Source organism: Paenibacillus sp. YPG26 (assembly GCF_023704175.1).
In the GTDB taxonomy this organism is placed as follows: Bacteria; Bacillota; Bacilli; order Paenibacillales; family Paenibacillaceae; genus Fontibacillus.
Genome location: NZ_CP084530.1, coordinates 847,843 through 1,078,528 on the forward strand (window position 1 = coordinate 847,843; position 230,686 = coordinate 1,078,528).

The following is a 230,686-nucleotide window of genomic DNA, read 5'->3' on the forward strand; positions in this document are numbered from 1 at the left end:
CGAATCAATTCAGTGTGTTCGAGCCTTTTCTGGAGAAGATTGTAGACTATAACCGGAGATTTGCCGGGATCTATGGATATGAACAGCATCCCTATGATGCGCTGCTCCATCAGTACGAACCGGGCTTAAGCGTGGCCGTACTGGATCCGCTGTTCGCAAGGCTGAGAGAGACGACGGTTGCGCTGCTTGAGAGAATTAAGAAGTCCGGCAGTAAGCCATCTACGGAGATTTTTGAGCAGGAGTATGAGGTGGAGCAGCAGAAGAAGTTCAATCACTACTTCCTCCCTATTATTGGCTTCGATATGGAGGCTGGCCGGCTTGACGAGACGGTCCATCCGTTCGCCCAGACGATGAATACCGGTGACGTGCGGATTACGACAAGGTACCTTAAGGACAATGTACGCTCTGCGGTATTTGGTACGATTCATGAAGCGGGGCACGGTATTTATGAGCAAAATATTGATCCGCGGCTGGAAGGCACAGCCTTGTCATCGGGGGCATCCTTCGGCATTCATGAATCCCAGTCCAGGTTCCTGGAGAACATGGTCGGCCGCAGCGAGCAATTCTGGACGTTCTTCTATCCGAAGATTCAGGAGCACTTCCCGCAGCAGCTGGGCCACGTAAGCAAGCAGGACTTCTATAAGGCCGTGAATACGGTACAGCCAACCATGATTCGTGTGGAAGCGGATGAGCTGACGTATAACCTTCATATTATGATTCGGTATGAGATCGAGAAGGGGGTTATCGGCGGAGAGATCGAAGTCAAGGATCTGCCTGCGGTATGGAATCAGAAGATGCAGGAGTACCTCGGGATCACTCCGTCTACGGATTCAGAAGGTGTGCTGCAGGATGTTCACTGGTCCTTCGGCGGCTTCGGCTACTTCCCTTCCTATTCTCTGGGCAACCTGTACGCTGCACAGCTGCTGCACACCATCGTACGGGAGCTGCCGGATTTCTATTCTTATATTGAAGCAGGCAACTTCACGGCGATTCAAGCTTGGCTGAAAGAGAATGTTCACCGGCACGGTAAGCTGTATACGCCTGAGCAATTAATTCGTAAAGTTACGGGCGAGGATTTGAAGGCGGATTACCTGGTGAATTATTTAGAAGAGAAGTACAGCCGAATCTACAATCTGTAACCGGGAGCAGCATACTACATGATACACAGAGAGGAAGCAGATTATGGCGAATGAGCTTAAATCACTTAAATATTTGGATGGACAAAGAATCTTCCTGCGGAGAATTGCGGAGACCGATGTGGATTATTTACTGGAAGCTGTATCAAATCCGGTGATTCGGAAGCTTACCGGAACCACTTCGTTCTTCACGAAGAAGCAGCTGGAACAGGCCATTGAGAAATGGAGTCTGGATGACAGCCGGATGGATCTGCTTATTTGCCTTAAGTCGGACTTCAAAGTGATCGGCGACCTCGCTGTTCTGGATGTGGATCACCGGGAGCGAAAAGGCAGCTTCCGCATCGCGGTATCGGATGAGGCCTTTATGAGTCAAGGCTATGGAAGTGAAGCTCTGCACCTGATCATTCCATACATGCTCGATACGCTTAATCTGCGCAAGATCAATATCAACGTGTATGCTTTTAACGAGAGAGCCATTAAGACTTATGAGAAATTGGGCTTTGTCCGGGAAGGGATCATCAGGGAAGACCTGTACTTCGAGGGTCAGTATTACGACAATATCCTGATGGGACTCTTCAAGGAGGAGTATGTACCTGCGAAATAACCCTGTATGGGTAAAAAAATATTGAACACGTAATGCAGCCGTGTGAGATGTTCTTCATTAACAAATTAGAAGCCCAAGCCGGTAGAGGCTGGGGCTTCTTTATAATGTATTGATACCATTTGCCCAGACAATAGGGTCGGGAAATATAGTCGACAACCGCGGGAAGCAGCCTTCGTTCGTGGAGGGCCGCACGGAGCAGCACGATCTATCCAAATCATGCAATCCATACTATGATAATCAGTGAATAGATGAGAGGAGATGAACGACATGGAGCTGAGATTTACAACCGGCACATAACCATGGTGGTTGTCTCTAAGTACAGCCACCCTTAAATTAAATCTGCTTAAAGGTGGACACTCAATATGACATTCAATGAATATGAAATGATAGAAAGATTGCCTACCGTTGCCGAGCATCAACTCCTCTGGGAATCTGTAGGCTGGGGAGAAGTGGACATCCAAATGACGGAGGCTTCGATTGCAGGTTCGATCTATGGCGTAGTGGCCATTTACCAGGGCGTCACGGTCGGCATGGGCCGGATTGTTGGCGATGGGGCGATGTACTTCTACATTCAGGATGTTGCTGTTATGCCTGAACACCAGGCCTCCGGTGTGGGCGGCCGCATTCTGGACCAGCTTCTGGCTTACATCAGAACCTCCCCCAGGTCATCTGGTGGAGCTCCCTTTATCGGATTGTTCGCGTCGGAAGGCAAGGAGAGGTTCTATGAGAAGTACGGGTTCAGGGATTATTCCCCAGGCATGACCGGCATGTTCATGGTAATGGATAAATAGTTGTCGTATACATATTACAGAGAGAGGTCTATATATGCGAAAAGAATCCTTGGTACAGCCAGATCCGCAGAGCTGGCTTAGTCAATTTCAATTCTCCATCCCGATTAAGGTTCGCTACTGCGAGACGGATCTGCTTGGCCATGTGAACAATGTGAGCTATTTCATGTATTTTGAGCAAGGCCGGATTGAATACTTCGAGAATTTGGGCTTGACGGAAGAACTGTTCAGTGAAGAACGGGTATCCGTCGTTGCTGATCTGGAATGCCAGTACCTGGCACAGATCTTTTTGCGTGATCCGCTCAAGCTGCATATCAGGGTGGCTAGGCTCGGCCGTTCGTCAATGGATATCGAGTATGCCTTGGTTGCTAATGATCAGTTGAAGGCAGCTGGGCGCGGAGCTATTGTATTGATAGATACGAAGAGCGGCAAGAGTACGCCAATTCCGGATGCTGCGCGGGAAGTTATAAGTTCTTATGAGAATTTGGTTGAGTGAAAATTTACGTATTGATCATTCAGGATAAAGGTGATTATCAAACCTAGGGCCAGTAAGCGATTGAACTATGGGTCAACAGCCGCTATAGCACAAAAGGGGTATCCCGCACCAGTAAGATGGCTGCAAGATACCCCTTTTTTCATAAATGTAATCAATTCAGCAGTGCGCGTTCTTAATTAGTCCTGATCCAGCCCGGCATAGAAGAGCAGGTAATTCGCCATCTGGCTGCTCCAGTAGGCATCATCATGCTTCCCGCCCGAATTCACATGCAGCTCGTAGGATTTGGTCGGGCGCTTGGCCAGTACCTGATCCAAAGTCTTCAAGGGCCCAAGGAAGTCATCCTTATCCCCGGCATCCAGGTAGATTCGCTGCTTGTTCAGCTTCTGGGTTCCGGCAAGGAGAATGGGGTCGTTCAGCTTGCGAATGGCTTCAGTCGGGTAGATAACTTTCTCCAGCACGTCCCACATAGGGCCAACGAACAGAGCCGGGGAATGACCACCTACCTTGCCGAACAGCTCGGGATGAGAGAATCCGATACGCAGCGCTGCGAATCCACCCATGGAGGTTCCGCCCAGATAGCGGCTGCTGCGGGACTTTTTTGTCTTGAAATGGGTATCTACATAGTTGACCACATCCTGGGTGATATAATCCTCATATTTACCTTTGTAGAGAACGCCTTCATCCCCGGGCTTGCCGCTCTCGGGAACGGTGCCGGAGAGCTCTGCAGAGTTCACGCCAAAACTGTTATCTATCATTGGAGCTACGATAATCAGGGGTTCGATCTTGCCGCTGGCAATCAGCTCATCAGCCTTCTCTGTAACCTTAAGACTATTCCACCAATGGTCTTCATTTAGCTTATAAGAATGAAGCACATAGAGCACAGGATACTTGCTTTGAGCCTCATAATTCGGAGGCAGGTAGACGTTAAGACGCATTTTTTTCTGAAGCGAATTGCTGAAGAAGTTCACTTTCAGGGTTGAAGAAGTCGCGCGCTCCTTCGCTGCCGAAGCCACTGCAAGAGGCTCAACAATTAGAGCAAGGAACAGCGCCAAGATAAGTCCTTTGACCATTTTCATACCGATATCTCCCGCTTTCTTATCTGGATTAGTAAGGCTTATCCAAAGTCTAGCAGGCAACACCTTAAGTTGTGTACTGAGAATCGGCAGGGCCTTGCTGCAAATTGACAGCAATGGCGGGGGTCAGCTGTTGTTGTTAAGCATCCAGCAGTACTTACTCCTGTATTCTGCAGGTGAATATCCGGAGTATTTGCGGAAATGACGGATGAAATGAGCATCATCCCGAATTCCAATCCTCTCCATAATCTCTGTCGTCGGCAGGAGCGTATTGCGAAGCATGGAGTCTGCCATAGTCATCCGGATCTTGTTCACATAGGCGATCAGCGAGATGCCTGTGGATCTTTTAAATTGTTCCCCTAGTGTAGTCTTATTCAGATGGAAGGCTGAAGTCAGGTCTTCCAGCTTGATCTTCTCCCTATAATGAGTATGCAGATATTCCAGGATGGGCTTCACCGAGTCAGGAACATTGTAGGGAACTGCGGCTGGGGTGAATCCGGTTCTCCGATAAGATCGCCGGACGAGGAACAGCAGCTCCATCAGATAGGATCGGCTTCGGCAGGGCCAATGGTAATCCGGCTGATCGCGCAGGTTTTTACTTATCTCTAGAAGAAGCTCTGCCAAGTGCCTTGCCGATGTAGGGTCAAGAGGAATTGACCCGCAGTATCCATCTTGCCGTTCTGTGAAAGGTTCAAGCAGCCATAAGTCCTGGGCGTCCGTGCCCGTAAGCCCTTGTCCGGGTTCTTCCTGAGCATTAAGGAGATCTCCCAATCTTTCATTTAATACACCAGGTGAGAAGCACAGTATTTGATATTGTAGAGGGCGGCCTGCGATAAGGCGAACCCGCTCCTGTGGATGATAACAGTAGACGGCGGGCGAGAGGAGAGGATACACCTGTGTCCCGACTTCCACCATTCCATTCCCGTCTTCGATGAGAACCATTTGATAATTGGGTGGAAGCGTTCGAGACTCATTGGATATGTGTTCTTCCATACGGCAGACTAATCCGATTCTATAGCCGGGATGAAACGTTCTTCCTTCGGTCGATTCCTTCATAACAGCCTCCCTATTTCCTATCTTTTTCCAAATTCTCTATACGAATAATAACACATGCCAGGGCATCTTATATTCAACAAGGTTCTTAGTCTCGCTATCATGTCTGCGGGAGTACTCGGATTTAATTCGGGGTAGCTGACTAAGATTTTTTTGATAAACCTTTCCAGAAGTATTAAAATCATATTTACATAAATATATCAATATTTAAATGGAAAGTAATATGGGGTGTAATTGATGAACAAGCAAGCTGTATTTTTTGATGTGGATGACACGCTCTATGACCATTTGTCGCCTCTGCGCAGCGCATTAGTAGAGGTTCTTGGATTGCCAGAGGATTTCCCGTATGAGAGAGCGTACTATTTATTCCGCTATTATAGTGACCTATTATCTGATGAGGAAGGACTGTCCGCGGTTCCTGATCAGGCCAAAATGGAGCGTATGCGTAAGAGACGGTTCATGCTGAGCCTGGCCGAGCTTGGTGTGGAAGTGACAGAGGAGCAGGCTGGCAGGCTGCAGTCCGCCTATCTGAAGGGACAGTTCGGAATTAAGCCGTTCGAGGGTGCGGTGCCGCTTATACGCGGGTTAAGTGAGGCGGGCTATGTAGTAGGATTGATCACCAACGGCCCGAGGGAGCACCAGATGAGCAAAATTCTCGCCATGGAAATCGAGAAGCTGGTGCCGGACAGTCACATCTTCATCTCCGGGGCTCTGGGAGTCGCCAAGCCGGATCCCCGTCTGTTCACTCATGTCAATGCAATCACAGGGACCCGCGCAGAGGAATGCCATTATATTGGGGACTCTTGGCGCAATGATGTCGTAGGCAGTCTGGGCGCCGGCTGGACCTCGATCTGGTTCAATCACCGCGGGGCGAAGCCGGAGTCGGATCACACGCCCCATCATATTGTATCTACTTACGAGGAGATTGGCAGATTATATGGAATGAATAAGCTCGACAAGTAAATGAATGAGATGCCTTCCAGGCCTTGGAGGAATACACCTATGGGGATGGTCCTGACTTTTCTCAAGAAATACCGTGCTGCTTCCATTGCGGCTCTGCTCATGATGCTGATTGAGCTGTCCGTGGAGCTGATGCAGCCTTATCTGATCTCCAAAATCATTGATAACGGAATACGAGTGAAGGATCTGTCCGTGGTATGGCTGTGGGGCGGCGTGCTGCTCGGAAGCTCGGTCATTGCTTTCCTGGCCGGCATATTGAGCTCCTTCTTCGCTTCCCATGCCAGTCAGGGCTTCGCCTTCGATCTGCGTGACAAGCTGTACGATAGGGTGCAGTCCTTCACTTACTCTGTATTTAGCCGGTTCGAATCCTCGTCCTTAATCACACGGCTGACCGGGGACGTTACCCAGCTGCAGGATATGATCTTCATGAGTCTCAGATTCGCAACCCGGGTACCACTGGTCGTATTTGGCAGTATCCTGATGGCACTTATCGTGGATGTGCAGCTGGGTCTGCTGCTGGTCCTGACTGTTCCCTTTCTGATTATGTTTGTCATGTGGATGATGAGGATCGCGACTTCCAACTTCGGCAAAGTCCAAAGCAGACTGGACAAGGTGAATGAAGTCATTCAGGAGAATCTGACGGGAATCCGTCTGATCCGGGTATTCGTACGGACAGGGCACGAGATTGAACGGTTCGCGAGGTTCAGCCTGGCGCTGATGAAGGAGACCGTGGGGTCACTCAGACTTATGGAGTCCACGGTGCCTTTCGTTCTCCTGCTGGTGAACTGTGCCATCATTGCGGTCCTCTGGTTCGGCCGGATCGAGATTGCTGCCGGGGATGCTTCCGTTGGCCAAGTTGTAGCCGTCGCGAATTACTCCCTGCGGATTATCGGCGCTCTCTCGGCCCTGTCCTGGGTACTTATGAATTATTCCCGGGCTATCGCTTCAGCGAAGCGCATCCAGGAAGTGATGGATACTGAGGATCAAGCCGAAGCACTTCTTCATGGTGCTGTGAACCGGCCGGGTCAACCGGGTGAACAGGCGGCGCCTGTCCAAGGACAGGTCGAGTTCCGCAATATAGGCTTCCGTTATCCCGGCAGTGACATTGACGTCCTGGACGGGATCAGCTTCAAGGTGGAGACCGGTCAGAGGGTGGCTATATTGGGAGCAACAGGTTCAGGTAAATCTTCACTTATTCAGCTCATCCCGCGCCTTCATGAGCCGTCCGAGGGGAATATCCTTATTGATGGCGTGGATATCCGGGATATCCCCCATTCACGCCTCCGGGCCTCAATCGGTTATGTTCCACAGGAGGTTGTGCTGTTCACAGGCTCGGTTAAGGATAATATTGCCTGGGGCCGTGAAGAGGCAACCTCAAGTCAGATTGAGACAGCCGCCAGACAGGCCCAGATCCATAAGACGATTGAGCGGCTGCCTGAGGGGTATGAGACGAAGCTCGGGCAGCGGGGGGTCAACCTGTCGGGCGGACAGAAGCAGCGGCTGTCGATTGCGAGGGCCTTGGTCAGACAGCCCTCCATTCTGATTCTGGACGACAGCACCAGTGCGCTTGATGTGAGTACAGAAGCGGCACTTCTTGAAGCATTGAAGAATTTGTCCTGCACGACGTTCCTGATTACCCAGAAGATTAGCTCGACAAAGTCGGCGGATCTGATTCTGCTTCTGGATGAGGGCCGGCTTGCTGCCCTCGGCAGCCATGAGGATCTAATGCGAACCTCACTTTTATACCGGAAGATCTATCAATCTCAGTACGGGGAGGGGGCACATCATGTTCAAAGCCTTGGCTGAACCGTTCCAGCACCCCTATCCCGAGATCGAGCTGCAGAAGGGCAGGAAGCCGAAGGCGAAAGTGAGGAACGTCTCGGGGACGCTGGGAAGAATCTGGTCGTATCTTGCCCGTCGCAAGGCCAAGCTGACCCTCGTCCTGTTGATGGTGGTTCTAAGCTCAGGACTGGCCCTTCTGGGCCCTTACATGATCGGAAGAGCTGTGGATGATTATCTGGAGAGCAGTCAGGGACACTTCGGTCTATTCCTGGCAGGACTTGGCCTGGTATATACGCTCTATTCCGTCACTTCCTGGCTGCAGAACATCTGGATGATCGAGATCTCCCAGGAGACGGTATACCGGATGCGCGCGGATCTGTTCACCCATCTGCACCAGCTTCCGATCCCCTTCTTCGGCCAAAGGCAGCAGGGCGAGATCATGAGCCGGCTGACCAACGATATGGAGAACGTCAGTTCCACCTTGAACAGCTCTGCGATCCAGATCTTCTCGAGTATACTCACCCTGATCGGCACGCTTGGCGTTATGCTGTATCTCAGTCCGCTGCTGACACTGCTGACTTTCCTGGTTGTGCCGCTCATGATCCTGGGCATGCGCTGGATTACCCGGCGCACAGGTCCGCTGTACAAGCAGCGGCAGAGCAATCTGGGGGAACTGAACGGGTATATTGAGGAGACACTGTCGGGACAGCGGATCATTAAGGCATTCTCCCAGGAACCTAGAGTAGTGCGGGGATTCCAAGAGCGCAATGAGGCTATCCGCCGCTCGGGCTTCTGGGCCCAGACGATATCAGGATTCATTCCCAAGCTGATGAACAGCCTTAACAATTTGAGCTTTGCCATTGTGGCTGGCATCGGGGGAGTTCTTGCGATTCACGGCGCGGTCACGATCGGGATTATCATTGTCTTCGTGGAGTATGCGAGGCAGTTCACAAGACCTTTGAATGACCTGGCTAATCAGTGGAATACATTGCTGTCGGCGATGGCTGGAGCGGAGAGAGTATTTGAGGTCATGGACGAGGAAGTGGAGGGCAAGGATGAAGGCGCTTCGGTGAAGCTGAACCATGTGGAAGGCGCGGTCAGCTTCTCCGGGGTCTCATTCTCTTACGAAGAGGGCGGAGATACGCTGGCAGGGATCAGCTTTGATGCGAAGCCGGGTGAGATGATTGCGTTGGTAGGCCCCACTGGAGCAGGCAAGACCACGTTAATCCAGCTGTTGTCGAGGTTTTACGATCCTACAGGAGGGCTGATCACTGTAGATGGACGAGACATTACCACTATTCAGCGGCACAGCTTGAGATCTCATATGGTCTTCGTGCTGCAGGATTCTTTTCTCTTCCAGGGAACGATTCGTGAGAATATCCGCTTCGGACGGCTGGATGCATCCGATGAAGAGGTGGAGGAAGCCTCCGGACTGGCTAATGCGCATGCCTTCATTATGCGGCTTGACGGCGGCTATGACAAAGTGCTGAAGACGGGCGGCAGCGGCATTAGTCAGGGACAGAAGCAGCTGCTGGCTATTGCCCGGGCAATGCTTGCTAATCCCTCGATTCTTGTGCTGGATGAAGCTACGAGCAGCATTGATACGATTACCGAGATCAAGATTCAGGAAGGTCTGCAGCGTCTGATGAAGGGGAGAACCAGCTTCGTCATTGCGCACAGGCTGAATACGATCCGGCAGGCGGACAAGATCCTTGTTCTTAAGGATGGAAGACTGCTTGAACAGGGACCGCATGAGGAGCTGCTTGCCGAAGGTGGATTCTACAGCAGGCTGTACCTGAATCAACTCCAGCATGAGGATTTGCAGTGAGCTGCTGCACCTGAATAATCGATCTGCCTTTTATGGATACTAATTCAGGTTCACTCATTCCATATACACCAAAGGAGAATCTAAGATGCAGCAGCAATTTGGATCAAATCAGCAAAGCCAAGGTCAGAGTATCCCGCAATTTAACCGCGGTGGGCATGAACTATTTGAAACACATGAAATTCTCCAGTGCACCATTAATCTGCTCGACAACTATACGATTTACAGATCATATGTGAAGGATCAGGAGCTTATGGGGATCCTGGATCGTCAAGCGGCCTATATCCGGACTCAGTATAACTTGACGGTAGAGTGCTTCATGTCAGGGCAAAAACCAAGCCAGGAGACCGAGCCTTACCTGATCCCTCAAATGAAACAGCCGATATATGGATTGCAGCAGCAGGGACAGGCCAAGAAACCGGCAGCCTCACAGGCCGAGATCAATGATGCGGTAATCAGCACATTGATGCTGAATATCGTTAAGCCGCATGCTTCAGCCCTGGCAAGATCGGCTACTGAAGTGGTGAATCCTGTAGTTAGACGGGTGCTTGCTTCCCAATCCCAGAACTTTGTTGAGATGGCCTATGAGCTGTTCGAATATCAGAATGTCCGCGGTTATTACCAGCTTCCACAGCTCTCCGGGCAGGAGCTGCATGCGATGATGAATGAGTTCGCACCTACGATTGGCGGTAACCAAGGTATGGGATTCGGTCAGTCTCACTAAGTTAGCCTGGGCCGATAAGAGGCTCTCCGGCATGGGGGGCAGCTTGCCGTGTCCGGTGGAGCCACTTTACCGAGGATTACAACAAAGCAGCGGTTCCCCCTAGTGGGAGAGCCGCTGCTTTGTTGTATATAGGTGTTCACTATGCTGCAGGTTAGGGCTTCAGAATAACTTTGATGCACTCATCTTCATGCTCATAGAAGGTCTTGTAGGCAGCGCTGGCCTGATCAAGCGGCACACGGTGCGTAATAATCTCCGTAGGATCGAACTCTCCTGCGGTAATCATATCGAACAATTTGGGCATATAATGAATGACCGGGGCCTGACCCATCTTGAGTGTGATATTCCGTTCAAAAATATCTCCAAGCGGGAACATGTTGTACAGAGAGCCGTACACTCCAGTAAGCTGCACTGTGCCAAATTTGCGGACAGCATGAATACCGATATCCAGGGCGCTCAGCGTGCCGCCTTGTAGCTTGAGCTTCTGACCAATGGCTTCGAGGGCGTTCTTCTTCCCGTCCATCCCCACACAATCGATCACAATATCGGATCCGCCCTGCGTAATCTCCTTGATATATTGGCCCATCTCATCGAACTCATCAAAGTTGTACACTTCCGAATTGTTCATTTGCTTGGCTTTGTTCAGGCGGTAAGGAACATTGTCAATGGCGATGACCCGCTTGGCGCCTTTCATCCAGGCGAACTTCTGGGCCATTAAGCCAACTGGTCCGCAGCCAAGTACTGTAACGGTATCCCCTGGCTTCACACCGGCATTCTCCACACTCCAATAAGCTGTAGGGAGCACATCGGACAGGAACAGCAGCGCTTCATCAGGAAGCTGGCAGGATTCAGGAATCACGAAAGGCATGAAGTTGCCGTAGGGCACATGCAGCAGCTCGGCTTGTCCGCCGGGATAATTGCCGTAACGCTCCGTGAATCCGAAGTAGCCTCCCGTATCGATCTCCTCGTTACGATTGGAGTTATCGCACTGACTCTCCATATCATGCTGACAGTAGAAGCAGTGCCCGCAGGAAATATTGAACGGGAGAACAACACGGTCCCCTTTCTTCACACGTGTCACCTCAGGCCCCACCTCTTCCACGATGCCCATAGGCTCGTGGCCAATGACGTAGTCTTTGGCAGCGGGAAGTGCGCCTAGATAAATATGTAGATCCGAACCGCAAATGGCGGTTGAAGTAATCCGTACAATAATGTCATCTTTCTTCTGCAGCTTGGGATCGTCCACCTGCTTGACTTGAATGTCCTTGGCTCCTTGAAAAGTAACAGCTTTCATATATGCTCTGACCTCCTAAGTAGTGATAGTTGAAATATACCCTATGCCTTCTTTTTTAAACGAACCCATGGTAATTAATTTCCAGACTTATGAACCTTACCTCACAAGGTAGACATCGACATGGCAGAGTGAGAGAATAATCATATCGATATTCTGAGGGAAGGAATGAGATATAGTGGTACGATTCGGTATTGTAGGGACGAACTGGATAACAGAAAGATTTGTACAGGCTGCTTTGGAGAATGACCAATTTGTCTTAAAGGCGGTCTATTCACGCACGGAAGAGAAGGGCCGTTCATTTGCGGCTAAATTCAATGATCCGCAAGTCTATACGGATCTTACGGATATGGTCTCCAGCGAAGAAGTGGATGCGGTATATATCGCGAGTCCCAACTCTTTTCACGCGGAGCAGGCGATTCTCTGCATGAATCATGGGAAGCATGTCCTCTGCGAGAAGCCCATGGCATCTAATGCAGCGGAAGTTCAGCAGATGCTTGAGGCTGCGCGGAAGAACGACGTGGTGCTGATGGAAGCGCTGAAGTCTACCCTTATGCCTAATTTCAAAGTAATCAAAGATAATCTGTATAAATTAGACCGGGTACGCCGTTATACAGCGAGCTATTGTCAATACTCCTCCCGGTATGATGCTTTCAAGCAGGGGACTGTACTCAATGCATTTAATCCCGACTATTCCAATGGATCCCTGATGGACCTGGGAATATACTGCCTCTATCCGATGGTGGCGCTCTTCGGCAAGCCGGATTCCATTCAGGCTGTAGGGGTTATGCTGTCCTCAGGTGTGGACGGAGAGGGCAGTCTGATCATGAAATATGATGAGATGGAGGGCGTGGTTATGCACTCCAAGATTAGCGATTCTTATCTGCCGACCGAGATTCAGGGGGAGAACGGAACGATGGTGATTGACAAGATCAATCAGCCTTATTCTGTGAAGATCCACTACCGTGATGGGACGATCGAGGATCTCACCAAGCCCCAAATGCATGAGTCTATGTATTATGAGGCACGTGAATTTATGGATCTGATCCTAAGCGGTGAGCGTAATAGTGAGATCAACTCCCATGATACTTCGCTCGCTGTGGCGGAGATCATGGAAGAAGCGAGACGCCAGATTGGACTGAGATATAAGGCGGATCGCTTCTAGGATAGAATCTGATTATGTATTCAGGGAGGAAGATGGGTGAACAGAGGGAACAATTTAGTATTGCCAATTCTGGGGGCTCTGGCCGCAGCAATCCTGGGTGCGGCGCTATGGGCGGTTGTTGGTATAAGCACCGACCGTGAAGTGGGTTTTGTCGCTTTGGCAATAGGAGCGTTAACCGGCTACGCCGTACAGCTGTTAACGAACAAACGCACAACCAGAGTTCATCAAATAATTGCCGTAATTACCAGCATTATTGGTGTCCTGCTAGGTAAATATCTTTTGTTTGGCTATGCTGTTAATAATGGAATGGATGGCTTGTTCGGGAGCTACACCTTTCAGATGTTCCTGGAACTGAGCGGAGAGATCTTTGATGTAATAGACATTCTCTTCCTGGCCCTTGCTGTGGTTCCAGCTTGGCGGATCGCTGCTCCTAAGGCGGCACAGCCTGTTCAGCCTCAGCAGTCTACACCGGCAGAGTAATAAGTCTGAAGAATGGCGTGAAATGTTATGACTGTCAAAAATCTGCTCGTTACCGGCTACCGTGCCCATGAACTGGGCATCTACAACCAGAAGCACGAAGGAATTAAATATATACGCAAAGCGATTACGGGTAAGCTCATTCCCTTAATTGAGGAAGGCCTGGAATGGGTGATAACACCTGGCCAGTATGGAGTCGATCTATGGGCTGCCGAAGCGGCGATCGAGCTTAAGAAGGAATATCCACATCTGAAATGCTCAATCATCACAGCCTATAAGGATCCGGAAGAGAAGTGGAAGGAAGATAAGAAAGAGTACTATGAACAGATTACAAGGAAGCTGGATTATTATGCATCCGTGAGCAACCAGCCGTATGATGGAGTATGGCAGCTTACAGCCCGGGATGATCTGCTGCTCAGGAAGACGGAAGGCATTCTGCTCTTCTATGATGAGGATGCTGGCGAGGCCAGCCCTAAATTTATGAAGAAGCGTGCGCTGAAGAAGCATGAAGAAGAAGGCTATCTGTACCTTACTATAACCTCCGAAGACATTCAGACCATCGCGGATGAGGAAGTGATGTATGAACGTCCAGACGACCAGCTGACAGGTCTGCCCGAGGACTGGTAGATTCCCGTCCATGTAGGGAACCTGATGAAGCCTTGGACAAGCCCCATATGCTATAATATTCCAAATGGGAATTATGGTGATGTGGGGGATATCATGAGTAGACCGTCAGTATTTATCGGCTCATCCAAGGAAGCAATTCCGATTGTTAATGCTGTTCAAGAAGAATTGGAGCATTATGCGCTGGTTACTCCATGGCACAGAGGTGTGTTTCAGCCTGGACGTTATACCATGGAGGATTTGGAAGCCCAGCTTCATGAGAGCGATTTCGCCGTATTTATTTTTCACCCGGACGATGTCACCACCATAAGAGGAAAGTTATATTATACGGCAAGGGACAATACGATATTTGAGATGGGACTGTTCTGGAGCCGGCTGGGCCGGGAACGGGTCTTCTTCCTGCTACCGGCCAATATTCCTGTTCAGGAAGCCGATGAGGATAAGCAGATCGACGGGTTCCGTACGCCTTCTGATCTTCTGGGCATGACTACGCTGACCTATCAATTTAATCCGAAGAACTGGAACTCTTCGGTTGGGGTAGCCTGCGGGAAGATGGGAGCCCGATTCACGGAGCTGGGTCCCAAGAATACAGACCCTGCCGAGCTTCTGCAGCAATCGGTGGAAGAGCGCGAGCGCCTGCTGCGGATTATCGGATTCTTCGAGGAGCTTAACCACAAAGCCACTATGGAGACCGAGCTGTATAATCGGATATGCCGCGCGCTGCGCCTGTCATTCATTGCGGCCCCGTATACCGTCAGCGGCTCGGCGCTGTTCAAGGCAGAGGATAGGGTGATCCGTCAGGTAGGCAGTGACGGGATCGGTGAGCTCGGACGTGAATATTCACTCGAAGTGAATCAGGATAAGAAGGCAGCGCACGAGATTATTCATGTGGTCGATGTGCATCTTAGCGGCAATGTTTCTTTTAGCCAACGTAACCGTAAATCCATTGTGAAGGAATATATCTTGTGTTATCCTCTAGCTAAGAGGTATGTATTCACTATCCATCTTAAGGGTACTGTTCAGGTGGATGAGGCATTGTTCGAGACGATCTGTTATGTGAACAAGACGCTGCTTGATTCAATCCATGATTTACTGGGAGGGGAAGCGCCATGAAATCCAGACCGAGGATGACTTTCAGAAGATATAGACTGAAGAGTCCGATTCTGCTGCCGGGTCACTTGAAGATCGTGCTGGCTCCTACCTTGGATGGAGAGGATGAAGAGGCATTCACAGTTCTCTTTGAACGCAAGGCGGAGTATGATAAGCCGGTATATCGTGTCTAAGTTAATATTGGGTTAATGTTGTCCATTTAAGATAAGAGGGTTGTCCCCGCACGGAGGCTGCGTGCAGGGGGCAGCCCTTATTTGTGTAACGGGTTTTTTAGTGGCCGGCATAAGGCGGTAGGGCGGGTCTGGCAGGTTCCAAGACTTAAGTCCAGTTCAAAGACTGAACCATAGTCAATTACCAGGCGGAACCATGACTGATACAATTATTGTAAAATCTGGAGCAATTACAGCTTGTTAGGAGCGTAGGTATGGAGTGGATCAGCAATCTTTTTGAACAATATGGATATTTCGTGTTATTCTTCGGGTTACTTGCGGAGTCGTTGGCCATCCCGTTCCCCGGGGAGCTGGCAATGGCAATTTCGGGTCACTTATCTACGCATGGGAGCTTCAGCCTCCCCTTGATTATTGCGTATTCTTACGGAGGAGCCATAATCGGCACGCTGATTACCTATTATTTGGGATACAAGCTGGGGACCCCCTTTTTCGTCAAATACGGCAGGTTCCTTCTGCTTAATGAGCAGCGGCTGGCCAAGCTTACGGGATGGTTCGGCAAATATGGGGACAAGCTCATTTTGATCAGTTATTTTGTACCGGGGCTGCGGCATTTCACAGGTTATCTGTCGGGTATCTTAAGGGTTAAGCTGAGTACCTTCATCCTGTATAACTGTGCAGGCGGGATTCTGTGGGTGCTTGTCTATGTCATGGTCGGTAAGATCTTTGGCCAGAAAATAGAGCTGCTGCTTCATCTCATCTCCCAGTATTCGTCCATCGCCATTGGGGCGGGAGTGTTCGTGGTGATATCAGGACTCCTGATCAAGAGAAACTTCAAGGTTATCCGTAACTGGTTCGGAGCCCCAGGCAGACAGAAGGAACAAGACTAGGCGGAGGATAGCGTGGCTGAACCAGGGGAAATGAATGGACAAAAGAAGCCTTCCTTATGAATGGTTGCTCGCACCTCCATATACTAGGAACCGGCTTCTTTTGTTATTGAACGGAACATGCTATTTCATCGCGTCCCGATCCAGTGAACTTATGAAATCCGTGAAGCTTGGGATACGACTGAGGTCGTACGACAGAATCTTCTCGGTTAACTTCTCGTGTATACTCTGCTCCAGATCTTCTTGATCAGAAGGGGGCGCCATTCTACTATGCTTCTTGATCAAGGGAGAGAACCGGTGAAGGACTTGATAGAGCGCGTCCCTGTCCCCTTGCTGGGCCTTGGTCACCAGATCAAGCAGTGTGTCATTCTCCATGCGTGCTACTCCTTTGCTCTGTTTAGGTTGTGGAAATCTGCATCTAATTCTTGGATGGAATGATCCAGCGAACTCAGTTTCTTTTCAAACCGGAAGAACAAATACGCGCTAACCACAATAGGGAACCCGACATTGTTAATGGCATGCATCAGGAAACTTAACAGTGCTTCATCCACTTTTCTTCACCTCCTTTACCGAGACGGAGGAACGGAGCTTGTTCAGGGCGGATTGGCGTGTCTTGAATATCGCTTGCGGGCTGACCTGAAGACTTTCGGCAATCTCCGTGTCCCTGTAGCATAGAACATAAGACATTAACACAATCTGCTGCTGCTTGTGGGTTAACAGGCGGAAGCAGCCGTACAGCTTCTCATCTTCGATGTTCTCGGCAAAGGCGGAATATTCCTTGAAATAGTAGTCGACAGATGGGCAATAATCAAATAGAACAGAGTCACTTCCGCGGCTCTCCTCAGAGCGGGGCTGGTCAATAATTAGCGGATTACGCTTATGGATCTTATGGGTGGAGCGGATAAAGGAAAGAGTGGACAACTCAACGACCGAGGCCATATATCTGACGAATCGGATCTGGAACAAATGCTGCCGGAAGGCATCCTGAATACGGTCCCAGCATTCCAGTTGACCCTTGATAGCGCTTACCAAAATAGCGGCATGAGGGGTGTGGCTGAAGAATGACTTAATGACAGGATTACGGAAGGCGGCTTCATGAACGGCTGCATATTTCTCGAAAATATTTAGCTCATCGCGGGTTAAAGCTCTTACTTTCATAAGTCTAAACCCCCTTCGTGATATGAATGTCCAGGCATCGTCTCTTGCGTTCATTCCTATTAATAAGATATTAGCATGTTATCCAAAATAAACCTGTATTTGAACATACGTTCTTGTTAAGTTAAAAAAATAAAAAAGTCAGTAGATATAGATTATTTCACAAATGGGATTAATTGGCATGAGTCTGCAGGCTGGTTATTCATCAGGCATATAGAAGGACTTTAGCTGGGAGGGGCGGCGAATAGTGGTGGCATATCAGAGAATCGGGCCAAACTGAATGCGATATAACGACCGGCATGGATCACAGTTATCAGAAGTATCAATCTGCCACAACAACCCCTCCCTCTAGTTATTTAAGCCTCTCTAATACAGATTGAGCTGCGAATGAAGCATTCATAGGTCATTCTATATTTTAGCTTATAGTAATAAAGTGTCCTAACCCTGTGGAAAAACAACCTATTTTACTTGCTCGCTTCATTTTTGTAAATGAGATTTATCTCACTTCAGCTCTTGAGCGTTCTATCATTCATTTCATATGGTTAATGAACTTAAGAAGAGGAGAGGGAGGTGGCATTCATGAACGAAGTTACTGACCATCTGGACTATGGCCTTCAGATTGTCTTCATTGGCTTCAATCCAAGTCTGCGTTCCGGGGAAGTTGGGCATCATTATGCGAACCCCCGCAATAATTTCTGGAGAATTCTATATAAGTCGGGGCTAACGCCAAGGCTGTATGAGCCCACCGAGGATGGGGAGCTGCTTAAGCTCGGGTATGGCTTCACGAATATTGTGGCGAGACCGACGCGTGGGGTTGAGGATATTACCCGCGAGGAGTACCGCGAAGGAAGGGAGATTCTGAGGAGTAAGCTTGTGCAGTTCCGGCCGCAGATTGCCTGCTTTGTCGGCAAAGGGGTGTATACCGAGCTTACCCGGAGGACGAAGGTGGATTGGGGCCTCCAGCCGGATTCCTTCCTTGAAGGGATTCATGAATTTGTGGCTCCTTCTTCAAGCGGGCTTGTCAGAATGCCGATGGAGGAGATTATAGAAATCTACCGGAGGCTGAAGCTGTTCGTCTCTCCAGAATGGGAATAATTGCGGAGCTTGCCATGAAGGGGATTAATTGTGAATCGGCGCTGGTTCACGCATATGCGAACAGCCTTGGCCCTTAGCCGGCCAAGGCTGCTCGCATTGCGACGGTATCAGTCTGATGATGTCCTGTGCGTATATTCAGCATGGTCAGCGGCCGTGTACAGCTTGCTGCTGTTATCCGGGAACACCGCAGGATGAACTCAGCAAAGTGATGAATTCCTCCTCTGGTAGAATGCGAATCTTCCGGCCGGTGGAGCTCAGCTTCTCGGCCTTGCGAATCTTGCTGCTGCTCTTGGTTCCATTCTGATGCTTCACATAGTCTTTGGACCCTACTACAAGGTAGTGGGTGCCGGGCAGCACCTGATCCGCGGGAAGTCCGCCAGCATCAGCGACCCGCTGCATCGCCTCCCGGCGGGACAGTGAGCTGAGCGTACCGGAGAAGACGACATTCTTCCGATAAAAGACATGGTCCTCATCGAACTCCGTCACAGAAGGAGTAATCTGGCTTGCCCTGACACTGCCCCCGCTGCTGCGGGTTGAAGCGAACGTGATATGCGTGTAATCCGGCTGAATGGAGCCCAGCCGGTATTCGCAGTGTGCGGCCAGCTCGGGCGCAAGCAGGGCTTCCGCCTGCTCCATACACTTAATGAAGACAAGCGCGGCCGCTCTTGCATCTTCGAGCGCGTCATGGTGCCGGAAGGCATCGAGCTCCAGATGCCTGCTGATGGCATTAAGCCGGTAGCTGCTTAGCCCGGGCCAGATTCTTTTGGCAAGCAGGTAAGAGCATAAATAGTTGAAGCCTTCGCTTGGCAGTTCATGCCTGGTCATGCAGTGTCTCAATACACTCATATCAAAAGCGGCGTTATGCGCCACAACAATCTGGTTGTTAAGCAAAGGGGCGATGGAGTCCCAAAGTTCCTTAAAAGTAGGAGCATCCTCTACCATGTCTGCGGTGATTCCGTGAATCTGGACAACATACGGATCAAAGTCATCCAGCGGATTAACTAATGAATAGAACTCCTTGGCGATCTCACCGTCTCTGACGACCACAATTCCCACAGCACACACGCTGCCCCGGTTCCTCATATTCGCCGTCTCAAAATCAATCGAGACAAAATCCATCTAAGCCTCACCACACTTTCTAGTATGTGATTCTATTTTACACCAAATAGATTTGGTTTTGCTGACAGGGAACCATAAAGTATGGGGATATATTTGACAGGTGCTTGGATCAGTTGTATAATTATCTTAAATTAAAGATAAATGTTATTGAGATAAATATTAAAGTGTTAAGAGGGGGATGCTTATGAAGAGCGACCAAGAGCTGTCCTTGAAGCTGCTGGTTGTATTGTCCAAATCCTACAAGATTATTATGGATCATGCAGTCAAGGACATGAAGAAGTATGGACTGTCATCCTCCGAATTCACGGTGCTTGAGCTGCTGTACCACAAAGGCCAATTTCCGCTGCAGCAGATTGGTGACAAGATTCTGGTGACCAGTGGAAGTATTACTTACAACATCGACAAGCTTGAGAAGAAAGGGCTGCTTAAGCGGGTACCTTGTCCGGAAGACCGAAGAGTAACCTATGCTGACATCACTGAGGCTGGCAAGGCCTTGTTCGACCAGATCTTCCCCGAGCACGCCTCGGCGATTGAATCCTTAATGAAGGGTCTGTCGGCCGAAGAGAAGGAGCAGGCGATCACCTTGCTTAAGAAGCTGGGCACATCAGCGAAAAAAACAGAGTAGCAAATTTTTTTATCCAATATCTTAAATTAAAGATAATATAAAATAATCATAGAGGAGCGTGTACACGATGACACAAAAAACCGCAGGGATTCACCATATCACCGCTTTTGTCCGGGATCCGCAGGAGAATGTGGACTTTTACGCAGGGGTGCTTGGACTCAGATTGGTGAAGCAGACTATTAATTTTGATGCCCCGGAAGTCTACCACTTATATTTCGGGAACCAAATGGGCAGCCCGGGAACAGCGATTACCTTCTTCCCTTGGCCGGAATCCCGTCTTGGCGTCGTAGGCGGCGGACAGGTGGGAACCGTGACCTTTGCCGTTCCGGCAGGATCGCTGTCCTTCTGGCAGGAACGTCTGCAGCGCCTGGGTGTACCGGCAGAGAGAACGGAGAGATTCTCGGAGGCTTATCTCCAATTCAAAGACTATGACGGACTGCAGCTTGAGATTGTCGAACGCGCGGAAGGTCCGGAGAGCGAATGGTCGTTCGGCGGTGTCCCTGCGAACCTGGCGATCAAGGGATTCGGCGGCGCACAGCTTCTGAGTATGGCCCCAGCTAAGACGATGGATCTGCTGGAGAATGTGATGGGTCTGGTTAGAACGGGCGAAGAAGACGGGTGGGTGCGTTATCAGTCTCATGGCAATCTGGGCAATATCATCGACGTTAATTCGGGGCCGGTGAGACCCGGAAGAGGCGGAAGCGGTACGATTCACCATATCGCTTGGCGGGCTGCGGACGATGAAGATCATGCCAAATGGAGAGCCCATGTTCTTGAGCACGGATTCAATCCTACCCCAATCGTGGACCGCCAATATTTCAATGCCGTATATTTCCGTGAAGCGGGCGGCATTCTGTTCGAAATAGCTACGGATACGCCAGGCTTTGACAACGATGAACCGGCGGATGCACTGGGTGAGAAGCTGATGCTGCCGGAATGGTTCGAGCCGAATCGGGCGGAGATTGAAGCGGGACTTCTACCTATCAAGGTTCGTGTACTGGAGGGGGATCAAGCATGATTCATTTATATAAAAAGGGTACAAATCCAGCTGCTCCAACCCTGCTGCTGCTTCATGGAACGGGGGGGACCGAGCAGGATCTGGTCCCTCTCGCAGGGCTGATAGATCCTACTTCCTCTTACTTAAGCGTTCGGGGGAATGTACTGGAGAATGGCATGCCGAGATTCTTCCGCAGATTGGCGGAAGGCGTATTCGATGAGGAAGATTTGATCTTCCGGACTGAGGAGCTTAACAGCTTCCTGAATACAGCCTCGGCACAGTATGGATTCGACCGGAGTAATGTCGTAGCCGTTGGTTATTCTAACGGAGCGAACATTGCGGGCAGTCTGTTATTCCACCATCCGAACGCACTAAGGGGAGCGGTGCTCCATCATCCCATGGTACCCCGCCGGGGAATTCCGCTGCCCGACTTAACAGGGCTCCCCGTCTTCATTGGCGCAGGCTCCAATGATATGATGTGTCCGCCAGAAGAGACCGAAGAGCTGGCTTCCCTGCTGACAGGGGCCCAGGCATCTGTGGAGGTCCATTGGGAGCAGCGGGGACATCAGCTTACCCAGACAGAAGTGAACGCCGCGGCGGCTTGGTACCAGAGGAACTTCAAGTCTTAAGCCAGTATCCCTCAGGTTCATATCCATAAGGAAGAAGCTCTGATCGTCTGATCAGAGCTTCTTGTGGTTCTCTATCCATGATCCGGGAGTGCAGCCGGGTTGGTTGCTGTGATTACCCACGCAGCAAGGATTCGGCTCCATCCACATAGATCTCGGTTCCCGTGACATGGGAGGACTCGCTGCTTGCCAGGAAGAGCACAAGATTGGATACCTGTTCAGGAGAACCGGGCTTATCCGCAAGTGGATGATCGCCTTCCGGGAATTCCACTGGAATCTGTACTTCCTTAAGATCATCGGAAGGATACGTATTCTCATCAATATTGGTCTCTATCGCGCCGGGACAGATAGCATTAACCCGGATTTTGAACTGGGCAAGCTCCAGCGCGGCCATCTTCATGAAGGCAACCTGAGCCGCCTTCGTTGAGGCGTAAGCCGAGAAGCCCACACCGGAGAAGACGCGGTTGCCGTTAATGGAGCTCGTGATAATCACGCTCCCGCCGTGTTCTTTCAAGTAAGGAACGGCATATTTGACAGTGGCAAATGTACCCCGCAGGTTAATATCCATCGTCTGATCCCAATCTTCCATACTCATCGTCTCGATCGGAGCCATGGCGCCATTGATCCCCGCGTTGGCGAACACAATATCCAGCTTGCCGCCGGACTCGTCAGCAACCTGCTTGAAGCCCCGCTCAATCATCTCCGGTTGCGAAATATCGCATTCAATAACCTCGGCTCTTCCGCCTGCTTGCTCGATGATCCGCTTGGTCTTCTCCGCGGTGTCATGGGTCCGGTCGAATAAATACACCTTGGCCCCGTGCTCCGCGAAGCGGATAGCTGTGGCTTTCCCGATACCGGAGCCGCCTCCGGTGACAACCGCAACTTTATCTTTCAACCTTTGTTCTGGCATGGGGTACCCTCCTAGCACTGTTCTATGAACTCACAGACAGTACTTAAATACCCTCCTATCCTGGCCTGAATCAATCAGGCTCAAGTTATGGCAGATTGACTCCCCGCGAAGAGACGTACAGCTTGTACCATTCATCACGGGTCATCATTCTTGACTGGCTTTCGGCATCCCGGCAGGCGCGAATGCGCTCGGGATTGACAGTGCCGATCACGGGCTGAATCTTGGCAGGATGTCTCATGAGCCATCCGAGTACGATAGCTTCTGGGGTGGTGCCTTTATACCGGGCCATTTGCTGAACAAGGACCGCGGTCGCTCTGATGTTCTCCGGCTGATCTTCCAGCGGACGTCCCGAGAACTTGCCTTGGGCAAGAGGACCCCAGGCTTGAATCTGGATATGATTCGATTGGCAGAACTCCATCAGACCTTCGGAGAAGCCCACGGAGGTTCCGGCTTTCTGGTTCACATGGACACCTTCATCCAGGAAATCGAGCCGCTCCAGACTGAGCTCCAGCTGGTTCACGACCAAGGGTTCCGGAAGAGCCTGCTCCAAGAAACGGATCTGGGCTGCATTCATGTTAGAGACCCCGAAGTAGCGTACCTTGCCCGAGGATTTCAGCTTGCCGAAAGCCTCGGCGACTTCATCCGGCTCCATGAGCGGGTCAGGGCGGTGAAGAAGCAGTACATCCAGATAATCAGTGCTCAGTCTCTGGAGAATTTCATTCACAGACTCCAGAATATGTTCTCTGGAGAAGTCGTAGCGGCCAGGAACATCGCCATTCGCGAAGCGGATTCCACACTTGGACTGAATGACAATCTGCTCACGCATGCCCGGTCTGGCTTGCAGAATCCTGCCGAAGGTCTGTTCAGCCTTGCCGCAGGTATAGATATCAGCATGGTCGAACATGGATATGCCAATAGATAGTGCGGCATCCACTGCCTTCTCAGCCTCAAGCACATGCTCCCGGGTAATTGGCGCATCGCTCCATTCCCCGCCAAAAGGCATACAGCCCAGAATAAGGCGGCTCGTTGATATTCCTCTTTTCTCAAGCGGCATAATTCTCATAAGTTACCTCCATGTTGTTCAGATGTTGATGCTTCTAACGATACAGCTTGATGAGAAGCCTTTCAAGAAAGCACAGAGATTGGAAGGTCTTGCTTCAACACTATGTTCTAGATAGGGGAATGATCCTGGGTGCCAGCTTGGTCGCCGTGATCCTTGGGCGTTCGTCTGTACAGCAATCGTGATGCTGCAATTCCAACCGCTCCGAGACCCATGAACAGGACAGCCCGGATGGCCAAGGTTACGCCTGGAAGGTCGATATAGATCACTTTGGCCAGTGTCAGGAACAGGAAGAAGATGCCGGCCAGCCTTGCGCTGCGCTTCTTCAGCAGGATGCCTGAGACGATCATGGCTACGGCATACAGCGCCCATATGGCAGACAGAATAAGGTGCCTGGTGTCAAAGCTCAGCTCACGTGTAAGAACACCATTAATTTGAGTGATGAATATCAGGAGCAGAATCGGCCCAGACCAGTTCCACACCTGCCGCTTTAACAGCAAGTAAGGCAGCTCCGGCAGGCGCTTCAGCACACTTGCGATCAGAGCTGTAGAACCTAGCAGTACGATCCAGCCGGCAGTCTCCATAGAAATGATCTCCGGTATGGGATGCAGCAACAGCAGCAATAGTCCCGTCGCGTAGATCAGTCCGCCCGTTACAAGCTGCAGAGTCCGGAGGGGCTTCATACCGAGCAGAAGGGCCACAGTCCCTTGAGCGATCAGGGCGGCGGCGAGACTGGCTGCATGCAGCAGGTCGAAGAGCCAGAGGAACCAGGCGAAGCAGGCGATGCTGGTGTAGATTGTGAAGTCTTTGTGCCATACAAAGTTCCAGAGTGCAGTTATGCTGTAAATCAATGCCCAGACACCAATCACAATCCCGTATATGGCCGATTCATCTCCATAGAACAGGAGAGAAGTCCAGCCAGAGAGCAGGGCGAACCCGGTGAATAACAGAAAGGGGTTGCCGCTGACCCTCGCGGACGATTTCAGGAATGAGAGGATATATAATCCTGCATATTGAAAAATCAAGGCGGCTAAGTAGGCATAACGAATGGACTCTATGTCTGAGCCCAGGTACAAGGCGAACAAAGGAATATGAAGCATGAAGAAAGCTGTGAAGTAAGCGGTACGGAAGGAATACAGGACAGCGATAATCATGATCGCCACCGAGAACAGCGCCTCATACCCGGCGAAGATCCAGGCGTCGGGAACCTCCGAGCGGATCAGGAAAGGAATCAGATAACCGCCGACCAAGGTAATCATGATCAACACCTGAGACCTGTGCCGGATGGCCGTGAAGACGCCAGCCCCTATAGATAGAATATATAGTACGAATGAATGCGGGGCCGGAATCAATTCATATAGCATGTGGGCCGCGAACAGTGTGAGCATCAGAATGGCGATAGAGCCGCCCTGAAGAACCTGGCCGAGCGCCTGACGTTTGTGACGGAACTGAATCTCCCCGTACCAGAACAGAAGTGCAGCCGCCGCGAGTCCCAGCATACAGCGGACAGGTTCAGTAAGGATTCCCGAGCTTACTGCGGCATTGAAGCCCCACAGGATGCCCAGCAGCAGAACAAGCACAAATACTCTGGGCAGCCAGATTCGGGCAATTAAATGTTCCCAGTCAACCCGGGGTTTCGGGACTTGGGAATGAACAGGTCCCTGTACCGGTTCACGGCCTTGATCATCCGGGGGAACTCTGCGTTCTTGTCGTGACCCCGGGAAGGGCCTCACTTTCTGGGTCTTGCTCTGTTCTTGCCGCAGCTGTTCAAGCTGCCTCTCCAGGTGCAGCACTTTCTTCTCCAGCTCATCAACCCGGTGTTGAATATCCAAAACTCAGGCACCTCCTATAAGTTGCCGTACAACTGTGTTGCTGACTCTTCATAAATTTGGTAATAGTATACCACGAATCGGGAACCGGTTATCCGCGCATGCGCGCTGCCTGCCAATATTTTCGTGTCGATAGAGCTAGTCTTTTCTGATAGTATTGCGGGGTTCGACAGTTAATCAGAAGAGGTGGACTAAGGTGAGGCAGGCAAAAGCGGGAATGGCGGTATTGTTGGTCATTGGTATATTAAGCGGTGTGCTGGGTGTACAGGGCAAGGTCTCTGCCAGCGCAGAGAATCTTCCATTTACGGACCTCGGCGGTGCTTATGGAACTTACGAGATTGCTAGTCTATATAACAAAGGGATCATGAAAGGAACATCTCAGACTCTGTTCTCTCCGGACAGGCCGATTACGCGGGCGGAGAGCCTGACCGCGCTAATTAGGCTGCTTAAGCTTGAACCGGTTCAGGGGTCTGTTGCCGCATTCGCGGATGTGCCTGCCAGCAGGTGGTATTACGGTACAGTGCAGGCAGGTGTCAATCTCGGAATAACCGAAGGGACATCGCCAGCTGTATTTGCTCCTGAACAGCCTTTAACCCGTCAAGAGGCGGCGGTATGGCTCGTTCGCGCCTTGAAGCAGCAGAATAACGAGGTGAGTGTTGCGCCAGCATTCAGTGATCGGGGGAAGATGGCCAGCTGGGCTGTGCCGTCGATCGCCAAGGTACAGCAGCTGGGTCTGATGCAGGGAGACGGAGGGGAGTTCCGGCCAAATGATCCGATTACACGCCAGGAGACGGCGGTGTTGATGGCAAGGGTTCTTGAGACCCGTGATTGGTCTTCCAAGATTAACGGGATGCCTGCAGCGGGTATCCAGCTGGGCTGGCAGTATGGCCAGACCACCGCCCAGTATGAGCAAAGTGTGCTGAAATCGAACGTGAATACGCTGTCTCCGCGTTGGCTCTTTCTGGAGAAGAACGGGACGGTCGGTCAGGCGGTCGACCGGTCCCTTATCAGCTGGGCCCAGGAGCATAACAGGCAGGTGTGGCCGATGGTGGGCAACCGGTTTGATGCGGATGCCACACATTATATCCTCACAGACCAGGCAAGGTCAGCTGCCGCAATCAAGCTGATCGGGGATCTGGTTCGGAACTACAGTCTGGACGGGATCAATCTGGACTTCGAGAATGTCTATCCTTCGGACAGAGCAGCCTTGACCTCGTTCGTGCGGAATTTGGCGGTACGTCTTCATCAAGAGGAGGCGGTGCTCTCCGTCTGTGTCTCGCCGGATCTCGGGACCGACTGGACGGAAGCCTTTGATTACGCGGCACTGGGAGCTGCGGCGGACTACATGGTGCTGATGGGATATGATGAGCATTGGGGAGGGGGAAGCACAGCAGGTTCAGTCTCTTCGCTGCCTTGGCTGCAGAGAGGGCTTGACCGGCTTGTTGCGGTTGTCCCTGCGGGAAAAGTTATTCTGGCCCTTCCTTTATATACACGGGATTGGTCTCTGAATAGGAACGGGGCGGCGGTCTCCTCGGCAGAGCTGACTTTGATCCAGCAGAATAGACTGGTTGCACAATATGGTCTTCGCCCTAAATGGAACGGGGGGATTCAGCAGTACACTGCCGAGTATACATCGGGAGCCGTGCGCCACCGGATCTGGATGGAGGACGGACGTTCCCTGTCAAGGAAATATGCAATGGGCGCAAGCCGCAGGGTCGCAGGCTTCGCGTATTGGTATGTGAACAGTGAGAGCGCGGATGTCTGGCCGGCTCTGCGAAATGCAAACCGGTTCAGCGGGTACGCTTTCTGAGGATTACTTCCCTCTACGGAGCACTTGATTCAATACCTCGGATAGAATAAGCCCCATTGCTATGGCGCCTGAGATAAGAAAGGCTTCAGCAGCCAGCTGGACGGCTGCAGTATAATCATTCTCCACGAATTGGCGCATGGAATCATAAGCGAGACCACCGGGGACAAGAGGTATAATGCCGGCAACACTGAAGATGATGAGAGGCATCTTATAGAATCGGGCAAAAAACAGGCTGAGCATCCCCACCACCGCAGATGCGCAGAGGGAAGCCAGCACAGGACCTGAGCGCGGCTGCACCATCAGATAGATGAACCAGCTCAGCATGCCGGTCAAGCCGCATTGGAGCAGGGAGCGCTTGGGCGCGTTGAACAATATTGTGAACGCAGCGGATGCGATGAAGCTGACGACCAGCTGGGCTGCCATAACCATATCAGATGACCTCTTTCATGATTAGAAAAATATAAACAGGACAGCGATGCCTGTCCCGATAGCGAAGGCGGTCAGAAATGCTTCCGCTCCGCGCGAGAGACCGGATACCAAATGGCCGGCCATCAAATCCCTAACCGCATTTGTGATCAGCAGGCCGGGAACGAGGGGCATCACAGAGCCGATAATGATCTTGTCAAGCTGGGCGCCAATTCCTGACTGAACCAGCAGCATGGAGACCAGGCCAACAAGGAAGGCGGCGAACAATTCGGCGAAGAACTTGACCTTGACCAGTCTGTGGAAATAAACCACGGCGGAGTACCCGATCCCGCCGCTAATGAACGAGGGGATCAGATCCCTCCAGTCACCTTGGAACATGATCGTGAAGCTGGCGCTGGCAATGGAGGCTGCGGCGATCAAGACCCATACGGGAAAAGCGTGTGCGGCTCGATCTATTCCCAGCAGCTCCTGCTTGGCCTCAGCTGCCTGGATTGTTCCATTCGTGAGCCTGCGGGAGACACTGTTCACAGCCGTCACCTTCTGCAGATCCGTGGTCCGTTCAGCAATCCGGATCAGCTTGGAGGAAGCCTCGCTTCCCGCTTGGAATATAATCCCGGTCGGTGTTACATAGCTATGCGATAGAGGGATGCCAAGACTTGCGGCCATACGTGTCATCGTGTCTTCCACACGGGATGTTTCGGCTCCGCTTTGCAGCATGATTTTGCCGGCGAGCAGACACAAACTGGTAGCTGTGTCCACATCAGCTGTGGCTAAGGATTCAGAGGAATCCGGGTTATGCTCCATATGGATCTACTCCTTCTTGGCCTGTAACTCGATTTGAACGAACCTATTATATCATGGGGAGACAGACGGCGGCATGTTTAGCTTGAAGGGGAAAGGGTAAGTGATAATGAAGCTGCACAAGTTATAATTGTGACAAATTTATAAAAATAATTTGAACAAATTATGAACATTTTGTAGCGGATTGTGGTATACTTAATTTAAAGCAAGCCCTTTCAACATTTAATCAGGAGTGATGAACATGTCAGCTAAAGTATATCCTTTCAGTAAAGTCCAGAAAATGAAAGACGATGGCTATACCGTTGCCTTTTATATGACTGTAATATCCTGGGCGCTCCTTGCATTCGGTGTTGTGCTCTGTCTCTTCAATCTCTCTGAGTTCAATGACCGCAATATGGCCTTGATGGGCGGCCTCGGTGCCATGATCGCCAGTGTATTCGTGTATACGATTGGAACCTCGATTTATCTGGTTCAATCCAATTCGCACAAGACTAATGACTAAATGAGTTCTTGCTATAGAACGGAAATTTATTAAAAAACCCTTTAGACGAATGTCTTAAAGGGTTTTTTTGCGTCCATATTAATAGTTGTGAACACTTCGTGAAAATAATGTCTGCAAATGGAAAGGAATTTATGACGATTTCGTTAAAACGTGACAAATCTCACATGCAATCTGATAAACTGAAACAGCTTTGATCTGTATGGGTATTTATATTAATAAGTACAGCTTGAACCTGTGGTATCCATCGGTTCATTCTGTACCTGATGAAGAGGTGATGGGAAAATGAAAAGCAAGCGGACCGGCTGGAAACTGCTCACGATTCTGGTCTTGAGCTATGCTGTGATCATCGCAGTGTCTGTAGCTCTCGGATGGGATAAGTTCATCGTGCTTGATCCGAAAGGACCTGTGGCTGAAGTTCAGCAAAAGCTGATCATTCTAACAGGACTTATATGTATGGCCGTCGTGATTCCAGTGATTGTACTCATGGTCTACATTGTGTGGAAGTACCGGGATACTCCAGACAATGATGCGCCTTATCAACCAGAATGGAATGACAGCAAGCTGCTGGAGACCATTTGGTGGGGGATTCCAATTCTTATTATTATCGTGCTCAGTATCTTCACAGCGCGCGATACGTATAAGCTTGCCAAGCCCCCGGTAACAGACTCCAATCCGATTACCATCCAGGTGACTTCACTGGACTGGAAATGGCTGTTCCAATACCCGGATCAGAAGATTGCGACTGTTAACTATGTGCAGATTCCTGCAGGTGTTCCGATCAGGTTCCAGCTGACTTCGGATGCGCCGATGAACTCCTTCTGGATTCCGCAGCTCGGTGGTCAGGAATATTCCATGCCGGGTATGGCTATGCAGCTGTGGCTGCAGGCAGACAAACCAGGCAAATATTTCGGCTCCGGGGCCAACTTTAGCGGTAGGGACTTCGCCCACATGCAGTTCGAGGTGGAGTCGAAGCCTCAGGCAGAATTCAATGAATGGGTGAAAGAGGTCAAAGCCTCCTCGCCAGAGTTAACCAAAGAGGGTTACACTCAGTTGGCGAAACCGAGCACGGCCAAACAGGAATTCTTCTCATCTTATCCGGATGAATTGTATACCGAAATCGTTGATAAGAATGGCGGTATCTATATGAAGCACTCGGATGGCTTGAATTCCGGAAGTTATAACGGTTCGACAAGACCATAATGATAGGCGAAAGAGGGTAACGTAATGTGGGAAAATATTAAAGAGTTCGCCTCCACTTTTTTCGTCACCGGTGATCCGCTGATTTATGGTGCGGATGTAGCCATCGTACTGACGAGTATCGCGATCGTCTTTGTACTGACGTATTTCAAGAAGTGGACGTGGCTTTGGCGGGAGTGGATCACTACCGTCGATCACAAAAAAATTGGTATCATGTATCTCATTGCTTCACTGCTTATGCTTTTCCGCGGCGGGGTCGATGCGCTGCTGATGCGTACACAGCTTGCTCTGCCAAACATGAAGTTCCTGCAGGCAGATCACTACAACGCTGTATTTACAACACACGGTACGATCATGATCCTGTTCATGGCGATGCCGCTGATGTTCGCTTTGTTCAACCTGGTTGTGCCTTTACAGCTGGGCGCCAGGGACGTAGCTTATCCGTTCCTGAACTCCCTGAGCTTCTGGTTGTTCCTTATGGGAGCCATGCTGTTCAACTTGTCCTTTGTTATCGGGGGTTCACCAGATGCGGGATGGCTCAGCTATCCGCCGCTCTCCGAACTGTCCCATAGCCCGGGTGTCGGGCAGAACTTCTATATATGGGGGATACAGATTTCAGGTATCGGTTCCCTGGCAACCGGGATTAACTTCCTGGTAACCATCTTGAAGATGCGTGCACCGGGTATGAAAATGATGAAGATGCCGCTGTTCTCCTGGTCTGTACTTTCCAGCTCGATCATGATCATCTTTGCATTCCCGATTCTGACCGTTACGCTGGCGCTTCTCTTCCTGGACAGGTTCCTGGGCGCTCACTTCTTCACCATGGATCTGGGCGGCAACCCGATGCTGTACGTCAACCTGATCTGGATGTGGGGTCACCCGGAAGTATATATCGTGGTTATTCCGGCCTTCGGTATCTTCTCTGAGGTGGTCGCCACCTTCTCCAAGAAGAAGATATTTGGTTATAAATCGATGGTCTTCTCCATGATGCTGATCAGTATTGTCTCCTTCTTCACTTGGGCCCACCACTTCTTCACAATGGGTTCCAGTGCGAACGTTAACGTATTCTTTGCCATCTCGACGATGGTTATCGGTATACCAACAGGGGTTAAAGTGTTCAACTGGCTGTTCACCATGTTCCGGGGACGGATTACCATTTCACAGCCGATGCTGTGGACCCTTGGCTTCATCCCATGCTTCGTTGTGGGTGGGGCAACCGGTGTCATGCTGGCTGTAGCTCCGGCCGACTACCAATATCACAACAGCTACTTCCTGATCGCCCACTTCCACCAAGTGCTGATCGGGGGCGTTGTATTCGGTTATCTTGCAGGGATGTACTACTGGTGGCCGAAGGTGTTCGGATTCAAGCTGGACGACCGTCTTGGTAAATGGGCGTTCTGGATGTGGAACATTGGCTTCTATGTATGCTTCATGCCGCAGTACGCACTCGGCTTCATGGGTATGACCCGTCGTCTGTACACTTACGGATCAGACACAGGCTGGGATCTTGGCTGGGCGCCGCTTAACCTTGTATCTACAGTAGGTGCGTTCCTGATGGGGATCGGGTTCATCTTCCAGGTATGGCAGATCAGCTACAGTATCCGCAAAGGCGAGCGCGACCTTACCGGGGATCCATGGGGAGGACGTACGCTCGAGTGGTCAATTCCATCTCCTGCGCCAATGTATAACTTTGCGGTAGAACCGCATGTAACTACGGATGACGCTTGGTGGAAAGTCAAGGAAGACAGAGCCAAAGGCATTAAGCCGGCGCCTGTCAAGCTTGAACCTATTCATATGCCGAAGAACTCGGCGATACCGTTCATCATGTCGGTATTCTGGTTCATTGCCGGATTTGGATTTGTATTCGATTGGATGTGGATGGCGATTCCGGGTCTTGTTGGAGTTGCGGGATGTATGCTCGCCCGTTCCTTCTCGTACGATACGGATTATTACATTCCGGTTGATGAAATTGAGCGCACTGAAGCAGCTTTAAGAGGGAGGACCGTTTAATGGCACACGCGACAACAGAGCATTCCCACGCGCATGAAGCCCACGAGAGTCACGAGTCCTTGAAGGTGCTTGGCTTCTGGATCTTCATCGTTACCGATATCTTGATATTCGGCACATTGTTCGCCTGTTATGCGGTGCTTCATACGCATACGAACGGCGGACCTGGTGCCAAAGAGTTGTTTGAAATGCCAGGCGTTATCGCAGAGACCTTTATCCTGCTTACAAGCAGCTTCACAAGCGGTCTTGCTATGCTTGCCTTGCACAAAGGCAAAGTGAAGCAGTTGATTGCCTGGCTGGCTGTAACCGCGGTACTGGGCGCTGCCTTTATCGGCTTGGAGCTTCACGAGTTCGTAGTTCTGGTTGAGGAAGGTCACAAGATTTCCAGTAATGCATTCCTGTCTGCCTTCTACACGCTGGTGGGTACACACGGTCTTCACGTCATGATCGGTCTTGTATGGATGATAGCGCTCATGATTCAGTTGTCCCGCAGGGGCATTACTGAAGTGACTACCCGCAAAGTAACGAATCTCAGCTTGTATTGGCACTTCTTGGATGTCATCTGGATCTTCGTCTTCACCGTCGTATATCTGATGGGGGTGATGTAAGATGAGTCAGCATAATACAGGACATGAACACGCCTCTGCTGAGGGACACGGTTCACTGAAGTCTTATGTGATCGGTTTTATTTTCTCCATCGTACTGACAATCATACCGCTCGTTATTGTCATGAATGGCCTGCTTAACAAAACCCAGACCTTCATTACAATTATGATTATGGCAGTACTTCAGCTTATCGTTCAGCTCTTCTTCTTCATGCATATCCGTGAAGGCGAGAAGCCAAGATGGAATGTCATGACCTTGATTGTCGGGATTATTATTGTATTCACAGTGGTGGCGGGTTCAATCTGGATCATGTCCTTCAACTCTACAATGCAATAGTAAGCACACAGCTCTATACAACGAATCCGATCGCAGCGCAGGGCGGGAAGGCGCCATGTGTCATGCTCATCGGATTGAATACAAGAAGGGAATGTCCCATCAGCCAAGCGGCGGTGGGGCATTCCCTTTTTTTGAGTTGGCTTAGCAGATGACCTGTAAGCCCGAAGCTAATCACGGGATGTATAAGTTCAATTCTGAAGCAGCCCATGCGGGTGTGCGGGTCACCCATGTTCCTTCACTTTCTCAATCACAATTAGGCAGGTGCTGTCTGGAAGTGGTACCGGAATGCCTTGTTCGTCCATAAATAGGACCCTCTCCTGCAGGGCTTCCGTATAGCCTTCCTGGAGAAAATGGCGGTTCTCGATAATCAGAGCGGAATCCCCCAAGGCAGCCCGAATGAAATCTGCATATTCGCCCGGCGTGAAGTAGCCGAACTGCTCCTGTACTTCGTGGACATAGGCCTCCTCTCCCCAGGTGTAGGTATAGAGGAACTCCATAGCATCGTTAACTGGCATTAACACTTCCTGTTCACCGCAGACTTCAAATTGAATCGTTCGCCCGGCAAAATCGTTCTTATACCTCCGGAGCCACTCCAGCCCGTCTGCCTCCAGAAAGCGGATGCGCCGTCTGAGTGTACCCGGCTCAGTCATAATGCCGTCCCGGATGATGATTCTTCCTCCAGAGGGGAGGATCTCAAAGGCACTGAGCAGGGCGGCCGCGATGGTATGGTGATTGAATCTCCTTCCTTCAAACTCTATATACGAATACATCTCATGAAGAATGGAGGAGAAAATAATCGTATCTGCCTGACCCGGGTTCAAGTAGCTTGAGAGATTGAGCGCATCTCCTTTCTGCACATTCCAGGTATGCCCCTCCAGCTGCTTCTTACGTTCCAGGGCTTCGATCACATTGGCGGAGATATCAATACCCGTGGCCTGAATATGAGGGAGTTCCAGTTCAATCAGATCCAGCATCACACCCCCGCCAGGACCAATATCAATTGCTCTGTTCCCGGCAATATAGTCCAGAATAACCTTCTTGTAATCAGCTGTCTGATTCATGTCGCTCAGGTAATCCTCTTCGTTATGAAAACGGTCATAAGCGTCCCTTCGAAGCTCGAACAGATCGAACAGCATGAGAACCGCTTTCTCATAGAGAGGAGACTTCTCTGCTTCCATACAGAATTCAATCAGCTTCTCTGCTGCAGGTGAGAATTCGAAGGTGAAGAACAAGGTGTCGGGAAGCTCCGGATGCTGCTGAAGGGTATGCTTGAGATGAGGACTAGCTATATCTTGTCCTCCCAGAATCATTTCCCAGGACAGACCCAGCAGATACTTCTCAATTATCCGTTTCTTGTATACATTTATTTTCTTAGTGCCTTTATAGTCGTAATACATCAGGTTCATCAGCTTCTCGAAGCTGATATGACGAACCGGCTGGCCTGTATTCCCATGCCGGACAGCGAGAAGGAGAACTTTGATGAATTCTTCCAGCGAGAATTCCTGGAGAGCTGACTCCACGTACCACAGCGTCTGCTGCTTCAACGGAGCCAGCTGTTTCTCAAGATCAATATGCTCCTGGATCTGGTCGATTTCCGGGTTGAAACGTTCCCCTTTGCGAATGGAATGGGTTCTTAACAACTTCAGCCGATCGAGTATGACTGGCTCCCCTGGATAGGTGTGGTAAGCGATTTGTCCAATCAACTCTTCAACGTTATCCTTGATCGAATCCCATAAATCTACGGATACTCCAGCGATGATACAGTGGTTAAGTGGAAGTAGAATGTTAACGAGCTCATCGGGGGAGAGCAGACCTGATTTCATTAATTCCTGCAGGGGTTCATTCTCTGTAAAAGGAACCTCGCCCCGCAGCTGTTGGCCAATCAGTCCGTGTGTGGCAATCAGAGTATGGATAACTCTGAAGCGTTCGCGCCGGGCCGCTGAACGATTCTTCTCAAGATATAGCTGCGCCGAGCCGATATTATGTACAAACAGATTTATACCCTGCTTCTGCCAGAGCTTGCGCTGACGGCGTGTTCCTCCCTTGGCCACCTCGGACCAGATGAGCACTTCTTCTATGATCTCTCTGATCCAAAAGGATACGTCCAGCTTGTCCAGAATAAGCAGTGTCCGCTCAACATAGTCGAGTACCGGGTTCACATCATCCAGTTCACGAAAAGAGTGGATACGCTCCAGATTGAATACGGTCTGTTCTGCGGTAACGATATAGCTGAGCCACTCGTTATGGATTGAATCGGGTTCCTGACCTTCACGATAAGCGGCAATCGCCGAAAGGGATGCAAGCATGGGTAGATTCTCCTCTGCAGGTTATATATTATAAGATGAAGTTATGACGTTTTTAAATCCTGTCTTATATCGTATCAAATTATAACAAAAGACAGGCGCGGGATGTATGCTTCCCGGCCTGTCTGTGATGAGCTGATCGTTATTTGATCGTCTCCGGCTCTTTGTAAGTAATACCGAACGTCTCTACGGTAAGCTTCTTCATCACCTGTTTGGTGTTGGGAGCATCATTTGCACCCCGGGGCTGATTCACGATTTCATCGACAACCTCGAGCCCCTCGGTGACTTTACCAAAAGAAGCATACAGACCATCCAGGCTAGGGTAATCGGCTGCCATGATGAAGAACTGGGAGCCCGCTGTATCCGGCATCTTGGTTCTGGCCATGGATATGACGCCGCGGGTATGCTTGAGGTCATTTTGGAAATTGTTCTGGGTGAATTCACCCTTGATATCATAGCCGGGTCCGCCGGCACCAGTGCCTTCAGGGTCTCCGCCTTGAATCATGAAGCCGGGAATGACCCGGTGGAAGATAGTCCCATCGTAGAAGCCCTTGTTAACCAGTGAGATGAAGTTATTCACCGTGTTGGGAGCCACTTTGGGATAGAGCTCTACTTTAATGGTCTTGCCGCTGTCCATCTCGATGGTCACGACCGGATTCTTGCTGTCCTTGTTCGCGATCTTGTCCTGCAAGCTCTCGCTGGCCGTGCCCGCTGCATCCCCGGATTGAGCAGCCTGGGATCCAGTATCGGCGGCATTTTTCTTGGCCCCGCAGGCGGAGAGGATTAGGACGAACATCATCACCATAATGATGAGAATCGGCCGGGTTTTGATGACATTATACATGGTATTATGAGTCTCCTTTATGTTTTGTCTAGATCTATTATACCTTTTTTAATTATAAGTTAGAAATGATTCAACATCATGGCGTATGCGAGGTACCTTCTATGTTAGAGAAACTCATTAACAATTTTACACTGCTAACCACATTTCTTTTCTTTGGAAACATGGTCCGGAACCGCTTCCTGATAGGAAGAGTGAGTTCGAATCTGAATCTGTTCATTAGCGGAGCTGTCCTTGGGCTGTTCGGGTTGCTGCTTATGCATTTCTCATTCCCGATCAACAACCTGGTTGTGGCGGATTTCCGCCAGCTCGCTATTATCGTGTCCGTATACCTGGGCGGAGCCGTGTCTGGCTTCTGGACGATGCTCATCATAGCGGTATACAGGCTGTTCTTTCTGCACGGACTAAGCTCGGCTTCCATATTTGGAGCTTTGAATGCGATTGCGACCTTTCTGGTGGCCGTATGGCTGATGCCGTCTCAGCGGAAATTCAAAGCGCGGAAAGGGATCCTTGTCCTGGCATTGTCGCTCATTCTGGCCCTTGTTACTTTCTATCTAACCTTACATGGAAATGTATCCGGAGTGCTTGTTCCATTCTCCCTGCTGTTCACTTTGGCCGGCACATTCACCTACTACCTGCTGCGGTACTTAAAGCGGTCGGATGAGCTGCTTCATAGGATGAAGGAGGCTGCGCATCGGGATTTCCTTACAGGACTGCATAACCCCAGGGCGTTTAAAGCCTATTTCGATTCTAAAGTAGAAGCCAGCTATAGTGAACCGGAGGTGTTCTCCCTGCTTGTCGTAGATATCGATCATTTCAAGCGGGTGAATGATACATATGGGCATGCGGCAGGAGATGCCGTTCTTTCCCAGCTGGCGAATGTGCTTCGGGACACGTATCATCCTGGAGATTATATTGCCCGTAAGGGAGGGGAGGAATTTGTGGTTATCCTGGACGATTGCGGGGCCGGTGCAGCCGGAGAGGCAGCAGAGAGATTAAGGAGAAACGTGGAGAATCACGTCTTTGTCCTGCCTGAAGGAGAGAGCATCCGTGTAACTGTGTCCATTGGTGCTTCAGCCTATCCTGAAATTGAACCGGGGCAGCTGTTCGAGAAGGCAGACCAGGCATTATACGCTGCCAAACAAGCAGGACGGAATCAAGTCTGTCTAATGAGTGCGTAACCTTACAGGAAGAATGCCAAAGTTGGCATTCTTCCTTTTTTTTGTATGGTTTGCTGCCCTTTGTGCCAAAATAAGTGAACCATAAGTGAAATGGAATTACGAGAGGGCAGGAGGGAATTAGGATGCGGAGCAGCAAGAAGGAGCAGGACAGCCTTCTAAAGTGGTTCCAGGAGAAGCTGTCGAAGAGCTCGGATGTGGAGCAGCGCAGCCTGGGCAACTCTGATCAACAGGTGAACCTCATGTATTTGCGGAGTGTATCCGACTCCAAGGTGGTGAACCAGTATATAATCCGCCCTTATTATGAAATGGAAGAGGAGGGTGTCTATGAGAAGTACATCGCCTCCTTCCCAGGAAGCAAGTCAAGTCAAGACGCCAAGGAAGCACTTGAACTGCTCCTTAATGGTTATATAGCTATCTTCTTCAATGAGGGCACGCTGTACCTGTTCGATGCGGTTCGTGCGGAAGCAGGGCCAGTAGCAGAGGCGCAGACAGAGGTTATCGTTCAGGGTCCATCCGATTCCTTCAATGAGAGTATGGATGTCAATATGAACTTGATCCGGCGTCGTTACCAGTCGGGTGATCTTAAGGCAGAGACAACCACAGTCGGTCATAAATCGAAGACCAAGATCGCGATCATGTATGACGAGACACGGGTAGATCCCCAGGTGCTCAAAGAACTTAAAAAATGTCTTGACGGAATCAACATTGATATTCTCCAGGCTGCGGCTGAACTCGACAAGTATCTGTCGGGCAATAAATACCGCTTGTTCCCGACAACCATTGTAACTGAGCGGCCAGACCGGGCTGTCTTCAACATTTCGGAAGGGAAAATAATCCTTATTGTGGACACAGCGGGCTTTGTGGTTATCCTTCCCGCAGTATTTAGTGACTTCTTCACAGCGATGGATGACAAGCTTCAGGTGCTTCCAGTCGGGTGGTTCCTGAAGGGAATCCGCTATCTGGGACTCATTCTTACCGTGTTAATTCCTGGACTCTATGTCGCCTTCACTTCGTACAACCCGGAGGTTTGGAAAGTGCAGATTGCGCTGTTAGTGGCGGGCAGCAGGGCTACCGTTCCCTATCCCTCCTATATCGAGGTATTAATTATGCTGCTGATGATGGAGTTCCTGACCGAGGCGAGCTTGCGGCTGCCTAAAGCCATCGGCCCTACAGCCACTACGGTTGGAGGGCTAATCCTGGGGACAGCGGCTACGGAAGCCGGGCTGGTCAGTAATATAATGATTATTCTTGTCTCGGCAGTTGCGATCTCCAACTTTGTTATTCCTATGAATATGATGGGATTTACCATCCGGGTAATCAAATACCCGTTTATTTTCCTGGCTACGATATATGGCCTCCTCGGGATTGTGCTTGGATTAGTTAGTGTGATTATGTACCTGTCCAGTCTGAGGAGCTTCGGGCAGCCTTATTTCAAGATATATGCACTTGATAGAATTAGAACGAACAAGGTGCAAAGGGAGAGAGAGAATGGTTAAGAACAAATACATTTACTATCTCTTTCTCATTAATGCTTTGATTAATGTTATTAATTTCGTGCCGCGGGGCTTAATTGCCCAGCGCTTTAACGGAGCGGCGATGGCCATTGTAGTCTCTGTTCCCATCGGATTAACGCTTATGTATTTGTGTGTGAAGATGATGAATAAATTCCCGGGTGAAGGGCTGCCGGAGATTCTTAATGCGAACTTTCCGCGGCTTGTGTCCAAGGTCATGCTTTTTGGACATACGCTATTCTGGTATTTCGCCGGACTGATTACCTTGGTTGCATTTGTTGATGTGACGATGAGGTATATTACAAGCGACGTATCCCCGCTCTTGATTATGGTTGGCTTTCTGGTAGTCGTCTGTCTGGCGATCCGTCTAACCTCAGAATCGATCCTGTACGGGCTGGAAGTACTGATCGTTATTAATGTGCCTATCATCATTTACGTCTTGTTCAAAGCGCTCCTGAATCCCATGTTCAGCTGGGATGCGGTCATGCAGGTAATCACCTATTCGCTCAAAGCACCTTCATACGGAGCAATCGCACAGGCTACCTTCATATTTACCGGGTATCTTAACCTGGCTGTGTTCAACCGGGTGTTCGACAAGGTCCGGATAAGGCAACTTTGGCTGATTGGCATTTTCGGCTTTTTGACTTTGGTTGTTACGGTATTTATACCGATTGGTTATCAAGGAACGATAAATGTGGAGAGACATGTGTATCCTTGGTTCTCTACGGCGGATGTGCTTCGCACGAAGAACTTCATTATTGAACGGGTGCTCTTCTTTTTCTACTTTACCTATTTGACGTTGTCGCTGGTGAGTTCCATCATACACTGGCATGTGGCTTTGGAGATGTTCAAGGGCTTATTTACTACTAAAGAGAAGAAGAAGCGGAAGATTGACCCGGAATGGTGGATGATTCTTGCGTTCTGTGCTGCTGCCTTGATCCTGATGAATACCAATCAATTTGTCCGGGATCGCGCGGGACTCTTGTATCTGGATGGCCGTCTTATCGCGGAAATGATTCTTATATTCAGTCTCTATCTGGCTCACAAGAGGAGGAGGGCTAAGAAACGTGAATAGAACGGTGTGCTGCCTGCTGGCTCTGCTGCTGCTTCTGCCACTCCAAGGCTGCAAATTCAAGGATATTGATCTTAAGCTGTTTGTTATCGCTGTGGGCATCGATGAATCGGAGAGCAATCCGGACAAGCTGAATGTTACTTTGAAGATCGCTGTTCCGCAGGGAGACCCCAAGAAAGCAGAGCAGCAGGTTCAGATCATGACACAGGAAGGGGACACCTTAGCCGAGACGATCCGTGAGATGAAATCAAGAACGGATAAAGAGCTTGATTTTGGCCACTGCAAGGCCATACTCTTTGGAGAGAAGTATGCCCGTAAGAACATCCTGCAGTCTATAGACTGGCTGATGCGCAGAAGGGATCTCCAGCTTACCATCTATACCGCGGTAGCCAAGCCTTCAGCGAAAGAGGTGCTTAATGTGCAGCCGGTAACGGAGCGTATTCCCGCGAATTCGATTCTGCTTGCCTTAAGCAAGGAGGGGACAGAATCACCTTTTATTGTTCCCCCGGCTTTCTCCTATATTCTGCAGAGACGCGTTGATGAGATTGGAGTGGATCCTATTCTGGCTCTGGTTGAAAAGAAAAGTGAAAACGAGTTTTTAATCAACAAATCCTACATGTTCGACAAAAGTAAAGCCATAGCCGTATTAGAGCCAGAGGAGACGAGAATTTATAACTTACTCAAAACGAAGAACCTCAAGACCTCTTTTAACGTGGATTATGAGGGGCTTAAATATGCTTACAATATAGAGGGTTCCAGAGCGAAGTATAAGATCATTACCCCTAAGAATAGTACATCTTATATCGAGTATAGAATTAAAATCTCAGCCGAGATAGAGGAGAGTCAGAACGGTGTGAGATTTACTGCAGGGCTGCTAGACGGGTTATCCGAGGCGGCGGGGGAACAGCTAAGTGAACGTGTGAAGCGGGCCCTCTCCAAGATACACCAGAGCAAATGCGACCCCTTGGGCTGGGGGCTGCACTATTATGCTACGCACTGGAATAATTCTACAGAGCAGAAGGACTGGGAGGATCTTAACGAGCGTCTTGAGTTTCGTGTAAAAAGTGACGTGAAGATCAAATTTACGGGTACCATTCGATAAGACAAAATGGGGTCCTCCCTACAGATTCTACTACAATCTTGAGGGAGGACCCCAACCGTATGCTTCTTACAAATAGCCATGGCTTCCACAATGGACGCTGATGGCTATTTGCCATTTCTATTCCTCGTCACCGCCGTCATATCCGTTGATGAGATCCATACCGTGCATAATAATCTCGGGCGGGGCCGCCGGATCAACCGGGCTGTTCTTCTCTATGGCGTCCGCATCGGGCACGTCCTCAAGAGGAGTATCCAGAGCCGGATCTGGATATGAATCCGTTCTCTCCTCACTATAAGCGCTCAAGCTCTGAGTACTCCGCGTGTCATGAGGGAGCAGGTCATCAACAGGAATGTCGTTCTCTGGACTATAATCTGCCAGAATCTTGTACTGCTCAAATTCCTGGTCCCCGCGATTTAGGTTCAATGTATTGTCGTCACGATCCATAGCCGTGTCCTCCTTCAATATACACTAGATTAGGGTCTACTTGGAGCTTACCCCAAACAGGCTTATTCCAAACGAATGACCATGAACAGGCATGCCATAAGCATATTCCCGATACATGGCACTTGAGGAGAGGTCCCTAACGAACAATACCCCGGAGAGCCAGGCTCTCCGGGGTATAACTTAGACTGGAAGCTTAAAATTTAGGGAACACGTACTTAACGAGGAAATAGAGAAATCCAAAGAACAGAATAATGTAAGCAGCGTATTTGATGAAAGTTGAAGCTACCAAGCTGGAATCGGATTTATGCTGAATGTCCCTTCTCTCCACTTCCACATTGCTTACTTCTGTACGCTCCTGGGGATTCATCATTTTAACTTCCTCCTTTGTCCATTTACACATGCCTGCGAACGCTATTGATAATTAATAAACACAAATAGTTAGGGCGAATCAAACGGGTAGAGGATCGGCTGATCTACAGGTGTGGCGCTTGACTTGTGCCTTATAATTGAAGGTGCTGAACAGAGATAAGTACAAGGGAGTGGAGTTTTTTGTATGTAGATAGGTTGAAACGGGGTTTCCTGGGAAATACCCGCAGGGATATCTTGTCCGGGCTTACCGTTGCCTTTGCATTAATACCCGAGGCGATTGCCTTCTCGATCATGGCAGGAGTCGACCCGATGGTGGGACTGTATGCTTCATTCACGATAGCTGTAAGTATCTCATTCTTCGGGGGGAGACCGGGAATGATCTCCGCGGCAACAGGCGCGATGGCCTCCTTGATGGGCCCGCTCATTGCCGGATACGGGATCGAATATTTATTTGCGGCCACGGTGCTCACGGGAATTCTGCAATGGGGGATGGGGGCATTTCGCTTCGGACGCTTTATTACTTTTGTTCCACACTCCGTTATGGTGGGATTCGTAAATGCACTGGCGATCATTATATTTATGGCCCAGCTGCAGAGCTTTGAGGGAGCTAACTGGGAAGTCTATGCGATCCTGGCAGGCACGCTGCTTATTATCTACCTGCTTCCTCTGCTGACCAGGGCGGTTCCTTCGGCATTGGTAGCGATTATCGTGATGACACTGGTCTCCGTATTCGCAGGCGCTGATGTGAGAACGGTTGGTGATATGGGGAATATTACACAATCGCTGCCATTTTTCCATCTGCCGCAAATCCCGCTGAATCTCGAGATGCTGATGGTCATTTTTCCTTATTCCCTGGCCTTGGCTGTGGTAGGGATAACGGAATCATTGCTTACGGCTTCATTGGTTGACGAGCTTACGGAGACGGGAAGCAACAAGAACCGGGAGATCCGTGGACAAGGAATAGCCAATGTCATCACCGGCTTCTTCGGCGGTATGGCCGGCTGCGCCATGATTGGACAGACCGTCATTAACGTTAAGTCGGGTGGACGTACCCGGTTATCCACCTTTGTCGCGGGCGCTTTTCTGCTGTTCCTCATTCTGGTGCTAGGCGATGTTGTACAACAGATTCCCATGGCTGCCCTGACGGGAGTTATGTTCATGGTGTCCTTCGGAACGTTCGATTGGGGCTCTCTTCGTAACATACACAGGATTCCGCGTACGGATGCGTTCGTGATGATCGTTACTGTCCTGATCGTGGTTGTCACCTCAAACCTGGCGATGGGTGTAATCTGCGGGATTGTGCTAAGTGCGCTTTCCTTTGGCTGGAGGGCAGCCCGCCTAGGATCAACTTCAGAATTGGATGACCGGGGTGTGAAAAAGTACACCGTAACGGGACCGCTCTTCTTCGGCACGACAACCCAATTCATTGAGTTATTTACGGCTGCTGAAGATCCAGCAGTGATTATAATCGACTTCTCTAGATCGCATGTATGGGATCAGTCAGCTATCCAGGCGATTGCCAAAGTGACAGCCAAGTATGTGGAGCTTGGTACAGAGGTTAGAATCCAGGGACTGAATGAGGAGAGCCGGGTTCTAATGGAGAGAGCCGGGTATGCCTGAGGTTAAGCTGCTCATAGCTGTTTTGTTATCGGGTTGACTTCTCTATGACTCTTTGTCTACAATTTGCAAAGGAATACTTGGCACACCTTAATTTGGGAGCTGACCCACTATGATTACCATTTACGATATCGCTCGAAAGACCGGTTTTTCACCAACCACCGTCTCCAAGGTGTTCAATGGCTACACTGATGTCAGCCAGAAGACACGGAGGATCATACTGGACACCGCGGCTGAACTCGGGTATGTGCCCAATGCGAATGCGCGAAGCTTGACCACCAAGCGTTCCTGGACCATCGGGATGCTCTTCATTGAGCCGGCGGGCTCCGGGATCCGGCATCCTTACTTCGGCGGTGTCATTGACGGCTTCAAGAAGGTAGCCACTTCCAAAGGTTATGATCTGATGTTCATCTCCAAGGATATTGGAGGACGGAAGAGCGGATATTTGGAGCACTGTAAAATAAGAGGTGTGGACGGAATTATTGTTATTTTACCGGATAATGCCGATCCCTATTTTCATGAACTCATGGACAGCAGCATACCGATGGTTATGCTCGATCAGTACTCGGCCACGCACAGTACGATCAGTTCGGATAATATACAGGGAGGCGTGATGGCTGTAGAATATCTGTACTCGCTTGGACACCGCAGAATTGCCCATATTTCAGGTGGACTGGATACTTTCGCTGGAGAGAAGCGCCACGAAGGTTACAAGATGGCCTTGAACAAGCTGGGGATTCCCTTGAACCCGGAATATGTAGCTGAAGGCCCTGCCGACTATTCGGTTGAGAGCGGGTACTGGGCCATGCGGAAAGTGTTAGGACTAGAGGAGCTGCCAACGGCTGTTTTTGCTGCAGGGGATAATCTTGCGGTAGGGGCGATCCAGGCGATTCGGGAGCAGGGTCTGCGTGTACCGGAGGATATTTCGATCATAGGCTTTGACGATATTGAGATGGCCCAATTCCTTACGCCTGCCCTGACAACGATTAGACAGGATACCTATCTGCTTGGCAGCCGGGCAGCTGATATGCTGATCAGCACCATTGAGGGAGCCCATACGGTTCAAGATGAGATCCTGTCAACGGAGCTGATTGTTAGAGACTCTTGTCAGCGGCAGGCATAGTTGGGTGTACTGTTGAATGGGAGGCCTCCAGATATGGAGGTCTCTTTTCCTATCAGTTTGGTGGTTTGGAACTTAATACCTATGAATGTGAGCAAGAGTATTTACCTAAATGGAAATATTTGATAGTCTTAAAAGAGCTGGCAAGCAACCTGCCAAATTTAAATAAAAGTCATTAAGCACCATTAAGGGTGCTTTTATTATGATTATACATAACTTTTCAGTCAGACAAACTTTCAGAATTCTTTCGGTGTATGGTTAATATGTGAGAGGGTTCAATTAAATTGCCGAGGTGTATAAATGAAGGGTCTGCTTAAAGGTATCATTATCGTTATAGTTTTAGTGGGGCTGGGATTAGCCCTGTTCACAGCTGGCCTGTTAAAGAACGAGAAGTTGGATGCATATCGTATTGTGAAATGGAATGTGGCCTGGGTGAATAGTCTGGATATGCCTGGCGACAGCTCGCAGATTAAGACCCTTAACGGTTGGCATTCGGCCAATATCGATGACCCGATGCCTGGAAGGCCAATTGGAGGCTCGAAAGCTTGGATCGAATTCACCCTGCCGGGTGGGGACAAGGGGCCTCAAGCTATATTACTGGATAAGGTATATGCCCAAGAGGTCACTGTGTATTTAGGAGACACAAAAATTTATGAATCACCACGTAACGAAATTTACGATATCAAGAAAGTGATAGTGCCCTTTCAACAATCAGATCATGGAGAACAAGTATATGTAGGATTTACTTCAAGTTACTCGAGAATCGGTCTTGTCAAAGACGAGATTAAAGTCGGCAATTATGAGCAGTTGCAAGGACATTTTGTGAAGAAGGATGTCTTGGACTTTGTCATCGGCGGGGCTCTCATTTTTATAGCTATAATCATGCTGATCTGTCTATTCTTTTTGAATAATATTCATCTGGTCAGCTGGCTCGCGTTATCCATGGTTATTCTCTCCAGCGGGATCCTCATTATAACCTACTCTACCTTTCTATACACTTTTTATGAGGTCAATGTGAAGAACACCCAGTGGATATTTGACATTTCGCTATTTGTACTTCTCTATTCTATGAACTTCTTTTTTGAGAAAATATTTGGGAAGGGCTTTTTCTCAATCATTACGATTGCCCGTAGAGTACATTTAAGCTACTCCTTGTTCTGCTTTATGTTTGCTCTCTTTAATATTTTTAATTCACATAATTACGATCACATCTACGCCGTGCTGACTACAACTATCATGGGATATATCATGATTATACAGTTTGCCATACTGGTGAGTGTCGCCCTGGTTGATGCAATTAAGGGGAATATGGAGGGGATCATCTTCTCCATAGGGTTCTCTCTACTAGCGCTCTTAAGCTTGGTTGAGTTGGTATGGTATCTAATGAATAATCAGAAATATGAGCTGGTCGCCTGGAAATGGGGCTTAATCTGCTTCTTGATCTCACTTATTGTGATATTAGGAAAAAGGTTCGCTAAAAATCATGATCAGCTTGTGGAATACTCCCAGCGCCTGGAGATATTTAATGATGAAATGCAGCGTTCAGAGAAAATGGAGATTATTAGTGAGCTTGCCGCTTCTGTTGCTCACGAGGTTAGAAATCCGCTGCAGGTCACACGTGGATTCCTTCAGCTTCTGAGTGAGAAGCAGCAGTCTCAAGACAAGATTTATCTGGGTATGGCTCTGGAAGAGCTAGATCGTGCTTCCGGTATTATCACTGATTTCCTCACCTTTGCGAAGCCTGAAGCCGGGAAGAACACGGTTCTGAACATATTGAATGAGTTCACTCATATTGAAGGGATTCTGGTGCCCATGGCTAATCTGCAAGGCGGGCGCATTACTATGGATATTCCGCCTCTGCTTGAGGTCAAAGGCAATTCTTCCAAGTTCAAACAGGCCTTCATTAACATTATTAAGAACAGTATTGAGGCTCTACAGGGTCAAGGCGAGATTCAAATCTGGGCTTATGAAAGAGAGGGTCAGATCTATATCCATGTAAAGGATAACGGGGAAGGCATGAGTGCAGCGGAGCTTGCCCGGCTCGGTGAGCCTTATTTCTCAAATAAAAGTAAAGGAACTGGCCTAGGTCTAATGGTTACTTACAGTATTATTGACGTAATGAACGGGGAGCTTACTTTCAAGAGTGAGAAGGGGGTGGGAACAGAGGCTATTATCCGATTCCCGGAGTTTAGGGAATAAACTCCGGAGAAAACGGACTGTGTATGTGATTATTGCACTAAGTTGTAAATTCAGATTACCAAGAGTTCTTGACTGCTGTGACTTTATTAAGGGCCTGAGCCGGATTAGGAGGCAGCACCAGATAGAATTCATCCGCCTTCTCTTCCACAGCATTAACTTTGATGTTCTCTGGAAGAATTACGCCTAATGCTTCTTGGATGGCTTTCTTAGGGTTAGTGAGAAGTTGTTCCTTGAAACTTGGATCCTGCCAAGCTTTCTGAATTACTTGATTTGTAAGAATCGCATCAGTTGACATAGTAATCTTCCTTTCAAAATAGGTATTTTGTTCCAATAACAATGTATCATATAGTCCGTGGTTTATCTAGTAATTTTATACATTTTTAGAAAGCCAGTAGTTCAATCCTCCTGATTGCAACAGCATTCGATCTCTTTCGATATTTCTCGTTACATTTTGCAGCTCTTCGAGCAGATGATGGCTGAAATCTATTAAATGCGGCGCCAGCTCATGAACAGCTTGAACCTGAACATGATTGGCTGAAGCTTGCTCTGAATAGCGGATAAGGCAGTCGTCTATGTAGATGGCTTGTTCGATTTGTTCGTGTGATATCCCTTGTTCATCCGGTATCTTGAGTTCGGCGCGAACAAAGGCGACCAGGCTGTTGTAATTCCTCTCCCCCAGATCCTTCTTCCAGTCCATAACATCATCCAGCATTTGCAGCGTGATAAGTGCATAATCGGTAGCATCTTCAAGCCGGGGAATCAGATGAACTTGATCAGACAGGATCAGGCTGCCTGCCACAGCCAGCTTCACAGGAGCTGCCTTATGAGCCATGCGGACCAGATGCTCTATGAAGAAGTTCTCTTGATTCTCTTGCGTTACGGCTTCCGCCCATTGCTGTAAATAGGTCCGGTAATAACCCCAAAACGGGGAATCAGCCGGGAAATACGAGCTGTAGATAGAGATGAACTCCAGCTGCAGCAGGTTCGCGAGCGGAAGGATCTCTGCAGAACCCTCACCCGGGCTATCCATTACATCATCAACAAGCTGGAAATATATCATTCCAAATATGTTGGCAAGTGAGAGTCTACGGCTGATCTGAATGCTGACCTGCGAACTGTTCCTGAGCCACAGGGGCAACAGAAAGCTGATGTAGTTATTGGAGTTGTTTTTGTTCAACAGATCGGCTTGTTCCAGAAGGTCCAGACCCCTGTCCCGGAAATGGCCGGGCATCTCCCCAATCATTCTCTCCGCCTCCGCAAGGATCCACTGCATGTCCTCTTCATATTCTAGATACCATTTCTCCATATTTCGTCCCCCCGTTATAGAATCGTCGAGTCCCTAAGCTGTGTTACATAGATAACGTTCTTAGTTTTGAATTAGTTCGTCATTGTGCTGATATTATATATAGAAAATTTGAACAAATCTAATTGGTAGCTGTTCTAAATATAAATAGATTCACGATTGGTGAATAGAAGAGAAATGACGCCGTGGCTTTGAAGCCCGGCGTTTTTTTAATACATTGCAACAAAAGGAAGGGAACACCGTTTGGAAGAAAGAGGGGGAATATGCAATGAGAGGCAGAATGTTCCTGGTTTTTATGCTGGTTGGTATATTTATGGCAGGCTGCAATCACGACAATCAAATTAATGAAGTGCCCGTAATCAAGCAGATTAAAACTTTCTATCCGGAGGATATAAGTACTACTGACCGAATAGAGATACTTAGTTCTAATGGGGAGCGAAGAAAGGTTGAGAATAAAGACAGGATTAGACGTTGGCTGGATCAAATTGGGGAGTTAAAGGTGAACGTTGATACGAATCCCGAAGATAGCAGTGGTGTCTTGTTTGGTATATCCTTATTCAAAGGGGAGAATAGAATCCTCTCCCTGACACCTACATCAATTAACGGAACAGCCATTCATGTTAACAAAGTCTTGACCAGCCTGATGTTTCAATTATGGGATGGATCCAAGTGAATGTTGTGAATCTTCACCCGGGTTAGAACATCTGATGAATACCTATTATAATGAGTAGAACCCCGGATACCACCGTTGCCCGGTTGCCCAGCTTCTCGGCTGCGTAACGTTCACCGAACAAGGAGCATAGGGCAAGCAGAACAAAGCTAAAGAAGCCGACGGAGAGCGAGGTCAGCCACACATTAAGGTGTGTGATTCCCGCATTGAAGCCTCCCGCCAAGGCATTCATAGCCAGAGCTATGCCAAGCAGCATAGATTCCGCCAGGCTGATGGACTGGGAGCTGTCCCTGTCGGCCTCTTCCGGATTACTGAGCAGGCGGGTGAAATTGCTCCCGTTACCGCCTTCAGGCTCAGGTCTGCTGCTCTTCTCCCGGAAGGGCTGCAACAGAACCCATATTCCAACCGCGACAATGACGATGGTGCCAATGACCTGACCGATCCAAGGCTCCATCCATCTCGAGATCAGGCTGCCGAATAGACCGGACACCAGGGTAGCAAGAAATGAAATAATGGCAATCGCCAGATTGGAATACCAGGGAATACGGATTTTTTGAACACCATAGGCAATTCCTACTCCGGCATTGTCAAGGTTGGAAGCCAAACCGATTGCTAAGATGGCCATCAAACTATAAGTACTCATGAGGTTCGCCCCTTTACCATTGCTTATGAGATCAGCATATGCCCATTTGCATGGAATGGTTTCTCTAAGATATGGCGGGGCTAACTGCTGCCGTTCGGCTGCATGAATTGTTTCCATTTTTGTCGATAAAATGTTACCCAGAATCCATATAAACGTGTATAATTTGAAGTATGATCCACTGAGGAGTGATAATTGTGCTTGAAAATTTATTGCGGCCAACCCATTTGCTGCTGTTAGTTATTGCTGCACTTCTGTTGTTTGGTCCAAGCAAGCTCCCTGAACTCGGACGCAGCTTCGGATCGATGCTGAAAGAGTTTAAGCGAGGCGCACGCGGAGATGTTGTGGAAGAAGAGAAGCTGCCGGATGCCAACAAGCTGGAAGAAGTAAATCATAAATAGAGTAAGGCACCCATTGCTGGGTGCCCTTTTTGTATCCTCTGTTATGTTAAGGAATTACTATAATCGTACTGGTATATTACGGGGTCACTATAACGGTAGTGTACGGAGGCAGGTGCAGCTTCGCCCCATCCAGCTTGGAGGCGCTATTTGTTGTCTTCAGGATGTTCTTGAAGGCCGGCACACCCGGAGAGCCTGTAAGTGTAGTCATCTGCTCCCTGCCCGATAGATTGTGAACCACAAGCACGGTCTCCTTACCCGAAGTTCTTACATAAGCCATCATGCTGGTATTATCCTGTGTATATTCGTCGATATTCCCGCCTTGCAGAGCGGGAATTTGTTTTTTCCAGCTAATCAGCTCCTTATAATGGTTCAGTAAGGAATCCGGGTCCTTCAACTGGCCCTCTACACTTGGCGCATCCTTCCCGCTGTTGTTCGCGGCAGGCTCCCAGGTTGTCTGTCCGGCTCCCTTGCCGGCTGCATACCACTGCATGGGCTCGCGAATCTCCTCATCAGGCTTGGAGCCCTTCATGCCAATCTCTTCTCCATAATAGAGGAAGGGATTGCCCGGAAGCGTCAGTAGGATGGATGCCGCCATCTTGGCGTGGTTGGTATCACCGCCGAGTACACTCATTACTCTGTTCTGATCGTGATTGGAGAGGAACACGGCATCGGTGAACTTACCATTTGATTTCTGTGCATAGAAGTCATAGGTACGCTTAAGGGTGAAGGCAAAGTTATTATCCTTCTCACCGGTGGCGGCATTCAGGATCAGCTTGGCGAGCCCGAAATTAAACCCTGAATCAAAGGCCCGGTCCAGGTAGACGGCTACGGATGATGCGGAATCCTCCCATACCTCTCCAACCAGGTAGACGCTTGGATTCGCTTCACTCATTCGGCTGCGGAATTCCTGCCACCAGGCGACGTTCTTGGCAGTTGTTGCTTCGTTGCGGTCGGATTGCAGATCCTCGTAGATATGTTTGGCCGCATCCAGTCTGAATCCATCTACCCCTTTACTCAGCCAAAAACGTCCAATATCCTCGATCTCGCTCCGCACCTCAGGATTGTCAAAGTTCAGATCCGGCATGCTGTCCGAGAAGGCTGCCAGATAGTGGCTCCCCAGAAGCGGATGCCATGCCCCGCCGCTGCTTGCTGCGCTGGGCCCTTCGGGATTCTTGTTCTGATCCTCTGCCCAAGTGTACCAGTCCCGGAACTTGCTCTTCTTCTCCTTGGCTGACTGAACGAACCATGGGTGCTGCTTGCTTGTATGATTAACCACCAGGTCCATAATCACTTTAATATCCCGTTGATGGGCTTCCTGAATGAGCTTGTCAAAGTCAGCCAGTGTTCCAAAGTCCGGATTGATGGCCCTATGGTCTGTCACATCATAGCCATGATAGCTGGGGGAAGGGTTGATTGGGGTAAGCCAGAGGCCTCCCACGCCAAGGTCCTTCAAATAATCAAGCTTGGCCGTAATTCCATTCAGGTCGCCGATTCCATCTCCATTACTGTCCGCATAAGAACGGACGAATATTTCATAATAGACGGTCGAGCCCTGCTGAAGCGTTGAAGCGGCACTCTTCTGATTCTCTGTCTTAGGACCTGCGGCGGGCGCCTCATTAGCTGTCTTGGAGGGGGCGGTGCCCGAATCAGGAGCTGAGGATGAGCTGCATCCAGATAACAGACCCGTCAGCAGAGCCGCTACGGCAAGCCAGCGAGGAAGCTTATACACTGATTTTGAAGCTGTACCTTTATTCATAGGTGAACAATCAATCCTTTCAATTGAGTGTAAATGAATGATAAATGGGGTAGGATCTATTTCCCATATTAATTGATGAAAGCGATTTAGTAAAACGTTTTCGTCAAGTTGTCCCGGGTTCAAACAGGTTCAAGTTCTCCTGTACTTGTCTCTGTCCGTCCTCCCGGCCCGGGCAGGCAGGCCAGCGGTTGTATTCCTGTATTAGAAATGTGATACATTATAAGAAAGAAAAAGAACAATAAGATATCATTTGTTCAGGTTATGGAGGGATTTAAATGCAGGAAGATTACGAACGCAAGCTGCAGGATCAGAAGGATTTGTTCAGACAGCTTGGGATCAAGCTTGACGCGCTTTCTATTCATGAGAAGGAGTTCCCTGTGAAAATGAGGGGTTATGAGAAGGAGGACGTTGATCGGCTGCTGGATGAGGTGATCATTGACTATGAGCGCTTTTACGATATTATTACAGATCTGCTCGATAAATATAAAGAAATACAGCGGAGACAGGCTTATTGGGAGGAAGAGAAGAGAGCCTTAACCGCTCAGAAGGCCAAGCTTGAGAACACCAATGTAGTTGACCGTCATCTGGTTGATGAAGGAATTCGTTCCCTTGAGCGAAGCATTGAGCAATTCAGGCTTACTATTCGCCGGGAGTTCGATGTTTGACTCCGTGCATAATAACGGGATAATGAATGAATACTTATGATTAAGGCTAATGCTTGTATGTCTATAATCTCAGACCCTATGCTGCTGCATAGGGTCTTTGCTTGTGTGCGGAGTGTGCTGAATCTGGGGCAATTTGGAGGGGCTGATGTTTCGCATTTTGATCGGTGGGTAAATTAATCAGGTAGCCGCCGACATGGCAGGCAAGCTGATGAGTATAAAAACGACAACTAACCGGCATAATGCCTTGGTATCTATAAAGGAGAGAACGAAGATGAAAGAACAGGAACAAGCTTTTAAAAGAATCAAAATAACTGTAAATGGTGAGCCCGTAGGAAATGAGATGTTCATCGATCAGGAGACTTACGTCCCGGTTGCGAGACAGTATGTAACTAATCTGGAGTCGGCTCAGGCCGAACTAGCTGAGACATCTGTACTATAAAATTTAACCATATAGGACATGGGTTGCATAGAGACACTCGGACAGTGAACTGTCCGGGTGTTTTTGATTTTATATTCTCGTTATCGAAGTTGAACTTAAGAATACTCCTAAGCAAGGGTATCGAATGGTCTTGGAAAAGCGATAGCGGTCGTCTTAATATTTAGGAGATTTTCGACATAATCATCCTGGCTTGTTCCACATAATTCAAAAAAAGATGTTTATCTCCCAGAAGGCGGGGTAATAACATAGCGTAGCAGACAAGACAGTCTGAACAACTTCAAAAACCATAAGGAGTGATTCATAATGGCACGTAATAACGACAATAACAAGATGAGCCGTGAAGAAGCAGGACGCCTGGGTGGAGAAGCTACAGCAAAAAATCATGATAAAGAGTTCTACCAGGAAATTGGCCAAAAGGGTGGAGAAGCTACTGCTAAGAACCATGACAGCGAGTTCTACCAAGAGATTGGCCAAAAAGGTGGAGAAGCTACCTCAAGAAATCATGATAAAGAATTCTATCAAGAAATTGGTCAAAAAGGCGGCGAAGCCAGAGGGAACTCTGACAGCGACAGCAGCGATGGTAAAATGAGCCGTGAAGAAGCAGGCCGTAAAGGCGGCGAAGCACGCGCACGCCAACGTGACTAAGATTAACTATTGCGAACTAAATTTACAAAATATTAGTAGAAAAACCTCGGGTTCTTAACAGACCCGGGGTATTTTCTTGATTTTTCATGTCCGATTAAGTTATAGTGGCTAAATGTGTGTGGAATACTGAATACAAACTTCACCAGAAATGGGAGGGAGTTATTTAATCAGGAGGTATTGCCATGGACCAAAGACCAGAAACAGGACGTTTATTTATTGCTGTTCCCCTGCCGGATTCCCTTCAGAACACAATTGGTGAGTGGACCAGGGAACACCTTGGACATCTTCAATTCAGGAAATGGGTGCATCCGGCGGATATGCATATCACGCTGCAATTTCTTGGCGATACACCGCTACAGAAGGTGCCTGAGCTTAGCGAAGCGCTTCGGCATGCTGTCAAGGGCTTTGGATCCTTCCCGCTGGAGGTTCGCGGGCTGGGTACTTTTGGGCGGCCGGCAGTGCCTAGTATACTTTGGACTGGCATAGATGGGCAGGTGAGCCGCCTGACGGATCTATACAAGCAGGTGACAGCGGCCACATCCAGATTGGGATTTCAACTGGAGGAGCGTCCGTATAAGCCTCATATTACGCTTGCCCGGTCGTACCAGGGGGAATCTTCTTTTAACCTGAAAGGCCTTGACTCTACAGTGTCGTTCGGGGAATGGAGCCCTGATTCCGTGGTGATCTACAGGACGCGAATGGGTCGAACTCCGATGTACGAAGTCACCCAGAGAATCATGTTATGACAATATTTTTGAGAAATTGTTATTCAAAACTCTAAGATTCGGTTACATAACATAGAGTGTGCACGAACAAGTGTGCCTTATAAAGCGTCTCCCGAGGAGAGCGGGGGGTTAAGGACGACTTTATAACAGAGAGAGAATCTACCGGACGCAGGAGGTCATTATGGATTTATTCAAACAAAACCGTTACGTCGCGCTGTTGATCGGCGCTATTCTAGTATGTGTGGGATCAATATGTCTACTTTGGAGAACGGCGGGAATAGAGGATCAGGGGATTATGAGTATGCCAAGATTGGGTGCAGAGTCCACGGTCTCTATGCTGCAAGCTCAGTCTTTGCGTCCATACGTGGCTTCAAATTCTGTGATACAGAGGACAAGTCCGTCCCATGTTGCAACAGAAGGACATGCCTTAAATAAGGCGTTAGAGAAACGCAAAATAGTCAAGGAGCAGCCGATTACTGCTGCAAAAATCGACAAAACCATCCCCCCGAAACAAATCTTCTTCACGAGAACGGCGCTGTTAAGCCCGGAGGATAAGAGTAAATCCACCTGGAAATACGCGCTGTCGGAAGAAGAGCTGCTTCTCCTGCAAAAGATTGTTATGGCAGAAGCAGAGGGCGAACCGTACGAGGGCAAAGTGGCAGTTGCCAATGTTGTCCTGAACCGGCTGCGGTCAGCCAATTATCCCGATACTATTAGAGAAGTTGTATATCAGAAATTTCAATTCAGTCCTGTTCGGAATGGTCGATTAAAGCGTGTAACGCCCAACAAGGATACGGTTCGTGCAGTAACCGAAGCCCTGCATGGACGCAAGGAAGTCAGCGATGATACTTACTATTTCCTGTCCATTAAGCTTGCCAGTGATCTAACCGTTGCGCGTACCCAGAAGAAAATCAAACAGATCGGCAATCATACTTTTTATAAATAGATCAAGGCTCTTATATTAGTGTTACATGCTGAACTGCCGAAGTGCCTGTGATTCACTGTTATGTCTAAATGGTGTGGAGAACGAAGAGTCAAAGAGCATTTCTACTAAATCATGAGCACAGCGGTCCGGCTTGTAGTTGTTCCTGAAAGCGTGCTGCGGGTCTGACTTGATCTGTTCAGAATGGTATCTGCTGGTTAGCCGTGCGAACCATCGATCAATCGCTTCTGCCTCCAGTGTCTCGCCGTAACCACTGGTCACGAAATACTGCCGGTTGCTCTCTTCTTGACCGGGAATGGATTCACAGAACAACATGGGAAGCCCCTTGGCCAGCGCTTCTGTACAGGTCATACCGCCCGGCTTGGTAATTAGCAGATCAGACGCATCCATCCATTTACTGATTTCTTTGGTATGACCCAGGATTACCACATGGGGATGATCAAAGCCTGGATGACTCTTCAGCTTGGCAGCCAGCTTCTCATTCGTGCCTGTACAAAAGACTAGTTGAACCTTGTCTCTCCAGGAAGTTAGCGAGTCTAGAACCTGCTTCTTGAACAGAAGTCCCCATCCGCCGCCCATGATCAAGACGGTTGGAATGTTGCGGAGTTGTAATTCCTTCCGTACGCAGCTCTTGTTCCGCGCCGTCCAGAAATTCGGATGCACTGGGATGCCGGTCACATGAACCGCCTCAGATTTGATACCCCGTCTCAGGAGTAATCTGCGGACCTCGGGAGTGGAGACCAGGTAGCGGTCCACTTCAGGGTTGACCCATGCAGCATGGGCATCATAATCAGTAATGACTGTATATAGAGGCACTTTAAGTCCTGCCGATTTGAGTCGGGAGATGACCGCACACGGAATCGGATGGGTGCATATGATCAGATCCGGCTTCAACTGTTCGATAACATTTGCGGTATGGGTGTAGAAAATTTTGTGAAGAGCAAGCCGGGTCAACCGGTTAATGGGCTTCTCATACTGTTTGCGGTACAGCATCCCTACCAGAGCTGGACTTGTAATCACCGTCTTGCGGTAAGCAGACAGAATAATCGGTGCTACTACCGGATTGAGAAAAGAACCCAGCTCCAGTACTTTGGTCTGTATCCCGGGGCTAATCTTTTTCATACCTGCTGCCAGAGCGTATGCGGCCTGGGTATGCCCGCTTCCAAAACCTTCAGATAGAATAAGCACTCTTTTTCTGTTCACTTTGTTCACCTGCTTTATTTAGTCCTCCTTATATAAGGAGGCTATTTTTTTTGAAGAAAAGGCCTGGCTTCATTGTTCCATATGTATATTAACACTGTTCACTTGTCTATAGTTTATTTCGATTCCTATCTTTAGAGAACAGGCCACGGACCAGATATATACTGGACCAAGGTCGGGGAGGAAACGGACGGGCTAAATTAGGTCTTGCACCAGAAAAGAGAAAGTGGTACATTTGTAATCGACCAAATGACTAAATGAGAATTTTAGTCAGTCATACGGATTTGTTTGGGGAAGGGTGAAGTTCATGCATGTGGCGGTGGATCGCCGACAGCAGATTGTTGACGCGGCTGCCAAATCGTTTGCCTTGTTCGGGTATAAGGCGACGACCATGGAGCAGGTAGCGAAGATAGCAAGCGTAGGCAAGGGAACGATCTACACATTTTTCGCGAACAAGGAACAGTTATTCGATGAGATTCTGCGTTCGGTATTAAGGGAAATGAAGCGTATTATCGCGCAGGAGATTCAAGCAGGCAGGCCCTTTGTCGATAATATGCAGCGCAGTCTGGATGCTCTGCTGGATTTCCGGGATCAGCATGAGCTTCTGATTAAGCTGTCTCAAGAGGTTCGTGACTTCGGCACCCCTCAGGCTAAGGAAGCCATGCACCGGGTTGAGCAAGTCATCCTTGAACACTTGGAAGGACAGATCGTCCGTGCCATGGAACAGAACGCGATCCGCCGCATGGACCCGAAGATCATCTCTTTCGTTATGCTGGAGCTATATATTGCGCTCACTTCGGAATGGAGCAAGAATCATGACCCGCTGGACAAAGAACAGATCAAGCAGGTGTCCCGGATTCTTTTGGCAGAAGGGCTCTCGGTAAAGTAAGCCGGAAGCGTGTTGGAATGGTAGAAGCTTTAGATTAAATAAGGAGTGTTGTAAGAATGAAATCGATGTCTGTGTTTTTCAGTGATTTAATATCCAGCTTCAAGAAGCCGAAAGTGATCATTCCCATCCTGGTAGTATTGTTCATTCCTGTGCTCTACAGCGGGATGTTCCTGACCGCCTTCTGGGATCCTTACGGTAAGATGGGCGATCTACCTGTCGCTGTAGTGAATCAGGACAAGGGAGCCGAGTTCAATGAGAAGTCCCTGCATGTCGGTGAGGATCTTGTGGCGGAACTGAGGAAGAGTGACGACTTTAAGTGGGAGTTCGTAAGTCGGCAGGCGGCGGATGAGGGAATGAAAGATAATAAGTATTACATGACTATCGTCATTCCAGAAGATTTCTCCTCCAAGGCAACGACGGTGATGGATGAGCATCCAGATCCGGCCGATATCCTGTTCGTACCGAATGAAGGTTATAACTTCCTGGCAGGACAGATCGGGGGTACCGCAGTCAAAGAGATCAAGTCCAAGGTGTCGGCTAAAGTAACTGAGGCCTATACAGAAACACTGCTTACCCAGGTAGAGAAGGTGTCCGGTGGACTATCTGACGCAGGCAGCGGCGCGGACACGATTCATGAGGGGGCTGCCAAGCTTCAGGATGGAGCCGGCAAGCTGAAGGATAATCTGGCGAAGCTGGTTGAAGGAACAGTCAAATTGCAGGACGGGGTAACACCACTTGCTAATGGAATCAGTTCACTGAACCAAGGTGCCAAAGATTTGCAAAATGGGGCAGTGAAGCTGTCTGGAGGCTTAGGACAGTTATCGGCTGCTGAGAAACAGCTGGAGAACGGTGCGGTTGCGGCCCAGCAGGGGGGAACCAAGCTTCAGGCGGGTCTCCAATCCTCACTTGAAGGAACGACCAAGTTAGATGCTGGTCTTGAAGCAGCCCAGCAGGGCAGCAGTAAGCTTCAGGCTGGCATGGAGACTGCGCTTCAGGGAAGCGGGAAGGTAGCCGAAGGCGCCGACGGGGTAGCTAAAGGTCTGGAACAAGTCATGAAGGCAAGTCCAGAACTTGCCAGCAATCCGCAGATGCAGAAGCTGCTTGCAGCAAGTATGGCCGTAGCCAAGGGCAGTGAGCAGGTTCATGAAGGCCAACAGCAGCTTGCCCAAGGCGTTAAGAGCCTGAATGATGCACAGCAGCAGCTGGCACAAGGCAGCGGACAACTGGTTAAGGGTCAGCAGCAGCTTGTGGGAGGATCAGCCCAGCTGAATGAGGGGCAGTCCCGTCTTGCAGCGGGTATGCAGCAATTCGGAAGCAAGCTGTCTGAGGCAGCGGCAGGCAGTAAGGAACTTGCGGCTGGAACCGGGAAGTTAAGTGCCGGTACAGAACAGCTGGGTGCTGGGGTCAGCAAGCTTACAGGTGGTGTTGATGCAATTGCCAGCGGGTCCAAGCAGTTGGATACAGGCGCAGGACAATTGAAAGAAGGCACAGGCAAGCTGGCCGACGGTTCCGGAGAACTGGCGACAAAGCTTAACGATGCAGCGAAGCAGACATCAGAAGTCAAAGCTTCGGACGACACAGTTAGTATGTATGCCAAACCTGTTGGAGTTACAGAGAACAAGTATAATCCGGTACCTAACTACGGAACGGGCTTCGCACCTTACTTCTTGTCTCTTGGTTTATTCGTGGGTGCACTGATTGCTACTCTTGTTATTCCGCTCCGTGGATCTTCTGTCCAAGAAGCAAGCGGCTGGAACCGCTTTGTAAGCCGCACCTTGTCTTTTGGCCTGATGAGTCTGGTCCAATCCCTGTTTGCGGTTACGCTTGTGCTGTACGGACTTAAGCTTCAAGTTCAGAATGTGCCTATGATGTTCTTGTTCAGTTTTATAACAAGCCTAAGCTTTATGTTCATTATCCAAGCTCTTGTAACATGGCTTGATAATCCTGGACGTTTCGTAGCCATTCTGATCCTGATTATTCAATTAACAACGAGTGCGGGAACATTCCCGATTGAACTGATTCCTGACTGGATGAAAGTATTTAATCCGCTGCTGCCTATGACCTACAGTGTCTCAGGCTACAAAGCCGTGATCTCAAGCGGGGATATGCATGCGGCTTGGTCTAATGTAGGAGTGCTTGCGATGTTCGGAGGGACTTTCCTGATATTGACTTTGGTGTACTTCCTTATGAAGCACAAACGCAATACCGAGGTTGAGAATGAACAGATCTTGACCGCTTAAGAAGTTCAATCTACGAAATCACTGGAGCTAGAGCTAGAGCTAGCTAGAGTGTCAGTGTTAATCAGCTGTAAACAATATATGAAGCATCGTTATACACCCTATACACCCTTTAGAATGAGTGCATGGATAGACTTTTGGTTATCCGATCAATTCTAGAGGGTGTATTTTTGTGCTGTCGGCATGATAATAAGGATCGCCCGGGGCGATGCAGGAATCAGGATTTGCAAATGGTAAAAAAGAGTGATAAATTTAACGATGACCGAGTGACTAGGAATGGAAAATAGTCAGTTACCAGCTTGTGAAACTTGTTATAGAAAGGAGGACAACGATGTCTACAGTAGACCGCCGCACCATGGTCATCGAAGCAGCGACCAAATCCTTCTCCATGTTCGGCTATAAAGCGACGACCATGGATCAGGTAGCCCGGATAGCCAATGTCGGCAAAGGGACGATCTATACGTTTTTTGCTAATAAAGAGGAATTGTTCGATGAGATTCTGCATGTGGTAATTGGAGAAATGAAGCGGATTACCGAAAAGGAAGTTCACGAAGACAAAGCCTTCTTCGATAATCTGTATCGGGGATTGGATGCGGTGCTTGAATTCAGAAAGGATCACGAACTGCTCCTCAAGCTCTCGCAGGAGGTAAGGGAGTTCGGCACACCCCAGGCCATGGAGGCCATGCAGCGGGTTGAGAATGTGATTCTGGATTACCTGGAGAAGCAGCTCAAGCGGGCGGAAGAGCAGGGAGAGATTCGCGAAATTGATTCCAAGGTGGCCGCTTTTGTCATGCTGAAGCTGTATATTGCTCTGGCATCCGATTGGAACAAGCATCATGATCCCATGGACAAGGAACAAATCAAATCCTACATCAGGATCTTTTTGGCAGAAGGCCTGGCCATCGACTAGCACAATCAGATTGAAAGCTGAATAAGGAGTGGGAAATCGCAATGAAAGCATTATCTGTGCTTGTTAAGGATATGAAGTCGGGTGTCAAAAAGCCGATGACGCTGATCTCGTTCATTGCAGTCGTATTCATACCCATTCTGTACTGCGGGATGTATCTGTCCGCATTCTGGGATCCTTACGGCCACCTGGATGAGATGCCGGTGGCGGTGGTCAACCAGGACAAAGGTGCTGAATATGAAGGGAAGTCACTGCATATCGGCAGGGATCTCGTGGATGAGCTTAAGAAGAACCAGGATTTCAAATGGGATTTCGTCACCGAGAAGGAGGCCCAGCAGGGGATTGATGAGAATCGATATTATATGAAGATTACGATTCCTGAGAACTTTTCCTCCAAGGCTACGACGCTGATGGATGATCATCCGGATCCGGCTGAACTGATCTATGAACCAAATGGGAACTATAACTTCGTAGCTGGACAAATCGGCAACAGCGCGGTCAAGGATCTCAAGGCCAAGATCTCGGCTAAAGTCACCGAGGCCTATACGAACAGCTTGTTCGATAAAGTATCAGAAATCTCTTCAGGCCTCGCCGAAGCGGGCAGTGGTGCGGGGGATATTCGCACAGGTGCCGGCAAGCTGCAGGATGGTGCGGCCAAGCTGAAAGAGAATCTTAATAAGCTCGTGAACGGAACCTCCGAGCTTGAGGCGGGTATTGTTCCCCTGGCCAATGGGGCAGGCAAGCTTCAGAGCGGAGCCGCAGAGCTGAACAAGGGAGCATCCTCCTTGGCAAGCGGGCTCGATCAGCTCAGTGCTGCCCATAAGCAGCTCCGCAGCGGCACCGAGCAGGCTGTAGCGGGTGCATCGCAGTTATCTGGCGGCCTTCAATCCTCCCTGGAGGGCAACAAGAAGCTGAATCAGGGTCTGAATGCTTCCCTTGAGGGGACGACCAAGCTGCAGGAGGGCCTGCACGCTGCCGTTGCCGGAAGCACGAAGCTGAGTCAAGGACTTCAAGCCTCAGCAGAGGGCAGCGCCAAGGTAGCTGAAGGAGCCAAAGGCGTAGCTCAGGGACTGGATCAATTGGTCAAGGCCAACCCGGCTCTCGCCCAAGACCCTTCTGTTCAGAAACTGCTCGCAGCAAGCCAGGCTGTAGCGCAGGGCAGCGAGCAGGCGGCAGCAGGACAGAAGCAGCTTGCCCAGGGCAGCAGTCAGCTGGCTGCTGGCAGTCAGCAGCTGGCTGACGGCAGCGACCAGCTGGTCCAAGGGAACAAGCAGCTGGTAGCCGGGAGTGATGCGCTGCTTGCAGGGAACCAGAAGCTGGTGGATGGAGCAGCCAAGCTTCAGACGGCTGGACCGAAGCTTACCGGTGGGATGCAGCAGTTCGGCAGCAAGCTCACCGAAGCGGCGGCAGGCAGCCATAAGCTTGCCTCGGGTGCAGGGCAGTTATCTACCGGGACAAGCTCGCTGGTAGAGGGAATTTATAAGCTTGGCGGCGGGGTCAGCACGATTGCCAGCGGCTCCGTCAAGCTGGATGAGGGCGCGGGTGAGCTGAAGAACGGAATGGGCGACCTCGTCAGCGGCTCCGGCAAGCTTGCCGACAAGCTGAATGAGGCGGCAGACAAAACTTCGGATGTGAAGGGAACAGACGAGCGGGTTACGATGTATGCCCAGCCTGTAGACGTCCACGAGGACACATCCAAGAAGATCACCAATTATGGAACCGGGATTGCACCCTACTTCCTGTCGATCAGTCTATTTGTAGGCGCACTGCTTTCTACCATTATAATCTCCATGAGAGGGACCACCGTAGAGAATGCCACCGGCTTGCAGCGCTTCTTCAGCCGTACGTTCACCTTCCTGCTGATGAGCCTGTTACAGTCCCTCGTCGTGGCTACGCTTGTTCTGGTGCTCGTCGGACTTAAGGTGCAGAGCTTGCCGCTCTTCTACCTGTTCACGTTCGCAACAAGCTTCGCCTTCATGATGATTATTCAGGCTATTGTGACCTGGCTGGACCAACCAGGCCGCTTCCTGGCCGTCATTCTGATGGTGCTGCAGCTGACTACCAGTGCGGGGACGTTCCCGCTTGAACTGCTTCCTGAGTGGATGAAGCCGATCAATCCTTGGCTGCCCATGTCCCACTCCGTTACCGGGTTCAAAGCTGTGGTCTCAAGCGGAGACTACAGCAGCATGTGGAATCAGTTCGCGCTGCTGCTTGTCTACGGATTTGTATTTGTGTTGATAACTTTGGCATACTTCTTATTCAGAACACCCAAATCAACAGCAATGAACCAGGAAGAGATTGTGACTCCATTAGCTTAAGATAAATACAAGCAGGCGTTCCCTCAGGGGACGCTTTTTTGCTATATAGTGACCGCTGGTTCGGCATAAAAAATCTTATCGCCATCATAAAAAGATTAGATTTCCCCGCATAAGGAACAGGGTGCTACAATACTAGAACGATAATACGAATGTGACTTCTGTCTGATTTCTGTGCTGGAACTAAGAATTTGAAATATAGGGTCATTGATCAGAGGATTTATGCAAATAAAATGTTCAAAAGTCTATTTGAAACCTGCCGTTTTGCGTATAAATTGGTTGGAACGAGCTATTTTACGAACAGAAAGGTTGTATGTTAAATGAAACATACGGATATCCCCGCAAAACAAGGTTTATATGATCCGGCTTTTGAAAAAGATGCCTGCGGTATGGGCTTTGTTGCCCATATCAAAGGACGGCCATCTCACGATATTGTCAGCCAGGCGCTGACTATGCTTATTAATATGGAACACCGCGGCGGCCAAGGCAGCGAGCCTAACTCCGGCGATGGAGCTGGAATGATGATTCAGCTTCCACACCGATTCTTCTCGCTTGAAGCCGAGAAGCTGGGGTTCCGTCTTCCGGAACCCGGCCAGTATGGCGTCGGTATGATCTTCCTGCCTCATGATGAGGAGGTCCGCAGCCGCCAGGAAGCGAAATTCAAGGAAATTGTTGAAGAAGAAGGACAGCAGCTGCTTGGGTTCCGCACCGTGCCTACGAATGATGAGATGCTGGGCCAATCGGCCAAGGCAGCGAAGCCTTATGTCCGTCAGGCATTTATCGGCCGCAGCGCTGATATCAAGGATGAATTGGCTTTTGAACGCAAGCTTTATGTCATTCGCCGCCGTGCTGAGCTGGCCATCCGTTATGGCGGAGCTGAGCAGGGAGATGCCTTTTACATGCCGAGTCTTTCCTGCCGCAAAGTGGTATACAAGGGAATGCTCACAACTGAGCAGGTAGGCGAGTTCTATCTGGATCTCAAGAATGAGCAGTTAGAATCTGCTATCGCTCTGATACACTCGCGGTTTAGTACAAATACATTCCCGAGCTGGGAACGTGCCCATCCCTATCGCTTCATGATCCATAATGGTGAGATCAATACGCTTCGCGGCAATGTGAACTGGATGCATGCGCGCCAGTCCTTGTTCCAGAGTGAAGTGTTCGGGGAAGATCTTGCGAAAGTGAAGCCGGTCATTAATCCTGACGGTTCGGACACGGGAATGTTCGATAATACCTTTGAATTCTTGTATTTGAGCGGACGTTCGCTGCCGCATGTGGCCATGATGATGGTTCCTGAGCCTTGGAACAATCATGAAAGCATGGACGACAGCAAGAAGGCGTTCTATGAATATCACAGCTCTCTGATGGAGCCATGGGATGGCCCGGCCGCGATGGGCTTCACGGATGGCATTCAGATCGGCGCGATTCTTGACCGTAATGGTCTGCGTCCTTCCCGTTACTATGTTACGAAGGATGACTTGATCGTATTATCTTCCGAAGCGGGTGTCCTGGATATCGCGCCGGAGAACGTTCTATACAAAGACCGTCTGCGTCCGGGCCGGATGCTGCTGGTGGATACCAAAGAGGGCCGGATTATCTCGGATGAGGAAGTGAAAGCGTCCATCGCTGCGGAGAATCCTTACCGTGAATGGCTGAATGAGCATCTGATTCAGCTTGATGAGCTCCCTGAAGCTCCAGAACTGCCTAAGCAGAGACATGACAATGTAACCAAGCAGCAGCTGTCCTTCGGTTATACCTACGAGGAGCTTCGCAAGATACTCGAACCGATGGCTTCCACAGGGCAAGAAGCGCTTGCTTCCATGGGTTATGATGCTCCGATTGCCGTGTTGTCTGACCAGCCTCAGCGTCTGTTCAGCTACTTCAAGCAGATGTTCGCGCAGGTCACGAATCCGCCGATTGACGCCATTCGTGAAGAGCTTGTAACCTCCACGCTGACTACCATCGGTCCTGAACGCAACCTGCTCAATCCTGAGCCGGAGAGCTGCCGTCATATTAGACTGGAATCTCCTATTCTATCAAATGAGGATTTCGCGAAGCTGCGTCACGTTCATCGTCCGGGCTTCAAGTCCATGACGATTCCAACCTTGTTCCCGGTTGCCGAGGGAGCAGAGGGACTGCGCGCTGCTATTGATACGCTCTGCACTGCAGCTGATCGTGTCATTGAGAAGGGCCATAATATCCTCATTCTGTCCGACCGTGGCGTTGATGAGGAGAATGCGGCTATCCCTTCCCTGCTAGCCGTATCAAGCCTGCACCACCATCTGATCCGTAAGGAGACCCGTACTAAGGTCAGCATTCTCCTGGAATCCGGTGAGCCTCGTGAGGTACATCATTTCGCGCTCCTGCTCGGTTATGGGGTAAGCGCGGTGAACCCTTATCTGGCGTTCGAGTCACTCGATGATATGATTGCCCAGAACATGCTTCGCGGAGTGTCCCGAGAGAAGGCTGTGAAGAACTTCATTAAAGCTGCTACCAAAGGGGTCGTGAAGACACTTTCCAAGATGGGAATCTCTACGATTCAATCCTATCGCGGTGCCCAGATCTTCGAGGCTGTGGGGCTTAATCAGGAGTTCGTGGATCGGTACTTCACCTGGACGCCTTCCCGTATCGGAGGGATTGGTCTTGAGGAAGTAGCTGCGGAGACAATCGCCCAGCACTACCGGGCCTTCAATGAGAAGGACGGCAATGATAACGTGCTGGATTCCGGCGGCGAGTACGCATGGCGGGCGAATTCAGAAGAACACATGTTCAATCCGAAGACGATCCATCTGCTTCAGCAGGCGGTCCGTACTGGGGACTATGGAATATACAAGAAATACGCTGCGCTTGTTCAGGGAGAGAATGAGAACCACTTGACGCTTCGTTCCCTGCTTAACCTGAAGCCGGCGGGCCCTAAGGTTCCGCTGGAAGAGGTTGAATCCGCGGCTTCAATCATGAAGCGGTTCAAGACCGGCGCCATGTCGTTCGGTTCCATCAGCAAAGAAGCGCATGAGTCTATCGCAATCGGGATGAACCGTGTAGGCGGCAAGAGCAATACCGGAGAAGGTGGAGAAGACCCGGCCCGTTACATTCCAGAGGCGAATGGAGACTCTCGCCGCAGTGCGATCAAGCAGGTCGCTTCCGGCCGCTTCGGGGTTACTTCCCACTACCTGGTCAATGCGGATGAGATCCAGATCAAGATGGCGCAGGGTGCGAAGCCGGGTGAAGGCGGACAGCTGCCAGGCCGCAAGGTGTATCCATGGGTTGCGGAAGTTCGTGGTTCAACTCCGGGTGTAGGCTTGATCTCGCCGCCTCCGCATCACGATATTTACTCGATCGAGGATTTGGCGGAGCTGATCTACGATCTCAAGAACTCCAACCCGCGTGCTCGCATCAATGTGAAGCTGGTATCTGAGGCTGGTGTAGGCACAATTGCAGCGGGGGTGGCCAAGGGGCGCGCGGATGTCATTCTCGTCAGCGGTTATGACGGCGGAACAGGCGCGTCGCCGCAAGGCTCGATCCGTCATGCGGGTCTGCCATGGGAACTGGGTCTGGCTGAGACCCATCAGACACTGATTATGAACAATCTTCGTGACCGTGTTGTCCTAGAGACCGATGGTAAAATGCTCAACGGACGCGACCTGGCAGTTGCCGCGCTGCTGGGCGCAGAAGAGTACGGCTTCTCTACAGCTCCGCTTATCGCGGTTGGCTGTATCATGATGCGCGTATGCCATATGGATACTTGTCCGGTTGGTGTAGCGACTCAGAATCCGGAACTTCGCAAGAATTTCACAGGGGATCCACAGCATGTGGCCAACTTCATGACATTCGTTGCTGAGGATATGCGTGAGTGGATGGCTGAACTCGGCTTCCGCACGATTAATGAAATGGTGGGCCGGACCGATTGCCTGGAGACCAACAATGCGGTTAATCACTGGAAGAAGAGCGGCATAGACCTGAGTCCGCTGCTTCATGTTCCGGCACTTCATGAGGGCGCAGACCGTTACAATACGCAGCAGCAGAATCACGGCCTTGAGCATACACTCGATATGACCAAGCTGCTTGCGTTTGCAGCGCCGGCACTTGAGCGGGGCGAGCCGGTCCAAGCCGAGCTGCCAATCACGAACGTGGATCGCGCTACAGGAACGATCCTCGGGAGTGAAGTGACCCGCCTGTACGGAGCAGCGGGTCTGCCGGAAGATACGATCCGGTTCCATTTTGTCGGATCGGCGGGTCAGAGCTTTGGGGCGTTCGTGCCGAAGGGCATGACGCTTACGGTTGAGGGCGATGCCAATGACTATATTGGCAAAGGCCTGTCCGGTGGCAAGCTGGCGGTAAGACCGTCACCCAAAGCCACCTTTGTGGCCGAAGAGAATATTATCGCCGGCAACACGGCCTTCTACGGAGCGACAAGCGGTGAAGCTTATGTCCGCGGTATCGCGGGGGAACGCTTCGCGGTGCGTAACTCTGGTGCGAATGTGGTGGTTGAGGGTGTTGGCGACCACGGCTGTGAATACATGACAGGTGGGCGTGTGGTTGTTCTTGGCGGAACAGGACGCAACTTTGCAGCAGGGATGTCCGGCGGGATCGCTTATGTATATGATCCGGAAGGTTCCTTCCTTGGCCGCTGCAACCTGGAAATGGTACTGCTTGAGCGTGTTGAGGAAGCAGATGAGGCGGAAGAGCTTCGTTCCTTGATCAGCCGCCATGTGCAGTACACCGAGAGTGCTGTAGGCCACAAGGTGCTGGATAACTGGAATGAGGCACTAGGCTCTTTCGTGCGTGTCATTCCGAAGGATTACAAGCGGATGCTGCAGCAGATCCGCAAAGTTCAAGATCAAGGCCTTCAAGGCGAAGCAGCTCTGCTCGCCGCATTTGAAGCGAATATGCGTGAGCTTGCCCGTACTGGCAATTAATCGCGATATCCAAGACCTGTAGGTCCAGAATGCTGGACTTACAGGTCTTTTTTTTGTGTGTACATCCGGTTATAGAATAAGTTGGGCCTTAGAATGACCCGTGCGTACAACAGGTGAGAAAGAGTACTGGTGAACTAAAGCATTGGACAGCTTACATCGATTCCTCAATTAGAGCGCCCTGTACAGGATGACTATGAGAGGAAGGGGAAAGACCCAAGCGCCCGCCGTATCCTGCCCCGTACACTCAGCATATGCTGTGAACAAGGCTGCTGCTGAAGCAGCCATTGTCAGGAGGTATCAGGTATGCGCGTCATCGATACAGGGCTGCCGGGGGCGGTCATCATAGAGACCGATGTGTTCGAGGATGAACGTGGTTTTTTTACAGAGAGCTATAACCGGGAAGTCTTCGCGAAGCATGGAATCACTTATAACTTCATTCAAGATAATCACTCCTATTCTGGGCCTGCCGGTACACTGAGAGGCCTGCATTATCAGCTTCAGCCCAAAGCACAGACCAAGCTGGTCCGGGTACTGTCAGGAGCAATCTATGATGTATTCGTAGATCTTCGTAAGGAGTCCCCTACCTTCGGTAAGTGGGGGGAGGTCATCTTGACCTCACGGAATTTCAGACAGGTTCTGATTCCCCGCGGCTTCGCACATGGATTCTGCACACTCGTGCCACATACCGAAGTGTTGTACAAAGTGGATGAGGTCTATTCCAAGGAACATGACCGGGGGATTCTCTGGAATGATCCGGCACTTGCGATTCCTTGGCCGGCCACGAAGCTTGTGTTATCGGAGAAGGATAAGGTGCATCCGGTGATGGCCAAGGCCGATTTTGACTTCTCATACTAAGTAAGTTGGGCCATTATTTGTGTAGGCACGTGTGAACTGTTCTGGTAGGTCGCTGTTTGATGAATCATCTTAATTGGAGTTATAAAGTAGAAGTTCTTGTAAGAGGGAAGAGGGAGAAGAGGGTTATGAGTGAGCTAACGACTCCGATTCACAAGGGGAAGAGCAGCGTGCTGGTCACGGGCGCAGAAGGGCAGTTGGGAAGGGAACTGCTGGAGGTCTTAGGCAGTCTAGGATACGAAGTGCACGGGCTGGGCCATCAGGAGCTTGATATTACGGATATAGAGCAGTGCTATCATGTGCTTCAGCGTCTGAAGCCGGGTGTAGTGATTCACGCCGCAGCCTATACGAACGTTGATCGTGCAGAGAGCGAACAGGATAAAGCATACGAGATAAATGCCTATGGTACCCGCAATATCGCCGCTGCGGCGGAAAGTATCCAGGCCAAGCTGATCTATATCAGCACGGATTATGTTTTTGGCGGGGGAGCGGGGCAGGAGCCATATGATGAATTTCACCCCACCCATCCCATTAATGTCTACGGCCAATCGAAGCTTCAAGGGGAAGAGTTCGTTCGTCAGCTTCATTCCCGGTTTTTTATTGTTCGTACATCCTGGGTATATGGTCACCACGGCAGCAATTTTGTAAAAACGATGCTGAACCTTGCAAGCAGCCAAGAGCGAATCTCCGTAGTTGATGACCAGATCGGTTGTCCGACGTATACCAGAGATTTGGCGTTAAAGCTGGAAGAGCTTGCTTCTTCCCAGAAATACGGGACCTATCATATATCGGGGGCTGGGTCCTGCTCCTGGTATGAGCTGGCATGCTCGATTATGGATTTAGCCGGACTAAAGACAGCCGTTATTCCTGTATCTACTAGAGAGTTCCCTCGTCCTGCTCCGCGTCCCGCCTATTCGGTGTTGATGCAAAAAGCGCTTCGACTGAACGGATTCAGTGGGCTAAGGGACTGGAGAGAGGCCTTGGCGGAGTATGTAAATATGGAGAAAACGCAACGGAATTGATTCTCATGCGTTATTATTAAGTATGGAAAAATCAAGAAATTACCGTCCGGCATAACCGGACCGGGTACATAAGGAGAGTGAACGGATATGTCTCAAGAACCTGTTGTCCGCTTATCGAATGTGACGAAGAAGATCGGCTCCAAGACCATCATTGATCGTCTTACACTCGATATTCCAGCGGGTCAGGTATATGGCTTCCTTGGTCCTAACGGTTCAGGGAAGACGACAACCATACGCATGATGGTTGGACTGATGTCGATTACTGAAGGAGATATTGTGATCTGCGGATCGAGCGTAAGGAAGGACTTCGAGAAGGCAATTACTCATATCGGAGCGATTGTGGAGAATCCTGAAATGTACAAGTTCCTGACGGGTTATCAGAACTTGATTCATTATGCAAGGATGTCTGGAGTAAGTAAGGAGCGTATTCAAGAGGCGGTTGCCCTGGTCGGTCTTGAGAAACGGATACATGACAAGGTGAAGACGTACTCGCTCGGGATGCGCCAGCGTCTGGGTGTAGCCCAAGCGATATTGCAGCGTCCCAAGCTCCTGATTCTGGATGAGCCTACGAATGGTCTGGATCCTCAGGGAATTCGCGAGCTCCGCGATTATCTGAGGGTGCTGGCAAGAGAAGAGGGCATAACGGTGTTCGTCTCCAGCCACTTGCTGTCAGAGATGGAGCTGATGTGTGATACCGTGGCCATTATTCAGAGCGGCAGATTAATTGACGTTCGTTCACTTAAGGCCGAGGATCTGGAAGGACAATATGCCGAGACCGGCTTTGAGGTTAGCGAACCGGAGCGGGCGCTTGAGCTTGTAGGGGCTGGCCGGTTGGACGAAGGCAGGCTGATTGTTACGGCTAACCGGGAGCAGATTGCGGATCTTAACAGCCGCCTTGTAGCCGCGGGCATTAAGGTGTACGGAATTCAGGTTCTGACAAGATCGCTTGAGGATCAATTCTTGGAGATGACGGGAGGCGGGCAAATTGGGTAATTTCCTGGCACTGGTACAAAATGAGAATATGAAAATTTATCGCCGGCTGCGCACCTGGATCATGCTGGCACTGGTTGTGCTGCTGCCAGTTTTATTTGGAATCCTAATTGCGGTTAATAATGGTACATTCGGTTCAAATATGGATGCTTGGGGAGCAGCGTCTAATTTGTCCTTCATTTATTTCCTTGTCTCAATCTTCTCGGTTGTCATAGCCGCCGATATTGTAGCTTCAGAATTCACCTGGGGGACTATCAAGCTGCTGCTGATCAGACCCTGGACAAGAAGCAAGGTGCTTCTATCGAAGCTGCTTGCCGTTCTCTTGTTCGCGGTCGCGATAAGTGTTCTCTTTATGATTGCAACGATAGGGATCACGCAGCTCTTGTTCTCATCCGGGTCGACAGCTGCGAATATAGAACAAATGAATTTTGGGGAATACAGCCTGATGATGTTCTATAGATTCATAGATCTGGTAGTCATTACGATATTCGCGTTTATGATTTCGTCTGTCTTCCGCGCAAGCGGACTCGCTATTGGTCTGTCGATGTTCCTGCTGATGGCAAATAGCATTCTGAGTGCGATCCTGAATCCCTCGAGATATTCTTGGGCCAAGTATCTGCTCTTCAACAATATGGACTTGTCGCAATACAAGATGAGGGAGTCAGCAGGTATTGCTGCAACGAACGGGATGTCCCTCGGTTTCTCTGCTACGGTGCTGGCTGTATATGTGGCGGTATTTCTGGTTGTCGCCTGGCTGGTATTTACAAAAAGAGACGTAGCGGCATAGCGGTGAACCTAGCTTGCTTGAGAATTGAGACTCTGGTGCTTCCGGCGCCAGAGTCTTTCTTATGCATGTCCATTCATGCTTGCTTACTTAAGCACATCCACTTAAGCTTATCCACACGTGCATGTCCGCTCATGCCTGCCCCCAAATTATGCATGTCCACACGTGCATGTCCGCTGAAGCCCGCCCCTAATTATGCTCGTCCACACGTGCATGTCTACTCAAGCATGCCAATCTGGCATGCTCACTCGAGCTAACCATTCATGCATGCAGGGACTAGCTTTCATCCCTCTGCTTGAGCTGCCCGAAAATAAGGGTCCGGCACTCACGATATAGCTCCAACTAAAGTTGCAGCCTAAGTTTAAGCCTACCCACCGCCTTCCCTTTGGTCCTTACAATATAAGTGAGAGGTCCGATATCCAAATGATTCCTGATCATAAATAATTAGGATGTATAAGGGGGCAAGCTGCCCCTGTTAGAATTCATTTTGAGAGGGGATATGTCCTTGTTCAGGTTCATAAAAGGTATAATGGCCAGCATACTGGCAAGTGCCGTCATCGTATTCGGGTTCGGGTCGGAGGTGAGCTATGCGGATACATCAGGCCATACTGCCGCTCAAGCGGGTATTGAATGGTCCAGGCAGTATGGGAACAATTCCACAGCCAAATCAGTAAGTCCGACTTCAGATGGAGGATATATTATGGCTGGAGAGATTACGGAGATTGATAACTCGGGCCCTTACCCGAATTCGGTCCGGAAGGCGTACCTGGTTAAGACTAATGCAGCTGGGGAGCTCGAATGGGAGCAGAAGGTCACTTATGGCGAGAACGAGTCCGATTCAAGTACAGCCTATAAAGCGGTCCAAACCCGCGATGGAGGATATATTGTGACTGGCTCAACCGACATAGACCGCTGGACTTATGTGCTCCTGATCAAGCTCAGCCCACAAGGTGAGGTGGAGTGGAAGAAGGCGTACGAAGGACACTTTTTCCAGTATGGACAAGCGGTTCTGGAGACGGAAGACGGAGGATTTGTTACAACTGGGGTATCGGCCGGTTATGCGACTGGTGCCGATGCTTACGTCTTGAAGACGGATGCTCAGGGACATAAGCTGTGGATGAAATATTATCATTTTAGCGGAGACCAGTATTTCAGTGATATCATTCCTGCCCAGGATGGGGGGTATGTGGCTGTAGGGAATGTGAATATTGACGAATACAGCTCGGGTCCGGCCGATTATTCCGTTATCCTTAAGCTTGATGAACAGGGTGAGAAGGTGTGGGAGGAGCATTATAAGCGGGCTGATGGAGCTATGAGAGCGGCTTCCGTGATTGCGGCGGGAGGTTCAGACCAAGGATATTTATTTCTACAGAATAAATGGGATGGTAAGAGCACGCCTATTCTGACCCGTACAGATCTTCAGGGCAAAGTCCTGTGGGAGAAAACCTTTGATCATTTATCCAAAGAGACTTCCTTGAGTCAAGTTGTCCGCACAGAGCGGGGTTATTCCTTGCTTGGCGGGACTTACACCGTGAGCGATGGTCCTGTTAAGCGGAGCTATCAGCATGTGATTCTGACACTTGACGAGTCTGGCAGTCTGATCGATCAATTCACACTTGGCGAAGCAGGCAGCTATGCTCTTGGTAAAGGGATATATACCCAGGAGGGGGCCTATGTACTCTCCAGTGTAACCGGATATTCCAGCCAGCAGAGCGCGGCGATAACCAAGGTACAGGTTCCTAAGAGTGACTCTCCTGTATCGGGAAGCTTCTATCTGGATTCGGATGAGTATTCTATTTCGGCTGGAACTTCCATCGATACAGTCGCTTACTTTAAGGACACGGACGGGGTCGTGCATAATGTAACTAAGGATGCAGTCTTCTATAGTGAGAATCCAGAGATCGCCGAGTATGATCAGGCAGGCAATATTATTGGGCACCGTGCAGGGATCACCTATATCTCCGCTGTATACCAAGGTCAGACTTACAGGGCCAGCGTACAGGTGCTTCGTGCGTATGTGCCGCGTGGGGAACAGACGCGGGGGGAATAAGGCAGGGTATAGCAAAGGGACACATTCTTCCAGAGAGTGTGTCCCTTGCCTATTTGGGAATGAAATCCCCGTGAGCATACCTAGACAACAAGCCAGATCGTAAGTTATTGATTGGATTGAAGAGTACGCGGATGAAATCTTCGTGCGCCTACGTAGACAACAGGAGCTGCTCAGCGGCATCATTAACTCGGCCTTGCCTGGTTATCCAGCTTCAGATTGTGGAACTTCCTTGGAGGACTTGCCTGCTGGAGAAGGGGAAGGAACCCGGCTAACTGCAGGCCGCTCCATTATACTGATTCCGTTCAGAACACCTCCGTCCAAAATAACCAGCGTGTGGGCAGATACGTTGCCGTCTACCTGGCCGCTCGCCGTAATCGTTAATTTGCCTTCGGTAATAATATCGCCAAATACTTTTCCCGCCACGATAATAGCATTCCCCTTGATCGTAGAATGGGCTTCTCCCGATTCTCCGATTACGATTTCACCTGTAGTCTCAATCTCCCCGTGGAACTTGCCTTCAAGTCTGAGATTGGCCTCACAGCGCAGCTTGCCTTGAATATCACTGCCCATTCCGATGAGCGTGTCCGATCCTTTTGCCGTGCGTTTGTTATCTTTGAACATGATTATCCTCCATTCCGGGGGGTTATTTAATTACTATTCCTGAGTCAGATAGGGGAGCGGATCGATGGGCTGATTCTGCTTCAGCACCTGAAAATGAAGGTGGGGCCCCGTACTTCGGCCGGTTGATCCAAGCGTGCCAATCACTGCTCCTTTTGTAACTTTGTCATCCACGTTCACGCTAATTCGGTTTAAATGCATGTACCAGGTCTGCAGTCCGTTGGGATGCTTGATGATAATGTAGTTGCCCCGCGCAGGGGAGTGATCGGCCTGAAGTACTGTTCCAGCCCCGGCAGAGTAGATCGGATCTCCTATTTCCCCGGAAATATCCACACCGGCATGGAACGCGGATTTGTTGGTGAAAGGATCTGAGCGGTAACCAAAGCTTGAGGATAAATTCCGGGAAAGGGTTGGCCAAAATGAAGGGGTGCCGGACAATGACTGATGAAGGTGCTCCGCTTGAGCAACCAGACCAGGAACCCTGCTCACCATGGCGTTAATTAGCTCCGAGATCTGGGCGAAGTCATCCTGGGTGTCATAGGCAAGCCTGCTTGCCGTATTCACATCATGCACGGCAAAGAACTCGCCTCCGATATGCGGGGACTCCTCGGACTGCATAGTTGAGGCAGAGACCGCCTTGCCTGTACCAAACTTGCGAATCATGTGCCGGAGCTCGTTCTCCAGCTCGGAGACCTTCTGAACTTTATTTTTCACACTTTGGGACTCGGCTGAGAGTGTAATGATCTGGGCTTGCAGACGCTTGATTGCTTCATCCTTATCGGTAACGACAGCCTGAAGCTGCATATTATGGCTATGCAGCTCCTGCTCGAGACTTGCAACGGTGCGGCCGGAGTGAGTCTGGAGGCTTACGATTAGACCGGATATCGAGAGCAGGGCGGCAAGGGGGATGACAATTACCAGAGGCTTGGAGACTTGAATCTGCTTCACGGCATGGTTGGCGTCCTGAAGGATAAGGAGGGTCATTTTGCGGGATGAGGCTGCATTTCTCATGGCATCTCCTTTCATTAAAGCTGATATTTGATATTTTGCTTTAATTCATCCAGCATTACTTCTATAATTTATGTATTCGCCGCTCTCTCATAACATGCTTAAATAACCAGATTTAACTATCTTCATAGTGTAGAGTCAACTGGGAGTATTACAGGTGAATATGGTTAATGCTGAGTATACATAGATTAAAGATTTCAACTTGAATACCTTTGAAGGGGGACAACCATGGTTTGGCTGATGTTTGCGCTTTTGGCATTTATTTTCCAGAGCGCTACAATACTTATTCTTGAGTTCCGCAATCCTTCCAAGACGGTTGCCTGGCTCTTCATCTTGTTCTGCTTCCCGATTATAGGATTTGTTCTGTACTATTTCGTGGCCCAGGATTACAAGAAGCGGAAGAACCTGCGCCGCAGAGGAACCCGTTTGTTCCAGGAGATGAAGGGGCGCCTGTGGAGACAGGCCCAAATTGTCGAATCTGTTCATGAGATGCATAATTCCGAATTCCATCATCAAGAGCGATTATTTAATCTATTAACTCATTTGTCAGAGAGTCCTATTACGGGATGTAACAAGACAAAGGTACTTACGAACGGCGAAGATACTTATGATGCGATCCTGACTGAGATGGAGAAGGCCAGGGACCATATTCATATTGAATACTACATATTTAGAAGTGATGAGGTAGGCAAGAGGTTTAAGGAGGTTATGGTCCGCAAGGCCAATGAAGGTGTCAAGATCCGCATGATCTGCGATGGGCTCGGCAGCTACTACCTGAAGAATCAGTTCATAAGCGAGCTAAAGGAGGCGGGGATCGAGTTCTACTTCTTCCTGCCTCCGCTGATTGCTACGATAGACAGACGGGTGAATTACAGGAATCACCGCAAAATTGTGGTGATCGACGGGACGATCGGATTTCTGGGGGGAATCAACGTCGGCGATGATTACCTCGGTCTGTATCCGAGACTTGGGGAATGGCGGGATACGCATCTGCAGATCGAAGGGGACTCTATCTATTTCCTGCAAAATACATTTCTAACCGACTGGAGACTAGCCTCGGGTGAACGGATTACGGACCCGGCCTTGTTCCCGGAGCACAACTGCACCGGAGATGAACAGGTGCAGATCCTGACGAGCGGTCCGGATCAGCACTGGGATGCGATTCAGGAAATGTGCTTCGAGGCGATTGCTGTAGCCAAGAAGCGGGTGTGGATCACGAGTCCTTACTTCATCCCGGATCCGAGTGTGTATACAGCGCTTAAGACCGCCGCGGTAAGTGGAGTCGAGGTCAAGATTATTATTCCCTATCGTTCGGATAGCAAGCTGGTTCATCTGGCCTCCCTGTCCTATGTAGAAGAACTGCTTCAGGCTGGAGTCCAGTTCTACCAATACACCAAAGGCTTCATCCATGCGAAGGTGATGATTATAGATGACATGCTGGCTACGGTCGGAACGGCCAATATGGATATGCGTAGCTTCTTCTATAACTTCGAAATGACAGCCGTACTGTTCGATCAGGCTCCGATCCGGAGATTGATGAATGATTTCGAGGTGGACCTCACGCACTGCCGTCCCATTATATTACGCGAGTTCTCCAAGAGACCAAGACTGCAGAAAGGAGCTGAAATGCTGACACGGATGCTGTCGCCGCTTTTGTAACCGCGACTGTCACCATGACTGCGCTTCAGCTCTTGGCTTGGTCAATGCATTAGTATTACGAAATCGGACTTCTTAAATGCTTAAGAATTAAATCTACAGATTGGGGCGGCACTGCTTGCAGCAGGTCGCCTTTGTGCTGTAATCGCTCTGAAATAGTAAGCAGGTTGAACTCGGAGGGATGCGGATTCCGCTTCACTTCATCCCAGGTTAAGGGGGTAGACACGCTTGCGGCAGCCTTGGCACGCGGTGTGTAGGGAGCCGCAAGCGTCTTGCCGTTGTAATGCTGGAGATAATCGAAATATATTTTGTCCCCGCGATCCTTCTTCAGCCGTTCGATGGTGAACAAGTCCGGGTAGCGTTCTGTTGCGAACCGGGCAATGAAATGCCCAAGCGTTCTTAGCTCATCGAAGGTTACGCCGTGCTCGATAGGTACAATGATCTGAACCCCGGTTGCGCCCGAGGTCTTGGGTACAGAGGTAAGGCCGAGTGAGGTAAGGATATCGCCGACATAGGAGGCAGCTTCCATAATCCGCGGATCGTCCTCTAGTGTAGGGTCCAGATCAATCATCCACTCGCAGGGCAGGGATTCATCCACATAGTGAAGCGATGGGTGAAACTCTATGGAGGCAAGATTGCCCAGCCATAGTAGGGAAGGAAGATTATCCAGCACAACGTAATTGATGTTCTCATGAACAACGGTACGAACATAGTCTGGCAGGGGCTCAGGGGCATTCTTCTGGTAGAAAAAAGGCCCGTGGACGCCGCCAGGGTAACGAATGGTTGTCAATAGTCGATTACGGCAGTAGGTGAGCAGATAGGGGGAGAGCTCAGCCAGCTTCTCCAGATAATCCCGCTTCGTAATCCCGGCTTCCGGCCAGAGCAGCTTGCCGGGATTGGAGATTGGGACCTCATGTCCCTCAACAGTGATTGTGCCGCGGACAGCTTTGGGCATGTACGCCGCTCCTTCCTATTTGAAGTGAACAAGTATGGCAGGGACCAGGCTTGCAAGGCGGGGTGCAAGGAAAGGAATCATTGGGAATTGCCAAGCCGCTGCTCGAAACCTTGGGAACCGCCGCTTTCCCGCAGCAGCATCAACTGGATCCGAACTTGCATGTCGCCGGATCCACCGTGACCACAGCCTGAATACTTGGCTGACGGAGGGTGCCTCCGGGTGTCCATTCCAGGAAATTCACCTTCACCGTCAGCTGCGGCTCGACCCAGTAAGCATCTTTGCTGCGGGAGGGCTGGGTCGTAAAAGGGCGGGAGGGTCTTGTGATCGGAGCCACCTGCACGGTGATGTCCCTCCAATCCTGAACGGACAATTTGCCTGTACCGGCATGTCCGATGTACCACAGCCGTCCCTCCTCATCATAGAGACCCAGCATTAACGCGTTCACAATCCCGCCCCGCAGTGTGTATCCGCCGACGACAGCCACAAGGTCTTGAATGATCTTTTTCTTCATCCATCTCTTGTCTTTGCCATCCAGCGCATAGGAGCTGTCCAGATTCTTGACCACGACTCCCTCCATACCATGCTTGCTCATTACTTCATACAAGACATCAGGAGACGGGAAGTCCGCAGTAACCTGAACACAGGTAGTGGGTATGATGACTTCACGGAGGATCCGCTGACGCTCGCGCAGTGGAAGCCCGGTCAACCAGGATCCGTTATGGTACAGGATATCGAACAGCATATAAGTGACCGGCACCTCCTGCCGGGCCCGCCGGATATTCTCTGCCTTGCGTGAGCCATCCCGCCGCATCACTTCGTGGAAGGAGGGCTTGCCTCCGTGCAGCGCAATAACTTCACCGTCCAGAATCACGGACTCAGCCCGGCAGTATTCATGTATCCGGGTAAGCTCGGGGTACTGCAGTGTCCGGTTGTTCAGCTTGCGGTTCACGAGCTGCGTCTCATGCCCGTCGAAATAAGTCAGCATCCGGACGCCGTCCCATTTAATCTGGGCGGTCCATGATTCACCTTCGGGCAGCTTGTCCGTGGAGATAGGCTCAAAAGGGACTACGGGCTGTAAATTCACCCAGGCTCACTCCTCATAAGGTCAGTGGCTGCTAGTGCAGCTCTGGAGATTATGCAATCCGCCGCCTCCTTAAGAAATAGTTTTCTTGGCTTTGGATGCACTTTGCCGCTTGGGCTTGGGCGCGCCTGTTGGCGTACCGGCCGTATCCTCCTTGGCTGCAGCTGCTGCAGCTCCCCGCTTGGCCCGGGGCTTCTTGACTGCAGGTCCCGGATCCGTTGCAATAGGCTTCACAGCTTCAATGCTTGCCTGCAGGGCAGCCATCAGGTCAATGACATTGCTCTCCGGCTTCGCGGGAGCCAGGCTGATCTCCTCACCTGCAACCTTGTGCTGGATGAGGTTCATCAGGGATTCACGGTAATCGTCCGAATATTTGGAAGGCTCGAACGAAGTAGACAGCTGCTCAATTAGCACCTTGGCCATGCCGAGCTCTTTATCGTTCACACTGGCGGCCTCGGGAAGGTTGGGTACTTGACTGATCGGCCGAATCTCATCCGGATAGAAGATCGTCTCAATCGCAAGACACCCCTCCATGACCCGGATCGCCGCAAGACTGCTCTTGGAGCGTATGGCAATTTTGGCTATACCAATCTTGCCTGTCTGCTTCATCGCTTCAAGCAGCAGCAAATAGGCATTGGAACCGGCCTGGTCGGGGGATAAATAATACGTCTTCTGGAAATAAATCGGGTCGATGTCCTGGAGATCAACAAAATCCAGAATAGTAATTGTCCGCTCCACTTGGGCGGACAGCTGCTCCAGCTCGCTTTTCTCGAACAGGACATATCTGCCTTTCTCGTACTCGTAGCCTTTGGAGATCTCCTCCCAGTCCACATCCTTCTCACAGGAAGGACAGCGTCTCACGTAAGAGATCGGGCTACCGCAGGCTTTATGGATATATTTCATGGAGATGTCTTTATCCTCGGTTGCGGAGAACATCTTCACCGGAACGTGAACAAGACCGAAGCTGATTGCGCCTTTCCATACCGTATGCATACAGGGCGGGCTCCTTTCTGAATCAATTCTTATATTTAGAGGTCGTGCACGATGCTGATTACCTTTAGTATGGGACAAAAAGGGCTATCTAATAACAATGAGGCACCGGGTACAAATAATTCCCGGTTTCTTGCGGGGGGGACAAGGTACCGATATAATGAGAACAGATGTATGGGTATGTAAATGAAGGATGAATGGATAAAGGTGGTTTATCCCATGGAATTTGACAAGGAAGCAGCAGATCTTATCCTGCAGGCGAATGATCTGGCAGATACCGAGAGACTGGCCGCATTTCTGGCTGATCGGGCGCAGCCTGGAACGGTTATAGCGCTCGATGGTGATCTGGGGGCAGGAAAGACCGCGTTCTCCCAGCTGTTCGCCAAGCACCTCAAGGTTGAACAGCAGGTGAACAGCCCTACTTTCACTATTATTAAGGAATATGAGGGCAGACTGCCCTTTTATCATATGGATGTATACCGGCTGTCACTGGAAGAAGCGGACGAGCTGGGGCTGGAGGAATACTTCGAAGGCCAGGGTGTCACGCTTGTGGAATGGGCGAGCCTGATTGGGGAGCTTCTGCCTTCCTGCTATCTGCAGATGTATCTTGAGGTTACGGGCATGAATGAGCGGCGGATTTATTTGAAGGCGCAGGGGGCACCTTATGGGCAATGGCTTCCGGATCTAAAGAGAGAATGGGGAACTGTATGAAATGATGAGTAACAATTCAGGAGAGCCGCGTTATACGCTTACCTTCGATTCGTCTACGGCTTCGCTGGCTGTAGCCGCTATGGATGGCGGCCGGCTGCTGGCTGAGCGCAATATTACCGCCGAGCGGAATCACTCGGTGCATTTGATCACCGCGATCCAGGAGGTGCTTGCGGAGGCCGGCCTTGCGAAGAGCCAGCTTGGCGGCATCGGAACCGGAATCGGTCCGGGGTCCTACACGGGCATCCGGATCGCCGTGACCACGGCCAAGACCCTGGCGTGGTCCATGGGTCTGCCGGTGGCGGGCATCTCCAGCCTCGCCGCCCTGGGCCTTGGCGGCTGGGCCGCCGGCACGGGCCAGCCGCCCGCGGCCTTCGAAGCTGCGGCAGGGCGCCGCAGCGAGTCCCCGCCAGCAGCCGCTGCGCAGGCTGCTGCGGGCAGGGCCCCAGCGGAATGGATCATTCCGCTGATGGATGCACGGCGCGGTCAAGTGTATACCGCGCTGTTCGAGGCGGCGCCGGGCGAGCTGCCCCGGCGCCTGGCGCCGGATGGCATCCGGCTGATGGAGCGCTGGGTTACAGCGCTTGCCGGACGCCTGGAGGCGCTCGCGCCAGAGGCGCGGCCGTCCGCCGTGTGGTTCACCGGCGAGACGGAGGTGCACGGCGCGGCCGCGGAGGCGCTCCGCCCGCTGCTGGGCGGGCGGCTTGAGACGCGGCCTTACGTGCTTGAGGGCGCTTGGGCCGGTCTGCTGGGCGCGGACCGGCTCCTGCGCGGCGAATCGGACGAGGTGCATTCGCTCGTCCCGAATTATACCCAGCTTGCGGAAGCGGAAGCGAATCTGCTTCGCGGCGTGTAAGGGGGGAATCGGATATGGAAGCAGAACAAGCGGGCAGCCTGCAGTCCGGTGACGGAATCCGGTTCCGTCCCATGACGCTTGAGGATATTCCGGATGTGATGATTATTGAACATGAATCCTTTACGCTGCCCTGGACGGAGAATGCGTTCCACAGCGAGATGACGCAGAATCATTTTGCCAAATATATCATTATGGAGAAGGACGGAGTTCCGATCGGTTATGCGGGCATGTGGACGGTGGTGGATGAAGCCCATGTGACCAATATTGCGGTGCGCTCCGCTTACCGCGGCCAGCATCTGGGGGAGAGGCTAATGCGGGAGATGATGCTTCTGGCCGGGAGAATAGGGATGACCAGGATGACCCTGGAAGCCCGTGTCTCCAACACGGTGGCCCAATCCCTGTACGGCAAGCTTGGCTTCCGCCCGGTAGGACTGCGCAAAGGCTATTATTCAGACAATCAGGAGGATGCGCTGATTATGTGGTGCGATCTGCCTGATGATATTGTTGCCCAACATGGGGAAGGAAGCGAATGGGACTTATGAGTGGATTGGATACAAAGTTAGTAGAGGACAGCTTCATTCTGGCTGTGGAGACAAGCTGTGACGAGACTTCCGTATCGGTCGTCAAGAACGGGCGGGAAGTGCTCTCCAACCTCATTTTCAGCCAGATCGAGACACACAAAGCCTTCGGCGGCGTCGTACCTGAAGTCGCCTCCCGCAAACATGTCGAGAGTATTACTATGATGCTTCAGGAGGCTGTTCAGCAGTCGGGCATCTCACCAGACAAGCTCTCCGCGGTTGCCGTGACACAGGGCCCTGGTCTGGTGGGCGCACTGCTTGTAGGGATTATGGCGGCGAAGAGTCTGGCCTTTGCACTCGACAAGCCTTTGATAGGCACCCATCATATTGCGGGGCATATCTATGCGAACCGTCTGGTTCAGGAGATCTCGTATCCAAGCATCGCGCTGGTCGTATCCGGCGGGCATACAGAGCTTGTCCATATGGAGAGCGAAGGGCAGTTCAAATTAATCGGCCGGACACGGGATGATGCGGTAGGAGAGGCTTATGATAAAGTTGCTCGGGCGCTGGGCTTCCCTTATCCGGGTGGTCCTTATGTTGACCGGCTTGCGCATGAGGCTGAGAATTCGGCAGAGCTTCCCCGTTCCTGGCTTGAGCCGGACTCGTTTGACTTTAGCTTCAGCGGTCTCAAGTCCGCGGTGCTGAATGTGCTCAACCAGACAAAGATGCGGGGCGAGACCCCGGATATTCCCGCCATTGCCCGCGGGTTCCAGGAATCGGTCATTGAGGTGTTGGTCGAGAAAGCGATCCGGGCCATGCGGTTAACCGGAGCTGCCGAGCTTCTGCTCTGCGGGGGAGTGGCGGCGAACCGGGGGCTGCGTGAGGCCTTGACCGCACGCTGTGAACGTGAAGGCATCACGCTGAGAATTCCGCCGCTTGCGTATTGCACGGATAATGCGGCTATGATCGGTGCGGCTGCTTACTTGAAGCTTGTGCATGGCGAGTTCGCACCGCAGACCATGAAGGCGGAGCCGGGACTATCGCTCGAAGAATGGTCGGTCGGCAATTAAATATGAACTTACACCATGTCCATCCTGATCAACGCAGGATGGGCTTTTGTCTATATCCAGTAGGAATACAAATTCAATCTAATCGGAGGTGCTGAATATGAATCTGGGTCTATCAGGAAGATCCGTTTTTGTGGCTGCGGCAAGCAAAGGATTAGGCAGAGCCAGTGCGCTTGCTTTTGCCCGGGAAGGGGCACTTGTAACCATAGCAAGCCGAAATCAGGAGCAGCTTAGCCATGCCAGGGAGGAGATTCTCAAAGCAACCGGGTACACAGTGAATACCGTCTGTATGGACGTTACTGATGAGAAGGATATCCGCCAGGCCATCAAGACAGCGGCAGAGTCCCAGGGAGGTCTGGATGTGGTGGTCACCAATGCCGGTGGACCGCCGGGAGGAACCTTTGCCGATATGAGCGATGAAGATTGGCAGAGAGGATTTGAACTGAATTTGCTCAGTGTAATCCGCATGATCCGGGAAGCGGTCCCTTATATGAGGTCAGCGGGTGGAGGAAGGATCGTCAATCTGGCATCGACTTCGATCAAGCAGCCGATTCCGGGACTCATCCTGTCGAATGTGTTCCGTGCGGGTGTTCAATCACTTACTAAGACACTCGCGGAGGAGCTGGCGAAGGATGGGATTCTAATTAATACGATTGCTCCTGGACGTATTGCTACAGACCGGATCACCGAGCTGGATACTGCCCGCGCGGAGAAGAAAGGAACTTCTCTGGAATCCATCCAGGCTGAAGCTGCTGAGGCTATTCCACTTGGGCGGATGGGGACACCGGAGGAATTTGCCCGACTGGTTGCTTTTTACGGTTCATTTGCCAATACCTATGTGACAGGTCAATCCATCATGGTTGATGGAGGGATGCTGAGGGGGCTATAATTAGCCGTCATATTTTTCAAACCTGGATACCTTATTTTACCTTTGTAGGATAGAATTATAACAAAGGCGAAAGGAGGAATATAATGACCCCTGTTGTATACAAAACAGCCCGGGACCGGTTCTATGTGACTCTGTGGGTGGGCACTCTTGTACTGATCACGTTATCGCTGTTTGTACCCCTGCTATTCACCCCAATTGTGTACCTGCAGCTCCTTGTCGTGGGTGTGATTGAGGTGCTTGTGGCTGGCCTTATCATCTGGCTGGTCGCTGATCTTAAGTATGTGCTGACCAAGGACCACCTTATTGTCAGGGGAGGCTTCATTCAATCAAAAATTAAGTACAGTGATATTACCAAGGTTACTAGACAACCGAATATCTGGGCAGGTTACCGGATGTTGTTCTCACGGGATGCTATTGAAGTACATTATAGAAATGGACTTTGGAGCAGCGTAATCATCTCTCCTTTAGAGAAGGAGGCTTTCATAGAAGAGCTTAAGAGCAGGAACTATGGAATCTATGTTGAGCCTCTGGACAATAAGCAGCTATAGCTACTGATGATGATAATATGGATTTTACATTGAGAAGCTATAGTGGAGTAAGCATTTATACCTGAGGAGGATGAGAAATGCCCGTTATTAATTTCGCACACCGGGGGGCGGCAGGTCACTGTCCCGAGAACACCATGGTGTCATTTCTGAGAAGTATTGAGCTTGGTGCTACGGGGATTGAGACCGATGTACAGATGACCCGGGATGGCCATCTGGTCCTGATCCATGATGAGACGCTGCAGCGTACAGCCGGATCACCAGAGTGGGTGAAAGATCTGACGCTTGCACAGCTCAAGCAGAAGGAAGCGGGAGCCTGGTTTCATGAAGATTATCGTGGTGAAGCGATTCCAACGCTTGCGGAGCTGCTTGAGCTTGCGCGGGATCAGGATATTATCGTGAATCTGGAGCTTAAGAATGGGATTGTGCAGTATCCGGACATTGAGATGAAAGTGATCGAGGAGATCAGAAGGTTCGGCCTTTCCGGGCGGACTATTATTTCCAGCTTCAATCACTATTCCCTGGCTCTGTGCAAAAAGCTGGCTCCAGACATACATACCGGTATTTTATATATGGAAGGGCTCTTTGAACCTTGGAAGTATGCGGCGGGAATTGGCGCAAATGCACTGCACGCTTTCAAGTATGCGGTTACTCCCGAGCTTGCTGCTGAGGCTGCCCGGCATGGGATGCCCTATCATCCTTTCACGGTGAATGATCCTGAGGAAATGAGGTCTCTTATTCAAGCGGGGGTATCGGGCATAATTACGGACTATCCGGATCGTCTGGCGGAGCTGCTGGCTTCTCTGGGAGGTTAAGGGATGAAGAGAACCTGGCTGCTGGGACTTGGTTTTTTTAGCATTAGTCTAACCTGGGCGCTGTACAATGCTTTTGTGCCTTTATTTCTTGATGATTATTTAACCAAAGTCTCGATGATCGGCTTTATGATGACCCTTGATAACTATCTGGCTCTGTTCATCCAGCCCTGGATCGGGCACCGAAGTGATCGGACGCGGACACGATATGGCCGGCGGATGCCTTATCTGCTGATCGGCATGCCGCTTGGAGCGGTATTTGTCACGCTGATTCCATGGTACACGAGTCTCTTCACGCTGGTGCTGTTCATGGTCCTCATGAACCTCTCGATGAGTCTGTTCCGTTCCCCTACGGTTGCTTTGATGCCGGATATTACCCCGGAGCGGCAGCGGACCAAGGCGAACGGAATCATTAATTTAATGGGCGGGCTCGGTTCCGTACTCGCATTCGGGGTTGGGTCCGAGCTGTACGGAATTGGCTCTTATGTGCCATTTGTAGGTGCCGGTGCAGTCATGCTCCTCTCCATGTTCGTACTCAAGCTTGTTATTCAGGAGCCTGAGGCTCTGCAGCAGCCTGGGAATGCGGAGAAGAAGCCGGCCGTCCGGGTCAAAGAGCAGCTGAATAGAACAACGATTCTGATCCTGCTTGCGATTTTTTTCTGGTTCGTTGCCTACCAAGGGGTTGAAGCCTTGTTCACCCTGTATGGAACCAAGCACTTGGGCATGTCCGATAAAGCGGCGTCTTCCTCGCTGACGTTCTTCTCCCTGGCCTTTCTGGCCTTTGCGCTGCCGAGCGGCTGGCTTGGTGCGAAGTATGGCAAGAAGCGGATGATCCTGGCAGGAGTGATCGGGTTGCTTCTGGTCTTCGGCGCAATCATTTTTGTACAGTCAGCCCTGGTGCTTAGAATTCTGCTTATTGTGGGGGGAATCTTCTGGGCATGCATCAACATCAACTCGTACCCCTGGGTGGTCTCGACGGGTAGGGAGGAGAGCATAGGCACAAGAACAGGTCTCTATTACCTGGTCTCCTCGCTTGCGGCTATTATCTCTCCTCCACTTCTGGGATTGCTGATGGATCTGCTCGGTTATCAGATGCTGTTCATTGCGGCTTCCTCAGGACTTGTGCTGGCATTCATATGCCTTCTGGCTGTAAGAGAAGACTACGTTCAGCCTCATGCGGCTAAGTCTTCTGCCTCGTCGCTATGAACTGGTTAATAAGGTATTACATATATAGAAAGGGTGGAGCATATGGATAGCGGTCAAATTTATCTGGATAGTATCAGAAGTCAATTCAGGTATTATAAAGAGCTTGGGGAGCAGGCCATCGAGCAGCTGGAGCCGGAACAGCTGTTCACGGCTTATAATGATGATACCAACAGTATTGCAACGATAGTCAAGCATTTGAGCGGAAATATGCTGTCCAGATGGACTCATTTCTTGACAGAAGATGGGGAGAAGCCTTGGAGGGACCGCGACGAGGAATTTGTACATGATATCATCGTGGACAAAGAAGAACTTATGAGAAAGTGGGAAGCTGGCTGGGCTTGCCTGTTTGGGGCATTGGATGATCTGCGCCCCGATCAACTGCTCGGGACTATCTATATCCGCAATGAAGGACAGACCGTGATGGAAGCGGTCAACCGGCAGCTGGCCCATTATCCTTACCATGTCGGGCAGATCATCTATGCGGCCAAGCTGCTCAAGCATGGAAGCTGGCTTAGCTTGACCATACCGCGGAACAGCTCCGGGTCTGATCATGCGGAGCAATTCTCTAATGATACGGTAGTTAGAAACTTCACGGTAGAAGAGCTGAAGAAGCACGAGTAGCGCCAAGAAGTATGATAGACCGAAGCCCGAACAGGCTTCGGTCTATTTGCGTTACGAAGTATTTTATCAATATATTCTATAAATCTCACTACATAGATTACAACTCACGGAAAAACATGTATAATTATGGAAAATGGGTTAGATACTTGAATTCCTCGCTTATCATAAAGTCATTTGTAAAGTCTGATCCTGACTAATATAATGACAGAAAGGCTGTGCAGCCATGGATAACACTTTCAGATTCGGACCTGATGTTTGGTTGGAGTTCCTGGATGGGGTTCCCTTGTGGTCTAAGATTTTTGGGGGTACACTGCTGGTTGTTATGATAGGCACCTTTGCGTATGCTATCATTAAAGGGTTAATGGTATGGTCGGCTAACAACAGCAAGAGCATGTTAACGAAGCAAGCTGTGGTTGTGTCGAAGAGAACGGAAGTGTGGGAAGGTGTTGGGAACACGGCTCCCTCCACGAATTACTATATAACATTTGAGCTCGAGAACGGAGCCCGGATGGAATTTCAGATGGCCGCACGCGAATTCGGTCTGCTGGTTGAGAAGGATGAAGGTGAGATTACCTATCAGGGCGGGCGATTCATGAACTTCAATCGGAGAATGAAAGGGAAATACACACAATATGTCTAATAACTACAGAGTGTATCAGGCAACTATAGAAGATTTGAATGAACTTGCTGAATTGTTCAACAAGTATAGAGTCTTTTATGGGCAGGCCCCCGACCTAGAGGGAGCACGGAACTTCTTGTTCGATCGCTTTGAGCATCAGGAATCTATTATTCTCTGTGCGAAGGCTGACCCTGCAGAACAACTGCTTGGATTCATACAGCTGTATCCGCTGTTCTCTTCGATCTCCATGAGACGGCTGCTGCTTCTGAACGATTTGTATGTTGATGAGTTCTGCCGGAAGCAGGGAATCGGTCAACTGCTGCTGGACGCGGCCAAGGATTATGCGGAGAAGGTTCGTGCCAAAGGGCTGCAGTTATCCACTGCGTTAACGAATAGCACGGCACAATCTCTGTATGAGAAGAACGGATATGTCAGAGACAACGAGTTCTATCATTACTTCCTGGGACTTCAGCCGGTATAAGGGAGATCTGACTCTAGCTCGAGGACCAATAAGAAGGAAGTACGTAACAGCGCCGAAGTCGCCTAATTGCTTGATGAGTGGGCTTTCCTTTTACCCAATCTTCCATGATTGAAGGGACACGATGGAGCGGTTGTCTCATTATCCCTCAGGAAATACTGCTTCCACTCGTAATTATCGGCATCCCCATAGAGCTTTAGATCGGGGTGCGGACCTATCGTATCGTAGGCTTCAAGTCTTTGACGGATCAGCGGCTTCATCGTGTCAGCCTGCTTCGGACGTGAATTGAATTCCACCAATACCCACCGGGGCGTTAGAGCCAGCATGAAGAAAGGGAAATGACGGCTTTGACGCCGGGTATGAGCGGGTGTAGCACAATAGACGAAATAGGATTCTGCATGGAAGCAGAACTCCCACACATGGTTCGATGGGTCAAGTGGAATATGCTGCGGCCATTCCCGCTGGTCATTCTGCCCTGTCCTGCCCAGCAGATCCCAGAACAAGGATTCATACTGTTCAACGGAGAAAGTAGTCCTAAGGTCACTCGGGGTATGAAAGAATAGAATGAGCGATGTATATTTACCATACTGGCGGGAGTTCTCTGTGTATGCTCTTACCAAATCAGCCATGGTCTGTTCCGCATCGGGGCTTCGGGGGTCGGAGACAAATCCATACCTCAGATGGCCTAGGGAGAAACCAAGTGTGGCGGGAATGCACGGGAACTTATCTTCCTTGTTCGTCATCTTCGCAGCGAAAGCGTGATAGGCCGCAACCTGCCAATCTTCCCGGGGAACAGAGTGGCCCTCCATCATCTGATTGTCATAAAGTATCATCATGCACCACTCCTTTATGACAGCTTATTAGAATAGAGGTAGACAGGTGACTGTCCCGCCCGGGTGAACTTTAATAAGCAGTACTCGAAGATTACTTCAAGCGGCTGCTTTTGATACCAGCGTTTAACTGCGTACGTTTACAGTCAGAAAGAGAGGTTAGTACGATGTCGGTTGCCGTAATGCTCATGATTTTGCTTTTAGCAGGGGCCGTTCTGGTTCCTTTACTGGTTATGGAGGTCAATAGAAGAAGGCAGATTACTTCGGAATTTGATCGGTCCTTCTTCAAATACACCTGGATGACTCTAGCGCTGCAGGCGCTATTCCTGGTACTGTTTCTGACCGATACGCTGCAGCTGCTTGAAATATGGGGACATGTCATTTGGCTCCTGGCCGTGATAGCGGGGCTTTTCCTATGTGTATATGGTATTTGGAAAAGAACCAAAAACCGCAAAAATGTAGCTTTTTTTCTGCTGACAGGCGGAATTAGTATGATTCTCGGATTCCTGTACATATTAGGCTTGCTTATATCCAATATGTAAGAGGGCATGATATCTATATCTTACACTTCGCACTTAATAGCCCTGAGCCGTTCTGAATGATCAGATTCGGTTCAGGGCTGTTTGCTATAATCTGGACACCATTTCTTAGTTCCGTTCAAGCTGCTCAGGGTTAAAGGTTACAATTACATTCTCGGGCCCGCCTGTCACTTCTTTATCCCAATTTAGCATACCGCCTTCATAATTATGAACCTTATTGAAGCCTTGGCTCTGGAAGAATCTCGTAACCTGGAAGCTGCGTCCGCCGCTCCGGCATACAAAGACATACTCGCGGTCCTTATCGAAATCATCAATATAAGCGGCAATCTCACCCATTGGAATCAGAGGAACAGAAGGAATATGAGCGTCCTCGTATTCTTCAAGCTCTCTTACATCAATGACCAGCACATTTCTCTCCTTGTCGTGAAGAAGCTCGTACAGCTCTTCCCGGTCCACATGGGATACACCCTCAATAACCCTACTCATTATAGAATCTCCACCTTTCTAGTGTCTCAAAAAATATCCATACTCAGATACCGCTCACCTGTGTCGGGAGCGATGCATAATATTCGTCTGCCGCGGCCGAGCTTCTTGGCCAGCTGTACTGCGGTCCAGACGGTTGCCCCGGCGGAAGGACCAACCAGAATACCTTCCCGGCTGGCAAGCAGGCGGGTGGTCTCCAGTGCGTCTTCATCGGCAACCTGTACAATCTCATCATACACATCTGTATTTAGAATGGAAGGGACGAAGCCGGGGCTTGTTCCCACGAGCTTATGGGGCCCGGGTATTCCGCCGGATAGAACAGGAGATCCCTTGGGTTCCACCACATAGATCTGAATATCCGGGAGATGCTCACGCAGAACCTCACCTGTTCCCGTGATCGTACCGCCGGTTCCGGATGAGGCCACGAAGACATCCAGGCGGCCTTCCATCTGTTCAATAATCTCAAGCGCTGTAGTTCCGCGGTGAGCATCGGGATTGGCCGGGTTCTCGAACTGCTGAGGGATGAAGCTGCCCGGAATTTGCGCCTGCAGCTCCAGCGCTTTGGCAATCGCTCCAGGCATCCGCTCGGCTGCAGGGGTCAACACAACTTCTGCCCCGTAGGCTCTCAGAATGTTGATTCGTTCCGCTGTCATATTGTCAGGCATGATCAGGATCGCACGGTAGCCCTTAGCGGCTGCGTTCATCGCCAGCCCGATTCCGGTATTCCCACTGGTCGGCTCGATCAGCGTCGAACCCGGGACAAGATGGCCTTCCTGTTCAGCCCTTGTAATCATATGATAAGCTGCCCGGTCTTTCACGCTTCGGCTTGGATTGAAATATTCAAGCTTCACGTAGACCTCGGCATCTTCCGGCCCGACAAGCCGGTTCAATCTGACTGCGGGGGTGTCCCCGATCAGATCAGTAATGCTATCTACCACTTTATTGGACAAGAAGAGCCCGCCTTTCGCAGCATGGATTTGTATTATTGTATCGGTTCCGGAACAAGCATTCAAGCATGCCGCCAAAAGACTTCCTGGATCTCTATGGGGCTAAAGTCATAGTTGTCAAGTTGTGGACAAGGTTATCCACAGTTTACCTGAATAATGTGTATAAAGTGATGAAACCCTTACCCAGTCTCCTTTTATATGAATCATGAAAAAGGGGACAATCTTTTCACAATCTTCTGTGTGTTTTGTGGATAATGTGGATAATTAAGTGGATAAGAACCGTTACACTGCATAAAGTGGCTAAAAAGACGACCTGAGAGGCCGTCTGAGTAAGGACTAAATTCTTAATATTGTGGATAATCCTGTGCATAATTGAGGCTGATCTCAGCGGTAGTGTTAAAAAAATATTTTGGATATGAATTGAATTTAACAATTCCCTCAGGCAAGAAGCTCTTCCCATTCTGAATAGGCCTCGGCCAGCTGGGCCTTCAGTCCATCTATACGGGACTGCCGTTCTTGTACGGCCGCGTAATCCTGATAGACTTCCGGCTCAGCAAGCTCCGCTTCAAGTCCCGCGATGCTATCCTCATGCTGCGCAATCAGCTGCTCCAGCTGTTCAATCCGGCGCTGCCGGCTGCGTTCTTCACGTCTGGCCTGCTTGTCGGCTTCATATGATCTCGCACCTGTATTCTCTTCAGGAATATCTTCATCCGTTTTCTTGGATAAGGCAGGCTTCGCGGCAGCTTTCTCCTGGGCAAGCTCGGCCAGCTCCTGCTTCTTCTCCAGGTAATCATCATAATTGCCCAAATAGGGTTCGGCCCCGCCCGGATGAAGCTCAATAATCCGCTCGGCCATCTTGTTGAGGAAGTAACGGTCATGAGAGATGAACAGCAGGGTTCCGTCGTACTCCATCAAGGCCGCTTCCAGAACCTCCTTACTGTATAAATCCAGGTGGTTGGTCGGCTCATCCAGGATGAGCAGATTCGCCTTCAGCAGCATTAACTTGGCCAGAGCTACCCGGGCCTTCTCGCCCCCGCTTAAGGCGGCGATCCGCTTCAGAACATCCTCGCCGCTGAATAGAAAGTTGCCCAGAACGCTGCGGATTCGGGCTTCCTCAATATGCGGAAAGGCACTCCATAGTTCTTCAAGGACCGTATTCTTCGGGTTAAGATGGGTCTGTTCCTGGTCATAATAACCCAGCTTGACCTTGGTTCCCCAGTTCAGCCGACCGGAAGTCATCTTCAGGTCACCGGTTAAGATCTTGAGCAGCGTGGATTTGCCGATCCCGTTGGGTCCTATGAGAGCCACCGTCTCTCCGCGGCGCAGGTCAAAGCTTACGTTTTGGAACAGGGGCTTTTCTTTTTCTTTGTCAAAAGAATAGGCGAGCTCATCCACCTGCAGCACTTCCTTGCCGGACATAATCCCGGCTTCGAAGGAGAAGCTCGCTTTCTTCAGATCGCCAAGAGGACGTTCCATAACCTCCATCCGATCCAGGGCTTTGCGCCGGCTTTGGGCACGCTTGGTGGTTGAGGCACGGACAATATTTTTCTGAATGAAATCCTCAAGTCTTGCAATCTCGTCCTGCTGCTTCTCATACTGCTTCATCTGACTCTCGTACTCGGCAGCCTTGAGCTCAATATACCGGCTGTAGTTGCCCGTATATTTCCGGGATTGGTGACGTTCAATCTCCACAATAGCAGTGACCAGACGATCCAGGAAATAACGGTCATGCGAGACAATCAGCAGCGCGCCGGAGTAGCTGCGAAGGTAATCCTCCAGCCAGGTCAGTGTCTGAATATCCAGATGGTTGGTCGGCTCATCGAGCATAAGGAGGTCAGGAGCTTGAAGCAGGATTCGGGCCAGGGCGAGGCGGGTCTTCTGTCCACCGCTGAGAGTCGAGATCAGGGTGTCGGGCGGGAACGAGCCAAAGCCCATACCGTGAAGGACACTGCGAATCCGGGTCTCCATTTCATATCCGCCATGATCCTTGAACCAGTCGGACTTCCGGGCATAACGCTCCAGCAGGTCTTCGAATGCCTTCGCGTTCCCGGCGGTTTCGGGATTGGCGATCTCAAGCTCCATTCGGCGGAGTTCCGCTTCTGCCTCAATTAGAGGACTGAATACATACAGCATTTCCTCCCAGATGGTGCGTTCCGATTGCAGTCCGCTGTTCTGGGCGAGGTAGCCGATGGTGGTCTCCTTGGCCTTGAAGATTTGTCCGCTGTCGTAAGATATTTCCCCAGCCAGGATCTGCAGCAGCGTGGATTTGCCAGCGCCATTAACACCCACGAGTCCGATGCGGTCACGCTCGAGAATCTGAAGGCCGATGCCCTCAAGTATATTTGTGGTGCCATAGGATTTTCTGATATCTGTTGCTTGAAGCAGCATAACTTGTATATCCTCCATATCTATAAGAAACCTGGCCTGAAGTCAGGCGTTGTTAACCCTAGTGTACATGAAACATCCCTCAAATGCACCGCCATGCAGCAGATGTATGAATATAGCCATGAAGGCCTTCCGTATCAAGTTTTCATTTTCACAGAACAGTGATAAACTAAAGAGAGATATGATGGTGTATGGGCTGGAATTAATATGGTTAGATTGTAACCGGTACCCTAACCTGAAAGAAGGGTGATGTTCACTTGGGCATACCGGATGTCAAGAGAGAGCTGCGCACCCGGATGGCAAGAGTCCGTGCTGCAATCCCTGAGGCTTCAAGAGTGGGGCAATCCGAGTCGGCCAGTCTCCTCGCCGAAGCGGAGGTTCTTGCCCCGCTGCGCGCCGACAAGGAAGATGGAAGGCTTACAGTGTTCGTCTATCTGGCCTTTCGGGACGAGCCTGCTACACTTCCGCTTATCCGAAGCTGCTGGTCCCGGGGAGACCGCATTCTGGTTCCGCGGATAACCGGGCCCGAGAGCTTCGCGCTGCATGAGCTTGACGGGGAAGAGGGCGTGGCAGCCGGCAGCTGGGGGATTCCCGAACCGGCAGAGCACCTGCCGCAGTGGGAGCCTGATCAGTATGCCAGGATTGACCTGGTTATTGTACCTGGTCTTGCGTATGATCTTGCCGGCGGCCGGATCGGCTTTGGCGGAGGATACTATGACCGGTTCATGGAGCAGCTGGGCAGACAGCGCCGGGAGGCCCGGAAGCCGATGCCTTTGCTAGCGGCCTTGGCGTTCCGGGAACAGATCATAAGCGGCATTCCGATGGAGGAGCATGACTTCAGGCTTAATCTTCTTTTTACCTCAGCAGGTGTTATTCGTACTCAATAGACAAGCACGGCATTGCAATTCACGATAAAGGTTGGGAAGATCTTGACAGAATCAGGTTCAGAACACGGTAAGATGACGCATTTCAATGAACAGGGCCGTGCCAAGATGGTGGATATCTCGAGCAAAGAGATTACGGTCCGCACCGGAGTGGCTGTAACAAAAGTAACCATGCTTCCATCTACGCTGCTCGCGATTAAGGAAGGCCGGGTCGGCAAGGGGGATGTGCTTGCGGTGGCTCAAGTCGCCGGGATTCAGGCGGCCAAGCGGACTTCGGACTGGATTCCGATGTGCCATCCTCTGCCTCTGACCGGCGTGAACATTATTTTCACCGATAATGGAGAGGACGAGCTATATATTGAGGCCTCCGTTAAGACCGAGGGCAAGACCGGGGTGGAGATGGAGGCTTTGACCTGTGCATCCGCAGCCGCCCTGACCATCTACGATATGTGCAAGGCGCTGCAGAAGGATATGGTTATCGGACCAACGCTGCTGAAATCGAAGACGGGCGGGAAGAGCGGCGATTATAACCTCGGGATATAAGCGGATAAATGTTCCAATTCGGATAAGGAGGGTGACTTCATGGTATGGAAAACAGCGATCTTGACGGCTAGCGACAAGGGAGCCCGAGGCGAACGTGAAGATACGAGCGCCCAGGTTATCCGGGAACTGGTCGAGGAAGAACTGGGCGGAGAGATTGTGGAATACCGCATTGTTCCTGACGAACAAGATGAGATTATTGCGGCTTTAATTGAGATGACCGATTACTTTCAGGCCAATCTGGTTCTGACAACCGGGGGGACGGAGCTTGCTGCCCGTGATGTAACCCCGGAAGCGACGCGCCGCATTATTGAACGGGAAGTTCCGGGGATGGCGGAAGCGATGCGGGCAAGCGCGATGCAGAAGAACCCGGCGGCCATGCTGTTCCGGGGTGTTGTAGGTATTCGGGGACGTACCTTGATTGTGAACCTTCCCGGAACCCCCAAGGGTGTGCATGAGAATCTGGCAGCGATTATGGGCCAGTTACCCGAGGCCCTGCTGATGGTTACAGGACAGTTCCGGTTATAGTGTTAACCCGGCTGTAACTGTGATTAACTTATGTTATGATTGGACAATAGCAAGTGACAGAACGGAGGGAATAAGGATGGGCGGTGTTATCCTGATTGTAATCGCAGCCCTGCTGCTGTTTGGACCAAATAAGCTTCCGGATCTGGGAAGGGCTGTGGGCCGTACGTTCCGTGAATTCAAAGAAGCTACCCGTGATATTATGGACGATGAACCTCCGGTGAAGAAGACGGAGCCGCTGCCACCAAGGCCAGAACAGCCGCAGGCAGCTGAACGCCGGCTTCCGGAATAACGGACTCCTTCCCGAAGGAAGGAGTTTTTTTTGAGGATATATAGGTTGACCTCAAGAATTTTGAGTTCAACGTTATCATTTTTCGCTGTTAAGCGGGCACCGGGAGGTGCTTTGTTTATGTCTGAATACAGGAGGGCGGTCTTCATGCCTGACGAACAGGATGGAATGTCAGTTGTCGATCATTTATCTGAGCTTCGCAAACGTCTGTTTGTTACACTGATCTTATTTGTTTTGGTGCTTGTAGGCGGATTTTTCGTTGCCCATCCGGTATACGACTATTTGACCGCACACGGTCCCACGGGCCTGGAACTGAAGCTGAACGCATTCTCCTTCTGGGACGGGGTCAATGTATATATGAAGATTGCCCTGATCGTGGCTTTGGCCATCACCCTGCCGTTTATGGTGTATCAGGTATGGGCCTTTGTAAGCCCGGGTCTTAAGCCTAAGGAACGCCGGGCTACCTTGAAATACATCCCGTTTGTGTTTATTTGCTTCCTGGTTGGTGTGGCTTTCGGATATTATGTTGTATTTCCTCTGGCAATGCAGTTCACCTCAAGTCTTAACCAGCAGCTCGGTCTGGTCGAGACCTATGGAATAACGGACTATTTCAAGTTCTTGACGAATATTATTCTCCCGATCTCGCTGCTGTTCGAGCTGCCGATCGTCGTGCTGTTCCTGACCCAGCTGCGGCTTCTTAACCCCAAGCGGCTTAAGAAGATGCGCCGGGTGGCTTATTTCGCCTTGGTGGTCGTGTCCGTTATGATCACACCTCCCGATTTCTTCTCGGCTTTTCTGGTGCTGATTCCTATGATTCTTCTCTATGAATTCAGTGTCATGCTGTCAGGAAGAATGTACAGCAAGCAGCTGGCTGCTGATGCGGAGCGGAGAGCGAAATACGAGGATTGAGCTGTAGTGTCCTCTTCTCTAAGGCTAGGGTTAGCCGGATGAGGGGAGGGCTATTTTTATTATGAGAATAAGCTTGAAAAAAGAGGAATATTTAGGGTGATCTTCGGATAGGATGTAAGGGGCGTGTCCAAGAAAAAAATGGTCACAGGGACTTGAAATCTGAAGCAACACCTAGTATCATAAAGTTGGTTGTTAGCACTACACGATGTTGAGTGCTAACATTAACATTCAGTGTATCCTATATGGAATGAACTAAAGAAAAGAACGTCAAAAACGGTCTAGGAGCAACTCTCCAAGACTCGGTTACGTAGCCTTTAGTTCAATCCATAGCTTAACACAACATAACTAATTAAGGAGGCTATTTTTCATGATCAGACCTTTAGGTGAACGCGTACTGGTAGAACCGATCGAACAAAACGAAACAACTTCATTCGGGATTGTACTTCCCGACTCCGCTAAGGAGAAGCCGCAAGAAGGCAAAGTAATCGCTGTCGGCAGCGGTTCCGTCAACAAGGACGGTGTTCGTGTAGCTCTTGAAGTGAAAGAGGGCGACGTAGTCTTGTTCTCCAAATATGCCGGAACAGAAATTAAGTATGAAGGTAAAGAATACTTGATTATGAAAGAAAGCGACATTCACGCGGTCATTGGCTAATGAGGCGTGGTCCTGAACTTCAATATAAGCGCAAGTGAAGATAATTGATTACTAAATTTATCAGGGAGGTTTTTGAACAATGGCAAAAGACATTAAATTCAGTGAAGACGCTCGCCGCGCAATGCTTCGCGGGGTTGACGCTTTGGCAAATGCGGTAAAAGTAACTCTTGGACCAAAAGGACGCAACGTGGTGCTTGAGAAGAAATTCGGAAGCCCGCTCATCACAAATGACGGAGTAACAATTGCCAAAGAAATCGAGCTTGAAGATGCATTCGAGAATATGGGTGCCCAGCTTGTTAAAGAAGTAGCAACCAAGACGAACGATGTGGCCGGTGACGGTACAACTACAGCAACTGTTCTTGCACAAGCCCTCATTCGTGAAGGTCTGAAGAACGTTACTGCGGGTGCAAGCCCAATCGGTCTTCGCAAAGGAATTGACAAAGCGGTTCGCGCAGCTGTAGAAGAACTGCAAAAGATCTCCAAAACGATCGAAGGCAAGCAATCCATCGCACAAGTAGCTGCCATCTCAGCTGCTGACGAAGAAGTAGGCGAATTGATCGCTGAAGCTATGGAGAAAGTCGGCAAAGACGGCGTTATCACTGTTGAAGAATCCCGCGGATTCGCGACTGAGCTTGAAGTGGTTGAAGGTATGCAGTTCGACCGCGGATATATCTCTCCATATATGATCACAGATACAGACAAAATGGAAGCTGTTCTGGATAACCCATACATCCTGATCACAGACAAGAAGATCAGCAGCACACAAGAAATTCTGCCTGTGCTTGAGAAGATCGTTCAACAAGCCCGTCCGCTTGTGATCATCGCTGAAGATATCGAAGGCGAAGCTCAAGCTATGCTGATCGTGAACAAACTTCGTGGTACATTCAACGCAGTAGCTGTTAAGGCTCCTGGCTTTGGCGACCGTCGCGAGGCAATGCTTCAAGACATCGCTGCCTTGACTGGTGGCCAAGTGATCACTGAGAAGCTCGGTCTTGACCTGAAGAGCACAAGCATCGAGCAGCTCGGTAACGCTCGCCAAGTGCGCGTAACCAAAGAAGCTACAACTATCGTTGACGGAAGCGGCGACAAGAATGATATCGCTGCTCGCGTTAGCCAAATCCGTTCCCAACTGGAAGAGACTACTTCCGAGTTCGACAAAGAGAAGCTGCAAGAGCGTCTGGCTAAACTCGCTGGCGGCGTAGCAGTAATCAAAGTTGGTGCGGCTACTGAGACTGAATTGAAAGAGCGCAAGCTTCGCATCGAAGACGCTCTGAACGCAACCCGCGCTGCGGTTGAAGAAGGTATCGTATCCGGTGGGGGTACTGCCCTTGTGAACGTCTACCACGCTGTATCTGCAGTGAATGTGACTGGCGACGAGAAGACTGGCGTGAACATCGTGCTTCGCGCGCTGGAAGAGCCGATCCGTACCATCGCAGCTAACGCTGGCGAAGAAGGATCTGTTATCGTTGAGCGTCTGAAGAAAGAACAAATCGGCGTAGGCTACAACGCAGCTACCGGCGAATGGGTGAACATGATCGAAGCAGGTATCGTTGACCCTGCCAAGGTTACCCGCTCCGCACTGCAGCACGCTGCATCCGTTGCAGGACTGTTCCTGACAACTGAAGCGGTTATCGCTGATAAGCCAGAACCAGAAAAGCCAGCTATGCCTGATATGGGCGGCATGGGCGGCATGATGTAATAAAGGGTGCAATCTGTAAGGCATTTTGAGCCTTTCAGCTTGTCCTAAGCGGCGTGAATTTTTATCTTACTTAGATAAGGATTTCTGAAGCTGTCACTGTTACAAATTATAAATGAAGCAACGACCACTTCTTAATAATGTTATTAAGGAGTGGTTTTTGTGTTGTTAAGGTTTGCTTTTCAAGATTTTCTAGATGATCGTAGGTTTAATACACAGAAGAATCTTAGGAATTATCTAACGTTACTAGGTGCGTTTATTAACTCTTGCACTGATCATGAGGTAATAAATGCTCCTCTTATTCCTTTCAAAAATCGTAATATTTTTTGGGCTACTCCGTTAATGATTCTTCTAGTTGAGCAGTTGGGGGAAGCGGTATGATGTACCTATAGTATCTTCCGAGTTATAGACTGTTTTTAAGCCAAATCTCTAAACTCGGAACGTTCCAATAAGAGAAAATGTCCTTGCTGTTTCACATTTCAATCCGAACAATGAACATTTAGAGTAACAAAAAAGCCACCCAATTTAGAGTGACTATCCAATATTTACCGTATTTTCTTGTAACCAATTGGATAATATATGTAGGTCAATGTCTTTTGTAGCTACAGAGATAGTAATATCAAACAATTCATCTTCGTCAACAACTAATTCGTAGCCATTTAAATATAAGAACGTATATGTACAAACAACTGCGGTTCTTTTGTTGCAATCATTGAAACAGTGAGCTGCTATAATTCCGTGCATTAATACTGCTGCTTTCAAGAATAAACCGGGGTATTGTTCTTCTCCGAAATAGTCTGAAAAGGGCTTTTCAGAAAGAAGTTCAACATAACCCCGGTCTTTAATCCCTGGGAGCCCACCTGTTTGCATCAGTTCTTCATCGTGTATTTCGATAATTTGTTCTGGAGTTAATTTTACATACATTAATTTTTAGCCAGTTTATTCAACGTTTTTCTATATTTTTTCATGCCCATTTTAGCAACGTTCATGACGTTTTCATTACTTGCTACTGTTGTTTTTTGTATACTTTGTTTGTTTTCGATCATTTTTTTCTCCTCCTTATTATCGCTCATGGCAATCACCTCTAAAAACTTTAACTTTGTAAAAGCATTGCCCCCTGAACGATATTACATACTATTATATGGTAAAAGCATACAACTATTTTATCACGTAACACGTAACACGTACAACGGAGAGTTGGGAACTCCCATTGAGTTTGATGTTCTACAGTTAGGGATGATGAGAGTATAATAGGTGATATGAATTAATTACCCCCGAGTTATGTAATAAATCTTAATCTTTGGCATCGCTTTTTGTCTTTATCCCCGCCAACGAAATCAGTTCGTTACTTATACTAGTTAGTTGCCCCGACCGTAAGACATAGTGTGCCACTTAATCCGAGTAGGCTATCAATCCTATAGAACAGCAATATCAGGTTGCCAATAAGGTGCAAAATAAAAGAAGGACTGCTTTAGAAACAGGAACGATCTCATTGCAGATGTTACTAGTTGCGCTGCGTTTATATTGCGTTGCTGACATGCATGGAGCCGATAAATAAGTGACCTGCTCAGGATAGGGCCAGTGCAGGTCGCTTAATCAGATTGTAAGCCGATCATAGAGAAGTAACCTCATAGAAGTTGTTGTGCAGGGGATCGGCAGACACCGATCCCTCATCAAATTATCTTATGTCTGTTGAGTATTTAAGATCACAGTCATATTTCCAACATTGATTTCCATAATTTCCCGGGGTATCGTAACTTATATAAGAAATGTGAAAGGGACGAGAAAGGGGAGCTGGTGAGTAAATGGAATTAATAAAACTCTGCCTCTATCTACTGGGGAGCGTTGGAATGTTGGTTGCAATCCTGCACGATATCAAGGCAAAGAGGTCAAACAAGAAGGTATATTTCTCACAGAACAGTGTTATTCTTACACTACTCTTAATTTGTTACATCCTGGTTGCTTTGCATTCTATAGTTGATTTGTATTCATTTGCTTCTTCATAATTAATCGTTGGCAGCCTGGATGTGGATAATAATTAGCAACAATATATAAAGACCGTATCCATAGAATGGAACGGCCTGATATAATAGGCATGTACAACACACCTTGAGTGGGTGCGCCTTCCTCCAGAAAGGAGGTGAGGCGTATGAACTTCTCTTTTGCGGATGTAATTGGTTTTGCTGCGTTTATTATCGCGCTGCTGACATACATCGAACGAAAAAAGAAGTAACCTGCTCTAGGTCGGCAAACCGTGCAGGTCACTTCTTCCCTTGAATCATTATGGAGGAGTAACTCCACTCAAGCTGTTGTGCAGGGGATCGGGTGCCACCGATCCCTTATTTAATGTATCATACGTCTGTTATCTTTATACCCATATTACTACATGCCATAAATGATGACAATTATATTGTTATATTTTCTAGGCATACGAATACCAATTGACCAAGCAAAGCTCAATCTATTAATATCTAATTTAAGTTATTTCATTTAGTATTTGGAGGAGGTGTGTTAGAATGATAACACTGAAGGAAAAAAATACTCTAATTTCCAGTTTTACCGGAAAACTCTTGCGGAACCGGTTCGGCAAAGGTCCTGAATCCGTTAACGTCTCCATAGGAGAGTGCGGAATTGCGATACATATTCGTAACTTCATCAGCCCGGTAGAACAGTTCCTGCTGGATAAAGAAGAGGAGCAGGCCCTTAGATACACCAGAGAACTTCTAATGAAATCGCTGCTGCCTGAGCTGTCTGCTTATATGAAGGCGGAGCTTGGACTCGTAACAGAGGAGCTGTATTACGACTGGGGTCTTCACAACGCCTCGGGAATGATCGTCGGATTATTCGAGCTGCACAGTGAGAAGTCCGCGCCTTACCGGGGACAGAAGAGCGTTCATGACCATGTTATCAAGGTAAGCGGCATGGTTCAGAAGGAGCCTGTACATATTGATTCCTGGTGGTTGAACTCCAAGACCCTCATTGTGGTTCGGGAAGGCATTCTTATTATTTTGGAGAAGGAGCTTCTTGACTTGGGATATGAGAATATACTCAAAAGTACCAAGCGCAAGATGGAGAAGCGGTATTTGGATCAGGAGACAGGTTTTACGAAAGTTCTGAACAAGACACTATCCGATATTTATGTGGATTGGGACTTCTCACAGGATCGAAGTGTGATTGCTTATACTTTTCAATAATTACATACCGGTTGTAATGGGTCAGACATGAGAATGAGCTGGACATAAGCCAAAGAAAGGGTGAGTACACTCTTTTTTTGGCTATTTGTGTTAAGCATGGTCATTTGGTTCCATGAATTATTCTTCATCCATCCTGGTCACCGTTGTTTTAATCTGCAGGCTTTACTATTAAGGAGTGAAGATAATGAGCTCACCCAATTTTACGATTCTGTATGTTGAGGACAATGAATTGAACATGGCGTTAATGGATCATATCTTTAAAAAAATCCCGCACATCAGACTGATCGGCGCTGCGAGTGCGGAGGAAGGGATCGAGCTTGCCACATATGGTCAGCCGGATCTTATTTTTATGGACATTCAATTGCCAGGCATGAACGGTTATGAAGCCCTTGAAGAGCTTCGAAGCCGGGAGGAGACCCGCCATATTCCTGTATTAGCAGTGAGTTCATTTGCCCAGAAATCTGATATTGAGAAAGGTATGCAGGCGGGTTTTGCCGATTACATCACAAAGCCCTTCCATGTAAAGGCTTTCATGACCTTGATTGAACAATGGACGCGAGGCTAGAGTTGCTGCTTAGATTCCCCGAACCAAAGAAACCCCCGTTCTTGCCAGAACAGGGGCTGCTGCTTGATGCATACAGATGCATACAGATGCATACAGATATACTCTTATTTATTCAAATCCTCAATTGAGGAAATATCCACATAATCGGGCACAACAAGGCCTGTACGGACACCTGTCATATTCGGCCCCAGATCATCTACTTGATCTTTGTATTTATTCCAATAATCCGCATGAGTTAACGGAAGCCAAGCTGAGGCTGTGACATCCACATCTCCACTAGCGACCCCTGTCCACATAGGACCGGCTTCTACTTGAAGAGCGGTAACCTGATAGCCAAGCTTCTCTTGAAGAACGTACTGAAGAAGATGCGTGCTGGCGATTTCTGAATCCCAAGCCACATAGCCTAGCTTAAGCTTTTGACCAGTCACCCTGTTAAGTCCCTTCGTCCATTCCTGTATTCGATCGGGATGCTTCAGTGCCCAATTCTTCGCGGCTTCCTCAGGACTCAATCCCTCTTGAATGGCAGCCATCATCTCTCCCATTTCCTCCGCCGTCCACTTGAACCGGTCTAGAAATCCATAGGCAGCAGGCTGTTTTTGCTTAAGTCCTATACGGGCTAAAGTATGAATCTCCTCAGATTCACCATAAGTCTTCTTAGGATCCTCCAGGTACTTAAGATTGTATTTGGTGAACATCCAGTGCGGAGTCCATCCAGTAATGATAATTGGCTCTTTGTTCCTGATGGCTTTGTCCAGCATCGCTGTCATCGCGGTGCTTGATCCCTCAACCAGCTCCCAACTGTCCAGCTTGTAGTCCTGGATTGCCTTGGCGGTTGATTTCATAATGCCTGACCCGGGATCGATCCCGATGATCTGGTTATGGAACTTGCTTGCAACGGCGCCTCCCTCTTCAGCGCCAGCTGAAGCTCCTGAAGGAAGAAGCAGATACTGGGCAATACCGCCGACAATAACGACGGCCAGTAGAGCAGAAGCGAATACCAGGCGCCGGCGGGGCTCAGTGCGCACAGCTGCCTTGCGCCTTCCTGTCTTGAACAGGTTCTGAGAGAACCTGTCGAGTACAATGGCCAGAACCACAACGGCAAGTCCAGCTTCGAAGCCTTGTCCGATCTTCAGCTGGGCAACGGCGCGGTACACCTCGGCTCCGATGCCCTGTGCTCCGATCATGGAAGCAATGACGACCATGGACAGCGAGAGCATAATCGTCTGATTAATCCCCGCCATCATGGTAGGCATAGCCAGCGGCAGATCCACCTTAATGAGCTTCTGCCAAGCGGTAGAGCCGAAGGCTTCGGCAGCTTCAGTCAGCTCAGATGATACCTGCTTGATGCCAAGATAGGTCATTCGGATCGTTGGCGGGATCGCGAAGATGACCGAAGCAATAACACCCGGTACAACACCCAGACTGAAGAAGGTGACAGCAGGCAGCAAATAGACGAACGCTGGCATGGTCTGCATAAAATCAAGAATAGGCGAGACTATGCGGTGCGTGGTTCTGCTGTAAGCACTCCAGATGCCGAGGGGAATGCCCAGCAGAATGGAGATTAGACCTGAGGTGATTACGAGGCCCAGGGTGTCCATTGTCTGTGTCCAGTAACCCAGATTCTCGATCAGCAGAAAACCGATCACAGTAAATAAAGTTAAGGGAAGACGTCCAATTGCAAAAGCCAGAATACCAAGTATGGTAATGAGAAGCAGTGGATGCGGCAGCAGGAACAGACCTGAGAAGAATCCGACAACATGCTCTATAATTATTGCTATGGCATCAAATAGACCTCCGAGATGCGAGCCCATCCAGCTCACAAGGGTCTCAATCCAATCAGCCACGGGCAGTTTGGGTAACATTAGGCTTCACCTCCAAGAATCTTGGTATCTCCAGCCAGAGCACCCAGTACGGCACCACGAACGATCACGCCAAGCAGGCGGTGATTCTCATCCACGACAGCGAGTGGGACCTTCGCGGAGCTTGTAACCTCGAACAGATCGCCAAGGAGTGTATCCGGACTGACCTCTGGCCCATCTTTGATCAGGATATCGGAGAGTCCCGTTCCCGATCTCAGCGCGGCCGAAGCATCTTCGGCTGTAATTACACCGAGTAGCCGCTTGCCGCGGTCAATCACGAAGAGGTTCGAGATTCCGCGTTCACGCATAAGCTGCAGCGCGACCCGCGGACCTTTATCCAGTGTCACGGTCTCTGGACGAATCATCACGTGGGAAGCTGTAAGCACCTTGGATAAATCCACATCCTCTATGAAGCGCTCAACATAGCGGTTGGCAGGCTGGGTCAGCATTTCTTCCGGCGTCCCAAGCTGAACGAGCGCGCCATCCTTCATTAGCGCAATGCGGTCTCCAATACGCAGAGCCTCGTCCAGGTCATGGGTGATGAAGACAATGGTCTTCTTCATCCGTTCCTGAAGCTCAAGCAGCTCGTCCTGCATGTCTCTGCGGATGAGTGGATCAAGCGCGCTGAATGCTTCATCCATCAGCAGGACCTCGGGATCGTTCGCCAGCGCACGTGCCAGACCTACCCTCTGCTGCATGCCGCCGCTGAGCTCATCAGGCATCTTGGAGCCCCAGCCTTTAAGACCAACCAGCTCGAGCGCATTTTCTGCTTTGATTCTGCGCTCTTCCTTGCTAATCTGCTGTATTTCCATTCCATATTCCACATTCTCAAGCACCGTACGGTGCGGAAATAAGGCGAACTTCTGAAAGACCATGCTGATATTCTTGCGTCTGACTTCACGCAGCTGCGCTTTGTTCATCTTGCGCAGATCTTGTCCGTGAATAAGAATTTCACCTGATGAAGGTTCAATCAGACGGTTCAGCATGCGGACCAGTGTAGACTTGCCGCTGCCGGACAAGCCCATAATAACGAATATCTCGCCTTTGCGGATATCCAGACTTACGCGGTTCACTCCGACCGTAATTTGCTTCTCGCGGGCCAGTTGTTCTTTGGTATGCCCTTTCTCTAACAGCTGAATGCCCTGGGCAATATTCGGCCCAAACAATTTGCTGACATTCCGCACTTCAAGAATTGTATTTTCCAAACAGGCTCACCCCTTTATTTCTGTAAGTCTTAGTCTATCAAAAAAAAAATTGTTTAATCAAATCTTGTATCTGTACATACAGTACGTACAGAAAATACTGTACATAGTTTATCAAGGGATTGCTCGCTCTAACTCCTAAATGCTGTCTAAGTCGTTTCTTTACAATTGGGCATGCTTTTTCTAAGATAGGATACATAAGAGTACAATGAGGTTATAGGAGGCTGCAAGCATGGGCTTGGAACAGCTTAATGAACAGGAACAGGCGGCTCTTCAGAAGGTCCGCAAGCGGGTAATTGAAGCAATCGGAAGAAATATGGACTTATATGGAGTGACCTTGTCCACCGGGCATTTGTATGGGCTGCTGTTCTTCGCAGACAAGCCGATGACCCTGGATGAAATGGGACAGGAGATGAAGATGAGCAAGACCAGTATGAGCACAGGAGTCAGAACGCTGCTGGATCTTAAGATGGTGAATAAAGTATGGGAGAAGGGCTCCCGCAAGGATTTGTATGAAGTGGAGTACGACTGGCATCAGACCTTCAGTGACTTCTTCGCCATCAAGTGGCGGAAGGCTGTGGAGACTAATCTGAATGTGCTTAGGCGTTCCATTCAAGAGATGGATAAGTGGATTGCCGAGACAGAGAATGAAGCGGTGAAGGGCGTGCTGAGCGAGGATCAAAGAAAGATGAGGGAAGCTGCGGAATATTACTTGTGGCTTGACCGGTTGATCGATACGCTGGAGAGCGGGGAGATTTATAATCTGGTTCCGAAGCAGCCTGAACCGGAAGCGTAGGCGGATAACCGCCTATGCTTTTTTTGTTGTAATCGTTGAACAAATTATCCGGTACCCAGCACGTCGGAAGCTAGACACAGAAGCATGAGAACGGTCAGTAAGGCACCAGAGCAGCGGGCAAAAAGTCTCGCTCCACCCGCCGTGCCGGAGACAGCGTAACGTAAATACATGAGGCTCCCGGCGGTGATTAACACAAGCTCGGCGGCTATGGAGAAGATAGGGCTGCTCCATAATCCCAGTCCAAGCAGTGGCAGATCGCCGAGATTGCCAGGCAGAATCGGCAGATCAGGACGGTGCACCAGCAGATCAAGAATCCAGTGGCTGAATACTACAGCTCCTATGGTCAAGCCCCCACGTCTGCCCCAGAGCTTTGAGGCCAAAAGGCCAGTCAGGAAGGCAATGATCAGTACACTCAGCAAGGAGTGGGTATAATCGGCGTGAATAATTTGATTTGCATAGCCCTCCCCCGTTTTGACTACGATCTCAACATTAGTTAGATATAAGGGGATGAAGATAACGTCAATCAACTGGGTGGACAGCATAAGCGCCCAGAGTGGAACCTCAGGAACTTTGGCTTTGACCGCTGCCGCAAGACCAAAATGTCCGGCTAACATAGCTTCTCCCCCTTAGTCTTAAGTCTGGTGATACGGGAATCAAGGTAACCGCAAAGACAGGTGAACAAGAGCAGAAACAGGATGAAACTCATGGCAAATCTCCTCTCGAAAATAAAAACTAATATCATTAGTTTTATTATAACTAATGATATTAGTTTTGCAATAGGCAATTCTATATTGACTAAATAAAAAAGCAGGCCTCGGTCTTATCACCGAAGCCTGCGCCTGTTCACTTGTCATCTGAATTATCCAAACCGGCCGGAGATATACTCCTGGGTGTTCGGCTTGGATGGATTGGTGAAGATAATGCTTGTCTCGTTATACTCCATCAGACTTCCAAGATAGAAATAGGCCGTGTAATCCGAGACCCGGGCAGCCTGCTGCATGTTATGAGTCACGATGACGATGGTCAGCGATTTCTTCAGCTCGCCAATGAGCTCTTCGATCTTGGACGTGGAGATGGGATCCAAGGCAGAGGCGGGCTCATCCAGCAGCAGAATGTGCGGATTAACGGATAGGGCCCGGGCAATACATAATCTCTGCTGCTGGCCTCCTGAGAGGGACAGGGCAGAGGTATGCAGACGGTCCTTGACCTCATCCCAGAGGGCTGCCTTGCGAAGGCTGTCTTCCACAATCTGATCCAGCTGCTTCTTGTTCTTGACACCATGGTACTTGGGGCCGAAGGCAATATTATCATAGATAGACTTATAAAAAGGATTGGGCCGCTGCCATACCATGCCAATCTTCTGGCGCAGCACGGTCACATCGGTCTCCGGCGAATTGATGTCCTTGTCCCCGATCCAGATGTTCCCGGTCTGGCGTGAGCCGGGAATCTCGTCATTCATCCGGTTGAGTGAACGGAGGAATGTGGATTTGCCACAGCCGGAAGGGCCGATCAGAGCCGTTACACTCTGCTCGGCGAAGGTCATGTCAATGCCTTTTACCGCCTCATGCTCTCCATAAAAGACTTTAAGATTTTCAGTACGTAAGGTGTCCGTCATGAGCCGTTCTCCTCTTCCTTATCATTTATCATTTGATTGATGTGAATTTACGGTATAGTGCTCTTCCGAGCCAGCGGGCCAGCAGGTTGAAGATCAGAACTAGCAGGACCAGAACGGCGGACGCGCCTGCGGCGATCTGTACGGCATCCGGTGCAAGGCCTTCACTGTTCACCTTCCAGATATGCACGGCCAGAGTCTCGGCAGGACGGAACGGGTTCAGCGGCGAGTTATGATGCAACGGGTTCCAGTCGCTGAAATTAATATGCGGCGTAGTCATCCCCGCAGTGAAGAGCAGGGCAGCGGCCTCACCGAAGACCCGGCCCGCAGCCAGAATTGTCCCGGTTACGATGATCGGCAGAGCTACCGGGAACAGGATGGAGGTAATGATCTTCCATTTGGACAAGCCCATGGCAAGACCTGCTTCCTTCTGTTCCTTGGGTACACTGCGGAAGGCCTGCTCCGTTACCCGTACCATCAAAGGCATGTTGAAGATGGTAAGTACGACAGCCCCGGAGAACAGCGAGAATCCGAAGTCGAAGTACTGAACGACAACGAGGAGGCCGAACAGACCCACCACGATGGATGGGAAGGAGGACAGTACCTCGACAATAAGGCGGATGGCATCTGTCAGCTTGTTCGGCTTCGCATATTCAGCCATATAGATGCCGGCTCCGAGACCGAGTGGAATAGTGATGATCATGGTCAGAATAAGCAAGTATAAGGAATTGAAGAGCTGAGGCCCGATTCCTCCGCCCTCACGGATCGTCTGCGGTCCGGAAGTCAGGAAGTCCCAGCTGATATGACTAAGTCCTCTAAATAGGATAAAGCCCAGCATGCCCACGAGCACGGCTACAATCAAGAGGGCGAAGAACACAATTATGCCGGTTGCAAGTTTATCGGCGGCTTTCGGTTTCAAATTTTATGTCTCCTTTCGAGAAGCCTTACGACAAAGACAAAGACGAAGGTCATCAGCATTAAGATCATAGCCATACTCCAAAGCGCGTTGTTCTGTACAGAACCCATCACGGTATTACTCATATTCAGCGTGATTACACTGGTCAAGGTTGAAGCCGATTCGAACAAGGAGGTCGGGATATGCGGAGCGTTCCCGATGACCATCTGTACCGCAAGGGCCTCACCGAAGGCGCGGGCCATACCCAGAACAACCCCGGTCAGAATAGAAGGAAGAACTGTAGGAATAATGACCCCATAGATGGTCTGCCAGCGGGTAGCTCCAAGACCATATGAAGCTTCCTTCAGATTGCGAGGCAGAGCGCCGAGCGCATCTGTTGCAATACTGGTAATAGTCGGCAGAATCATGATGGACAATACAATGGCCCCTGCTGCCACACCGATCCCTTGGCCGGGGAAGGTGTCACGCATGAATGGAACAAGGATACTCAGTCCGATAAATCCATAGACAACAGATGGAATTCCGGCGAGCAGCTCGATAACGGGCTGCAGTATTTTTTTGCCCCAAGAAGGAACAATTTCAGTCATGAACAAGGCGGCACACACACTCAGCGGGCTTGCGATCAACGCAGCGAGGAGAGAGGTCAGAAATGATCCATAAATGAACGGCAGGGCGCCGAATTGGTTATCATCCGGGCTCCAGGTAGTTCCGAACAAAAAGTCGGATAGACTTACGGCATCAATGGCGAAGGTGGAGATGCCCTTGGTAGCTACGAAATATACGATAGAGACGATGATTACGATGAGGAAGAGCACACAGATGGTTGTATATCCCCGCCCGATCCACTCCTCAGTACGGTGCTTGCGCAGTAGAAGGGGGGTATCCTGGTTAGATTTCATGAGGTCCTTCTTTCCTTTCTAAATTGAAAATAGAGGCAGAAGGTTATTCTTCCGCCTCTTGGTATGAATCGTAAGCTGCCGTTACTTGATATTACTTCGTAACGTTACCTGCTTCATCACGCTTCACTTGCATTTTGTTAGCAGGGATGTAACCAAGCTCAACGACATCGCCGTTTTGAACTTCGTCAGTCATGAAGTAATCCAGGAAAGCTTTCGTAGTAGCGTCAGGCTCACCTTTGGTGTACATGTGCTCGTAAGCCCATACCGGATATTTACCAGCCACCACGTTGTCAACCGTTGCGTCTACACCATCGTATTGCACAGCTTTCACTTTATCATCCAGGTAAGAAAGAGCAAGATATCCGATAGCTCCTGGAGTGTCAGTAACGAGCTTCTTAACTGTACCTGAGGAATCTTCCTGGATGGAGCCCTTCAGGTCTTCAGTCTTGGTGCCCAAAGCATATTTCTCGAAAGTGGCACGTGTACCGGAGCTGCTTGGTCTGTTCACAATCACGATGGCTTGATCCTTGCCTTGAACTTCCTTCCAGTTCGTGATCTTGCCTGTGAAGATGTCAACCAACTGCTGCTTGGTCAGGCTGGTTACGCCAACTTCCGGATTAACCACGGCAGCGATCGCTACTACAGCTACTTGATGGTCAACCAGTTCCTTCGCAGCGGCAGCATCTTTCATCTTCTCGGTAGCGAAGACATCAGAGTTACCGATCTGTACTTGTCCGCCTGATACTTGAGTAAGTCCTGTACCACTGCCTCCGCCTTGAACCTGTACGGATACGCCAGGGTTTTTATCCATGAATTTCTTACCAACCTGCTCAACGAGCGGTTGAAGAGCTGTGGAGCCCGAAGCAAGAATAGATCCGCTTAGTGCAGCAGTTTCGGATTTGCCAGCGTTGTTGTTCTCTGCATTAGTTGCCGAGTTAGACGTATTGTCCTTGTTGCCACATGCTGCAAGTGATACCGCAAATGCAAGTGTTAGTGTCAAAAGGAGCAGCTTCTTTAATTTCATGGTTTGTAATCTCCCCTGTTTGTTTTTTTATTTGGTCGAATTTTGTTCTCGACTCTTAAAAGTATAGGGGCCATTCATTATTCTAAAATCATAACTTTGTAAAATGAATGATAAATAGTTAAATAGAAAACTGATGTAACCATAGATTTTATCTAATTAACTGGATATGATGGAGATCAGGAGGAGGCATTGTATGAACATTGTAAAGCTGAAAATTGTCGTTTTAATAGAGAAATACAAGAAAATATCCGACGTAGCCAGGATGCTGGGGCTCAAACAGCCGACTGTCACCTTTCATATGAAGAGTCTGGAGGAGGAGCTGGGCACCGCGATCTTTGATACCCGCCGAGGCCGGGTCATCTTGACGGAGGCAGGCAGGGCGCTGCTGTATTATGCGCAGCGAATAACCTCTTTGACAGATGAAGCAGTCAATGTTGTAGCGGATTTCGATACGCTGGAGAGAGGAACGCTGCGTATAGGCGCGGGACTGATGCCAGGCAATTATTATCTTCCGGTGGTAGCCGGGCGGTTCATGCGCCAATTCCCCGGTATTCAACTGGATATCAAGATCAGAGCGGATAATGAGATCGTACAGATGCTGCAGCAGGCGGACATTGATTTGGCGGTCATGCATACGATTCAACCTTACACGGAAGAGAATCTGGAGTGCGAGGTGCTTGAGGATGATGAGGTTGTACTCATCTATCCGGCTGAACATTCCTTCACGGCCTTGAAGAAGATTGAAGTGAACCAGATTGCGCAGGAGCGCTTCATTCAGCATGCTGAAGGGTCATTTATCCGCGATTTCTCTGAGCGCTGGGCGGCGGCGAATCAAGTGAACCTGTGGAACTCCGCCGGGATGGATTCGCCGGAAGCGGTGAAGCTGGCCGTTCAGTCACGGAGCGGGATTTCCTTTTATACAAAAAGAGGGTTAATGTCCTGCGATACTCCTGATGGTGTACAGACGGCGTCACTGCCAGGCAACACGGTTCCGGGTCCGCAGATTACCCTGGTCTACCGCAAAGACAGGCCGATTGCGGCGGCAGGAAGGGAGTTCGCCTCTTTTCTCAGGAAGATCTAAGGTCTATGCAACTTTAAATCGGTGGCACGCATCTTAGGTAGGGAAGGGGGGAGCCGGTCTGGATGTGGTGCAGGGATTAGTAGAGAAGAACGAAGCCGCACTGCGGCAGCTGATGGAGCAGTATGGGGATGAATTGCTGCGGACGGCGTATTTGCTGCTGAAGGATCGGCAGGCTGCAGAAGAAGCGGTGCAGGATACCTTCATCGAAGTATTCACGAAGATCAGCAAGCTCAGAGACAGGGATAAGCTGAGAGGATGGATGTTCCGTATTATGATTAACCGCTGCCGGATGAGACAGCGAACCTGGAGCTGGCGGAATCTGTTCCCCAGCAGCGAAGTGGGGGAATGGATCGAGGATGAGCTGCAGCAAGGTCCAGAGGATCAGCTGTTATTGGAGTGGAGAAACGGACGGTTGAGTGAGGCGATTCATCAGCTGGCCTATATCTACCGTGAAGCCATCACCTTGTACTATTACAGCGAACTGTCCATCCCGGAAATTGCGGAGCAGCTGAATATAAGCGAGAATACGATCAAAACAAGGCTGGTCAGAGGCCGGAATCAGTTAAGGAGCGTATGGGAGAAGGAGGAGCGGCAGGATGAACAGGAGACATGATACACCCAAGCAGAAGCTTGATCAGGAGCTGGAATCGTTGCATTTTACATATCACAAGCATGTACTCAAGAGAACCCATCCCGGCAGCTGGAGTGAACAGCTTCGAAGAGTCTGGAACTACGAAATAGAAATCTCCCTCATCCCCGCGGGGGGGGCATTGGCGGTCATCGCACTAATTCTCTTTCTTCGCCCATGGAGCAGCTCTGTGCCGCCTTATAACCATGAACAGTCCGCTGATCGCGGGCCTATGATTGAAGCCTATGGCAACACCTACTGGAAGAAGGATTACGAAAAGGCGGTGGCGAGACTTGAAGATAAGACTCAAGATTAAACACTTGGTTGGATTAGTAGTTGTCGCGGCTTTGATCGTCATTCTCTTCACAGAGTACGTTATTCCAAGAATGGAGCTTACTGCGGCAGAGAAAGGGTTGGAGCAGGGACAAGTTACAGAAAAGGAGAAGCTGCTTCAGCTGATTCACAACGCTAAGGGCAGCAAGAAGTGGGAACTGATCAGCGAGCATGTAATCCATGGCACTCCAGGTCTGGATGAGCAGGATTACGATGTTGTAGTGGGACCGGGGACTACGCAGAGATCCGGGAGTGATCATGAGCAGCGGGCTAATTTGAATAATGAGGAGAAAATTCCGCTCTTGCTGGATTATATCCGGAATGGACCGGCGGATCGCAATGAATATGGGGCGGCTGCTTCAGCACTTGCGAGAACCTACTATATGAAGGGGAGGTCCGATGAAGCTGTAGCTATACTGAAGCAGGCGGAGGAACGAATACCGGAGTTATATGGCTTCACCCGCCTGAATCTGGCTGTGCAGCGTGCCGAGCTCCTGGACCATATAGGCGAGAGAATACAGGGTCAAGAAATTATTACCGGATTGCTGAAGGATCAGAATAACATAGGGAGTCTGGACCTAAAGGCACGTCTTACAACCTTGAGAGCCAGGTTCCTGGTCCGTGAAGATCAGGTTCAGCAGGCTGCCCATCTGGTAGATCACACGATTAGCCTACTCAATAGTAAGAGCAGATCAACCCCGGATGGAGCGGGTATAGATTCAAATGTCTGGGACCCCATCGGCCGGCTTACCGAACTTAGCCAGAAGCTGAAGGCGGCAAGCCGGCAGACGAACCCGGCTTCAACAGTTAAGGGGAGAGTAACGCGGAGTGACGGCACTCCCCTTGCCGGGGTGGGTGTGTTCCTTCGGGAGAAGAAGGATGTTACACATAGCCTTCTTGATGCAGAACCTTATCAGACCCTGACCAACCCCAATGGGGAGTATGAATTCCCGGCGGTCCTGGCTGGAAGTTATCAGTTGTATGCGGGATTCAGCTTTGATCAGATTGATGGCTGGACCTGGCCGGTGATGATGGAAGAAAGAATCAATTTGAGCGAAGGTAGGCGCCTGGTGAACGACATTACGTTAAGACCGTTGCTGGACTTGATCTCTCCTGTAAATAAGCAGGTCATCCGGGGCAAGGCGATTGATTTCGAGTGGGAACCTGTCCAGGGTGCCGCCTCATATAGCTTGTATATGGGGGTAGGGGATGAGGGAGGAGTGCCAGGTATACCTATTCGTTTAGGCATTCAGGGCACTCATACTCAGATCCCGGTGACAGAGCTGTATAACATGCAGACGGGGATTTATTATTACAGCAATTCAGAGAATGTGATGATTCCTGATCCCCTCACTATTCTGGGGTTCTCGAACTCGGACGCGACCTATTCCTGGAGTATTGAAGCGTATGATGCCGGGGGGAAGCTGTTGACCCGGAGCAACGGTTACCGGTTGAACAGCAGTACGCTTGGAGCACTGCCGCTGCTTCAGATCAAGAGCCGCCCGCTTACAGATGCGGATCGTCTGCTGCTTGCCGGCAAGCTGGATGAAGCTCTTGCTGCTTATAAGCAGTCCATCCGGCTTAATCCGTCCGATGTTCACAGTCTGATGATGGTGGTTAGAGTCCTGGACGCCCTGGACAACGGCCGAGCAGACAGGCAGAAGCTTGCTGAAGCAAAGTTCCCTTATCTTAAGCAGCTTGCAGAGCTTTATCCATCGGCAGATAACTGGTTCCGCGTAGTTGATTACTATTACAGGCATAAGGACTGGGAATCGTTCCACACTGCTTATAAGGAAATGAAGAAGTACAAGGATGCAGGCAGCGATGATTCGTATGACCGCTCTCTCTACGCCACCGTGCTGCTTAAGCAAGGGAAGCTGGAAGAAGCAGCCAAGACGTTCGAGCTTGTTATGCAGGATGATCCAAGCCACCGCTTTCTCGGGAATTATCTGGCGGCTGCGCTGCTTCGCGGAGACTCTTTTGAAGCGGTTCAAGCGCTGGCTAGGAAATATCCAGAGGACTTTTTTGCCGGCGGGGAGAAGAATTGGGAGGAACTGGTCATTAAGCTGAGGAAAGAAGCTCAGGGCTCGGCTGACTATCGGCAGGAGCTGGATGAGAAGATCAGATGGGTACTTAGCGGGGATAAGAAGCTGGATCTCTGGCTTAAGAATACCCGCGAGCCCAGCATGAAGCGGTTTGTACAGAACTTGGCGAAGGTGGGTTAAGGGAAGAGGATTAACTTGGAAGCGACCTATGCACCTAATTCTAATGTCTGGTGACGGTTCAGTACCGGTGCAAATGTATGTTATTATGGAGGTCTGCCGCAGCCAGCGGCAGATTTTTTTTGGGTTTTAGGTTAATAATAGAGAGATGGACAGGTTGAACATTATCACACAATTCATTTTATATCTGCTCATCTCCATGCTAAGATAGCTGTGAAAAAGCTGGCCTTGCCGGCAACGAGTTCACGAAGTACTAATGAAGATAACTTTCTACAAAGGAGATTTATACGTATGAATGTAGCAGCATTGATCGACCACACCCTTTTGCGTGCCGATGCCACCAAGGATGAAATCAAGAAATTGACTGAGGAAGCGAAGAAGTATACGTTCGCCTCCGTGTGTGTGAATCCAGCCTGGGTAGCGTACTGTGCGGAGCAGCTTGCAGGCACCCCGGTTAAGGTATGTACAGTAATCGGATTCCCGCTGGGAGCCAATACTTCAGCGGTCAAAGCCTTCGAAGCTGCCAATGCCATCGAGAATGGCGCAGGTGAAGTAGATATGGTTATCAATATCGGGGCTCTTAAGGATGGGGATTACGAGCTTGTGAAGCAGGATATCAAAGCGGTTGTAGAGGCCGCAGCAGGCAAGGCGCTGGTGAAGGTCATTATTGAGACCAGTCTGCTGACAGATGAGGAGAAAGTACGCGCCTCAGAGCTTGCTGCCGAGGCAGGGGCCGACTTTGTCAAAACCTCTACAGGCTTCTCTACGGGTGGAGCGACAACAGAGGATGTGGCGTTAATGCGCCGTACGGTAGGTGATAAGCTGGGAGTCAAGGCATCCGGAAGGGTGCGCAGTCTTGAAGATATGACCAAGATGGTCGAAGCGGGAGCCACCCGGATCGGGGCAAGCTCAGGTGTTAAAATTATGGAAGGCGGACAATCCACGTCCTCCTATTAATCCGCGGACGGATGAAACCTAAAAGGAGGAGATTCCATGAGAGACCAGCTGATTCAGGAAGCCGCCGAGGCGCGAAAGATGGCTTATGTCCCTTACTCGAAGTTCCAGGTAGGCGCGGCTGTGCTGAGCGGAGGCCAAGTCTACCGGGGCTGCAATATCGAGAACGCTTCGTTCGGTCTGACCAATTGTGCCGAGCGTACAGCGGTATTCAAGGCGGTATCCGAGGGGAATCACAGAATCGAAGCGATTGCGGTCATAGCCGATACCGAAGGACCGGTATCCCCTTGCGGAGCGTGCCGCCAGGTCTTGGCAGAATTCTGCGACAAAGATACGAAGATCTATTTGACGAACCTTCACGGTCATACGGAAGAATGGACGATGGATCGTCTTCTTCCGGGAGCTTTTCAAGCAGAAGATATGAACAAGAAGAACTAATCCTCCGGGATTGTTCTTTTTTGGCTTAAAGTGAAAACGCTTAAGATAAGACTGTTGATTACTATACTGAAAACGGGGCAGACATCATGAAATATGTAATTGCTGTACTTGGCTTACTCGTCGTTTTTGCATTAACCTACTTGGGAAGTAATGACCGGAAGAGCATACGGTACAGGCCGATTATTCTCATGATCGCGCTGCAGGCTGTACTTGCTTTCCTGCTGCTGAATACAGGGATTGGCGAGTTCATGATTCAAGGCTTCGCTTCTGTATTTGAACAACTGCTTGGCTATGCTTCAGAAGGTGTGAACTTCGTATTCGGGGGATTAGCGAACGAGGGACAGATGCCGTTCTTCCTGTCGGTTCTGCTGCCCATTATTTTTATCTCGGCACTGATCGGGATCTTGCAGTATATCAAGGTTCTGCCTCTTGTTATCAGATACATTGGCCTGGTCTTGAGCAAAGTAAATGGAATGGGTAAACTGGAATCCTACAATGCTGTGGCGTCCGCGATTCTGGGACAATCAGAGGTGTTCATTTCTGTGAAAAAGCAGATTGGCAAGCTTCCGAAGCACCGTCTGTACACACTATGCGCCTCTGCCATGTCTACAGTATCCATGTCTATCGTTGGGGCGTATATGACCATGATTAACCCGAAGTATGTGGTTACCGCGCTTGTGCTGAATCTGTTCGGCGGGTTCATTATCGCTTCGATGCTTAACCCTTATACAGTTACCAGAGAAGAGGATATACTTGAGGTACAGGAAGAGGAGAAGCAATCGTTCTTCGAAATGCTGGGCGAGTATATTATGGATGGCTTCAAAGTAGCCATTACTGTTGCAGCGATGCTGATTGGATTCGTAGCCCTCATTGCGCTCGTCAACGGCATCTTCAGCGGGCTCTTCGGAATCTCGTTCCAGCAGCTGCTGGGTTATGGGTTCGCGCCGTTTGCTTTTGTGATGGGAGTACCCTGGAAGGAAGCGGTTGAGGCGGGAAGTATCATGGCAACCAAGATGGTCTCGAATGAATTCGTGGCCATGCTGGACCTGGGCAAGCATACGGCATTGTCCGCGCGTACCGTGGGCATCGTGTCCGTATTCCTGGTATCATTCGCGAACTTCTCTTCTATAGGTATTATTGCCGGAGCGGTAAAAGGGCTGCATGAGAAGCAGGGCAATGTGGTGGCCCGGTTCGGCCTGAAATTGTTATATGGAGCAACTTTGGTAAGTGTACTGTCAGCAACGGTAGCAGGATTGTTCATTTAAGACACAAGGTGAGAGGAGCCGTTAGCATGGCTGAATTTAAGAGAATTCACGTAGTTGTGATGGATTCTGTAGGCATTGGAGAAGCGCCTGATGCGGCGCAGTTCGATGACTATGATGTGGATACCTTCGGACATATCGCTGAGGCGGTTGGTGGTCTGGACATGCCGAACATGGCGAAGCTCGGGTTATCCAATATCAAGGAAGTGAAGGGTGTGCCGAAGGCGGACAAGCCGATGGCTTATTATACGAAGATGCAGGAGGCATCCAGCGGCAAGGATACGATGACAGGTCACTGGGAGATCATGGGGTTGTATATCGATACACCGTTCCGTGTATTCGAGCATGGATTCCCGGATGAATTGATTCAGCGGATTGAAGAGAAGACAGGACGGAAGGTGATCGGGAACAAGCCGGCCAGTGGAACGGAGATTATTGACGAGCTTGGAGAAGAGCATGTGAATACAGGGGCTCTGATCGTCTATACTTCGGCGGATTCGGTGCTCCAGATTGCGGCTCATGAAGAGGTTGTCCCTCTGAAGGAGCTGTATGAGATCTGCGAGTTCTGCCGTGAGATCACATTGGACGATCCGTATATGCTGGGGCGGATCATTGCCCGGCCGTTCGTAGGTGAACCCGGGAATTTCACCCGGACCGCGAACCGTCATGACTACGCGCTTAAGCCTTTCGGCCGCACGACCATGAACGAGCTTAAAGATGCGGGTCTGGACGTGATCGCTCTTGGTAAAATTTCTGATATTTACGACGGAGAAGGGGTAACGAAGTCCGTTCGGACCGTCTCCAATATGGACGGCATGGATAAACTGGTGGAAGTGCTGGGCCAGCCTTTCACAGGACTTAGCTTCCTCAATCTGGTTGACTTCGATGCGCTGTTCGGACACCGCCGTGATCCGGAAGGTTATGCTAAGGCGCTTGAAGAGTACGATGCCAGATTGCCGGAAGTATTCGCGAAGCTGACCGGAGAGGATCTGCTGATTATTACCGCGGACCATGGGAATGATCCGACGTACCGTGGAACCGATCATACTCGTGAATATGTGCCGCTGCTCGTCTACTCACCGAGATTTCAGGGAGGGCAAGAGCTTCCGCTGCGCAGCACCTTCGCTGATATCGGCGCGACAGTAGCAGAGAACTTCGGCGTTAAGCTTCCTGAGCATGGAACCAGCTTCCTGGCTGATCTGAAATAATTATAAGTAGAAATTTAGAATTATTATATAAGTAGAATTTAAGAATTACCTATAGGCAAGAGTGTGAAATGATTCTGGAGAAGCGGAGCGTTCGCCTTTGAGATTGGACTTCCACCTATAAAAAATTTAATGCAGCGATCGGAGGAACATTTCATACGGCTGCCTCACATGTGTAAAGTCAATGTTTCAACTTATTTAGACTATTTATTAGGGGGATTTATACATGAGTGTTCATATTAATGCGCAAAAAGGCGATATCGCCGAGACGATTCTGCTGCCGGGCGATCCGCTTCGGGCCAAGTATATCGCAGATACTTACCTTGAGGATGTTACCTGCTACAATCAGGTCCGGGGTATGCTCGGGTTCACCGGAACCTATAAGGACAAACGCATCTCCGTTCAGGGTACCGGTATGGGCGTGCCATCCATTAGCATTTATGTGAATGAATTAATAAGCGAATACGGGGTTAAGAATCTGATCCGTGTGGGAACCTGCGGTGCCATGCAGCAGCATATCCGTGTGCGTGATGTTATCCTTGCCCAGGCTTCTTCCACGGATTCCAGTATGAACCGCCATGTGTTCGGCGGATTTGACTTCGCGCCGGTTGCCAGCTTCCCGCTGCTTAAGGCAGCTTATGACCGTGCGGTAGACAAGGGACTTCAGCTTCATGTCGGCAACATTTTCAGCTCCGATATGTTCTACAGGGACGACAAGTCCATTACCCAGAAGCTGATGGACTATGGAGTCCTGGCCGTGGAGATGGAGACTACCGCACTCTATACGCTCGCAGCTAAATTCGGGGTGAATGCCTTGACGATTCTTACGGTAAGCGATCACCTCCTGACTGGGGAGGAGACCACTGCGGAAGAACGCCAGTCCACATTCAATGAGATGCTTGAGGTGGCCTTGGATACAGCAATCACTCTATAAGTGAATCAATAGTTCAACATACAGGCATGCAGCGTCTGCGAGATCAAGTGAGGAGAGTGCGCGTATGAGAATGGTGGATTTAATCGAGAAGAAGCGTGACGGCAAGGAACTGACAACAGCTGAGATTAACTTCATTATTGAAGGTTACACCCGAGGTGAGATTCCCGACTATCAAGTCAGTGCTATGGCTATGGCAATCTTCTTCAGGGATATGAATGACCGGGAACGTGCCGACCTGACCATGGCGATGGTGAATTCCGGTGAGACGATTGACTTGTCTGCCATCGAGGGTGTGAAGGTAGATAAGCACTCAACCGGCGGAGTCGGCGATACCACTACGCTTGTGCTCGCTCCTCTGGTCGCAGCTCTGGATATTCCAGTCGCCAAGATGTCCGGGCGCGGGCTTGGACATACCGGTGGTACAATTGACAAGCTTGAAGCCATTAAGGGATTTCATGTTGAGATCACGAAGGAAGAATTCACGAAGCTTGTGAATGATCACAAGATTGCCGTGATTGGGCAGACCGGTAACATAACCCCTGCAGACAAGAAGCTGTATGCGCTGAGGGATGTTACAGCCACGGTGAATTCAATTCCTTTGATCGCAAGCTCGATTATGAGCAAGAAGATCGCGGCTGGATCGGATGCCATTGTGCTTGATGTGAAGACAGGAGCGGGCGCATTCATGAAGACAGCGGAGGATGCCAAAGCACTCGCCCGTGCTATGGTCAGCATTGGGAACAATGTCGGCCGAAGGACGATGGCGGTCATCTCCGATATGAGTCAGCCTCTGGGCTTCGCTATCGGGAACTCCCTGGAAGTGAAGGAAGCGATTGATACGCTGAAAGGAACAGGTCCGAAGGATCTGGAAGAGCTCTGTCTGGCATTAGGACGTCAAATGGTATATCTGGCGGGCAAAGCCTCCTCCCTGGAAGAAGCGGAGGAGAAGCTGAAGGAAGTGATCGACAACGGGAGAGCTTTGGAGAAATTCAAAGAATTCATTACGAATCAAGGCGGAGATGCCTCGATTGTTGATCACCCGGAGAAGCTGCCACAGGCGGACTATCTGATTGAGGTTCCTGCGAAGTCAGATGGCGTGGTGGCTGAGATTGCAGCGGATGAAATCGGTACAGCGGCCATGCTGCTGGGTGCGGGAAGGGCCACCAAGGAGTCCGAGATTGATCTGGCGGTGGGCTTGAAGCTCAACAAGAAAATTGGAGACCAGGTCAAAGCGGGAGAGTCGCTGGTGACGATCCATGCGAACCGGGAGCAGGTGGATGAGATCATTACACTGATCTACGAGAGTATCCGGGTTGCGGATCACGCTGAGGCTCCCGTACTGGTACATGATATTGTAACTGAATAGATTAGATAAAGAGTCCCCCTAGCCTATTGAAGACTAGGGGGACTTGTCATGTCTAAACTATATTAGTTCAGCTTGAATTTGGACAGAACGCCATGCAGATCATCTGCAAGTCTGGAAAGCTCATGCGCGGAGGAAGTAATCTCCTCCATACTTGCCAGCTGTTCTTCGGTAGAGGCTGAGTTGTTCTGGCTGGCTGCCGCGACCTCTTTGCTTGACTTGGCGACCTCTTCCATGAAGCTGACTAACTGCTGACTTTCTGAGGACAGCTTCTGGATGGTCTCCGAATTCTGATCCACTTGGGCAGACACCTCAGCCGCTTGAGCTTCGATCGTGTGGAACTTGCGGCCCATCTCAATCGTTTTGGTCAGCCCCACACTAACCTTTTTGGTCCCCGAATGCATGGCTGTTACGGCGGTGCCTGTCTCAGAGACTATACCTTGAATAAGTTCATTAATCCGTTCAGCGGATTCCTGAGACTGTCTTGCCAACTCACGAATCTCCCCGGCTACGATTGCGAAGCCCCGTCCTTGTTCGCCTGCTCGCGCTGCTTCAATTCCTGCATTAAGCGATAATATATTTGTCCGGTTCGCGAGTTCTGTGATCATGCTGGTGATACCATTGATCTGCTGGGAACGGTCCCCTAGCAATTGAATAACCGCAGCTGCTTCCTGGACCGTGGTCTGAATCTCCTGCATCTCAATCAGGATGTCCTGAATGGCAGAGGCGCCTTGAACCGAGGCTTCGAGGGAGGAGGCGGACAGGACGGACACTTCCTCGTTACGATCTTTAACCATTTGAATTCCGTTATAGATTCGCTGAATGCCCTGTACGGCCATGTTCACATGAGCCTGTTCCTGCTCGGCGCTGGTGACAATCTGCCCGGTGGATTCCATGATATTCTCCGTAGCCTTGGTCGTATGCTCTGCACTTGCGGTTAATTGTTCCGATGAGGCAGCAGCCTGAATGGCGGTGTCTTTAGCTTGAATAAGAATCGAACGCAGATTGCGAATCATATGATTATAAGATACTGCCATCTCACCCAGCTCGTCTTTGGACCGCAGCCCGATCTCACGGCTTAGATCCCCCTCGCCATCGGCAATTTCTCTCATCTGCTGGTTGATGACCCTGATAGGCTTGGTGATGGAGCGGGCGACGAGCCAAGCGGTTAACCAGGCAATAATCACAGCAGCTGCGCATAGGATGAATAGAGATATTTCCTGCTGCTGATGTACCTTCCGTCTTAACAGGCTATCGGTTGTGGTCTTTTGATCAGTCTGCCCGATAAGCTGGTTAAGAGATGACTCTAACTGCTTGCGGGCCTGACGTTCTTCATTGAAATGTATGTTCACAGCCTCCGCAGCTCGTCCTGCACGCATGCTGGATCGAACACGCTGGCTTGCTTCAGCATATGTTTTATAGCCCTGTTCCAGCTCGGTAATAAATTTCAGGGAGGAAGGATCCAGCCCCGGCTTGGCTTTGAGTGAATTGAAGAGCTTCATAATCGTGGCTTCCTTCTCAGCCATTTGCGCAGTGAAATTCTTATCCCCGTTCAATAAATAGGCACGCTCGTCGTTGGATAACCCTGCCAGACTATATTGGAGTGCTTTCAATGAGTATCTGAAGTTGGCGTCACGGGAAGTCTCTTGCTCAGCCACCTGCGTCTGCTTCATTTGATAGAAGGAAATTGCGGAGATAGAGATTAGAAGGGCAATCATTACGGTAAAAGATAACAACAGTTTGTATCGAATTTTCATAACATTCCTCTATTCTGTTTTGAATTATAGTTAGGGAGATATTCGACATCATTCGCTAATATCCTCTTGTGCTGTGGTATTTCAGTGATAAATATCACAGACTATTCGCCTAATTCATGATAAGTCTATGGTCCTTTAAATAAAGCGTTTTCAAACAAAACAGGGTCCTAAACTCGGGAATGTGAAAAATAGCCCTTTTTTCGCATAAGATCAACCCGGGGTCACGATTGGCTGTTTTTTTGACCCTAATCCCTAGCCCTTTACTCCCTATTATTGTAAAAGCTGTTTACCTTATTTCGAATTCGGGTATTGTAATAACAAATAAAAATTAAGTTATTTACTGACCAGGCTGAGCGGGCTCGTCCTATGGTCTGTCCCGATATTAAATAACGAATTAAGGAGGAACTATTATGAATATAAACGTACACCAAACTATGGCTTATAACTTCTACCAACCCTACAGAACCCAGAACACGAACATACAGAAGAAAGATGATAGTGATAACTCCAGAAGCTTCAAGGATATTTTGAGCGAGAAAATGGGTTCATCAAATTCAGGACTTAGAAAATAGTCTTCACCCTATACGTCACTTAGCAGCGAAGAAGATAAATACATAAGGTTCAAAGGAGGCTTGGCCCTAGCCATCTGGTGGTCCGTGCCTCTTGTTTTACTCCTCCCTGGCCTCTGTGGGCAGCCAAGATGATAATGTAATCTTGGAGCTTCGGCAGCCGATGAGGACATAGGATAATCACAACAGCCCATTCCCTTAGTGCAGCTAGGGAATGGGCTGTTGTTCTGTAATTTAGAGGCATGCAGGCAAGATAAGGTTCCAAGAGGGTTAGTCTGTCATTCTTCAGACCGCTGCCTTGTTCTGTAGATCCGGTTCAGCACGAGCCCGAACAGCATTCCGGTGAAGGACATGACCGAGATGGTCAGGAAGAGAAACTTGCCGCCATAGGCTTCATACAGCGCTCCCCCGGCGTAAGAGGAGATAATACCTGACACTCCGAAGAAGAGCAGAGCCAGCACGGTTTGGCTTGTCGCACGCCATTCTACAGGAGCTATCCGGTATAGATATTGAATCGCTGCCGAATAGAATATAGGAAAGGTAACGATCTGCAGTGCCTGCAGCAAGACAAGCAGATGCGGGTCGGTGACCCAAGCCGAGATGAAGAATCGAAGAAAGTAGAACGCACCTGCAATGGAGATGATCATGAGCTCCTGTCCCTTGCGCAGCCACCAGAAGCTGAGCGCGAATACAATAATTTCGCTGCCGGCGGCGAGGAACCAGGCCTGGCCCACTAATTCGGCATTTCCACCGAGCTCCCGGATGTATACGCCCAGGAAAGTGTCATTCATTCTCGCAGGTACCGAGCTGATGAACACGAGAACCAGGAAGAGCAGGGTCTCCCGGTTGCCGAGAAATGTCTTAAGACTTGCGAGTGTGACGGGCTTGCCCGCAACAGGCGCATCTGGCATGATTAGACTGATTACGAAGCCCAGAACGCCGATAAAGACGAAGAGATAGGCCAGGCTGTGAGCCCCGTAGCCTGTCATGATATACCCGGCTGCAAGCGACATGACGGCATAGCCCAGTGCTCCATATGTCCGGATAGATCCATAGCTTACTCCTGCTGCCTCGCCTACTCTGAAGTTCAGGCTTTCAGTAAGCGGATCGATTGGCATCAGGAAGAAGTAGAGCAGCATGGCATAGGTGATCAGCAGCGTATAGCTTGAAGAGTCATAGAGCAGATAGCCAAGCAGAGTGGAGAATATCAGCAGCAGCAAGAGCACCTTGCGGATGGTCTTGGTCCTGTCGCTGATCATTCCCCATAGAGGCTGGGCGATGATGGTGATGAAGCCGCCGCTGCCAACCACAAAGCCGATTTGTGCGGGATTCAGTCCTTGCTCGCTAAGATACACGGGCAGGAAGGGAATAAATACGGCTAATAGAGCAAAATACAGAAAGTTAAATGTGCGTAAAGATACAGTTGATTTCATCGTTGTCCCTGCCTTAGCTTGATTGGATGTAATGCAATCTATTTATTGTATCACTTGTCCCCCGGATTCCAAATTCAACAATGAACTTACACGGAATCACAGGATTTTGAAAAATAATACTTGGTTGCGGCTCCTTGAAAGGTTAATATAGACATAATCAAATTCACATTTGGAGGCAGACTATGCAATATGTAAGTACACGGGGGCAGGTTGCACCCAAAGGTTTCATTGATACTGTGCTCATGGGGCTGGCTGATGATGGGGGACTTATGATTCCTGCCGAGATTCCGGTAATCTCCCCTTCAACATTAGAGAGCTGGAAGAGCCTGAGCTATGAGGAATTGTTCCAGCAGATTTTCTCCTATTACATTAATGATGAGATTCCGTCCGAAGATCTTAAGGCGATGGTCAAACGGAGTTATGCGAGCTTCCGTACACCTGAGGTTACGCCCGTGAAGAAGATCAATGATTCTCTATATATTCTGGAATTGTTCCATGGCCCTACCTTTGCTTTCAAGGACGTCGCCCTTCAGTTCATGGGTGAGTTCTATTCCTATGTCTCCAAGAAGCAGAATGAAATTATTCATATTCTTGGTGCTACCTCCGGGGATACCGGGGCAGCCGCCATTCAAGGTGTCCGGGGCAAGGAAGGGATCAAGATCTGTATTCTGCACCCGCACCAGAAGGTGAGCAAGATCCAGGAGCTGCAGATGACCACGGTGAATGATGAGAATGTGCTCAATCTGTCGGTCAAAGGGAACTTCGATGACTGTCAGAAAGTGATCAAGGATCTGTTCGCCGATCTTGACTTCAAGGCCAAGCACCATCTGCGCGCGATCAACTCTATTAATTTTGTGCGAATCCTGGCGCAGACCGTGTATTACTTCTATGCTTACTTCCGCTTGGATGAGGAAGCACAGGCATCCAAGAAGGTGAACATCAGTGTGCCATCAGGCAACTTTGGCAATATCTTCTCCGGATTTCTTGCGAAAAAAATGGGACTGCCTATCCACAAGCTCATTATCGCCACGAACGAGAACAATATTCTGGAGCGCTTCGTACGCACAGGGGAATACAGACCCGGCGATTTCAAGAGCACGCACAGTCCTTCAATGGATATTCAGGTTGCGAGCAACTTCGAGAGATACCTGTATTACCTGCTGGATGAGAAGGTAGAGAAGGTATCCGAGTATATGAAGCAGCTGCAGACTGAAGGCAAGATTGTGGTAAGTCCAGAGCTCCTGGCACGCGTGCAGGCAGACTTTGCTGCTTATGGGGCTTCCAATGAGGAGTGTCTGCAATATATTGGCGAGTACAATCAGAAATACGACTACCTGCTTGATCCGCATACGGCTTGTGGCATTGCCGCTTATCAGGAATGCAGTGAAGCGGATGAGGTGACGATCACCTTTGCTACCGCTCATCCGGCCAAATTCGATGAAGCCATCGCGTTGTGCATGATTGAGCAGAAATTCCCTGAGGAGATTGAAGCACTGCTTGCCAAGCCTCAGTACCAGCAAGTCGTGGAACATAATCAGGACGACATTGTCCGTGAACTGGAGACATTTTACGGGGACAACTAGACCTTGATGAATTAGTAGAAAAAAACCTTCGATTCCCACTCTTGAGGCGGGATCGAAGGTTTTTTTGTTGTGTTCACTTCAACTTATCTTACCCGGACAAGCGACTCCAAACTGTTAATTGGCGTACTGCGATTACAGCCGGAACCGGGAAGAGAGGCTCTGAAGCTCTGCCGCCATAAGCGTTAGGGAGTGCACAGCTGCTTCAACCTCTTTCATCGTTGCTAGCTGCTGCTCGGAGGCCGCGGCCACGTTCTGTGTCTTGGTAAATGAGGCGGTAGCGATCTCCTCGGTAACCTGCAGGGAGGAGCTGACCTCCTCAGAGCTGGCGGAGATCTGTTCGGATGCGGCGGACACTTCTTCAAGCTGCTGATTCACATCCTGAATCGACTTGTTGATCTGGTTGAAGGAGCGCTTCGCTTCTTCCATGCCTTCAAGGCCCAGATGGATCTCGGTCTTCTCCTTCTCCATCATCTTGACAGCTTCACCGGTAGAGGTCTGAATCTCCGTAATAATGGCCGAGATTTGTTCAGAAGACTGATTGGACTGCTCGGCCAGCTTGCGGACTTCGTGGGCCACGACCGCAAAGCCTCTGCCGTGCTCACCAGCCCGGGCCGCTTCAATTGAAGCGTTGAGGGCCAGCAGATTGATCTGGCCTGAGATGCCTTTGATTATACCCACAATGTTGCCGATCTCCTGCGAGTGCTCATCTAGCCTCCGGATCACCGCTTCCGAGGAACGGGAGGTCTCCAATATGGAGTCAAGCTGACTGCTGACATACTTGATCTTATCCTCTCCGAGACCGGCCTGATCTGCTGTGTATTGGGAGATCGTGGAGACATCAGCTGCGGATTCCGCTACCCGCTGAATTCCCGTGGCAACCTCTTCCATAGCCCGGCTGCATTCTCTGGAGCTGTTGTACTGGATATCCGAGCCTTCCGCCACTTCTTGGACCTCTATCGCAATATGTCCGCTGGCTTCGCTTGTCTGCTTGGAGCTGGCAAGCAGCTCCTCTGAACTTGCCGAGAGCATCTCGGCATGGGTACCGATCTTGGATATGATCTCCCGCAGACTGCCCAGCATATCGTTAAAGCCTTCCGTTAAACGCCGATCTCATCTTTGGAGACGTACGGGCCCTCCACAGCCAAGTTCCCGTGCTTGGCCTCCACCATGAGGGATGTGAGCTTGCCAAGTGGCCGGGTAATCATTCTGGATAAGATCAGGCTGATTGCTCCGCAGAGAAGGAGGGAGACGGTCAGCAGAATAAGGGTGCTTTGCTTGCTGTTCGCCGCATCCTTCTTATTGTTTTCGTTCAGAACGGCAGCGGCCTGATGGTTGAGTTCCTTAATCTCATTGAGCGTGTTCATGATATCAGTCCGAATCGGCATCACCTGGGAGTCAAAGATCTTATAGGCTTCCTCAATCTGATTCGCGGCAAGCTTGCCCAGCATAGCATCCCTGGCCTGGTTGCTTGTCCCGATTTTCCCTTTGAAGCTGTTGTACAGCTGCTTGGCTTCCGGAGACAGGCCAATTCCCTCAATCTGTTTCTGGGAGGCGATGCTGCTTGAGATTAACTTTTGAATCTGGCTGCTAATCTCTTTCTGCTTCGCTTCATTCTTATTCTCTAGCATGATGAGCTCCAGCTGCAGCGTGTTAATCTGGGCATTATTCGCAATAATTTGACTGATTAATTCGTTCGGCACCATATTGTGCGTATACATTTCTTTGGCATTGTTATTGATTTTGTCCAGGTAATAATAGCCTGTCAGGCCAATCAGACACATAAAAAGTGTGGAAAGGCCGATCAGACCCATAATTTTAACAGAAACCTTCTGATCTACAATAAATCGCATGCTCATACCCTTCTTTCATCCCGGTGTCTAAAAATTTTCGAAGTCTTTGTTCTCTATATATCGTATAATTTAGGCTGTTCCTTAAGATGATTTAGATGGTTTGTAAAAAGATGGGTTAAATTACCTAGTAGGTAGGAGAGACTATATGAAGCTGGTGTCATGGAATGTGAACGGGCTGAGAGCCTGTGTGAATAAAGGATTTCAGGATTATTTTGATGCTGAGGATGCGGATATATTTTGTGTTCAGGAGATTAAGCTTCAGGAGGGTCAGATTGACCTGAATCATTACGGAAGATACGAGCAGTATTGGAATTACGCTGAGAAGAAGGGCTATTCAGGCACTGCGGTTTTTACCAAAAAGAAGCCTGTCTCCGTCCGATATGGCCTTGAAGAGGATTACGAGCCGGAGGGCCGTGTGCTGACCCTCGAATTCGAACAGTTCTATCTGGTGAATGTCTATACTCCAAATGCCAAGAGAGATCTGGCAAGACTGGGTTATCGGCTTGAATGGGAGGACCGCTTCAGAGACTACTTGAAGGGGCTTGACGCGTTGAAGCCAGTCATTGTCTGCGGGGATATGAATGTTGCCCATCAGGAGATCGATCTTAAGAACGCCAAAGGCAACCGCAATAATTCCGGGTTCACCCCGGAAGAGAGAGAGAAGATGACCCGGCTGCTGGATGCCGGATTCGTGGATACGTTCCGTTACTTCTATCCGGACCGGGCGGATGCTTACAGCTGGTGGTCCAATATGCCGAAGGTAAGAGAGCGGAATGTGGGCTGGCGTATTGATTATTTTCTAGCCTCGGAGAGACTTGGACCCAAGCTTGCCGATGCGCGAATTGATGCTCATATTATGGGAAGCGACCATTGTCCGGTTGTACTGCTCCTGTCTGACGACTAATCCGATACTTTACCCAGAGGAAGAGGTGCTGATGTGAACAACAAAGCTGCAGAACTAGACATCCATGAATTACTCACCAGGCATAAGCTTTATTATGACTCAGGCCGCACCCGGAGCATCAGAGACCGCCTTGTATTACTGGCCCGTCTGAGGGAAGTGCTCCAATCGAGAGAAGCCGAGATTATGGCCGCGCTGCGTCAGGACCTGAATAAATCGGAGCTGGAGTCCTATAGCACTGAAATAGGAATCGTTCTGGAGGAGATCAGGCATATCTCCAGACGGCTTACCCGCTGGGCAAGACCGCGCAAGGTGAGAACGGCCCTGACACACATTGGCTCGAAAGGCATGATTGTGCCGGAACCGTATGGAACAGTGCTGATTATTGCGCCGTGGAACTATCCATTTCAGCTGGCCATCTCCCCACTTGTAGGAGCCATTGCGGCGGGAAATACGGTTGTTCTGAAGCCTTCGGAGCTGTCCCCGGCGGTGTCGGATCTGCTTAGACGCATCCTGGCCGAGGTGTTCCCGGAGGATTATGTCGCTGTGGTTGAAGGCGGCGTAGAGGTAAGCACCGAGCTGCTGAGGCATAAATTTGACTATATCTTCTTCACCGGCAGTGTGAACGTGGGGCGGATTGTGATGGAAGCCGCTGCGAAGCAGCTTACCCCCGTAACCCTGGAGCTGGGAGGCAAGAGTCCTTGTATCGTGCACAAGGATGCGGATATTGCACTTGCCGCGCGAAGAATTGTCTTTGGCAAATTCACCAATGCAGGCCAGACCTGTGTTGCGCCGGATTACCTGTGGGTTCATCGGGACGTGAAGGAAGAACTGCTGCAGGAAATGGGGCGAGCGGTTCGCGGCTTTTACGGAGAGGACCCGATAAGTCATCCGGATTATGGCCGGGTGGTCAGCCGGCGTCATTTCGACAGGCTGGTTATGTTCCTGCAGGATGGACAGACCGTACTGGGCGGGCGTTCGGATGTGGAGACTCTGAAGATTGAGCCAACCATTCTGGATCAGGTAACCTGGGACATGCCTGTGATGAAAGAGGAGATCTTTGGGCCGGTATTCCCGGTGCTGGAGTATGAGCAGCTTGATGAAGTGATCGAAGGGGTTCGCAATCACCCCAAGCCTCTGGCTCTGTACTTGTTCAGCCAGGCTGAGTCCGTTCAGAAGCACGTGATCGAATCACTGTCCTTCGGCGGAGGGACAATTAACGATACGTTAATGCACCTGGCAACCCCTTATCTGCCTTTTGGTGGCGTGGGGGACAGCGGGATGGGAAGCTACCATGGCAGCGAGAGCTTCAAGACCTTCACTCACGAGAAAAGTGTACTCATTCAGACAACGCGCTTCGACTTTCCCTTCCGTTATCCATCCTCGAAGAATGCCCTGCGCATATTGAAGAAGCTTATGAAATAACAAGGAAGGGCCGTAACTTGAGTGATCAAGGTACGGCCCTTTATTTCTTGTTATATGCTTATGGCTGCGTGACTCCGGTATAGATTAGAATCGCATCTCTCAGGAACTCAGCCGTCCCAGGCTGCTTCTCATCATAGTGCGCTTTGAAGCGTTCGTCATCCACGTACATTTGCGCGAGACCCGCATGGGCTTCCTTCGAGTACTGGCTCCAATAATACCCCAGCCACTGCTTATGCAGATCCGCAGCCCTCTGAGCCAGTTCACCCGAAGGCTCGCCCGTCTTAACGGCTTCAGCCAGGGTGGCATATAATTCATCGGTCAGCCGGGTGAGCTCTGCATGCTGTTCCTGGGTCATGTTCTTAAGCTTCGCATTTGACTGATCAATTGCATTGTTCCCGTATTTGCTGCGAATTTCTTGACCATATTTCTGCTCATTCTCATCAATCAGCTTTTGCTTAAAGCCTTCAAATTTCTCTTGATCGGTCATCATCGTTCTCCCTTCACGTACAGCAATTGTCTTCTCCACATTCGCGATGAGAAGGTCGAGCTGTTTTCTTTTGCCAAGGAGTTGTTCCCGGTGTTCTCTGAGTGCCTGAGCTCCGTCAAATGAATTGGCGTTCATCATTCCCCGAATTTGTTCCAGACTAAGTCCCAGCTCTCTGTAGAAAAGAATGTGCTGAAGTCTGTCTATTTCATTCTCGCCATAGATCCGATACCCTGATGAGTTGATTCTTGCCGGCTTAAGAAGATCAATCTCATCATAGTAACGAAGTGTCCGGGTACTGATTCCGGCCAGCTGACCGAGCTTGTGTATAGTGTATTCCATCCTGGCGTCCCTCCTGACAAATTAACTGTACGCCTTAACGTAACGTGAAGGTCAATAGGTATTTTAACAAAATTGTTTGACTAGAGTTCATCAATAATCCATGGTATGGTTCTTGTTGGCTCCAGAGCAATCGGACTTACCAAAAAAGCACATCCACTTTGCATCTGTAAGCGTAAGAAGAGACCACTTACCTGCATCAAGCAGGAAGGGTCTCTTATGAAAATAGTCTAGGTAAGCTTATGTTCCTTGTTATTTTTGAGGTGGCCCTACATGATGACATAGCGTGTTTTGCTGATTTTCTCATAAAATAGCAAGGAATCCTTTTTAAATATATGAATGAGGATGTGAATGAATAACCAGGCGTTCATGACGAAGACAACCAGCCCGAGGAACCCTCTGGCGATATCGGGAAAGGTATCCAAAGAGCCTGCTAGCAGCCTGTTCATCCCGAAGATTAACCAGTACAGAAGACCATACCGAATGATTAAGGATGACAGGGCAATCCGTTCTCCACGATCTGTGAGTCTGATGCGAACGAGCCATTTGCCCGGAGTTAGGCCGTTGGTCAACCAAGGGACCAATATGAAATAAAGACCTGTCGCTACCCAGAAGGCTGCCGGAATCCTCAGAATAGAACACACAGTTATCAATATGGTACAAAAAAAGAAATCGATCAGGAAAGCGATCCCCCGACGGGTATACGTTACTCTTTTCGTCGATAAGTCGACATTGGCATCGAGTTGTTCAATGCGCGGCAGAAGACCCGTTAGCCATTCGGCTGCCAAATACCCTAATACTCCGCCGAGGGTGTTCGTTATCAAATCATCCACATCGAACACGCGGTAAGGGTGGTCATACAGGCCGTAGATCCCGGTAAGCTGTGTCACTTCAAAAAAGAGAGCGAGCAGAAATGACAGTAGAACCGAGCGTTTCCATCCTGCCTGGAAGTAGTACCTTAGGATCATTCCGAATGGGACAGTCAGCAGTACATTGAATATCACCTGTAGAAAAGCCCGTTCCTTCAGAAGCTTCAGATACGTGGAAGGATGGGCCGCAGATATGGAGGTTTCCTTCAGAATGTCATTAATGAAATTTAGTGGGAGCAGCTGCATTGTTCCGCCTGTCATGACCGCGTTATGCCTTGAAGAAGGAAGAGGGAGAATAACAAGAAAGAGAGCGTTCAGAAGATAGAGAAGGAAGAGGTACAGCACAAAGGCACGAACCTTGTTAATATAGCCGTGCTTACGGTACTGAACGATCAGGAACGGAAGCGTGAATGCCATCGCTGCAAACGGAAATGACAGGAACGCATAGGAAATTGGAAATAAATATGAGTGTAACATGATACTTGCACCTACCCTGCATCAGGTTAGCATACTGAATCAGCAACCTTATAATAGGCTTATCATAGCACAGGTAGTCATGGTTTTAGTTTAAATTTTATTTAAAATTAAACCCTGAATTTCTCCTTGAGCAGGAGTGATCCAGGGCCTATACCATGCTTGTAGTATTAGTCTTCCTCGCGCTTCTCCAAGCGGCGGGGATTCACATCGTTGTCCACATCCAGATCATCGTCAAATTTATCTTCGAAGGCATCCGAGATCAGATCCCATTTGACAATCTTGAAGTTCTGATTGATCAAGGCGCCATCCTGCATATTCTCATCGTCTTGGGCGATGAAGATACCGTTCGGATACTTGCTCCCCAATCCGAAGCTGAGGACATCAATTCCATCTGTGCCGCTTGTTCCATCAATCGATGTCCCATCTCCGATCATGAAGCTGCCTTCATATTCATTGTCGTTCTCGCGATCGTATACCGCATACGTGCTGCTTCCTTGGGAAGAGGCGATCAGATAACCATCCCCATCCTCTCCGTAATACAAGGTCAGCCCTTCAATATCCGCTGTCAAGTTACCGCCATCAGCTGCAGCGATCAAGCGTGGAGCCTGAGTGTCGCTTGGTTCAGCGCTGTATTTCCAAATGCCGACCTCTTCTTCGCCAATATATAAGTTTCCATATTCGTCATCCGCTGTCATACCTTCTGCTTGAGAGCTCAGCGTGAACTCGCGTACCTTCTTACCGTTAACTTTGCCGCTGCCATTATCGTACAGCTCATACTGCTCGAACTCGCCGTCTTTACCTACCACCATGGCATAGAACTTGCCGGTGCGCAGGCTATGGTACAGGCTGAAGCCATAGACCTCACTCATGTCTGAATGAATTGGAGTTCCGATTACGGAAGTCAAGGCTCCCGTCTCGCGGTTGATAGCGAAGATGTCCAGCGTATTGGTGGTACGGTTCGAAGCGGCCGCAATATCAACCTTTTTTCCGGCTAGCGGGAAATCATATCTGACATCAATATTGTTCATTTGACCCAGATCATAGGAGTATAACTGCTTGCCGTCCAGGTTGTATACAAGGATGCCGTTGTCCTTGTTGGTTGCAATAATCCGGCTCTTGCTGCGGTCCGTTGGGTGAACCCAGATCGATGGGTCATCGGCAGCATCACTGCCTGAGGACACAGCCTCTGTTTCGGCGGAAGCTTTCACGACAGCGGCAGGAGCTGCAGCAAAGCTGGCGAGCGGGCTCAAGGTCAGGGCGGCGACTAAAGAAAAGGTCAGCGATAAAGGCAACTTAGTCCACTTTTGCATAGATTCATTCTCTCCCATCTCATTTTCAAATGTTCTAGCTTCTGCTAGATCATATCGCTGGGATATAAAGAGAAGATCAAATATAGATTACTAATTTGTAAATAATTATCTTGATTTATTGTTTTTTACATCGTCTATCAGGCAGCTTAACGGCGCATTCGTTCATAGAAGATATCCCCCGGTTCCGCGTGGTATACTGTCTGGAGCTGGAGGATGTAATTACTGCTAGGAGGAGATATTATGATTTCCATTGATTTGACAGGCAGAACGGCTCTGATTACCGGAGCGAGTGGAGAACTTGGACGTGTTATGGCTCGTACACTTGCCCGCAGCGGGGCAGATATTATCATTCATTATTTCAGTAACAAGGCAAAGGCTGAATCCGTACAGCAGGAAGTGGAGCAGCTTGGCCGCAAAGCATATGTGATCTCCGCAGATATCTCCAAGCTGGATTCAGTTCTGGAGATGAGAGATTCACTTCAAAGTGAATTCAAGCTGCCGGATATCGTTGTGGCCAATGCCGTCTCCCAATACAATTGGACTACTGTGCTTGAACAGGATCCAAGTGATTATGTAGACCAGTTCAATTCAACCGTACTGCAGGCGGTGCATTTATCCAAGGCCTTTGTTCCCTATATGATTGAGCAGCAGGGTGGACGCATTGTTGCTATTAACACGGAGTGTTCTATGCAGAATTTCCCTACCCAGTCCGCCTATGTGGCAGGCAAGCGGGGGATGGACGGCGTATACCGCGTGCTGGCGAAGGAGATCGGAGAGCATCAGATTACCGTGAATCAGGTTGCGCCGGGATGGACCATTAGTGAGCGGGACCGTGAGAACAACACGGAGCACAGCGAATCCTATGAGCAGTCCGTTCCGCTCAAGCGCCGCGGCACAGACCAGGAGATTGCCAACGTGGTTGCCTTCCTCGCTTCAGATCTTGCCAGCTTTATTACAGGCGCCTATGTGCCGGTCAGCGGCGGCAATGTCATGCCATCGATCTAAGTGAATGTTGTTGACCTAGAAGCACCAAAGAGGGCTGTGACAGCCTGCCTTCACCGACAGCCTCACAGCCCTTCTAAGTTAACATCCTCATGTATTCTCTTCTGAACGCTAGAATCAAAAATACCATCAGTTCAAACTATATTGAATCCCATTTGGAGTGGCTGAACAACGTATTCATTTCGCTTAAGTTCTCAAGGGCATAATGAGATAATTAGTTCCCCGGCATAGCTTAAGGAAGTTTAACTATCTTGGCCTTGTAATACCACTTGCCTGCAGCATCAATGTAGCCATTGTCCGTTTTGGTAACGGCCCAAGCCAACTTGTTGTTGTAAGGCCGTACCTCAACAAATTCGAAAGACGTTAACTTGTTCCCTTTACTGTCTATGATCGCCCAAAGCCCGTTCTTCTTAACGCTGGCCAGGCCTTCTTGGAAAGGAGCAGCATCGTCGTATTGTGGCGATATGATGGGCTTGCCTTGAAGATTGATATAGCCCCACTTGCCTTTAATTTTTACAGGGGCGAGAGGAGTAGTCGAGAATCCTTTGGCATCCTCGTACTGAGGCTTTATCAACCAAGCTCCAGTTTTACTAATGTAGCCCCATTTCCCATTCTGCTTGACCGCAGCCGCAGATCCCGTAAATGACCCAGCAGAAGAATAGATGGCTTTAATAACCATCTTGCCTTTCGAATCAATATAGCCCCATTTGCCATTCATTTGTACGGCCGCAAGGCTGTTCACAAATGGCTGTGCTAACGAGAATTGTGGCGTAATGGACATTTGACCGGATAAATTGATATAACCCCACTTTTTGCCGACCAGTACTGGAGCAAGTCCACTTGCAAAATCGTTCACATTTGGATAACGGGCTTGGCTGATATACTCGCCCTTCGTATTAATGAACTGCCAGCCTTTGTCATCCTTCACGGCAGCTCTGCCTTGGTGAAAATCTCTAATGACCCTATAACTGCCGGGGAAAGCAGGTTCACCTGAAGTGGTAATAAAACTCCATAAGTCATTGGAAGCACGATGAACAGCAGCGAGTCCTTCCGAGAAGGGCTTGACCCGAAAATAAATTTGACTGTCCTTCACAGCTAAACCTTTGTCATCCAGGTAAGTCCACGCAAAGGTCCAGTCATTAGGATGCCAGGGGATGGGGAGAGCATAGGTTACAACCTGCTGTGTCATAGACACTACAGTAGGTGGCATTATTTGCGCCGGATCCCTGGAAATTTGCCCGTTATTGTTATTTCCCCACTCATATATCTGCCCATCCCTGGTAAGAGCAACCGTAACTTCTTCTCCGCTTGCAATTTCGGCCACATTATTAATTGTGCTCAGCTTGATAGGCCTAGGCCTTGGTTCTGTGGTTCCATCACCTACCTGGCCGTATTCATTCGGCCCCCAGGACCAGACCTGCCCATCCTTCGTAACCGCGCGGGTCTTCGATACCTGAACAATATCTGTTAACGAGGGTAGGGGAATGGGATTGGGAAAATAGCTGTATTCCGTTTCTCCTGTCCCGATATTACCTTGATAATTAATTCCCCACTTAACAACAGTACCATCTTGCAAAAGCGCTATATCGCTGGATAAGGATTTTACGTTACTTAAACCTTTAAACTGAACAGGGGAGTTAACGATTTCCTTCTTGCATGTTCTGCCGCTGCATTTTATCACCCCGCCCCATCTCCACACATTGCCATCGGAAGTGACGGCAAGACTTTCATCGAAGGAAGCTGAGATTGCTGTAACATTGGAGAGTGACTGGACTTGAACTGGTAGTGCTTCATCATCGCCGCTTTGACCGTTCCCCAGCTGACCGACTTTATTTCTTCCCCAACCCCACACTGTGCCGTCTTTGCGAAGAGCCAGTGTATAGTAGGCACTGTCTGCTATGTCAATCACATCTGAGATCCCGCTCATTTGTCTAGGCTGTGAGTCGTCTTGGCCAGAGCCCATTACCCACACGGTGCCATCTTGTTTAACGACCGTTGAATGATCATACCCTGCGTCGATAAGCTTTACGTTCTCGAACCCGTGGATACGGACAGGGACAGTATGATAGCTAATGCTACTATCGCCTAGCTGTCCTGAGAGATTATTTCCCCATCCCCATACGTCTCCATTTGTATCCAGCGCCAAGAAGTGAAAGTATTCCCCGGCTACATTTGTAAATTTCACGTCTGGACCACCTGCGGCAGCTAGGGAGACACCATTAAGTGTTGATCCGCAAAGCATCAATCCGCAGATAACGAGTACACTAAATTTTAACTTGAGATATACTGAACGCATTTAGACCTCCTTGTTCTCTTGAAAGTAGTTTGTTTGTACTTAGATTTCGGCAGAGTGGAGGGATTTCCCTTTATTTGGGTTAAATTCCACTTAATTGGCGAGAGGATTGATTATGCTTAGACTTGTTATAAAAAAAATAACCCGCGCGAAGGCATGGGTTGAAGGGTAAGACAGCTAAGAAGTTAAGCTGCCTGATGAAGGGATGGGTGCTGTATCAAAAACTTATCGTTGTACCTGTTGGAGCATGGTGCCAAGAATAGCTTTCCACAAGTTCTCGTCATCGAATAGAAAATGTCCGGCCTCAGGTATGAAGTGTGTCTTACAGTCGGGGATGCTGTCAGCGAAGTGTTTGATCTCGCTTGCTGGAGCCATGGTGTCGATTTCGCCGTGCCAAATATAGACCGGACACTGGATGTCGCCCCCGCTGAATCCCCAGGGCCTGGCAATCAGAGCAGGCTCGGTTGCACATTCGTCCACAGATACTCGCATCGCTTCGTTCAAATGCATCATTGCTGTGCGCAGCTGTTCGTCGGTCTGAAGGAACTGGCGGTCCCACTTGTTCATCCGTTGGCCGTCTTTCTGCAATTGCCTCAAGAACGCTTCGGGACGCTGCATCATCAATTTTTTCTGGGCCCTGTATATGGATTTCAATACCCCCGGCCACTTTTTGCTCATATAGAATGCGATTCTATTCCTGCGCATCATCTCTTCCGGAGGTTTGCCGTTAAGAAACGGGGCGATGCTGGAGACCATTGTAGCAGAATGAAGCCGGTTGGGCAGCAGATAGCCACAAGCTGCGGCATACGCACCTCCGCCTGAGACACCAATCACCGAGAATTTCTCCAAGCCTAAATTATCGGCTGCCTGAATGACATCATCTGTCCAATCCAACAAGGTACGTCCAGGCTTCGGATCTGATAATCCGAATCCCGGGCGATCCAGACTAATGAGTCTGACTCCCATGTGGGCGCTGATGGGATCATCGTCCGGGAACAACAAGCGCGATCCAGGAGTCCCATGAAAAAACATGACAGGAATACCTGAGGGGTCACCGTACTCTACATATCCGAGCTTCCGCCCATCTTTTAGCGGGATTACGAGATGATTCATTTTTTTCACCTTCCTTAAAATTTAAGTCGACTTAAATTTTTGGCATAGAACAAGAAGGCAGATTACTGCCGTTACAAGGGTTTCGAGGCTTCGCAGGCGATAGCGTAGAGCTTCTCGTTTAGTTCCAACAGCTTTTGCAAGTCTGCTAACGGCAGCTTGGAGTAATACTTCTCGACCAGCAGCAATTGAAGTTGATCGAGGAGCTGGATATAGTGCTGCCCCTTCTCGTCAAGCTTAACAATGATCTCCCGCCGGTTATTCGGGTTAATCTCTCTTGTGACGTACTCTTGCTTCTCCAGTTTGGAGATGAGCTGGCTGGCGGCACTTGGTGTGGTGGAGAAGTAGTGAGCAATTTCGTTCACCGTACGGTCGTTAGTCCGCAGCAGCTCAAGAAGGATCTTCTGCTTCGTCGACAACTCTGAGTACTCACCGTCTAATGCTTGCTTGAAGTCTTCCAGATAAATAGTGCTTAGCTCATTGGAAATAGCGATAATCTTATTGCATATTGCTGCGATATTCTGGTCCATGGACAAATCACCCCGTTGATGTGATTATAAACAATGATTAATATTTAAGCAAGCTTAAATGTAAGTGTGTGCCGCAGTACACTACCATTGATGTAATGTACTACTGACCGGAAGCTAATCGAAGGAACATTCAGGCCGGAACCTGACCTGAACGCTCGACTGTCGTCGGACTTATGGAGTCCTGCCAGTCCCGTTCCTGAACTTGCCCTCAAGCTGCTGACCGCGCAGCCCAAAGAGGGAGGACCGCCGCAACCTGTGACAGCCCTCATACCGCGTTTGGCGCGGACTCCGGCTCTTAGTCCGTAGTAGGATTAAACGTATTCTTTGGACGTAAACTTGATGGTGTGGATTTTTACGGTTGAAATCGATTTTAGAGATGATGGTGAAATTGTAAAAGCTTTTTTTTCTTAACCAGAGAATACGAAGAAAACAATATTGAAATTAGTCTATGTAAAAAAGGGGCTGTTAAAAATGCGAAAGCAGGGAAGGGCAAAGTTTATGTAGAAGGTAGTTTTAAGAGTGCTGCATTTAGCAAAGCAACCCTACATATTGGACTGAACCCGCCCCAAAAAAACAAACGGATGTAATTCCCATTTACGTTATTCAAGGTAGTACCGAAACAAATGAATCTTCGACTACACCAGCAGTCGAAGAATAGAAGGGGAGACAACATGATTTCAATTGTAAGACTGCTTGTATTTTTTACTTTGTCGTTTATTGTGCAAGCAATCTTAAGTACAACATGGATACCATATGATTATCCAACCACACCAACTTGGGAACTGTTCAAGTGGAAGTTAAAAGATCAGCTGTTTACTAAGAACCACTATTTTTTCCCATTCCTATTTTGCTCGATTGTGATAGCTATCTTAGGTTCATTAAGATATCAAAAGCTTTATGTTTATTTCAAGGAAAAGTCCCGGCGCTTGTAACGTGGGAAGACTGCGTAAGCTCTTGAAGCGCTTCGCTTTTGACCCTTCCGGATCTGTGGATGGATAATGCCCCCTACAAAACCGCCAATAACCCAAATTTGCGGGCGACCTGAACCTTGCCGACCCGAACGGCTCATGTTCCCGATGTCTTGGGGGCTGGCTGACTCCGTAGTTCCTGCTAGTGCTTTCCTCGGGTTCTTGCCCGCAAGCTGCTGACCGCGCAGCCCAAAGAGGGCTGCCACAGGTCACATGCTCATAACCTGCTACAGCCACCAAACCCGCTTCCGTGCGCGATATCTCGCCTCTTACTCTTCTCCCGTCGCCACCGGATTCTCGCTATACGAGATCCAGTCGCTCCAGCTCCCCGGATACAGCTTCACGTTCGTATACCCCAGATTATGCAGGGCAAGTACATTCGGACAAGCGCTCACGCCGGATCCGCAGTATACAATCACATCCTGGCCAACCTCAGCTGCTTGAATAACATCGGCAAAATGCTCTCTAAGCTCGGCCTCGCTTCTCCAGACTCCGCGCTCATCAAGCACTTCCTTCCAGAAGCGGTTAACCGCGCCTGGAATATGTCCTGCGCGGGCATCGATCGGCTCTTCCTCGCCAGCGTAGCGCTTTGCTTCGCGCGAATCCACCAGTAGCGCGCCGGGGGAACCGGCGGCGGCAATGGCAGAGGCTTCGCGAACCTCGCTGACGTCAGCCCGCATGCCGCGCTGCGGATGAGCGGTGAACGTCTGCGGAATGACCACCTGCTGCGCGGCGCTCACCGGATATCCCGCCGCTTCCCAGGCGGAGAAGCTTTCGCTCAGCACGTTGACCTGCTCATGCCCGGCATAGCGCAGCAGCCACCACAGCCTCGCGGCGTACATGCCGCCCTGATCGTCGTAAGCTACGACTCTCGTCTGCGGCCCGATTCCCGCACGGCCAAGACACTCTTCCAGCGCGGCCAGATCCGGCAGGGGATGGCGGCCGCCATGGGCCTGAACCGGCCCTGACAGGTCTGCCTCCAGGTCCAGGTAGATGGCGCCTGGAATATGGCCGGCGTCATAAGCCTGCCGCCCGGCTTCAGGCTTGCCGAGCTGGAAGCGGCAGTCCACAATCACTTGATCCTGCTCGTAGAGCCTTGCGAGCAGCCAGTTTTTTGTCACTAACGTTGACATCATTACTCCTCCTCTAAATAAGACGCGGTTGGGTCTTATACCCTCTTGCTAATTCCGAATTTCGAAGAATTGGCAATCCCTGCGTGAATGATAAGCCAGCTCGCTTACGCCTGACTGCACAATGACGGTCTGGTCATCGAAGCGGATAATAACCCCACCGGAGTCTACCAGATGATCGTCCTGAAATACGCGAATTCGGTACTGATGGTCCAAAGCTTCCTGAAAGTCCTGTTCAGTCAGGAGAGGTCTTCTGATCGGCATGTGGATTCCCCTTTATAGTCACTAATGACAAGTGCAATTAAGGTTAACATATCATATAAATGGCCTTTGGCGCGACCACGGACGTCGCTGCAAATTGAACACGGGCCAGTAGGTTTTGGATTATCCTTTTGACTTCAAATAGAGACTGGAAGTACACTAGTTAAAAATTACAGAAAGCTGCATCGGACTTGGGCTTTGTCTCCGGATTGTCTCCGGATTATGTCCGCACTGCGTTCAGATATAAATATCTGGAGATGACAGCGACCGGAAAGTCCGGGCCACCGGTAGTTACGACTATACCGGCCAATATGAACATTTCACGCGGCAGACTAACATGTACATCAATAGTTTAATTTATATATCAGATCTAATAATAGGAGTGGCTTTCATTATGGATGTTAATGGACTCAGGCAGCACAGACAGTACCCGGATTATGCCGGGCACGGGCAGGGGACCGCGCGGGCGGCTTACGAGCGCGATTATTCAAGGTTGATTCATTCGCCCACCTTCAGACGTCTGCAGGGCAAATCACAGGTGTTCGGAGCAGGAACCGGAGATTATTACCGGACTCGTCTTACGCATTCTCTGGAGGTGGCGCAGATTGCGAGGGAGGCCGCTCGGAGCCTGATTCGTTCCTATCCTGGCATTGACACTGCGCGGGCTGGCAATCCGGGACTTATCATCGATTCCGAGGTTGTGGAATGTGCCGCGATCTCACATGATTTCGGACATCCTCCTTTTGGACATAAGGGGGAAGAGGTGCTCTCGGGGATACTTGACCGGTTAATTGAGGATAAAGTACAGCAGGAGCTCAAGAAGAGCAGTGATCCTGCCGCCAATGAAGTCGTGATCCGTTCAGCAATGAGGCAGAAATATGAGCATTTCGAAGGAAATGCCCATAACTTCCGGCTGATGATGTTCCTGGAGAAGCGGGAGAATCTGGATGGTCTGAACTTGTCCGATGCGGTTCTGCTGGGAACGAACAAGTATCCTTTTCCGGGAACAGTGAATCATAAGGGCATGTATCACCATGAGTGGCAGTATATTTCCGAAATTCGCAGCCTGTGGGGCATCCCGGCGGGCAAGAAGACCTTGGAAGCCCAGCTTATGGACCTCTGTGATGACATCGCATATTCGGCTCATGATCTGGAGGATGGCATCAAGGCAGGCAAGATTGAGGTGCATGAGCATTTCATGCAGGACCATCATATCCAGCAGCTGATTGTGGAGAAGGTGAATACGCTGGAGGATCCGTGCTGGCAGGGCTGGGATGATGAGCGCATTCGCAGGAAGGCGGAGGAGGTGCTGACTTCGTTCCTTCAGATCTGGAATGAGAAGCTTCCGATCTGTGATTACGATCCGTCCCGTACCCGTAGGGAGGTCAAGGCTTACTGGGTGAGCCTCTTCGTGGGAAGCCTTGGCGTCATTCCGGACGGGAACTGGCAGAAGGTGACCTTTGTCAGGAACGGGGAAGAGAATGAAGATATGCTGCGGACGGTTAGTGTGCTCAAGAGCTTTGCCTGGGTGACGATGATCCGGGACCTCAGGGTACAGCGGCTGCAGAAGAGAAGCGCCTGGATTATCAAGAGACTCTGGGACGCCTTTGTGGATCCTAATACCTCGAAGTCCATTATTCCGGGGGATTGGCTTCGCCGCTTTGACCTCGATCAGAAGCGGGAGCACCCGATCTGGACGTGGGAGCATATGATCATTGATTATATTGCGGGGATGACGGACGCTTACGCCGAGAAAATATACAATGAACTGTACGGACTCAAGGTCGGCTCGATTTATGATCTGGATTAACCCAGGCACACGGAGCGGTGATAGTCCCGGCTAAGCTTGGGAACATGGGTCAAGAGCAGGCCTGCTTAATGATGGGAAAATATAAGCAGGAATATAAATGAGGCGGCAGATGAGGACTAGCTTACCAGTCCTGAACTGCCGCCTCTTGCTATTTAGCGATCGATCCGAAATACTCCATAACCACCTCACGGAATTCCAGAGCTGCCCGTGAGATATACCGGCTTTTATGCGATAAAAGAGCGATCTCCCGAACCAGCTCATGCTCCTCTATTTTAAGATAGTGGATTTGCTCATTTGCGGTTTTTGCCGTGCTTGGAATGAAGGCAATGCCGATCTCGGCTTCCACAAGGGAGCTCAGCCTTGCAGGCTCATCTCCTTCATATACATACTTGGGTGTGAACCCGGCGGACCCGCATACCGAGTCAGCTAGATCGCGTGTCCCGTAGCCTCGTTTGACACCGACAAACCATTCATTTCTCAGTTCTGTCAAAGCCACACTGGACCGGGCTGCCAGACTGTGATTCTTCGGAACAGCAACAAGGATCGGGTCGATGTACACGACCTCGGTATGGATATCATCGCCATATATTGAAGGTGAGGACAAGCAGTAATCGACCTCTCCCCTGTGAAGAAGTGTGACCATTTCCTGAGTCGTCAGCATTTGTACATAGAACTGGATATTTGGTCTTTTCTTCCGGAACTTCCGAAGAATATGGGGCAGCGCGCTTGCGGCGGTCACCGCCAATTGAAGAGTGCCATGGCCTGGGCTGGATAAGTCGCCAATCTCCTGCTTCCCTTGCTCCAGTTCTAACAACGCTCTTTCGGCACGGCGGAGGAATGTGCTCCCGAATTCATTTAGTCTTAGTCTTCGCCCTATCCGGTCGAATAGAGGGACTCCTAGGTCCTCTTCCAGACGCTGAATCGTCTTGCTTAATGATGACTGGGTCACATGCAGACTTTGTGCGGCTTCAGTCATATGCTCCAATCTGGCTACTGTGAGAAAATATTGCAGCTGCAGAAGCTCCATTCTGGCCCTCCTCTCATTCCTTCTAGTCAATGAAATCATAACATAGAATGCGTTGGAATAAATAAATCCTTCGAAGTATGATGACATCACAATAGACAAAGGGGGAGCAGCAATGAATGCTAGCGGCAAGTGGTTATTGATCTCTGTGTGTCTCGGGGTTCTGCTTAACCCGCTGAATTCCTCAATGGTTTCAGTGGCTTTGCCAGATTTGCAAAATGTGTTCAAGCTCGACTTTATGGAAGCATCCTGGATTATATTATCTTTCTACATTGCAAGTGCCATCGCCCAACCCGTCATGGGCAAGGCCAGCGATTTATTCGGCCGGAGACCGATATTTCTAGCCGGTCTTGTTATTTCCTTCGCGGCGTCTGCATTGACTCCGCTGTCACCCTACTTTGGCATGCTGATTGTAATGCGTATCGTACAGGCGATCGGTACAAGCATGATGGTTGCGGTTGGAATGGCCATTATCCGGGTTCATATTACACACAAACAGGCGGCTGCGCTGTCAGTCTTGTCTATATTTCTATCGGGAGCTGCGGCTATGGGACCTTTTATAGGGGGGATGCTGCTCTACTTGGGAGATTGGCAGGCTATCTTTTTGATCAATATTCCGTTTGTAGTGGCGAGCTTTCTGCTTGCTTGGAGGACGATTCCAAAGGAAGAGCAATCAGCATTTGTGACTAAAGGGGGCATGTCTTTTCGAAAATGGCTTGATTTAATAGATGCAGCAGGCATCCTGCTCTTCACAGTCGGACTGGTTGCCCTGCTCACCGGGTTACTGTCCGTCAAATCATCCTTGCAAATCTCATCAGGGAATCTGACCGCATTGTTGATCGGCGTCACGGCCTTATGGGCATTCGTGAAACATGAGCTGAGAACGAACTCACCTTTTATTCCTTTACGCACATTCGCCAAGCACCCTGTGATGACGTTCATCAATGTACAGTATATCCTAGTTAATTTGCTGTACTACTCGCTCTTCTTCGGGTTCCCGTCCTACTTGCAGACCGTGCGGCATGTCAGTGAGTTCCACACAGGAATTCTCATGCTGACCCTGGGTCTGTGCTCGCTGGCAGCTTCACCGCTGGCTGGACGATGGATTGATAAGTCAGGCCCCCGGCCGGCCTTGTTCGTATCCGCCATTCTGATGACTTTGGGATCTGTATGGATAGTTACCCTGCATCCAGCATCCCCTATGATCAGCGTGTGTGTGGTCCTGGCCGCTTTCGGTATTAGCAACGGGCTGAACAATGTCGGCATGCAGGCCGCCTTGTTCCAGAGCTCGCCCAAAGAAATCATCGGCGTAGCCTCCGGACTATTCAATACCTCCAGATATCTGGGAACTATTTTCTCTTCCTTGTTAATCGGTGTCGTTATGGGAGGGGAGTTCAGCTTTCAGGGATTTCGTTGGCTGGGAGTGATTCTCGCGCTCACTGCCTTGTCTCTGTTGGTAATGAATCTCCGGCAAAATAAGACCGGATATGCTCCAGAGTCGCATTAACCCACGATGGAGGCGTAACAGTGTCAACTTCGCTAATCTTTCAGACTACACAAAATGGGTGCCCGCAGTTCATAGGAACTGGGCACCCATTTGTGTCTATAACGGAGGATTCGCATGGCATCTGCGGCATACCGGATAGTAGGCCTCGCTGCCGCCAATCTGGATCTGCTCGCCGCGGTATACGGGCTTGCCATTCTCCACCCGCAGATTCATGGTGGCTTTGCGTTCACAGAACCAGCATATCGTCTTCATCTCTTCTAATTTATCCGCATAGATGAGCATCTGCTCACTGCCCTCGAACAAGTGGTTCTGGAAGTCGTTCTTAAGCCCGAACCCCATTACGGGCACATCCAGCTCATCCACGATACGGGCCAGCTGCATGATGCCTTCCTTCTTCAGGAACTGGCACTCATCCACCAGTACGCAGTACGGCTTGGGTGTATGCTCCTTCACGATTCCGAATATATCTGTGTCCTCATAGATCGGGATAGCTTCTCTGCGCATGCCGACCCGGGACGACACGAACCCGATCTCATCGCGGGTGTCGATCGCCGGCGTGAAGATCAGAACAGGCTTGTTCTGTTCCTCATAATTATGGGCTACTTTTAGAATCTCAATGGACTTGCCGCTGTTCATTGCTCCGTACTTGAAGTATAACTGTGCCAAGATGCATGTTCCTTTCCCCGCTAAAAATATCTATTAAGCATAATAGGCAAGCTTGGCGTAAGTCAATGTAGTTGTAAGCTAGAACCTCGCACATTATTTTCCTATATTCGAAGAGCTTGAAGCTGGAATAATCCTGATATAATGGGTAAATGAATTCAGGAGGAAGAATAGGAGAGTGTGATGACTCAGATTGTGAAGAAAGAAAGAATACTAGAAATTGAACTCCTCAGGGGGTTTGCTTTTGCGGGGGTTGTGTTCCAGCATGCCGTTGCCCATTATGGCTACCTCAAGGAGACCGGACTTGCTGATGGAGCGCTGCTTGCGCTGCTCGTGATCTTGTCGAAGTTTGCTGTGCCTGTGTTTATTTTTATTACGGGAATGGTACTCTTCTACAATTATGATGGACAGTTGAATTACAGATCCTTTCTGGGGAAAAGAATCAAGGATATCGGAGCCCCATTCCTTGCCTGGTCCGTATTTTATATGTGGTTGAACCATGCTCTGCCGGGAGCCGGGCTGCACGAATTGTTAGCCGCAGGGGAGCGGTTAATCACGGGCAAATCAAGCTTCCATCTGTGGTACGTGTTCATGATAGTTCAGTTCTATCTCCTGTTCCCGCTGTTCCGGCGCGGTCTTCGGAGACTAACTGACAGTCTGTGCCCATCGGTTCGCCCGTGGGCAGTGTTCGCGGCAGGGGCGGCCTATATAGGATTAATGCCGCTTATTGGAATGATCGCAGGTCTGTTCAGGGCGGCAGATATTCCTGTGCTAACGCCTCTGTTCACCACTTATGCGGACCGGAATGTATTGTACTATTTATTTTATTTCCTGTTAGGCGCGGCTGCCGGGATGAATGTAGCAAGGTGGCAGTTGTGGGTCAGACAGGGACGATATTTCTACTGGCCGGTATTTCTCGGTTTCACGGCCTACTTTTTCTATCAGCTGGTGGATGGTTTTCAGCAGGAGGACGGTCTCCATATTCATTTCAACGGAATCGCTCTGCTGCAGCCGCTCATGGTTATTTTCCTGACTAGTTCCATATTTGTGCTCTACCGGATCGCGATGGCACTGAAGAGCAGCGGTAGTCCGCTTCTGCTGCGGATGCTTACCCGAATAAGCATGCTGTCATACGGAGCTTACCTGATGCACGCGGGCGTGCTGCGGATTGCTTATACGCTGGAAGGCAGCTTGATCGCAGAATGGAGTACAACGGTTCGAACCATAATCGCATTTCTATTATGTATGGGGATGTGCTGTCTCTTCACCTGGCTGCTTGCGCGTCTGCCTTTTGGCAAATGGCTCGTAGGCGTCCACATACCGCGGAAAGCGAAGATAAGGCATCCGACGGACCAGAAGGCGGGCATGACCTCGTAAAGGGGAACCTTGCAAACCACGTGTTTTTTCCCGTATTGGGAGACCTTGTTTGACAGGCCCACACCATCAGGCTAATGGCTGCGTAAGCTGAGTCATGAACCTATGGAGGTGAATAAAATTGGCGAAGCTGTCCAATCAAGCGAAAGCCCGCAAGTATTTGAACAAGCGGGTCAAGATAAAGACCAAGACAGGCAGTGTCCTGTACGGTACCATTGTGAAGGTATCCGGCAAGCGGCTGTACTTAAATACCTCCTCACTTCACGGCAGAGATACGAAGGCCCATGTCACGTTCGCACCTTTGATTCTGCCGCTTGTCCTGTTTGACCTGCTTGCCATTATCTTGCTCGAACGGCCAAGGAGAAGAAGACGCTTCTAATTGTTCTTTGGTTGTTCTGTGAACGATTCGTCATATATACGGGCCTGCAGCTGCCAAGGGCGGCAGAAATTTGATATGGATAATGAATGGAAGCCATCATGGCTTCTTTTTTTGCAGACCACCGTGAAGCCTCAGCTTGTCAAACATGTCCGCATAATCGTCCAAGTTCCCACATAGACATGTATCAAGTTTAGGAAAATTCATATGGGCTAAGGGGATGATACCATGCGTCGAATCACATGGGTGCTAACCATGGTGATAGCTTTCAGCATGCTGCTGGCTGCTTGCGGACCGAAGAATTCTGCTGATGTTGTCAAGGATCTGGATCAAGCCGTCACGAAAATGGAAAGTTATAAAGGATCGGGAACGATGACCCTCCACACGGGTGATAAGCCTCAGGAATACCGGGTTGAAGTATGGTATCAAGACCCGTCTTATTACCGGATAGCGTTAACGAATGCGCAGAGGGACGTGACCCAGATCGTGCTCCGCAATGATCAGGGTGTGTATGTGCTCACACCCAGCTTGAACAAGAGCTTCCGGTTCCAGAGCGACTGGCCGGAGAATCAGGGGCAGGTATACCTGTATCAGACTCTTGTTCGCAGCATTCTGAACGATACATCCCGCCAATTCGTGGATGACAAGGACAGCTACGTCTTTGATGTGGCAGCCAATTATAATACCCAGACCCTGGTGCGCCAGAAGATTTGGCTGAACAAGAAGGATTATGCGCCGAAGCAGGTCCAAGTCTCGGATTCGAACGCCAATGTGGTAGTTGAAGTGAAATTTGACAAGTTCAAATTCGACGCCGGCTTTGATAAGAAAGCATTTGATATGCAGCAGAATCTGAATGCTTCGACACTGAACTCCCAGGGCACTATTCTGGAGGTGGATGAGAACGGACAATTGGTTGAGAAGACTCAAGATCCTGGCCAGGCAGATGTGTCCGGCGGTGCCAAGGATACAGCCGCAGAGCCTGAGAACAACAAGGGAACTGAGGATTCCGTCAAGCTTCCTGCGATGAATGAAGCCTTCGGAGTCATTATGCCGACCTATCTTCCTGAGGGTGTAGTCAAGAAAGAGGAGAAGGTCATCGAGGGAAGTGAGAACAGTGCGGTGCTTCTTCGTTATGATGGGGCGTACCAATACACGCTGACCGAAGGCAGAGCGGCAGACCGTTCGGTATCGCTTGCGGCAAATGGCCAGGTCATTGATCTCGGCTTCACGTGGGGATACTTGACCGGTTCGGATCAAGAGACGCAGAATCTGGCCTGGACGGTGGACGGTCTTGAATTCAATCTTACCAGCAACAATCTTCCGGCACATGAAATGATCAAGATTGCCGCTTCTATGCAGGATCAAACGGGTAAATAATAGTGGATAGACGGATAACGGCTGAAGGGATAATGGATATTCTCCCCTTCACACCGTCCATCCGTCCTCTTTTTATATCTGCTGATTAAAGCGGGTTTCACTTGCAGAAAAAGGTTGCTCTATCGCGTTGACAGCCACCCTCTCGACCATTAACATTAGTTTATTGTGTTGTTGTTCTGAAGTGGTCTGGGAAGACAAGAGTGGATTTTCAAACATTAGAGAAGGTGACCTCATTGCAAGTAAACTATCGACCCACCCAAGCTGAAATTGATCTGGATGCGCTGGAAGCCAATTACCTGGCGTTCCGCCGGGCGCTGCCTGAGGGTATGAAGCTTTTGGCCTGTGTCAAAGCTAATGCTTACGGCCATGGAGCAGTGCAAGTATCCAAGGAAATGCAGCGTCTGGGCGCTGACTATCTGAGCGTGGCATTTCTGGACGAAGCTTTGGAGCTGCGGCAGGCAGGTATAACCATGCCGATTCTGGTACTGGGATATGTGCCTGTACATGGTATTCGGGCGGCTTGGGAGAACGATGTAACGATTGCCCTGTTCAGTGAAGATGTGCTGACAGCCATTCAGGAGCTGGAGTCTCACGCATTCCCGCATAAGCTCAAGGTCCACATCAAAGTGGATTCAGGAATGGGAAGGCTGGGGCTGTTACCCGGCGAGCGGCTTATCCGATTTGTCGGTGAAGCGATGGCCGTGCCGCATGTGGAGGTAGAAGGTTTATTTACCCACTTTGCAACGGCAGATGAGGAAGATAAAACTTATACACTGGAGCAGTACCAGCGTTTTCAGGGCGCGTGCGAAGCACTGCGGGAGCAAGGTTATGAGATCCCGATCATACATACGGGCAACAGTGCTGTCGCCGTAGATATGCCGCAGATCTCCTGCGATATGGTTCGTATAGGTATCTCTCTATACGGTCTGTATCCTTCAGATGAGGTCGAGCAGACTAAGGTGAAGCTAAGCCCGGTATTAACACTGAAAACACAGGTAGTCTTCGTTAAGACGCTGCCCCCGCACTCAGGTGTAAGCTATGGAATACGTTATATAACTGAATCCGAGGAGCTGATTGGTACGCTCCCGATCGGTTATGCAGATGGCTATTCACGTATGCTGACGGGGAAAGCGCAGGTTCTGATACGCGGATGCCGCGTTCCTGTCGTTGGAACAATCTGCATGGACCAGTGTATGGTATCATTGCAATCTTTTGCCGGTATGGCAGAGGAAATTCAAGCTGGAGAAGAGGTTGTCCTCATAGGTCAGCAGCGCGGGGAGACGATTACCGCGGGCGAGCTGGCTTCTGAGCTCGGTACCATCCATTACGAGATTATCTGCATGCTAGCTCATCGTATACCGCGGCTCTACACCCGTTCAGGTGTGCCTGAACTCAAGGTGAATCCGCTGGTTGCATATAGCCAGAATTAACTTTACAACCCTATAATTTTTAACTACATGAAGGAATTGCTGCGGTCCATCCCGAATATATCAAGTAATTGGAAAATGACAAATGGTATGTACGCCATTGTAGTTTCCGTTTATAATGAAATGCAGCATACTTGATATACAGGGAGCATATATTCCTTTGTATAAATTTCCTTGGATAATGCTATACTGGTCCTAGGGAAGAAGGTCGAAGGTTTGTGGGGGTGTAAAGTAATTGGCCAATATGCAGAGCACCAAAAGAATCATGATCAGCTTGCCAGATTATCTTTTGCAAGAGGTGGATGGGATTGTAGCTCTGGAGAATTCCAACCGCAGTGAACTTATTAGGCAGGCAATGAAGCTCTACTTGAACGAGCGGAAGAAGCGTTATATCCGTGAGTCCATGCAGCGCGGTTACATGGAGATGGCGAAGATTAACCTGACCATGGCCTCTGAAGCGTTCCATGCGGAGGAAGATGCGGACAGCACTCTGGACCGGCTAGTAAGCGGGGTGTGAACATGATCGTGAAGCGCGGTGACGTGTTTTTTGCTGACCTCTCACCTGTTGTAGGTTCCGAGCAGGGAGGAGTCAGACCGGTGCTGATTATCCAGAACGATATCGGGAACCGTTTCAGCCCAACGGCCATAGTTGCTGCGATTACGGCTCAAATTCAGAAGGCGAAGCTGCCGACTCATGTTGAGATTGAAGCGGCTACGCACGGGTTTGACCGGGATTCCGTCATTCTACTGGAGCAGATACGAACCATTGACAAGCAAAGGCTGACTGACAAGATCACCCATCTGGATGAAGAGACGATGAAGAAGGTGGATGAGTCACTGCTTATCAGTGTGGGACTGATTGATTTCTAACTAAAACATGACCTGATTGTAAGAGGTGCGCCGGGGAGACTTGGGCGCATTTTTTATTATTTGGGCATTAGGCAACTGGCAATATAGGCTGAAGTTTGTGATAATAAGCTACATATAGTTTAGAGAAAGAGGGATTGGATTTGTCTGACATAGAGACGTTGGTGGAAGGTGCGCCACATGTAGTGCAAGCGGAAGAGCAGGAACGGATCGTACAGCAGATTGCGGGGGAGCTGCAAATCTCCGTGAAGCAAATACGCACAACGATCGGGCTGCTGGGTGAAGGGAATACCATTCCGTTCATCGCCCGCTACCGTAAGGAAATGACGGGAGAGCTGGATGAGAACCAGCTTCGAAATATTGAAGAACGGGCAGCCTATCTGCGCGGCCTGGAAGAGCGCAAGCGTGAAGTCATCCGGATTATTGATGAGCAGGGCAAGCTTACGAAAGAGCTGGCCGCTGCGATCAAGCAATCAGGCAAGCTGCAGGAGGTGGAAGACCTCTACCGCCCTTACCGCCAGAAGCGCAAGACGCGTGCGAGCGTGGCGAAGGAGAAGGGGCTTGAGCCCTTGGCTGAGTGGCTCTTATCCCAGCCCAAGCAGGGTGACCTGCTTGCGGAAGCTGCGGGTTATGTCAGCGAGGATAAGGGAGTGGCATCCGCAGAGGAAGCCGTGCAGGGAGCTATGGATATTGTGGCTGAGACGCTTGCCGATGATCCTGCGGTTCGGGCCTGGGTACGGAGATATACGTTCGATCATGGCATGATTGATACAGCGGCGAAGGATGCGGAACAGGAAACGGTCTATGAGATGTACTACAGCTACCGGGAGCTGGCCAAGAAGATGCCGCCTCACCGTATTCTGGCGATTAACCGTGGCGAGCGTGAGAATATATTGAAGGTCTCGCTTGATGTCCCGGCTGAGCCGGTTCATAAGTATATTGCCGGACAAATTATTAAAGGACGTTCCCCGGTGGAAGCTGCGCTTCATACAGTAATTGAGGATGCCTATAAGCGGTTGATTGCTCCTTCCATAGAGCGTGAGGTTAGAGCCGAGCTGACAGAGAAGGCCGAGAACCAGGCCATCTCTATCTTCTCAGGCAACCTTCGCAGTCTGCTTCTGCAGCCTCCGGTGAAGGGCAAGAACGTCCTGGGCGTGGACCCCGCCTACCGGACAGGCTGTAAGCTTGCCGTCGTCGATGATACGGGCAAGCTGCTGGAGGTGGCGGTGACCTATCCGACACCGCCGCACAACAAGAAGCGCGAAGCTGCCGCCAAGTTCAATGAGCTGATTGATAAGTACGCCATCCAGCTCATTGTCATCGGGAACGGAACGGCTTCTCGCGAATCCGAGCAGTTCGTCGCCGAGATCATCGCCGAACGTGAGGAGCAGGAGCTCGCTTACCTGATCGTCAGCGAGGCCGGGGCAAGCGTCTACTCCGCATCGAAGCTCGCGCAGGAGGAATTCCCGGCGCTCGACGTCGCGGAGCGGAGCGCGGTCTCTATCGCTCGCCGTGTGCAGGACCCTCTGGCTGAGCTCGTCAAGATCGATCCCAAGGCCATTGGAGTCGGCCAGTACCAGCATGATGTCTCCCAGAAGCATCTGGAAGAGAGCCTGAAGACGGTGGTTGAATCCGCGGTTAACCATGTTGGTGTGGATGTGAACACCGCGTCGCCGTCACTACTGTCCTATGTCTCTGGTGTTAATGCCACAACGGCGAAGAACATCGTGAAGTTCCGTGAAGAGAACGGCAAGTTCACGAACCGCAAGCAGCTTCAGAAGGTTCCGCGTCTTGGCGCCAAGACGTATGAGCAGTGCATCGGCTTCATGCGTATCCCTGGGGGAAGCGATCCGCTTGACCGTACACCGATTCACCCGGAATCGTATTCAGTGGTCAACCGTCTGCTTAAGGAGCTGAATATCGAGCCGCAGCAGCTGGGCTCCAAGGAAGTCGCTGCCCAGCTGTCGAGTCTCCAGCCTGAGCCGCTTGCAGAGAGCCTTGGCGTGGGTGTGCCCACACTTAAGGACATTTTGGAGAGCTTGCAGCGTCCGGGGCGGGATCCCCGTGAAGAGCTGCCGCTGCCAATCTTCCGTACGGATGTGCTGAAGATTGAGGACCTCGTCCCTGGTATGAAGCTGCAGGGTACGGTCCGTAATGTAATTGACTTTGGCGCATTCGTGGATATCGGGATCAAGAGCGATGGGCTAGTTCATATTTCGCAGCTCAGCAGCGGTTATGTGAAGCATCCAATGGACATCGTATCCGTGGGTGACAATGTTACTGTCTGGGTTCTGAACGTGGATGTGAAGAAAGGCCGGGTCGGCCTGACAATGCGTGAGCCTGAGAAGAACTAGAATATAAGCACACAGAAGGTTGTCTTCAGGCAGGTGGTCTGCCGGGGACAGCCTTTTTTGTGATGGTGTGCTTAGCCGCCCTTTGTACCTCTCCCACAAGACAAGAAGCCACCGCTAAGGCCGAAACGGCATTAGAGATGGCTTCTTGGGAGCTGTGGATGACTACAGCTGACCTGCCTTATGGTTGTCTTCGGAACGGTTGTAGTAGAAGAACCAGCACTCGTTCAGCAGTCTGATCTGGCGCCGGTCCTTCTTGTGAAAAGCCCGCATGATCTGATTACAGAGCCATTTCGGCAAAAGGCTCACCCTCCTGTCGGATTCCCTTAATATGCATAGCATATGGGGAGAAGCCCGGAAGTGTGCAGGTCCTACACCGATTGTTCAGCTTCTTCCTCGTACCACTGCTCGAGCTGGGCCTGAAGAGCGCGGATCTCGGTGAGCAGCGAAATGAGCGGATAGCTGTTCTCTTTGATCGAAGAGAAAGAAGCTTCCAGAGTGTTGATGTAGTCAAGTCCGCTGGTAATCCGGCTTGTCTCTTCAAGCAGATCAAGCCGGTCGCACTCGGCAACCGCCTTGGGAAGTGCCGGGATCTGCTCAGCGGTCAGCTTGGCGATCTCCTTATGAAGACGAAGGTTCAAAGCGCTTAGCTGATACGCGTAATCCGCAGGCATTTCCACGAATTGCAGTTCATGATTTAATTGTAAAATGACATAACGCATAGTCTGCATAAATGGGTGACTCCCTCCAAGTGATTCCTACTTGACAGTGTAGCCTAATCAGAAGTTAAAATTCAAGTACAAAGGAGAGATGATACCTGTGACAAACGATGAGCTGCAGGCATGGGTAGAAGAGATATCCCTGCACAGCTTTGGCCTGCCGTTTCGGCATAAGGCTTCCTTCAATGCCCGGCTTAGAACGACTGGCGGGAGATATTTCATGAGAACCCATCATATTGATATCAATCCTCATCAACTTGAAGCCTTTGGAAAAGAGGAAGTCGAGAAGATCATCAAGCATGAGCTGTGCCACTATCATCTACATTTAGCCGGAAGAGGCTATCAGCATAAGGATCCCGAGTTCAAAGCCCTGCTTCACCAAGTCAAGGGAAGCCGCTACTGCCAGGCGCTGCCGGGTACCTCCGGCCGAAGACCGCAGCCATACCGTTATAAGCTCGTCTGCACGCGCTGCCGGACGGAATATTTGCGTAAGCGAAAGGTTGATCCTGGCCGCTACCGCTGCGGCAGATGCGCCGGGACTTTGAAGATGGCAGAGCTGTAATATTCTCAGTAATGATCGCCCGTGATATACTTGAGGTGAATTCAAGAATGAGGAGTGATTCCATTGGCCAAATCAAATGCCAAGAAGCAGAGAGACAAGCTGAGCCGTGAAGGCAGACGCAACCCTGAGGCTGGAAGAAGCCTATTTGTCTTCACAGATATGAGAACAAGGAAGACCAAGACCAAGCATGAGAAAATGTATATGATCAAACATAAGAACCAGGTTTCCGGAGGCGGAGATGAGGGTTCTTTTTATTTTGGCTGTAACGCAATGCTTTTACAGGATCACTTTTCACTCATTCATGGATAATTCTCAGGCTCACTTATTTAATTAGCGTTTCAGGCTATCTGATCTGCAAGGAATGTGAGAGCCTGGCATCGAATATAGAGGACTGTAGTATCAATCAAATGTTACTTACTTGTGGGGGGATTAGAGTTTGAGCAAATTCGGATTATATACAAAATTCACGACTCAGGAAGGTCAACGTGAATCCTTGGTTGAGATGCTGCTTGAAGCCGCAGGCGGGATGGAATCCGTGGAGGGCTGCATTCTATATGTCGTCAACACTCCGGATAATGACCCAAATGGCGTATGGGTGACCGAAATATGGATCAGTCCGTCAGCCCATCAAGCATCGCTTATTTTAGAGGAGGTAAAGGCGCTAATTGAGAAAGCAAAACAGTTGATCACCGGAATAGAGCAAATTAAACTTAGCCCGCTAGGCGGCAAAGGGATTTAGGATGCTTTTTCACATAAGAAATAACTCGTATGCTCATAAGTGGGCATGTCTTACATATATATGGTAGTGGGAACGACAAGGAACACCCCTGGGGAGAGGAGAACTGGACCGAAGGAGTATTTTGCGGATGGAATGGAGGAGAGGCACCATGAGTGCTGAACTGCTTATTCAACTGCTCGTGCTCATCATTATGATTATCGGTCTGGATCGCCACAGAAAGGATTCCTGAGTTGCCACCACAAAGACCTGGCCTGGGGGCTGGGTCTTTCCTGACAAGTTTAAATAATATTTCCATTAAGTTCTTATCCTGTAATTCTTGACTTTGTTAAATCATCATGATAAATTAATTGAAGTATAAATTATTGTTCCCTGATAGCTCAGTTGGTAGAGCACTCGACTGTTAATCGAGTTGTCACAGGTTCGAGTCCTGTTCGGGGAGCCATTTCTATTTGGAGAGATACCCAAGTGGCTATAAGGGGACCCTCTGCTAAGGGGTTAGACTGCGTAAGTGGTGCGAGGGTTCGAATCCCTCTCTCTCCGCCATCATTCACATAACATGATCTACATAAGAACAGGGGCTTCTGAATTTCAGAAGCCTCTTTTTTGTGGTCCTAACCGTTGTTGTCCTAACCGTTGTTGATATGGCCAATGCTGGAGGACAGATCTTATGCATCCCTTTAACGAAATATTATTTTTGAAAAAAAAAGCTTGCCAGCCTAATTTGTTTTTGATATACTCATTTTTGTTGTCACACGAGAACGACTTGAAGAAACTTAGATATGGCCCGTTGGTCAAGGGGTTAAGACACCTCCCTTTCACGGAGGTAACAGGGGTTCGAATCCCCTACGGGTCACCACTTTCATTACAGCTTTAATCGGGGATGAGAACCCATCAGGGTTCGTCGGAGCATCAGCTTCGGAAGGAATACATCGCAGTCTCGTTCGAAGAATTCTTAGTGAGAGCCATTAGCTCAGTTGGTAGAGCACCTGACTTTTAATCAGGGTGTCGAAGGTTCGAGTCCTTCATGGCTCACCATTTTAATTTCATATGCGGTCGTGGTGGAATGGCAGACACGCTATCTTGAGGGGGTAGTGGGTGTATACCCGTGGAGGTTCGAGTCCTCTCGACCGCATCAATGCTTCAGCCTAAGTGAACCTTGTTAACAAGGTTCACTTTTGTTTTTGTACACAGCCAGCTGGTTGTTAAGGATTTTTTGAACTGGAACGGACGGACGAAGAGGCGAATGAGTTCATGCGGTTGCTCTTTAAAGTTAACTCAGTCCTGTAGCTTGGGAAGCTTGTTTTAGGTCTCGTTGCTACATTTAATTTCCACTTTACAATTGTGCTTGGCAGCTATATAATATGAAGTGTTCGCTTGAAAAAGCGGTAGCCACGCGGTCGTGGTGGAATGGCAGACACGCTATCTTGAGGGGGTAGTGGGTGTATACCCGTGGAGGTTCGAGTCCTCTCGACCGCATAACGTATTGAAGGAACGGTCTTTCTGCAGATTGCAGGAAGATCGTTTTTTTGTGCAAATAATAAGCCCCTGCTCTCTTCTCCTTAAGAGATGCGGGGGCTTGTTGTGCAGCTTATGAAGTAATGGTCTGATACAGCAGAAATATGTTCAGTGCAATAATGATTCCTGTAACGAGCCAGGCCAGAATGTTAATCCTGGCTTTGTTAGCGAATTCGCCCATCTTGGTTCGGCTGCCCGTGAATTTGACAAGGGGAACAACCGCGAAGGGCAGCTGCAGAGAGAGAATCACCTGGCTGAAGATTAATAAATCCTGTACACCAGAATCGCCATAGATCGCTGTTACAATTACTGCTGGAATGATGGCGATCAAGCGGGTGATGAGACGCCGCAGCCATGGCTTGAGACGAAGATTGATGAAGCCTTCCATTACAATCTGGCCTGCAAGTGTCCCCGTAAGCGTCGAGTTTTGACCTGAAGCCAGAAGGGCTACAGCGAACATGATGCTTCCCAAGGTGGTACCTACAATTGGAGTCAGAAGATGATAGGCATCACCAATGTCCGTTACGTCGGTCAGACCGCTGGAATGGAAAGCGGCTGCCGAGACGATGAGAATCGCAGAGTTGATAAATAACGCGAAAGTCAGTGCGATCGTTGAATCCCAGGTCATATATTTGATGGCTTGACGTTTGCCAATCGCTGTCTGATCGAATTGGCGGGTCTGAACGATAGATGAGTGCAGATACAAGTTATGAGGCATTACCGTAGCCCCTAGAATAGCAATAGCTACATACAGAATCTGCGGATTGCTGATAACCTCGGCAGTTGGAACATAACCCATCAGGACACTTCCCATATCGGGACCTGTCAGGAACAGATCAATTCCGAAGCATACGGCAATGGTCGCAATCAGCACAATAATGAGCATTTCAAGGAATCGGAAGCCCTTATTCTGCAGAATCAGAATCAGAAGGACATCAACTGCGGTTATGATCACCCCATATAATAAAGGCAGTCCAAAGAGCAGATTAAGCGCAATGGCCGTACCGATGACTTCTGCCAGATCACAGGCGGCTATGGCGAGTTCACATAATATCCACAGCCCGATGACCACCGGTTTGGAATAATTGTCCCGGCAGGCTTGGGCCAAGTCTTTGCCTGTTACTATGCCGAGCTTACCGGCCAAGGACTGAAGAAGAATGGCCATCAGATTGGAAATTAATATAACGGAGAGCAAGGTGTAACCAAATCGTGAACCGCCCTCGATATCGGTAGCCCAGTTACCCGGATCCATGTAGCCGACGGCCACCATGTAGCCAGGTCCGGCGAAGGCGAGAAATTTCCTGAACCACTTCGCGTTGGGAGGAATCCGTAGAGAGCGATGGGCCTCGGGAAGCGAAGGAAGTCCCTGGTTATTTGCCCTCCAGCCTGATAGGCGTCCAGCTGTATTTTCTTGAGTATCTTCCATAGGAATCACCTCTTCAATAGTCGTAATAGAATCCGAAAGTTAATCTTTCTTTCATATTGTACACCTACAATAGTTTTTGTCTAGGGAAACTTTTCGGTAATTTTTTAACTTAATTGAGTATGCAGTGGAGCTGGTATATACAGGCTTTTGTCAGGTGCTTTTATTATGTATGCCATACCGGGATAAAGTGCTCCTTGGCTTGAGATACTAAACACGTTCCTAACATGATGCCGGCTTATTAAATTTTTCAACAGGACTACGGCTTGAAAGCTTAGTTGACATGCCGCCTAAAATTATTTAATATGTCTAAGTACTGAAAAAAGATCGAAATTTAATTAAACGGGTGATGAGCATGTCTTACAGACCAATTGTTGAGAACGTGACCGAAGCCAGCAGTAACCAAAAAGATGGCTTGTACGAATTTATTGTCAAAATGGTCGATGGAACGAAGTGCCGCGTGTTCTATCATCGCTTTCCAGAATGGAAGCTTACGAACATCAGCCGTCTTCTTCAAAGTCCTTGCCCGATTTGCCGCAAAGACTTCATTTGCAAGTGCATGGATAACTTTGCAGGAGATATCGGACAACAGATCGTAGACGGACAATATTTGGATAAAGCAGAAGCAGAAGCCAAGTAGAAACAGGCGTTAGGCAGATAAACAAGGTGCGGGGGGTTATCCTCGCGCCTTTTTTCTATTAAGATAAGAAGGTGTAGATACAAAAGCATAAGCTCCACTTTATTTATAACCAAATTAAGGTACAGCACTGCAATTTATTCTAATCTATCTTACGGAAGGGGGAAGAGGAATGAGTCAGCTGAGTTCAAATGCACATGAGGGACCGATAGTTCTTGTTGATGGCATCTGTCATCTGTGCCAAGGCATTACCAAATTCCTGATTAAATGGGATCGCAATGGCCGTCTGCGGTTCGCTTCCCTTCAGTCAGACGCTGGGCAAAGGCTTCTTGCCGAGGGAGGGATGCCGCTCGATTCTTACAGTTCATTTGTGCTTATAGAAGACGGACGTTATTACACGCGTTCCAAGGCAGCTTTGAGGTTGGCCCGGCTGCTTCCTTTTCCTTGGCCGCTGTGGTACGGACTTATTGTAATTCCCCCATTCATTAGGGATGCGGTGTACGATATTGTTGCGCGTAACCGGTACCGGTGGTTTGGTAAGGACGATGCGTGTATGATCCCGACTAAGCAGATAAGAGAGAGATTTCTGGATTAACGGAGGCTCATTCTAGTGAATGTATAATATGGGCTTGCTAGCTTAATATAAATGTGATATTCTAACTGTAAAATTAAGGAACAACGGCAACGGAAGCACCGTTCATGAACCGATTATCGGTTTTTGAGCGGTGCTTTTTTTGTTGTTCATAGGGGGATGAGTGGATGGTTCCTGTAAGGATTGTGCTTGCCGTGCAGGATGAATTTTATATTGAAGCGTTCCTGCATTATGTCAATTGCAGTGAATTTCATCAGAAGCTGAGGGTGACAGCATTTAGCAAGGTGGAAGCATTTCAGAAGAGAATGATGGATGCCGCGGAGGTGCCGGATGCTGTGGTGGCGGAGCCCGGATACCTGGAATTCTGGAGTCCATCGGCCGGGGAGAAGCGGATTCCCAGAATAGGGCTCATTGAAGGAGAGGCAGAACTGCAGGACGATGTTATTGCGCTGCATAAATATCAGCCCCTCAAGGAGCTCATCACCTCAATCATGACGGCTGTTCAGGGACAACGGAAGCCCTTGGTAACCATCCCAACGGATAGGGCAAGAGTGATCGGTATCTACTCGGTTAATGGCGGAAGTGGTAAGTCCACTACAGCTCTACAGCTTAGCAGACAGTTCAGTTCAGAAGGGCTGAGGGTATTGTTATTGAATCTGGAGACAGCTGGCAGTGGATTCGCCCGGGCTTCAGGAAGACAAGAGCATGAAGTATCAGGGCTCGGCAGACTCCTCTATAATCTGCAGGCGGCGGAGGATAAGGGGGACACTCTTGACCTGTCCGCTGCTAACTATGTTATCCGGGATCCTAATCTTCAGGCCGCCATGTTCGAACCTCTTAACAATTTAAATGAATTATTAGAGCTTACAAGAGAACATACGATTAGGTTGATTAACTGCTTGGCGGCTAGCGGAGCCTATGATCTTATCTTAGTAGACACGGATAGTTATCCATCCGGGTGTACGGAGGGAGTGCTGGAACGGTGCGACCAGCTGATATGGCTGACCACGGACGATATAGGCGCTGTCCATAGAACAGGCCGCTGGCTTGCTCACCTGGAACGAACAAGAGGGGAATTCTATTCGACTCTGGTTCAGAAGTCTATTTTTACGGTGAACCGGTGCCTGGGAAATCTGGCGAACCAGCTCCCACTCGGGAGTGGAATTCCCTATCATACTTTGCCTTACATTCCAGCCTGGAAGCAGTTGGATTCCTGGGAAGAGCTATTCCATTCACCGGAATATCAGCGCGATCTGATGAAGCTGTGCGGCCATATTATGAAGATGTCAGGCTTCCATGCTGAGGCATCTGCATGAGGGGGATGGGAATGACGGAGACTTGGTTCAGACAGCTTCGCGGCGAGATTAGAGCGGGTCTGGATGTTACATCAAGCATGAGTGACATTGAACTTATGGACCATATTGAAGGCCGGGTGCTTCAGGATGAACAAGTGATAGATTTGACCGCTGCTGAGAAGAGGAAGGTGGTCCGTAGAGTCTATGACTCATTCCGGGGGCTGGATGTTCTGCAGCCTCTAGTGGAGGACAAGTCCATAACAGAAATCATGATTAACAGTCACCAGGAGATATTCATCGAACGCAAGGGGCATGTAAGCCAAATTGATATGAAATTCGAATCCAGAGAACGCCTTGAAGATATTATCCAGTCGATTGTATCGGCAGTGAACCGGGTGGTGAATGAATCGGCCCCTATTGTTGATGCCCGGCTCAAGGATGGTTCACGGGTGAATGTGGTGCTTCCACCAGTTGCCTTGAAGGGACCAACCATGACGATTCGTAAGTTCCCGGAACGGCCGATGACTATGGATGAGATCGTGGCTACCGGATCATTGAGCGAAGAGGCGGCAGTATTCCTGCAGGACCTCGTCCGAAGTAAATATAACATCTTCGTCAGCGGTGGGACAGGCTCAGGCAAGACTACCTTTCTGAACGCGTTATCCCAGTATATCCCTTCAGACGAGCGTGTCATTACAATTGAGGACTCTGCCGAGCTCCAGATCACAACCGTTCCGAACCTTGTATCACTGGAGACGCGCAACTCGAATACCGAGGGCAAGGGGGAAATATCTGTCCGGGATCTGATCCGCTCATCTCTGCGTATGCGGCCCAATCGGGTGGTGGTGGGCGAGGTGCGCGGGCAGGAGGCGCTGGATATGTTACAGGCTATGAATACCGGCCACGATGGTTCCTTATCAACTGGCCACGCGAACAGTACCTCTGACATGATCAGCAGGCTGGAGACCATGGTCTTAAGCGGAGCTGAGCTTCCGATCCAGGTTGTAAGGCAGCAGATCAGCTCAGCCATTGATATATTTGTTCACTTGTCCCGTCTGCGGGATCGTTCCCGCCGGGTTACTGAGATCTCGGAGGTGATTGGCATGAAGGACGGGGAAGTGGTCCTGAACTCGATTTATGTTTTCAAAGAGACTGGAGAACAGGCAGGGCGTATTCTTGGCGGGCTAGTGCCGACGGGGAATTCACTCCATCATACCTCCAAGCTCAGCATGGCTGGACTGCCAGGCAACAAATATGAAAGGAAGCAGCTGCCTGATGAAAGTTCATGTTCAGCGTAGAAGCAAGGCTGTGAATCAAAGTGAAGATGTTCATTCCAATGTCAAGGCTAATTCAAATGCCAACGCCAACTCGGCCGCGCTTCCCGATTACAAAGTGCACATTCTAACGTCTCGTCAGAAGATCACCAGTATGGCTGTGGGCGGGATCGTGCTTTTTACGGTGGGATATATATTCTTTCATGCCTGGTTCCTGTCCGCCATTGTGGGTCTAGGCGGGATCTACGCACCGAAATTCTGGAGCAGATACCTCCTGACCAGAAGGAGAGAGGCTTTGTCTCTGCATTTCAAACAAGCCTTATATTCTCTTTCTTCCTCGTTGGCTGCGGGCCGTTCGGTTGAGAATGGCTTCCGGGAAGCGATCTCCGATCTTCGGCTACTGTACCCGGATGCAAGGAATGACCTCATTACCGAGCTGCATATCATTTGCACGCGAATGGAATATGGACAGCCCGTAGAGGAGGCCTTGCAGGATTTCAGCCAGCGTGCGGGGATAGAGGATATTACGAATTTTGCCGATGTGTTCACAACCTGCAAAAGAACGGGCGGAGATCTCGTGGAGATCGTGCGGCGAACCTCCGGCATTATAAGCGAAAAGCTGGATATCAGCCAGGAAATTTCCGTCATGATTGCGCAAAAACGGTTTGAATCGAAAGCGCTGCTTGGAGCGCCGATCTTCTTCCTGCTGTTCATGAATTTTTCCTCACCGGATTATATGCAGCCTTTATACAGTGGCATAGGACTATTCATCTCGGGAATGGCTCTGCTGATGTTCGGGGGATGCTTCTGGCTGATCAATAAGATTATGAATATTCGAATATAGGGGGCAGACAGATTGCTGATATGGATAATTCTGCTCGGTGCACTCGGAGCCGGATGGGGACTCTTGTATCAGAAATCATCCAGGTCCTATAAGGACTGCGGGGATTTCCAAATGGATGGGCTCAGACTTCAGAAGCTTGCTCCCCCCATGCTCTACCTGCTTGATAAAATACGGTTCGCCGGACGGTTTCCGATGTTTTTTTTCAAAGTGCAGCGTTCTGTGCAGAAAATGTGCGGGGAGCGGAGAGTGGGTGATTTCACTCTTATATTTCTTGCGGAGATGCTCTCTTATTCATGGCTTCTCCTGACCGCGGGCGCTCTGCTCTCTCTTTTAATGGGAGGGGATCCGGCAGGCTTTGGAATTGGGGTCATGCTTGCAGTGCTGATTCCGGCAGCGCTGGTTACGGATCTTCACCGGAAGGTAGTAAGGCGGGAGCAGGAGATCATCATGGAGCTGCCGGAGCTGCTGAATAAGATCATTCTGCTTGTAGGCGCCGGGGAGACAGTGCAGAAGGCAATCCGGCATTGCCTTGAGCGCAAACGGGAGCAAAATCATCATCCGCTGTACCGTGAATTGCTTCAGATGTCCAGAGAGATGGACAGCGGATACTCGTTCCAGCAGGCTTTAGAAAGCTTCAGCAAACGCTGCGGCATACAAGAGGTATCTGCTTTTACCACAGCTGTGCTGCTGAACTTCAGACGGGGAGGGAGCGATTTCGCGCTTGCTCTTCGGGACCTGTCACATTCGTTATGGGAGAAACGGAAGGCGGTCAGCCGGACCCGGGGAGAGCAGGCCTCGTCCAAGCTCGTGTTCCCGATGCTGCTGCTTTTCTTGATTATTGTTGTTCTGGTGGGAACACCGGCCTTTATGGCCATGAGTTTATAAAGTTAAATAATAATTTGAACACACTTAGGAGGAATTGGAATGTTAGCGACGATCCAGGGGAGAATGAAGCAGTTGTGGAAGGATGAGAAGGGTCTTGGGATGCTTGAGATTATCTTGATTATTGCGGTGATCGTAATTATTGCTGTTATCTTTAGGGAACAGCTCTCAAATATCGTGAAGAACTTATTGTCAAAAGCAGGGTCAAAGACAAACGAATTCATGGATGGAAAATGATCCGAAGGCTGAAGAGGGACACGAGAGGAAGTTTTACACTTGAAGCTTCGTTAGTCATGCCAATTGTTCTAATATGCACCATGCTGTTGTTATTCCTCTGCCTATATTTGTATCAGACCGCGATTCTCGGGCAGGCCGCCGCTGTGGCAGCGGAACGTGCGGCGAACACTTGGGATAACAGCTATCGCGATGCCCGCACAGGTGCCTTTGAAGCAGATGAACATGATGGATTGTACTGGAGGTTAACAGATGATGCTATGGTGCAGGCGATATTCGGATGGGCGGGTTCTGGACAGGTGTCCTCTCTTTCCCTTCCCACGGGCGGGACTGGGGGCTCGTTGGCCGTAACCAAGTTAAGCCATACCGGCAAGGAAGTGCCATCCCATATTAATGGAACAATGGAATACAGACGGAATTTGCTGCTCAGAAAGGTGACTGTATCGCTCGATAGGCTGATTCACTTAGCTCCGCTGGAAAGAGCGATGGGAAGCGGTCTGAAGCAGCTTGGATACTCCACTTCCTATGTTGTTGAGCCTGCGGAGTGGATTCGTACGGTTGATCTGGGCAGGTATTATGCCGCCAAGTTTAAGAGCGGGAAGGGCTCGGGAGCTAACCCCAAAGAGGCTGGAGCTGCTTTGAAGCAGTATGCCAAGTAGAAACCAAACCTATCTTAGGTGTGAATGGAGGGCATGAATGTTTCATAAGGAGCGCTCCGAACGAGGTGCGGTAACTATATTTTTGATTATTATCTTTGCGTTTGTCTTTGCATTTGTATCTATATTTATTGACTACGCACGAATGTCAGCTCTGCAGACACAAAGTGAGCAGATATCGCACGCTGCGGTACGTTCCGTTCTATCGGCGTATGACCCGGATCTACTGGAACGTTATGGTTTATTTGCTTATGGGGGCACTGATGAGAATTACATTATGTCTAAAATGCTTCAGGATGAGTTCGACCTGCTCTCCCGAAGTGATGACTTGTCAATTATGAAGGCTAAGCTGGATAGTTCATCCGTGCAGTTGGAACGGCCTCTGGGGAGTCATACGGTTTTTACCCAGCAAATCCGTGAACAGATGAAATATAAAGCGCCTATCGATTTCACAATTGAAGTTGTGAATAAGTTCAAACCGATGTCAAGCGTTATGAAGGAAGCCTCCAATACTGTGGAAGTGATGGGGAAGCTGCAGAAGCTTTATGATGAGCGAGAGGAGAAGCTTAACCAGCTGATCGACAATCAGCGTAAGTCAGCAGCCGCGGTGAAGGAGCTTTCTTCATGGATTTCAAACAGAGGAATCATCACGATTCCAGATGAGCCGTTAAATGGAAGCATCTCTAGCGTAAGGGATGCGGCGGCCCAGTTCGAAGATTATAAATCCAAGATAGAAGAAGATAGTAAGAGAAAGCCAATAGATAGAATGTATGACATACAGATTTCGTATTATGCTAACGGAGTTTCACAAGCCTTTAATCATGTAACCAGAGGTCAAAGAGATTCAGCGGCGAAGCATCAAGAGCTTCTCCCTGCCGCCAAGGAGCTGGCTGAGCAAGCCAGGCTCATCAATGACCAGATGAAGCAAGTAATCAAGGATTCAGAGAATCGATCTGCGAATAGCGGGTACGATCAGGTCGGGTCGGGTTCCCCCGGAGGGGATGAGGCCGGAAGTGAAGAGATCAGAAAGATCCGGGAGCAGAGCAGAAAGCTGCTTCTTCCGGAGAATTTGCTCACCCAAATGGAGACCAATATTGAGGAACAGAAAGTGAGCTTCAACCGTCTTAACGGGCAACTAAGCGGATTGATATCACTGGAAGGCTCTCTTCATAGCATTGCAGGCAGCTCGGGCCCAATCAAGAATGCAGTTGTTTCTACAGGACAAGAGGCAGACAATTACCTTCGAAAGTTCGTGGACGCAGGCGGGGCGCTGGATCAGGAATCCAAGCAGCTGGCAACCTATAGAAGCTATGATGATGCGCGCAAGAAGACGGAGCAGGAAGCCAAGGGCAAGCTTGAACAAGCTGGTAATATACTCAAACAGTTATCTGGCCTGAAGGATAAGATGAATGCCAAGCAAGAGGAATTCAATACACTGGAAGGTTACTTCAACGAGAATGTGAATCTAAATGCTAAAGGCGGCTCGAGCAGCGCCGGACAGACTTCCTCTGGAAGTGATCCCTATGCGACCGGTCAGCATTCTATGAACAACATGGATAGCCTGTATGGATCCATGTCATCTCTACTGGACGGAATGACAGATAACTGTTACCAGACAGAGTATGCTGCCGGTTATTTTGAACACTTTGATGTTACGAAGCTCAAAGACATAGTAAAAGGCGGCGGTTCAGGTTCTATTAATGGTCTGGTCGATCAATTTGGGCCCGAACAGCAGGAGATAGAATATATTCTCTATGGCTTCCATAACCCTGGCGGGAATATTGCGGCAGCCTACGGAGAGATATTCGCTTCCAGATTGGCTGTTAGAACTATGGAAGGCTTTATTAAGAACAGTTCTGCAGGAAATCCACTGCTCATACTTGCTTTGGCTTTGCTATACGGTATTGAACATGCGATTCAGGATATGGTGACCCTGAGTGAGAAAGGCAGTATTCCTTTGAGCGATTATTTCAGAGTCGAGCTTACCTATTTGGATTACTTACGAATATTCATGCTTCTTCACGGACAAAGTGATGCACGACTTTCCCGGATGCTTGCCGTGATCAGGCTTAATACCGGAATTAACCCTGATCAGCGGAACACTTATATTTCTAGTGAGGTTACCCTCGCGATGCCGCTATGGTTCTTGCCCGGGGTAGCCAAAGCCCTTAATGCGTCCGGAATTCTGGAAGGCCGGGTGGAAGGGAACCGATACTATGCCGTTAAAAAAGCGGATTATTCCTACTAAGGGTTGGCGAAATGTCCGGGGAAGTATTGTACTTGAAGCATCGCTTGTACTCCCAGTTTTCCTGCTGTTTATATTTTTTCTTATCTATATGGTTCAGATGACCGTCATTTCTACGCAGATGCATACTGTGGTCTCGAATGCGGTTAGGCAGGTCTCTGCTTCCATATACCCTGTCGCACTGGCTGTACAGTCCCGGCAGGATAAGGGGGGAGAAGGTAGCGTCACCCTTCAGATGCCCAAAGCTTCTTTATCCGAATGGGCTGCCAAGTACACCTCGCAGATGCAGCCTCCATTCTCTGATTGGGTAAAGGAGGCTGCGGCCAAAGGAGACGAACCGCTGCAGGATCTTAAGAATCAGCTGTCTGAGGCGCTACTCGACCCTGTGATGAAGCCGCTGCTGCACCCTTTTATGGAGGGGATAAATCTTGATGAAGACCGATTGCATGTCAGCAGGGTTGTGGTGCCTGACTTAAAGACAGGAAAAAACCCTTATTTTGGCTTGGAGATCAGCTATGAGCTGCCTATTAAGGTGCCATTTACTTCGGATAAGATTGTACTCCAATCCAAAGCTGTAGAACGGTTGTGGATTGGGGATACCCATGAACAGTCTACTGATAGCGCGGCGGAAGAGGGGACGGATAAAAATGGTCAAGCTGCAGTGGTCTTGTCCAAGCCAGATCCCGCGTATACGGGAAATCAGGCTCGCATCCAGGCACGAGCTGCACCTGGCAGCAAGGTCACTTTAACTGTGTATTATAAGAGCGGCAGAAGTGTTGCGAAGTATCTGGGCGAGGCAGTAGCGGATTCATCGGGCAATGTGGAATGGGAATGGCTGATATCCGGGAACACCACCCATGGAAATTGGACATTTGTACTGGAGACAGAAGAAGGTATGCGAACAACGGATAGTTTCCAGGTGGCTGGAAAAGGGAGTAAGAAGTAAGCAAATGCGAAGTATCAATAAGTACAAAGTAAGTACGAAGTAGGTAAGCAGGAATTAAGTAAGCATGAATTAAGTAAGCAGATACGAAGAAACAAAAAACAAAGCAGAAACCAAGCAAAAAGCAAGTAAGAAATAAGTAAGTAAGTAAGCAAGTAAGCAAGTAAGAAGCAAGACGAAGTTAATTCAAGCTTAGCGAGCAAGAAGTGAGTATGAAATAAGCAAGAAGTAAGAACCAAGCAAGTAGCAATTATAAAGTGAATAAGCAAGAAGTAAGTAAGTTATCGGAGGAGACTTCATGGACATAGGATTTGTGGGATGTATGATTTTTCTGTCAGCTGCGTTTGTTACAGATATCAGGTATATGAAGATTCCTAATAAGCTTACTGTACCTGCGATGGTGGCAGGCGTAATGTACCAGCTATGGGCTGGTGGCTGGGTGGGACTGGCTTCGGGACTCAAGGGAGCGGTTATCGGATTTGGTATTATGCTAGTCCTGTATTGGACCAGAGCGGTTGGGGGCGGTGATGTCAAGCTGTTCGGAGGTATTGGGGCCTGGATGGGTACGGGCTTCACCTTGAGTTCTCTGGTCTACTCTATTGTTTTTGCAGGATTACTTGGCCTTCTGATCCTAATTTGGAGAAGGGAAGTCATTCAGAGAATGAGAGGGGTTCTGAACAGTGTGCTCGGAGCCATTATTCTGAAGGGGCTTGGACCTCTCAAAAGCAATGAGAGTGACATGCTGAGCTTTCCCTTTATGCTAGCTGTATTGCCCGGTGTGTTGACGGCTTATTACTACTTGTAAAAGTAAAGTATAGAGGAGGTCTTGAATTGCTTAGTCTGCAGACTGATTTCGTGCGCAATGGCGGCACGTATATGGTTCTCTCGACAGAAGCGGGAATGATGTCTACTGAGCTGAACCGGGTACAGTGCGGGATGATCGCATCCACCTCCATTCCGTATTTGCTCAAACTCCATGTGAAGGAAATCGATCTGGGAGTAACCCTTCACTACGATATTACTGGACGAAGGATGCTCTCACAATGTATGAAGAGTGAGAAGATCAGCATGCCCGAATTCTACGTGCTGCTTCTCCAAATAGTGAATGCTCTGGATGAATCCAAGCAATATATGCTGCAGCCATCAAATTATTGGCTTAATGAGAATTATATTTTTGTAGATGGCAGTCTGAATCTCGGCAAAGTATTCCTTACTTATATTCCCTTGAAAGAAGAGCTGACCGCTGAGCCAATTCAGAGTCAGCTGCTCTCTATAATTATGAAGCTGATCACCTCTGTATCTGTACTTGAAGGTATTGGGGTACAGAAGATCATGCAGTTGTGTGCAAGTGATCTGTTCTCCCTCGCCGGGTTTCGAAAGCTCCTACGGGAGCTTCTCGCCGGAGATGGTCAGAGTTATCCGGAACTTGAGCACACCAAGCGGGCTATGGCCTCTAACCATGATCTAACCATGAGTCGGAGCATTCAGACAGACAACCGTCCCGTTACGAATGAGCCAAGCTTGCCTCGGTCCGCTCCCTTAGGGATGGGCATTGTTCAACAATCAAAGCTTAGAGAGCCAGAAGAGATAAATTCTATGGAAGATGAAGACAGAGAATTGCCTAGAACGGGCAAGGGCTCATCAACATTTCGAACCTATGTTTTATTAGGGGCAGGGCTCTTCATAGCTTTGATATGGAAATTCCTGTACCTGGATCAGCCTGTTACCTCTGGTCTGTATATTTGCGGAGGGATTACCACTCTGGTGATTGCTGGAGTGATCTTGTTCTTAAGCGGCAGTGGTGGATTAGTTCCAACCCGAAGAGGATTAAGATCCGGACACGGAGCTCTGGAGGAGCATGAACAACACGGAATCTCCTATTCAGAACCTCAACCTGTAGATCATCCAGGGCGGCGGGGGAAATGGAGTCTGGATGAATTCCTTGCGAAAAAGTCAGGGAATGATGAGAAGATAAAGGCGAAGAACTGGGATGAAGCTGAGTGGCGCTGGAATGACCAGTTTCTGACGCAGGATCAGGACGATGGATTCCAAGGCAATGGCTACTCTGCAAGCAGCATATCTGCCGAGCACAAGGATACATTAGGAAGTATGCATACCTACTTGAATGATGCTCCTCCTTCAGAGCCGCACATTGGAACACAAGATCAGCTTGGTGCTGGAAGTGGTTATTATGAACAGCTCAGCGGAAAGACACAGATGCTTAGTCCTGCAAGACAAGCTACGGTTCTGCTGAATGGCCGTGAAGAAGATAGCAACCGGCCCCTAACTCCATACCTGGAAAGAGTGGAGCAGGGGAGCGGGACTGCTGAAAGAATTATGCTGTCAGGAGTAAGTTTCGTTATCGGCCGTTCTGAAGAGGTAGTCCAATATGTTGAGAAGACAGTAGGGACATCGCGTGCACATGTTGAACTGACCATCCAAGGCAGGACGTGCTCGATTAGGGATCTGGGGTCGAGAAACGGAACCAAGCTCCAGGGGGAAGTTATTGCTCCGTATAAGGAGTATCCGCTTGAAGTCGGGAACACATTCTCCATTGCTACAACGAGCTTCAAGCTATGCGTGTGATACGCAAAAATACCATACTATTTCTTTTTAATTATCACTAATTAAGCTATGCCATAGGTTTGCAAGGTTGGTTGCATTAAAATTTCGGGGAATAATCCTACTTGCTTATTGAAGTAGAGAAAACCCTGCTAAATATAAACTGGAAGGCTAAAAAAATAAGCGAACCTACAATGATGTGTATAGCCTGGGATGAAAAAGCAATGAAATTTAATGTAAATATTGAGTACAAAATGCCACCGATTAAGCCTAACACTGAATACGAGACAATGGTCGTAAGCAATCTTAGATACTTATTATCACTATTTCTGTTCATGAGTAATCCATCCACTAGGATGGATAGCGGCACAATTAAGAAAAGAAAAATAGTCAAGTTGATAAGTAGCCCAATAGTAAACTTATAACCAAACGAATAGTAGTGAACGTTTGCAAGCCTTTCACTTAAAGGAACATAGTGATAAATTCCCATCACAAGTGATAGTAAAAAGGCAGTTAGTAGAGCAGGAAGGATTTTTCCACGGGGGCTGTTAACTCTATGTTTTTTGGTCATCTCTAATAAACCTCCTTTTTGGATATGTTATTGAACAACAGAATTTTTAAGAGTTCTATTTTCAACACACCCTACGTTCGGATTCTGGCGATTGCTTGCTGGGGTATGAATCGATAACGCAGTTTTTTACTTCAATCCATGTAATTCAATTTTTTGCGTTCTTTAACATCCTTATTTATGCCTTTTCAAGTCAGTAACAGCCTCGATCAGAGTTGGGAACTGAAAAGTGAATCCCTGTTCCAGTGCTCTGCGCGGCAAGACCCGCTGCCCGTCAAGCAGCAATGTGGCTTGCTCTCCTAATGCGATTTTAAGCAGGAGAGCAGGGAGGGGGAGCCAATAAGGGCGGCCGAGTATCTTCGCAATCGTACGTCCAAACTCATCATTCATTACAGGAGTAGGGCTAACCGCGTTGAGTGGCCCGGTAATTGCCGGGTTCATCACGGCGTAGTCGATTAAGCGCACAATATCGTGCAAATGAATCCAGGACATCCACTGCTGTCCGCTTCCTACTCGTCCGCCAAAGCCTAACAAAAAAGGCAGGCGCATCAGCGGATAGGCTCCTCCCTCATTACCAATCACAACACCGGTGCGCAGGGTGACTATGCGGACTGCTGAATGCACCATAGATGCGGCTTCATGCTCCCATTTCAAAGCCACATCAGATAGAAAGTCCTGCTTGCTGGTCGGACTGTTCTCATCAAATTCCTCTGACCGCGAGGTTCCATAGATTCCTACCGCAGAGCCTTGAACAATAACAGCAGGCTTCTTCTGAAGCTTATTAATTAACACTGCGATAGCCCGAACGGAGTTTAGTCGTGAGCTTAGAATCCTCTGTTTGCCTTTCTCCGTCCATCGTTGATTAAGGGATGAACCCGCCAAATTAACCAGCGCATCTAAGCCCTCCATGACTTCTGGCGAGCTCTCAAGCTCTTCCCAGGTTATATACCTTGGAGCAGAGGCTGAACTCTTCCGGTCAGCAGTTGGAATCTGACGCGTAACAATAATGACCTCATGGCCCTCTTGCAGCCAATAGGATACTAGAGCGCTTCCAATAAATCCAGTTCCTCCACAGACGGCCATCCTCACTTTGACCCCTCCTCTTAACTAATGATTAACCTATATTCTTAGCGATTGTGGCGCTGAGCTAGAGCTGTTCCGGTATGGTTATACTAAGACATAAACAAACCCACCGAGGCACAAACCAGGCAGGTGGGTTCTAGTCTATAAGCGATAGGATTCATCTCATTTATTCATTAGATGCTTGTATGGCGAATAGTCAATTTCATTCTTCTTCAGAAATTTAACAAGGAACTTGTTATCCCGCTTTGGCGTAGCAACAATATATCCTTTAATGCAGTGGTCGCGAGTCACTTCAGATGCACCGCTCTCAATCGCAATCTTGCCAATTTCAGCAGCTATGGAGTGCTTGGCAATATCCCGGAAGGCCTGAGGGACAGGAGAGACCAGCTTATCGAGGAAAGCTTTGGCATCATCGGTCCACATCGGACGGCTGCGCTCCACCCAATAATTCTGCCAATCCAGCTTGGACTTGCCATCTGCCTTCGGCAGCACCTTCATAAATTTGCGGAACATAAAGAATCCTCCGATGGTCATAACTCCCAGCATAATAAATCCCCAGAAAACGATGGTGTTCATGAACCAGCGGTCAGGCGCAGATGAAACAGCGAACGGGAGGACATTCCAGAGATACATCTATATATTCACCTCAATTTAATATTCACATGCGGCGTGTTCAGGGCCTATATTCACTAGTGATTATTAGGAATTATACCTTATTTCTAGATTTATTTGAATATTCGCGATAAAATATACTGAATCAAAATCATTTGCTAAGGGGGATACAAGGAAGTGCTTAAGATCGGTTCCCACGTTTCGTTATCCACTAAAGGATTGCTAACAGCCACGGGCGAAGCTGCCTCATACGGCTCAAGCTCTTTTATGATATACACAGGCGCACCACAGAATACTCGCCGCAAGCCGGTTGATTCACTGTTTATTGAAGAAGGCAAGGCCGCGATGGCCGAAGCTAATATAGACGAGATTGTCGTGCATGCCCCTTATATCATTAATTTGGGCTCTTACAAGGAGAATACCTACCAATTGGCGGTTGATTTTCTTAAGGAGGAGATTCGCCGTACACATGCCTTGGGTGTAAGGAATATTGTGCTTCATCCGGGCGCCTTCACGGATAAGGATGCGGATTACGGAATTGACCGTATCGCTGCTGGTCTTAATGAAGTTCTAAATGGCACAGCCGAGACGGACGTAAGCATTGCACTTGAGACCATGGCCGGGAAGGGGACTGAAATCGGCAGGAACTTTGAGGAGATTGCCCGGATTATTGAGCAGGTCGAGCACAAAGAGCGCCTGACCATCTGCCTGGACACGTGCCACATTCATGATGCCGGGTATGATATTGTGAATAATCTGGATGGTGTACTGGAAGAGTTCGACCGGGTGATTGGTCTGAATCGAATCGCGGTGGTGCATATTAATGATAGCAAAAACCCGGTAGGTGCCGGCAAAGACCGCCATACCCCGATAGGCTCAGGCTGGATTGGCTTTGAGGCGATCCGGCGTGTGGTTCACCACGAGAAGCTTCAAGGCCGTCCGTTCATTCTGGAGACGCCATGGATTGGCAAAGACGCTAAGACCCAGCGTCCGATGTACGAGGTGGAGATTGCCCTGCTTCGCGGAAATGTGGCTGAGCGGTTCGGGGAGAGCTTTCTGTCCGAAGTGGAACAGATTCATTCTTTCTTCGATAAGCAGGAAATTTATCCGCGTGCCTTCATCATCAGTACGTGGGAGCTGCTTAAGAATGATGCCAAGGCGAAGAAAGCTGATCCGCGTGAACCGCTGGAACGTCTGTATGATTCTATTGTTGAAGCAGGCTTGTTCCCGGAACTATCAGAAGAACAGATTAATCAACGTATTATTGCCTGGCTGGCAGTAAATGAACTTACGGTATAGGTGAATTTAAGGAGGATTTTTGTAACAAATGGACACTCATGTGAAATCAGGTCTACTACCTGTAAAAGAATATCAACAACATCGCGCACGTATGCTGATCTCCTGCCCTGACAGTCCGGGGATCGTGGCTGCTGTATCCCATTTTCTTCATGAGCACGGGGCTAACATTGTCCAGTCGGACCAATACACAATGGATCCAGAGGGCGGCATGTTCTTCATGCGTGTAGAATTTGACCTGAACGATCTGAGCGGCAAATTAAAAGGAATCAAGCTTGATTTCCAGGAAATTGCGGACAAGTTCCAGATGGAATGGAACATCTTCCCATTGAATGAGAAGAAGAAATTGGCCATCCTGGTATCCAAAGAGGATCACTGTCTGGTTGAACTGCTGTGGCAGTGGCAGGCCGGTGATCTGGATGCCGAAATCTCTATGGTCATCAGCAATCACCCGGACATGCGCGAGTACGTCGAATCCTTCGGTATCCCGTACCACCATATTCCAGTAACTCCAGATACGAAGAAGGAAGCGGAGCAGCGCCAGCTTGAATTGTTAAATGGTAACGTGGATCTGATTGTGCTTGCGAGATACATGCAGATCGTCTCCCCGGCTCTGATTGAGCCTTACCGGAATCGGATCATTAATATCCATCACTCCTTCCTTCCCGCATTTGTCGGGGGTAAGCCTTATGCTCAGGCATATAATCGCGGCGTGAAGATCATAGGCGCTACCGCACACTATGTGACAGAGGAACTGGATGGAGGTCCAATTATTGAGCAGGACGTTCAGCGTGTAAGTCACCGTGATAATGTGAGCGAGCTGAAGCGTATTGGCCGGACCATTGAGCGGGTTGTACTTGCCCGCGCTGTGAAATGGCATATCGAGGACCGTATTCTCGTTCACCAGAACAAGACGGTCGTGTTTAGCTAACAGATATATCATCAAAAGGCACCCTGGCACGAACGGGATACGTTCCCGTCTTATGCAGGGTGCCTTTTGGCGTTCAATTTCTGTCTAGGCTTCATCGCTTTCAAGACTCCCGGAATCTTCCCGCTTAGCGATGTCTTTGGTCTGCTCGAACAAATGCCCACCCTGCAGCATATCGATGAACTGCTGCATCCAGCTGTAGAACTCAACGGCATGATAGAGCTTGTGCAGATCCTTCAGCGCATGCTGCCGAATGTCCTCTGGAGTATCCGGATGGAGAATTAATTCCTTTAAGTCTGGAAGGACCCGGTCAATCGCTTCCATCATCAAATCCCGTTCTCTTTGAAATTTGGTGGAGAAGAAATTACGGAAGGTGACGAAGAAGTCACTCTGAGCCTGGTACAGGTCTTTGCGGTCTCTCTTGGTATCCAGCTTCTCAATCATTCGGGAGTCCAGCAGAGAACGGGCGGCATAGCTCATGTTGCTCTTGCTCATACCCATCTTGTCTTTCATCTCTTCCAGGGTCATAGGGTCGTCTTCAAAAAACATGGTTCCATAAAGGGCCCCGGCCGACGGGGTCACCCCATACAAGTCCATAGTGACACTGATTGCTTCAATAACCTCGTTTCTAAGTCCAATCCACTCTTTATACCTAGGCTCATCTTCTCTCATGGCTTTCCAACCTACCCATCATCCGAATTCAATAATTGTTGAATCTTTATCCATTATAACGTCTGTCCTGACCTGTTACCTAGAAAAGGCACTCTTTTTACAATTTTAATCCAAAACATGTTGAGATTTTACCTGGTTTTAACCCAAGTTTTTTAAATGAGTGTACAATTTTTATTATACAGAATATGAAATAAGACATATAACCAGCTGTATACATAAGTATTCAAATAAAATTGTACATATGAAATGATTGGGGATGTTGTTGTTGAAAAGATCTCGCAAATGGGGAGACATACAAGCTCTGTGGTTCGCCTTGCCTGCTATGCTTCCGCTGACCGTCTTCTGGCTTATACCGATGGTCTACATTATTTATCTGAGTATGACGGATTGGGATCTGATGAGTCCTGTAAAAACCTTTGTAGGTTTTGACAATTACACTTACCTGTTTAAAGATCCTGAATTCTATCAATCCTTGCAGACGACATTGATCTTCACAGCGGGGAGTGTGATTCCAACCATGATTGGGGGTCTGCTGCTGGCCCTCTTACTGAGCAGCAAGCTGGCAGGTTCAGGCCTATACCGGGCGATTATTTTTTCTCCATGGGTGACACCGACGGTAGCTGTGTCTATCGTGTGGGCTTGGATATTTGAGCCCCGCTCCGGAATGGCTAATGCCATTCTCAGTGGGTTAGGCATGGATACGGTTCCGTGGCTGCAGGATTCGGTCTGGGCGATGGTTGCCATTCTCATAGTAACCATCTGGAAAGGGATAGGCTGGGTCATGGTGTTCTATCTGGTTGCTCTGCAATCGGTACCCGACAGCTTGAGGGAGGCGGCGCAAGTGGATGGGGCCGGCAGAATAACCTGCTTCTTCAAAGTTACCCTGCCGTTACTATCACCAACGACCTTCTTCCTTTTCATCATTCAGACGATAGATTCCCTGCAGGCTTATGACCAGATCAATATTCTGACTCAAGGCGGCCCCGCGGGGTCAACACGTACAGTTCTGTATTTGTACTATCAAGCCGCCTTCGACCAGTTCAATGTAGGCCAAGCTTCGGCCGTTGCGCTTCTGCTTGTGGTCTTCACCGCCTTGTTCTCGTTAGCATCTATGTGGATGTCCCGTAGAAGTGTTCACTATTTATCGTAGAAGGAGATACTCCATGAAATTAAGTCATTTGCTTCCAAAGCTGTCCCGTCATGTATCTCTAATTGTGATTAGCTTCGTTATTGCTTTTCCATTTCTGTGGATGATCACGAGCTCCTTGAAGTCGGATGGGGAGATTCGGCGCTTTCCGCCCGTGCTGTGGCCTGAGAAGCCGCTGTGGAACAACTTCTCGGCCGCCTGGGATGCGGCTCCTTTTGGACAATATTTACTGAATAGTGTCTTGGTTGCATTAGTGATTGTCTTTATCCAGATCTTGAACTCAGCCATGATGGCCTATGTGCTAACACATATGAAATTCCGGTTCAAAAATGCGCTGATGGCGATCATTCTAACCAACTACATGCTTCCTGTATCCGCGACTTATCTTCCGAGCTACATCATTTTGTCCAGGCTTGGTCTCATTGACACCTACACGGGGCTCATCATTTCCAACGCGGTCAGTATCTTCTCCATCTTTCTGATCCGTCAGGCCTTCATGCAGCTGCCCGCAGAACTCGCGGAGGCTGCGAAGATTGACGGGGCGGGGCATGCGCGAATCCTGTTCTCCATTCTGCTTCCGCTTGCCAGGTCGTCTTTCATCATCATGGCATTGCTGACCTTTATCACGAATTACAATAACTATTTCTGGCCGATGCTGATCACGAAATCACCGGAATTAAGTCTGGTGTCTGCGGGACTGAGATCCTTCTTTGTCGAGGGCGGCGGGTATGGGATGAAATGGTCACTCATCATGGCGGGTAGCACTTTTACAATTCTGCCGCTGCTGATCCTGTTCGTAATTGCCCAGAAATGGATCATTAAGGGGGTGAGCAATGCCTTCAGTGTGAACAAAGGATAGGAACCCGGACAATGCATCTAACAAATTATTAGAGAAAAGTGGAGGTTAGTGAAATCATGCGTAAATCCAAATCTATTCTGGCATCACTGCTCGTGCTTAGTTTTATCCTATTATCCGCCTGCGGGAACAAGGGTGAAGCAGACTCGGCGTCCAAGGCGACCGCAGATGTCCCTAAGAGCTCCGCGCCAGTTGAAATTGAATTCTGGTACGGTCTCGGGGGCAAGCTCGGTGACAATATGAAACGTTTGATCGACAAGTTCAACTCGTCCCAGAAGGAAGTTGTTGTGAAGCCTGTAGTCCAAGGCAACTATGATGAAACGAAGAAGAAACTGCAAGCAGCAATGGCTTCCGGGAAAGTGCCTGCAGCTGTACTGTCCGCTGATATCAGCTGGGCCAAGAAAGGACTGTTCGCTCCGCTGGATGATTTGATCGCCAAGGAAGATTCCTTTGATACAGAAGACTTCATTCCAACCTTCCTGGAGCAGGGGAAAACAGACAACAAGCAGTATTTCGTTCCGATGTACGGAACGACTCAGCTGCTGTACTATAATAAGTCGATGTTCGAGAAGGCCGGTGTAACAACAGAAGATATTAAGACATGGGAAGGACTGGCTGAAGCCGCTAAGAAGATGACGGTGAAGAACGGTGACAATGTGAAGGTGTACGGCTGGGAACCGATGTGGGGTTACGAGAATCTACTGGATGCGGTTCTCAGTAAGGGCGGTAAAGTGCTTAGTGATGACGGCAAGACCGTCCTGATCGACAGTCCTGAATGGATTCAGACTTGGGACAGCTTCCGCAAATGGATTCATGAAGACAAAATTATGTCTATTCACTCTGGTGGGCAGGGCTGGGAATATTGGTACAAGACGATTGATGACGTCATGCAGGACCGCGCGGCTGGATATACAGGCTCAAGCGGAGACCAGGGTGATCTGGATTTCAACAAGCTGGCTGCCGCACCGCAACCAGGCTGGAACGGGCACGAACCGGCTCCTGTAGCGTCTGCCATTCTAGCGGGAATTCCAGCAGCAGCATCACCTGAACAGCAGGCAGCGGCTATGAAGTGGTTCGCCTTCTTCACAAGCGCACAGACCACAGCCGACTGGTCGATGAATACGGGATATATCGCTGTTCGCAAGTCAGCAATGGAAGAGCCTGCATTTAAAGCTTTTGCCGAGAAAAATCCGCAGAGCAAACAGCCGCTTCTTCAGGCGCAGACCGCTTCAGCTCCATTTATCGACCCTACAGGCGGCAAAATTACGGACGCCCTAAAAATCGCTGCCGACAAGCTGGAAATTCAAAATTTGCCGGCGGATCAAGTGCTTAAAGAGGCTAAGGAAACGGCTCAGCGAGAGCTGGATCGTGTACAGGGGAAATAATTATGAGCTGCGAGGAAATTAAAATCGAACAACAGGGACAGCAGGGAATTCTATTTCAGCACTCTTTTACACTTAACAAGTCTGGGGAATGGCTCGCACTGCGGGCCGTTCACCCTCTCGCTCAGTGGCTGCAGATATGGGTTAAAGATCCTCAGGGAAATATCCGGATGCAGTATCTGGGCAAAGGGGAAGAGAATACGCTTCTGCTTACAGCTGAACCCGGGGATTCAACCTGTGGTTCGGTGCCCGGGGCGGTACCAGCGGGACAATGGAGCGTTCAAGTGTTGGCCGTTAACCGTGAGTCGGCTCCGTCATATTCACTTCACATCCAATCCGGGGAAGGAACACCTGGAATTGAAGGGACGCTTCATCCGGTAGGATCCAGGTTGTGGAGCGGCTTGCCCGCAGCCTCAGGGGCTCTGAATTATGAGCTTTATGACTGGAACAGAGTTCATTCCACAGAGGCCCGGTGGTATCGTGGGGACTTCCATATGCATACAAGACTTACAGACGGCAAGCAGACCGCTGAGGAATTAAATGCTCAAGCAGTGCGGCAAGGACTTGATTTCATTGTCGTGACTGAGCATAATTTTCTGACTACGGGCTGGCCTGATACCAATCTGTTGGTCATTCCAGGTGTGGAGATCACCTCGAGTCAAGGGCACTGTAACATCCTGGGTATTCGCAGCTGGATTGATTGGATTGGAGAAGGGGGAGCGCCTGCATTTGAGACATCTGCAGGGATGGAGGCTATTCTGGCGGAAGCCCGTAGTCAAGGCGCGGTGTGCAGCTTGAACCATCCGGAGCTGGCCCCTTGGGATTGGCAGCTGGATGTGCGTCTGGATGTCTTTGACACGATAGAGATTTGGAACGATCCGACCTTTCCGGATAACGAGAAAGCGACAGAGGAGGCCCTGAAGCTGTGGGATATGCTCTGGAAGCATGGGGTCACCCTATGGGGCATAGGAGGCAGCGACACGCACAATCTTCCGCATGAGAGTTATGTCCCGGATGGACCTCCATCGTTGGTAGGTGACCCTGTCACCTGGGTGTGGAGTGAGGAGCTGTCTGTTCATGGAATTCTAAATGCGGTCCGCGGGGGCAGAAGCTGCGTAACAAGAGGTCCGGTTCTGGAGCCCCGGTTATATGCGAATGAGCGCATATACAGGCCGGGTGATCAGGTGCGTCACGAAGGACAATCGAACTCTCTGGTGCATTATGATTACGAACTTCGTGTAGAGGATGCTGGTGAGGGAAGTTATATCAGGTGGATGGTTGACGGGGTTGAAGCGGGCTTAACCGGATGCGGTAAGGGAGGGGACTACACTTACTCCTTTACCTGGCCGTCTGGAGAGTATCACTTCATTCGGGCTGAGATCCGTGATTCAGCAGGAGGTCTGCTGGCTTTTACCAACCCGGTCTATCAAGGGACACCAGTACCCAAGCTCAGTACATGGGGAGAGCTTAAGGTACAAATGCAGATTAAGAATATGAGATAATCAAGTCCAGCAAAAAAGGGGAGCCGGGAATGCCGAAGTTGAAAGTCTCTGGCCGGGAATATGAAGTAGACGGTATATTATTTGACAAGGATGGTACACTGCTTGAATTTCTGCCTCTATGGGGCGGCTGGGCAGGGCTCATGGCTGACCAGGTTGCAGGAGCAATCAGCAGCGGGGAATTCCCGGTCCCGAATGAAGCCAAGCGTGAATGGCTGGGTCTCGAAATGGACGATCAGGGCCGGGTAACCGGATATGATCGCGAAGGACCGTTATCGATTGCGTCCATACCCGAGATTGAAGGTATCCTTGCCTGGCAGCTGTACAAGCATGGATGGGCCTGGAACGAGGCCATAGCTCTAATCCGTAGTTTTCGGGTGAAAGCCGCGCAGGATATGGAACGGGAACGTCCTGTGATACCGGTGCAGGGGCTGCCGGGTTTTCTTGATCAATGCAGCCGACTTAGCGTTCCGCTTGGGGTAGTTACTGCAGACCAGACTGCCGAGGCGGTAAAACATTTGAATTGGATGAGGATCAAGGGCAGGTTCAAGACGATCATAGGCAGTGACCTCGTATCTGAAGGCAAGCCTTCTCCAGAAATTATTTTTAAAGCATGCAGAGACTTGGGGATTTCTCCTGACAAAGCCGCGTTGATTGGTGATACTGGCGGGGATATGCAGATGGGCCGCGATGCAGGCGTGGCCGTTACGATAGGAATTGGCAGCGGCGGCAGATTGCCGGACGCCAAAGAAATGATAAGCACATACGATTCTCTTATTATTAACTAGGATATATGCCAAAGGATGAAGCCAATGGGCTGGTTATACTTATGCTTTGCAATTGCGATGGAACTTACCGGTACCCTGATTATGAAATATTCAGAGGGATTCTCGAGGCTCCTGCCTTCGGTCCTTATGTTTGTGTTCTATGGATTCAGCTTCACTTTCTTAACCTTCGCGGTCAAGACTCTTGAGCTCAGCATGGCGTACGCCATATGGTCCGGTCTGGGTACCGTGTTGATTACGACGGCAGGCGTTCTCTTGTATGGGGAACAGATTAATTTGATGAAAGTTATATGTGTTGCTCTAATTGTCCTGGGCGTGGCGGGCCTTCACCTAGCTTCATTATCAGTGAAAACCGGCTGAATTATTAATTATGAACAATCTGTCCTCATCGAGATGGCACGGGTGGCGATATGCCTCCCGCTCGTATGAGGCTTTTTGATTTTTTGGGTACACCAGTCAGATCTCGTATAGTTTGTTCAAAGTTAGGGAAGCTGTAATCTAGTAGCATTTTGCCCATTCTGTCAGAAAGCAGATGCCGTGCGCGAAAAACAGCGAAAGAACGCATTTTATGGGACTTCTGGACAGACGGTATGGAAATTGACCGCGTATTTGTGGTACAATGCATAAATAAGTCAAAATGACTTTTTCAATTTGGACGTTATGTTTGATCCCTTAATCAAACTTATCTAAAGACCTTTGAGGAGGAAACAAATTAATGGCTGATCAAATCAAGGAAATCGCTGACAACAATGTAATCGATAATTTGTCGATTGCCACCATCCGTACCCTTTCTATCGACGCAATCGAGAAAGCAAATTCCGGTCACCCGGGCATGCCGATGGGATCTGCTCCTATGGGCTATCAATTGTTCGCCAAAACCATGAACCACAATCCGGATCATCCGACCTGGATCAACCGTGACCGTTTCGTACTGTCCGCCGGACATGGTTCCATGCTTCTATACAGCTTGCTGCACCTTAGCGGTTATGATCTGTCTCTTGATGATCTGAAGCAGTTCCGTCAATGGGGAAGCAAGACTCCTGGTCACCCTGAATTTGGACATACTGCCGGTGTAGATGCGACCACTGGACCACTGGGCCAAGGTATTGCAATGGCAGTGGGTATGGCTCTTGCTGAAGAGCACCTGGCGGCAACATATAACAGAAACGACTATAAGGTCGTTGATCACTATACTTACGGCATTTGCGGCGACGGAGACCTGATGGAAGGTGTGTCGGCGGAAGCGGCATCCCTTGCAGGCCACTTGAAGCTGGGCAAATTGATTTTCCTGTATGACTCTAATGATATCTCTCTTGACGGCGAGCTTAACCTGAGCTTCTCCGAGAACGTTAGACAACGTTTCGATGCTTATGGCTGGCAGACTTTGCTGGTGAAAGACGGTAACGATCTGAGCGCAATTGAAGCGGCAATTGAGGAAGCTAAGAAGGACACAGCTCGTCCAACTCTTATCGAAGTGAAGACTGTAATCGGATACGGCAGCCCGAACAAGCAAGGTAAAGGCGGCCACGGCGGTACTCACGGTTCACCACTTGGAGCGGATGAAGCCAAGCTGACCAAAGAATTCTACAAATGGGTATACGAAGAAGATTTCTATGTACCTGATGAAGTACGCCAGCACTTTGCTGACGTGAAGAAGCGCGGTATTGAAACGAACAAAGCTTGGGATGAACAATTCGCGAAATACAAAGCTGAATTCCCTGAACTTGCTGCACAATTTGAACAAGCTATTGCCGGCGAGCTTCCAGCGAACTGGGATGCTGAGCTTCCTAAGTACACATCCGCGGACAAAGCGCTTTCTACTCGCGTAGCTTCCGGTAATGCACTTAATGGTCTGGTAAAAGGAGTTCCACAGCTTCTCGGCGGATCTGCTGACCTTGAGAGCTCCACAATGACTCACCTGAAAGGTCTTCCTGTATTGACTCCAAACAGCTACGAAGGACGCAATGTGTACTTCGGTGTTCGTGAGTTCGGTATGGCTGCCGCGATGAACGGGGTTGCCCTGCATGGTGGACTCAAAATATTTGGCGGTACATTCTTCGTCTTCACAGACTACCTGCGTCCGGCGATTCGTCTGGCTGCGATCATGGGTCTTCCTGTTACTTATGTACTTACCCACGACAGTATCGCGGTTGGTGAAGATGGTCCTACACATGAACCAATCGAGCAGCTTGCATCGATCCGTATTATTCCTGGTCTGACTGTGATCCGTCCGGCTGATGCCAACGAGACTTCAGCTGCTTGGGCATATGCGACTGAGAACACGAGCAACCCGGTTGCTCTGGTACTGACTCGTCAGAACCTGCCTGTGCTTGAGAACACAGCGGAGCTGTCCCGTGAAGGAATCAAACGCGGTGGTTATGTGGTATCCGATGCCAAAGACGGCAAGCCGGTTGCCCAGTTGATCGCTACAGGTTCTGAAGTTCAGCTCGCGGTTAAAGCTCAAGCGGCTCTGGCTGAAGAAGGTATTCAGGTTCGCGTCATCAGCTTGCCAAGCTGGGATCTGTTCGACAAGCAGGATCAAGCCTATAAGGATTCGGTTATTCTTCCAGAAGTTAAAGCCCGTGTTGCCATTGAAATGGCTCATCCATTCGGCTGGGAGCGTTATGTTGGTGAGAATGGTTCCGTTATCGGCATCAACACGTTCGGCGCATCCGCACCTGGTGACAAAGTGATTGCTGAGTACGGCTTCACTGTTGAAAATGTAGTTAAACACGTTAAAGCTCAACTGTAATCAACGATAAACGACCAAAAAAGGGGAACGGAAGCCGATGCCGCAATTTAAAAATGTAACCGTAGATAAAGCAGCCAATATTTATTTTGATGGAAAAGTGACCAGCCGTGCCGTGTACTTGCAGGATGGAAGCAAAGTAACACTGGGTATCATGCTGCCTGGTTCTTATGAATTCGGAACAGACACGGAAGAGGTTATGCTGATTCAATCCGGAGATCTGAAGGTTCTTCTTCCAGATGAGACGGAGTGGAGAGAAATCAACGGTCAGGGCGAGTTCACCGTTCCCGCAGGTCGGAAATTCAAGCTGGAAGTGAACACGGTGACGGATTACTTGTGTTCATATAAGTGAGTGATTACCCTCCCAAACCCTCCCTGGAGCTTATGCTTCCGTTGCGAGTTTCCTTCGGAAACTTTCAGGAGGGCCCCAAGGGCTGAGCGTATGCTTCCGAAGCAGTTTTCCTTTGGAAAACTTTTACCTCTGGACACCCGAAATGGGTCTGGAGAGAGGCGGTGGCGGGACTTAGCTCAGTAGGAGCTTATGATCGCTTGCCGTCCCTGCGGGACCCGCTTTCTGTGGGATGGAGTTTTGGAACTGTAAAGATTGGCATAACAAGCGGCTTCAAAGCGTACGGAGTTTAATTCGTGCTTTGGAGCCGCTTGTCGTCCTTTCAGGACACGCTTTACGTCTGAGTGGCAAGTGGTGAAGCTGCTTTGGGTTATGTGTTCTAGCGTGCAAGGAGACGCTGTCCCTGCGGGATGCGCTTAGGGTTGGGCAGAGACTGAGTGAGTGGTAGGGTTGGCTTTTGGGGTGGATGTTATCGTTCTGGGAGGCGCTGTCCCTGCGGGATACGCTTGGGGTTGAGCAGAGAACTGAGTGAGTGGCAGGGTTGGCTTTTGGGATGGATGTTATCGTGCTGGGAGGCGCTGTCCCTGCGGGATGCGCTCGGGGTGGAGCAGAGAACTGAGTGAGCCGCAGGGCTGGCTCTTCTTAGTTGAGTGCTCTGACGTACTGGGAGACGCTGTTCCTGCGGGATGCGCTCTTTGGATGCAAAAAGAAGGGCTGCCAGTATGAGGCATGCCCTTCTTTTGATGTGTTCTATAGCTTTTTACCAGCGATCGTCTGGCCGATCCAGCTCTCGTAGATCTTAACGACAGCGGAGAGGTCCTCCTCGCCGTAGCCCTGGGTCTGGCCGGCTTGGAACAAGCTCTTGGCCAGGTTCAGCATGGGAGACGGGATGGATGCGCCATCGGTCAGGGAAGAAGCGAGCTTCAGGTCCTTGAGCATGAGCTGCAGGGAGAATTGATTGCTGAAATCATGATCAATAATCTTCTGACCTTTAAGCTCGGCGGCTTTACTTCCGGCAGAGCCGAGCTGAACCAGCTCAAGGAAGGCGTCAGCCGGAAGGCCGGACTTGGAAGCGATGGCGAAGCCCTCGGCAAGTGCGAGGTTGTTGATGCCAACCATTGTATTGTGGGCAAGCTTGGCAACGGAACCTGTGCCATTGTCGCCCATATGTAGAACCTTTTTGCCCAGGGTATCGAAGATGTCAGAGGTTGATTCCAGGGTATCCGCAGGACCGCCGACCATGAATACAAGCGTGCCGCTGACAGCAGCCGGTGAACTTCCGGTTACAGGTGCATCCAGGAAAGAACCGCCGAGGGCGGTGATTTGGGAAGCAAGCTTTCTGGAAAGCGCGGGAGATATAGTACTGCAGTCGATTACAATGCTTCCCGGGTGAAGCCCCTGCAGAACGCCATTGTCACCCTCGTAGACGTCCGCGATCGAGCTGTCATCGCTGACCATGGTAATGATCACATCATGGCCTTCAGCTGCCTCGCGGGGCGTAGAGACGGCGGTGGCCCCTTCCTGAACCAAAGCTTCTGCTTTGGAGGCGGTGCGGTTATATACGGTTACAGGGTATCCTTTCTTGAGCAGATTGGAGACCATAGGAGCCCCCATCGTGCCCAGACCGATAAATCCGATTCTTTTCATACAAAATCCACCTTCTGTTGTCGAATTGTACCACCGCTAGTATTTTACCACGCAACGGGAGAAACGTGCACGATGTGCCCTTGTCTTCACTTGGAATATACAGTATTCTAGTTTTAAGTTGTTTCTTGGATAGGCAGATTAACCCATACAAATATAAACGGAGGTAGTTTGCATCATGTCAAAAAAAGTAACTTTTGATTACAGTAAAGCCCTTACGTTCGTTGGTCAACATGAGATTGACAATCTTGCAGAGCCGGTTCGTGTGGCTCATGAACAATTACATAAAGGAACAGGTGCCGGCTCCGATTACCTCGGCTGGATTAACCTGCCGACTGAATACGACAAGGAAGAATTCGCGCGTATCCGCCAGGCTGCAAGCAAGATCCAGTCTGATTCCGAAGTGCTGATTGTAATTGGAATCGGCGGTTCATATCTGGGAGCCCGTGCCGCGATTGAAGCATTGTCCCATTCGTTCTACAACACTTTGCCGAAGGACAAGCGTAAGACTCCGCAGATCTTTTTTGCCGGAAATAACATCAGCTCCACTTACGTAACGCACCTGCTTGATCTGATCGAAGGCAAGGACTTCTCGGTCAACGTCATCTCCAAGTCCGGTACGACTACTGAGCCGGCTATCGCGTTCCGTATTTTCCGTGCAGAGCTTGAGAAGAAATACGGCAAAGAAGAAGCACGTAAGCGGATCTATGCAACTACTGACCGTGCCAAAGGTGCCTTGAAGAAGCTTGCTGACGAAGAAGGCTACGAGACATTTGTCATTCCTGATGATGTTGGCGGACGTTATTCCGTACTTACTGCTGTGGGCCTTCTGCCTATCGCGGCGGCTGGCATTGATGTTGAGCAGATCATGCAAGGTGCAGCTGATGCCTCCAAAGAATTCAGCAACCCGAACCTCGCCGAGAATGCAAGCTACCAATATGCGGCTGTACGTAACGCTTTGTACCGCAAAGGCAAAGTTACCGAAATTCTCGTGAACTACGAACCATCCCTGCACTTTGTGTCCGAGTGGTGGAAGCAATTGTTCGGTGAAAGTGAAGGTAAGGATTATAAGGGGATCTTCCCGGCGTCCGTGGACTTCTCCACTGATCTTCACTCTATGGGACAATTCATTCAAGAAGGTAACCGGAATATCTTCGAGACGGTAATTCAGGTGTCCGATGTGGATCATCATATTACGATCGAATCTGATCCGGATGATCTGGACGGTCTGAACTTCCTCACTGGCAAAACTGTGGACTTCGTGAACAAGAAGGCTTTCCAAGGAACCTTGCTTGCACATACGGATGGCCAGGTGCCTAACCTGATTGTTAACGTGCCTGATTTCTCGCCATATTCCTTCGGATATCTGGTGTATTTCTTCGAGAAAGCGTGCGGGATCAGCGGTTATCTGCTTGGAGTGAATCCATTTGACCAGCCAGGTGTGGAAGCCTACAAGAAGAACATGTTCGCCCTTCTCGGCAAGCCTGGATATGAGAAAGAGAAAGCTGAGCTTGAAGCAAGACTTTCCGAATAATATTCTGCGTTGTTCCTGTAATTAGGGATATAAGATATATGTGCACAAAGAGCAGTTCGCCACAAACCGGCCGGACTGCTCTTGGCACATCATCATAAGTCTGAAAGGTAGTACGTTATGTTAGAGAGATATAGAACAGTCAGGGAACCCGGCAGCAAGGAAATCGTGATCAAGAAGTCCAGATTTATTGGCCATATTATTCCTGTTCATACGGAATCAGAAGCGATTGCATTTATTGAGCAGAATAAGAAAGAGCACTGGAATGCCACTCATAACTGCTCTGCTTATATGATTGGTGAACGTGACGAAATCCAGAAGCAATCAGATGATGGGGAACCGAGCGGTACAGCGGGCAAGCCTATTCTTGAAGTTATCCGTAATCAGGGGCTCAAGAACGTAGCTATTGTGGTAACCCGTTATTTCGGCGGCATTATGCTGGGAGCCGGGGGCCTGATTCGGGCTTATACGGATGGAGCCGTGGCAGCCATAGAAGCCGGAGGGGCTATCACGCTTGTTCTGCATAGGCAAATTTATGTCGAAGTAGATTATACCTGGCTTGGCAAAATCGAGAATGAACTAAGAACACGCGGTGTGCGTACAGGACCGTCTTCTTTTGCGGACCGAGTTACTTTATTATGTCTGCCTGAGGATCCGGAGGCTGAAGTCTTCAAGGCCTGGATGATCGATTTAACACAAGGACAATCCGTGATTACGGAAGGCGAGAGGGTTTACTTTATCGAAGGGGAATAATGCGAAATGGCAAGAAGAGCAGTGGAACAGGAGTTGTCTAGAGACAGAATCATGGATGCCGCCAGGCATTTGTTCATTACCAAAGGGTACCGTGCGATTTCGATGAGAAGTATCGGGCAGCATCTTGGATACAGCCACGGATCGCTTTATTATCATTTTAAAGAGAAGGCCGAGTTGTTCTATGCCATCGTTGTACAGGACTTCAATCATGTAGAGTTATTGTTCCGCCAAGTGATCAGCAGCCCGCCGGTAGATGGATTGACCAAGGTTGAACAGCTCATGCTGGAGTTCATTAAGTTCGGGATGGATCATCCGCATCAATATGAGATTATGTTCATGCTACGCGATGAAGAGATTCTCTCCTACTGCCGGGCAGAGCAATCCAAGTGCTTTGATCTATTCGCAGCCATCGTGAAGAAATATATGAAGGAAGAAGGCCATCCATTGGCTCAGCATACGTCGGTTCCACTTAGCTTGTTCTTGGGATTGCATGGATTCATCTCATTCTATATACAGGATCATCTTACTTTCGAAGAGATTCAACCTGCTGCCATTGCCCATGTCAAAATGCTGAGTCATAACCTTTAGTTTGACGCGTCGCAAGGCGTATATTTTTTACTGCACTGCTTTAATTAGGTGCAACGATGTAGCTGTGAATCACTATAACGTTAATATACTGATGTAAAGTGAATAAACCAAAATAATAGCCCGGCCCGGGTTAACCGGAGCAGGGCTGGTGGTCATCCTTCATATATTTTAACATGATATTGTCTTGATCTTGGTCCATCAAATTCACAGAAATATATGCCCTGCCATCTACCGAGGAGAAGCCGACCTTCATGGATAATGATCGTCTGGGAAGGACCAGCTGTAATCGATTTGAGATGAGAGGCGGTATTGCCTTCTGCATGACGGTATTTGGGGTGTTCACACGGATAGACCTCGTTAAGCCGCATAAGCACATCGTGTCTTACATCCGGGTCCGCGTTCTCGTTAATAGCGATTCCGGCGGTGGTATGCGGACAATAGATCACGGCCAATCCTTCCTTAACGCCGCTGCGATTGACTGCACTCGCCACTTCTCTTGTAATGTCGCGTAATTCGTCCCGTTTGCTTGTAGTAAGCTCAAGTGTAATTAGCATGGGTACCTCCCTTTCTAAGCACATGATAGTAAAAAGAAGCCGGATAGGCTTCTGCAAGAGTGTTATTATCTTTGTTCGTTCAGTCTCCGGTTCATCATGAAGCCGCTACCTTGATGAAGGACAAATTTGGAGTTTAGCTGCTCAGCGACTCCGGTGAAGGTAACCGAGCACCCAACACAGAGACGATTGTGACGGATCGGGGCTTCACAGCATTCACAAGGATAAGTTAAATTCTTGCAGTTCCTTGGCAGCCGGCCTTCTTTAATGAATCGAATAATAACAGACTTTTTAATTTTAGTAGATTGGCTTAATTCGTCAGTAGTTACATTAGGAGATCTCCACAGCAAATCCAGACACTGAACAAGCTCGGAGTCCAGCTTCGCGCTACAATTGGTACATAAGTCCCTGATATTTCTCCGATATACGGACCCACAATTAGGACAATTGCCTGTTAACAGTTCCATTTTTATCATTCCTTGCAGGTGGTATAGGTAGAAAGTTCTAGTTATATCTTACTGTATGGCCTGGTATGTATCAATAGATTTGGAGAAAAATATATGTGCAAGAGGCCAAGGTAACTTTCCCTTTCTATTATTAACAAAAAACTATCCAATCTAAACATTCTAAACAATTGACGATTGAAGCAGGTATTTGGTAAAGTAAGTGATAAGTTTATACCCAGTAAATTGATGAGAATTTGTAATAATCAATTCGTGATTGTTATACAAGAGAGTGATATAAATTAGAGCCTACCGTTTGATGTGAGGAAGGGGCGTGTGCCAACATGCACGTAGAAGTTAAAAATTTGGATAAGCATTTCGGTTCTTTTCATGCAGTTAAAGATGTCAGCTTTGGGATCCAGAAGGGTCAGTTAATTGGTCTGCTTGGTCCGAGTGGTGGCGGGAAGACCTCGATTCTGCGGATGCTGGCAGGTCTGGAGAGTCCCGATTCAGGTGAAATCCTATTTCACGGACAGCGGGTTAACCATTTGACGCCTCAAGAACGCGGTATTGGATTCGTATTTCAGAGCTATGCTTTATTTAAGCATATGACTGTATATGATAATATAGCCTTCGGTTTGAAGGTGAAGAAGGCATCGAAGGATAACATCCGGAACCGGGTTATGGAGCTGGTCGAGTTGACCGGGCTCAAGGGATTCGAGCAGCGTTATCCTCATCAGCTGTCTGGTGGACAGCGTCAACGGGTGGCTTTTGCCCGCGCGCTTGCTCCTGAGCCTCAGCTGCTGCTGCTGGATGAACCATTTGCGGCTATAGATGCGAAGATTCGCCAGGAACTGCGTTCGTGGCTGCGTGAGCTTATTGAGCGTGTAGGGATTACCTCCATCTTTGTTACTCACGACCAGGATGAGGCTATTGAAGTCGCAGATGAAATTATGATTATCAGTCACGGCCAACTTGAGCAGAAAGGGACGCCTTGGGATATTTATAAAGACCCTTCGACGCCTTTTGTAGCCCAGTTCATTGGTGAGTCCACACTGGTAGACAATGCGGCCCAGCTGAAGGGTTTTGATGAAGCGAGCAGGGGCAGCGATACCAAGGCATTGATTCGTCCGGAGTATATTGAAGTAGGGACCAAGCAGGAGTTCCAGGTGCTGTCAGCAACGGACAGCGGGATCGTGAAGCACCTGCATTTCCGCGGCAGCCAGTGGCTGGTTGAAGTTGAGGTAGGTGGTTATACCTTAACAACTTACCGCTCTCTGGAGAAGGAGAACCTTCAGGTAGGGCAGCAGGTTCAAGTTCTGGTTCACCGGGCTTATCTCTATAATGAAAAAGGAAGCTGGATGGCTGAGAACCGATTCAAGGTGGACCCGCTAACTGTAATTATTTAATTGTATATCTGCTTGAGTGCGTAGCCGAAGATCTGATCTTCGGTTATTTGCTGTTACTAACCATCCGCAGAAGACAGGGCTTTCTTGTTGAGTTCTACCAGGTGGACTATAATAGGGCTTGGTAATATAGAGCGTAGCAATTCAGTGGTACATAACTATACGGCTTAAAGGCAAGTCGGGGAGGAGTGAAGGCTGTGGGAGATCAGCTTAGATTCTGGGGAACCGGGGATGCGATGGGAGTGCCCCGTGTATACTGCGAATGCGGAGTCTGTGAAGAGGCCAGGACATCAGGCGTGAACAGGCGTTATCGTTCCAGCGTTCTGGTGGATGCGGGTGAGGAGTCTTTCCTGATTGACTGCGGCCCTGACTGGCGTGCACAAATGGAACAGCGCAAGCTGCGATTTGTCAGACATATTGTAATCACTCACGCACATTTTGATCATATCGGCGGACTGCCGGAATGGACGGATGCTTGCAGGTGGCTGGAATGTCGGGGCCAGCTGTATGCTCCCCGCGAGGTGATCGGGCTTATCTTGAGGCAGTACCCATGGCTCGGGGGACATGTTGATTTCCATGAGATTGACGAAGGCATTACACTTGCGGGTTGGAAGATACAGGGCTGGAGGGTCTTTCACGGCAAGAACGGTTATTCCTATGCTTATAGATTGGAGAAGAACGGATTCAGCTGGTGCTACTGCTCGGATGCCATTGCGCTTCCTCCAGAAGACAGAGTTCTGATGCGGGGACTTAATTTGCTGGTGCTGGGAACAAGCTTCTATAAGGAGGAGGCTCCGTTCCATACCCGTTCAGTCTATGACATGACAGAGGCAGTGGAGCTTCTGGCAGATGTGCAACCGGAGCAAGTGGTCTTTACACATATGTCTCATGACGTTGACTTGAGGCGGGATTATCCGCTTCCCGGTCATGTCCGTCTTGCGTATACAGAAATGGCTGTCCTATTGGGGAAATAGGACAGCCATTTTTTGTGAACACTGGTCTGGCTTAAGTAATGAAAATTATAAAACACATGGAACCGGTTGGCTATCTTACCTAGCCTTATTGCTGTGCAAGAACGAACTTCTCAATCACTTCTTTAACTCCATCATCGTTATTGCTGGCTGTTACATAATCGGCAAGCTCCTTGAGCGGGGCAATGGCATTGCCCATAGCTACACCAAGACCTGCGGCTTCAAGCATTTCATGATCGTTCCAGGAGTCACCGATCGCAATGGTCTCAGACAGGTCACAGCCGAAATGATCCGCAAGGAAGGTGAGGGCCTCTCCCTTGGTACCTTCTTTGTGCATGAACTCGAGGAAGTAAGGCTTGGATTTCGTAATGTGCACACCGTCTCCGAGCAGTTCGCGGAAGATCGGAATCAGCTCATCGAGATAATCCGGCTCATCAATAATGAGCATTTTCGGTGTAGGCTGGGAGATCAGCTTCTCGAAATCCGGCTCGATATAATACTGGGTATTATTTAATTTGCCATAATCGATCAGCTTCTGATTCTCTTCACGGGAATACAGCTTATCGTCAATATAAGTCTGCAGATGCAAGTTGTGTTCAATACAGTATTGGAACAGCTTGCGGGCCGCATCAACAGGCATGTAGCGTTCATACAACACCTTCTCGTCAAGAAGGTTCTTCACCAGAGCGCCCTGATACGTGATGATGGGAACGTTGAGTCCAGTCTGACGGGCGATTTTGTGAGCCGAGGCATAAGCCCGGCCGGTTGCCAGAGTAACCACCACGCCAGCAGCTACAGCGGCTTCCAAAGCCTGCTGGGTTCCTGGGGTCACTTCCTTGTCATCATTAATAAGGGTATCGTCAATATCGATGGCGATGAGTTTATATTTTGGCATTAGGTTTCTCTCCTTGTATCGCGCCGAGGATCAGGCGCTGATGTCTTTGTTCATCTGGCTGCCAGCAGCAGTATGTGGCACAGCTTCAACAGAAGAAGCCGCAGGCTGAAGCTCTGACGCAATCATGCCTGTCAGGATACAGGCACAGCCAATCAGGGCGGGCCATCCCAGAACCTCACCTGCGAATACGACTCCGGTCAGAGCCGCGAACACTGGCTCCATGGCGAAGATAACGGCAACCCGGGTAGGGGTGGTGTACTGCTGGCTGACGGTCTGAATCCAGAAAGCAAAAGCACTGGTCGGACCGATAGACACAAGCAGGGCAATCAGTACTTCGGACTGCATTAGAGTATTTGACAGATGATTCCATGAACCCAGGTTCTCGGTCAGCAGGGAAGACGCCAGACTTAACAGGCCGGTCACCGCAAGCTGCACAGCAGCGAGAGGCAGAGCCGGATACCTGGGAGCATAAATTCCGGTGAAGCCAATATGGAGCGCAAAAGCAAACGCGCATAGCAGTACCAGGCCATCTCCCCGGTTAGGAATGAAGCTGCCTCCAGGAAAGGCTAATAAGTATAGACCACAAGCGGCAAGCAGCGCACAAGCGAGACTCACTCGGGATAACCTGTGCCTCAGCAGTACAGCCGCCAGAAAAGGAACCATAACAACCGATAGGCCGGTGATGAATCCAGCATTGGAAGTTGTGGTATACAGCAGGCCCATGGTCTGAAAGGCGTATCCCCCAAACAGAAATACGCCCAGAAGTGAGCCATGCAGCAGCATTTTGCCCGAGAAGAGTCTCCACTCTTGCGAGTAGAATACGGAAATAATTACGGCCAGAAGCAGTGCGGCTCCAATAAAGCGGACCGCGTTAAATGCCAGCGGAGGAAGTGCTTGCACTGCGGACTGAACCATCAGGAACGTACAGCCCCACATCATAGCAACAATCAGCAGACTAAGCTCTGCAAGCCTGGAACGGGTAAGCCGCATTTTAACCGGTGTGCCTACTCTTCAAGGAAGACGAGCCCGATGAAGTCGCTGAGTTCAATATTGCCGAAATAGTGCTTTACGTCCGTATCCGCCAGAGCACCTGCAACCTCACTCTCTTCATAACGGAGTCCCCGAAGCTTATCTTCAATGTCAGCGACATCGCCCACACCGAAGAAATCTCCATAAATCTTGATCTCGGCAATCCGTCCATCCTTAATGTCCATCCGAAGATCGATTATACCCACCGGGAATTTCTTGGCATGCTTCACATTGCTCTCAGGGGACAGGCCGTAGTTCCATTCCCAGTTCTGATACCGTTCCTTGGAGATCTCATGAATCTTGCTCCAGTCTTCTTCCGTCAGCACATACTGGGGGATCTTGTCCACTTCCATGCCGAAAATATGCCGAAGCAGCTCTGACCGGAATTCTTCAATCGTGATCTTCTTATCCAGAAAGTCGGAAATATTGGCTACCCGGCTGCGCACGGATTTGGTGCTCTTGGACTTGAACTTCTCCGGGTTGGCATGGAGGGAAGCCTGCACATGGTCGAGATTCAGGTCGAACATGAGGGTTCCATGACTGAACATACGTCCCCGTGTGGAGAATTGGGCATTGCCGGATACCTTCTGTTCTCCAACCTGAAGATCGTTGCGGCCGGTAAGCTCCGCATTCACCCCAAGCTGCTGAAGGGCTTCAACTACAGGCTGGGTGAATTTGCGGAAGTTATGAAAAGATTGACCATCATCCTTCGTAATGAAGCTGAAGTTGAGGTTCCCCAGGTCGTGATATACGGCACCGCCGCCGGATAACCGCCGGACGACCTTAACGCCGTTATCCTTGATATACTCCGCATTGATCTCTTCTATGGTGTTCTGATGCTTGCCAATAATGACAGACGGAGCATTGATATAAAAGAGTAAGTAGGTCTCGTCCGCCGGAAGATGCTTGAGCGCATACTCCTCAATGGCGAGATTAATGGCGGCATCTGTAATGCCTTGATTATCGATAAACAGCATCGCTCTCTTGTCCTCCGTATCTGATCTATGCTTTGTCACTTACTTTCTCATTGTAACGCAATTATTCGGGGAAACCAAAGAATTTTGACGCTTTATTGACGTGAAAAGTATGCTGCCGTCATAATGGGTACAACTATAGCCTATTTATAACGCAGTTGGAAAAATGTCCTGCAGCGGAGACATCGTGGATAGGATGCCCGGGATAGTTGGAGCGAAGGTGCTCGCCTTACTTGTGCAGATTTTTGAGCCGAGCTCTGCTATACATTAAGCAATCTGGGGGGAGCAGCTGCTGACAGATCAGGCATGTCCCGCGGCAATAACCGCAATCAAATGTGAAAATAGTAATTGCTCTTATTATAGAAGAACAGGAAGGTAATCTTATGCTGGAAGTATACGGACACGGCGGGGATTTGGAGACGGCCGCAAGTACCTATGGAAGAGAGGCTGGAGATTTCACGGACTTCAGCAGCAATATTAATCCGCTGGGCCCGCCGCCCGGGCTTGTGGAGAGATTGACGGAAGGACTTGCCTCGATTACCAGGTACCCTGATCCGGGACACCGCCAGTTCAAGTGCTTGTTGGCTCGGAAGCTTGGTGTGGACGAATCATGGCTCTCGATTGGCAATGGAGCGGCGGAGACGATGGCGCTGATCCTCCTGGCATTGAAGCCGGAGACAGTGGGAGTTGTGGAACCCTGCTTCTCGGAATATTCAGCTCTGGCTCGGCAGTTTGGCTCTAAGATAACCTCGGTAAGAGGTACGGCGGATCATGACTTTCATGCTGATCCGAAGGACATGGAGCTGCTGATCAGGAAGTCCGATCTGGTGTTCCTTGGACAGCCGAACAATCCAAATGGAGTTCAATATGATTCGGAAATACTGAGAGAATACGCGCTTATTGCCGAAAGGGAAGGTACTTATCTTGTCATTGATGAAGCCTTCATTGATTTCATTGAGCCTGATTCAAGGCATTCACTGGTACAGGAGATCGGCTTATTTCCGAGGCTTATTCTGGTTAGATCCATGACAAAGTTCTATGCAATTCCAGGACTCCGGCTTGGTTATGGCATTGCTCATCCCGATATTATCCGTGCTATGACGGGCAAGCAGGTCACCTGGAGTGTGAACCAGCTCGCCCTGCTTGCAGGTCAGATATGTCTGGCAAGTCCGGCAGAGTATGAACAAGCTACAATTACCTTAATTACGGAAGAGCGCAGGCGCCTGCGTGAAGATCTGGAGCGCCTTGGATGCAGAACCTGGGCCGGCGAAGCGAACTTTCTCCTGGTAAGACTGCCTGAAGGCTGGACAGCCAGTCTGATGCAGAACGAACTTGGGAAGCGGGGAATTCTAGTCCGCAGCTGCGCCATGTATCCGGGGCTCGAAGACAGGGATATCCGGGTGGCGGTTAAGAGCAAGAAGGACAACGGCCTGCTGGTCCGTGAGATTCAGGCTGAAATTGGGACACAGATAACAGGCAGAGTTGGTGATAAGGGGGATGAAGAATGAGTACACCATTCATACATACAGGAAGCGAAGGCGATAATCCCCGGGGGGAGTACAGGTCAGAGGCTTATCCAGGGCTTCGGCTTGTCCGGGGTGAAAGACATATTTCCGTGAATCTGCCGGGCCCGGTTGATGCTCTGGGTAGTGCTGTCTATGGAGGCGGCATGGTTCGTCTGCAGAGGATGGTTAACATCTATGTCGACCGCTTCTATCGATGCGATGATCCCGAGCGGGACATCAGGGATCTGCTCCAGCGGTGGGAATATCCGCTGGAGATGACGGCTGGACTATTGACAGCCGTCCGGCTTGAGCATACCGCGGTGGCGGAGGAGCTGGACGACGAAGCCTCCGTGTTCATCTGCGCCACGGCGGGCGTATCCAACGGAGCCCGCGCGGGCACGGCACGCACGACGTTCCCGGCGGACTATGTCCCGGGAACGATCAATCTCATAATCGCGGTGGACGGCCGGATGACTTCGGCCGCGATGGTGAACGCGATCATCACTGCCACCGAGGCGAAGGCGGCTGCCCTCGCCGATCTAGGGGTGCCCGATGCCGAGAATGGCCTAACGGCCACCGGCACGACCACCGACGCCGTCATCATCGGCGTCAGCCAGAACCCCGCGTACGGGCAGCTGCACCCGTACGCCGGCACCGCGACCCACATCGGCGGCCGGATTGGCCGCCTCGTCTACAGCGCGGTGCGAGAGGCGCTCGCCGCCGCCGGAGTCCGGCGGTGAGCGCCTGGTGGGTCCTGCCGGCCGCCTATGTGGTCGACCGGCTGATTGGCGATCCGCGGGCCATTCCCCATCCCGTTGTAGGGATGGGCCGTGCGATCACGCGGATCGAGGCGGCAATCCGCCGCCGGGTGCCCGAGCGCCGCTTCAAGGCGGCGGGCTTGCTGCTGCCGCTGCTTGTGGCGGGCGGCGCCTTCGCCCTTAGCTGGGGACTGATCTGGCTGCTTGGCCGGATCAGTCCCTGGCTTGCTGCTGCCGCGGAAGTCTGGCTGATCGCGACCACAGTTGCCGCGAAAGGCCTGAAAGACGCGGGCATGGCGGTATATCACTGCCTGCGGCAGGGAGACCTCCCGGCAGCGCGCCGGTCGCTGGGCATGATCGTAGGCCGGGATACCGGACACCTGGAATCTTCCGAGATTGCCCGGGGAGCGGTAGAGACAGTGGCCGAGAATATTGTGGACGGTGTTGTCTCCCCGCTGTTCTATGCGATCATTGGCGGCGCGCCGCTGGCGATGGCTTACCGCGCGGTGAATACCCTTGATTCGATGGTCGGGTACAAGAACGAGAAATATCTGAAGCTTGGCTGGGCATCGGCCCGTCTAGATGATGCGGCCAACTACATCCCGGCAAGACTGACGGCTCTGCTGCTCATTGCCGTCTCGAAAGGGATGGGCCTTGATTCCGGACGCGCTTACCGGATAGTTCGCAGAGACGCTGCTTCACATCCCAGCCCGAATAGCGGTTATCCGGAGTCCGCCGTGGCAGGAGCGCTGGGCATCCGCCTTGGCGGTGAGAACGTGTATCACAGCGTTGCTTCCTTCCGGGCATATATGGGGGACAAGACCCGTGAGATGGTTCCAGAGGATATTCCCAAGACAGCCGCAATGCTCATGTGGGTATCCAACATTTGGGTAGTCCTTGGAACGGCAGTTCTTCTGTGGCGGGGAGGCAGTCTGCTGTGGAGCTGACAGTGGAGTGGATCATTGTTCGTCATGGACAGACAAAGTGGAATGCGGAGCGGCGCTACCTTGGACATACAGATCTTGCGCTGCTGCCTGGCGAAGAGGCGCTGCTCCGCCCGCTGGCCTCCGAGCTGCATGGGCTGGGATTCTGCGCTGTGTACAGCAGTGATTTGCGGCGCTGCCCGGAGACTTTACAGCGGGTTAGGCCGGATCTGATAGCTGGGGCGAGGTTCGATCAGAGACTTAGAGAAATGAACTTCGGCGAATGGGAAGGCAAGACCTATGACATGCTGAAGGACAATCCGTTCTATAGGGAATGGATTGATCATCCTGAGCAGGTTACCCCTCCTGGAGGCGAATCCTGGGAACATTTCAGCAGCAGGGTATCGGGGTTCTGCACGGAGGTTATGTCGGAAATGCTGAATCGCGCTGAACAAACTCATGATGCAAGAGATCCCGCCTTTTCCCTCTATCCGCCTCGCATTCTGGTCCTGACCCATGGCGGAGTGGTCCGCCTGTTAAGAACGCTTCTCTTGCCGGGAGCAAGCTTCCGGGAATATCAAGCCGGGACAGGCAGTATGCTAAGGATCCCAGTCCAGGTGGGAAGACACTAGATTTGACAATGGAACGCATTAAGCTCTCAGTTCCAAAATATGCATAAATTGTTGGAATTTCGGGTTGTATGGTGGTGCGATATCCCCTATAATCCGAAGAGTAGACTCACCTTTAATATGCGAATACATATATTCATAAGGTCCTTGCATGGCTGAGCCATGAGTTCAAGGTTAATAGGGAAGCCGGTGCAAATCCGGCACGGTCCCGCCACTGTATACCGGGGACGAGCCCAATCAACAGCCACTGTACTTGATAAGTATGGGAAGGCGGGCTATCGTCATTCAACCCGGAAGTCAGGAGACCTGCCTTATGATATCGTAACGGTCCTCCGAGGAAGGGACAACGTTCTGCCGGAATATTATTTGTGCGGCTGTATCTCTGATTCTGAAGAGCTGCAGGTTCACCGGACATGCTTTCGTAGACGTAGACCTGATCCGCCTGGATCAGGTCTTTTTTCTTGTTGATGACACGGAAATGATCGAACTCGCAGATTAGCCAGGTGATATTCATTTTGCAATGAACTCTGAATTACATCTAAGGCGGCCGCGTGAAGTGACTTAAGGAGAACTGCTCTGACCCAATTTGCCTAACTACGAACAATAAGTTGGAAGGTTGGCAGTTAGAGTTCTTTGCTTCTACAGAGTCATTCACACGCTTGTCTGATGGGTAACTCTCAAGTTCAGTCCAGTTAGAGAAACATAAATTAGAAGGGGAGAGAAACACAATGAAATTGAACAAAATTTGGGCCGTATGGCTGTTAGCGCTTATGCTGGCAGTAACCGCGGGATGTGGGAATGCAGAGAAGGAAGGAACACCAGCCTCCGAACCGGCGAAGCAGGAAGCGAAGGCTCCTGAACAAGCCGCTCCCAAGACAACCTATCCGCTCAAGCTGAAAGATGCTACAGGGGAAGAGATTACTTTTGACAAGGCTCCTGCCAAGGTCGTATCCCTGGCACCATCCGAGACAGAGGCTCTCTTTGCAATCGGTCTGGATAAGGAGATTGTCGGTGTTTCGGACTTTGATGATTATCCGGCAGCAGCTGCATCCAAGCCGAAGATGGGCGGTATGAAGCCGAATGTTGAGACGATCGTTGCGGCACAGCCGGATGTGGTCTTCGTGGCGGGACTTACCAGTGCGGATACCATCAAGAATTTGCGCGGACTGAACATTAAGGTCTTCCAGTTCAATCCGAAGACCATTGATGCCGTGATTCAGGATATTGAGACTTATGGTCAAATTACGGATCGCCAGGCGGAAGCCAAGAAAGTTACAGATCAAATGAAGAAGGAGCTTCAGCAGGTTACAGATGCGGTCAAATCGGTAACGAATGAACAGAAGAAGAAGGTCTACATTGAATTCTCTCCTGGCTACACCGTAGGTAAGGGCGAATTCATGGATGAAATGATCACAATCTCCGGAGGCGTGAACGTGGCTGGCGATTTGACCGGCTGGCAGCAGATTAATGAAGAGAACATCATTAAAGCCAATCCCGATGTCATCCTCTACGCCAAGAGCGTAGTTGATGAGAACAATAAGACGCTTGCAGACATTATCAAAGCCCGCAGCGGATGGGATCAGATCACAGCCATCAAAGATAACCGTCTTGCAGGACTTGATGATAACCTGCTTAGCCGTCCGGGTCCACGGGTTACTCAAGGTCTGATTGAAGTAGCTAAAGCGATCTACCCGGACCTTGTTAAATGAATAAGAAGTTAGCGGGTTATATGGGGGCCAGCCTGATTCTGCTGGTTCTCACCCTGCTGATCTGCGTTGGTACCGGCTCGGTCTCCCTGCCTATAGGCGAGATCACGCGTATTCTGCTTCACAGGATTCCCGTTCTGGGGGACTGGATCACACCGGACTGGAGTACGGCTTCGGAACAAATCGTGCTGAGTGTTCGTCTGCCGCGTGTGCTGCTCGGTCTGATTGTGGGTTCGTCCCTGGCACTTGCAGGTGCGGCCTTCCAGGGGGTTCTCCGCAATCCGCTTGCCGATCCGTTCACACTTGGCGTATCCTCGGGATCTTCCGTGGGTGCGGCTGTACTTATCTTCTTTGGCTGGCAGTTCTCAGTAATCGGTATATTTACACTGCCCATGGTAGCTTTCGTCACCGGGGTTATTACATTGTGGGTCGTTCTCACCCTTGCTAGAGAAAGCGGGAGAATTCCGACAGAGAGCCTGATCCTGTCCGGCGTGGTTATGCAGACTTTTCTTGGAGCGGTTGTGGCTTTCCTGACAGCCATGTCCAAGAAGACGGTGAATGAAATTTTATACTGGACAATGGGAAGCCTGAGTCTTCGTGGATGGTCGTATCTGGCCATCCTTTTGCCGTATTTGGTGATAGGTATGATTATGATCTGGAGCGGGGCCCGCAAGCTGAATCTGTTCGCGCTGGGTGAGAGGCAGGCTGCTCACTCGGGTCTTGATGTGGAGCGCACGAAGCTTGTCATGCTGATTGTAGCCACTCTGCTCACAGCAGCGGCGGTCTCGGTTGCCGGGGTTATCGGATTCGTTGGACTTGTCGTTCCCCATATGGTCCGTCTGATCACGGGACCTGATTACCGGCTGATCGTCCCTCTCTCTGCGATCTGCGGAGGCATCTTCCTGATGTGGAGCGATCTGATTGCACGAACCATTCTGGGTCAGGTCGAGATCCCGCTGGGGATCGTTACGGCATTTGTGGGTGCGCCGTTCTTCGGTTATCTCTTATACCGGAATAAGAAGCAGCGGGAGAGCAGACAGGAGCGTGGTCTGAGGTGAGTATGATCGAACTTAGAGGAATTACCAAGCGAATCGGACACAAAACCGTGCTCCGGGATCTGAATCTTAAGGTGGAGCAGGGACAGTTTCTGGGAGTTATAGGGCCTAATGGAAGCGGCAAAACAACACTGCTGCACACGATCTCGGGAGTTGAGCATATCGAGTCTGGAGAGATCGACATCGACGGAAAGCCGGTCGGATCGTACAGACGCAGAGAGCTTGCGCGCAAGCTGGCGGTGCTTCAGCAGGACGGAATTCCGAGCCTGGCCTATCCCGTGAAGGATGTCATTGAGATGGGCCGGTTCCCATTCCTGGATTGGCTTGGCCGTGATCTATCATCGGATGCCGGACAGATTATAGACAGGATTATGATGAAGCTGGATTTGGATTCACTGGCAGATCAGCCTGTGGATGAGCTCAGCGGCGGCCAGCGGCAGCGGGTGGCCTTAGGCAAAGTCATGGCCCAGCAGCCAAGGGTGCTTCTGCTCGATGAACCCACGACCTACCTCGATATCCGGTATCAGCTTCAATTTATGGAGCTTGTATCCGAGTGGCAGAAGGATGAAGACTTGACTGTGGTCGCCGTTATGCATGATTTGAATTTGGCTTCCATGTATTGCGACCGGCTGGTCGCTTTGCAGGAAGGAAGTATTGCAGCGGAAGGGACACCTCAGGATATCCTGACGCCGGACACCTTGAAGCGGGTGTTCGAAGTCGAGTCGGCGCTTGCCAGGCATCCGGATCTGGGCGTTCCACAAATTATGCTAAGACGAGAGGAGTCTTATAATGAACAGTTCACTAATGGGGCGGATCGGGGAAATACATACCCTGAGTAATCAGGCAATCGAAGAGGCCAAGCGCCGGCTGGACAGTCTGACGAAGCCGCCTGGAAGTCTAGGCAAGCTGGAGGAGCTGGCTGCCCGCCTGGCGGGGATTACGGGTGAGACGCTGCCTTCATTCCCGAATCGGGCAGTGGTTGTCATGGCCGGGGATCATGGGGTATGTGAAGAGGGAGTCAGTGCCTTCCCTGCTGAGGTTACCCAGCAGATGGTGCTGAACTTCCTGAATGGCGGGGCTGCGGTTAATGTCTTGTCCAGACTGGCTGAAGCGGATGTGCTGTGTGTGGATATTGGCGTGAACGGGGAGATTAATCACCCGGATTTGATTAAGCGGAAGATCAGATATGGAACAGCCAATATGGCTGCTGGACCCGCAATGAGCAGGGAAGAAGCTGAAGCCGCCATCCTGGCAGGCGCACAGGTTGTGAAGGAGGCTGTCGCAAGAGGGACCAAGCTGTTCGTGACCGGAGAGATGGGGATTGGCAATACTACGGCCAGTTCTGCGGTGATGAGCGCGCTTACAGGAATTACGCCTTTGGAGAGTGTAGGACGGGGAACCGGCTTGAATGACGAGCGTCTAAGACACAAGGCTGTGATCGTTCAGCGAGCAATCGAGCTCAACCGGCCCGATGCGGATGATCCTGTAGATGTACTGGCTAAAGTAGGAGGGCTTGAGCTTGCGGGGCTCACGGGGGTTATTCTGCAAGCCGCCGCGAACCGGTGTCCTGTGGTTATTGATGGATTTATCTCCAGTGCCGCCGCCTTGATCGCTGTTCGTATAGCTCCAGAGGTCCGCGAGTATATGATTGCTTCCCATGTATCTGAAGAACAGGGCCATGCCCTGCTGCTGCGCGAACTCGGGTTAGTTCCCATGCTGGACCTGGGCATGCGTCTTGGTGAAGGCACAGGCGGGGTACTCGCGCTGCACCTGATTGATGCCGCCTGCCGGATTCCAGCCGAGATGGCGACCTTTGAAAGTGCAGGTATCTCCGGGGCGGACGAGGGCTTACAATGAGTGTTCTTATCACGGGAGGCGCCCGCAGCGGGAAGAGCGCATTTGCAGAGCGATGGTGCATGAAGCATGCTCCCTCCGCGGTATATATTGCTACGGCTGAAATTTATGATGACGAGATGCGTGAACGGGTGGCCCTGCATCGCAAGCAGCGGTCTGACGCCAGTTATGCATGGACCACATGGGAAGAGCCGCTGCGTCTGACGGAGCACCTTAAGGAGCTGGCCGGATCGTATCAGAATACGCCGGCGGTGTTGGTGGACTGCCTTACTTTGTGGCTATCCAATGTTCTGCTCGGAGCGGGGGATGACCCGGATAACGATGTTATAACGGTGGTTGAACAGGAGATTGAGCGGCTTGTGGACGCAGTTCAGGCGTATCCGGGGCTTCTGGTTCTGGTCACCAATGAGGTAGGAAGCGGTATTGTGCCTGAATATCCACTGGGCCGCCAGTACAGGGACCTTGCGGGCAGATTGAACAGGCGGGTGGCCGAGATCTCTGAGCAGGTATTTCTAGTTACGGCGGGAATTCCAGTGGAGCTGAAGAGCAGGGCGTATAAGTTATGAGAGGCCGGGGGCAGGCAATCCTGGCCGCTTTTCAATTTCTGTCGCGCTTTCCGGTAAGAGCCCAGCTTGACTTCACCCCCGAGCTGCTTAAGCGAAGTACAAGCTTCTATCCGCTTGTGGGAGCGGCTATAGGCTTGGCCACCTGCTTGCTATCCCTTATATGCGCCTGGGCGCTTCCGCCTCTGCCTGCTTCGGTTATCATCCTCGCAGGCTGGATCTACCTGACGGGCGGTCTGCATCTTGATGGCTGGATGGATACGGCGGACGGACTGCTGAGTTATCGATCCCGTGAGAAGATGCTGGAGATTATGAAGGACAGCCGGGTAGGAGCTATGGGCGTGATCGCGTGCGTCCTGCTGCTGATGCTCAAGGCAGCTTTAATTGCCTCATTTCTGGAGAAGGGGGCGCTGCCGCTCGCACTTCTCACCGTCCCCCTGTGGAGCAGGTGGTTCATGGTGCATGCGATAGCAGGCTGGCCTGCGGCAAGGGGCAGCGAGGGCCTGGCAGGCCGATTCGGCGGAATGAAGAATTATTCATCGCAGATTGCTGGACTATGGGCTCTAGTTCTGTCAGGTGCCGCCTTGGTTCTCCTCAAGATATGTGGATACGGGGAAGGATTGAACTGGCTTCAATTAGGAATTTGTTATGCGGCTGTGCCGGCGGCAGCCTGGTTAATAGGCAGGTTCGCGGCGAACAAGATCAGCAGCAGATTAGGCGGGCTTACTGGAGATACTTACGGGGCCTTGAACGAAGGATTAGAAGTGATACTTATGCTTATCCTGGTGATCATTATTCGTTGATTATAAATGGAGGAGGGGGCGGGTCATGGAACAGCGGATAGACTCCAGGGGTGCTGTCCTGATGCTTCAGGGAACGGCTTCGGATGTGGGAAAAAGCATTGTTACCACGGCGCTATGCCGTATTTTCAAGCAGGATGGAGTGCGCGCCGCTCCGTTCAAATCGCAGAATATGGCGCTGAATTCCTATGTAACTGAGGATGGCCTTGAGATCGGCAGAGCCCAAGGGGTGCAGGCCGAGGCTTGCGGGATCCAGGCCACCACGGATATGAATCCCATTCTGATTAAGCCGACTGGGGATATGCATGCCCAGGTCGTTGTGCATGGGAGGCCGCTTGCCCATATGAGCGCTGCCGCTTACCGCAGCGACTTTCTGCCGGAGGCCAAGCGGACAGTAGTGAATGCTCTTGATCGTCTTCGTTCTTCCTATGAGATTGTTCTTATGGAGGGGGCGGGGAGCCCGGCGGAGATTAATCTGAAAGACAGGGATATCGTAAATATGAATTTGGCAGGGTGGGCGGATGCCCCTGTTCTGCTAATTGCTGATATTGACCGGGGCGGGGTGTTCGCGTTCCTTGTAGGGACTCTTGAGCTGCTGACTTCCGGGGAACGGGCCAGGGTCAAGGGATTTATTATTAATAAATTCCGCGGTGATCTCGCGCTCCTTCAGCCCGGGCTGGATTGGTTGGAAGAGAGAACCGGGATACCGGTTCTGGGTGTGCTGCCCCATATTCCGGATCTGAATATCGAAGATGAGGATTCGGTTGTGCTGGACAGCAGCTCAGGCCGAAGCTCCGCCCGGAGTCTGGATATCGCTGTCATCAGGTATCCGCGGATTTCAAATTTTACAGACTTTGATACTCTGGCTGCGGAAGAGGATGTTACCTTGCGTTACGTATCTCGTGGGGCTGAACTGGGTATACCTGATGTTATTATCCTTCCCGGGACCAAGAATACCCTTGGAGACCTGATCTACCTGCGGGAGCAAGGACTGGATCAGGCCATTCATGCGGCAATGCGCCAACCGAATACGAGGCTTGTGGGGATATGCGGTGGCTATCAAATGCTGGGCAGAGAGCTGACGGACCCTGACGCTTATGATTCAGGACGGGCAGGCGAGGGCGCCGGGCTTGACTGGCTGCCCATGAAGACGGTGTTTTTGCCTGAGAAGAAGACCATTCGTGTTACTGGAACCCTGCTTGAGGCTCATTCGAAGCTCATCCATTCGGAATCTCCAGTCATACCCATCCAGGGTTATGAAATACATACAGGTGAATCCACTTGGATGGAAGGAAGTGTCCCCAAGCCATTATTTGAACTTACCAGCAGCCATCGGGCAGTCGAAGAGAAATGGCTGGAAGGCGCAGTAAGTGAAGACGGCCGGATAATGGGAACTTACCTGCATGGGGTGTTCGACAATGATCTATGGCGCCGCGCCTGGCTGAACAAAGTGAGGCTGGACAAGGGCCTTGCGCCTATTCATGATACTTTCTCGGCGGCAGACCGCAAGGAACAGGCTTTCGACCGACTGGCCTCAATTACGCGCGAGCATCTGGATATGAACCGGATCTACGAGATTGCGGGCTTAACTTCCCGGAGTCCGGATAGGTAAGTTGAACAACTTATTCAATACCGATAACCAAGGGTCTGAAATGAGTGTGAAATGATGCTGGAGTAGCGGTTCTCAAGGAATCTTCTTAGGCTGCCATACGTGTAACTCGACAGTTCAACTTAAATAGGATTTGGACCTTCTAATGACAAAAAGGTATAGCCATGTCCAAGAGGTCTGTGTTAGAGTAGTATTTGCTCTTCCTGAGGTATCCTAAGCCTTAGATCAGCCGCGGTTCGTAACCATCCCGCGTAACCAAAACTAGGAAGGAAGAGGAAGATGTTCAATTTTAGCTGGGGCGTGCTGTTCGTTCTTGTGAACTTCACGTTCTTTTTGATGTGCTACAAGTTCTTTGGTAAGAAAGGGCTGTATGCATGGATTGGCGTTGCGACCGTTATCGCCAATATTCAGGTAGCCAAAACGATCGATATGTTCGGTATTGTCATGACTCTCGGGAACACGATGTATGTAAGTCTGTATCTGACCAGCGACCTGCTGAATGAGAAGTTCGGACGAGAGGAAGCCCGCAAAGCGGTCTGGTTCGGCTTCTTCACCTTGATTATGACGACGGTTATTATGCAGATGGTTCTGATCTTTGAACCACAATCCGGTGATTTCGCTCAACCGGCTATGCAGACGATCTTCGGTCTTCTGCCGAGGCTGGCCATTGGAAGCCTCACTGCATACTTCATCAGTCAGTTCCTGGATGTACGTCTGTATGCGTGGATTCGCAAATTCTATCCGAAGCGGAATCAGCTCTGGATAAGGAATAACGGAAGCACGATGATTAGTTCTTTTGTAGATACGCTGATTTTCTGTACAATTGCCTTTGCTGGCCCGATGTACAGTCTATCCGACTGGTTGGAAATCTTGTTCACGACCTATATCGCCAAATTCGTACTGACCGCTGCCGGTACGCCATTCTTATATATCGCCCGGAACTTCAGGCACAAGGAAGACGAAGCCACGCTTCTTCGTGCGGGGCAGTAACAGACAGAAGAGAACTGGCACCCCAGGTTAATCAACTACAGTATCATTGGTTCAGGCGTGGTCTGGCGTCTATTTTATGATACATGAAGAAACCTCGCTTAAATTAGAATCGGATGGTGGTACTTCCGTTCTAACAAGGCGAGGTTTCTTCAGTTCTACATATTCTGAAGGCAGCCTATTCCAGGATCGTCAGCGTCTTAGGGAATGAGGTTAAGACTTCGACTCCGTCTGGAGTCACAGCGATGTCATCCTCAATCCGGACCCCCCCTACTCCCGGGACATAGATTCCCGGCTCCACGGTGAACACATTGCCTGCTTGCAGAAGTGCTTCGTTCTTCCCGTGGACACATGGATATTCATGCACATCAATCCCCAGTCCATGTCCGAGCCGGTGCATGAAATATTCGCCGTAACCAGCCTGATCGATGACTGTGCGTGCGGCAAGATCGATTGAGGCAAAGGTTACGCCTGGTCTAATACAGCGAATGGCCTGTTCATTGGCTTCGAGTACCGCTTTATAGATTTGGGTGAGCTCCGGGGAAGGTTCGCCGAAGGCAAAGGTCCGGGTAATATCCGAAGCATAACCATCCGCATAGACACCTATGTCGTACATTAGCAGATCGCCGTGCTTCAGCTTTCTCGTTCCTGGCACACCATGAGGAAGAGCCGTCTTCTCACCAAAAAGCACCATAGAGTCGAAGGAAGGACCGTCAGCGCCCAGTCTTCTGATCTGATACTCGATTTCAGCTACGAGTTCATTCTCCGTAACGCCTTCCTTTACTTTGGTCAGACCTTCTTTCAGCACTTGCTCTATTAAAAGGACGGCATGCTTGATCTTGGCAATTTCGTCTGCGGATTTGCGAACTCTCATATCCTGAAGCCAGGGGCCGAGATCCTGATACCGGGCGAAGGTCAGATGTTCCTGGAGTGACTCGAAACGGGCTACCGAGAGATGATTCTTTTCCAGCGCCATCGTTCCAGATGATCCCTTCAGTGCCTGGTTGAGTACGAGATAAGGATTATCCGTATCCGTATGTGTATAAATGCGGCTGATGTCAGAGGCGGCATGGGCGGCTTCTTCATCCAGAGCAGGGACGACGAGGAAGGGTTCTTCACCAAGCGTCATCGCTGCAGCAAGAAATCGTTCATGAGGATTGCTTAGAAATCCGGTTAAATAATAGACATGCTTGGGGTCGGTAATTAGCAAAGACTGTATCCCGTGTTCTTGCATCTGGTGCTCAAGGGTAGACCATTTCAGGTTCATTGATGTACTTCCTTTCAAGATTGAGAGATAAGCGCCTGCCTGATGTCCCGCATCTGCTCCATATGGCGCTGTTCATGCATACCTAAAAATTCCCTCCACTGCTTCAGATCCATAAGTCCGAATACGGGATGGGGAAAAGACAGCTGGGTCAGCTGATCATCGGTATGTCCTTCAAGCACCTGGATGAGTGAAGCACGGGATTGCTCCAGCTGCTCCTTCAGCTGCCCGAAGGACCTCGGTTCTTCAGTCGGAATCATATGAGGCGGTGCCTGAATACGGCGGGTTCGGTCAAGCGTCAAATGATAGGGCTTGATGCTTGTTGGAGCGGACTGACCCTGCTTCAGGGTTTCACCAAATTTATGGGCTATTGTCCGCTCCATCAGGTACAGATGATCGAGTACCTGGGCGATGCTCCATTGTCCGGGGTCAAGGCGGACGTTAAGCTGCCGATCATTCAAACCGGCTGCAAGCTCATATATGTGCTGTCTGATTTGCTGATTCTGTTCCATGACACCTGCCTCCTTTGTGATTGCTTATATTGAGATCATATCAGAATTGGAAAAGGATAAAAAATAACATGCCTTCGACTGGAGATGTGGCGCTGCTTGGCCATGTTTAATTTTGCGGAGATTACGGTATAAAGGAGATATCAAAGGATAAGAGGTGAGAAGCATGGAGGAGCGCGGCAAAATCAACAATGGGCCATCCGGCATGGATAATCCCGAGCAGTACAAGACCGATCAGGAGAGCTTGTTCGACAAGTTCGAAAGCGAGCTGAATGTGGATTCAATCCCGGTGGAGGATCTGAATGAGGAAGTTAGGGAAGAGCGTAACAAGGAAGAGACCAAGCATACTTCTTCTACTCAGAAGAAATATAAGGTGGATTTTGAATAGCGAGGGGTCCGGGCAGGCAGCACAAAGACTCCGTCAATCTGGGTGATGACGGAGTCTTTGTGCTGCATGTATCCTCCTATTGCTCAGCTGGTAACAGATATGCGGCCTAGGGCCAAGCGCCTGACGTATCTAACGCCATTAATGCGGTCTTGAAGCATCTAACCTTGAATCTAGCGTGATCCTGACGCCGCTAACCCGAACTTGACGCATCGACACATCTAACGTTACTAATGTGCCCGTGCTCGGAAGCTTCAATCGGGGCCGCAGGCCGCTAATCCCGAAGTTCCCTGATTAGTCCGGCCGGGGTGCCGCCTTGAAGGACGCTCACCATATTCTCCGCAGCCTGCATGGCCATGTCCAGACGTGTCTTCTCGGTGGATGAGCCAATATGGGGGAGCAGTACCACATTAGGAAAGGACAAGAGCGGATTATCCGGATGTACGGGCTCCTTCTCAAATACATCCAGGCCGGCTCCGTAGATTTTCTTGTTCTGAAGGGCCCGGACAAGCGCTTCCTCATCCACCGTCTGTCCGCGTGAGGCGTTAATGAAGATGGCTGTCTTCTTCATCCGGGAGAATTCAGCCTCCCCGATCAGATGATGCGTATCCTCCGTGAGTGGAGTCATAAGCACGATGAAGTCGGATTGCTCAAGCAGTTCCTCCATTGTCACGTACGAGGCGTTAAATTCCTGCTCCCCTTGTTCATTGCGGTTGCGGTTATGATACAGAATATTCATGCCGAACCCGAATTTGGCTCGGCGTGCAACTGTTCGGCCGATGCTTCCCATCCCAATGATGCCAAGCGTCTTGTGATGTACATCCAGACCGAACAGGCTTTCATTATCTCCGCGCTTCCAGCTGCCTTCCCGTACGTACTTGTCCATTTCAGGGACACGCCGTGCAACAGACAGCATCAGAGCGATAATGAGGTCTGCTACGGTGTCATTAAGAACATTAGGGGTATTAGTTCCCTTGATCCCCCGCTGCTTCATTGCAACAAGATCAAAGTTGTTGTAGCCAACACTCATCGTACTCACCACTTTGAGATGGGGAGCATGATCAAGCAGCTCGGCGTCAATCCTGCCGCCTGCAGTCAGCAGACCTTCCACATCGGTAATGTGCCCGGCCAGCTGTTCAGAGGTTAGGGGCTTCTCACCTTCCCATTTGCTGTACGTGCAGTGCCTGCCGATATACGCCTCCACCTCTGGAGGAACGGGTCTGGCTATGAATACTTTCGGTTTGGTTGTTGTCATACCGGGAACTCCTCTCCGTTCGGGCTGAATGAAGTTCAGTTTGAACCTACACTCCCATATTACCCTAAAAGGAGTCCCCCTGATAATGGGCCGCGAGCAGCTGGCCTATCTTACCGGTTATCAATCTTCTCCGGATACATATCATGGTTCATCATCCGGTGGTCAGCCATTTGTTCATACTTTGTGCCTGGCCGGCCGTAATTGCAGTAAGGGTCAATGGAGATGCCGCCGCGAGGTGTGAATTTGCCCCAGACTTCAATGTACTTCGGATCCATCAGCTTGATCAGATCGTTCATGATGATATTCATACAGTCCTCATGGAAATCACCATGATTGCGGAAGCTGAACAGATACAGCTTCAGCGACTTGCTCTCTACCATCTTGATATCCGGAATGTAGCTGATGTGCAGAGTCGCGAAGTCAGGCTGGCCGGTAATCGGGCAGAGGCTTGTGAACTCGGGAAAATTGAATTTTACGAAATAATCACGATACGCATGCTTGTTCTCGAAGCTCTCCAGAACTTCAGGGGCGTATTGGAACACATATTTGGTTCCCTGGTTGCCCAGCAGGGTCAGATCCTGCATCTCACTTGGTTGTCTTCCGCTCATAATTTGAATTTCCTCCGATATCTATAAAGTTAAACCCCGCGCTTGTTCCCCCATACGAGGGTGTGCAGCTGAGGCAGTACGCGAACGTTATTCAGCGCTTCAGATTGCATGACATTCTCAATCAGCTGTTCATATTGATGAAGGAGCTCGGAAGCATGGGCCTCCGTATCCATCCGCTGGACATCCGGATTCCCGACCTGCAGGAACATAACCGTATCAGGATAACGGGCGTGTACCTGAGTGGTATAAGCCAGGTCTTCCTCATCAAAGATAACTACCTTCAGACTGTAAGCATAGCCATGCGGTCTAGCCGCAAGCTTGAATACAATCTCGTCAAGCTTCTCCCAATCGGTTGCCATTCCTGAGCTTGGCGGCTTCGGAGAGAGAGTAACCTCATCAGTCTCATTCAGCCAGTCCTGCCAGCGGGACCCTTGAGTCTCCACTGCAATACGGATCCCCTCCGATTTCAGGAGGGAGACAAGAGACCCAAGCTGCGGCAGCAGGGCAGGGTTCCCGCCAGACAGAGTCACGTGGGAGAAGCGGGTGCCTCCGATGGCCTTCAGTTCCTTCCAGATCTGCTCCGCGCTCATGGGCTGAATCAGATCCTTGGCACTGCCATCCCAGGTAAAAGCAGAATCGCACCAGGAGCAGCGGTAATCGCAGCCCGCCGTACGCACGAACATCGTCTTCTGGCCGATGACCATGCCTTCGCCCTGAACGGTCGGACCGAAGATTTCGAGTACGGGAATGCCGGGAACCGTCTTGACCTCAGCTGAATTATTCACCGGTCATCCACTCCCGTCTAACTTCGGCGTAGCTGGTCGGCGTCTCATACAGCCTTATGAACTCGGTACGTCCATCACATATTAGAGACTTGTACTCTTCAGACAATAGAGCTTCTTCCATCTGTTCGTACAGCCATACGACCATATTCTCTGCGGTGGTGTTCATAGGCGGCAGAGTCTCGTTCAAATAACGGTGATCGAGATAAGTCTCCATCCGGTTTTTCCAAATTTCCTTGATCAGCCCGAAATCAGCCGTAATCCCGGTATTATCCGGCCGTGCACTGATTCCAATGACAGCTTTATAGGTATGGCCGTGCAGATTCTTGCACTTGCCTTCATATGCGTGTAGATGATGCGCGGCATCAAATGTAAACTCCTTGCTCACCAGCACTCTCCGGTTGTGATAGCGGAGCTCGCTGGCCTGAATATCAACCCCGAACTGCTGGAGCTTTTCTACGATGCGAAATTCACCTGGTGTCCGGCTCATGAGCGATCCCCTTCCTTGCGGGACTGGAGGAATTTGTCCAATCCGGACTGTCTCAGCTTGCAGGCAGGGCATTCTCCGCAGCCGTGTCCAATCACGCCGTTATAGCAGGTCAGCGTCTTCTCGCGCACGAAGTCGAACGCGCCGAGCTCATCCGCAAGCGCCCAGGTCTCAGCTTTATCCAGCCACATAAGCGGGGTATGAATCACAAAATTGTAGTCCATTGCGAGATTCAAGGTAACATTCAGGGATTTCACAAAGCTATCCCGGCAGTCCGGGTAACCGCTGAAATCGGTCTCGCATACACCGGCGATCAGGTGCCTTGCTCCGGCTGTCTTGGCGAGTACAGCGGCAAAGCTGAGGAACAAATGATTGCGGCCTTCCACAAAGGTGCTAGGCAGGCTGCCCTCTTCTTGTGTAATCTCGATATCATCACGTGTAAGAGCGTTCGGAGCCAGCTGGTTCAGCAGACTCATATCGAGCACGGTATTCTTGACTCCAAGCTCATCAGCAATCTGCTTGGCACATTCAATCTCCAGACTGTGGCGCTGACCATAGTTGAACGTAACTGTCTCAACTTCAGAGAAATGCTTCAATGCCCAGAACAGGCAGATGGTGCTGTCTTGTCCGCCGCTGAATACAACGACAGCTTTTTCATTTTTAAGCATAAAAAAACCTCTCTATCTTCAGATATTTGCGGGGCAGATGAATATCATCTACACCTTACGAAGAGAGAGAGTTCTTGAACTGGCATCGCAAAAAAACAAGCCCTGTCATCTTGCGAAAAGGCTAGCTTAGTTTTTTATAGAGGGAGTTCGCGAACCTCTCCCATGCGGCATGAAGCAGCATGGACTTTCTTCAGTTAACGCAGGATGCGCTGAACCATTATAACACAATTAAGCTGGAGGAGAGGATGTAAGTTATGGCTATATAAGTTCAAAAAAAAGGAATGACCGGGTAATCCGGTCATTCCTTGGTGCATGACGAGTTAATGAGTTACTTCAACTGATGTTCCGTAATTCTTGCCCATGCGGCTTCAAAATCCAGCACTTCCGCCTCGGTCTGGCTTCTTTCTTTCCACTCCACTTGTCTGTCCTTAGCCAGCTTGCCAATGACGATACGCAGTGGAATCCCGATCAGGTCCGAGTCCTTGAATTTGACACCGGGCCGCTCGTCCCGGTCATCCAGCAAGACCTCGATGCCCTGACTTGTCAGCTTCTCGTAGAGCTCATCTGCCAGGCTCATTTGGGTCTCATCCTTGATGGATAGCGGAACGATATGAACTTGGTAGGGAGCCAAGGAGGCCGGCCACACAATTCCATTCTGGTCGTGATGCTGCTCGGCCACAGCCGAGAGAATACGGGAGACGCCGATCCCATAACAGCCCATGATGAGGCTTTGCTCCTGACCCGAGGCGTCAGAGTACACAGCTCCAAGCGCCTCGCTGTACTTCGTTCCCAGCTTGAAGACATGGCCAACCTCGATCCCTCGCACCAGATTCATCTCGCTTCCACAGTGCGGGCAGCGGTCGCCGAGAGCCGCATTTCGCAGATCCAGCAAGGTATCCAGGGCAAAATCAATGCCAGGGCGAACCCCGCTTAGATGATAATCGGATTGGTTCGCGCCGGTTATGCCGGTATCCATCATTCCGACCTCTTGGTCAACAAGCAAGGGAATCGTGAGTCCAACCGGCCCCGCAAAGCCAACTTCCGCGCTTGTAACTTGCAGGACGGTGGCAGCATCAGCCAGCTGGACCGATTCAGCACCGGTATAGTTCTTCAGCTTGATTTCATTCACTTCATGGTCACCTCGAACAAGGACAGCCACTATGTTCCCGTCACAGCGATAGATCAGCGTCTTAATGAAGTTGCGGGCTTCTTGCCCTGTAAAGGTAACTAGCTCATCAATGGAGTGAACTCCTGGCGTAGAGAGCAGATGAGGGGTAGGCAGACTTGCTCTGCTGCTTAACCGGGTTTGGAGGTGTTCTGGTTGATAAGAAGTCTTGAATTCTGCTTTCTCCAGATTGGCGGCATAGTCACCTACTGTGCACACTGCAATGGTATCCTCGCCGATATCGGCAAGTGCCATGAACTCATGTGTTTCTCCTTCGCCCCCGATCGCTCCGGCATCCGCCTGTACTGACCTGAAATCGAGTCCGCATCTTGTGAAGATACGAGTATAAGCCGCATGCATGGACCAGTAGCTGGTATCCAGTCCGTTCCAATCTGTATCGAAGGAATAAGCGTCCTTCATCAGAAATTCTCTTCCCCGGAGCAGACCGAAGCGGGGCCGGCGCTCATCCCGGAATTTGGTCTGGATCTGATAGAGGGTTATCGGCAGCTGTCTGTAAGAACTTATCTCATCCTTCATCAGGGAAGTAATAACCTCTTCATGGGTTGGTCCCAGGGCGAACTCCCTGCCATGTCGATCCTTCAGGCGGACAAGCTCCGGTCCATAGACCTCATATCTGCCTGATTGTCTCCAGAGCTCCGCAGGCTGCATGGCGGGCATAAGCAGTTCTTGCGCATCCGCCAAATTCATTTCTTCACGTACAATGTCAGCTGCCTTCTGTAGGACGCGCCATCCGAGGGGGAGGTACGTATATACTCCTGAAGCCAACTGACGGATATATCCTCCGCGGAGAAGCAGACGGTGGCTTTGTATCTCGGCGTCCGCAGGAGCTTCTCTTAGTGTAGGTATCAGCATTCGGCTTTGTCTCATTCATCTCATCCTTTCTCGAAAATAATTTTAAGAACAAAAAAGAGCGCTGTTCGTCAAGGGACGAATGCGCTCGTGGTACCACCCTAATTAGATCATCAGGAACTCTCTTCTGATCCTTAGTCCGATAACGGGGTTCACCGGCAGCGGTTTTGCCGCTGCAGCTTCCAAGGAAGGGAATCTAAGGACCATGCCGGGAAGCCTTTCAGCCTATGGGTTTCCTCTCTATACGGCGGGTATCCGAAGCTCATGATCTTGGTCATAGCTTTTACTAATATTGTCAACTAAATTACAATAAATTCAGTTCAAGGTCAATCCCTATATATTGGACATAGAAGAAGGACTTACAATGGAGTTCCATTAATACGGCCGCGCCCCGTAGGTGAATCTTTTAGCAGTGCCCTGAATAGCTGATTTAACATTAACCAGCTATAGCCGCCTGAACAGGAACCTTTCTCAGACTTACGATCAGCCATATAGCATGAAGGGCTATTACTGCGATAACGATGATATTCCCGTACCAGAATGAATTGCTAGGACTTATAAATTGGATCAAGTTATGTATGAAGTGGAAGGTGATCAGAGGAAGGATGTTGTTATTCATGATGATTAATAAGGCCAGAACAAGGCCTACAAGGAGTGCATAAACAATCTGCAGGATGGTGTCCCATAAGCTCTGACCGGATAGGGCGTTCAGGATATGTGTAACGGCGAACAGGATGCTGGAGGTTGTGACAGCGGCAGTCACTCCTTTTGCAAGCAAAGTTCGCAGGATGAGACCTCTATAGATCGTCTCCTCGACAAAACCAACCAGCAAAGTGACCCCGATGAAGTACAGCAAGGATGAGATTGAGGTAGACTTGAAGCCATTCATACAGTTAATGCCTAGCACAAGCACAAGCGGCAGATAAAAGATCCAGTTCTTGGACGGAATGTTCCGAATGGATTCAAAGCCAAGGGCAGCCCATTTTCTTCTTATTGTCTGATACACCATCAGTACCAACGCGATCGGGATGAAGGCAATGAGAACCGGATCGGTATAGTCCAACTGATTCATTTGTGCATAGGCTCCTGCCGCGAACATGGCTACGAGAAGCAGCAGTTCGATAATAATTACAGCCAGGACGGGCCTCCGCTGCGAGAAGGTTCCTTTATTCGATAATGTGGTCATGACTATAGATCATTCCTCTCTTTAATATCGTTAATCCATTGTTCCTTCATGTTCAAATACTTAAGGCCGTAATGAAGCATCGATACCCGGTAGTAATGCGCCTCCGGATTCTCTAACTCTTCGAGCTCCTTCGATACTATACTCTGGACCTTCTCCAGCTGCTTCACCTGCTTATGAAGTGCGAACCGATATTCAGCTAACCGCTCTTCGCGGACAGCAGGATCCAGGTGATCGTAGAAAAACAGTCTGAGCAAAGGCTCATCCCGGAACAAATCCAGCGGTTCGGCCAACCAGAGTAAAAATTGACGGTGGCCTTCAGGCAGCAAGCTGGCAATCTTCTTATTCTTGGCATCCTCGGTATCTGTGAGGGAAATCCAGCCCTTCTCAGCCAACCGCTTGAGAGCCGGATACAGACTTCCGTAACTTACTTTATAGAAGAGCCCTACCGAGCTGTCGATCGTCTTCTTGATCTCATAACCGTTCATTGGCTGCTCGATAAGCAGTCCCATGATCACATATTCAAGCAAGTATGCTCCCCTCACTTTCTTATATCTAATTGATATATCTATTTGATACATTTAGCATAGCTGATTTCAATAATTTGTCAACAAAAAAAGAGAGGATTTATGGAAATCCTCTCCAGGTCATAACAAAAGCTCATCTTATAGGGAGCCGCGCTTCATATTTTTACCATAATAAATTTCATCCATCTCAACCTTAAGCCGGTCTGTAATCGAAGCCTGCTCTTCAGGGCTTAGCTTGTCCTTCGTGTAGCCGAATAAATAGTTATCCAGATCGAACGCTTTGAGCTTACACTTGGTATGGAAAATATTCTCCTGGTAGACATTCACATCAATCATGTCATACAGCTTCTTATCCTTATCCGGGATGTAGTTCTGTATGGAGCTGATATCATGATCGATGAACAGCTTGCGTCCATTGATATCGCGAGTGAAGCCGCGAACCCTGTAGTCCATCGTCATCATATCCGGTTCAAAAGAGTGGATAAGGAAGTTGAGCGCCTTAAGGGGAGAGATCTCCCCGCAGGTAGAGACATCAATGTCCGCCCGAAATGTGCTGATGCCTTCATCCGGATGTGACTCCGGGTAGGTATGAACAGTGATATGACTTTTATCCAGATGCATAACTACAGTATCGGGAAGGGGACCAGGCGTCTCGTCAAAAGTCTCCGTGTCCATCTCGGCCACGGGTCCTTCGGATACGAGCATCGTTACACTGGCGCCTTGAGGAATATAATCCTGTTTGGCAATATTTAATATATTAGCACCAATAATATCGGAGACGGATTTCAAGATGGCGGTCAGGCGGTCAGCATTGTACTGCTCATCCACGTACTCAATATAAGCATCCCGCTCCTCAGTCGTCTTGGTGTAGCAGATATCATACATATTGAAGCTGAGGGATTTCGTCAGATTATTGAATCCATGCAGTTGTATGGCTTGCTCTGGTGTAAGTTTCATGGCTCATGTCTCCTTAAGTCACAATAATAACTAAATTATTACCTGATCTCATTTGTCCTAGTCTTTTATTGTATACCCGAAACTTGTATATCGGTAACAAGCAGGCTTGAAGCAGGGAGGATCTGCCGAGGCCAGACCTCAAAAAAAGCCTGCAGGCATCGCCTGCAGACTGTGGGGCTATACAGAGATATCCAGTTGTCGCCCCAAATTTGGATCCATGCTCTTCTGAATAAGCTGCACCATATTCTGTGCTTGTGCTTCTGCCTGTTCTTTAGCCATACTAAGAACCTTGATCCCGACAGCTTGAGCCAAGGAAGACTGGCTCATGGATGTAGATAATGCTGCAATGTCCATTACACACCTCCCGTATTACTTATCGGCATGTAACAGATTATTTGGAAGACCCCGTTCTGAATGGCTTCAGGAAGACCTTAGGGATGTCGGTCTCAAAACGCATCATGGCCCCTGTTGTCGGATGTTCAAATGCCAGAATGCGGGCATGAAGTCCGAGTCTGCCGATCTCCTTGCTCTTTGAGCCGTACTTCTTGTCTCCAGCCACAGGATGTCCGATATCCTGCATATGAACCCGGATCTGATTCTTGCGGCCTGTCTCCAGATGTACCTCGAGCAGGGAAAAGAATTTGTTTGACTCCAGTTTTTTGTAATGGGTGATGGCATGCTGCCCATCATTGGGATAAGGGCTGGAGTACATTTTGAGCGTGCTGCTCTCCTTCAGCCAAGAGCTGATTGTGCCTTCCTGCTTCTTCACCTCACCATCGACCAACGCGACGTAAGACCTCTCTTTTACAATATCCTGCCAGGAGTTCTGCAGAATTTGCTGTACCTTCTCACTCTTGGCAAATAACATGACGCCCGACGTATCCCGGTCCAGCCTGTGCACAATAAAGATCCGGTTATCAGCGTTCTCTTCTCTAACATGACTCATCAATTGACGGTATGCGGTGATCTCATTCTCCTGACCTGCCGAGACGGATAACAGCCCGTGTTCCTTCTGGATGACAATAATATCCTCGTCTTCAAAAAGTATCTTCATGCCGATCAGCGGCGGTGCTGAGCTGACCTTCTCCTGATGGATGGACACCAGGTATCCCGGCTCAAGCTCATAATTGTAGGCGGTAGTCGGCTGGCTGTTCACGGTTACCTGGCCCCGGGCCAGTATGGATTTGACCGAATTCCGGCTTAAGTGATTTAGTGTATCCACTAGAAAAGGGAGCAGCTGCGCAGGCTCTTTCACCGTGTATATCTTCGGCTTGGCGGGGCTGCTGACTTTGGTCGTACGGCCTTTGTTATAACTCTTCTTCTTCAATGTTCATGCCTCCTGGGACTCCGTGCTAGATGGTTGCTTGTCTATGACCGATGATACCCTTATTACCCTGTCCGGGTCAATGCAGCGGGCGGTTGCCCAATCGTGCAAACCCCGTTACACTATATGAATGAACTCAAGAAGGAACAATGTTTAGTTCATTCTATATATCAAGGCAGGACCTTTTATCCTGAGAAGCGTTTTGGAATAAAGTAAGGAGATTTCTTACATGAATGCTGAAATTTATACAATAGAGCAAGCACAAGAACTGCTGCAGAAGTACTACGGATATCCGGATTTTCGTGAAGGGCAGAAGAAGATCGTGGAAAGCCTTCTTCATGGAGACGATACGCTCGGTATTATGCCTACCGGGGGCGGTAAGTCGATCTGTTACCAGATTCCCGCGCTGCTGCTGCCGGGTCTGACTTTGGTAGTGTCACCACTGATCTCTCTGATGAAGGATCAGGTTGACGCGCTAACGACCATGGGGATCTCTGCCGCTTATATCAACAGTACCTTAAGTGGAAAAGAAGTGAATGAGCGCATCCGCGCAGCAAGGCGGGGCGAGCTTAAGCTCCTGTACGTGGCTCCCGAGCGGCTGGAGCTCGACTGGTTCCAGAATGAAATGGCCGATTTGTCGATTTCATGCGTAGCGGTCGACGAAGCTCACTGTGTGTCCCAGTGGGGACATGATTTCCGGACAAGCTATTTGTCGGTCGCTCCCTTTGTCTCCTCGCTGCCCGATCGTCCGATCCTGGCCGCATTCACGGCTACAGCGACGCCGGAGGTTATGGATGATATGCTGCGGCTGCTACGTCTCCAAGAGCCTGCTGTATTCGTTACTGGCCTTGGCCGGGACAATCTGGCCATGTCCGTCCTGCGCGGGGAGAACAAGCGGGAGTATGTCATGAATTATACGGCCAGCCATCCGGCCGAACCGGGAATCATCTACGCGGCGACCCGTAAGGAGGTCGATGATCTGTATGAACGGCTGCGCCAGGCCGGCATTCAGGCGGGTAAATACCACGCCGGCTTGTCTGACCAGGAGAGAGCCGACAATCAGGAGGCTTTTCTATACGATGATATTCGGGTAATGGTCGCAACCAACGCGTTCGGTATGGGAATTGATAAATCCAACGTCCGCTATGTAATCCACTATAATATGCCTAAGAATATGGAAGCGTATGTGCAGGAGGCGGGCCGTGCGGGGCGGGACGGGGAGCCAAGTGATTGTATTCTTCTGTTCAGCGCCCAGGACATCATGACCCAGAAATTTCTGATCGAGCAGAACCCCCAGGAAGGGGACCGGAAGCGGAACGATTACCGGAAGCTGCAGCAGATGATCGAATACTGCTACTCCAACCGCTGTCTAAGGTTCGCCATGCTTGAGTATTTCGGCGAGGAGCATGATCAGAAGCCCTGCGGGATTTGCAGCTCATGCCGGGATGAGAGAGAGCTGACCGACATGACGCGGGATGCCCAGGTTATTTTCTCCTGTATCTACCGGATGAGGGAACGATTCGGCGTCTCTATGGTGGCTTCTGTGCTCAAAGGCTCACAGAACAAGAAAGTGCTTCAATACGGGTTCGATAGTCTGCCTACCTATGGCATGCTGCGGACGCGGACCGAGAAGGAGATTTCGGAATTAATCAATACCTTTGTCGCAGATGGTTATTTGAGCTTGTCCGAGGGTCAATATCCTGTTGTTCGTCTCCAGCCCGTAGCTGCTGATGTACTCAAAGGGAATCACCAGGTGATGATGCGGGCACCGCTGCCTTCCGCTTCGACCTCATCTTCGGGCAGTTCCCGCCGAAGAGGAACCTCTTACGATACTAGTCCATCGGCAGTCAATGAGACCGTGTTCGAGCAGCTCCGGCTTATCCGCCGTGACCTTGCCGAGCGGGAGAGAGTGCCTTCCTATATTATCTTCAACGATGCCACACTGCGCGAGATGAGCGTGGTCTGTCCGCAGACCGAAGCGGCCATGCTAAGGATTAAGGGGGTAGGGGAACTGAAATACAAGAAGTACGGCCAGCCCTTCCTTGACTTCTTCCTGAACCAAGGCGGCGCACCGGATATGGACAATGACAATGACAATGACGATTATTTTTAGGTAGTTAAGTTTTGTATCATCGCTTTGTCTCCCGCTCCAGCATCAGCGGAGGGGGCGGAATCGTCCTGGAGAAGCGCCAGCGTTCGCCTTTGCTCCCGGATTCCATCACTGAAAGTGATTCAATCAAGGAATCTGGGAGCAACAGCGATCGTAAGGATGATCCGCCCACGGAGCGCCGCGCCACTCACCAAGGACGATCCACCCGAGGAGCGCCGCACCATGCGCCAAGGACAATCCGCCCAAGGAGCGCCGCACCCATGCACCATACTTTTTCAAATTAAAGAAGGTTGTGAACCATGAAAGTTATCCTGTCAACGCTCAACGCCAAGTATATTCACACATCTCTGGCAATCCGCCTGCTCAAGGCGTACAGCGACCATGAATTCGACATACAGCTTGCCGAATATACTATCAAGGACCCCGCCATGAACATCGTCTCGGATCTGTTCAACAAGAAGCCGGATGTAGTCGGCTTCTCCTGCTACATCTGGAACATTGAAGAGACGCTCAAGGTCGTCGAAATTCTGAAGAAAGTCATGCCTGAGGTCACAATCGTTCTGGGCGGACCTGAAGTGTCCTACGATACAGAGTACTGGATGAACCGGGCGAGCCATGTTGATTTTATTGTCATGGGCGAAGGGGAAGAGGTCTTTCACCGGCTGCTTCAGGAGCTTAGCGGGGAGCGCAAATTTCACTTTGTCTATGGCATAGCCTACCGCAAAGATCAGGAAGTCGTTATCATGCCTGGCCATCCCAAGAGCGATTTGAACTCCTTACCGTCACCGCATCGATTCCAGGAAGACATCCCTAATCTGGGCAAGCGAATTGTGTATTTCGAGACCAGCCGGGGTTGTCCGTTCAACTGTCAGTTCTGCCTGTCCAGTATCGAGGTTGGAGTTCGTTATTACGATATTGAGCGCGTGAAATCGGATATTCTCTATCTGATCCGTAACGGTGCCAAGATCATCAAATTCCTGGACCGGACCTTCAATATTAATAGGGCGTACGCTATGGAGATGTTCCAATTCCTCATTGAGAACCATCAGGGCTGTATTTTCCAGTTCGAGATCACCGCGGATATTATGCGTCCGGAGGTTCTCGAATATTTGGCAGAGAATGCGCCTCCCGGGATCTTCCGATTTGAAATTGGCGTGCAATCCACCAATGATGCGACCAATGAGCTGGTCAAGCGCCGTCAGAACTTTACCAAGCTGACGCGGACGGTGACTACGATCAAGAACAGCAGGAAGATCGATCAGCATCTGGATCTGATCGCAGGTCTGCCTGAAGAGAATTATGATTCCTTCCGCCAGACGTTCAATGATGTATTTGCTCTGGGACCTGAAGAGCTGCAGCTCGGCTTCCTCAAGATGCTTCGGGGAACCGGACTTCGGAATGATGCGAAGAAATACAATTACACATACATGGACCACGCACCTTATGAGATTTTGGGCAATGATGTGCTGCCTTTCTCTGACATTGTCAGACTCAAGCGGCTGGAGGATGTGCTGGAGAAATACTGGAATGCCCATCGTATGGACCATACGCTGCATTACTTGATGAAGCACGAATTCGACTCGCCCTTCGATTTCTTCCAGGACTTCGGCAACTATTGGGAAGAGCAGGGGTGGCAGCGGATCGGGCATCAGCTTGAGGATTTGTTCACAAGACTCCAGGCCTTTCTGGATTACAGGGGACTAAGGCGTCCTGAAGTGGTTATGGGACTTATGCAGCTCGACTATTTCCTCGGCCACAAGTATAAACCGCGGAAGATCTGGTGGGAGACAGGTGTGGATAAAGACCGTAGAAGTGCCTACTTTAGAGCGCTGACCGACAGAGCTGACCAGATCTCTGGGGATTTTGCGAGCCTTGGAATTCAGGATAAGGAGCTGCAGAAATTCGCAGTCGTGGAGGAGCTTTCCTTCCCGCTTCATAAAGTATTGAAAGATGAGCCCCTCCTGGACTCAGACAATGAGAAGACCCTGCTAATTGTCCTATATCAGCAGAATGACGCGGAGCTTCCTGTGTTCTATACCATGCCGCTGTCCGGAATAACTTCACTTGACCAGGGGTTGTCGTCAAAGTAATTCATGTAAATAAAGGCAGTTTGAGCCTGTCGTTGCTCTTTTGAGCTCTATAATTAGAACAACAGCAAGCCCCCGGGTTAAGGGGGCTTGCTGTTTTCTATTTTCAAGCTATACATGCTGTTCTTGTGGCTGATCAACATTCTTGTTCATAAGGCGAGCAGGGGACATCTGCTTACAAAGTATGACGGTTAATCCATCCCAGCAGGTCACTTGTTACTTCATCGCGGTTGATCTCGTTCAGCAGCTCATGGCGAGCCCCAGGGTATAACCTAAGCTCCACATCCTGAATTGCAAGGTTATGATACTGCCTATACAGACGGCGAACCCCGTCTCCCTTAAGACCGACAGGATCTTCCTCTCCGCTGAATAAATATATCGGCTTGTCTTTGGGAATAAGAGCCATCCGCTCAGGAGTATGAATCTCCAGCAGCAGACGGAAGAAATCACGGAAGAAGCCTGTGCTGCTTATTTGCCCGCACTCTGGATCTTCTATGAATTTATCTACTTCCTTCTGATCACGGGTTAACCAGTCAAAGGGAGTGCGAACGGGCTTGAATGAACGGTTGTAAGGGCCGAATACTACGGCATTGAGCAGGAGGCTGGGATGACGCTCACCTTGCAGCATAACTTGCAGCATAGCCAGCTTTTCACCGATCTCCAGCATTGCCCGCTTCCCGCAGGTACCTGACAGCATGAATCCGGAGTAGTTGTCATGATTGGTATACATAAGCTTTTGAGTAAGAAATGACCCCATACTATGGCCGAGGAGCAGAATTGGCAGCTCTGGGTGCTTGTCCCGGATCACACTTCCCAGCAGAATCATATCGTTCACCATAGCATTGAAGCCGTCCTTGCCCAGCTTACCTAGTTCATCCAGGCTCCCTGCTGTCCGGCCATGCCCGCGATGATCGTTGGCATAGACAATATACCCTTGCTCAGTAAGTTCAGCGGCAATACGCTCATATCTCTTGGCGGTTTCGGCCATTCCGTGCGCGATCTGAATCACCCCGCGGGGGGAGATCGTCTCCATTGAAGAAGGCAGCCAGTTATAGACATATATATTCTTGCCATCTGAGCTCAGCATATTGAAATGGTTCGATTCTATTGAAGTCATCCTCCTTCAGCTAAAGTCCGTATATCTTAAGATGTGCGCGCGGGCTCGAAAAATTCAATACGTTCCCCATCCGGCCCGTTAAAGAAAAAGAACCGGCTTCCATTAGGCAGTGAGCGAATCTCCGGATCCCGTCCGGATAATCCCAGTTCAGCAATCCGGGCATATTCTCTGTCGATGTAGCTTACCGTAAATGCCAAGTGATTCACTCGTCCTTCACTGGCGATTTCAGGAGCATCCTTAATGTAGACGAGCTCGATCTCCACACTTTCCTGTCCGGGAAAAGCCAGAAAGGCTAGACGCAGGTCTTCCCCGACCTCACCAATAGTATAGAGCAGCTTGAGCCCAAGTACTCGTTTATAAAATTCAATGGAATCCTCAAGGGCAGATACGCGGATTCCAATATGTTCAATCTTGTGTATACTCATGTAACTAACCTCATTTCGTAATTAAATAACTTTATACCGAGCTATTACTTCTTCTCGATGGCAATTAAGTACGGTGCGGCAGCCTTCTGAAGCTGCCGGTATATCAAGGACTGCGCTGCAGATAGAGGCAGGGCTGCTGCCCAATCCTGCACAGCAGCCGCTTCAACTTCTCCGCCGGGATGGCCGGGATACAGAACTGCTGTAATTATTCCCCTTGGACGCAGCAGCGTTATTGCCGCTTCGAGAGCGGCTATTGTGCTTGCAGGCTCGGTGATCAGCGAGAGATCAGCGCCTTCTGCCGGCAGATAGCCAAGGTTGAACATTACAGCCCCAACACGGCCGTGGAACTTGGCTGGCACAGCTTCCAGCATGTCTGCATGACTGCGGTGCAGCAGGGTTGCTTCGGCGATCTTGCTTTGGTCTTCCTTGGCAAGACGCTGCCCCGTAAGGGCCAGTGCCTCTGCTTGTACATCAAAGCTAAACACTGCGCCCCTTCGGCCGCAGGCAAGCGCCAGGAACAAGGTGTCGGCACCAGTCCCGGCTGTTGCGTCAATGGCAGCGTCTCCAGGCTGGAGACGAGCGCCTGTAAGCTGATGGGCCATGCTGAGAACGGATTGAAAGCCCATCTTATCGTGCCCTCCAGAACTTGCCCTGCCAGGAGTCACGGGCTTTAAGCTCATTATCTATCGAATTAAGCACTTCCCATTTATTCAGGCTCCACATCGGTCCGATTAGAAGGTCCCTCGGTGCATCACCGGTCAGCCGGTGGACAATCATTTCGGGAGGAAGGAACTCCAGCGTATCTACAATGAGCTTCACATATTCATCTTTCTCCAGAAAGCGGAGCAATCCTGCTTCATATTGTTTGACCATAGGCGTCTTTCTCATCAGGTGCAGCAGATGGATTTTGATTCCTTGAACGTCCATGGCCGCGACTGCCCGTCCTGTATCCAGCATCATTTCATGGCTCTCCTGCGGAAGCCCGTAGATAATATGCGTACATACCCTGATGTTACGACTGCGAAGCTTCTCTACAGCTTCCAGATAACACTGGGTATCGTGTGCGCGGTTGATTAACTGCGAGGTGGATTCATGAATAGTCTGAAGGCCCATTTCCACCCAGAGATAAGTCCGCTCGTTAAGCTCCGCTAGATAGTCAACGACATCATCAGGCAGACAGTCTGGACGTGTGGCAATGGACAGGCCCACTACACCGGGCTGCTGCAGGATGATCTCATAATACTCCCTAAGCTCCTCCACAGGAGCATACGTATTGGTATATGCCTGGAAATAACCGATGTACTTCGCGTTCGGCCATTTTAAATGCTGTTTGTCCCGGATCGTACAGAACTGGGTAACGAGATCGTCCCGGCGGCTTCCTGCAAAATCGCCCGAGCCCCGTGCGCTGCAGAAGGTACAGCCTCCTTTGGCGATGGATCCATCCCGGTTGGGGCAGGTGAAGCCGGCATCCAGCATGACTTTGAACACTTTCTGCTCAAAAACCTCCCGCATTTCTGTGTTCCATGTATGAAATCTCTTACCTCCCCATTGGATAGGGGGTGAAGGCATTTGTATACTCATGGTAACTCCTTTGTATTTGAAATGAGTCATTTTCTTGACTGTGTCTTGAAATATAGCTTTTTTTCTTATGTTACATTGTATCAAAAAACACAAAAAAAGGGGAACCGGAGGCGGTTTGTTGAATTCATCTATCTATTGTGATATTTTAATATCAGTCAGTAACTGAGCCAGCTTGCCAGTCACTGTGTATACTGAGGCTTTTGAATCTCCTCTATGAAGCGGATCCGGCCGTAATGCGGATCTTAAGAATCGTTGGACCCCAATTCCAAATATAGTGAAAAAGGAATCCCAGATCGTTTCCAGCGATCGCATGGATTCCTTTTTCCATTTCCTGAGGCCCTTTTGGTCTTTACTTTTGGGGCAATCTTAGGCACAATAATGCAGGAGTATCAAATGTTCCATGTGCACCTTGCACATGATAAAGGCGGAGGAATGAGATGCGTTTACGCGGTAGAAAAGGGATTCGGGAGAATTTGGAGTCGCAGCAGGATGTCGTTACACTTGATCCCCGGGAGCATAAAGGGCGCTGGGCGGAATGGTTCGGTAATGACAATCCGATCTATATTGAGCTTGGAATGGGCAAAGGACAGTTCATCAGTGGAATGAGTGTCAAATACCCGGATTGCAATTTCATTGGAATGGATATGTATGATGAATTAATCCGTAGAGCAAGTGAGAAGGCGCGTGGGATCTGGGCTCAGCAGGGTGTGGACAACCCCGTTAATGTTAAGCTCGCTTTGGGAAATATTGAGTCACTAGAGGAGTTCTTTGCTCCGGGTGAGGTGGAACGGATCTACCTGAATTTCAGTGATCCTTGGCCAAAATCCAGACACGGCCGCCGTCGGTTGACTCATCCGCGGTTCCTGGATAAATACCGTACGGTTCTGAATGAGAAGGGGGAGATTCATTTCAAGACGGATTCTCTGACCTTGTTTGAGTTCTCACTGAACTCCTTTGCGGCTGCTGGGCTTCAAATGAACAATATCTCATTAAGCCTGCACCGGGAAGGAATCAATGAGGAGCATGTTATGACTGAGTATGAGACGAAATTTGTCGGACAAGGGATGAATATTTACCGCTGTGAGGTTATGGTGGGAAATGAAGCTCTGCGCAAATATCATGAGCACAAGATGGATCAGTTCTGATAACGGAAATGAATAGAAGAAGGGGCTCTTCCTTAGTCGGCTATGACTAATGAACAGCCCCTTCTTTTAGTTCCAGTAGATCAATAATGGCTTGTGCGCTTTGCATAGGATGATATCGCTTGATCTGTTCAATGACGCGCTGGCGGTTGCATTTCACCTCATCATAGTGATCCGTAAGCTGGTTAATCCATTCTGTAATCACATGAAGGCCGGTAATGGGTGTTCCCCATCCCTGTGAAGCGAAATATTGGGAATTCTCTTCCTCTTGACCAGGCAAGGGCTTGTGGAACAGCATAGGAATTCCCTTGGCGAGGCCTTCCGAGCAGGTCATTCCGCCAGGCTTGGTAATCAGAAGATCGGAGACCTCCATCAGCTTATCGATTTCTTTGGTGAAGCCCATAAGATGGATATTCGGGTGCCTGAACCTCGGGTCTTCCTCCATCTTTTGAAGGGACTTAGCATTGCTGCCAAAGCAGAATATAAGCTGAATCTGCTCGCGGTAGCGGGCGAGAAGCGTATTGACAGCTTCATCCTTCATAAAGCCCCATCCACCGCCCATCACCAGCACCGTTGGAATATCAGCAAGGCCAAATTTCATCCTAATATCTTCTTTGCTGTGATGCCGTTCCCAGAAGCTTGGGTGAACAGGAATGCCGGTAATCCGGATTCTGTCTTCCTCCACACCCCGTTCAAGGAGTCTGTCCTTGACCTGATTGGTCGAGACGAGATAGCAATCGACCTCCCGGCTCACCCAGGTTCCATGCGCGTCATAATCCGTAATGACAGTACATAGTGGAACATCAAGCCCGAGCCGCTTCATACGCGAGATCACCGCACTGGGGATCGGGTGGGTACATACAATCACATTCGGACGAATCTGCTTGACGAGCTGTGTGGTATGAGTATAAAAAATACGATGCAGCGCGAGTGTCGTCAAACGGTTCAATGACTTTTTATAATTGCTGCGGTACATCATCCGTACCAGCCGGGGTTGGGAACTGAGCGTTTTCTTATAAGCCGTAATGATGAGTGGAGCCATTCTCGGATTCAAGAAACTTCCAAGCTCAAGGACCTTGGTCTGCACATTAGGCTGTACCTTGCGCAGACTGCTCGAAAGCGCGTAGGCCGCTTGGGTGTGTCCTGCGCCGAACCCTTCGGATAAAAGCAGTACTCTTTGTTTTTGCACGTTAGTTTCACCTTTTCCTGCAAGGTTTTACCATAGCCTAACAATATCCCCTTTAGGGCCATAATGCAACCGTGCCTAATGCGACTCCGGTCCCAATCACGGCTCCAGCCAGCACATCAGACGGATAGTGGAGTCCCAGATAGATCCTGGATATCGCTACAAGCATTGCAATGGGAGCAAGTATAAAGGAAGTCACAGGCTCCATGACCATAAATGGCATTGTTACTGAGAAAATGGCTGTAGTATGGCCTGACGGGAACGAATGGTCTGTTAATGGATCCCGAAATGTGTTGGTCCCCGGAAGGGTTAGATAGGGCCTTACTCGAGGGTAAGTCCGCTTGGCTATCGCGACTGGGATATGACTAATGGCCAGGGAGACGGCTGCTATAAGAGCCGTGTGTCTCCATGGATCCGGAGTGAAGAGCCACAGCAGAACGGTAGCTGCAATGGTAAAGGTTGCGCCTCCCATATGGGTCAGGTAAAAAAGCCAAAAGTTGAGAAAGCTTCTGTGAAGACCGGTATTTATGGCTACAAACAAGCGTTGGTCCAGGTGTGTTAGTTTCACAAGTAATCGATGCATACAATCCCTCCGCTACTGATA

227 protein-coding genes, 6 tRNA genes and 2 riboswitches (1 of these 235 cut by a window edge) are annotated in these 230,686 nt (G+C 49.9%); of the genes, 148 read left to right on the forward strand and 85 right to left on the reverse strand.

The features are described from left to right. The 4 genes from LDO05_RS03795 to LDO05_RS03810 all read left to right on the forward strand — a co-directional run. On the forward strand, positions 1-1,139 hold the 3' portion of the coding sequence (locus LDO05_RS03795) for a carboxypeptidase M32 (protein WP_251377586.1). 394 nt of this gene lie to the left of the window's left edge; 1,139 of the gene's 1,533 nt are visible here — the last part of the coding sequence; its start codon lies off the left edge, out of view; its stop codon occupies positions 1,137-1,139. Between the two features lie 43 nt (positions 1,140-1,182). Further along, positions 1,183-1,740: a GNAT family N-acetyltransferase gene (locus LDO05_RS03800; RefSeq protein WP_251377587.1), complete on the forward strand. Its 558-nt coding sequence runs from the start codon at positions 1,183-1,185 to the stop codon at positions 1,738-1,740. Between the two features lie 362 nt (positions 1,741-2,102). Then, positions 2,103-2,531 carry a GNAT family N-acetyltransferase gene (locus tag LDO05_RS03805; protein WP_251377588.1) on the forward strand — a complete coding sequence of 143 codons (429 nt, stop codon included), beginning with the start codon at positions 2,103-2,105 and terminating at the stop codon, positions 2,529-2,531. A gap of 34 nt (positions 2,532-2,565) precedes the next feature. Beyond that, a complete protein-coding gene (locus tag LDO05_RS03810; RefSeq protein WP_251377589.1) occupies positions 2,566-3,024 on the forward strand; it encodes an acyl-CoA thioesterase in 459 nt (152 codons plus the stop codon). Positions 3,025-3,200: 176 nt separating this feature from the next. Here the strand turns inward: LDO05_RS03810 and LDO05_RS03815 are convergent, their stop codons facing one another. Both LDO05_RS03815 and LDO05_RS03820 read right to left on the reverse strand, forming a co-directional pair. Further along, positions 3,201-4,100: an alpha/beta hydrolase gene (locus LDO05_RS03815; RefSeq protein WP_251377590.1), complete on the reverse strand. Its 900-nt coding sequence runs from the start codon at positions 4,098-4,100 to the stop codon at positions 3,201-3,203. Positions 4,101-4,223: 123 nt separating this feature from the next. Continuing rightward, the gene (locus LDO05_RS03820; RefSeq protein ID WP_251377591.1) at positions 4,224-5,153 is read right to left on the reverse strand and encodes a helix-turn-helix transcriptional regulator; all 930 of its coding nucleotides are present in this window, start codon (positions 5,151-5,153) and stop codon (positions 4,224-4,226) included. Positions 5,154-5,387: 234 nt separating this feature from the next. On the opposite strand from LDO05_RS03820, the gene LDO05_RS03825 reads away from it, so the two are divergent. From LDO05_RS03825 to LDO05_RS03840, 4 genes are all read left to right on the forward strand, one after another. After that, positions 5,388-6,113 (forward strand): HAD family hydrolase, encoded by a 726-nt coding sequence (locus LDO05_RS03825; RefSeq protein ID WP_251377592.1) that lies wholly within the window; start codon positions 5,388-5,390, stop codon positions 6,111-6,113. A 39-nt stretch (positions 6,114-6,152) separates the two neighbouring features. Then, positions 6,153-7,916: an ABC transporter ATP-binding protein gene (locus tag LDO05_RS03830; RefSeq protein ID WP_251377593.1), complete on the forward strand. Its 1,764-nt coding sequence runs from the start codon at positions 6,153-6,155 to the stop codon at positions 7,914-7,916. Continuing rightward, a complete protein-coding gene (locus LDO05_RS03835; RefSeq protein ID WP_251377594.1) occupies positions 7,897-9,720 on the forward strand; it encodes an ABC transporter ATP-binding protein in 1,824 nt (607 codons plus the stop codon). Before LDO05_RS03830 ends, LDO05_RS03835 begins: the two co-directional genes overlap by 20 nt. Positions 9,721-9,805: 85 nt before the next feature. Beyond that, positions 9,806-10,441, forward strand: a complete 636-nt coding sequence (locus tag LDO05_RS03840; RefSeq protein WP_251377595.1) for a spore coat protein — start codon at positions 9,806-9,808, stop codon at positions 10,439-10,441. Between the two features lie 151 nt (positions 10,442-10,592). Here the strand turns inward: LDO05_RS03840 and LDO05_RS03845 are convergent, their stop codons facing one another. After that, positions 10,593-11,732: a zinc-dependent alcohol dehydrogenase gene (locus tag LDO05_RS03845; protein ID WP_251377596.1), complete on the reverse strand. Its 1,140-nt coding sequence runs from the start codon at positions 11,730-11,732 to the stop codon at positions 10,593-10,595. 172 nt (positions 11,733-11,904) lie between these two features. Here LDO05_RS03845 and LDO05_RS03850 point away from each other — a divergent pair, with 172 nt between their 5' ends. The 6 genes from LDO05_RS03850 to LDO05_RS03875 all read left to right on the forward strand — a co-directional run bounded on the left by LDO05_RS03850 (position 11,905) and on the right by LDO05_RS03875 (position 16,162). Continuing rightward, positions 11,905-12,894, forward strand: coding sequence for a Gfo/Idh/MocA family protein (locus LDO05_RS03850; protein ID WP_276575585.1), 990 nt, complete (start codon positions 11,905-11,907; stop codon positions 12,892-12,894). Between the two features lie 36 nt (positions 12,895-12,930). After that, the gene (locus LDO05_RS03855; protein WP_251377598.1) at positions 12,931-13,374 is read left to right on the forward strand and encodes a hypothetical protein; all 444 of its coding nucleotides are present in this window, start codon (positions 12,931-12,933) and stop codon (positions 13,372-13,374) included. 27 nt (positions 13,375-13,401) lie between these two features. Next, a complete protein-coding gene (locus LDO05_RS03860) occupies positions 13,402-13,998 on the forward strand; it encodes an SLOG family protein (protein ID WP_251377599.1) in 597 nt (198 codons plus the stop codon). A gap of 93 nt (positions 13,999-14,091) precedes the next feature. After that, the gene (locus LDO05_RS03865; protein ID WP_251377600.1) at positions 14,092-15,108 is read left to right on the forward strand and encodes a TIR domain-containing protein; all 1,017 of its coding nucleotides are present in this window, start codon (positions 14,092-14,094) and stop codon (positions 15,106-15,108) included. A 14-nt stretch (positions 15,109-15,122) separates the two neighbouring features. Then, a complete protein-coding gene (locus LDO05_RS03870) occupies positions 15,123-15,278 on the forward strand; it encodes a hypothetical protein (RefSeq protein WP_251377601.1) in 156 nt (51 codons plus the stop codon). Positions 15,279-15,529: 251 nt separating this feature from the next. Beyond that, positions 15,530-16,162: a DedA family protein gene (locus LDO05_RS03875; protein ID WP_251377602.1), complete on the forward strand. Its 633-nt coding sequence runs from the start codon at positions 15,530-15,532 to the stop codon at positions 16,160-16,162. Between the two features lie 120 nt (positions 16,163-16,282). On the opposite strand, the gene LDO05_RS03880 is transcribed toward LDO05_RS03875, so the two are convergent. From LDO05_RS03880 to LDO05_RS03890, 3 genes are read right to left on the reverse strand one after another with little or no spacing between them, the layout of a single operon-like run. Continuing rightward, entirely contained in the window at positions 16,283-16,534 is a 252-nt protein-coding gene (locus LDO05_RS03880) for a helix-turn-helix domain-containing protein (protein WP_251377603.1), read from the reverse strand. 5 nt (positions 16,535-16,539) lie between these two features. Further along, positions 16,540-16,710 (reverse strand): YvrJ family protein, encoded by a 171-nt coding sequence (locus LDO05_RS03885; protein ID WP_251377604.1) that lies wholly within the window; start codon positions 16,708-16,710, stop codon positions 16,540-16,542. After that, positions 16,703-17,317: a sigma factor-like helix-turn-helix DNA-binding protein gene (locus LDO05_RS03890; RefSeq protein WP_251377605.1), complete on the reverse strand. Its 615-nt coding sequence runs from the start codon at positions 17,315-17,317 to the stop codon at positions 16,703-16,705. Before LDO05_RS03890 ends, LDO05_RS03885 begins: the two co-directional genes overlap by 8 nt. 576 nt (positions 17,318-17,893) lie before the next feature. Between LDO05_RS03890 and LDO05_RS03895 the strand changes: the two genes are divergently transcribed. Continuing rightward, entirely contained in the window at positions 17,894-18,409 is a 516-nt protein-coding gene (locus LDO05_RS03895; RefSeq protein ID WP_251377606.1) for a mismatch-specific DNA-glycosylase, read from the forward strand. Positions 18,410-18,580: 171 nt separating this feature from the next. Here LDO05_RS03895 and LDO05_RS03900 read toward each other — a convergent pair whose 3' ends face one another. Next, positions 18,581-19,528 (reverse strand): exonuclease domain-containing protein, encoded by a 948-nt coding sequence (locus tag LDO05_RS03900; RefSeq protein WP_251377607.1) that lies wholly within the window; start codon positions 19,526-19,528, stop codon positions 18,581-18,583. A gap of 184 nt (positions 19,529-19,712) precedes the next feature. On the opposite strand from LDO05_RS03900, the gene LDO05_RS03905 reads away from it, so the two are divergent. The 3 genes from LDO05_RS03905 (at position 19,713) to LDO05_RS03915 (ending at position 21,779) form a co-directional block, all read left to right on the forward strand. Next, positions 19,713-20,153 carry a MarR family winged helix-turn-helix transcriptional regulator gene (locus tag LDO05_RS03905; protein WP_251377608.1) on the forward strand — a complete coding sequence of 147 codons (441 nt, stop codon included), beginning with the start codon at positions 19,713-19,715 and terminating at the stop codon, positions 20,151-20,153. Between the two features lie 67 nt (positions 20,154-20,220). Next, the gene (locus LDO05_RS03910) at positions 20,221-21,171 is read left to right on the forward strand and encodes a ring-cleaving dioxygenase (protein WP_251377609.1); all 951 of its coding nucleotides are present in this window, start codon (positions 20,221-20,223) and stop codon (positions 21,169-21,171) included. Continuing rightward, positions 21,168-21,779 (forward strand): alpha/beta hydrolase, encoded by a 612-nt coding sequence (locus LDO05_RS03915; RefSeq protein WP_251377610.1) that lies wholly within the window; start codon positions 21,168-21,170, stop codon positions 21,777-21,779. Before LDO05_RS03910 ends, LDO05_RS03915 begins: the two co-directional genes overlap by 4 nt. Before the next feature lie 112 nt (positions 21,780-21,891). On the opposite strand, the gene LDO05_RS03920 is transcribed toward LDO05_RS03915, so the two are convergent. The 3 genes from LDO05_RS03920 to LDO05_RS03930 form a co-directional block, all read right to left on the reverse strand. Then, positions 21,892-22,686 (reverse strand): SDR family oxidoreductase, encoded by a 795-nt coding sequence (locus LDO05_RS03920; protein ID WP_251377611.1) that lies wholly within the window; start codon positions 22,684-22,686, stop codon positions 21,892-21,894. An 85-nt stretch (positions 22,687-22,771) separates the two neighbouring features. Further along, positions 22,772-23,749: an aldo/keto reductase gene (locus LDO05_RS03925; RefSeq protein WP_251377612.1), complete on the reverse strand. Its 978-nt coding sequence runs from the start codon at positions 23,747-23,749 to the stop codon at positions 22,772-22,774. Between the two features lie 107 nt (positions 23,750-23,856). After that, on the reverse strand, positions 23,857-25,578 hold the full coding sequence (locus tag LDO05_RS03930) for a DUF2339 domain-containing protein (RefSeq protein ID WP_251377613.1): 1,722 nt from the start codon (positions 25,576-25,578) through the stop codon (positions 23,857-23,859). A 193-nt stretch (positions 25,579-25,771) separates the two neighbouring features. On the opposite strand from LDO05_RS03930, the gene LDO05_RS03935 reads away from it, so the two are divergent. Continuing rightward, complete coding sequence (locus LDO05_RS03935; RefSeq protein WP_251377614.1) at positions 25,772-27,385, forward strand: S-layer homology domain-containing protein; 1,614 nt, start codon at positions 25,772-25,774, stop codon at positions 27,383-27,385. A gap of 3 nt (positions 27,386-27,388) precedes the next feature. Here LDO05_RS03935 and LDO05_RS03940 read toward each other — a convergent pair whose 3' ends face one another. Next, on the reverse strand, positions 27,389-27,808 hold the full coding sequence (locus LDO05_RS03940; protein WP_251378598.1) for a threonine/serine exporter family protein: 420 nt from the start codon (positions 27,806-27,808) through the stop codon (positions 27,389-27,391). 27 nt (positions 27,809-27,835) lie between these two features. After that, on the reverse strand, positions 27,836-28,615 hold the full coding sequence (locus tag LDO05_RS03945; RefSeq protein WP_346657615.1) for a threonine/serine exporter family protein: 780 nt from the start codon (positions 28,613-28,615) through the stop codon (positions 27,836-27,838). 238 nt (positions 28,616-28,853) lie between these two features. On the opposite strand from LDO05_RS03945, the gene LDO05_RS03950 reads away from it, so the two are divergent. The 5 genes from LDO05_RS03950 to cyoD all read left to right on the forward strand — a co-directional run bounded on the left by LDO05_RS03950 (position 28,854) and on the right by cyoD (position 33,260). Then, on the forward strand, positions 28,854-29,114 hold the full coding sequence (locus tag LDO05_RS03950) for a hypothetical protein (RefSeq protein ID WP_251377615.1): 261 nt from the start codon (positions 28,854-28,856) through the stop codon (positions 29,112-29,114). A 282-nt stretch (positions 29,115-29,396) separates the two neighbouring features. Beyond that, positions 29,397-30,314 (forward strand): ubiquinol oxidase subunit II, encoded by a 918-nt coding sequence (locus LDO05_RS03955; protein ID WP_251377616.1) that lies wholly within the window; start codon positions 29,397-29,399, stop codon positions 30,312-30,314. A 24-nt stretch (positions 30,315-30,338) separates the two neighbouring features. Beyond that, positions 30,339-32,321, forward strand: a complete 1,983-nt coding sequence (locus LDO05_RS03960) for a cbb3-type cytochrome c oxidase subunit I (protein ID WP_251377617.1) — start codon at positions 30,339-30,341, stop codon at positions 32,319-32,321. Continuing rightward, positions 32,321-32,926, forward strand: coding sequence for a cytochrome o ubiquinol oxidase subunit III (cyoC, locus tag LDO05_RS03965; protein WP_251377618.1), 606 nt, complete (start codon positions 32,321-32,323; stop codon positions 32,924-32,926). The genes LDO05_RS03960 and cyoC overlap by 1 nt, the downstream gene beginning before the upstream one ends. A 1-nt stretch (position 32,927) precedes the next feature. Continuing rightward, a complete protein-coding gene (gene cyoD / locus LDO05_RS03970; RefSeq protein WP_251377619.1) occupies positions 32,928-33,260 on the forward strand; it encodes a cytochrome o ubiquinol oxidase subunit IV in 333 nt (110 codons plus the stop codon). Between the two features lie 13 nt (positions 33,261-33,273). On the opposite strand, the gene LDO05_RS03975 is transcribed toward cyoD, so the two are convergent. The 3 genes from LDO05_RS03975 to LDO05_RS03985 form a co-directional block, all read right to left on the reverse strand. Further along, entirely contained in the window at positions 33,274-33,489 is a 216-nt protein-coding gene (locus tag LDO05_RS03975) for a hypothetical protein (RefSeq protein WP_251377620.1), read from the reverse strand. Then, on the reverse strand, positions 33,482-35,566 hold the full coding sequence (locus tag LDO05_RS03980; protein WP_251377621.1) for a class I SAM-dependent methyltransferase: 2,085 nt from the start codon (positions 35,564-35,566) through the stop codon (positions 33,482-33,484). The genes LDO05_RS03975 and LDO05_RS03980 overlap by 8 nt, the downstream gene beginning before the upstream one ends. A gap of 139 nt (positions 35,567-35,705) precedes the next feature. Beyond that, complete coding sequence (locus tag LDO05_RS03985) at positions 35,706-36,407, reverse strand: peptidylprolyl isomerase (RefSeq protein ID WP_251377622.1); 702 nt, start codon at positions 36,405-36,407, stop codon at positions 35,706-35,708. 191 nt (positions 36,408-36,598) lie between these two features. On the opposite strand from LDO05_RS03985, the gene LDO05_RS03990 reads away from it, so the two are divergent. The 4 genes from LDO05_RS03990 (at position 36,599) to LDO05_RS04005 (ending at position 41,270) form a co-directional block, all read left to right on the forward strand. Then, positions 36,599-37,585, forward strand: a complete 987-nt coding sequence (locus LDO05_RS03990; RefSeq protein WP_251377623.1) for a GGDEF domain-containing protein — start codon at positions 36,599-36,601, stop codon at positions 37,583-37,585. 122 nt (positions 37,586-37,707) lie between these two features. Further along, positions 37,708-39,081 carry a spore germination protein gene (locus LDO05_RS03995; protein WP_251377624.1) on the forward strand — a complete coding sequence of 458 codons (1,374 nt, stop codon included), beginning with the start codon at positions 37,708-37,710 and terminating at the stop codon, positions 39,079-39,081. Continuing rightward, positions 39,074-40,171: a GerAB/ArcD/ProY family transporter gene (locus tag LDO05_RS04000; RefSeq protein ID WP_251377625.1), complete on the forward strand. Its 1,098-nt coding sequence runs from the start codon at positions 39,074-39,076 to the stop codon at positions 40,169-40,171. Before LDO05_RS03995 ends, LDO05_RS04000 begins: the two co-directional genes overlap by 8 nt. Beyond that, entirely contained in the window at positions 40,164-41,270 is a 1,107-nt protein-coding gene (locus LDO05_RS04005; RefSeq protein WP_251377626.1) for a Ger(x)C family spore germination protein, read from the forward strand. The genes LDO05_RS04000 and LDO05_RS04005 overlap by 8 nt, the downstream gene beginning before the upstream one ends. A gap of 117 nt (positions 41,271-41,387) precedes the next feature. Here LDO05_RS04005 and LDO05_RS04010 read toward each other — a convergent pair whose 3' ends face one another. Beyond that, complete coding sequence (locus LDO05_RS04010; protein ID WP_251377627.1) at positions 41,388-41,714, reverse strand: hypothetical protein; 327 nt, start codon at positions 41,712-41,714, stop codon at positions 41,388-41,390. A gap of 193 nt (positions 41,715-41,907) precedes the next feature. Next, the gene (locus LDO05_RS04015) at positions 41,908-42,084 is read right to left on the reverse strand and encodes a hypothetical protein (protein WP_251377628.1); all 177 of its coding nucleotides are present in this window, start codon (positions 42,082-42,084) and stop codon (positions 41,908-41,910) included. A 194-nt stretch (positions 42,085-42,278) separates the two neighbouring features. Between LDO05_RS04015 and LDO05_RS04020 the strand changes: the two genes are divergently transcribed. From LDO05_RS04020 to LDO05_RS04030, 3 genes are all read left to right on the forward strand, one after another. Then, positions 42,279-43,703, forward strand: coding sequence for a SulP family inorganic anion transporter (locus tag LDO05_RS04020; RefSeq protein ID WP_251377629.1), 1,425 nt, complete (start codon positions 42,279-42,281; stop codon positions 43,701-43,703). Between the two features lie 109 nt (positions 43,704-43,812). After that, positions 43,813-44,823 (forward strand): LacI family DNA-binding transcriptional regulator, encoded by a 1,011-nt coding sequence (locus LDO05_RS04025; RefSeq protein ID WP_251377630.1) that lies wholly within the window; start codon positions 43,813-43,815, stop codon positions 44,821-44,823. 297 nt (positions 44,824-45,120) lie between these two features. Continuing rightward, positions 45,121-47,019: a sensor histidine kinase gene (locus tag LDO05_RS04030; protein WP_251377631.1), complete on the forward strand. Its 1,899-nt coding sequence runs from the start codon at positions 45,121-45,123 to the stop codon at positions 47,017-47,019. Positions 47,020-47,074: 55 nt separating this feature from the next. On the opposite strand, the gene LDO05_RS04035 is transcribed toward LDO05_RS04030, so the two are convergent. Then, a complete protein-coding gene (locus LDO05_RS04035; protein WP_251377632.1) occupies positions 47,075-47,314 on the reverse strand; it encodes an NHLP leader peptide family RiPP precursor in 240 nt (79 codons plus the stop codon). 75 nt (positions 47,315-47,389) lie between these two features. Next, positions 47,390-48,325, reverse strand: a complete 936-nt coding sequence (locus tag LDO05_RS04040) for a hypothetical protein (protein ID WP_251377633.1) — start codon at positions 48,323-48,325, stop codon at positions 47,390-47,392. 265 nt (positions 48,326-48,590) lie between these two features. Here LDO05_RS04040 and LDO05_RS04045 point away from each other — a divergent pair, with 265 nt between their 5' ends. Next, positions 48,591-48,995 carry a hypothetical protein gene (locus LDO05_RS04045; protein WP_251377634.1) on the forward strand — a complete coding sequence of 135 codons (405 nt, stop codon included), beginning with the start codon at positions 48,591-48,593 and terminating at the stop codon, positions 48,993-48,995. A 22-nt stretch (positions 48,996-49,017) separates the two neighbouring features. Here the strand turns inward: LDO05_RS04045 and ytaF are convergent, their stop codons facing one another. Further along, positions 49,018-49,635: a sporulation membrane protein YtaF gene (ytaF, locus tag LDO05_RS04050; protein ID WP_251377635.1), complete on the reverse strand. Its 618-nt coding sequence runs from the start codon at positions 49,633-49,635 to the stop codon at positions 49,018-49,020. 194 nt (positions 49,636-49,829) lie between these two features. On the opposite strand from ytaF, the gene tatA reads away from it, so the two are divergent. After that, a complete protein-coding gene (gene tatA / locus LDO05_RS04055; RefSeq protein WP_251377636.1) occupies positions 49,830-50,033 on the forward strand; it encodes a twin-arginine translocase TatA/TatE family subunit in 204 nt (67 codons plus the stop codon). 76 nt (positions 50,034-50,109) lie between these two features. Here tatA and LDO05_RS04060 read toward each other — a convergent pair whose 3' ends face one another. Next, positions 50,110-51,789, reverse strand: a complete 1,680-nt coding sequence (locus LDO05_RS04060) for an alpha-amylase family glycosyl hydrolase (protein WP_251377637.1) — start codon at positions 51,787-51,789, stop codon at positions 50,110-50,112. A 275-nt stretch (positions 51,790-52,064) separates the two neighbouring features. Here LDO05_RS04060 and LDO05_RS04065 point away from each other — a divergent pair, with 275 nt between their 5' ends. The 5 genes from LDO05_RS04065 to LDO05_RS04085 all read left to right on the forward strand — a co-directional run bounded on the left by LDO05_RS04065 (position 52,065) and on the right by LDO05_RS04085 (position 55,209). After that, positions 52,065-52,454 (forward strand): DivIVA domain-containing protein, encoded by a 390-nt coding sequence (locus LDO05_RS04065; protein ID WP_251377638.1) that lies wholly within the window; start codon positions 52,065-52,067, stop codon positions 52,452-52,454. A gap of 271 nt (positions 52,455-52,725) precedes the next feature. Beyond that, a complete protein-coding gene (locus tag LDO05_RS04070) occupies positions 52,726-52,893 on the forward strand; it encodes a hypothetical protein (RefSeq protein WP_251377639.1) in 168 nt (55 codons plus the stop codon). 303 nt (positions 52,894-53,196) lie between these two features. Further along, complete coding sequence (locus tag LDO05_RS04075) at positions 53,197-53,538, forward strand: KGG domain-containing protein (protein ID WP_251377640.1); 342 nt, start codon at positions 53,197-53,199, stop codon at positions 53,536-53,538. A 182-nt stretch (positions 53,539-53,720) separates the two neighbouring features. Continuing rightward, entirely contained in the window at positions 53,721-54,284 is a 564-nt protein-coding gene (gene thpR / locus LDO05_RS04080; protein WP_251377641.1) for an RNA 2',3'-cyclic phosphodiesterase, read from the forward strand. A 160-nt stretch (positions 54,285-54,444) separates the two neighbouring features. Beyond that, positions 54,445-55,209, forward strand: a complete 765-nt coding sequence (locus LDO05_RS04085; RefSeq protein ID WP_251377642.1) for a cell wall hydrolase — start codon at positions 54,445-54,447, stop codon at positions 55,207-55,209. A gap of 21 nt (positions 55,210-55,230) precedes the next feature. Here LDO05_RS04085 and LDO05_RS04090 read toward each other — a convergent pair whose 3' ends face one another. Further along, the gene (locus LDO05_RS04090; RefSeq protein WP_251377643.1) at positions 55,231-56,409 is read right to left on the reverse strand and encodes an MGDG synthase family glycosyltransferase; all 1,179 of its coding nucleotides are present in this window, start codon (positions 56,407-56,409) and stop codon (positions 55,231-55,233) included. 304 nt (positions 56,410-56,713) lie between these two features. Between LDO05_RS04090 and LDO05_RS04095 the strand changes: the two genes are divergently transcribed. From LDO05_RS04095 to LDO05_RS04140, 10 genes are all read left to right on the forward strand, one after another. Then, positions 56,714-57,295: a TetR/AcrR family transcriptional regulator gene (locus LDO05_RS04095; RefSeq protein WP_251378600.1), complete on the forward strand. Its 582-nt coding sequence runs from the start codon at positions 56,714-56,716 to the stop codon at positions 57,293-57,295. A gap of 56 nt (positions 57,296-57,351) precedes the next feature. Then, positions 57,352-59,535 carry a YhgE/Pip domain-containing protein gene (locus LDO05_RS04100; protein WP_251377644.1) on the forward strand — a complete coding sequence of 728 codons (2,184 nt, stop codon included), beginning with the start codon at positions 57,352-57,354 and terminating at the stop codon, positions 59,533-59,535. Between the two features lie 328 nt (positions 59,536-59,863). Beyond that, positions 59,864-60,442, forward strand: coding sequence for a TetR/AcrR family transcriptional regulator (locus LDO05_RS04105; RefSeq protein ID WP_251377645.1), 579 nt, complete (start codon positions 59,864-59,866; stop codon positions 60,440-60,442). A gap of 41 nt (positions 60,443-60,483) precedes the next feature. Further along, positions 60,484-62,757 carry a YhgE/Pip domain-containing protein gene (locus LDO05_RS04110; protein WP_251377646.1) on the forward strand — a complete coding sequence of 758 codons (2,274 nt, stop codon included), beginning with the start codon at positions 60,484-60,486 and terminating at the stop codon, positions 62,755-62,757. 317 nt (positions 62,758-63,074) lie between these two features. Further along, complete coding sequence (gene gltB, locus LDO05_RS04115; protein ID WP_251377647.1) at positions 63,075-67,670, forward strand: glutamate synthase large subunit; 4,596 nt, start codon at positions 63,075-63,077, stop codon at positions 67,668-67,670. A 303-nt stretch (positions 67,671-67,973) separates the two neighbouring features. Beyond that, entirely contained in the window at positions 67,974-68,525 is a 552-nt protein-coding gene (rfbC, locus tag LDO05_RS04120; protein ID WP_251377648.1) for a dTDP-4-dehydrorhamnose 3,5-epimerase, read from the forward strand. A gap of 125 nt (positions 68,526-68,650) precedes the next feature. Next, positions 68,651-69,544 (forward strand): dTDP-4-dehydrorhamnose reductase, encoded by an 894-nt coding sequence (gene rfbD, locus LDO05_RS04125; RefSeq protein WP_481857018.1) that lies wholly within the window; start codon positions 68,651-68,653, stop codon positions 69,542-69,544. A gap of 87 nt (positions 69,545-69,631) precedes the next feature. Next, positions 69,632-70,537, forward strand: coding sequence for an ABC transporter ATP-binding protein (locus LDO05_RS04130; protein ID WP_251377650.1), 906 nt, complete (start codon positions 69,632-69,634; stop codon positions 70,535-70,537). After that, positions 70,530-71,321, forward strand: coding sequence for an ABC transporter permease (locus tag LDO05_RS04135; RefSeq protein ID WP_251377651.1), 792 nt, complete (start codon positions 70,530-70,532; stop codon positions 71,319-71,321). Before LDO05_RS04130 ends, LDO05_RS04135 begins: the two co-directional genes overlap by 8 nt. Before the next feature lie 484 nt (positions 71,322-71,805). Further along, positions 71,806-73,368 carry a hypothetical protein gene (locus tag LDO05_RS04140; RefSeq protein ID WP_251377652.1) on the forward strand — a complete coding sequence of 521 codons (1,563 nt, stop codon included), beginning with the start codon at positions 71,806-71,808 and terminating at the stop codon, positions 73,366-73,368. Positions 73,369-73,569: 201 nt separating this feature from the next. On the opposite strand, the gene LDO05_RS04145 is transcribed toward LDO05_RS04140, so the two are convergent. Both LDO05_RS04145 and LDO05_RS04150 read right to left on the reverse strand, forming a co-directional pair. Then, positions 73,570-73,989 carry a bactofilin family protein gene (locus LDO05_RS04145; RefSeq protein WP_251377653.1) on the reverse strand — a complete coding sequence of 140 codons (420 nt, stop codon included), beginning with the start codon at positions 73,987-73,989 and terminating at the stop codon, positions 73,570-73,572. Between the two features lie 33 nt (positions 73,990-74,022). Further along, entirely contained in the window at positions 74,023-74,997 is a 975-nt protein-coding gene (locus LDO05_RS04150) for a M23 family metallopeptidase (RefSeq protein ID WP_251377654.1), read from the reverse strand. 225 nt (positions 74,998-75,222) lie between these two features. On the opposite strand from LDO05_RS04150, the gene cls reads away from it, so the two are divergent. Beyond that, complete coding sequence (gene cls / locus LDO05_RS04155; RefSeq protein ID WP_251377655.1) at positions 75,223-76,653, forward strand: cardiolipin synthase; 1,431 nt, start codon at positions 75,223-75,225, stop codon at positions 76,651-76,653. 55 nt (positions 76,654-76,708) lie between these two features. Here the strand turns inward: cls and ligD are convergent, their stop codons facing one another. From ligD to ku, 3 genes are all read right to left on the reverse strand, one after another. Continuing rightward, positions 76,709-77,605 (reverse strand): non-homologous end-joining DNA ligase, encoded by an 897-nt coding sequence (gene ligD, locus LDO05_RS04160; RefSeq protein WP_251377656.1) that lies wholly within the window; start codon positions 77,603-77,605, stop codon positions 76,709-76,711. A 139-nt stretch (positions 77,606-77,744) separates the two neighbouring features. Then, positions 77,745-78,689, reverse strand: a complete 945-nt coding sequence (locus tag LDO05_RS04165) for an ATP-dependent DNA ligase (RefSeq protein WP_251377657.1) — start codon at positions 78,687-78,689, stop codon at positions 77,745-77,747. A gap of 69 nt (positions 78,690-78,758) precedes the next feature. Next, complete coding sequence (ku, locus tag LDO05_RS04170) at positions 78,759-79,679, reverse strand: non-homologous end joining protein Ku (RefSeq protein ID WP_251377658.1); 921 nt, start codon at positions 79,677-79,679, stop codon at positions 78,759-78,761. Between the two features lie 216 nt (positions 79,680-79,895). On the opposite strand from ku, the gene tsaE reads away from it, so the two are divergent. The 11 genes from tsaE to LDO05_RS04225 all read left to right on the forward strand — a co-directional run bounded on the left by tsaE (position 79,896) and on the right by LDO05_RS04225 (position 87,998). Further along, the gene (gene tsaE, locus LDO05_RS04175; protein ID WP_251377659.1) at positions 79,896-80,387 is read left to right on the forward strand and encodes a tRNA (adenosine(37)-N6)-threonylcarbamoyltransferase complex ATPase subunit type 1 TsaE; all 492 of its coding nucleotides are present in this window, start codon (positions 79,896-79,898) and stop codon (positions 80,385-80,387) included. A 4-nt stretch (positions 80,388-80,391) separates the two neighbouring features. Beyond that, a complete protein-coding gene (gene tsaB / locus LDO05_RS04180; RefSeq protein ID WP_251378601.1) occupies positions 80,392-81,240 on the forward strand; it encodes a tRNA (adenosine(37)-N6)-threonylcarbamoyltransferase complex dimerization subunit type 1 TsaB in 849 nt (282 codons plus the stop codon). A 14-nt stretch (positions 81,241-81,254) separates the two neighbouring features. After that, positions 81,255-81,782: a ribosomal protein S18-alanine N-acetyltransferase gene (gene rimI / locus LDO05_RS04185; protein WP_251377660.1), complete on the forward strand. Its 528-nt coding sequence runs from the start codon at positions 81,255-81,257 to the stop codon at positions 81,780-81,782. After that, the gene (gene tsaD / locus LDO05_RS04190; RefSeq protein WP_251377661.1) at positions 81,779-82,828 is read left to right on the forward strand and encodes a tRNA (adenosine(37)-N6)-threonylcarbamoyltransferase complex transferase subunit TsaD; all 1,050 of its coding nucleotides are present in this window, start codon (positions 81,779-81,781) and stop codon (positions 82,826-82,828) included. Before rimI ends, tsaD begins: the two co-directional genes overlap by 4 nt. Before the next feature lie 97 nt (positions 82,829-82,925). Next, positions 82,926-83,714 (forward strand): SDR family oxidoreductase, encoded by a 789-nt coding sequence (locus LDO05_RS04195; protein ID WP_251377662.1) that lies wholly within the window; start codon positions 82,926-82,928, stop codon positions 83,712-83,714. Between the two features lie 83 nt (positions 83,715-83,797). After that, complete coding sequence (locus tag LDO05_RS04200) at positions 83,798-84,262, forward strand: PH domain-containing protein (RefSeq protein ID WP_251377663.1); 465 nt, start codon at positions 83,798-83,800, stop codon at positions 84,260-84,262. Between the two features lie 77 nt (positions 84,263-84,339). Continuing rightward, positions 84,340-85,074 carry a glycerophosphodiester phosphodiesterase gene (locus LDO05_RS04205; RefSeq protein WP_251377664.1) on the forward strand — a complete coding sequence of 245 codons (735 nt, stop codon included), beginning with the start codon at positions 84,340-84,342 and terminating at the stop codon, positions 85,072-85,074. Positions 85,075-85,077: 3 nt separating this feature from the next. Beyond that, positions 85,078-86,277, forward strand: coding sequence for an SLC45 family MFS transporter (locus tag LDO05_RS04210; protein ID WP_251377665.1), 1,200 nt, complete (start codon positions 85,078-85,080; stop codon positions 86,275-86,277). Positions 86,278-86,319: 42 nt separating this feature from the next. After that, a complete protein-coding gene (locus tag LDO05_RS04215; protein WP_251377666.1) occupies positions 86,320-86,898 on the forward strand; it encodes a DUF1572 family protein in 579 nt (192 codons plus the stop codon). 223 nt (positions 86,899-87,121) lie between these two features. Beyond that, the gene (locus tag LDO05_RS04220; protein ID WP_251377667.1) at positions 87,122-87,538 is read left to right on the forward strand and encodes a DUF2500 domain-containing protein; all 417 of its coding nucleotides are present in this window, start codon (positions 87,122-87,124) and stop codon (positions 87,536-87,538) included. After that, complete coding sequence (locus tag LDO05_RS04225) at positions 87,531-87,998, forward strand: GNAT family N-acetyltransferase (protein ID WP_251377668.1); 468 nt, start codon at positions 87,531-87,533, stop codon at positions 87,996-87,998. The genes LDO05_RS04220 and LDO05_RS04225 overlap by 8 nt, the downstream gene beginning before the upstream one ends. A 62-nt stretch (positions 87,999-88,060) precedes the next feature. Here the strand turns inward: LDO05_RS04225 and LDO05_RS04230 are convergent, their stop codons facing one another. Beyond that, entirely contained in the window at positions 88,061-88,831 is a 771-nt protein-coding gene (locus tag LDO05_RS04230; RefSeq protein WP_251377669.1) for a YqcI/YcgG family protein, read from the reverse strand. 161 nt (positions 88,832-88,992) lie between these two features. On the opposite strand from LDO05_RS04230, the gene LDO05_RS04235 reads away from it, so the two are divergent. Next, positions 88,993-89,367 (forward strand): hypothetical protein, encoded by a 375-nt coding sequence (locus tag LDO05_RS04235; RefSeq protein WP_251377670.1) that lies wholly within the window; start codon positions 88,993-88,995, stop codon positions 89,365-89,367. A 105-nt stretch (positions 89,368-89,472) separates the two neighbouring features. Here the strand turns inward: LDO05_RS04235 and LDO05_RS04240 are convergent, their stop codons facing one another. The 3 genes from LDO05_RS04240 to LDO05_RS04250 form a co-directional block, all read right to left on the reverse strand. Then, positions 89,473-89,850: a rhodanese-like domain-containing protein gene (locus tag LDO05_RS04240; protein WP_251377671.1), complete on the reverse strand. Its 378-nt coding sequence runs from the start codon at positions 89,848-89,850 to the stop codon at positions 89,473-89,475. 26 nt (positions 89,851-89,876) lie between these two features. Next, positions 89,877-90,797: a cysteine synthase A gene (cysK, locus tag LDO05_RS04245; protein WP_251377672.1), complete on the reverse strand. Its 921-nt coding sequence runs from the start codon at positions 90,795-90,797 to the stop codon at positions 89,877-89,879. Between the two features lie 435 nt (positions 90,798-91,232). Then, positions 91,233-93,182, reverse strand: a complete 1,950-nt coding sequence (locus LDO05_RS04250; protein ID WP_251378602.1) for an ABC-F family ATP-binding cassette domain-containing protein — start codon at positions 93,180-93,182, stop codon at positions 91,233-91,235. Positions 93,183-93,436: 254 nt separating this feature from the next. On the opposite strand from LDO05_RS04250, the gene LDO05_RS04255 reads away from it, so the two are divergent. The 7 genes from LDO05_RS04255 (at position 93,437) to groL (ending at position 98,677) form a co-directional block, all read left to right on the forward strand. After that, the gene (locus LDO05_RS04255; RefSeq protein WP_251377673.1) at positions 93,437-94,066 is read left to right on the forward strand and encodes a 5-formyltetrahydrofolate cyclo-ligase; all 630 of its coding nucleotides are present in this window, start codon (positions 93,437-93,439) and stop codon (positions 94,064-94,066) included. Positions 94,067-94,138: 72 nt separating this feature from the next. Beyond that, complete coding sequence (moaC, locus tag LDO05_RS04260; RefSeq protein WP_251377674.1) at positions 94,139-94,606, forward strand: cyclic pyranopterin monophosphate synthase MoaC; 468 nt, start codon at positions 94,139-94,141, stop codon at positions 94,604-94,606. A gap of 39 nt (positions 94,607-94,645) precedes the next feature. Then, the gene (locus LDO05_RS04265; RefSeq protein ID WP_251377675.1) at positions 94,646-95,131 is read left to right on the forward strand and encodes a MogA/MoaB family molybdenum cofactor biosynthesis protein; all 486 of its coding nucleotides are present in this window, start codon (positions 94,646-94,648) and stop codon (positions 95,129-95,131) included. Between the two features lie 76 nt (positions 95,132-95,207). Continuing rightward, positions 95,208-95,420, forward strand: a complete 213-nt coding sequence (locus tag LDO05_RS04270; RefSeq protein ID WP_251377676.1) for a twin-arginine translocase TatA/TatE family subunit — start codon at positions 95,208-95,210, stop codon at positions 95,418-95,420. Positions 95,421-95,564: 144 nt separating this feature from the next. Further along, positions 95,565-96,326, forward strand: a complete 762-nt coding sequence (gene tatC / locus LDO05_RS04275; protein WP_251377677.1) for a twin-arginine translocase subunit TatC — start codon at positions 95,565-95,567, stop codon at positions 96,324-96,326. Positions 96,327-96,693: 367 nt separating this feature from the next. Further along, positions 96,694-96,978 (forward strand): co-chaperone GroES, encoded by a 285-nt coding sequence (gene groES, locus LDO05_RS04280; protein ID WP_127199559.1) that lies wholly within the window; start codon positions 96,694-96,696, stop codon positions 96,976-96,978. 79 nt (positions 96,979-97,057) lie between these two features. Then, positions 97,058-98,677, forward strand: coding sequence for a chaperonin GroEL (groL, locus tag LDO05_RS04285; protein ID WP_251377678.1), 1,620 nt, complete (start codon positions 97,058-97,060; stop codon positions 98,675-98,677). A 531-nt stretch (positions 98,678-99,208) separates the two neighbouring features. Here groL and LDO05_RS04290 read toward each other — a convergent pair. Both LDO05_RS04290 and LDO05_RS18835 read right to left on the reverse strand, forming a co-directional pair. Beyond that, the gene (locus tag LDO05_RS04290; protein WP_251377679.1) at positions 99,209-99,598 is read right to left on the reverse strand and encodes a type II toxin-antitoxin system death-on-curing family toxin; all 390 of its coding nucleotides are present in this window, start codon (positions 99,596-99,598) and stop codon (positions 99,209-99,211) included. Further along, entirely contained in the window at positions 99,598-99,720 is a 123-nt protein-coding gene (locus LDO05_RS18835) for a hypothetical protein (protein ID WP_276575546.1), read from the reverse strand. Before LDO05_RS18835 ends, LDO05_RS04290 begins: the two co-directional genes overlap by 1 nt. Positions 99,721-101,190: 1,470 nt before the next feature. On the opposite strand from LDO05_RS18835, the gene LDO05_RS04295 reads away from it, so the two are divergent. Together LDO05_RS04295 and LDO05_RS04300 are read left to right on the forward strand one after the other, a co-directional pair. After that, positions 101,191-101,868 carry a Na-translocating system protein MpsC family protein gene (locus LDO05_RS04295; protein ID WP_251377680.1) on the forward strand — a complete coding sequence of 226 codons (678 nt, stop codon included), beginning with the start codon at positions 101,191-101,193 and terminating at the stop codon, positions 101,866-101,868. A 184-nt stretch (positions 101,869-102,052) separates the two neighbouring features. Next, a complete protein-coding gene (locus LDO05_RS04300) occupies positions 102,053-102,433 on the forward strand; it encodes a response regulator (protein ID WP_251377681.1) in 381 nt (126 codons plus the stop codon). A 104-nt stretch (positions 102,434-102,537) separates the two neighbouring features. On the opposite strand, the gene LDO05_RS04305 is transcribed toward LDO05_RS04300, so the two are convergent. Both LDO05_RS04305 and LDO05_RS04310 read right to left on the reverse strand, forming a co-directional pair. Continuing rightward, complete coding sequence (locus LDO05_RS04305; protein ID WP_251377682.1) at positions 102,538-104,295, reverse strand: glycine betaine ABC transporter substrate-binding protein; 1,758 nt, start codon at positions 104,293-104,295, stop codon at positions 102,538-102,540. After that, positions 104,295-105,497: a quaternary amine ABC transporter ATP-binding protein gene (locus tag LDO05_RS04310; protein WP_251377683.1), complete on the reverse strand. Its 1,203-nt coding sequence runs from the start codon at positions 105,495-105,497 to the stop codon at positions 104,295-104,297. Before LDO05_RS04310 ends, LDO05_RS04305 begins: the two co-directional genes overlap by 1 nt. Positions 105,498-105,726: 229 nt before the next feature. On the opposite strand from LDO05_RS04310, the gene LDO05_RS04315 reads away from it, so the two are divergent. Then, the gene (locus LDO05_RS04315; protein WP_251377684.1) at positions 105,727-106,290 is read left to right on the forward strand and encodes a GbsR/MarR family transcriptional regulator; all 564 of its coding nucleotides are present in this window, start codon (positions 105,727-105,729) and stop codon (positions 106,288-106,290) included. A gap of 44 nt (positions 106,291-106,334) precedes the next feature. Here the strand turns inward: LDO05_RS04315 and LDO05_RS04320 are convergent, their stop codons facing one another. From LDO05_RS04320 to LDO05_RS04340, 5 genes are all read right to left on the reverse strand, one after another. Continuing rightward, positions 106,335-106,904, reverse strand: coding sequence for a permease (locus tag LDO05_RS04320; protein ID WP_251377685.1), 570 nt, complete (start codon positions 106,902-106,904; stop codon positions 106,335-106,337). A 245-nt stretch (positions 106,905-107,149) separates the two neighbouring features. Then, positions 107,150-107,905 (reverse strand): phosphate ABC transporter ATP-binding protein PstB, encoded by a 756-nt coding sequence (pstB, locus tag LDO05_RS04325; protein ID WP_251377686.1) that lies wholly within the window; start codon positions 107,903-107,905, stop codon positions 107,150-107,152. 28 nt (positions 107,906-107,933) lie between these two features. Further along, the gene (pstA, locus tag LDO05_RS04330; protein ID WP_251377687.1) at positions 107,934-108,821 is read right to left on the reverse strand and encodes a phosphate ABC transporter permease PstA; all 888 of its coding nucleotides are present in this window, start codon (positions 108,819-108,821) and stop codon (positions 107,934-107,936) included. Then, positions 108,818-109,717 (reverse strand): phosphate ABC transporter permease subunit PstC, encoded by a 900-nt coding sequence (gene pstC / locus LDO05_RS04335; RefSeq protein WP_251377688.1) that lies wholly within the window; start codon positions 109,715-109,717, stop codon positions 108,818-108,820. Before pstC ends, pstA begins: the two co-directional genes overlap by 4 nt. 91 nt (positions 109,718-109,808) lie before the next feature. Further along, complete coding sequence (locus tag LDO05_RS04340) at positions 109,809-110,741, reverse strand: phosphate ABC transporter substrate-binding protein (RefSeq protein ID WP_251377689.1); 933 nt, start codon at positions 110,739-110,741, stop codon at positions 109,809-109,811. A 193-nt stretch (positions 110,742-110,934) separates the two neighbouring features. On the opposite strand from LDO05_RS04340, the gene LDO05_RS04345 reads away from it, so the two are divergent. From LDO05_RS04345 to LDO05_RS04390, 10 genes are all read left to right on the forward strand, one after another. Next, a complete protein-coding gene (locus LDO05_RS04345; protein WP_251377690.1) occupies positions 110,935-111,822 on the forward strand; it encodes a LysR family transcriptional regulator in 888 nt (295 codons plus the stop codon). A gap of 64 nt (positions 111,823-111,886) precedes the next feature. Continuing rightward, positions 111,887-112,435: an RNA polymerase sigma factor gene (locus tag LDO05_RS04350; RefSeq protein WP_346657616.1), complete on the forward strand. Its 549-nt coding sequence runs from the start codon at positions 111,887-111,889 to the stop codon at positions 112,433-112,435. After that, on the forward strand, positions 112,419-112,766 hold the full coding sequence (locus LDO05_RS04355; RefSeq protein ID WP_251377691.1) for a hypothetical protein: 348 nt from the start codon (positions 112,419-112,421) through the stop codon (positions 112,764-112,766). The genes LDO05_RS04350 and LDO05_RS04355 overlap by 17 nt, the downstream gene beginning before the upstream one ends. Further along, the gene (locus tag LDO05_RS04360; RefSeq protein ID WP_251377692.1) at positions 112,744-115,008 is read left to right on the forward strand and encodes a carboxypeptidase regulatory-like domain-containing protein; all 2,265 of its coding nucleotides are present in this window, start codon (positions 112,744-112,746) and stop codon (positions 115,006-115,008) included. Before LDO05_RS04355 ends, LDO05_RS04360 begins: the two co-directional genes overlap by 23 nt. 288 nt (positions 115,009-115,296) lie before the next feature. Further along, positions 115,297-115,962 carry a deoxyribose-phosphate aldolase gene (gene deoC / locus LDO05_RS04365; protein ID WP_251377693.1) on the forward strand — a complete coding sequence of 222 codons (666 nt, stop codon included), beginning with the start codon at positions 115,297-115,299 and terminating at the stop codon, positions 115,960-115,962. A gap of 36 nt (positions 115,963-115,998) precedes the next feature. Further along, a complete protein-coding gene (locus LDO05_RS04370; protein ID WP_251377694.1) occupies positions 115,999-116,397 on the forward strand; it encodes a cytidine deaminase in 399 nt (132 codons plus the stop codon). 86 nt (positions 116,398-116,483) lie between these two features. Then, entirely contained in the window at positions 116,484-117,662 is a 1,179-nt protein-coding gene (locus tag LDO05_RS04375; RefSeq protein ID WP_251377695.1) for a NupC/NupG family nucleoside CNT transporter, read from the forward strand. A 26-nt stretch (positions 117,663-117,688) separates the two neighbouring features. After that, positions 117,689-118,867: a phosphopentomutase gene (deoB, locus tag LDO05_RS04380; protein ID WP_251377696.1), complete on the forward strand. Its 1,179-nt coding sequence runs from the start codon at positions 117,689-117,691 to the stop codon at positions 118,865-118,867. Positions 118,868-119,090: 223 nt separating this feature from the next. Next, the gene (gene deoD, locus LDO05_RS04385; protein WP_251377697.1) at positions 119,091-119,798 is read left to right on the forward strand and encodes a purine-nucleoside phosphorylase; all 708 of its coding nucleotides are present in this window, start codon (positions 119,091-119,093) and stop codon (positions 119,796-119,798) included. Between the two features lie 64 nt (positions 119,799-119,862). Further along, positions 119,863-121,164, forward strand: coding sequence for a pyrimidine-nucleoside phosphorylase (locus tag LDO05_RS04390; RefSeq protein ID WP_251377698.1), 1,302 nt, complete (start codon positions 119,863-119,865; stop codon positions 121,162-121,164). Between the two features lie 62 nt (positions 121,165-121,226). On the opposite strand, the gene LDO05_RS04395 is transcribed toward LDO05_RS04390, so the two are convergent. Next, positions 121,227-122,918 (reverse strand): methyl-accepting chemotaxis protein, encoded by a 1,692-nt coding sequence (locus LDO05_RS04395; protein WP_251377699.1) that lies wholly within the window; start codon positions 122,916-122,918, stop codon positions 121,227-121,229. A gap of 410 nt (positions 122,919-123,328) precedes the next feature. Between LDO05_RS04395 and LDO05_RS04400 the strand changes: the two genes are divergently transcribed. Beyond that, on the forward strand, positions 123,329-123,490 hold the full coding sequence (locus LDO05_RS04400; RefSeq protein ID WP_251377700.1) for a hypothetical protein: 162 nt from the start codon (positions 123,329-123,331) through the stop codon (positions 123,488-123,490). Positions 123,491-123,765: 275 nt separating this feature from the next. Here the strand turns inward: LDO05_RS04400 and LDO05_RS04405 are convergent, their stop codons facing one another. Then, the gene (locus LDO05_RS04405) at positions 123,766-124,920 is read right to left on the reverse strand and encodes an MFS transporter (RefSeq protein ID WP_251377701.1); all 1,155 of its coding nucleotides are present in this window, start codon (positions 124,918-124,920) and stop codon (positions 123,766-123,768) included. A gap of 182 nt (positions 124,921-125,102) precedes the next feature. Between LDO05_RS04405 and thrC the strand changes: the two genes are divergently transcribed. Further along, entirely contained in the window at positions 125,103-126,503 is a 1,401-nt protein-coding gene (gene thrC, locus LDO05_RS04410; protein ID WP_251377702.1) for a threonine synthase, read from the forward strand. Between the two features lie 132 nt (positions 126,504-126,635). Here the strand turns inward: thrC and LDO05_RS04415 are convergent, their stop codons facing one another. Beyond that, on the reverse strand, positions 126,636-127,583 hold the full coding sequence (locus LDO05_RS04415; protein ID WP_251377704.1) for a methyl-accepting chemotaxis protein: 948 nt from the start codon (positions 127,581-127,583) through the stop codon (positions 126,636-126,638). A gap of 17 nt (positions 127,584-127,600) precedes the next feature. Next, complete coding sequence (locus tag LDO05_RS04420) at positions 127,601-128,353, reverse strand: MCP four helix bundle domain-containing protein (protein WP_251377705.1); 753 nt, start codon at positions 128,351-128,353, stop codon at positions 127,601-127,603. A 145-nt stretch (positions 128,354-128,498) separates the two neighbouring features. Here LDO05_RS04420 and LDO05_RS04425 point away from each other — a divergent pair, with 145 nt between their 5' ends. Beyond that, positions 128,499-129,257, forward strand: a complete 759-nt coding sequence (locus tag LDO05_RS04425) for an exodeoxyribonuclease III (protein WP_251377706.1) — start codon at positions 128,499-128,501, stop codon at positions 129,255-129,257. Between the two features lie 33 nt (positions 129,258-129,290). Further along, entirely contained in the window at positions 129,291-130,679 is a 1,389-nt protein-coding gene (locus LDO05_RS04430; protein ID WP_251377707.1) for an aldehyde dehydrogenase, read from the forward strand. 58 nt (positions 130,680-130,737) lie between these two features. On the opposite strand, the gene LDO05_RS04435 is transcribed toward LDO05_RS04430, so the two are convergent. The 3 genes from LDO05_RS04435 to LDO05_RS04445 all read right to left on the reverse strand — a co-directional run bounded on the left by LDO05_RS04435 (position 130,738) and on the right by LDO05_RS04445 (position 134,158). Then, positions 130,738-131,505, reverse strand: a complete 768-nt coding sequence (locus LDO05_RS04435; protein ID WP_251377708.1) for a MerR family transcriptional regulator — start codon at positions 131,503-131,505, stop codon at positions 130,738-130,740. 266 nt (positions 131,506-131,771) lie between these two features. Then, a complete protein-coding gene (locus tag LDO05_RS04440) occupies positions 131,772-132,848 on the reverse strand; it encodes a VanZ family protein (protein ID WP_251377709.1) in 1,077 nt (358 codons plus the stop codon). 167 nt (positions 132,849-133,015) lie between these two features. Further along, positions 133,016-134,158, reverse strand: coding sequence for a phytase (locus tag LDO05_RS04445; RefSeq protein ID WP_251377710.1), 1,143 nt, complete (start codon positions 134,156-134,158; stop codon positions 133,016-133,018). A gap of 240 nt (positions 134,159-134,398) precedes the next feature. Here LDO05_RS04445 and LDO05_RS04450 point away from each other — a divergent pair, with 240 nt between their 5' ends. Continuing rightward, positions 134,399-135,163, forward strand: coding sequence for an SDR family NAD(P)-dependent oxidoreductase (locus LDO05_RS04450; RefSeq protein WP_481857019.1), 765 nt, complete (start codon positions 134,399-134,401; stop codon positions 135,161-135,163). 229 nt (positions 135,164-135,392) lie between these two features. Here LDO05_RS04450 and LDO05_RS04455 read toward each other — a convergent pair whose 3' ends face one another. From LDO05_RS04455 to LDO05_RS04480, 6 genes are all read right to left on the reverse strand, one after another. Beyond that, positions 135,393-137,345 (reverse strand): WG repeat-containing protein, encoded by a 1,953-nt coding sequence (locus LDO05_RS04455; protein WP_251377711.1) that lies wholly within the window; start codon positions 137,343-137,345, stop codon positions 135,393-135,395. Positions 137,346-137,678: 333 nt separating this feature from the next. Continuing rightward, a complete protein-coding gene (locus tag LDO05_RS04460; protein WP_251377713.1) occupies positions 137,679-138,566 on the reverse strand; it encodes an alpha/beta fold hydrolase in 888 nt (295 codons plus the stop codon). Between the two features lie 71 nt (positions 138,567-138,637). After that, a complete protein-coding gene (locus LDO05_RS04465; RefSeq protein ID WP_251377714.1) occupies positions 138,638-139,093 on the reverse strand; it encodes a MarR family winged helix-turn-helix transcriptional regulator in 456 nt (151 codons plus the stop codon). Between the two features lie 901 nt (positions 139,094-139,994). Continuing rightward, positions 139,995-140,267 carry a hypothetical protein gene (locus LDO05_RS04470; RefSeq protein ID WP_251377716.1) on the reverse strand — a complete coding sequence of 91 codons (273 nt, stop codon included), beginning with the start codon at positions 140,265-140,267 and terminating at the stop codon, positions 139,995-139,997. A 63-nt stretch (positions 140,268-140,330) separates the two neighbouring features. After that, a complete protein-coding gene (locus LDO05_RS04475) occupies positions 140,331-141,194 on the reverse strand; it encodes a sulfurtransferase (RefSeq protein ID WP_251378605.1) in 864 nt (287 codons plus the stop codon). Between the two features lie 48 nt (positions 141,195-141,242). Beyond that, complete coding sequence (locus LDO05_RS04480) at positions 141,243-141,455, reverse strand: hypothetical protein (protein WP_251377717.1); 213 nt, start codon at positions 141,453-141,455, stop codon at positions 141,243-141,245. Between the two features lie 391 nt (positions 141,456-141,846). On the opposite strand from LDO05_RS04480, the gene LDO05_RS04485 reads away from it, so the two are divergent. Then, the gene (locus tag LDO05_RS04485; protein WP_251377718.1) at positions 141,847-143,262 is read left to right on the forward strand and encodes a deoxyguanosinetriphosphate triphosphohydrolase family protein; all 1,416 of its coding nucleotides are present in this window, start codon (positions 141,847-141,849) and stop codon (positions 143,260-143,262) included. A gap of 148 nt (positions 143,263-143,410) precedes the next feature. On the opposite strand, the gene LDO05_RS04490 is transcribed toward LDO05_RS04485, so the two are convergent. Beyond that, on the reverse strand, positions 143,411-144,289 hold the full coding sequence (locus tag LDO05_RS04490; protein ID WP_251377719.1) for a LysR family transcriptional regulator: 879 nt from the start codon (positions 144,287-144,289) through the stop codon (positions 143,411-143,413). 112 nt (positions 144,290-144,401) lie between these two features. Between LDO05_RS04490 and LDO05_RS04495 the strand changes: the two genes are divergently transcribed. Further along, entirely contained in the window at positions 144,402-145,793 is a 1,392-nt protein-coding gene (locus tag LDO05_RS04495) for an MFS transporter (protein ID WP_251377720.1), read from the forward strand. A gap of 96 nt (positions 145,794-145,889) precedes the next feature. Here the strand turns inward: LDO05_RS04495 and LDO05_RS04500 are convergent, their stop codons facing one another. Further along, positions 145,890-146,459: a thymidine kinase gene (locus LDO05_RS04500; RefSeq protein ID WP_251377722.1), complete on the reverse strand. Its 570-nt coding sequence runs from the start codon at positions 146,457-146,459 to the stop codon at positions 145,890-145,892. Positions 146,460-146,639: 180 nt separating this feature from the next. On the opposite strand from LDO05_RS04500, the gene LDO05_RS04505 reads away from it, so the two are divergent. The 7 genes from LDO05_RS04505 (at position 146,640) to LDO05_RS04535 (ending at position 154,231) form a co-directional block, all read left to right on the forward strand. Further along, positions 146,640-147,833, forward strand: a complete 1,194-nt coding sequence (locus LDO05_RS04505) for an acyltransferase (RefSeq protein ID WP_251378606.1) — start codon at positions 146,640-146,642, stop codon at positions 147,831-147,833. 118 nt (positions 147,834-147,951) lie between these two features. Continuing rightward, a complete protein-coding gene (locus LDO05_RS04510; protein WP_251377724.1) occupies positions 147,952-148,209 on the forward strand; it encodes a hypothetical protein in 258 nt (85 codons plus the stop codon). 225 nt (positions 148,210-148,434) lie between these two features. Further along, positions 148,435-149,583 (forward strand): outer membrane lipoprotein-sorting protein, encoded by a 1,149-nt coding sequence (locus LDO05_RS04515; protein WP_251377726.1) that lies wholly within the window; start codon positions 148,435-148,437, stop codon positions 149,581-149,583. 233 nt (positions 149,584-149,816) lie between these two features. Next, the gene (alr, locus tag LDO05_RS04520; protein ID WP_251377728.1) at positions 149,817-151,013 is read left to right on the forward strand and encodes an alanine racemase; all 1,197 of its coding nucleotides are present in this window, start codon (positions 149,817-149,819) and stop codon (positions 151,011-151,013) included. 232 nt (positions 151,014-151,245) lie between these two features. Then, positions 151,246-151,527 (forward strand): CopG family ribbon-helix-helix protein, encoded by a 282-nt coding sequence (locus LDO05_RS04525; RefSeq protein WP_276575549.1) that lies wholly within the window; start codon positions 151,246-151,248, stop codon positions 151,525-151,527. A gap of 2 nt (positions 151,528-151,529) precedes the next feature. After that, on the forward strand, positions 151,530-151,880 hold the full coding sequence (locus tag LDO05_RS04530) for a type II toxin-antitoxin system PemK/MazF family toxin (RefSeq protein ID WP_127199609.1): 351 nt from the start codon (positions 151,530-151,532) through the stop codon (positions 151,878-151,880). A gap of 140 nt (positions 151,881-152,020) precedes the next feature. After that, the gene (locus LDO05_RS04535) at positions 152,021-154,231 is read left to right on the forward strand and encodes a Tex family protein (protein ID WP_276575550.1); all 2,211 of its coding nucleotides are present in this window, start codon (positions 152,021-152,023) and stop codon (positions 154,229-154,231) included. A 162-nt stretch (positions 154,232-154,393) separates the two neighbouring features. Here LDO05_RS04535 and cmpA read toward each other — a convergent pair whose 3' ends face one another. Together cmpA and LDO05_RS04545 are read right to left on the reverse strand one after the other, a co-directional pair. Continuing rightward, positions 154,394-154,528 carry a cortex morphogenetic protein CmpA gene (gene cmpA, locus LDO05_RS04540; protein ID WP_251377729.1) on the reverse strand — a complete coding sequence of 45 codons (135 nt, stop codon included), beginning with the start codon at positions 154,526-154,528 and terminating at the stop codon, positions 154,394-154,396. Positions 154,529-154,599: 71 nt separating this feature from the next. Further along, entirely contained in the window at positions 154,600-154,959 is a 360-nt protein-coding gene (locus tag LDO05_RS04545) for a hydrolase/acyltransferase (RefSeq protein WP_251377730.1), read from the reverse strand. An 88-nt stretch (positions 154,960-155,047) separates the two neighbouring features. Between LDO05_RS04545 and LDO05_RS04550 the strand changes: the two genes are divergently transcribed. From LDO05_RS04550 to LDO05_RS04590, 9 genes are all read left to right on the forward strand, one after another. Next, positions 155,048-155,509 carry a SprT family protein gene (locus LDO05_RS04550; RefSeq protein WP_251377731.1) on the forward strand — a complete coding sequence of 154 codons (462 nt, stop codon included), beginning with the start codon at positions 155,048-155,050 and terminating at the stop codon, positions 155,507-155,509. A gap of 63 nt (positions 155,510-155,572) precedes the next feature. Further along, positions 155,573-155,818, forward strand: a complete 246-nt coding sequence (locus LDO05_RS04555) for a hypothetical protein (RefSeq protein ID WP_251377732.1) — start codon at positions 155,573-155,575, stop codon at positions 155,816-155,818. A 127-nt stretch (positions 155,819-155,945) separates the two neighbouring features. Continuing rightward, entirely contained in the window at positions 155,946-156,248 is a 303-nt protein-coding gene (locus LDO05_RS04560) for a putative quinol monooxygenase (protein ID WP_251377733.1), read from the forward strand. A 366-nt stretch (positions 156,249-156,614) separates the two neighbouring features. Then, a tRNA-Asn gene (locus LDO05_RS04565) sits at positions 156,615-156,690 on the forward strand. Between the two features lie 9 nt (positions 156,691-156,699). After that, positions 156,700-156,791, forward strand: a tRNA-Ser gene (locus LDO05_RS04570). 238 nt (positions 156,792-157,029) lie between these two features. Continuing rightward, positions 157,030-157,104, forward strand: a tRNA-Glu gene (locus LDO05_RS04575). Positions 157,105-157,207: 103 nt separating this feature from the next. Next, a tRNA-Lys gene (locus tag LDO05_RS04580) sits at positions 157,208-157,283 on the forward strand. Positions 157,284-157,297: 14 nt separating this feature from the next. Continuing rightward, positions 157,298-157,380, forward strand: a tRNA-Leu gene (locus tag LDO05_RS04585). A gap of 261 nt (positions 157,381-157,641) precedes the next feature. Beyond that, positions 157,642-157,724 (forward strand) — tRNA-Leu (locus LDO05_RS04590). Positions 157,725-157,836: 112 nt separating this feature from the next. On the opposite strand, the gene LDO05_RS04595 is transcribed toward LDO05_RS04590, so the two are convergent. Next, entirely contained in the window at positions 157,837-159,189 is a 1,353-nt protein-coding gene (locus LDO05_RS04595; protein ID WP_251377734.1) for an Nramp family divalent metal transporter, read from the reverse strand. Between the two features lie 352 nt (positions 159,190-159,541). On the opposite strand from LDO05_RS04595, the gene LDO05_RS04600 reads away from it, so the two are divergent. The 13 genes from LDO05_RS04600 to LDO05_RS04660 all read left to right on the forward strand — a co-directional run bounded on the left by LDO05_RS04600 (position 159,542) and on the right by LDO05_RS04660 (position 171,775). Further along, positions 159,542-159,826 carry a hypothetical protein gene (locus tag LDO05_RS04600; RefSeq protein ID WP_251377735.1) on the forward strand — a complete coding sequence of 95 codons (285 nt, stop codon included), beginning with the start codon at positions 159,542-159,544 and terminating at the stop codon, positions 159,824-159,826. A 169-nt stretch (positions 159,827-159,995) separates the two neighbouring features. Then, positions 159,996-160,418: a thiol-disulfide oxidoreductase DCC family protein gene (locus tag LDO05_RS04605; RefSeq protein ID WP_251377736.1), complete on the forward strand. Its 423-nt coding sequence runs from the start codon at positions 159,996-159,998 to the stop codon at positions 160,416-160,418. 164 nt (positions 160,419-160,582) lie between these two features. Beyond that, positions 160,583-161,731, forward strand: a complete 1,149-nt coding sequence (locus LDO05_RS04610) for an AAA family ATPase (protein ID WP_251377737.1) — start codon at positions 160,583-160,585, stop codon at positions 161,729-161,731. A gap of 11 nt (positions 161,732-161,742) precedes the next feature. Further along, on the forward strand, positions 161,743-163,008 hold the full coding sequence (locus tag LDO05_RS04615; protein ID WP_251377738.1) for a TadA family conjugal transfer-associated ATPase: 1,266 nt from the start codon (positions 161,743-161,745) through the stop codon (positions 163,006-163,008). After that, positions 162,986-163,828, forward strand: a complete 843-nt coding sequence (locus tag LDO05_RS04620) for a type II secretion system F family protein (RefSeq protein WP_251377739.1) — start codon at positions 162,986-162,988, stop codon at positions 163,826-163,828. Before LDO05_RS04615 ends, LDO05_RS04620 begins: the two co-directional genes overlap by 23 nt. A 12-nt stretch (positions 163,829-163,840) precedes the next feature. Further along, positions 163,841-164,713, forward strand: coding sequence for a type II secretion system F family protein (locus tag LDO05_RS04625; RefSeq protein ID WP_251377740.1), 873 nt, complete (start codon positions 163,841-163,843; stop codon positions 164,711-164,713). Positions 164,714-164,752: 39 nt separating this feature from the next. After that, positions 164,753-164,947, forward strand: coding sequence for a Flp1 family type IVb pilin (locus LDO05_RS04630; RefSeq protein ID WP_251377741.1), 195 nt, complete (start codon positions 164,753-164,755; stop codon positions 164,945-164,947). Beyond that, entirely contained in the window at positions 164,944-165,603 is a 660-nt protein-coding gene (locus LDO05_RS04635) for a TadE/TadG family type IV pilus assembly protein (protein ID WP_346657617.1), read from the forward strand. Before LDO05_RS04630 ends, LDO05_RS04635 begins: the two co-directional genes overlap by 4 nt. A 37-nt stretch (positions 165,604-165,640) precedes the next feature. Beyond that, entirely contained in the window at positions 165,641-167,848 is a 2,208-nt protein-coding gene (locus LDO05_RS04640) for a TadE/TadG family type IV pilus assembly protein (RefSeq protein WP_251377743.1), read from the forward strand. Continuing rightward, positions 167,817-168,791, forward strand: coding sequence for a TadE/TadG family type IV pilus assembly protein (locus tag LDO05_RS04645; RefSeq protein WP_251377744.1), 975 nt, complete (start codon positions 167,817-167,819; stop codon positions 168,789-168,791). Before LDO05_RS04640 ends, LDO05_RS04645 begins: the two co-directional genes overlap by 32 nt. 295 nt (positions 168,792-169,086) lie before the next feature. Further along, the gene (locus LDO05_RS04650; RefSeq protein ID WP_251377745.1) at positions 169,087-169,593 is read left to right on the forward strand and encodes an A24 family peptidase; all 507 of its coding nucleotides are present in this window, start codon (positions 169,087-169,089) and stop codon (positions 169,591-169,593) included. A 26-nt stretch (positions 169,594-169,619) separates the two neighbouring features. Continuing rightward, entirely contained in the window at positions 169,620-171,374 is a 1,755-nt protein-coding gene (locus LDO05_RS04655) for a DUF6382 domain-containing protein (RefSeq protein ID WP_251377746.1), read from the forward strand. A 101-nt stretch (positions 171,375-171,475) separates the two neighbouring features. Continuing rightward, positions 171,476-171,775: a hypothetical protein gene (locus tag LDO05_RS04660; protein ID WP_251377747.1), complete on the forward strand. Its 300-nt coding sequence runs from the start codon at positions 171,476-171,478 to the stop codon at positions 171,773-171,775. Positions 171,776-172,092: 317 nt separating this feature from the next. On the opposite strand, the gene LDO05_RS04665 is transcribed toward LDO05_RS04660, so the two are convergent. Together LDO05_RS04665 and LDO05_RS04670 are read right to left on the reverse strand one after the other, a co-directional pair. Continuing rightward, the gene (locus tag LDO05_RS04665; protein WP_346657641.1) at positions 172,093-173,001 is read right to left on the reverse strand and encodes a TIGR01777 family oxidoreductase; all 909 of its coding nucleotides are present in this window, start codon (positions 172,999-173,001) and stop codon (positions 172,093-172,095) included. A 162-nt stretch (positions 173,002-173,163) separates the two neighbouring features. After that, on the reverse strand, positions 173,164-173,634 hold the full coding sequence (locus LDO05_RS04670) for a DUF2621 domain-containing protein (protein WP_251377749.1): 471 nt from the start codon (positions 173,632-173,634) through the stop codon (positions 173,164-173,166). A 156-nt stretch (positions 173,635-173,790) separates the two neighbouring features. Here LDO05_RS04670 and LDO05_RS04675 point away from each other — a divergent pair, with 156 nt between their 5' ends. Further along, positions 173,791-174,912 carry a deoxyribonuclease IV gene (locus LDO05_RS04675; protein WP_251377750.1) on the forward strand — a complete coding sequence of 374 codons (1,122 nt, stop codon included), beginning with the start codon at positions 173,791-173,793 and terminating at the stop codon, positions 174,910-174,912. A 28-nt stretch (positions 174,913-174,940) separates the two neighbouring features. Further along, positions 174,941-175,840: a formyltetrahydrofolate deformylase gene (gene purU / locus LDO05_RS04680; RefSeq protein ID WP_251377751.1), complete on the forward strand. Its 900-nt coding sequence runs from the start codon at positions 174,941-174,943 to the stop codon at positions 175,838-175,840. Between the two features lie 84 nt (positions 175,841-175,924). Here purU and LDO05_RS04685 read toward each other — a convergent pair whose 3' ends face one another. Continuing rightward, entirely contained in the window at positions 175,925-176,509 is a 585-nt protein-coding gene (locus LDO05_RS04685) for a GbsR/MarR family transcriptional regulator (RefSeq protein WP_251377752.1), read from the reverse strand. 322 nt (positions 176,510-176,831) lie between these two features. Between LDO05_RS04685 and LDO05_RS04690 the strand changes: the two genes are divergently transcribed. From LDO05_RS04690 to ppnP, 8 genes are all read left to right on the forward strand, one after another. Further along, positions 176,832-177,659 (forward strand): carbohydrate ABC transporter permease, encoded by an 828-nt coding sequence (locus LDO05_RS04690; protein WP_481857044.1) that lies wholly within the window; start codon positions 176,832-176,834, stop codon positions 177,657-177,659. A 13-nt stretch (positions 177,660-177,672) separates the two neighbouring features. Further along, complete coding sequence (locus LDO05_RS04695) at positions 177,673-178,515, forward strand: carbohydrate ABC transporter permease (RefSeq protein ID WP_251377753.1); 843 nt, start codon at positions 177,673-177,675, stop codon at positions 178,513-178,515. A gap of 56 nt (positions 178,516-178,571) precedes the next feature. Next, positions 178,572-179,897, forward strand: a complete 1,326-nt coding sequence (locus LDO05_RS04700) for an ABC transporter substrate-binding protein (RefSeq protein WP_251377754.1) — start codon at positions 178,572-178,574, stop codon at positions 179,895-179,897. 2 nt (positions 179,898-179,899) lie between these two features. Further along, positions 179,900-181,396, forward strand: a complete 1,497-nt coding sequence (locus LDO05_RS04705; RefSeq protein ID WP_251377755.1) for a CehA/McbA family metallohydrolase — start codon at positions 179,900-179,902, stop codon at positions 181,394-181,396. A gap of 29 nt (positions 181,397-181,425) precedes the next feature. Beyond that, positions 181,426-182,181 (forward strand): HAD family hydrolase, encoded by a 756-nt coding sequence (locus LDO05_RS04710; RefSeq protein ID WP_251377756.1) that lies wholly within the window; start codon positions 181,426-181,428, stop codon positions 182,179-182,181. Between the two features lie 24 nt (positions 182,182-182,205). Beyond that, a complete protein-coding gene (locus LDO05_RS04715) occupies positions 182,206-182,538 on the forward strand; it encodes a DMT family transporter (protein ID WP_251377757.1) in 333 nt (110 codons plus the stop codon). Positions 182,539-182,893: 355 nt separating this feature from the next. Then, positions 182,894-184,930, forward strand: a complete 2,037-nt coding sequence (gene tkt / locus LDO05_RS04720) for a transketolase (protein WP_251377758.1) — start codon at positions 182,894-182,896, stop codon at positions 184,928-184,930. Between the two features lie 37 nt (positions 184,931-184,967). Continuing rightward, positions 184,968-185,279 (forward strand): pyrimidine/purine nucleoside phosphorylase, encoded by a 312-nt coding sequence (gene ppnP / locus LDO05_RS04725; protein WP_251377759.1) that lies wholly within the window; start codon positions 184,968-184,970, stop codon positions 185,277-185,279. Positions 185,280-186,026: 747 nt separating this feature from the next. On the opposite strand, the gene LDO05_RS04730 is transcribed toward ppnP, so the two are convergent. Beyond that, on the reverse strand, positions 186,027-186,923 hold the full coding sequence (locus LDO05_RS04730) for an NAD(P)-dependent oxidoreductase (RefSeq protein ID WP_251377760.1): 897 nt from the start codon (positions 186,921-186,923) through the stop codon (positions 186,027-186,029). A 175-nt stretch (positions 186,924-187,098) separates the two neighbouring features. Between LDO05_RS04730 and LDO05_RS04735 the strand changes: the two genes are divergently transcribed. The 3 genes from LDO05_RS04735 (at position 187,099) to LDO05_RS04745 (ending at position 189,792) form a co-directional block, all read left to right on the forward strand. Further along, the gene (locus LDO05_RS04735) at positions 187,099-188,454 is read left to right on the forward strand and encodes a glucose-6-phosphate isomerase (RefSeq protein WP_251377761.1); all 1,356 of its coding nucleotides are present in this window, start codon (positions 187,099-187,101) and stop codon (positions 188,452-188,454) included. Positions 188,455-188,571: 117 nt separating this feature from the next. Continuing rightward, positions 188,572-189,204, forward strand: coding sequence for a YigZ family protein (locus LDO05_RS04740; RefSeq protein ID WP_251377762.1), 633 nt, complete (start codon positions 188,572-188,574; stop codon positions 189,202-189,204). Positions 189,205-189,210: 6 nt separating this feature from the next. Continuing rightward, positions 189,211-189,792 carry a TetR/AcrR family transcriptional regulator gene (locus LDO05_RS04745; protein WP_251377763.1) on the forward strand — a complete coding sequence of 194 codons (582 nt, stop codon included), beginning with the start codon at positions 189,211-189,213 and terminating at the stop codon, positions 189,790-189,792. A gap of 152 nt (positions 189,793-189,944) precedes the next feature. Here LDO05_RS04745 and LDO05_RS04750 read toward each other — a convergent pair whose 3' ends face one another. Next, positions 189,945-190,346, reverse strand: a complete 402-nt coding sequence (locus LDO05_RS04750; RefSeq protein ID WP_251377764.1) for a secondary thiamine-phosphate synthase enzyme YjbQ — start codon at positions 190,344-190,346, stop codon at positions 189,945-189,947. A 784-nt stretch (positions 190,347-191,130) separates the two neighbouring features. Between LDO05_RS04750 and LDO05_RS04755 the strand changes: the two genes are divergently transcribed. Next, on the forward strand, positions 191,131-192,195 hold the full coding sequence (locus LDO05_RS04755; RefSeq protein ID WP_251377765.1) for a sulfate/molybdate ABC transporter ATP-binding protein: 1,065 nt from the start codon (positions 191,131-191,133) through the stop codon (positions 192,193-192,195). 233 nt (positions 192,196-192,428) lie between these two features. Continuing rightward, positions 192,429-193,166, forward strand: a complete 738-nt coding sequence (locus tag LDO05_RS04760; RefSeq protein WP_251378610.1) for an MBL fold metallo-hydrolase — start codon at positions 192,429-192,431, stop codon at positions 193,164-193,166. An 85-nt stretch (positions 193,167-193,251) separates the two neighbouring features. On the opposite strand, the gene LDO05_RS04765 is transcribed toward LDO05_RS04760, so the two are convergent. From LDO05_RS04765 to lplA, 3 genes are read right to left on the reverse strand one after another with little or no spacing between them, the layout of a single operon-like run. Then, positions 193,252-194,058, reverse strand: a complete 807-nt coding sequence (locus LDO05_RS04765; RefSeq protein WP_251377766.1) for a Cof-type HAD-IIB family hydrolase — start codon at positions 194,056-194,058, stop codon at positions 193,252-193,254. Positions 194,059-194,088: 30 nt separating this feature from the next. Next, positions 194,089-195,048: a DMT family transporter gene (locus tag LDO05_RS04770; RefSeq protein WP_251377767.1), complete on the reverse strand. Its 960-nt coding sequence runs from the start codon at positions 195,046-195,048 to the stop codon at positions 194,089-194,091. Positions 195,049-195,062: 14 nt separating this feature from the next. Continuing rightward, positions 195,063-196,064, reverse strand: a complete 1,002-nt coding sequence (gene lplA, locus LDO05_RS04775) for a lipoate--protein ligase (RefSeq protein WP_251378611.1) — start codon at positions 196,062-196,064, stop codon at positions 195,063-195,065. A gap of 380 nt (positions 196,065-196,444) precedes the next feature. Here lplA and cobD point away from each other — a divergent pair, with 380 nt between their 5' ends. The 12 genes from cobD (at position 196,445) to LDO05_RS04835 (ending at position 208,453) form a co-directional block, all read left to right on the forward strand. Then, a complete protein-coding gene (gene cobD / locus LDO05_RS04780) occupies positions 196,445-197,569 on the forward strand; it encodes a threonine-phosphate decarboxylase CobD (protein WP_251378612.1) in 1,125 nt (374 codons plus the stop codon). A 107-nt stretch (positions 197,570-197,676) separates the two neighbouring features. Next, entirely contained in the window at positions 197,677-198,306 is a 630-nt protein-coding gene (locus LDO05_RS04785; RefSeq protein ID WP_346657618.1) for an adenosylcobinamide amidohydrolase, read from the forward strand. Next, positions 198,303-199,271, forward strand: coding sequence for an adenosylcobinamide-phosphate synthase CbiB (gene cbiB, locus LDO05_RS04790; protein ID WP_251377769.1), 969 nt, complete (start codon positions 198,303-198,305; stop codon positions 199,269-199,271). The genes LDO05_RS04785 and cbiB overlap by 4 nt, the downstream gene beginning before the upstream one ends. After that, complete coding sequence (locus LDO05_RS04795) at positions 199,262-199,879, forward strand: histidine phosphatase family protein (RefSeq protein ID WP_251377770.1); 618 nt, start codon at positions 199,262-199,264, stop codon at positions 199,877-199,879. The genes cbiB and LDO05_RS04795 overlap by 10 nt, the downstream gene beginning before the upstream one ends. Before the next feature lie 121 nt (positions 199,880-200,000). Beyond that, positions 200,001-200,204, forward strand: a riboswitch (cobalamin riboswitch). Between the two features lie 400 nt (positions 200,205-200,604). Continuing rightward, positions 200,605-201,585: an ABC transporter substrate-binding protein gene (locus LDO05_RS04800; protein ID WP_251377771.1), complete on the forward strand. Its 981-nt coding sequence runs from the start codon at positions 200,605-200,607 to the stop codon at positions 201,583-201,585. Next, complete coding sequence (locus tag LDO05_RS04805; RefSeq protein WP_251377772.1) at positions 201,582-202,640, forward strand: FecCD family ABC transporter permease; 1,059 nt, start codon at positions 201,582-201,584, stop codon at positions 202,638-202,640. The genes LDO05_RS04800 and LDO05_RS04805 overlap by 4 nt, the downstream gene beginning before the upstream one ends. Positions 202,641-202,642: 2 nt before the next feature. Then, positions 202,643-203,476, forward strand: a complete 834-nt coding sequence (locus LDO05_RS04810; protein ID WP_251378613.1) for an ABC transporter ATP-binding protein — start codon at positions 202,643-202,645, stop codon at positions 203,474-203,476. Continuing rightward, positions 203,427-204,494 carry a nicotinate-nucleotide--dimethylbenzimidazole phosphoribosyltransferase gene (gene cobT, locus LDO05_RS04815; protein WP_251377773.1) on the forward strand — a complete coding sequence of 356 codons (1,068 nt, stop codon included), beginning with the start codon at positions 203,427-203,429 and terminating at the stop codon, positions 204,492-204,494. The genes LDO05_RS04810 and cobT overlap by 50 nt, the downstream gene beginning before the upstream one ends. After that, positions 204,491-205,057 carry a bifunctional adenosylcobinamide kinase/adenosylcobinamide-phosphate guanylyltransferase gene (gene cobU, locus LDO05_RS04820; protein WP_251377774.1) on the forward strand — a complete coding sequence of 189 codons (567 nt, stop codon included), beginning with the start codon at positions 204,491-204,493 and terminating at the stop codon, positions 205,055-205,057. The genes cobT and cobU overlap by 4 nt, the downstream gene beginning before the upstream one ends. Next, positions 205,054-205,857 (forward strand): adenosylcobinamide-GDP ribazoletransferase, encoded by an 804-nt coding sequence (cobS, locus tag LDO05_RS04825; RefSeq protein ID WP_251377775.1) that lies wholly within the window; start codon positions 205,054-205,056, stop codon positions 205,855-205,857. Before cobU ends, cobS begins: the two co-directional genes overlap by 4 nt. A gap of 25 nt (positions 205,858-205,882) precedes the next feature. Next, positions 205,883-207,466: a cobyric acid synthase gene (locus LDO05_RS04830; RefSeq protein ID WP_251377776.1), complete on the forward strand. Its 1,584-nt coding sequence runs from the start codon at positions 205,883-205,885 to the stop codon at positions 207,464-207,466. A gap of 276 nt (positions 207,467-207,742) precedes the next feature. Beyond that, the gene (locus tag LDO05_RS04835) at positions 207,743-208,453 is read left to right on the forward strand and encodes a queuosine precursor transporter (RefSeq protein WP_251377777.1); all 711 of its coding nucleotides are present in this window, start codon (positions 207,743-207,745) and stop codon (positions 208,451-208,453) included. Between the two features lie 175 nt (positions 208,454-208,628). Here the strand turns inward: LDO05_RS04835 and LDO05_RS04840 are convergent, their stop codons facing one another. Both LDO05_RS04840 and LDO05_RS04845 read right to left on the reverse strand, forming a co-directional pair. Continuing rightward, a complete protein-coding gene (locus LDO05_RS04840) occupies positions 208,629-209,717 on the reverse strand; it encodes a M24 family metallopeptidase (RefSeq protein WP_251377778.1) in 1,089 nt (362 codons plus the stop codon). Positions 209,718-209,731: 14 nt separating this feature from the next. After that, positions 209,732-210,226 carry a DinB family protein gene (locus LDO05_RS04845; RefSeq protein WP_251377779.1) on the reverse strand — a complete coding sequence of 165 codons (495 nt, stop codon included), beginning with the start codon at positions 210,224-210,226 and terminating at the stop codon, positions 209,732-209,734. Between the two features lie 163 nt (positions 210,227-210,389). Between LDO05_RS04845 and LDO05_RS04850 the strand changes: the two genes are divergently transcribed. Further along, on the forward strand, positions 210,390-210,611 hold the full coding sequence (locus tag LDO05_RS04850) for a hypothetical protein (RefSeq protein WP_251377780.1): 222 nt from the start codon (positions 210,390-210,392) through the stop codon (positions 210,609-210,611). A gap of 271 nt (positions 210,612-210,882) precedes the next feature. Here the strand turns inward: LDO05_RS04850 and LDO05_RS04855 are convergent, their stop codons facing one another. From LDO05_RS04855 to LDO05_RS04905, 11 genes are all read right to left on the reverse strand, one after another. After that, positions 210,883-211,863 (reverse strand): 2-hydroxyacid dehydrogenase, encoded by a 981-nt coding sequence (locus tag LDO05_RS04855; RefSeq protein WP_251377781.1) that lies wholly within the window; start codon positions 211,861-211,863, stop codon positions 210,883-210,885. Between the two features lie 110 nt (positions 211,864-211,973). Continuing rightward, a complete protein-coding gene (gene queF, locus LDO05_RS04860; protein WP_127200562.1) occupies positions 211,974-212,471 on the reverse strand; it encodes a preQ(1) synthase in 498 nt (165 codons plus the stop codon). 29 nt (positions 212,472-212,500) lie between these two features. After that, positions 212,501-213,256: a 7-carboxy-7-deazaguanine synthase QueE gene (queE, locus tag LDO05_RS04865; RefSeq protein ID WP_346657619.1), complete on the reverse strand. Its 756-nt coding sequence runs from the start codon at positions 213,254-213,256 to the stop codon at positions 212,501-212,503. Beyond that, complete coding sequence (gene queD, locus LDO05_RS04870) at positions 213,249-213,743, reverse strand: 6-carboxytetrahydropterin synthase QueD (protein ID WP_251377782.1); 495 nt, start codon at positions 213,741-213,743, stop codon at positions 213,249-213,251. Before queD ends, queE begins: the two co-directional genes overlap by 8 nt. Beyond that, positions 213,740-214,408: a 7-cyano-7-deazaguanine synthase QueC gene (queC, locus tag LDO05_RS04875; protein ID WP_251377783.1), complete on the reverse strand. Its 669-nt coding sequence runs from the start codon at positions 214,406-214,408 to the stop codon at positions 213,740-213,742. Before queC ends, queD begins: the two co-directional genes overlap by 4 nt. Before the next feature lie 120 nt (positions 214,409-214,528). Next, a riboswitch (PreQ1 riboswitch) is annotated at positions 214,529-214,572 on the reverse strand. Positions 214,573-214,736: 164 nt separating this feature from the next. Then, positions 214,737-216,461 carry a proline--tRNA ligase gene (locus tag LDO05_RS04880; RefSeq protein WP_251377784.1) on the reverse strand — a complete coding sequence of 575 codons (1,725 nt, stop codon included), beginning with the start codon at positions 216,459-216,461 and terminating at the stop codon, positions 214,737-214,739. A gap of 418 nt (positions 216,462-216,879) precedes the next feature. Next, positions 216,880-217,629 (reverse strand): CPBP family intramembrane glutamic endopeptidase, encoded by a 750-nt coding sequence (locus tag LDO05_RS04885; RefSeq protein WP_251377785.1) that lies wholly within the window; start codon positions 217,627-217,629, stop codon positions 216,880-216,882. A 2-nt stretch (positions 217,630-217,631) separates the two neighbouring features. Then, on the reverse strand, positions 217,632-218,156 hold the full coding sequence (locus LDO05_RS04890; RefSeq protein ID WP_251377786.1) for a PadR family transcriptional regulator: 525 nt from the start codon (positions 218,154-218,156) through the stop codon (positions 217,632-217,634). Between the two features lie 135 nt (positions 218,157-218,291). After that, on the reverse strand, positions 218,292-219,110 hold the full coding sequence (gene speD, locus LDO05_RS04895) for an adenosylmethionine decarboxylase (RefSeq protein WP_251377787.1): 819 nt from the start codon (positions 219,108-219,110) through the stop codon (positions 218,292-218,294). Between the two features lie 177 nt (positions 219,111-219,287). After that, positions 219,288-219,464: a YjfB family protein gene (locus LDO05_RS04900; protein WP_251377788.1), complete on the reverse strand. Its 177-nt coding sequence runs from the start codon at positions 219,462-219,464 to the stop codon at positions 219,288-219,290. 37 nt (positions 219,465-219,501) lie between these two features. After that, a complete protein-coding gene (locus LDO05_RS04905) occupies positions 219,502-220,437 on the reverse strand; it encodes an RluA family pseudouridine synthase (RefSeq protein ID WP_251377789.1) in 936 nt (311 codons plus the stop codon). Positions 220,438-220,663: 226 nt separating this feature from the next. Here LDO05_RS04905 and recQ point away from each other — a divergent pair, with 226 nt between their 5' ends. Both recQ and LDO05_RS04915 read left to right on the forward strand, forming a co-directional pair. Further along, a complete protein-coding gene (gene recQ, locus LDO05_RS04910; RefSeq protein ID WP_251377790.1) occupies positions 220,664-222,547 on the forward strand; it encodes a DNA helicase RecQ in 1,884 nt (627 codons plus the stop codon). Positions 222,548-222,843: 296 nt separating this feature from the next. After that, positions 222,844-224,634, forward strand: a complete 1,791-nt coding sequence (locus tag LDO05_RS04915; RefSeq protein ID WP_251377791.1) for a B12-binding domain-containing radical SAM protein — start codon at positions 222,844-222,846, stop codon at positions 224,632-224,634. Positions 224,635-224,806: 172 nt separating this feature from the next. Here the strand turns inward: LDO05_RS04915 and LDO05_RS04920 are convergent, their stop codons facing one another. From LDO05_RS04920 to mnmL, 4 genes are read right to left on the reverse strand one after another with little or no spacing between them, the layout of a single operon-like run. Further along, a complete protein-coding gene (locus tag LDO05_RS04920) occupies positions 224,807-225,748 on the reverse strand; it encodes an alpha/beta hydrolase (protein WP_251377792.1) in 942 nt (313 codons plus the stop codon). A gap of 26 nt (positions 225,749-225,774) precedes the next feature. Continuing rightward, positions 225,775-226,173 carry a VOC family protein gene (locus tag LDO05_RS04925; RefSeq protein WP_251377793.1) on the reverse strand — a complete coding sequence of 133 codons (399 nt, stop codon included), beginning with the start codon at positions 226,171-226,173 and terminating at the stop codon, positions 225,775-225,777. Between the two features lie 44 nt (positions 226,174-226,217). Further along, entirely contained in the window at positions 226,218-226,799 is a 582-nt protein-coding gene (gene mnmM / locus LDO05_RS04930; RefSeq protein ID WP_251377794.1) for a tRNA 5-(aminomethyl)-2-thiouridylate-methyltransferase MnmM, read from the reverse strand. Between the two features lies 1 nt (position 226,800). Further along, positions 226,801-227,754, reverse strand: coding sequence for a tRNA modification radical SAM protein MnmL/YtqA (mnmL, locus tag LDO05_RS04935; protein WP_251377795.1), 954 nt, complete (start codon positions 227,752-227,754; stop codon positions 226,801-226,803). A gap of 437 nt (positions 227,755-228,191) precedes the next feature. Between mnmL and trmB the strand changes: the two genes are divergently transcribed. Further along, positions 228,192-228,899: a tRNA (guanosine(46)-N7)-methyltransferase TrmB gene (trmB, locus tag LDO05_RS04940; protein WP_251377796.1), complete on the forward strand. Its 708-nt coding sequence runs from the start codon at positions 228,192-228,194 to the stop codon at positions 228,897-228,899. A 46-nt stretch (positions 228,900-228,945) separates the two neighbouring features. Here trmB and LDO05_RS04945 read toward each other — a convergent pair whose 3' ends face one another. Further along, complete coding sequence (locus LDO05_RS04945; RefSeq protein WP_251377797.1) at positions 228,946-230,085, reverse strand: MGDG synthase family glycosyltransferase; 1,140 nt, start codon at positions 230,083-230,085, stop codon at positions 228,946-228,948. Positions 230,086-230,137: 52 nt separating this feature from the next. Further along, on the reverse strand, positions 230,138-230,665 hold the full coding sequence (locus LDO05_RS04950; protein WP_251377798.1) for a phosphatase PAP2 family protein: 528 nt from the start codon (positions 230,663-230,665) through the stop codon (positions 230,138-230,140). Positions 230,666-230,686 lie beyond the last annotated feature (21 nt).

Coding starts and splice junctions, on each gene's coding strand:
- LDO05_RS03800 (WP_251377587.1), top strand. CDS start 1,183: ATGGCGAATGAGCTTAAATCACTTAAATATTTGGATGGACAAAGAATC.
- LDO05_RS03805 (WP_251377588.1), top strand. CDS start 2,103: ATGACATTCAATGAATATGAAATGATAGAAAGATTGCCTACCGTTGCC.
- LDO05_RS03810 (WP_251377589.1), top strand. CDS start 2,566: ATGCGAAAAGAATCCTTGGTACAGCCAGATCCGCAGAGCTGGCTTAGT.
- LDO05_RS03815 (WP_251377590.1), bottom strand. CDS start 4,100: ATGAAAATGGTCAAAGGACTTATCTTGGCGCTGTTCCTTGCTCTAATT.
- LDO05_RS03820 (WP_251377591.1), bottom strand. CDS start 5,153: ATGAAGGAATCGACCGAAGGAAGAACGTTTCATCCCGGCTATAGAATC.
- LDO05_RS03825 (WP_251377592.1), top strand. CDS start 5,388: ATGAACAAGCAAGCTGTATTTTTTGATGTGGATGACACGCTCTATGAC.
- LDO05_RS03830 (WP_251377593.1), top strand. CDS start 6,153: ATGGGGATGGTCCTGACTTTTCTCAAGAAATACCGTGCTGCTTCCATT.
- LDO05_RS03835 (WP_251377594.1), top strand. CDS start 7,897: ATGTTCAAAGCCTTGGCTGAACCGTTCCAGCACCCCTATCCCGAGATC.
- LDO05_RS03840 (WP_251377595.1), top strand. CDS start 9,806: ATGCAGCAGCAATTTGGATCAAATCAGCAAAGCCAAGGTCAGAGTATC.
- LDO05_RS03845 (WP_251377596.1), bottom strand. CDS start 11,732: ATGAAAGCTGTTACTTTTCAAGGAGCCAAGGACATTCAAGTCAAGCAG.
- LDO05_RS03860 (WP_251377599.1), top strand. CDS start 13,402: ATGACTGTCAAAAATCTGCTCGTTACCGGCTACCGTGCCCATGAACTG.
- LDO05_RS03865 (WP_251377600.1), top strand. CDS start 14,092: ATGAGTAGACCGTCAGTATTTATCGGCTCATCCAAGGAAGCAATTCCG.
- LDO05_RS03870 (WP_251377601.1), top strand. CDS start 15,123: ATGACTTTCAGAAGATATAGACTGAAGAGTCCGATTCTGCTGCCGGGT.
- LDO05_RS03875 (WP_251377602.1), top strand. CDS start 15,530: ATGGAGTGGATCAGCAATCTTTTTGAACAATATGGATATTTCGTGTTA.
- LDO05_RS03880 (WP_251377603.1), bottom strand. CDS start 16,534: ATGGAGAATGACACACTGCTTGATCTGGTGACCAAGGCCCAGCAAGGG.
- LDO05_RS03890 (WP_251377605.1), bottom strand. CDS start 17,317: ATGAAAGTAAGAGCTTTAACCCGCGATGAGCTAAATATTTTCGAGAAA.
- LDO05_RS03895 (WP_251377606.1), top strand. CDS start 17,894: ATGAACGAAGTTACTGACCATCTGGACTATGGCCTTCAGATTGTCTTC.
- LDO05_RS03900 (WP_251377607.1), bottom strand. CDS start 19,528: ATGGATTTTGTCTCGATTGATTTTGAGACGGCGAATATGAGGAACCGG.
- LDO05_RS03905 (WP_251377608.1), top strand. CDS start 19,713: ATGAAGAGCGACCAAGAGCTGTCCTTGAAGCTGCTGGTTGTATTGTCC.
- LDO05_RS03910 (WP_251377609.1), top strand. CDS start 20,221: ATGACACAAAAAACCGCAGGGATTCACCATATCACCGCTTTTGTCCGG.
- LDO05_RS03915 (WP_251377610.1), top strand. CDS start 21,168: ATGATTCATTTATATAAAAAGGGTACAAATCCAGCTGCTCCAACCCTG.
- LDO05_RS03920 (WP_251377611.1), bottom strand. CDS start 22,686: ATGCCAGAACAAAGGTTGAAAGATAAAGTTGCGGTTGTCACCGGAGGC.
- LDO05_RS03925 (WP_251377612.1), bottom strand. CDS start 23,749: ATGAGAATTATGCCGCTTGAGAAAAGAGGAATATCAACGAGCCGCCTT.
- LDO05_RS03940 (WP_251378598.1), bottom strand. CDS start 27,808: ATGGCAGCCCAGCTGGTCGTCAGCTTCATCGCATCCGCTGCGTTCACA.
- LDO05_RS03945 (WP_346657615.1), bottom strand. CDS start 28,615: ATGGAGCATAACCCGGATTCCTCTGAATCCTTAGCCACAGCTGATGTG.
- LDO05_RS03950 (WP_251377615.1), top strand. CDS start 28,854: ATGTCAGCTAAAGTATATCCTTTCAGTAAAGTCCAGAAAATGAAAGAC.
- LDO05_RS03955 (WP_251377616.1), top strand. CDS start 29,397: ATGAAAAGCAAGCGGACCGGCTGGAAACTGCTCACGATTCTGGTCTTG.
- LDO05_RS03960 (WP_251377617.1), top strand. CDS start 30,339: ATGTGGGAAAATATTAAAGAGTTCGCCTCCACTTTTTTCGTCACCGGT.
- cyoC (WP_251377618.1), top strand. CDS start 32,321: ATGGCACACGCGACAACAGAGCATTCCCACGCGCATGAAGCCCACGAG.
- cyoD (WP_251377619.1), top strand. CDS start 32,928: ATGAGTCAGCATAATACAGGACATGAACACGCCTCTGCTGAGGGACAC.
- LDO05_RS03975 (WP_251377620.1), bottom strand. CDS start 33,489: ATGGGTGACCCGCACACCCGCATGGGCTGCTTCAGAATTGAACTTATA.
- LDO05_RS03980 (WP_251377621.1), bottom strand. CDS start 35,566: ATGCTTGCATCCCTTTCGGCGATTGCCGCTTATCGTGAAGGTCAGGAA.
- LDO05_RS03985 (WP_251377622.1), bottom strand. CDS start 36,407: ATGTATAATGTCATCAAAACCCGGCCGATTCTCATCATTATGGTGATG.
- LDO05_RS03995 (WP_251377624.1), top strand. CDS start 37,708: ATGCGGAGCAGCAAGAAGGAGCAGGACAGCCTTCTAAAGTGGTTCCAG.
- LDO05_RS04000 (WP_251377625.1), top strand. CDS start 39,074: ATGGTTAAGAACAAATACATTTACTATCTCTTTCTCATTAATGCTTTG.
- LDO05_RS04010 (WP_251377627.1), bottom strand. CDS start 41,714: ATGGATCGTGACGACAATACATTGAACCTAAATCGCGGGGACCAGGAA.
- LDO05_RS04015 (WP_251377628.1), bottom strand. CDS start 42,084: ATGATGAATCCCCAGGAGCGTACAGAAGTAAGCAATGTGGAAGTGGAG.
- LDO05_RS04025 (WP_251377630.1), top strand. CDS start 43,813: ATGATTACCATTTACGATATCGCTCGAAAGACCGGTTTTTCACCAACC.
- LDO05_RS04030 (WP_251377631.1), top strand. CDS start 45,121: ATGAAGGGTCTGCTTAAAGGTATCATTATCGTTATAGTTTTAGTGGGG.
- LDO05_RS04035 (WP_251377632.1), bottom strand. CDS start 47,314: ATGTCAACTGATGCGATTCTTACAAATCAAGTAATTCAGAAAGCTTGG.
- LDO05_RS04040 (WP_251377633.1), bottom strand. CDS start 48,325: ATGGAGAAATGGTATCTAGAATATGAAGAGGACATGCAGTGGATCCTT.
- LDO05_RS04045 (WP_251377634.1), top strand. CDS start 48,591: ATGAGAGGCAGAATGTTCCTGGTTTTTATGCTGGTTGGTATATTTATG.
- ytaF (WP_251377635.1), bottom strand. CDS start 49,635: ATGAGTACTTATAGTTTGATGGCCATCTTAGCAATCGGTTTGGCTTCC.
- LDO05_RS04060 (WP_251377637.1), bottom strand. CDS start 51,789: ATGAATAAAGGTACAGCTTCAAAATCAGTGTATAAGCTTCCTCGCTGG.
- LDO05_RS04065 (WP_251377638.1), top strand. CDS start 52,065: ATGCAGGAAGATTACGAACGCAAGCTGCAGGATCAGAAGGATTTGTTC.
- LDO05_RS04070 (WP_251377639.1), top strand. CDS start 52,726: ATGAAAGAACAGGAACAAGCTTTTAAAAGAATCAAAATAACTGTAAAT.
- LDO05_RS04075 (WP_251377640.1), top strand. CDS start 53,197: ATGGCACGTAATAACGACAATAACAAGATGAGCCGTGAAGAAGCAGGA.
- thpR (WP_251377641.1), top strand. CDS start 53,721: ATGGACCAAAGACCAGAAACAGGACGTTTATTTATTGCTGTTCCCCTG.
- LDO05_RS04085 (WP_251377642.1), top strand. CDS start 54,445: ATGGATTTATTCAAACAAAACCGTTACGTCGCGCTGTTGATCGGCGCT.
- LDO05_RS04095 (WP_251378600.1), top strand. CDS start 56,714: ATGCATGTGGCGGTGGATCGCCGACAGCAGATTGTTGACGCGGCTGCC.
- LDO05_RS04100 (WP_251377644.1), top strand. CDS start 57,352: ATGAAATCGATGTCTGTGTTTTTCAGTGATTTAATATCCAGCTTCAAG.
- LDO05_RS04105 (WP_251377645.1), top strand. CDS start 59,864: ATGTCTACAGTAGACCGCCGCACCATGGTCATCGAAGCAGCGACCAAA.
- LDO05_RS04110 (WP_251377646.1), top strand. CDS start 60,484: ATGAAAGCATTATCTGTGCTTGTTAAGGATATGAAGTCGGGTGTCAAA.
- gltB (WP_251377647.1), top strand. CDS start 63,075: ATGAAACATACGGATATCCCCGCAAAACAAGGTTTATATGATCCGGCT.
- rfbC (WP_251377648.1), top strand. CDS start 67,974: ATGCGCGTCATCGATACAGGGCTGCCGGGGGCGGTCATCATAGAGACC.
- rfbD (WP_481857018.1), top strand. CDS start 68,651: ATGAGTGAGCTAACGACTCCGATTCACAAGGGGAAGAGCAGCGTGCTG.
- LDO05_RS04130 (WP_251377650.1), top strand. CDS start 69,632: ATGTCTCAAGAACCTGTTGTCCGCTTATCGAATGTGACGAAGAAGATC.
- LDO05_RS04145 (WP_251377653.1), bottom strand. CDS start 73,989: ATGTTCAAAGATAACAAACGCACGGCAAAAGGATCGGACACGCTCATC.
- LDO05_RS04150 (WP_251377654.1), bottom strand. CDS start 74,997: ATGAGAAATGCAGCCTCATCCCGCAAAATGACCCTCCTTATCCTTCAG.
- cls (WP_251377655.1), top strand. CDS start 75,223: ATGGTTTGGCTGATGTTTGCGCTTTTGGCATTTATTTTCCAGAGCGCT.
- ligD (WP_251377656.1), bottom strand. CDS start 77,605: ATGCCCAAAGCTGTCCGCGGCACAATCACTGTTGAGGGACATGAGGTC.
- ku (WP_251377658.1), bottom strand. CDS start 79,679: ATGCATACGGTATGGAAAGGCGCAATCAGCTTCGGTCTTGTTCACGTT.
- tsaE (WP_251377659.1), top strand. CDS start 79,896: ATGGAATTTGACAAGGAAGCAGCAGATCTTATCCTGCAGGCGAATGAT.
- tsaB (WP_251378601.1), top strand. CDS start 80,392: ATGAGTAACAATTCAGGAGAGCCGCGTTATACGCTTACCTTCGATTCG.
- rimI (WP_251377660.1), top strand. CDS start 81,255: ATGGAAGCAGAACAAGCGGGCAGCCTGCAGTCCGGTGACGGAATCCGG.
- tsaD (WP_251377661.1), top strand. CDS start 81,779: ATGAGTGGATTGGATACAAAGTTAGTAGAGGACAGCTTCATTCTGGCT.
- LDO05_RS04195 (WP_251377662.1), top strand. CDS start 82,926: ATGAATCTGGGTCTATCAGGAAGATCCGTTTTTGTGGCTGCGGCAAGC.
- LDO05_RS04200 (WP_251377663.1), top strand. CDS start 83,798: ATGACCCCTGTTGTATACAAAACAGCCCGGGACCGGTTCTATGTGACT.
- LDO05_RS04205 (WP_251377664.1), top strand. CDS start 84,340: ATGCCCGTTATTAATTTCGCACACCGGGGGGCGGCAGGTCACTGTCCC.
- LDO05_RS04210 (WP_251377665.1), top strand. CDS start 85,078: ATGAAGAGAACCTGGCTGCTGGGACTTGGTTTTTTTAGCATTAGTCTA.
- LDO05_RS04215 (WP_251377666.1), top strand. CDS start 86,320: ATGGATAGCGGTCAAATTTATCTGGATAGTATCAGAAGTCAATTCAGG.
- LDO05_RS04220 (WP_251377667.1), top strand. CDS start 87,122: ATGGATAACACTTTCAGATTCGGACCTGATGTTTGGTTGGAGTTCCTG.
- LDO05_RS04225 (WP_251377668.1), top strand. CDS start 87,531: ATGTCTAATAACTACAGAGTGTATCAGGCAACTATAGAAGATTTGAAT.
- LDO05_RS04230 (WP_251377669.1), bottom strand. CDS start 88,831: ATGATGATACTTTATGACAATCAGATGATGGAGGGCCACTCTGTTCCC.
- LDO05_RS04235 (WP_251377670.1), top strand. CDS start 88,993: ATGTCGGTTGCCGTAATGCTCATGATTTTGCTTTTAGCAGGGGCCGTT.
- LDO05_RS04240 (WP_251377671.1), bottom strand. CDS start 89,850: ATGAGTAGGGTTATTGAGGGTGTATCCCATGTGGACCGGGAAGAGCTG.
- LDO05_RS04250 (WP_251378602.1), bottom strand. CDS start 93,182: ATGCTGCTTCAAGCAACAGATATCAGAAAATCCTATGGCACCACAAAT.
- moaC (WP_251377674.1), top strand. CDS start 94,139: ATGACGCATTTCAATGAACAGGGCCGTGCCAAGATGGTGGATATCTCG.
- LDO05_RS04265 (WP_251377675.1), top strand. CDS start 94,646: ATGGTATGGAAAACAGCGATCTTGACGGCTAGCGACAAGGGAGCCCGA.
- LDO05_RS04270 (WP_251377676.1), top strand. CDS start 95,208: ATGGGCGGTGTTATCCTGATTGTAATCGCAGCCCTGCTGCTGTTTGGA.
- tatC (WP_251377677.1), top strand. CDS start 95,565: ATGCCTGACGAACAGGATGGAATGTCAGTTGTCGATCATTTATCTGAG.
- groES (WP_127199559.1), top strand. CDS start 96,694: ATGATCAGACCTTTAGGTGAACGCGTACTGGTAGAACCGATCGAACAA.
- groL (WP_251377678.1), top strand. CDS start 97,058: ATGGCAAAAGACATTAAATTCAGTGAAGACGCTCGCCGCGCAATGCTT.
- LDO05_RS04290 (WP_251377679.1), bottom strand. CDS start 99,598: ATGTATGTAAAATTAACTCCAGAACAAATTATCGAAATACACGATGAA.
- LDO05_RS18835 (WP_276575546.1), bottom strand. CDS start 99,720: ATGATCGAAAACAAACAAAGTATACAAAAAACAACAGTAGCAAGTAAT.
- LDO05_RS04295 (WP_251377680.1), top strand. CDS start 101,191: ATGATAACACTGAAGGAAAAAAATACTCTAATTTCCAGTTTTACCGGA.
- LDO05_RS04300 (WP_251377681.1), top strand. CDS start 102,053: ATGAGCTCACCCAATTTTACGATTCTGTATGTTGAGGACAATGAATTG.
- LDO05_RS04305 (WP_251377682.1), bottom strand. CDS start 104,295: ATGTTACCCAAACTGCCCGTGGCTGATTGGATTGAGACCCTTGTGAGC.
- LDO05_RS04315 (WP_251377684.1), top strand. CDS start 105,727: ATGGGCTTGGAACAGCTTAATGAACAGGAACAGGCGGCTCTTCAGAAG.
- LDO05_RS04320 (WP_251377685.1), bottom strand. CDS start 106,904: ATGTTAGCCGGACATTTTGGTCTTGCGGCAGCGGTCAAAGCCAAAGTT.
- pstB (WP_251377686.1), bottom strand. CDS start 107,905: ATGACGGACACCTTACGTACTGAAAATCTTAAAGTCTTTTATGGAGAG.
- pstC (WP_251377688.1), bottom strand. CDS start 109,717: ATGAAATCTAACCAGGATACCCCCCTTCTACTGCGCAAGCACCGTACT.
- LDO05_RS04340 (WP_251377689.1), bottom strand. CDS start 110,741: ATGAAATTAAAGAAGCTGCTCCTTTTGACACTAACACTTGCATTTGCG.
- LDO05_RS04345 (WP_251377690.1), top strand. CDS start 110,935: ATGAACATTGTAAAGCTGAAAATTGTCGTTTTAATAGAGAAATACAAG.
- LDO05_RS04355 (WP_251377691.1), top strand. CDS start 112,419: ATGAACAGGAGACATGATACACCCAAGCAGAAGCTTGATCAGGAGCTG.
- deoC (WP_251377693.1), top strand. CDS start 115,297: ATGAATGTAGCAGCATTGATCGACCACACCCTTTTGCGTGCCGATGCC.
- LDO05_RS04370 (WP_251377694.1), top strand. CDS start 115,999: ATGAGAGACCAGCTGATTCAGGAAGCCGCCGAGGCGCGAAAGATGGCT.
- LDO05_RS04375 (WP_251377695.1), top strand. CDS start 116,484: ATGAAATATGTAATTGCTGTACTTGGCTTACTCGTCGTTTTTGCATTA.
- deoB (WP_251377696.1), top strand. CDS start 117,689: ATGGCTGAATTTAAGAGAATTCACGTAGTTGTGATGGATTCTGTAGGC.
- deoD (WP_251377697.1), top strand. CDS start 119,091: ATGAGTGTTCATATTAATGCGCAAAAAGGCGATATCGCCGAGACGATT.
- LDO05_RS04390 (WP_251377698.1), top strand. CDS start 119,863: ATGAGAATGGTGGATTTAATCGAGAAGAAGCGTGACGGCAAGGAACTG.
- LDO05_RS04395 (WP_251377699.1), bottom strand. CDS start 122,918: ATGAAAATTCGATACAAACTGTTGTTATCTTTTACCGTAATGATTGCC.
- LDO05_RS04400 (WP_251377700.1), top strand. CDS start 123,329: ATGAATATAAACGTACACCAAACTATGGCTTATAACTTCTACCAACCC.
- LDO05_RS04405 (WP_251377701.1), bottom strand. CDS start 124,920: ATGAAATCAACTGTATCTTTACGCACATTTAACTTTCTGTATTTTGCT.
- thrC (WP_251377702.1), top strand. CDS start 125,103: ATGCAATATGTAAGTACACGGGGGCAGGTTGCACCCAAAGGTTTCATT.
- LDO05_RS04415 (WP_251377704.1), bottom strand. CDS start 127,583: ATGCTGGGCAGTCTGCGGGAGATCATATCCAAGATCGGTACCCATGCC.
- LDO05_RS04420 (WP_251377705.1), bottom strand. CDS start 128,353: ATGCGATTTATTGTAGATCAGAAGGTTTCTGTTAAAATTATGGGTCTG.
- LDO05_RS04425 (WP_251377706.1), top strand. CDS start 128,499: ATGAAGCTGGTGTCATGGAATGTGAACGGGCTGAGAGCCTGTGTGAAT.
- LDO05_RS04435 (WP_251377708.1), bottom strand. CDS start 131,505: ATGGAATACACTATACACAAGCTCGGTCAGCTGGCCGGAATCAGTACC.
- LDO05_RS04440 (WP_251377709.1), bottom strand. CDS start 132,848: ATGTTACACTCATATTTATTTCCAATTTCCTATGCGTTCCTGTCATTT.
- LDO05_RS04445 (WP_251377710.1), bottom strand. CDS start 134,158: ATGCAAAAGTGGACTAAGTTGCCTTTATCGCTGACCTTTTCTTTAGTC.
- LDO05_RS04450 (WP_481857019.1), top strand. CDS start 134,399: ATGATTTCCATTGATTTGACAGGCAGAACGGCTCTGATTACCGGAGCG.
- LDO05_RS04460 (WP_251377713.1), bottom strand. CDS start 138,566: ATGAATCATCTCGTAATCCCGCTAAAAGATGGGCGGAAGCTCGGATAT.
- LDO05_RS04465 (WP_251377714.1), bottom strand. CDS start 139,093: ATGGACCAGAATATCGCAGCAATATGCAATAAGATTATCGCTATTTCC.
- LDO05_RS04475 (WP_251378605.1), bottom strand. CDS start 141,194: ATGTCAACGTTAGTGACAAAAAACTGGCTGCTCGCAAGGCTCTACGAG.
- LDO05_RS04480 (WP_251377717.1), bottom strand. CDS start 141,455: ATGCCGATCAGAAGACCTCTCCTGACTGAACAGGACTTTCAGGAAGCT.
- LDO05_RS04485 (WP_251377718.1), top strand. CDS start 141,847: ATGGATGTTAATGGACTCAGGCAGCACAGACAGTACCCGGATTATGCC.
- LDO05_RS04490 (WP_251377719.1), bottom strand. CDS start 144,289: ATGGAGCTTCTGCAGCTGCAATATTTTCTCACAGTAGCCAGATTGGAG.
- LDO05_RS04495 (WP_251377720.1), top strand. CDS start 144,402: ATGAATGCTAGCGGCAAGTGGTTATTGATCTCTGTGTGTCTCGGGGTT.
- LDO05_RS04505 (WP_251378606.1), top strand. CDS start 146,640: ATGACTCAGATTGTGAAGAAAGAAAGAATACTAGAAATTGAACTCCTC.
- LDO05_RS04515 (WP_251377726.1), top strand. CDS start 148,435: ATGCGTCGAATCACATGGGTGCTAACCATGGTGATAGCTTTCAGCATG.
- LDO05_RS04530 (WP_127199609.1), top strand. CDS start 151,530: ATGATCGTGAAGCGCGGTGACGTGTTTTTTGCTGACCTCTCACCTGTT.
- LDO05_RS04545 (WP_251377730.1), bottom strand. CDS start 154,959: ATGCAGACTATGCGTTATGTCATTTTACAATTAAATCATGAACTGCAA.
- LDO05_RS04595 (WP_251377734.1), bottom strand. CDS start 159,189: ATGGAAGATACTCAAGAAAATACAGCTGGACGCCTATCAGGCTGGAGG.
- LDO05_RS04600 (WP_251377735.1), top strand. CDS start 159,542: ATGTCTTACAGACCAATTGTTGAGAACGTGACCGAAGCCAGCAGTAAC.
- LDO05_RS04605 (WP_251377736.1), top strand. CDS start 159,996: ATGAGTCAGCTGAGTTCAAATGCACATGAGGGACCGATAGTTCTTGTT.
- LDO05_RS04610 (WP_251377737.1), top strand. CDS start 160,583: ATGGTTCCTGTAAGGATTGTGCTTGCCGTGCAGGATGAATTTTATATT.
- LDO05_RS04615 (WP_251377738.1), top strand. CDS start 161,743: ATGACGGAGACTTGGTTCAGACAGCTTCGCGGCGAGATTAGAGCGGGT.
- LDO05_RS04620 (WP_251377739.1), top strand. CDS start 162,986: ATGAAAGTTCATGTTCAGCGTAGAAGCAAGGCTGTGAATCAAAGTGAA.
- LDO05_RS04630 (WP_251377741.1), top strand. CDS start 164,753: ATGTTAGCGACGATCCAGGGGAGAATGAAGCAGTTGTGGAAGGATGAG.
- LDO05_RS04635 (WP_346657617.1), top strand. CDS start 164,944: ATGATCCGAAGGCTGAAGAGGGACACGAGAGGAAGTTTTACACTTGAA.
- LDO05_RS04640 (WP_251377743.1), top strand. CDS start 165,641: ATGTTTCATAAGGAGCGCTCCGAACGAGGTGCGGTAACTATATTTTTG.
- LDO05_RS04645 (WP_251377744.1), top strand. CDS start 167,817: ATGCCGTTAAAAAAGCGGATTATTCCTACTAAGGGTTGGCGAAATGTC.
- LDO05_RS04650 (WP_251377745.1), top strand. CDS start 169,087: ATGGACATAGGATTTGTGGGATGTATGATTTTTCTGTCAGCTGCGTTT.
- LDO05_RS04665 (WP_346657641.1), bottom strand. CDS start 173,001: ATGGCCGTCTGTGGAGGAACTGGATTTATTGGAAGCGCTCTAGTATCC.
- LDO05_RS04670 (WP_251377749.1), bottom strand. CDS start 173,634: ATGTATCTCTGGAATGTCCTCCCGTTCGCTGTTTCATCTGCGCCTGAC.
- purU (WP_251377751.1), top strand. CDS start 174,941: ATGGACACTCATGTGAAATCAGGTCTACTACCTGTAAAAGAATATCAA.
- LDO05_RS04685 (WP_251377752.1), bottom strand. CDS start 176,509: ATGAGAGAAGATGAGCCTAGGTATAAAGAGTGGATTGGACTTAGAAAC.
- LDO05_RS04690 (WP_481857044.1), top strand. CDS start 176,832: ATGCTTCCGCTGACCGTCTTCTGGCTTATACCGATGGTCTACATTATT.
- LDO05_RS04695 (WP_251377753.1), top strand. CDS start 177,673: ATGAAATTAAGTCATTTGCTTCCAAAGCTGTCCCGTCATGTATCTCTA.
- LDO05_RS04700 (WP_251377754.1), top strand. CDS start 178,572: ATGCGTAAATCCAAATCTATTCTGGCATCACTGCTCGTGCTTAGTTTT.
- LDO05_RS04705 (WP_251377755.1), top strand. CDS start 179,900: ATGAGCTGCGAGGAAATTAAAATCGAACAACAGGGACAGCAGGGAATT.
- LDO05_RS04710 (WP_251377756.1), top strand. CDS start 181,426: ATGCCGAAGTTGAAAGTCTCTGGCCGGGAATATGAAGTAGACGGTATA.
- LDO05_RS04715 (WP_251377757.1), top strand. CDS start 182,206: ATGGGCTGGTTATACTTATGCTTTGCAATTGCGATGGAACTTACCGGT.
- tkt (WP_251377758.1), top strand. CDS start 182,894: ATGGCTGATCAAATCAAGGAAATCGCTGACAACAATGTAATCGATAAT.
- ppnP (WP_251377759.1), top strand. CDS start 184,968: ATGCCGCAATTTAAAAATGTAACCGTAGATAAAGCAGCCAATATTTAT.
- LDO05_RS04730 (WP_251377760.1), bottom strand. CDS start 186,923: ATGAAAAGAATCGGATTTATCGGTCTGGGCACGATGGGGGCTCCTATG.
- LDO05_RS04735 (WP_251377761.1), top strand. CDS start 187,099: ATGTCAAAAAAAGTAACTTTTGATTACAGTAAAGCCCTTACGTTCGTT.
- LDO05_RS04740 (WP_251377762.1), top strand. CDS start 188,572: ATGTTAGAGAGATATAGAACAGTCAGGGAACCCGGCAGCAAGGAAATC.
- LDO05_RS04745 (WP_251377763.1), top strand. CDS start 189,211: ATGGCAAGAAGAGCAGTGGAACAGGAGTTGTCTAGAGACAGAATCATG.
- LDO05_RS04750 (WP_251377764.1), bottom strand. CDS start 190,346: ATGCTAATTACACTTGAGCTTACTACAAGCAAACGGGACGAATTACGC.
- LDO05_RS04755 (WP_251377765.1), top strand. CDS start 191,131: ATGCACGTAGAAGTTAAAAATTTGGATAAGCATTTCGGTTCTTTTCAT.
- LDO05_RS04760 (WP_251378610.1), top strand. CDS start 192,429: ATGGGAGTGCCCCGTGTATACTGCGAATGCGGAGTCTGTGAAGAGGCC.
- LDO05_RS04765 (WP_251377766.1), bottom strand. CDS start 194,058: ATGCCAAAATATAAACTCATCGCCATCGATATTGACGATACCCTTATT.
- LDO05_RS04770 (WP_251377767.1), bottom strand. CDS start 195,048: ATGCGGCTTACCCGTTCCAGGCTTGCAGAGCTTAGTCTGCTGATTGTT.
- lplA (WP_251378611.1), bottom strand. CDS start 196,064: ATGCTGTTTATCGATAATCAAGGCATTACAGATGCCGCCATTAATCTC.
- cobD (WP_251378612.1), top strand. CDS start 196,445: ATGCTGGAAGTATACGGACACGGCGGGGATTTGGAGACGGCCGCAAGT.
- LDO05_RS04800 (WP_251377771.1), top strand. CDS start 200,605: ATGAAATTGAACAAAATTTGGGCCGTATGGCTGTTAGCGCTTATGCTG.
- LDO05_RS04805 (WP_251377772.1), top strand. CDS start 201,582: ATGAATAAGAAGTTAGCGGGTTATATGGGGGCCAGCCTGATTCTGCTG.
- LDO05_RS04810 (WP_251378613.1), top strand. CDS start 202,643: ATGATCGAACTTAGAGGAATTACCAAGCGAATCGGACACAAAACCGTG.
- cobT (WP_251377773.1), top strand. CDS start 203,427: ATGAACAGTTCACTAATGGGGCGGATCGGGGAAATACATACCCTGAGT.
- cobU (WP_251377774.1), top strand. CDS start 204,491: ATGAGTGTTCTTATCACGGGAGGCGCCCGCAGCGGGAAGAGCGCATTT.
- cobS (WP_251377775.1), top strand. CDS start 205,054: ATGAGAGGCCGGGGGCAGGCAATCCTGGCCGCTTTTCAATTTCTGTCG.
- LDO05_RS04830 (WP_251377776.1), top strand. CDS start 205,883: ATGGAACAGCGGATAGACTCCAGGGGTGCTGTCCTGATGCTTCAGGGA.
- LDO05_RS04835 (WP_251377777.1), top strand. CDS start 207,743: ATGTTCAATTTTAGCTGGGGCGTGCTGTTCGTTCTTGTGAACTTCACG.
- LDO05_RS04840 (WP_251377778.1), bottom strand. CDS start 209,717: ATGAACCTGAAATGGTCTACCCTTGAGCACCAGATGCAAGAACACGGG.
- LDO05_RS04845 (WP_251377779.1), bottom strand. CDS start 210,226: ATGGAACAGAATCAGCAAATCAGACAGCACATATATGAGCTTGCAGCC.
- LDO05_RS04850 (WP_251377780.1), top strand. CDS start 210,390: ATGGAGGAGCGCGGCAAAATCAACAATGGGCCATCCGGCATGGATAAT.
- LDO05_RS04855 (WP_251377781.1), bottom strand. CDS start 211,863: ATGACAACAACCAAACCGAAAGTATTCATAGCCAGACCCGTTCCTCCA.
- queF (WP_127200562.1), bottom strand. CDS start 212,471: ATGAGCGGAAGACAACCAAGTGAGATGCAGGATCTGACCCTGCTGGGC.
- queD (WP_251377782.1), bottom strand. CDS start 213,743: ATGAGCCGGACACCAGGTGAATTTCGCATCGTAGAAAAGCTCCAGCAG.
- queC (WP_251377783.1), bottom strand. CDS start 214,408: ATGCTTAAAAATGAAAAAGCTGTCGTTGTATTCAGCGGCGGACAAGAC.
- LDO05_RS04880 (WP_251377784.1), bottom strand. CDS start 216,461: ATGAGACAAAGCCGAATGCTGATACCTACACTAAGAGAAGCTCCTGCG.
- LDO05_RS04885 (WP_251377785.1), bottom strand. CDS start 217,629: ATGACCACATTATCGAATAAAGGAACCTTCTCGCAGCGGAGGCCCGTC.
- speD (WP_251377787.1), bottom strand. CDS start 219,110: ATGAAACTTACACCAGAGCAAGCCATACAACTGCATGGATTCAATAAT.
- LDO05_RS04900 (WP_251377788.1), bottom strand. CDS start 219,464: ATGGACATTGCAGCATTATCTACATCCATGAGCCAGTCTTCCTTGGCT.
- recQ (WP_251377790.1), top strand. CDS start 220,664: ATGAATGCTGAAATTTATACAATAGAGCAAGCACAAGAACTGCTGCAG.
- LDO05_RS04915 (WP_251377791.1), top strand. CDS start 222,844: ATGAAAGTTATCCTGTCAACGCTCAACGCCAAGTATATTCACACATCT.
- LDO05_RS04920 (WP_251377792.1), bottom strand. CDS start 225,748: ATGACTTCAATAGAATCGAACCATTTCAATATGCTGAGCTCAGATGGC.
- LDO05_RS04925 (WP_251377793.1), bottom strand. CDS start 226,173: ATGAGTATACACAAGATTGAACATATTGGAATCCGCGTATCTGCCCTT.
- mnmM (WP_251377794.1), bottom strand. CDS start 226,799: ATGGGCTTTCAATCCGTTCTCAGCATGGCCCATCAGCTTACAGGCGCT.
- mnmL (WP_251377795.1), bottom strand. CDS start 227,754: ATGAGTATACAAATGCCTTCACCCCCTATCCAATGGGGAGGTAAGAGA.
- trmB (WP_251377796.1), top strand. CDS start 228,192: ATGCGTTTACGCGGTAGAAAAGGGATTCGGGAGAATTTGGAGTCGCAG.
- LDO05_RS04950 (WP_251377798.1), bottom strand. CDS start 230,665: ATGCATCGATTACTTGTGAAACTAACACACCTGGACCAACGCTTGTTT.